General features: G+C 37.5%; 187 protein-coding genes, 4 tRNA genes and 2 pseudogenes (2 of these 193 only partly in view). 110 read left to right on the top strand and 83 right to left on the bottom strand.

Features of this window, described 5'->3' with window-relative positions; all coding sequences use genetic code 11:
• The 4 genes from EDF66_RS07190 to coaA all read left to right on the top strand — a co-directional run.
• Positions 1-717 carry the 3' portion of a nucleoside recognition domain-containing protein gene (locus EDF66_RS07190; protein ID WP_132771360.1) on the top strand. The gene continues 516 nt to the left of window position 1, outside the view, so only the last 717 of its 1,233 coding nucleotides appear in the window; its start codon lies beyond the left edge, outside the window; its stop codon occupies positions 715-717.
• Between the two features lie 19 nt (positions 718-736).
• The gene (locus EDF66_RS07185) at positions 737-1,114 is read left to right on the top strand and encodes a methylglyoxal synthase (RefSeq protein WP_021191664.1); all 378 of its coding nucleotides are present in this window, start codon (positions 737-739) and stop codon (positions 1,112-1,114) included.
• A gap of 63 nt (positions 1,115-1,177) precedes the next feature.
• Positions 1,178-1,582 (top strand): OsmC family protein, encoded by a 405-nt coding sequence (locus tag EDF66_RS07180; RefSeq protein ID WP_021191663.1) that lies wholly within the window; start codon positions 1,178-1,180, stop codon positions 1,580-1,582.
• Between the two features lie 62 nt (positions 1,583-1,644).
• On the top strand, positions 1,645-2,610 hold the full coding sequence (gene coaA / locus EDF66_RS07175; RefSeq protein ID WP_232789220.1) for a type I pantothenate kinase: 966 nt from the start codon (positions 1,645-1,647) through the stop codon (positions 2,608-2,610).
• Here coaA and EDF66_RS07170 read toward each other — a convergent pair.
• The gene (locus tag EDF66_RS07170) at positions 2,607-3,458 is read right to left on the bottom strand and encodes a mechanosensitive ion channel family protein (RefSeq protein WP_132841601.1); all 852 of its coding nucleotides are present in this window, start codon (positions 3,456-3,458) and stop codon (positions 2,607-2,609) included. The two genes, coaA and EDF66_RS07170, sit on opposite strands and share 4 nt — an antisense overlap.
• A 107-nt stretch (positions 3,459-3,565) precedes the next feature.
• Between EDF66_RS07170 and EDF66_RS07165 the strand changes: the two genes are divergently transcribed.
• The 5 genes from EDF66_RS07165 to EDF66_RS07145 all read left to right on the top strand — a co-directional run bounded on the left by EDF66_RS07165 (position 3,566) and on the right by EDF66_RS07145 (position 12,035).
• Positions 3,566-5,665, top strand: a complete 2,100-nt coding sequence (locus EDF66_RS07165) for a heavy metal translocating P-type ATPase (RefSeq protein WP_132841599.1) — start codon at positions 3,566-3,568, stop codon at positions 5,663-5,665.
• A 172-nt stretch (positions 5,666-5,837) separates the two neighbouring features.
• Positions 5,838-8,420: a DNA gyrase subunit A gene (gene gyrA / locus EDF66_RS07160; RefSeq protein ID WP_132841597.1), complete on the top strand. Its 2,583-nt coding sequence runs from the start codon at positions 5,838-5,840 to the stop codon at positions 8,418-8,420.
• Entirely contained in the window at positions 8,362-9,525 is a 1,164-nt protein-coding gene (locus tag EDF66_RS07155; RefSeq protein ID WP_243656005.1) for a tetratricopeptide repeat protein, read from the top strand. The genes gyrA and EDF66_RS07155 overlap by 59 nt, the downstream gene beginning before the upstream one ends.
• A gap of 2 nt (positions 9,526-9,527) precedes the next feature.
• Positions 9,528-10,697 carry a tetratricopeptide repeat protein gene (locus EDF66_RS07150; RefSeq protein WP_132771355.1) on the top strand — a complete coding sequence of 390 codons (1,170 nt, stop codon included), beginning with the start codon at positions 9,528-9,530 and terminating at the stop codon, positions 10,695-10,697.
• A 264-nt stretch (positions 10,698-10,961) separates the two neighbouring features.
• Positions 10,962-12,035 (top strand): fatty acid desaturase family protein, encoded by a 1,074-nt coding sequence (locus tag EDF66_RS07145; protein WP_132841595.1) that lies wholly within the window; start codon positions 10,962-10,964, stop codon positions 12,033-12,035.
• Positions 12,036-12,492: 457 nt separating this feature from the next.
• Here EDF66_RS07145 and EDF66_RS07140 read toward each other — a convergent pair whose 3' ends face one another.
• Both EDF66_RS07140 and EDF66_RS07135 read right to left on the bottom strand, forming a co-directional pair.
• Positions 12,493-15,075 (bottom strand): TonB-dependent receptor, encoded by a 2,583-nt coding sequence (locus tag EDF66_RS07140; protein ID WP_132841594.1) that lies wholly within the window; start codon positions 15,073-15,075, stop codon positions 12,493-12,495.
• A gap of 472 nt (positions 15,076-15,547) precedes the next feature.
• Entirely contained in the window at positions 15,548-17,014 is a 1,467-nt protein-coding gene (locus tag EDF66_RS07135) for an aminoacyl-histidine dipeptidase (RefSeq protein WP_207898513.1), read from the bottom strand.
• Positions 17,015-17,066: 52 nt separating this feature from the next.
• On the opposite strand from EDF66_RS07135, the gene EDF66_RS07130 reads away from it, so the two are divergent.
• From EDF66_RS07130 to EDF66_RS07120, 3 genes are all read left to right on the top strand, one after another.
• Entirely contained in the window at positions 17,067-17,654 is a 588-nt protein-coding gene (locus tag EDF66_RS07130; protein ID WP_132841591.1) for a sugar O-acetyltransferase, read from the top strand.
• A gap of 106 nt (positions 17,655-17,760) precedes the next feature.
• The gene (locus EDF66_RS07125) at positions 17,761-19,308 is read left to right on the top strand and encodes a DUF3943 domain-containing protein (RefSeq protein ID WP_132771350.1); all 1,548 of its coding nucleotides are present in this window, start codon (positions 17,761-17,763) and stop codon (positions 19,306-19,308) included.
• Positions 19,309-19,319: 11 nt separating this feature from the next.
• A complete protein-coding gene (locus EDF66_RS07120; RefSeq protein WP_132841589.1) occupies positions 19,320-20,147 on the top strand; it encodes a DUF4846 domain-containing protein in 828 nt (275 codons plus the stop codon).
• Between the two features lie 65 nt (positions 20,148-20,212).
• Here EDF66_RS07120 and EDF66_RS07115 read toward each other — a convergent pair whose 3' ends face one another.
• A complete protein-coding gene (locus tag EDF66_RS07115) occupies positions 20,213-20,665 on the bottom strand; it encodes a GNAT family N-acetyltransferase (protein ID WP_132841587.1) in 453 nt (150 codons plus the stop codon).
• A gap of 236 nt (positions 20,666-20,901) precedes the next feature.
• Between EDF66_RS07115 and EDF66_RS07110 the strand changes: the two genes are divergently transcribed.
• Genes EDF66_RS07110 through EDF66_RS07100 form a run of 3 tightly spaced genes read left to right on the top strand, consistent with a single transcriptional unit; the run spans position 20,902 to position 23,264 of the window.
• Positions 20,902-22,158 carry a putative DNA modification/repair radical SAM protein gene (locus EDF66_RS07110; protein WP_132771347.1) on the top strand — a complete coding sequence of 419 codons (1,257 nt, stop codon included), beginning with the start codon at positions 20,902-20,904 and terminating at the stop codon, positions 22,156-22,158.
• Between the two features lies 1 nt (position 22,159).
• The gene (locus EDF66_RS07105; protein ID WP_132841585.1) at positions 22,160-22,924 is read left to right on the top strand and encodes a TIGR03915 family putative DNA repair protein; all 765 of its coding nucleotides are present in this window, start codon (positions 22,160-22,162) and stop codon (positions 22,922-22,924) included.
• Between the two features lie 58 nt (positions 22,925-22,982).
• The gene (locus tag EDF66_RS07100; RefSeq protein ID WP_132771345.1) at positions 22,983-23,264 is read left to right on the top strand and encodes a GNAT family N-acetyltransferase; all 282 of its coding nucleotides are present in this window, start codon (positions 22,983-22,985) and stop codon (positions 23,262-23,264) included.
• Between the two features lie 235 nt (positions 23,265-23,499).
• Here EDF66_RS07100 and leuS read toward each other — a convergent pair whose 3' ends face one another.
• Complete coding sequence (gene leuS / locus EDF66_RS07095) at positions 23,500-26,283, bottom strand: leucine--tRNA ligase (protein ID WP_132841583.1); 2,784 nt, start codon at positions 26,281-26,283, stop codon at positions 23,500-23,502.
• Between the two features lie 217 nt (positions 26,284-26,500).
• On the opposite strand from leuS, the gene EDF66_RS07090 reads away from it, so the two are divergent.
• From EDF66_RS07090 to EDF66_RS07070, 5 genes are all read left to right on the top strand, one after another.
• Positions 26,501-27,379, top strand: coding sequence for a cell division protein FtsX (locus tag EDF66_RS07090; RefSeq protein ID WP_021191641.1), 879 nt, complete (start codon positions 26,501-26,503; stop codon positions 27,377-27,379).
• Positions 27,380-27,381: 2 nt separating this feature from the next.
• On the top strand, positions 27,382-27,612 hold the full coding sequence (locus EDF66_RS07085; protein ID WP_021191640.1) for a DUF3098 domain-containing protein: 231 nt from the start codon (positions 27,382-27,384) through the stop codon (positions 27,610-27,612).
• 15 nt (positions 27,613-27,627) lie between these two features.
• Positions 27,628-28,443 (top strand): undecaprenyl-diphosphate phosphatase, encoded by an 816-nt coding sequence (locus EDF66_RS07080; protein WP_132841581.1) that lies wholly within the window; start codon positions 27,628-27,630, stop codon positions 28,441-28,443.
• A gap of 163 nt (positions 28,444-28,606) precedes the next feature.
• The gene (gene truB / locus EDF66_RS07075; protein ID WP_132841580.1) at positions 28,607-29,344 is read left to right on the top strand and encodes a tRNA pseudouridine(55) synthase TruB; all 738 of its coding nucleotides are present in this window, start codon (positions 28,607-28,609) and stop codon (positions 29,342-29,344) included.
• Between the two features lie 44 nt (positions 29,345-29,388).
• Entirely contained in the window at positions 29,389-30,363 is a 975-nt protein-coding gene (locus tag EDF66_RS07070; protein WP_132771342.1) for a bifunctional riboflavin kinase/FAD synthetase, read from the top strand.
• Positions 30,364-30,511: 148 nt separating this feature from the next.
• Here the strand turns inward: EDF66_RS07070 and EDF66_RS07065 are convergent, their stop codons facing one another.
• Positions 30,512-32,515, bottom strand: coding sequence for a M13 family metallopeptidase (locus EDF66_RS07065; RefSeq protein WP_031287693.1), 2,004 nt, complete (start codon positions 32,513-32,515; stop codon positions 30,512-30,514).
• Between the two features lie 83 nt (positions 32,516-32,598).
• Between EDF66_RS07065 and EDF66_RS07060 the strand changes: the two genes are divergently transcribed.
• The 3 genes from EDF66_RS07060 to EDF66_RS07050 are packed head-to-tail and all read left to right on the top strand — an operon-like array spanning position 32,599 to position 34,785.
• The gene (locus tag EDF66_RS07060; RefSeq protein ID WP_132841578.1) at positions 32,599-33,237 is read left to right on the top strand and encodes a DUF45 domain-containing protein; all 639 of its coding nucleotides are present in this window, start codon (positions 32,599-32,601) and stop codon (positions 33,235-33,237) included.
• A complete protein-coding gene (locus EDF66_RS07055; protein ID WP_132841577.1) occupies positions 33,219-33,581 on the top strand; it encodes a hypothetical protein in 363 nt (120 codons plus the stop codon). The genes EDF66_RS07060 and EDF66_RS07055 overlap by 19 nt, the downstream gene beginning before the upstream one ends.
• Before the next feature lies 1 nt (position 33,582).
• Positions 33,583-34,785: an oxygenase MpaB family protein gene (locus EDF66_RS07050; protein ID WP_132841575.1), complete on the top strand. Its 1,203-nt coding sequence runs from the start codon at positions 33,583-33,585 to the stop codon at positions 34,783-34,785.
• A gap of 2 nt (positions 34,786-34,787) precedes the next feature.
• On the opposite strand, the gene EDF66_RS07045 is transcribed toward EDF66_RS07050, so the two are convergent.
• A complete protein-coding gene (locus EDF66_RS07045; RefSeq protein WP_132771338.1) occupies positions 34,788-35,837 on the bottom strand; it encodes an alpha/beta hydrolase in 1,050 nt (349 codons plus the stop codon).
• Positions 35,838-36,078: 241 nt separating this feature from the next.
• Here EDF66_RS07045 and EDF66_RS07040 point away from each other — a divergent pair, with 241 nt between their 5' ends.
• Together EDF66_RS07040 and EDF66_RS07035 are read left to right on the top strand one after the other, a co-directional pair.
• On the top strand, positions 36,079-37,128 hold the full coding sequence (locus EDF66_RS07040) for a L,D-transpeptidase (protein ID WP_132841574.1): 1,050 nt from the start codon (positions 36,079-36,081) through the stop codon (positions 37,126-37,128).
• A gap of 92 nt (positions 37,129-37,220) precedes the next feature.
• Positions 37,221-37,982: a murein L,D-transpeptidase catalytic domain family protein gene (locus tag EDF66_RS07035; protein WP_021189035.1), complete on the top strand. Its 762-nt coding sequence runs from the start codon at positions 37,221-37,223 to the stop codon at positions 37,980-37,982.
• Between the two features lie 47 nt (positions 37,983-38,029).
• On the opposite strand, the gene EDF66_RS07030 is transcribed toward EDF66_RS07035, so the two are convergent.
• The 3 genes from EDF66_RS07030 to yihA form a co-directional block, all read right to left on the bottom strand.
• Positions 38,030-39,490, bottom strand: coding sequence for an alanine/glycine:cation symporter family protein (locus EDF66_RS07030; RefSeq protein WP_132771336.1), 1,461 nt, complete (start codon positions 39,488-39,490; stop codon positions 38,030-38,032).
• Between the two features lie 168 nt (positions 39,491-39,658).
• Positions 39,659-40,510 (bottom strand): UbiA-like polyprenyltransferase, encoded by an 852-nt coding sequence (locus EDF66_RS07025; RefSeq protein WP_132771335.1) that lies wholly within the window; start codon positions 40,508-40,510, stop codon positions 39,659-39,661.
• 3 nt (positions 40,511-40,513) lie between these two features.
• On the bottom strand, positions 40,514-41,221 hold the full coding sequence (yihA, locus tag EDF66_RS07020; protein WP_132841572.1) for a ribosome biogenesis GTP-binding protein YihA/YsxC: 708 nt from the start codon (positions 41,219-41,221) through the stop codon (positions 40,514-40,516).
• 285 nt (positions 41,222-41,506) lie between these two features.
• Here yihA and EDF66_RS07015 point away from each other — a divergent pair, with 285 nt between their 5' ends.
• Positions 41,507-42,448 carry an ABC transporter ATP-binding protein gene (locus EDF66_RS07015; protein WP_132841570.1) on the top strand — a complete coding sequence of 314 codons (942 nt, stop codon included), beginning with the start codon at positions 41,507-41,509 and terminating at the stop codon, positions 42,446-42,448.
• A complete protein-coding gene (locus EDF66_RS07010; protein ID WP_132841569.1) occupies positions 42,441-43,754 on the top strand; it encodes an ABC transporter permease in 1,314 nt (437 codons plus the stop codon). The genes EDF66_RS07015 and EDF66_RS07010 overlap by 8 nt, the downstream gene beginning before the upstream one ends.
• A gap of 175 nt (positions 43,755-43,929) precedes the next feature.
• On the opposite strand, the gene EDF66_RS07005 is transcribed toward EDF66_RS07010, so the two are convergent.
• Together EDF66_RS07005 and EDF66_RS07000 are read right to left on the bottom strand one after the other, a co-directional pair.
• Positions 43,930-44,745: a PhzF family phenazine biosynthesis protein gene (locus tag EDF66_RS07005; protein ID WP_207898511.1), complete on the bottom strand. Its 816-nt coding sequence runs from the start codon at positions 44,743-44,745 to the stop codon at positions 43,930-43,932.
• A 120-nt stretch (positions 44,746-44,865) separates the two neighbouring features.
• Positions 44,866-45,270, bottom strand: coding sequence for a nuclear transport factor 2 family protein (locus EDF66_RS07000; protein ID WP_132841567.1), 405 nt, complete (start codon positions 45,268-45,270; stop codon positions 44,866-44,868).
• 123 nt (positions 45,271-45,393) lie between these two features.
• Between EDF66_RS07000 and EDF66_RS06995 the strand changes: the two genes are divergently transcribed.
• From EDF66_RS06995 to EDF66_RS06985, 3 genes are all read left to right on the top strand, one after another.
• Positions 45,394-45,717 carry a winged helix-turn-helix transcriptional regulator gene (locus EDF66_RS06995; RefSeq protein ID WP_207898509.1) on the top strand — a complete coding sequence of 108 codons (324 nt, stop codon included), beginning with the start codon at positions 45,394-45,396 and terminating at the stop codon, positions 45,715-45,717.
• A gap of 200 nt (positions 45,718-45,917) precedes the next feature.
• A complete protein-coding gene (locus EDF66_RS06990) occupies positions 45,918-46,283 on the top strand; it encodes a glyoxalase superfamily protein (RefSeq protein WP_132841565.1) in 366 nt (121 codons plus the stop codon).
• A gap of 311 nt (positions 46,284-46,594) precedes the next feature.
• Positions 46,595-47,035, top strand: coding sequence for a nuclear transport factor 2 family protein (locus EDF66_RS06985; protein ID WP_132771330.1), 441 nt, complete (start codon positions 46,595-46,597; stop codon positions 47,033-47,035).
• 77 nt (positions 47,036-47,112) lie between these two features.
• Here the strand turns inward: EDF66_RS06985 and mnmA are convergent, their stop codons facing one another.
• Complete coding sequence (mnmA, locus tag EDF66_RS06980; protein ID WP_132771329.1) at positions 47,113-48,204, bottom strand: tRNA 2-thiouridine(34) synthase MnmA; 1,092 nt, start codon at positions 48,202-48,204, stop codon at positions 47,113-47,115.
• A 187-nt stretch (positions 48,205-48,391) separates the two neighbouring features.
• On the opposite strand from mnmA, the gene EDF66_RS06975 reads away from it, so the two are divergent.
• The 4 genes from EDF66_RS06975 (at position 48,392) to EDF66_RS06960 (ending at position 48,807) form a co-directional block, all read left to right on the top strand.
• A tRNA-Phe gene (locus EDF66_RS06975) sits at positions 48,392-48,467 on the top strand.
• A 38-nt stretch (positions 48,468-48,505) separates the two neighbouring features.
• Positions 48,506-48,581 (top strand) — tRNA-Phe (locus tag EDF66_RS06970).
• 37 nt (positions 48,582-48,618) lie between these two features.
• Positions 48,619-48,694: transfer RNA gene (locus EDF66_RS06965), tRNA-Phe, on the top strand.
• A 37-nt stretch (positions 48,695-48,731) separates the two neighbouring features.
• A tRNA-Phe gene (locus EDF66_RS06960) sits at positions 48,732-48,807 on the top strand.
• Positions 48,808-48,842: 35 nt separating this feature from the next.
• Here the strand turns inward: EDF66_RS06960 and EDF66_RS26445 are convergent.
• Entirely contained in the window at positions 48,843-48,968 is a 126-nt protein-coding gene (locus EDF66_RS26445; protein WP_259194564.1) for a hypothetical protein, read from the bottom strand.
• Positions 48,969-49,027: 59 nt separating this feature from the next.
• Positions 49,028-49,903: a heparin lyase I family protein gene (locus EDF66_RS06955; RefSeq protein WP_132841564.1), complete on the bottom strand. Its 876-nt coding sequence runs from the start codon at positions 49,901-49,903 to the stop codon at positions 49,028-49,030.
• A gap of 473 nt (positions 49,904-50,376) precedes the next feature.
• On the opposite strand from EDF66_RS06955, the gene EDF66_RS06950 reads away from it, so the two are divergent.
• Positions 50,377-51,528, top strand: a complete 1,152-nt coding sequence (locus tag EDF66_RS06950) for a hypothetical protein (protein ID WP_132841562.1) — start codon at positions 50,377-50,379, stop codon at positions 51,526-51,528.
• Positions 51,529-51,730: 202 nt separating this feature from the next.
• Here the strand turns inward: EDF66_RS06950 and EDF66_RS06945 are convergent, their stop codons facing one another.
• Together EDF66_RS06945 and dinB are read right to left on the bottom strand one after the other, a co-directional pair.
• Complete coding sequence (locus EDF66_RS06945) at positions 51,731-54,784, bottom strand: DNA polymerase III subunit alpha (RefSeq protein ID WP_132841560.1); 3,054 nt, start codon at positions 54,782-54,784, stop codon at positions 51,731-51,733.
• A 7-nt stretch (positions 54,785-54,791) separates the two neighbouring features.
• Positions 54,792-55,940, bottom strand: coding sequence for a DNA polymerase IV (dinB, locus tag EDF66_RS06940; protein ID WP_132841558.1), 1,149 nt, complete (start codon positions 55,938-55,940; stop codon positions 54,792-54,794).
• Between the two features lie 76 nt (positions 55,941-56,016).
• On the opposite strand from dinB, the gene EDF66_RS26240 reads away from it, so the two are divergent.
• Positions 56,017-56,256: a helix-turn-helix domain-containing protein gene (locus EDF66_RS26240; protein ID WP_206368172.1), complete on the top strand. Its 240-nt coding sequence runs from the start codon at positions 56,017-56,019 to the stop codon at positions 56,254-56,256.
• Positions 56,257-56,323: 67 nt separating this feature from the next.
• Here the strand turns inward: EDF66_RS26240 and EDF66_RS06930 are convergent, their stop codons facing one another.
• On the bottom strand, positions 56,324-56,824 hold the full coding sequence (locus tag EDF66_RS06930; protein ID WP_132841555.1) for a DUF2938 domain-containing protein: 501 nt from the start codon (positions 56,822-56,824) through the stop codon (positions 56,324-56,326).
• A gap of 388 nt (positions 56,825-57,212) precedes the next feature.
• Here EDF66_RS06930 and EDF66_RS06925 point away from each other — a divergent pair, with 388 nt between their 5' ends.
• The 8 genes from EDF66_RS06925 to EDF66_RS06890 all read left to right on the top strand — a co-directional run bounded on the left by EDF66_RS06925 (position 57,213) and on the right by EDF66_RS06890 (position 62,361).
• Positions 57,213-57,635 carry a GNAT family N-acetyltransferase gene (locus tag EDF66_RS06925; RefSeq protein ID WP_132841553.1) on the top strand — a complete coding sequence of 141 codons (423 nt, stop codon included), beginning with the start codon at positions 57,213-57,215 and terminating at the stop codon, positions 57,633-57,635.
• Positions 57,636-57,713: 78 nt separating this feature from the next.
• Positions 57,714-58,286: a Crp/Fnr family transcriptional regulator gene (locus EDF66_RS06920; RefSeq protein WP_021192220.1), complete on the top strand. Its 573-nt coding sequence runs from the start codon at positions 57,714-57,716 to the stop codon at positions 58,284-58,286.
• Between the two features lie 72 nt (positions 58,287-58,358).
• Positions 58,359-59,441 carry a DUF418 domain-containing protein gene (locus EDF66_RS06915; protein WP_207898505.1) on the top strand — a complete coding sequence of 361 codons (1,083 nt, stop codon included), beginning with the start codon at positions 58,359-58,361 and terminating at the stop codon, positions 59,439-59,441.
• Between the two features lie 236 nt (positions 59,442-59,677).
• Positions 59,678-60,325, top strand: coding sequence for a type A chloramphenicol O-acetyltransferase (gene catA / locus EDF66_RS06910; RefSeq protein WP_021192221.1), 648 nt, complete (start codon positions 59,678-59,680; stop codon positions 60,323-60,325).
• A gap of 46 nt (positions 60,326-60,371) precedes the next feature.
• A complete protein-coding gene (locus EDF66_RS06905) occupies positions 60,372-60,839 on the top strand; it encodes a GNAT family N-acetyltransferase (protein WP_132771320.1) in 468 nt (155 codons plus the stop codon).
• A gap of 76 nt (positions 60,840-60,915) precedes the next feature.
• Positions 60,916-61,350, top strand: coding sequence for an N-acetyltransferase (locus EDF66_RS06900; RefSeq protein WP_132841552.1), 435 nt, complete (start codon positions 60,916-60,918; stop codon positions 61,348-61,350).
• Positions 61,351-61,391: 41 nt separating this feature from the next.
• Positions 61,392-61,784 (top strand): cytidine deaminase family protein, encoded by a 393-nt coding sequence (locus tag EDF66_RS06895; RefSeq protein WP_132841550.1) that lies wholly within the window; start codon positions 61,392-61,394, stop codon positions 61,782-61,784.
• Between the two features lie 7 nt (positions 61,785-61,791).
• Entirely contained in the window at positions 61,792-62,361 is a 570-nt protein-coding gene (locus tag EDF66_RS06890) for a GNAT family N-acetyltransferase (RefSeq protein ID WP_132841549.1), read from the top strand.
• A 324-nt stretch (positions 62,362-62,685) separates the two neighbouring features.
• Here the strand turns inward: EDF66_RS06890 and EDF66_RS06880 are convergent, their stop codons facing one another.
• The 3 genes from EDF66_RS06880 to EDF66_RS06870 form a co-directional block, all read right to left on the bottom strand.
• Positions 62,686-63,123 (bottom strand): carboxymuconolactone decarboxylase family protein, encoded by a 438-nt coding sequence (locus tag EDF66_RS06880; protein WP_132841547.1) that lies wholly within the window; start codon positions 63,121-63,123, stop codon positions 62,686-62,688.
• A 68-nt stretch (positions 63,124-63,191) separates the two neighbouring features.
• Positions 63,192-63,629, bottom strand: a complete 438-nt coding sequence (locus EDF66_RS06875) for a GNAT family N-acetyltransferase (RefSeq protein ID WP_132841546.1) — start codon at positions 63,627-63,629, stop codon at positions 63,192-63,194.
• A gap of 82 nt (positions 63,630-63,711) precedes the next feature.
• Positions 63,712-65,175: a PLP-dependent aminotransferase family protein gene (locus EDF66_RS06870; protein WP_132841544.1), complete on the bottom strand. Its 1,464-nt coding sequence runs from the start codon at positions 65,173-65,175 to the stop codon at positions 63,712-63,714.
• 75 nt (positions 65,176-65,250) lie between these two features.
• Here EDF66_RS06870 and EDF66_RS06865 point away from each other — a divergent pair, with 75 nt between their 5' ends.
• Complete coding sequence (locus EDF66_RS06865; protein ID WP_132841543.1) at positions 65,251-65,913, top strand: FMN-dependent NADH-azoreductase; 663 nt, start codon at positions 65,251-65,253, stop codon at positions 65,911-65,913.
• Between the two features lie 202 nt (positions 65,914-66,115).
• Here EDF66_RS06865 and EDF66_RS06860 read toward each other — a convergent pair whose 3' ends face one another.
• Entirely contained in the window at positions 66,116-67,828 is a 1,713-nt protein-coding gene (locus EDF66_RS06860) for an FAD/NAD(P)-binding protein (protein WP_132841541.1), read from the bottom strand.
• 705 nt (positions 67,829-68,533) lie between these two features.
• Between EDF66_RS06860 and EDF66_RS06855 the strand changes: the two genes are divergently transcribed.
• From EDF66_RS06855 to EDF66_RS06845, 3 genes are all read left to right on the top strand, one after another.
• Positions 68,534-68,968 carry a DoxX family membrane protein gene (locus EDF66_RS06855; RefSeq protein ID WP_132841539.1) on the top strand — a complete coding sequence of 145 codons (435 nt, stop codon included), beginning with the start codon at positions 68,534-68,536 and terminating at the stop codon, positions 68,966-68,968.
• Complete coding sequence (locus tag EDF66_RS06850; protein ID WP_132841538.1) at positions 68,949-69,962, top strand: zinc-binding alcohol dehydrogenase family protein; 1,014 nt, start codon at positions 68,949-68,951, stop codon at positions 69,960-69,962. The genes EDF66_RS06855 and EDF66_RS06850 overlap by 20 nt, the downstream gene beginning before the upstream one ends.
• A 67-nt stretch (positions 69,963-70,029) precedes the next feature.
• Positions 70,030-71,133: an alkene reductase gene (locus EDF66_RS06845; RefSeq protein WP_132841537.1), complete on the top strand. Its 1,104-nt coding sequence runs from the start codon at positions 70,030-70,032 to the stop codon at positions 71,131-71,133.
• A gap of 81 nt (positions 71,134-71,214) precedes the next feature.
• On the opposite strand, the gene EDF66_RS06840 is transcribed toward EDF66_RS06845, so the two are convergent.
• Together EDF66_RS06840 and EDF66_RS06835 are read right to left on the bottom strand one after the other, a co-directional pair.
• Positions 71,215-73,500 carry a TonB-dependent receptor gene (locus tag EDF66_RS06840; protein WP_243656004.1) on the bottom strand — a complete coding sequence of 762 codons (2,286 nt, stop codon included), beginning with the start codon at positions 73,498-73,500 and terminating at the stop codon, positions 71,215-71,217.
• 692 nt (positions 73,501-74,192) lie between these two features.
• Positions 74,193-74,561, bottom strand: coding sequence for an STAS/SEC14 domain-containing protein (locus tag EDF66_RS06835; RefSeq protein WP_132841535.1), 369 nt, complete (start codon positions 74,559-74,561; stop codon positions 74,193-74,195).
• Positions 74,562-74,776: 215 nt separating this feature from the next.
• On the opposite strand from EDF66_RS06835, the gene EDF66_RS06830 reads away from it, so the two are divergent.
• The gene (locus EDF66_RS06830) at positions 74,777-75,820 is read left to right on the top strand and encodes an energy transducer TonB (protein WP_165902396.1); all 1,044 of its coding nucleotides are present in this window, start codon (positions 74,777-74,779) and stop codon (positions 75,818-75,820) included.
• A gap of 344 nt (positions 75,821-76,164) precedes the next feature.
• On the opposite strand, the gene EDF66_RS06825 is transcribed toward EDF66_RS06830, so the two are convergent.
• Positions 76,165-77,436, bottom strand: coding sequence for a family 16 glycosylhydrolase (locus EDF66_RS06825; protein ID WP_132841532.1), 1,272 nt, complete (start codon positions 77,434-77,436; stop codon positions 76,165-76,167).
• Between the two features lie 240 nt (positions 77,437-77,676).
• On the opposite strand from EDF66_RS06825, the gene EDF66_RS06820 reads away from it, so the two are divergent.
• Positions 77,677-77,889 (top strand): hypothetical protein, encoded by a 213-nt coding sequence (locus tag EDF66_RS06820; RefSeq protein WP_132841531.1) that lies wholly within the window; start codon positions 77,677-77,679, stop codon positions 77,887-77,889.
• 16 nt (positions 77,890-77,905) lie between these two features.
• On the opposite strand, the gene EDF66_RS06815 is transcribed toward EDF66_RS06820, so the two are convergent.
• A complete protein-coding gene (locus tag EDF66_RS06815) occupies positions 77,906-79,669 on the bottom strand; it encodes a BACON domain-containing protein (RefSeq protein ID WP_132841529.1) in 1,764 nt (587 codons plus the stop codon).
• A gap of 32 nt (positions 79,670-79,701) precedes the next feature.
• The gene (locus EDF66_RS06810; protein WP_132841527.1) at positions 79,702-80,985 is read right to left on the bottom strand and encodes a YncE family protein; all 1,284 of its coding nucleotides are present in this window, start codon (positions 80,983-80,985) and stop codon (positions 79,702-79,704) included.
• Between the two features lie 110 nt (positions 80,986-81,095).
• On the opposite strand from EDF66_RS06810, the gene EDF66_RS06805 reads away from it, so the two are divergent.
• Positions 81,096-83,129, top strand: a complete 2,034-nt coding sequence (locus EDF66_RS06805) for a kelch repeat-containing protein (RefSeq protein ID WP_132841526.1) — start codon at positions 81,096-81,098, stop codon at positions 83,127-83,129.
• A gap of 222 nt (positions 83,130-83,351) precedes the next feature.
• Here the strand turns inward: EDF66_RS06805 and EDF66_RS06800 are convergent, their stop codons facing one another.
• Together EDF66_RS06800 and EDF66_RS06795 are read right to left on the bottom strand one after the other, a co-directional pair.
• Positions 83,352-84,686 carry an SWIM zinc finger family protein gene (locus tag EDF66_RS06800; protein WP_207898503.1) on the bottom strand — a complete coding sequence of 445 codons (1,335 nt, stop codon included), beginning with the start codon at positions 84,684-84,686 and terminating at the stop codon, positions 83,352-83,354.
• A gap of 3 nt (positions 84,687-84,689) precedes the next feature.
• Positions 84,690-87,803, bottom strand: a complete 3,114-nt coding sequence (locus EDF66_RS06795; RefSeq protein ID WP_132841524.1) for a DUF6493 family protein — start codon at positions 87,801-87,803, stop codon at positions 84,690-84,692.
• A gap of 389 nt (positions 87,804-88,192) precedes the next feature.
• On the opposite strand from EDF66_RS06795, the gene EDF66_RS06790 reads away from it, so the two are divergent.
• The 22 genes from EDF66_RS06790 to EDF66_RS06685 all read left to right on the top strand — a co-directional run bounded on the left by EDF66_RS06790 (position 88,193) and on the right by EDF66_RS06685 (position 117,501).
• The gene (locus tag EDF66_RS06790) at positions 88,193-88,780 is read left to right on the top strand and encodes an RNA polymerase sigma factor (RefSeq protein WP_165902395.1); all 588 of its coding nucleotides are present in this window, start codon (positions 88,193-88,195) and stop codon (positions 88,778-88,780) included.
• Between the two features lie 50 nt (positions 88,781-88,830).
• Positions 88,831-89,988, top strand: a complete 1,158-nt coding sequence (locus EDF66_RS06785; protein WP_132841521.1) for a FecR family protein — start codon at positions 88,831-88,833, stop codon at positions 89,986-89,988.
• Between the two features lie 153 nt (positions 89,989-90,141).
• A complete protein-coding gene (locus tag EDF66_RS06780; RefSeq protein ID WP_165902394.1) occupies positions 90,142-93,435 on the top strand; it encodes a TonB-dependent receptor in 3,294 nt (1,097 codons plus the stop codon).
• A gap of 13 nt (positions 93,436-93,448) precedes the next feature.
• Positions 93,449-94,927, top strand: coding sequence for a RagB/SusD family nutrient uptake outer membrane protein (locus EDF66_RS06775; protein ID WP_132841517.1), 1,479 nt, complete (start codon positions 93,449-93,451; stop codon positions 94,925-94,927).
• Entirely contained in the window at positions 94,914-96,323 is a 1,410-nt protein-coding gene (locus EDF66_RS06770; RefSeq protein ID WP_132841516.1) for an alpha-L-fucosidase, read from the top strand. The genes EDF66_RS06775 and EDF66_RS06770 overlap by 14 nt, the downstream gene beginning before the upstream one ends.
• The gene (locus EDF66_RS06765; protein ID WP_132841514.1) at positions 96,310-97,860 is read left to right on the top strand and encodes a sulfatase; all 1,551 of its coding nucleotides are present in this window, start codon (positions 96,310-96,312) and stop codon (positions 97,858-97,860) included. Before EDF66_RS06770 ends, EDF66_RS06765 begins: the two co-directional genes overlap by 14 nt.
• A 400-nt stretch (positions 97,861-98,260) precedes the next feature.
• Positions 98,261-99,250, top strand: a complete 990-nt coding sequence (locus tag EDF66_RS06760; protein WP_132841512.1) for a LacI family DNA-binding transcriptional regulator — start codon at positions 98,261-98,263, stop codon at positions 99,248-99,250.
• A gap of 177 nt (positions 99,251-99,427) precedes the next feature.
• Complete coding sequence (locus EDF66_RS06755; protein WP_132841511.1) at positions 99,428-100,276, top strand: ROK family protein; 849 nt, start codon at positions 99,428-99,430, stop codon at positions 100,274-100,276.
• On the top strand, positions 100,273-101,562 hold the full coding sequence (locus tag EDF66_RS06750; RefSeq protein WP_132841509.1) for a sugar porter family MFS transporter: 1,290 nt from the start codon (positions 100,273-100,275) through the stop codon (positions 101,560-101,562). Before EDF66_RS06755 ends, EDF66_RS06750 begins: the two co-directional genes overlap by 4 nt.
• Positions 101,563-101,814: 252 nt before the next feature.
• Entirely contained in the window at positions 101,815-104,925 is a 3,111-nt protein-coding gene (locus EDF66_RS06745; protein WP_132841507.1) for a SusC/RagA family TonB-linked outer membrane protein, read from the top strand.
• Positions 104,926-105,004: 79 nt separating this feature from the next.
• Positions 105,005-106,570 carry a RagB/SusD family nutrient uptake outer membrane protein gene (locus EDF66_RS06740; protein WP_207898502.1) on the top strand — a complete coding sequence of 522 codons (1,566 nt, stop codon included), beginning with the start codon at positions 105,005-105,007 and terminating at the stop codon, positions 106,568-106,570.
• Between the two features lie 17 nt (positions 106,571-106,587).
• Positions 106,588-107,733, top strand: coding sequence for a SusE domain-containing protein (locus tag EDF66_RS06735; protein WP_132841505.1), 1,146 nt, complete (start codon positions 106,588-106,590; stop codon positions 107,731-107,733).
• 6 nt (positions 107,734-107,739) lie between these two features.
• Positions 107,740-108,876 (top strand): glycoside hydrolase family 76 protein, encoded by a 1,137-nt coding sequence (locus EDF66_RS06730; RefSeq protein ID WP_132841504.1) that lies wholly within the window; start codon positions 107,740-107,742, stop codon positions 108,874-108,876.
• A gap of 5 nt (positions 108,877-108,881) precedes the next feature.
• Positions 108,882-110,084, top strand: coding sequence for a glycoside hydrolase family 76 protein (locus tag EDF66_RS06725; RefSeq protein ID WP_132841502.1), 1,203 nt, complete (start codon positions 108,882-108,884; stop codon positions 110,082-110,084).
• 316 nt (positions 110,085-110,400) lie between these two features.
• A complete protein-coding gene (locus tag EDF66_RS06720) occupies positions 110,401-111,549 on the top strand; it encodes a TlpA family protein disulfide reductase (protein ID WP_132841500.1) in 1,149 nt (382 codons plus the stop codon).
• A 28-nt stretch (positions 111,550-111,577) separates the two neighbouring features.
• Positions 111,578-111,964: a hypothetical protein gene (locus EDF66_RS06715; protein ID WP_132841498.1), complete on the top strand. Its 387-nt coding sequence runs from the start codon at positions 111,578-111,580 to the stop codon at positions 111,962-111,964.
• A gap of 23 nt (positions 111,965-111,987) precedes the next feature.
• Positions 111,988-112,419: a GNAT family N-acetyltransferase gene (locus EDF66_RS06710; RefSeq protein ID WP_132841497.1), complete on the top strand. Its 432-nt coding sequence runs from the start codon at positions 111,988-111,990 to the stop codon at positions 112,417-112,419.
• 119 nt (positions 112,420-112,538) lie between these two features.
• Positions 112,539-113,000: a hypothetical protein gene (locus EDF66_RS06705; RefSeq protein ID WP_132841495.1), complete on the top strand. Its 462-nt coding sequence runs from the start codon at positions 112,539-112,541 to the stop codon at positions 112,998-113,000.
• A 564-nt stretch (positions 113,001-113,564) separates the two neighbouring features.
• Positions 113,565-114,371 (top strand): AraC family transcriptional regulator, encoded by an 807-nt coding sequence (locus EDF66_RS06700; RefSeq protein WP_132841493.1) that lies wholly within the window; start codon positions 113,565-113,567, stop codon positions 114,369-114,371.
• A gap of 295 nt (positions 114,372-114,666) precedes the next feature.
• Positions 114,667-115,275, top strand: a complete 609-nt coding sequence (locus tag EDF66_RS06695; protein WP_132841492.1) for a hypothetical protein — start codon at positions 114,667-114,669, stop codon at positions 115,273-115,275.
• Positions 115,276-115,400: 125 nt separating this feature from the next.
• On the top strand, positions 115,401-116,072 hold the full coding sequence (locus tag EDF66_RS06690; RefSeq protein WP_243656003.1) for a formylglycine-generating enzyme family protein: 672 nt from the start codon (positions 115,401-115,403) through the stop codon (positions 116,070-116,072).
• A gap of 613 nt (positions 116,073-116,685) precedes the next feature.
• Complete coding sequence (locus tag EDF66_RS06685; protein WP_132841490.1) at positions 116,686-117,501, top strand: hypothetical protein; 816 nt, start codon at positions 116,686-116,688, stop codon at positions 117,499-117,501.
• Between the two features lie 261 nt (positions 117,502-117,762).
• Here EDF66_RS06685 and EDF66_RS26310 read toward each other — a convergent pair.
• Positions 117,763-118,110, bottom strand: a pseudogene (locus tag EDF66_RS26310) (transposase); the annotation flags it as partial.
• A 110-nt stretch (positions 118,111-118,220) separates the two neighbouring features.
• Between EDF66_RS26310 and EDF66_RS26305 the strand changes: the two are divergent.
• Positions 118,221-118,569: pseudogene (locus EDF66_RS26305) on the top strand (IS66 family transposase); the annotation flags it as partial.
• A gap of 24 nt (positions 118,570-118,593) precedes the next feature.
• Here the strand turns inward: EDF66_RS26305 and EDF66_RS06670 are convergent.
• From EDF66_RS06670 to EDF66_RS06640, 7 genes are all read right to left on the bottom strand, one after another.
• Positions 118,594-119,364 carry a formyltransferase family protein gene (locus EDF66_RS06670; RefSeq protein WP_132841486.1) on the bottom strand — a complete coding sequence of 257 codons (771 nt, stop codon included), beginning with the start codon at positions 119,362-119,364 and terminating at the stop codon, positions 118,594-118,596.
• The gene (locus EDF66_RS06665) at positions 119,361-120,557 is read right to left on the bottom strand and encodes a carbohydrate deacetylase (protein WP_165902393.1); all 1,197 of its coding nucleotides are present in this window, start codon (positions 120,555-120,557) and stop codon (positions 119,361-119,363) included. The genes EDF66_RS06670 and EDF66_RS06665 overlap by 4 nt, the downstream gene beginning before the upstream one ends.
• 92 nt (positions 120,558-120,649) lie before the next feature.
• Complete coding sequence (locus EDF66_RS06660) at positions 120,650-121,588, bottom strand: glycosyltransferase family 2 protein (protein WP_132841483.1); 939 nt, start codon at positions 121,586-121,588, stop codon at positions 120,650-120,652.
• 137 nt (positions 121,589-121,725) lie between these two features.
• Entirely contained in the window at positions 121,726-122,244 is a 519-nt protein-coding gene (locus EDF66_RS06655; protein WP_132841481.1) for a hypothetical protein, read from the bottom strand.
• A gap of 11 nt (positions 122,245-122,255) precedes the next feature.
• A complete protein-coding gene (locus EDF66_RS06650; protein ID WP_132841479.1) occupies positions 122,256-123,476 on the bottom strand; it encodes a 6-bladed beta-propeller in 1,221 nt (406 codons plus the stop codon).
• Positions 123,473-124,654, bottom strand: a complete 1,182-nt coding sequence (locus EDF66_RS06645) for a hypothetical protein (protein WP_132841478.1) — start codon at positions 124,652-124,654, stop codon at positions 123,473-123,475. Before EDF66_RS06645 ends, EDF66_RS06650 begins: the two co-directional genes overlap by 4 nt.
• 73 nt (positions 124,655-124,727) lie before the next feature.
• On the bottom strand, positions 124,728-125,384 hold the full coding sequence (locus EDF66_RS06640) for a hypothetical protein (protein ID WP_132841476.1): 657 nt from the start codon (positions 125,382-125,384) through the stop codon (positions 124,728-124,730).
• Positions 125,385-125,641: 257 nt separating this feature from the next.
• Between EDF66_RS06640 and EDF66_RS06635 the strand changes: the two genes are divergently transcribed.
• Together EDF66_RS06635 and EDF66_RS06630 are read left to right on the top strand one after the other, a co-directional pair.
• Positions 125,642-126,823, top strand: a complete 1,182-nt coding sequence (locus EDF66_RS06635) for a hypothetical protein (protein ID WP_132841474.1) — start codon at positions 125,642-125,644, stop codon at positions 126,821-126,823.
• A 2-nt stretch (positions 126,824-126,825) separates the two neighbouring features.
• Entirely contained in the window at positions 126,826-129,597 is a 2,772-nt protein-coding gene (locus tag EDF66_RS06630) for a hypothetical protein (RefSeq protein ID WP_132841473.1), read from the top strand.
• Between the two features lie 123 nt (positions 129,598-129,720).
• Here EDF66_RS06630 and EDF66_RS26070 read toward each other — a convergent pair whose 3' ends face one another.
• The 7 genes from EDF66_RS26070 to EDF66_RS06600 form a co-directional block, all read right to left on the bottom strand.
• Entirely contained in the window at positions 129,721-129,894 is a 174-nt protein-coding gene (locus tag EDF66_RS26070; RefSeq protein WP_165902392.1) for a hypothetical protein, read from the bottom strand.
• Positions 129,881-130,105, bottom strand: a complete 225-nt coding sequence (locus tag EDF66_RS06625) for a hypothetical protein (RefSeq protein WP_132841471.1) — start codon at positions 130,103-130,105, stop codon at positions 129,881-129,883. The genes EDF66_RS26070 and EDF66_RS06625 overlap by 14 nt, the downstream gene beginning before the upstream one ends.
• Positions 130,106-130,233: 128 nt before the next feature.
• Positions 130,234-130,680, bottom strand: a complete 447-nt coding sequence (locus EDF66_RS06620; protein ID WP_132841469.1) for a DUF5675 family protein — start codon at positions 130,678-130,680, stop codon at positions 130,234-130,236.
• A gap of 10 nt (positions 130,681-130,690) precedes the next feature.
• Positions 130,691-131,245, bottom strand: a complete 555-nt coding sequence (locus EDF66_RS06615) for a DUF6266 family protein (RefSeq protein WP_132841467.1) — start codon at positions 131,243-131,245, stop codon at positions 130,691-130,693.
• A 50-nt stretch (positions 131,246-131,295) separates the two neighbouring features.
• A complete protein-coding gene (locus EDF66_RS06610) occupies positions 131,296-131,940 on the bottom strand; it encodes a DUF6266 family protein (RefSeq protein WP_132841466.1) in 645 nt (214 codons plus the stop codon).
• A 667-nt stretch (positions 131,941-132,607) separates the two neighbouring features.
• Positions 132,608-132,946: a hypothetical protein gene (locus EDF66_RS06605; RefSeq protein ID WP_132841464.1), complete on the bottom strand. Its 339-nt coding sequence runs from the start codon at positions 132,944-132,946 to the stop codon at positions 132,608-132,610.
• 79 nt (positions 132,947-133,025) lie between these two features.
• Positions 133,026-134,015 (bottom strand): hypothetical protein, encoded by a 990-nt coding sequence (locus EDF66_RS06600; RefSeq protein WP_132841462.1) that lies wholly within the window; start codon positions 134,013-134,015, stop codon positions 133,026-133,028.
• A 522-nt stretch (positions 134,016-134,537) separates the two neighbouring features.
• Here EDF66_RS06600 and EDF66_RS06595 point away from each other — a divergent pair.
• From EDF66_RS06595 to EDF66_RS06580, 4 genes are all read left to right on the top strand, one after another.
• Positions 134,538-134,969: a hypothetical protein gene (locus EDF66_RS06595; RefSeq protein WP_207898494.1), complete on the top strand. Its 432-nt coding sequence runs from the start codon at positions 134,538-134,540 to the stop codon at positions 134,967-134,969.
• A gap of 3 nt (positions 134,970-134,972) precedes the next feature.
• On the top strand, positions 134,973-135,590 hold the full coding sequence (locus tag EDF66_RS06590; RefSeq protein WP_132841459.1) for a Crp/Fnr family transcriptional regulator: 618 nt from the start codon (positions 134,973-134,975) through the stop codon (positions 135,588-135,590).
• A 102-nt stretch (positions 135,591-135,692) separates the two neighbouring features.
• Positions 135,693-135,938, top strand: coding sequence for a hypothetical protein (locus EDF66_RS06585; protein ID WP_132841457.1), 246 nt, complete (start codon positions 135,693-135,695; stop codon positions 135,936-135,938).
• Between the two features lie 169 nt (positions 135,939-136,107).
• A complete protein-coding gene (locus EDF66_RS06580) occupies positions 136,108-136,329 on the top strand; it encodes a hypothetical protein (RefSeq protein WP_132841456.1) in 222 nt (73 codons plus the stop codon).
• A gap of 59 nt (positions 136,330-136,388) precedes the next feature.
• Here the strand turns inward: EDF66_RS06580 and EDF66_RS06575 are convergent, their stop codons facing one another.
• The 4 genes from EDF66_RS06575 to EDF66_RS06560 form a co-directional block, all read right to left on the bottom strand.
• Positions 136,389-137,624 carry a TlpA family protein disulfide reductase gene (locus tag EDF66_RS06575; protein WP_132841454.1) on the bottom strand — a complete coding sequence of 412 codons (1,236 nt, stop codon included), beginning with the start codon at positions 137,622-137,624 and terminating at the stop codon, positions 136,389-136,391.
• A 6-nt stretch (positions 137,625-137,630) separates the two neighbouring features.
• The gene (locus EDF66_RS06570; protein ID WP_132841452.1) at positions 137,631-138,986 is read right to left on the bottom strand and encodes a RagB/SusD family nutrient uptake outer membrane protein; all 1,356 of its coding nucleotides are present in this window, start codon (positions 138,984-138,986) and stop codon (positions 137,631-137,633) included.
• Positions 138,987-139,128: 142 nt separating this feature from the next.
• Complete coding sequence (locus EDF66_RS06565; RefSeq protein ID WP_132841450.1) at positions 139,129-142,470, bottom strand: SusC/RagA family TonB-linked outer membrane protein; 3,342 nt, start codon at positions 142,468-142,470, stop codon at positions 139,129-139,131.
• A gap of 112 nt (positions 142,471-142,582) precedes the next feature.
• Positions 142,583-143,275, bottom strand: coding sequence for a hypothetical protein (locus tag EDF66_RS06560; RefSeq protein WP_132841448.1), 693 nt, complete (start codon positions 143,273-143,275; stop codon positions 142,583-142,585).
• Positions 143,276-144,278: 1,003 nt separating this feature from the next.
• On the opposite strand from EDF66_RS06560, the gene EDF66_RS06555 reads away from it, so the two are divergent.
• The 6 genes from EDF66_RS06555 to EDF66_RS26065 all read left to right on the top strand — a co-directional run bounded on the left by EDF66_RS06555 (position 144,279) and on the right by EDF66_RS26065 (position 146,895).
• Positions 144,279-144,884 carry a helix-turn-helix domain-containing protein gene (locus EDF66_RS06555; protein WP_132841446.1) on the top strand — a complete coding sequence of 202 codons (606 nt, stop codon included), beginning with the start codon at positions 144,279-144,281 and terminating at the stop codon, positions 144,882-144,884.
• A gap of 10 nt (positions 144,885-144,894) precedes the next feature.
• Positions 144,895-145,152, top strand: a complete 258-nt coding sequence (locus EDF66_RS06550; RefSeq protein ID WP_207898492.1) for a hypothetical protein — start codon at positions 144,895-144,897, stop codon at positions 145,150-145,152.
• 2 nt (positions 145,153-145,154) lie between these two features.
• Positions 145,155-145,358 carry a hypothetical protein gene (locus tag EDF66_RS06545; protein WP_132841444.1) on the top strand — a complete coding sequence of 68 codons (204 nt, stop codon included), beginning with the start codon at positions 145,155-145,157 and terminating at the stop codon, positions 145,356-145,358.
• Positions 145,359-145,439: 81 nt separating this feature from the next.
• The gene (locus EDF66_RS06540) at positions 145,440-146,180 is read left to right on the top strand and encodes a KilA-N domain-containing protein (protein ID WP_310438550.1); all 741 of its coding nucleotides are present in this window, start codon (positions 145,440-145,442) and stop codon (positions 146,178-146,180) included.
• Positions 146,181-146,199: 19 nt separating this feature from the next.
• Positions 146,200-146,664, top strand: a complete 465-nt coding sequence (locus tag EDF66_RS06535; RefSeq protein WP_132841440.1) for a hypothetical protein — start codon at positions 146,200-146,202, stop codon at positions 146,662-146,664.
• 69 nt (positions 146,665-146,733) lie between these two features.
• Entirely contained in the window at positions 146,734-146,895 is a 162-nt protein-coding gene (locus EDF66_RS26065; RefSeq protein ID WP_165902391.1) for a hypothetical protein, read from the top strand.
• A gap of 329 nt (positions 146,896-147,224) precedes the next feature.
• On the opposite strand, the gene EDF66_RS06530 is transcribed toward EDF66_RS26065, so the two are convergent.
• From EDF66_RS06530 to EDF66_RS06515, 4 genes are all read right to left on the bottom strand, one after another.
• Positions 147,225-148,475: a glycoside hydrolase family 88 protein gene (locus EDF66_RS06530; protein ID WP_132841438.1), complete on the bottom strand. Its 1,251-nt coding sequence runs from the start codon at positions 148,473-148,475 to the stop codon at positions 147,225-147,227.
• Positions 148,476-148,634: 159 nt separating this feature from the next.
• Complete coding sequence (locus tag EDF66_RS06525; protein WP_165902390.1) at positions 148,635-150,323, bottom strand: RagB/SusD family nutrient uptake outer membrane protein; 1,689 nt, start codon at positions 150,321-150,323, stop codon at positions 148,635-148,637.
• A gap of 13 nt (positions 150,324-150,336) precedes the next feature.
• The gene (locus tag EDF66_RS06520; protein WP_132841435.1) at positions 150,337-153,456 is read right to left on the bottom strand and encodes a SusC/RagA family TonB-linked outer membrane protein; all 3,120 of its coding nucleotides are present in this window, start codon (positions 153,454-153,456) and stop codon (positions 150,337-150,339) included.
• Between the two features lie 1,117 nt (positions 153,457-154,573).
• Positions 154,574-154,798 carry a DUF1508 domain-containing protein gene (locus EDF66_RS06515; protein WP_243656002.1) on the bottom strand — a complete coding sequence of 75 codons (225 nt, stop codon included), beginning with the start codon at positions 154,796-154,798 and terminating at the stop codon, positions 154,574-154,576.
• A 514-nt stretch (positions 154,799-155,312) separates the two neighbouring features.
• On the opposite strand from EDF66_RS06515, the gene EDF66_RS06510 reads away from it, so the two are divergent.
• The 8 genes from EDF66_RS06510 (at position 155,313) to EDF66_RS06480 (ending at position 160,884) form a co-directional block, all read left to right on the top strand.
• Positions 155,313-156,287, top strand: coding sequence for a hypothetical protein (locus EDF66_RS06510; RefSeq protein WP_132841433.1), 975 nt, complete (start codon positions 155,313-155,315; stop codon positions 156,285-156,287).
• 24 nt (positions 156,288-156,311) lie between these two features.
• A complete protein-coding gene (locus EDF66_RS06505) occupies positions 156,312-156,851 on the top strand; it encodes a hypothetical protein (RefSeq protein WP_132841431.1) in 540 nt (179 codons plus the stop codon).
• Positions 156,852-157,098: 247 nt separating this feature from the next.
• Positions 157,099-157,752 carry a murein L,D-transpeptidase catalytic domain-containing protein gene (locus tag EDF66_RS06500; protein ID WP_132841430.1) on the top strand — a complete coding sequence of 218 codons (654 nt, stop codon included), beginning with the start codon at positions 157,099-157,101 and terminating at the stop codon, positions 157,750-157,752.
• Positions 157,753-158,140: 388 nt separating this feature from the next.
• Complete coding sequence (locus EDF66_RS26060; RefSeq protein ID WP_165902389.1) at positions 158,141-158,293, top strand: hypothetical protein; 153 nt, start codon at positions 158,141-158,143, stop codon at positions 158,291-158,293.
• Between the two features lie 30 nt (positions 158,294-158,323).
• Positions 158,324-158,824, top strand: coding sequence for a hypothetical protein (locus tag EDF66_RS06495; protein ID WP_132841428.1), 501 nt, complete (start codon positions 158,324-158,326; stop codon positions 158,822-158,824).
• A 465-nt stretch (positions 158,825-159,289) separates the two neighbouring features.
• Positions 159,290-159,622, top strand: a complete 333-nt coding sequence (locus EDF66_RS06490; RefSeq protein ID WP_132841426.1) for a hypothetical protein — start codon at positions 159,290-159,292, stop codon at positions 159,620-159,622.
• Positions 159,623-159,655: 33 nt separating this feature from the next.
• The gene (locus tag EDF66_RS06485; protein ID WP_132841424.1) at positions 159,656-160,156 is read left to right on the top strand and encodes a hypothetical protein; all 501 of its coding nucleotides are present in this window, start codon (positions 159,656-159,658) and stop codon (positions 160,154-160,156) included.
• A gap of 215 nt (positions 160,157-160,371) precedes the next feature.
• Positions 160,372-160,884: a hypothetical protein gene (locus tag EDF66_RS06480; protein WP_132841423.1), complete on the top strand. Its 513-nt coding sequence runs from the start codon at positions 160,372-160,374 to the stop codon at positions 160,882-160,884.
• A gap of 970 nt (positions 160,885-161,854) precedes the next feature.
• Here the strand turns inward: EDF66_RS06480 and EDF66_RS06475 are convergent.
• The 8 genes from EDF66_RS06475 to EDF66_RS06440 form a co-directional block, all read right to left on the bottom strand.
• The gene (locus EDF66_RS06475) at positions 161,855-162,307 is read right to left on the bottom strand and encodes a hypothetical protein (RefSeq protein WP_132841421.1); all 453 of its coding nucleotides are present in this window, start codon (positions 162,305-162,307) and stop codon (positions 161,855-161,857) included.
• Between the two features lie 153 nt (positions 162,308-162,460).
• Positions 162,461-162,787 carry a YegP family protein gene (locus tag EDF66_RS06470; protein WP_132841419.1) on the bottom strand — a complete coding sequence of 109 codons (327 nt, stop codon included), beginning with the start codon at positions 162,785-162,787 and terminating at the stop codon, positions 162,461-162,463.
• Between the two features lie 1,791 nt (positions 162,788-164,578).
• A complete protein-coding gene (locus tag EDF66_RS06465; protein WP_132841418.1) occupies positions 164,579-165,169 on the bottom strand; it encodes a hypothetical protein in 591 nt (196 codons plus the stop codon).
• 346 nt (positions 165,170-165,515) lie between these two features.
• Positions 165,516-166,241: a hypothetical protein gene (locus EDF66_RS06460; protein WP_132841417.1), complete on the bottom strand. Its 726-nt coding sequence runs from the start codon at positions 166,239-166,241 to the stop codon at positions 165,516-165,518.
• Between the two features lie 401 nt (positions 166,242-166,642).
• On the bottom strand, positions 166,643-169,576 hold the full coding sequence (locus tag EDF66_RS06455) for an FAD-binding and (Fe-S)-binding domain-containing protein (protein WP_132841415.1): 2,934 nt from the start codon (positions 169,574-169,576) through the stop codon (positions 166,643-166,645).
• A gap of 12 nt (positions 169,577-169,588) precedes the next feature.
• Positions 169,589-171,118: an aldehyde dehydrogenase family protein gene (locus tag EDF66_RS06450; protein ID WP_132841414.1), complete on the bottom strand. Its 1,530-nt coding sequence runs from the start codon at positions 171,116-171,118 to the stop codon at positions 169,589-169,591.
• Positions 171,115-172,038: a DUF1338 domain-containing protein gene (locus EDF66_RS06445; RefSeq protein WP_132841413.1), complete on the bottom strand. Its 924-nt coding sequence runs from the start codon at positions 172,036-172,038 to the stop codon at positions 171,115-171,117. The genes EDF66_RS06450 and EDF66_RS06445 overlap by 4 nt, the downstream gene beginning before the upstream one ends.
• Positions 172,039-172,043: 5 nt before the next feature.
• Positions 172,044-173,105 (bottom strand): saccharopine dehydrogenase C-terminal domain-containing protein, encoded by a 1,062-nt coding sequence (locus EDF66_RS06440; protein ID WP_132841411.1) that lies wholly within the window; start codon positions 173,103-173,105, stop codon positions 172,044-172,046.
• Between the two features lie 67 nt (positions 173,106-173,172).
• Between EDF66_RS06440 and EDF66_RS06435 the strand changes: the two genes are divergently transcribed.
• On the top strand, positions 173,173-174,069 hold the full coding sequence (locus EDF66_RS06435) for a LysR family transcriptional regulator (RefSeq protein WP_132841410.1): 897 nt from the start codon (positions 173,173-173,175) through the stop codon (positions 174,067-174,069).
• A 125-nt stretch (positions 174,070-174,194) separates the two neighbouring features.
• On the opposite strand, the gene EDF66_RS06430 is transcribed toward EDF66_RS06435, so the two are convergent.
• The 3 genes from EDF66_RS06430 to EDF66_RS26440 form a co-directional block, all read right to left on the bottom strand.
• Positions 174,195-175,007, bottom strand: a complete 813-nt coding sequence (locus EDF66_RS06430; protein ID WP_132841408.1) for an SDR family oxidoreductase — start codon at positions 175,005-175,007, stop codon at positions 174,195-174,197.
• Positions 175,008-175,140: 133 nt separating this feature from the next.
• The gene (locus EDF66_RS06425) at positions 175,141-175,590 is read right to left on the bottom strand and encodes a protein-disulfide reductase DsbD N-terminal domain-containing protein (protein ID WP_132841407.1); all 450 of its coding nucleotides are present in this window, start codon (positions 175,588-175,590) and stop codon (positions 175,141-175,143) included.
• A 232-nt stretch (positions 175,591-175,822) separates the two neighbouring features.
• Positions 175,823-175,951: a hypothetical protein gene (locus EDF66_RS26440; RefSeq protein ID WP_259194528.1), complete on the bottom strand. Its 129-nt coding sequence runs from the start codon at positions 175,949-175,951 to the stop codon at positions 175,823-175,825.
• A 565-nt stretch (positions 175,952-176,516) separates the two neighbouring features.
• On the opposite strand from EDF66_RS26440, the gene EDF66_RS06420 reads away from it, so the two are divergent.
• The 7 genes from EDF66_RS06420 (at position 176,517) to EDF66_RS06390 (ending at position 187,614) form a co-directional block, all read left to right on the top strand.
• The gene (locus tag EDF66_RS06420; RefSeq protein WP_132841406.1) at positions 176,517-180,002 is read left to right on the top strand and encodes a SusC/RagA family TonB-linked outer membrane protein; all 3,486 of its coding nucleotides are present in this window, start codon (positions 176,517-176,519) and stop codon (positions 180,000-180,002) included.
• 12 nt (positions 180,003-180,014) lie between these two features.
• Positions 180,015-181,394 (top strand): RagB/SusD family nutrient uptake outer membrane protein, encoded by a 1,380-nt coding sequence (locus tag EDF66_RS06415; protein ID WP_132841404.1) that lies wholly within the window; start codon positions 180,015-180,017, stop codon positions 181,392-181,394.
• Positions 181,395-181,411: 17 nt separating this feature from the next.
• On the top strand, positions 181,412-182,359 hold the full coding sequence (locus tag EDF66_RS06410; RefSeq protein ID WP_132841398.1) for a hypothetical protein: 948 nt from the start codon (positions 181,412-181,414) through the stop codon (positions 182,357-182,359).
• Between the two features lie 9 nt (positions 182,360-182,368).
• The gene (locus tag EDF66_RS06405; RefSeq protein WP_132841396.1) at positions 182,369-183,943 is read left to right on the top strand and encodes a PKD-like family lipoprotein; all 1,575 of its coding nucleotides are present in this window, start codon (positions 182,369-182,371) and stop codon (positions 183,941-183,943) included.
• A 19-nt stretch (positions 183,944-183,962) separates the two neighbouring features.
• Positions 183,963-185,099 carry a TlpA disulfide reductase family protein gene (locus EDF66_RS06400; RefSeq protein ID WP_132841395.1) on the top strand — a complete coding sequence of 379 codons (1,137 nt, stop codon included), beginning with the start codon at positions 183,963-183,965 and terminating at the stop codon, positions 185,097-185,099.
• A gap of 104 nt (positions 185,100-185,203) precedes the next feature.
• The gene (locus EDF66_RS06395; protein ID WP_132841394.1) at positions 185,204-186,304 is read left to right on the top strand and encodes a TlpA disulfide reductase family protein; all 1,101 of its coding nucleotides are present in this window, start codon (positions 185,204-185,206) and stop codon (positions 186,302-186,304) included.
• A gap of 149 nt (positions 186,305-186,453) precedes the next feature.
• On the top strand, positions 186,454-187,614 hold the full coding sequence (locus EDF66_RS06390; protein WP_165902388.1) for a peroxiredoxin family protein: 1,161 nt from the start codon (positions 186,454-186,456) through the stop codon (positions 187,612-187,614).
• A gap of 951 nt (positions 187,615-188,565) precedes the next feature.
• On the opposite strand, the gene EDF66_RS06385 is transcribed toward EDF66_RS06390, so the two are convergent.
• Both EDF66_RS06385 and EDF66_RS06380 read right to left on the bottom strand, forming a co-directional pair.
• A complete protein-coding gene (locus EDF66_RS06385) occupies positions 188,566-190,689 on the bottom strand; it encodes a carboxy terminal-processing peptidase (RefSeq protein ID WP_132841391.1) in 2,124 nt (707 codons plus the stop codon).
• A 762-nt stretch (positions 190,690-191,451) separates the two neighbouring features.
• Positions 191,452-191,817, bottom strand: coding sequence for a hypothetical protein (locus EDF66_RS06380; RefSeq protein ID WP_132841390.1), 366 nt, complete (start codon positions 191,815-191,817; stop codon positions 191,452-191,454).
• Positions 191,818-192,636: 819 nt separating this feature from the next.
• Here EDF66_RS06380 and EDF66_RS06375 point away from each other — a divergent pair.
• A complete protein-coding gene (locus EDF66_RS06375) occupies positions 192,637-194,496 on the top strand; it encodes a beta-galactosidase (protein WP_132841388.1) in 1,860 nt (619 codons plus the stop codon).
• Positions 194,497-194,837: 341 nt separating this feature from the next.
• Here EDF66_RS06375 and EDF66_RS06370 read toward each other — a convergent pair whose 3' ends face one another.
• The 11 genes from EDF66_RS06370 to EDF66_RS06325 all read right to left on the bottom strand — a co-directional run bounded on the left by EDF66_RS06370 (position 194,838) and on the right by EDF66_RS06325 (position 210,112).
• Positions 194,838-195,218: a response regulator transcription factor gene (locus EDF66_RS06370; RefSeq protein ID WP_132841387.1), complete on the bottom strand. Its 381-nt coding sequence runs from the start codon at positions 195,216-195,218 to the stop codon at positions 194,838-194,840.
• 413 nt (positions 195,219-195,631) lie between these two features.
• On the bottom strand, positions 195,632-196,081 hold the full coding sequence (locus tag EDF66_RS06365) for a protein-disulfide reductase DsbD N-terminal domain-containing protein (protein WP_132841385.1): 450 nt from the start codon (positions 196,079-196,081) through the stop codon (positions 195,632-195,634).
• A 165-nt stretch (positions 196,082-196,246) separates the two neighbouring features.
• Positions 196,247-197,479, bottom strand: a complete 1,233-nt coding sequence (locus EDF66_RS06360) for a thioredoxin family protein (protein ID WP_132841383.1) — start codon at positions 197,477-197,479, stop codon at positions 196,247-196,249.
• Positions 197,480-197,530: 51 nt separating this feature from the next.
• Positions 197,531-198,928 carry a BT_3987 domain-containing protein gene (locus EDF66_RS06355; protein WP_132841381.1) on the bottom strand — a complete coding sequence of 466 codons (1,398 nt, stop codon included), beginning with the start codon at positions 198,926-198,928 and terminating at the stop codon, positions 197,531-197,533.
• Positions 198,918-200,348, bottom strand: a complete 1,431-nt coding sequence (locus tag EDF66_RS06350) for a RagB/SusD family nutrient uptake outer membrane protein (RefSeq protein ID WP_132841379.1) — start codon at positions 200,346-200,348, stop codon at positions 198,918-198,920. The genes EDF66_RS06355 and EDF66_RS06350 overlap by 11 nt, the downstream gene beginning before the upstream one ends.
• A gap of 22 nt (positions 200,349-200,370) precedes the next feature.
• Complete coding sequence (locus EDF66_RS06345; RefSeq protein ID WP_165902387.1) at positions 200,371-204,414, bottom strand: SusC/RagA family TonB-linked outer membrane protein; 4,044 nt, start codon at positions 204,412-204,414, stop codon at positions 200,371-200,373.
• A gap of 113 nt (positions 204,415-204,527) precedes the next feature.
• Entirely contained in the window at positions 204,528-205,721 is a 1,194-nt protein-coding gene (locus EDF66_RS06340) for a FecR family protein (RefSeq protein WP_132841376.1), read from the bottom strand.
• Between the two features lie 148 nt (positions 205,722-205,869).
• On the bottom strand, positions 205,870-206,499 hold the full coding sequence (locus tag EDF66_RS06335; protein ID WP_132841375.1) for an RNA polymerase sigma factor: 630 nt from the start codon (positions 206,497-206,499) through the stop codon (positions 205,870-205,872).
• Between the two features lie 71 nt (positions 206,500-206,570).
• Positions 206,571-207,800 carry a thioredoxin family protein gene (locus tag EDF66_RS06330; RefSeq protein WP_165902386.1) on the bottom strand — a complete coding sequence of 410 codons (1,230 nt, stop codon included), beginning with the start codon at positions 207,798-207,800 and terminating at the stop codon, positions 206,571-206,573.
• A gap of 362 nt (positions 207,801-208,162) precedes the next feature.
• Positions 208,163-208,327, bottom strand: a complete 165-nt coding sequence (locus EDF66_RS26055; protein ID WP_165902385.1) for a hypothetical protein — start codon at positions 208,325-208,327, stop codon at positions 208,163-208,165.
• A gap of 75 nt (positions 208,328-208,402) precedes the next feature.
• Positions 208,403-210,112 carry an FISUMP domain-containing protein gene (locus EDF66_RS06325; protein WP_132841371.1) on the bottom strand — a complete coding sequence of 570 codons (1,710 nt, stop codon included), beginning with the start codon at positions 210,110-210,112 and terminating at the stop codon, positions 208,403-208,405.
• Between the two features lie 627 nt (positions 210,113-210,739).
• Between EDF66_RS06325 and EDF66_RS06320 the strand changes: the two genes are divergently transcribed.
• The 5 genes from EDF66_RS06320 (at position 210,740) to EDF66_RS06305 (ending at position 215,102) form a co-directional block, all read left to right on the top strand.
• On the top strand, positions 210,740-211,624 hold the full coding sequence (locus tag EDF66_RS06320; protein ID WP_165902384.1) for a serine protease: 885 nt from the start codon (positions 210,740-210,742) through the stop codon (positions 211,622-211,624).
• 201 nt (positions 211,625-211,825) lie between these two features.
• The gene (locus EDF66_RS26435) at positions 211,826-211,960 is read left to right on the top strand and encodes a hypothetical protein (protein WP_259194515.1); all 135 of its coding nucleotides are present in this window, start codon (positions 211,826-211,828) and stop codon (positions 211,958-211,960) included.
• Positions 211,961-212,094: 134 nt separating this feature from the next.
• The gene (locus EDF66_RS06315; RefSeq protein ID WP_132841368.1) at positions 212,095-212,607 is read left to right on the top strand and encodes a hypothetical protein; all 513 of its coding nucleotides are present in this window, start codon (positions 212,095-212,097) and stop codon (positions 212,605-212,607) included.
• Between the two features lie 711 nt (positions 212,608-213,318).
• Positions 213,319-213,948, top strand: a complete 630-nt coding sequence (locus tag EDF66_RS06310; protein ID WP_132841366.1) for an RNA polymerase sigma factor — start codon at positions 213,319-213,321, stop codon at positions 213,946-213,948.
• A gap of 11 nt (positions 213,949-213,959) precedes the next feature.
• Positions 213,960-215,102 (top strand): FecR family protein, encoded by a 1,143-nt coding sequence (locus EDF66_RS06305; protein WP_132841364.1) that lies wholly within the window; start codon positions 213,960-213,962, stop codon positions 215,100-215,102.
• A gap of 335 nt (positions 215,103-215,437) precedes the next feature.
• Here the strand turns inward: EDF66_RS06305 and EDF66_RS06300 are convergent, their stop codons facing one another.
• Positions 215,438-216,901 carry a sulfatase family protein gene (locus EDF66_RS06300; protein WP_132841362.1) on the bottom strand — a complete coding sequence of 488 codons (1,464 nt, stop codon included), beginning with the start codon at positions 216,899-216,901 and terminating at the stop codon, positions 215,438-215,440.
• 603 nt (positions 216,902-217,504) lie between these two features.
• Between EDF66_RS06300 and EDF66_RS06295 the strand changes: the two genes are divergently transcribed.
• Both EDF66_RS06295 and EDF66_RS06290 read left to right on the top strand, forming a co-directional pair.
• Entirely contained in the window at positions 217,505-220,807 is a 3,303-nt protein-coding gene (locus tag EDF66_RS06295) for a SusC/RagA family TonB-linked outer membrane protein (RefSeq protein ID WP_165902383.1), read from the top strand.
• A gap of 19 nt (positions 220,808-220,826) precedes the next feature.
• Positions 220,827-222,473, top strand: a complete 1,647-nt coding sequence (locus EDF66_RS06290) for a RagB/SusD family nutrient uptake outer membrane protein (RefSeq protein WP_132841359.1) — start codon at positions 220,827-220,829, stop codon at positions 222,471-222,473.
• A 22-nt stretch (positions 222,474-222,495) separates the two neighbouring features.
• Here EDF66_RS06290 and EDF66_RS06285 read toward each other — a convergent pair whose 3' ends face one another.
• The 6 genes from EDF66_RS06285 to EDF66_RS06260 form a co-directional block, all read right to left on the bottom strand.
• A complete protein-coding gene (locus tag EDF66_RS06285; RefSeq protein WP_132841357.1) occupies positions 222,496-223,662 on the bottom strand; it encodes a FecR family protein in 1,167 nt (388 codons plus the stop codon).
• Between the two features lie 30 nt (positions 223,663-223,692).
• On the bottom strand, positions 223,693-224,292 hold the full coding sequence (locus EDF66_RS06280; protein WP_132841356.1) for an RNA polymerase sigma factor: 600 nt from the start codon (positions 224,290-224,292) through the stop codon (positions 223,693-223,695).
• Between the two features lie 302 nt (positions 224,293-224,594).
• Positions 224,595-224,939, bottom strand: coding sequence for a YegP family protein (locus tag EDF66_RS06275; RefSeq protein ID WP_132841354.1), 345 nt, complete (start codon positions 224,937-224,939; stop codon positions 224,595-224,597).
• Positions 224,940-225,855: 916 nt separating this feature from the next.
• The gene (locus tag EDF66_RS06270) at positions 225,856-226,746 is read right to left on the bottom strand and encodes a DUF3078 domain-containing protein (RefSeq protein WP_132841352.1); all 891 of its coding nucleotides are present in this window, start codon (positions 226,744-226,746) and stop codon (positions 225,856-225,858) included.
• Positions 226,747-227,249: 503 nt separating this feature from the next.
• A complete protein-coding gene (locus tag EDF66_RS06265) occupies positions 227,250-229,070 on the bottom strand; it encodes a hypothetical protein (protein ID WP_132841350.1) in 1,821 nt (606 codons plus the stop codon).
• 688 nt (positions 229,071-229,758) lie between these two features.
• Positions 229,759-230,686: the 3' portion of a sulfatase family protein gene (locus EDF66_RS06260; protein WP_207898490.1), read on the bottom strand. 584 nt of this gene lie beyond the right edge of the window; the window shows 928 of its 1,512 coding nt (coding positions 585-1,512); the start codon falls outside the window, past its right edge; the stop codon is at positions 229,759-229,761.

Genomic DNA, 230,686 nt, shown 5'->3' with positions numbered 1-230,686 from the left:
ATTTTTATTCCAGCTTTGATAGGAACCTTTATTTCGTTTATATCAGGGATGATCGCTGTTGCATTCTTTCAAAAAATAAACCTCTTTAAACTACCCATCCTGATATTCCTAGGCAGTTTCATTGTCATGATGGCTGGCCTATATTTTGGTTTAAATGGCCTGCCTCCAGAAAAAATTGAAATTGTAACCGGACTAATCGGTGGTGTTTTAATTTTTTCCATCATCATCCTATTTATCGTTTACGGCGCGTTTAAAAAACTAAATGTTTACGATGCCTTTATAGATGGTGCAAAAGACGGATTTAAAACATCCATCATGATCATCCCCTTTTTAATCGCCATACTGGTGGCTATATCTGCTTTCCGAACAACAGGATGTATGGACTATATTGTGAATGCAATCGGTTCTTGTTTCGCTTATTTTGGCTTGGACACACGTTTCGTACCAGCTCTTCCAGTAGGATTAATGAAAACATTAAGTGGTGGTGGCGCTAGAGGACTTATGGTCGATGTCATGCAGGCATATGGAGCAGATTCGTTTCAAGGACGACTTGCCAGTGTTATCCAAGGTTCCTCCGAAACAACTTTTTACGTTCTAGCAGTATATTTTGGCTCTGTAGGCATTAAAAACACTAGACATGCGCTTATATGTGGCTTAATTGCCGATCTTGTGGGACTAATTGCAGCTATTATTTTAGCGTACATCTTTTTTGGTTAAACTTTAATCTTTCAATAACATGAAAAAAACAATTGCTTTAATTGCACACGATGGTAAAAAACCAGAAATGGTTGCCTTTGTAAAAGACCATATTGAGTTCTTAAAAAAAGCTCATCTAGTCGCGACAGGCACCACCGGTTCTTATGTAAAACAAACAGGACTCGAAGTCGAATTAAAGTTAAGCGGACCTATGGGCGGAGATGCACAGATTGCAGCATTAGCTGCAGAAGGTAAAGTAGATGGAATCATTTTTTTCAGAGATGCATTAGGTAAACATGCACATGAACCCGATATTCAGATGCTGATGCGGGTTTGTGATTTGTACAACGTACCATTAGCAACCAATCCCGCAACTGGAAGCCTCATTATCGAAGGTCTACTGGAAGATGAACTATAACCAGGAATTTAATATTCACTTCATAAATTCCTAATCCCCTTATTATTTTTTATATTTAGAGATATGAATGATAATGAAATCTTAGTAACAATAGGTAATACGCCATACACAACAACAATTAAGCATGGAAATAATACGCTAATTGCAGATGAACCTGAAGAATTAGGAGGGCAAGATGAAGGATTCAATCCGCCTGCCCTTTTACTATCTTCATTGGGTTCATGTAAAGCAATGACAGTAAAGATGTATGCTAACCGCAAAAAATGGGATTTACAGGAGGTAAATATTAAACTTTCATACGAAATTTTAAAAAGTGAACTGCAACAGACCACCTATATCAAATGTCATGTTTCTCTTAAAGGAAATCTAGATAAAGATCAAAAAGACAGACTTCTCCAAATTTCAGAAAAATGTCCTATTCACAAAATTCTTTCTAATCCGATTATTATTTCTTCCAACCTGATCTAAAAAAATCAATTAGAATTTTTGATTATATCCACGAGATGCTATATTTGTCGCCACAAAGAATCATGAACATGCAAAATGAACAGCACACTCCTATTGACTCTCCTTTTACTTCAATAAAAAGAGAAAATTGGAAAAAACTGAACGGTCACTTTAAGCACACATTTTCGCAACACGACTTGGATCAATTGCATGCACTTAATGAACCATTGAATGCAGAAGAAATCGAAGATGTCTATTTCCCTTTAAGTCATCTCTTGGGTATTCATATTGAACGGTTTCAAGATTTACACAGAAGCACAAATCATTTTTTCGAAAAAAATGAAAGTACGCTTCCCTTTATTATTGGTATTGCTGGCTCTGTAGCTGTAGGTAAAAGTACAACAGCACGTGTATTGCAACGCGTCCTGACTTTATTGCCCAGTAAACCAAAAGTAGATTTAGTAACGACTGATGGATTTCTGTACCCGAATCATATCCTGAATGAAAGAGGCATAATGAATCGTAAAGGTTTTCCGGAAAGTTACGATGCTAAAAAATTAATACAGTTCCTTTCCGCTATAAAATCAGGCATGGGATCACTTTCGGTACCCCTGTACAGCCATTTAGAATATGATGTCTTACCTGATGACCAGCAACAGCTGATCCATCATCCTGATATCTTAATCGTCGAAGGCATTAATGTACTGCAGGTCAATTCGCAAAGACCACGAAAAGGACATAGTGTATTCGTGTCAGATTTTTTTGACTATACCATATATGTTCATGCCAGCGAAAAAAACTTATTAGAGTGGTATACCAACAGGTTTGAATCTTTAAGACGTACAGCATTTCAAAATCCGGCCTCATTCTTTCACAAATATGCCGACATGAATACCGAAGAAAGTATCCAGATGGCTCATCAGATATGGAATGAGATCAACAAACCAAATCTGGTCCAGAATATTTTACCAACACGGTACCGCGCTGATCTAATTTTAGAAAAAGGCAGTCATCACTTTGTTAAAAATGTAAAGGTCCGTAAGATTTAATCTTCCCGCGTACGAAATAATAAGATCTCATTTAAAATTTCATTCTGAATTTGATAATGTAATTTATTGCTACTCGATATGGTATTGAGCTCAATCTTATATTTCACAAAGTCCTTACCGATTTCGGCAACTTTTATTTTAAATAAATCGTCCCAGATAATATTCTTATTTATTTTCAGGATAGGTCTTAAATGATTTTCAACAGATTGGACATGCAACGGTTTTTCTAAAGGAAGTTCAAATTTAACGATCAGTTTATTCGACTTTTGAGAAGATTTATTGACCATCGTTGACGTGAATATCAAATTATTTGGTATTAGCACAACATCATCATCTTCATCACGAACGACAATATTTGCCAAAGTAATATCAACAATTTTACCCTGATAATTACTAATTTTAATATGGTCTCCAATGGAAAATTGATCAGAAAACATAACCAGCAATCCACTGATCATATTGGTAATATACTCCCTAAATATAACCGCAATAGCCATCGCAACGATGGTCATGCTGGTTATAAACTCCTTAGGATCAATTCCCAGCGCAACCATCAACGTAATCACAATCATACCAGCATTCAATACTGTAGCAACCCGGGAAATACCCAGTACAAAATTTCCTCTCACATCATGGTTTGCATGTTTACGGTTATACAGCGAAACAATCAAGAACCGGCCGATTGAGATCAACAGATTGGCGGTCAAAAAAGTATTTAAAGCATAAGCAAAGTGAAGAATAATCTTGTTTTTCTCGTAAAAAGAGGCTAAACCGACAAAAGAATAGCTTAAAGCTATCCACAAAGCACAACGAAATACAAAAGATAGGGATAATTTATTTTTAACCATTGAAATCTAATTTTCTTTAGGAACTAAACTAATCATTTTTCATTCAATACAAAAAAATGATACTCCTAAAAATAAGTATATTTGCAAAAGACCAATGGTCGAAAAATATGAACGAAGAAACAACAACAGTAGAGCTTACAGTTACAGGAATGCATTGTACAAACTGTGCAATTGCTATTCATCAATATTTAGAAAAAAAAGAGGCAAAAGATATATTTGTCGACTTTGCATCTGATGAAGTTAAATTCTCAGGAATAACGGCAAAAGAACTTCCCGAAATAACAAAAGGGATTGAAAATTTAGGTTTTCAGGTCCTGACTGATGAAAGTCCAAAGGAATCATTTTATAAAAAAATAGAAACCAAATTTTGGTTCAGTCTATTTTTTACGCTTCCTCTCTTTGCACATATGTTTATACAACACCCTTTGTTGCATGACCCATACATCCAGCTCGGACTCTGTGCTCCCGTATTTCTGCTCGGTTTTTTTCATTTTGGTAAAAGTGCGTTTTACTCCCTTAAAAATGGCATGCCAAATATGGACGTGCTCATATTTATAGGTGCAACAGCTGCATTCACGTACAGCCTCATCGGCACCCTCAATCACCTAGGCCCAGATTATATGTTCTATGAAACTTGCGCAACAATCATCACGCTCGTTCTATTGGGAAATCTATTTGAAAAAAAATCCGTAAAAAAAACAACATCTGCAATCGGAGACCTTATTAAGATTCAAAATGTAACCACAACAAAAATCACAGCAGATCTAGAAGAGATCATCCATACAAGAGATGTTAAACAAGGCGATGTTTTACTGATCAAATCAGGAGATCTTATTCCAGTTGATGGAGATATTATTGATGGAGATGGCTTTGTCAATGAATCCATGATTACAGGAGAAAGCCTACCCGTTTTCAAAGATAGATATGCAACCGTCATCGGCGGAACAACACTAACAGAAGGCAATATAAAAATCACGGCCACCAAAGTTGGACGTAAAACCGTCCTTTCCCAAATTATCGCACTGATCAAGGAAGCACAATCAAAAAAACCACCTATTCAAAAACTCGGTGATAAAGTTGCATCATACTTCGTACCCTTTGTGGTCGTCATCGCCATTTTCACCTTTTTTATCACTTACTTTATAGCCGAAATATCACTACAGCAATCATTAATGAATGCCATTGCAGTACTTGTCGTCTCCTGCCCGTGCGCGATGGGTCTAGCGACCCCAACTGCTGTCATGGTAGGTTTAGGAAGAGCCGCTAAAATGGGAATTTTAATTAAGGGAGGTGATACAATTGAAGAAATGTCGGATCTTAAATATATGGTATTCGATAAAACTGGCACTTTAACTACCGGAGATTTCAATATCAAAGCCATCCAAACGTTTGGAATAGAACAAAAACAAGTAGAATCTATCATTGCACAATTAGAAGGCTATTCAAATCATCCTATAGCAAAGTCCATCAGACAGCACATGAAAGAAGTAAAAGCCTACCGCATAGTCTTTCAAGATGTCAAAGAGATTAAAAGCGAAGGACTTTACGCTACAGATACAAATAGTAATGTGTATAAATTAATCAATGCACGTTTAGGAAAAGTAGATTATTCAAACCGTTACGACTTAATTCTATCCATTAATGATGTCGTAGTTGCAGGCTTAGTGATTGAAGATCAGATAAAACCTTATGCAAAAGAACTCATTCAAGCCATTAAAGGCAAAAATATAACCCCAGTAATATTAAGTGGTGACCGAAAAAGTAAATGTGACCTAGTGGCTCAAAAACTTGGAATAGCAGAAGTTTATTCCGATCGTAATCCTGAAGAGAAATTAAATATTATCAACAAACTTAAAAAAGCAGGTATTACAGCAATGGTCGGCGACGGTATAAATGATGCTCCTGCCCTGACAACAGCCCATGTCGGTATCTCTCTAGGTGACGCAAGTCACATTGCGATACAATCTGCTAAAATAATTCTTTTGAGTTCCGATCTAAAATCGATTGAAAATCTATTACTTATCGGAAGGCACACACTGCAAACAATCAAAGAAAATCTTTTCTGGGCATTTGCCTATAATATCATCGCAATACCGCTCGCAGCAATGGGATTTTTAGGCCCCATGCTCGCTGCCTTCTCAATGGCTTTCTCCGATGTTATTGTCATCGGCAATTCACTTCGTCTTCGTTTTAAAAAACTGCGGTAACAAGCAATTGACCGCATTTAAATCTTTTTTAAATCAATAAAAAAATAGACTATTTTTTTCACTATCTTGAACCTCAAAACATTCGCTTTTGAGGTTATTTTTTTGTAACTTCGCATGCGTAGCAATCCGTGTAAACGGGATTGTTTAATAGTTTTATCGAAACCAAATTAATATGGCTGAAGAAACAGAAAATGATAATAATTTAGTACCTGCAAACGATCGAATTCTTTCGGTAAGTATCGAGGATCAAATGAAAACTGCCTACATTGATTATTCAATGACAGTTATTGTTTCTCGTGCATTACCAGATGCTAGAGATGGTATGAAGCCTGTACACCGTCGTGTTCTTTACGGTATGTTGGATTTAGGTGTTACAAGCAGTAAGCCTTACAAAAAATCTGCCCGTATTGTTGGTGACGTATTAGGAAAGTACCATCCACATGGTGATACTTCCGTATACGATGCAATGGTACGTCTAGCACAAGACTGGAACATGCGCTACCCTTTAGTGGATGGTCAAGGTAACTACGGTTCTGTCGATGGAGATCCTCCTGCGGCAATGCGTTATACGGAAGCAAGATTGAAAAAAATTGCGGAAGAAATTTTATCGGACATCAATAAAGATACAGTAGACTATCAATTGAACTTTGATGACTCTTTGGAAGAACCAACAGTATTACCAACACGTATTCCCAATCTATTGGTAAATGGTGCTTCAGGTATTGCAGTCGGTATGGCAACCAATATGGCGCCACACAACTTAACAGAAGTTATCAACGGTACAGTTGCATATATTGACAATCGTGATATCGATGTACCCGAATTGATGCAATATATCAAAGGCCCTGATTTTCCTACAGGAGGTTTGATATATGGTTACTCGGGCGTTCAGGATGCAGAGAACACTGGCCGTGGTCGTGTCGTGATGCGTGCTAAAACAGAAATCGAAGTATCAAAATCAGGTAAAGAGTCTATCATAGTTACAGAAATTCCTTATCAGATCAATAAAGCGAATATGATTGAACGTACCGCTGAATTGGTTAATGAAAAAAAATTAGAAGGAATTTCAGCAATTCGCGATGAGTCAGATCGTACGGGTTTACGTATTGTATACGATATTAAACGCGATGCTAACGCAAATGTCGTTCTAAACAACCTATTCAAGTACACAGCATTACAAACCTCATTTTCAGTAAACAATATTGCTCTTGTAAAAGGTAGACCAGTATTGATGAACCTGAAAGATATGATTCAGGTATTCGTGGATCACCGTCATGATGTTGTCACGCGTCGTACACGTTTCGAATTGGCTGAGGCTGAAAAAAGAGCACATATTTTAGAAGGATATTTAATCGCGCTTGATCATTTAGATGAAGTGATCAAGTTGATCCGTGCCTCTTCAACTCCTGAAGATGCCCGCGTAGGATTAATGGAAAGATTCGGTCTATCAGATCTTCAAGCACGCGCAATTTTGGATATGACGCTTCGTCGTCTAACCGGACTGGAGCACGATAAGATTAAAGAAGAATATGCTGAGCTAATGAAAACGATCGATTACTTAAAATCTGTATTAGCAGATGAAGGTCTTCGCATGCAGATCATTAAAGAAGAACTGATCGAAATCAGAGAGAAATATGGTGACGAGAGAAGATCTATAATCGTCCATTCAGCAGAAGACATGCGTATGGAAGATTTCATCGATGATGAAGAAATCGTGATCACAATCTCTCATAATAGCTATGTAAAACGTACTCCTCTAACTGAGTATAAACGTCAAGGACGCGGTGGACGTGGATCTATTGGTTCGACCACACGCGAAGAAGACTTTACAGAACATATTATTACTGCTTCGGCACATAATTATATGTTGCTATTTACAGAATCTGGTCGTTGTTTCTGGTTACGAGCATTTGAAGTTCCTGAAGGAAGTAGAACTTCTAAAGGTCGAGCGTTGCAGAATATCATCAATATTCCGAAAGACGAAAAAATTAAAGCATACATTTTAGTGAAGAACTTAAAAGACCAGGAATACCTGGAAAATAACTTCATCATTATGTGTACTAAAAAAGGTACAATTAAGAAAACGTCATTAGAAGCTTATTCACGTCCTCGTGCAAATGGTATCAATGCCATCAACATTAATGAGGGAGATCAGCTATTAGAAGCATGCTTAACAAGCGGAACAAGTGAAATTGTAATGGCATTACGTTCTGGACGTGCTATTCGTTTCAACGAGTCTACTGTTAGACCAATGGGTAGAACAGCAACCGGTGTTCGTGGTATTACTTTAGGTAGTGAAAGCGATGAGGTTATTGGTATGATTAGTGTAGATGATCCAGAGACTACGGTACTTGTTGTATCTGAAAAAGGATACGGTAAACGAACAGATATCGAAGATTACCGAGTTACAAACCGTGGTGGTAAAGGTGTAAAAACAATTAGCGTCACTGAGAAAACAGGTAAATTAGTTGCTGTAAAAGGTGTTAACGATACTGAAGATTTAATGATCATCAATAAGTCAGGTATTGTCATTCGTATTTCAGTAGAAGGATTAAGAGTAATGGGGCGTGCAACGCAAGGTGTCCGTTTAATTAATCTGAAAGGTGAAGATGAAATTGCATCAATTACTAAAGTAGATAGAGAGGAAGAAGTGGAAGAAACGGAAGAAGAAATTCTTTCAGGTGAAGAAGTAGAAGATGCGACAGAAACCACTGAAACCGATCAAGACGATAAATCTGAATCTAACGAAGAATAAAAAAAGAATGAGAGCATTATTGACATCATTAATACTGTCAGCTACAAGTTTAACTGTTGTTGCCCAATCCAATATCAAGGAGGGTAACAACAGTTTTGCGCTTTATACACAAACTGGAGATATTAAAAATTTGGAGAACGCACGCAAATTTAGTGATGCAGCTTTCAAAACCCGTAAAGATTCTTCTTCAGTTCGTAATAATGTTTTGAGAGGACTTGTTTACAGTTCTTTAGCAGTTGTAGATTCCACCCGGAAACAAAAGTATACCATAGACCCTATTGATGAAAGTTTAAATACCTTAAAACTCATTGATAAGAAAAAAGCATATCGCAATTTCCCTGTAGAAGTTGATTATATCAAGCAAAATTTAGCAACTGCATTAATCTATAAATCAAATGTTGAGTTAAAAAATAACAAGTTTGAAGAAGCGTACAAAGGATTTCTGAAAGTAGACTCCCTTGGTTTCAAAAATGCCGATTTAAAATTTAATTTAGCAACTTTAGCTGTAAGCAGTAAACGATATCCTGACGCGATTAAATATTACAAAGAGTTAATCAAACAGGATTCAAAAAAACCGCAATATTATCTAGAGCTCGCAGCTGTATATGAGAAAATCGGAACAAAACAAGATGAACTTAATACACTATCTGCAGGCCGATTAGAGTTTCCTCAGAACAAAGATATCCTCTTCAAGCTGATCGATATCTATGCTAAAAATGAATCTTATGACGCCATCTTAACGATAATTGATGAAGCGATCAAATTAGAGCCTGAAAATGTTGAATTAAATTACTTGGCGGGTTATGCATACGAAGACGCGAAAGATATTCGAAATGCAAAACAATATTATAATAAAGTTCTGCGTTTAGATGCTAATAACTACCCATCAAATTTAGCTTTAGGCCTTATTTATTTAAAGGATTTTCTTAAATCTAAATCTGACGAAGACAAACAATATGCGCAATCTTATCTTTTGAAAGCAAATGAAATTAAACCATATGATGTGAATGCACTTAAAGCACTGTCTACTTATTACAATGCAATAGAAGATTATGTGCAGTTAGATCGTGTGAATATATTATTAAATCAATTAACAGTTAATTAGAGATGAACATTAAATCATTATTATTATTGGCAGCTGTTGCATCAGCAAGTACATCTGTTTATGCACAAAAAAATAATGTTAATAAGGCAAAAACAAGTATAGCAAAATTCGAAGAGCTAAAAGGTGCAGGTACGCCACAATTGGCACTGCCAAATTTGAAAACTGCACAAGAAGCTATTGATTTAGCTGTTGTTCATGAGAAAACAAAAGATAATGCAGAGGCATGGACAATCTATTCATTGGTTTATGCAAACTTAGCTAATTTAGATAAGTCTGCTGATGAGGCTAAAAAAGCTGAAGATGCAATTGTTAAAGCTAAAGAATTGGATAAAGATGGCGCAAATAAAGATAATATTCGTGTCTCTGAACAAGTATTAGGTCAATTCAACTTCAATCTTGGTGCTGAAGAATATCAAGGTCAAAAATACAAGGAAGCATATGACTCTTTTGAAAAAGCATTGACATATTTGCCAGGTGATACAACATTAATCTATTATGGTGGTATTTCAGCTCTTCAAAGTAACGATTATGCCAAAGCAATTGCGAAATATAAAGAGCTTATTCCTTCAAAAGAATTTTCTTCACATAAACAAATTGTTGTAGACTTACCAAAGTTATATTTATCTGCTAAAGATACCGCTTCTGCATTGGATTATGCAGCAAAAGCAGTAGAAATGTATCCTGATGACAATGCAGCTGCGGTTCAAAATATTGAATTCAATTTGATTGCTGGTCGCGAAAAAGAAATTTTAGCGGGCATCACTGCGCAATTGGCAAAAGATCCAAATAACAAAAGCTTAAATTACTATTTAGGAATCGCTCATTCAGCAAATAAAAATGATGCTGCTGCAATTGAAGCATATAAAAAGGCTTTAGCAGTAGATCCTGATTATTTTGAAGCAAATACAAATATTGCAATCACAATGATGAATGGTGTACGTGAAAAATTAAATGTTTTAAACAACGATAGATCATTGAGCCAAGCAAAATACAACGAAGGAGTGGCTAAAATTAAGGAAGAAATTAAACCTGCTTTAGTTTATCTAACAAAAGCGGTACAATTACAACCTAAAAATATAGATGCTTTGACTAACTTGAAAAACTACTATGTTTTCATGCAAGATGAAGCTAAAACAACTGAAATTACAGCTCAAATTAACGCTTTAAATTAAGTTTACTTAATCTTTAATAAGAAGGGGATTGCATGTATTGCAATCCCCTTCTTGTTTTTCATAGAGATCCACAAAGAAAACATGTTTTGAATCGCCTCAGACCTTCTAAAAAGCTGGGGTTGGGCCATAATTAGTTTTTAAAAGCTTTAACTTAAATTAACATCATTAAAAAAAATATTTGTTATCTTTATAAAAATTATAATTTAAGCTCTGTATGTAAACCTAATTTTTACTATTATTTTTTAACAGAGTTAAACGATCTCAATGAAAACAACAATAAAATTTAATAATGTTAATACATTATTTTCTAAATCTTTAAAGGAAAGAATTAACGATTATTTCAAAACTAATAAAATCCAAAAAACAGGAGAAAAAAGAGTACTAACAAAAGCAATCATCCTGTTTGTAACCGCTATATCTTTCTACATCACATTAATTGTAATTCAACCACACTGGTTAATCAGTGTTCTTGTATTAATTTTACTTGGAATAAATTTTGCCGCAATCGGATTCAATGTGATGCACGATGCCGGACATGATACATTCTCTAATAGTAAGAGACTAAACAGTGCCCTATCCTACAGTCTTAACCTAATGGGTGGAAATATCTATTTCTGGAAATTGAAGCACAATATTGCACATCATACTTATACCAACATTGAAGGTGAAGATCATGATATTGATATCAAATTTATGCGTGTGCATAAAGACCAAGAATTAAAAAAGCATCACTCCTACCAGAAATATTATTTTATGGTTCTATATAGCATCTCCTACTTAGCTTGGATTTTCTATCAAGATTATGAGAAATATTTTCTTGAAGCCATGGGAAGCAAAAAGAAATCATTCGATTTCCCTTTACGTGAAAAAGTGATCTTTTGGGTAAGTAAAATTATTCACATCAGTATTTTCATCGTTATCCCAGTTTTAGTGGTAGGATGGTTACCAACATTAGTTGGGTTACTAATTTCAGGTATCGCTTGTGGTATCTGTTTGGCAACCGTATTCCAGCTTGCGCACGTCGTAACTGAAACAGAATTTGTTGCCATAGAAGAGACTGCAGACCCAACAAAAATGGAAAATGAGTGGATGATTCACCAATTGAGCTCTACAGCTAATTTTGCTACAAAAAATAAATTTCTAACTTGGATTCTAGGTGGTTTAAATTATCAGGTTGAACATCATTTATTCCCTAAGATAAGTCACATCCACTATCCCGCGATTAATAAATTGGTCAGAGAAACCTGTCTGGAGTTCAATGTTAAATATCTTGAATACAAAACATTCAATTCAGCATTCAAATCACATGTGAGTGTGATTCAGTCCATGTCAAGATAGATATAACATTAAAAAATATAGAAAGGCTAAGCAGTTGATGTTTAGCCTTTTTTTATACCTACCTAATGGCTTTCTTACAATCCCATTACTGCGCGCTTGTTCTCTTAAAAATTGCATCATTCCGAAAGGATTGCATTACGTTCCGACCTTAAAATTTCCACTAGGAGAATATATATCATAACTAGAAAAGTCTAAATCTCCTATCGCATTATCTCAATAATCATACACATACCTCTTTAAGTTTATCGATCATTACTGATATGTACCAAATAAAATAAGAGTAGGTTTACCACGTATTTTTTAGATTATATAGCATAAGCGGAATGATTTAGAGATCTAAATACTAAAAAAGTGAAGGGCAACAAGTAGTAGAGATAAAAGCGAGAAAATAAAAAGCCGTTGCAATAAATTGCAACGGCTTTGAAGAAGTATAATTATGTTTTGTTATTGTACTCGTTTAGAATGTGAATTTCACAGAAGCATTCCATGTACGTCCCCATCCCATTAATACGGAGTTTGAAGTATCAATACCCTTCCAATATTGCGAACCAGCTGTCGGATCAACATTCGAATTTGCTTCAGAGATATATAATGTATCAAAGATGTTATTGACATTCACACGGAAACTCATGGAGTTTTTAGGACTAACAACCAAACGATAAGATAAACCTGCATCAAACAATTCGTAATTTGGCAATTTCAATGTAGGAGTGTTTGCTGGTAATGAACCATACAGATCCTCGTAACGTCTGTAATCAGCATCGATTGAAAACCCTTTTACAATTCTGTATTTAGCCCCTAAACCAAAACTCGTTTGAGATGCTTCTCCAACTTTAACACCCGTTAAATCTCTTTTCTCTATTGTTAATTCTTCACGTTTTTCATTACGGACAATTGTTGTTGCGCTACCATCATATTTCCAATCACCAATAGAAGCGAAACCTTTTAATTCAAAACCACGGAATGGACGAGCTACGAAATCCAATTCAATTCCTTTGTGGTCTTGTTTTACGCCGTAATTAGAAAAGTATAGGTAATCGCCTTCTACCAAAATAGAAGGGTCATTCGTCGGATTGTATTTAGCAACATCTTTTGCAGTAGCATTTTTAGAACTTCCAGTCACACGGTGGGCCCAAGTTGTTTTGTATGCATTGACATTTACGTCAAAATACTCAGATGCAAATTTATAACCAGCTTCTAAACCTATAATTTCTTCATTTCTAGCTTCTGCATTTACATCATTTCTGTAATTCATGAAGATATTGTTCTGAAAAGGTTGGCGTGAATACAACCCTGCATTACCAAAGATTGTATGGTTACCTAATGTATAACTTGCACCGCCTTTTACATTGTAGCCCAAGTTATTTACATCTTTAGATTTACCTTCACCTACTTTATATAAGTAATAATCTTGTCTACTGTTTTGTTGACCTGAAAGGGAACCTTGGAAGAATGCTGAAAAACCATCTTTTGCATATTCCAACTGTCCAAATAAACCAGCATATCTGATCATTTGTTCATAATCCCATCCTAAGCGATCTTCTGCATTTTTTGGTTTATCTCCAAAAGACTTCCAAGGATTAGTGCTATAAGTATTAGAAGTAGTCATTGTACCATAGTTAACATTACCTTTATGGGAAATGGTTTCTTGACCTAACTTATCTGTAACTTGAATATAGTGTTCGCCTTTATAGTCACGTAAATCAAAACCAACATTAAAGTTCAAGTTATCACTCAATTTACGGTTATAATTAGAGACCACACCATACCATTGGTGGTTATTTACTTGAGACGCTAAAAAAGGTGTTGGGTTTACATCTCTTTCAGTACGGCTAGATTGACCACCACCACTAGCGACAGAAGCATACAATACAGTCGATAATGAAGATTTATCATCAATTGTCCAATCCCAGTTTAAGTTAGCAACCGGTTTGTGGTAGTAGTTTTTACGAACATTTCTTTCCACACCATTGACGATACCAACATTTGGATTAAACTTTCTTCCCTCTTTCAAGAAAGTACTTAATGATGCATTAAAAGCTTGGTTATGCCATTGTGGAGCACCTGTAACCATTAAATTTAAGTTATGCTTCTCGTTTACTTTATAACCAACAGATAAGAAATAGTTTTGACCGGCACCTTCAGTACCTTTAGTATAACCATTTCCTTGCCATCCAGTAACCATTGCAGATACTGCAAATCCACTTTTCATCAAACCGGTGTTATAAGCAATCGTAGATTTTACAAACATATCGTTACCGATAGTTGTTTTAACAAAACCACCTTGTTGCATATCTGTAGATTTAGTCACAAAGTTAATCGTACCCCCTACTGAAGAGATCGCTAATTTTGACGAACCTAAACCACGTTGAATTTGTACTAAAGAAGCAATATCTGACAAACCACTCCAGTTAGACCAAAAAACACGACCATTGTCCATACCATTGATCGGTTGGCCATTTAATAAGAAAGCTGTGTTAGATTGATCAAAGCCACGTGTTGTCATGGAAGATTCACCAAAACCTTTTGATTGACCAGATACGTATACACCAGGTGTATTGACCATGGAAGCAGTGATATCCATTGCACCCACTTTTTCTTCGATGATTTGTTTCGAGATTGTAGAAACAGCTATAGGAGTTTTACGATCTTCCGCGATATCAATTAAACCACGACCTACAACAACAACTTCTCCTAAATTTGTTTCAGATGATTCTGCAAAAACAGGATCTAATTGTAGTGCTTCACCGGCTTTCAAGAAGACATTATCGTAAACAACTGGTTTTTGACCGATGTAGGTAACTTCAATTTTGTAAGGTCCGCCCTCTTGAAGATTTGCGATGTTAAAACGTCCATTCGAATCTGCCGATCCGCTGAAGGTGGCTCCGCTTGACTGATGCGTAATTTTAATAGTTGCACCTGTCGTTGTTTGTCCAGTAGATTGTTTTACAATCCCTGTAACACTGCTTGTTGTTGTTTGTGCATGGATAGTTCCATAACTCCCGACAGCAAGAGCAAAAAAAAGTAGAGACTTTTTCATGTAAGATGTGTTTGATATAGTTTTGATGCTGCAAAAGTAAAACTCCCATATCTATTTAACTAATTTTAACATGAAATGAATATGTTAAAACATCTTTTTCGATACCTAAAATTTTGATAAAATAACATTAAACAAATAAATATATTTTAAAGTCATAAAAACACAAGGATATATTTTGAATATTTAATCACAAAAACCAGTCTAAATTACCACATTGGCAATTCTAGTCAGAATAAAACTTTGTCCTTTTTGAATAAATGAAAGGCAGGCCTTCTTAAACTATATTTTACAGCAGTAGCATGGGAATGCCAAACATGAAGATCAAGGTTATTTTAAATAAAAGAGGTTATGCCCCCTTAATTAAAATCGATCTAAAGTAAATATATACAAACTTTATTAAAATAACAATAGAGAAAACAAAAAAAAGGCTTAAAATTAAATTTAAGCCTTTTCTTATTTTTGATACAATATCCTATTTTTTAGGAATTTCTTTTAAAATTTGTTTCACAAATTCCCAATATTTCTGAACAGAAGAAATAGATACCCGCTCTGCCGGAGAGTGCGCACCCAAAATAGTTGGTCCAAAGGAAATCATATCCATGTCAGGATAATTTGTTCCCAAAATACCACATTCCAGTCCAGCATGGCACGCAACCACCTTTGGCTCCTCTTCATGCTGTTCAATATAAATACGTTTCAAAACCTCTAAAATTTCAGAATCAGCATTTGGTGTCCATCCAGGGTAAGATCCTGAAAATACAACATCAAATCCAGCTATTGAAAAACCAGCTTCCAAAGATTGGGCTAAATCTATTTTAGAACTTTCAACAGATGATCGTGTCAAGCATTTAATACTCATTTTTCCATCGCCAACACTCACTTTGGCAATATTATTAGAAGTTTCCACAAGATCTTCAAAGTCTGCGCTTACACGGTAAACACCATTATGTGCCGCATAGATTGCATTGATCAACAACTCCTGATCTTGAGCAGAAAGAACAGCAGCAGGAACAGTAGTCAATTTTTCAATTGATATTGTCAATCCACCATCTACTGTTTTAAACTCAGTTTTAATAGCTTCAATAAGAGGAGCTAAATCTGACGCAAAATTATCCTCATGTTCAGAAGAAACAATTACCGTTGCAGTAGACTCACGCGGAATTGCATTCCGAAGACTTCCACCATTTAGAGTTGCAAGCTGTAAACCAAACTCATCATAAGATTTATACAAAAGGCGGTTCATGATTTTATTCGCATTCCCCAAACCTTTATGAATCTCAATTCCTGAATGACCGCCATTAAGGCCCTTGACAACAATTTCAAAAGCAACAGCTCCAGAGGGACTAGCCTCCTCTTGATAAGACTGAGTAGCTGTTACATCAATTCCACCTGCACACCCGATATCAAGTTCATCATCCTCCTCCGTATCCAGGTTTAATAAAATATCTCCAGTCAATACACCACCTTGCAACCCCATTGCTCCAGTCATACCCGTTTCTTCATCAATCGTAAACAAGGCTTCGATTGCAGGATGCTCCAGTTCTTTGGAAGCTAAAATGGTCATAATTGTAGCAACGCCAATTCCGTTATCTGCACCTAAAGTCGTGCCTTTTGCCTTTACCCAATCACCATCCACAAACATATCGATCCCCTGCGTATCAAAATCAAAAATAGTATCGTTATTTTTTTGATGAACCATATCCAAGTGGGATTGCAGTACGACTGTTTTACGGTCTTCCATACCAGCAGTTGCCGCTTTTTTAATCAGGACATTCCCAACATGATCTTCAGTAACCTCAAGACCCAAGCTTTTACCAAAATCTATCATAAATGCGATAACACGTTCTTCTTTCTTCGAAGCACGTGGAACTGCATTCAATGCAGAAAAATTCGCCCATAGCTCTTGAGGAGCTAAGGTATCTAAATTATTATTTGCCATAATTTTTTCTATTTCAACAACAAAGTTAGTTTTTTTGAAGTAATTTCGGCCCATGGACAATAAGAATCTAACGAATCAATATTATCGTGAATCTGGAAAAGAGCTTTTCGAGAAACGACTCCATGCAAAAATGCAGTTAAAGAAATTTAATGATGCCGAACCAAAATCTTTCAAAGAAAGACAGATCATCATTAAAAATCTACTTAACACGAAATCCAACCGTTTTTTTATTGAACCCCCTTTTTATTGCGACTATGGTTTTAACATTTCTATAGACGACAATTTTTTCGCCAATTATAACTGCACTCTGCTAGATGCTGCTCCGATTACAATTGGTAAAAATGTCTTATTCGGCCCGAATGTTTCATTATTTACGTCCACTCATTCGATCCATCCTGAAGACCGCGCAAAAGGATGGCAATGTTCTAAACCGATCAACATAGCAGACAATGTCTGGTTAGGAGGCAATGTTATTGTTAATCCAGGCATAGAGATCGGTGAAAACAGTATTGTTGGTTCCGGCTCCGTGGTTACCAAAAACATACCGGCCAATGTCATCGCCGCAGGAAACCCATGTCAGATCATTCGGCCAATTACGGAAGCAGACAGACTGGATCTGACAAAAGCAGGCTCAGAATAATCAAACTTAAGTCAAGATTGATTGCGTAACAGTAATATTTTTCCGATTAAGTTTAAAACTATTTAAGTTTATTACTTGTTTAAGAAATTAAGCCTGAAGTATAGATATGATTACAACAACGAAGCGCGCTTCTCTTTCCTTTTTTATCTTGCCCCTCCTATTATTGGTTATCACTATTGCACGACCTCTTTATGCACAAGAATATATACAGGAATATCGAGATACCGTAAACAAATTTAAACCTTTAAATGAAAAATATAACACCGATACGGTCATCAGCAACACTCAGGTCACTCCTTATTCAAATAACTCTGTAAAGCAAAGTTATGTAAATAAGAGCTATCAGATTCCAAACTACCAGGATACCATCAATCACAACCCTCGGAAACACTTTGCAAGAGCGGCGACCGAATGGTTCATGTTTCAGGCATTACCAGCTTCTTTCAACTACTTCATCAGAAAAGATCCCTACTCGCACATCACATTAAACAACTGGTTCAAACATCTTAAACCAAGTGCATGGGCATGGGACGACAATGCATTTGCTACAAATCAAATTGCCCACCCTTATCACGGTCAACTGTATTTTAATGCATTCAGATCCAACAACTATAGCTTTCTTCAATCCTCCCTTGCCACTTTAGCAGGAAGCTTTATCTGGGAAACTGCAGGAGAGACACAGGCCCCTTCAATCAATGATTTAGTAAACACAACCTATGGCGGCATTATATTGGGGGAAATCACACACCGTATTTCACAAAATGTACTGTCCAGACCGACCAGTTCCTTAGCCGAGCGGCAAGGAAAAGAAGTATTAGCTTTTTTCATTAATCCAGTCAACGGGCTAAATCGTTTATTGGATGGCCGTTGGGGAAGAGTCGTAAAAGGAGCTGTTATTGATTCTTCTAAAGTCAAAGCCGAGGTCGATTTTGGTTTCCGCCGTTTTGATACAAAAGACCTAGACATTATCACAAAAGGAAAAACAGATTATTTTGTTCGGTTAAGCTTGATCTATACCAATGACAACATTGAAAACAAAAAACCGTTTGATGATTTCTATGTCAATCTGGAGGTTGGCGGAGACGACAGCTCATTTGTCAACACCGTAAACGTATATGCGTCACTCTACGGAAAACGCATTATCAAAAATCTTCCGGGTAGACATCTCGGCGTCCTCTCTGCAAATTATGACTTCTATCATAATGAAGCCTTCTTCTACGGAGCACAAAGTATGAATTACAACGTCATATCAAACTTTAGTTTAGGAGGCAAGAATCGCTTAACAACAACTATAGGTGGTGGTCCTGTCATACTGGCAGCAGTTCCTGATCCCTACCTCCTCTTTGGAGAAAGCCGTAATTACAATTACGGACCAGGTGTCGATGTCCGCGGTTCAGGAGAAATCAGTGTGCTGAACAGATTTAAATTCGGAGCACAATACCATGGTGGTTATTTTGTTACCTTAAGTGGCAATGAATCCCATTATTTTTTACATACAGCATCGATTAGTGGCAGTCTACGTCTATTGAAAAACTTCTCTTTAAACATGAATTCTGGTTATTTTAGATTAGAAGGTAATTTCAAAGACTATCCTGATATCAACAAAAGCTACCCATTTGCACGTTTCTCATTGGGATACAATGTTTTATTTTAACAAAAAAACACATGAAGATCTTATACCTCATTTCTGTCCCCTTTGTCCTCATGAGCTGTACAGCATCATCCAATCAAAATAAATCTCAGGATAAGCCCGAACAGTTGCATGTGGTTGATGGTTATAATCAGAAATTGATAGATCCCCAGGGTAAAACCATTAAAGACAGATTCAAACCCCCGGTTGGCTACGAAAGAGAAAACTACAAAAAAAATGAATTTGGTTATTTCTTACAGCAACTCCCTCTCAAACCTATTGAGTCACTTGTGACTTATTATAATGGAAGAACAAAAGATAGAAGAGACATCTACGCAAGTGTAATCGATCTGCCCATAGGAAAAAGAGACCTACATCAATGTGCAGATGCTGTCATGCGGTTGCGAGCTGACTATTTATACCAAAATAAGAAATACAAAGATATTCATTTCAATTTTCTGTCCGATGGTAAACCTCGTTATTATGAACAATTTGCCGCTGGAGATTACACCTATCCAAAATACTGGAAATACCTAGAGAATATTTTTGCTTATGCCAATACAAGCTCCCTTCACGATGAACTGACAACTGTCAAATCCATGGATGATGTCCAAATAGGTGATACCTTCGTCCAAAAAGGAAATCCGATTGGACATGCTATTATTATTGTCGATATAGCCGTAAACCCTAAAAATGGTCAGAAACTGGTTTTAATGGCTCAAAGTTATATGCCTGCACAGGAATTGCAGATTATCAATAATCCCGTTAACAAATCTTTAAGCCCTTGGTACGTCTTATCTGGTGATGTAATCAGAACACCTGAATGGAAATTCTACCCCCAAAACTTAAAAACTTGGAATTAGCACATCGTTACGTTCGCGGCAAATAGCGCTTTAGATGCGATACGACTTCACTCAACCGAATCACTTTATATACCAGTTTGATGTCTGCTCTGATTAAATAAACCGATTTCCATGCGAACATATTCAAGTTCTTTCTTGAAAAAGTGCTCTCCCTTAATATGCATTCCTAGTTTTTCATAGAAAGGAACAGCTGCTATCCGTGCATCACAAAAAAGCGAAACACCATTCCATAGCCGACAAAAGTCAACAACAGATTTGAATAGTGCAGTACCTATACCATTTCCCTGAAACTGAGGAAGAACCGCAAATTTTCGAAACTGATAGTGCCCCTCTTCTATCTTAAACACAGAGATTACCCCTATCAGCTCCCCTGCTATGGTCGCCGCAAAGTGCGTCCCGTCAAAATCCGCATCAATCATCACATCCTTTAACGAGCCTTCCGGATACAGTACTTGCTGACGTAATTTCCAGGTCCTCGTTGCAATAACCTGTTCAATATATAAGCTATCTATTTCCATACTATCCTTACTGAAGAATTTAATTCCAAAACTTCGTACATGCACATCCCCTTAAAAATTCAGATACAAGGTAGGAAATTTAAAAACCCTTTAAAAATATTGATCGCATCGTAAGCTACAAAATCCGAGTAACCTCCTTTATTTCTGATATCATAAATAAAATAATTTGCTATAAATTATCGCAACCGACATAGATAACTAATAATATTAGTATATTTACTAAAATTAACAGCATTATGTCAGATCGTATAGTTCAAAAACTTAATATTTTAGCCGATGCCGCCAAATACGACGTAAGTTGCAGTTCGAGCGGAAGTAATCGAGCTAATAAAAATAAAGGAATCGGAAATGCCAATCAAGGCGGCATCTGTCATTCTTATACCGAAGATGGACGTTGTGTTTCCTTGTTGAAGATCTTGTTAACCAATCATTGCATTTATGATTGTGCTTACTGCGTATCACGAAAGAGCAATGATATCGAACGGGCGGCATTCACCGTACAGGAAGTCGTCGATCTGACGATCAACTTTTATCGGAGGAACTACATAGAAGGACTATTTTTAAGCTCAGGTATATTTAAAAATGCCGATTATACGATGGAAAGATTAGTGTCCATCGCTAAAAAATTACGTTTGGAACATAAATTCAATGGCTATATCCACCTAAAAACCATTCCTGGAGCAAGCGATGAGCTCGTCCATGAAGCTGGATTGTATGCCGACCGTTTGAGTATCAATCTCGAGATACCTACAAAAGAAGGACTCAAACTTTTAGCGCCCGATAAAAGCCGGGAAGATATGATCATTCCTATGCGCTATCTAAAAAATGAAATTATCAGAACAAATGAGGAACGAAAGATCATCAAATCTACACCGACCTTTGCTCCAGCAGGACAAAGTACACAAATGATTATTGGCGCTTCCGGCGAATCAGATAAACATATCATCCAGACCGCACAGCATTTTTATAAAAATTATCATTTAAAACGTGTCTACTATTCAGGCTATGTACCCATCTCCTACGACAAACGCTTGCCCGAAATTGGCACTGCAGTTCCTATGGTACGCGAAAACAGACTGTATCAGTCCGATTGGCTCATGCGGTTCTACGGCTTCAGGGCAGACGAAATTGTCAATGACAACCATCCCTTACTAGATCTCGATATCGATCCAAAACTCAGCTGGGCATTACGCAATCAACATGCCTTCCCTGTCGATATTAATAAAGCAGATTATCATTTTATTTTGCGGGTACCCGGTATTGGTGTACAGTCTGCTAAAAAGATCATTCTGGCTCGACGCTTCGGTCCATTGCGCCTCGAAAACCTGCAAAAGCTAGGAGTAGCCACCAATCGGGCAAAGTATTTTATTACTTGTCTCGGTTTTCAACAACTCTATGCGGACAAGCCCGGATCCCATATCAAACAATATATTCTGGCACAATCCAGCAGTAAGTACATTAAAAACGACAGTCAACAATTAACCCTTTTCTAAGATGTTAAAAACACTGAACTACGATGGTACCTGGTCAGGACTAATGACATGTGTCTTTTGCTCCTTTGAGTACAAATGGCAGATCGGCGCTATACAGCAACATGCTTCATCTAGCCAAACGGGCCTCTTTACTGCTCCAGAATTGATTAGCACAGATAATGAAAAAGCCAGACGCGTACTCCTCGGTCTTGAAAAGAAAATAGGTCTTCAGGGGATCCAAGAACTTTATTATGTCCATCTTTCAGAAATCAAAGATCGAGAACTTCTGATACTGCGAAGTATTATTTACTATTTTAGATCAGAAACCAAAGCCAATCAAAACTATGGCCATGACGATATCTTACAGATAAAAAAAATTGTTCGCTCTGTTTCCAGAGAAAGACACCGGGTAAAAGCATTTGTCAGATTTCAAAAAATGAAAGATGGTTTATATTTTGCTAATCTAGAACCTGATTTTAATGTCCTACCACTAATTGTGAAGTTTTTCAAAGAACGCTATGCTGACCAAAAATGGCTTATCTATGATCTGAAGCGAAAATATGGTATCTACTATGATTTAATGGAAGTAACAGAAGTTAAATTCAGTGATACTTTAGCTAAAAATCAAATCGAAATTCACTTAGACGAAGAAGAATCACGCTACAGTGATCTCTGGAAAAACTACTTTGAATCAGTCAATATCAAGGAACGAAAAAACACAAAACTACATGTTCAGAGTCTACCAAAACGTTATTGGAAATATTTAAATGAAAAAAATTTGTTATAAAAATCTTATTTTTAAAAAACCAAAGGCAGAAATTAGCTGTTTATTAAATTAAAAAGAGATGACTATAAAAAACATTGAAAACGAAAAGAAAGGTCAAATAATCGCAGAAATCGATGGTAAAGAAGCTGGTTTGATGGAATATACCTGGGCTGGAGAAGACAAATTCATTATTGATCATACCGAAGTACACCCGGAATTTAACGGCAATGGTGTCGGCAAAAAGATGGTTCTCGAAGCAGTTGATTATGCCCGCAAAAAAAATGCGAAGATCATGCCCCTTTGCCCTTTTGCAAAATCTGTATTTGATAAAACTGAAGCATTTCAAGATGTATTGTTTTAAAACCTGCTTTCAGGTTTCAAAACCGTTCTGGTTATAAAGTTAGAAATATCGAACTGAAAATAATCAAATGCGAAAAGTGCCTATACCTTGATAACCGAATCTGGCAGTGTAAGAGCAAGAGCCAGAATAAAAATTCAGCGATCATAAACGATAAAGGAACAATAGTATAAAACATAAAAATGCGCTTTTGAATAAATCAAAAGCGCATTTTTTATATGATTATAGCGTTTTTAGATTAAACTACAATATTGATAATCTTCCCTTTAACAAAAATAAGCTTTTTCAATGCTTTACCGTCCATATAGCGCTGTACATCCTCATTGGACAGAACAACTTCTTCAACAGCTTTTGCGTCTAGATCCAATGCCAACAATAAGTTCATTTTCATCTTACCGTTTATCGATACCGGATATGCAAATTCCGATTCCACTAAATAATCAGCAATAAATGTCGGATAAGTCGCATACGAGATCGATCCAGCTTCTTTACCCAATAACGACCACAGCTCTTCCGAAATATGCGGTGCATAAGGCTGAAGTACAACAACCAGCTGTTCTAAAATAGCACGTTTATTACATTTAAGATCAGTAAGCTCATTCACACAGATCATAAAAGCTGAAACCGACGTATTGAATGAAAAACGTTCAATATCATCCTCCGCCTTTTTTATAATCTTATGCAAAGCTTTATATTCCGCTTTTGTAGGTTCCACATCCGATACATTAAAGTTACCTTCAGCATCATGGAACAAACGCCATACTTTCTTTAAGAATTTGTAAACACCTTCAATACCATTCGTATTCCAAGGTTTTGCCTGTTCCAACGGACCCAAAAACATTTCATACAAACGTAGTGTATCTGCACCATAAGCTTCGATAATATCATCAGGATTGACAACATTGAACTTTGATTTAGACATTTTCTCCACTTCCGTTCCGCAGACATATTTACCGTCTTCCAAAATAAATTCAGCAGCGGCATAATCTGGTCTCGACGCTTTAAATTTCTCCAGATTCAGCACATCGTTAACCACAATATTAACATCTACGTGTAATGGAATCGTGTTGTACTGATCTTTCAAACCATAAGAAACATACGTATCTGTTGCTTTTCCTTCATCGCCTAATAAGCGGTATACAAAATTAGAACGTCCCTGGATCATCCCTTGATTGATCAGTTTTTTGAAAGGCTCTTCCTCATTGTGGAAACCTAAATCTTTCAAAAATTTATTCCAGAAGCGTGAGTATAGCAAGTGACCTGTAGCATGCTCAGAACCACCGATATATAAATCAACAGCTTTCCAGTAATCTACCGCTTCTTTCGAAGCAAAAGCTTCTGTGTTCTGAGGATCCATATAACGGAACCAGTACCAAGAAGATCCGGCCCATCCTGGCATTGTACTCAATTCATACTCGTACTGATCTTCGTATTTCCAGTTTTCCGCACGTCCCAAAGGTGGTTCACCTGTTTCAGTAGGTAAGTATTTGTCCACCTCAGGCAATAACAAAGGAAGCTCTTCTTCCTTTATTAAGTAAGGCAATCCATTTTTGAAATAAACCGGAACCGGTTCACCCCAGTAACGCTGGCGACCAAAGATCGCATCACGCATCCGGTAGTTAATTTTAGCTTTTCCTAATTGTAATTCTTCCAACTTTGCAATTACAGCAGCCACACCTTCCTGGTAGTTCAAGCCGTTCATAAAATCAGAGTTGATATATTTACCATCCTTATTTCCATCCGCTTCCTCTTCAATCTGCTGCGAGTCAGAAATCTTGACGATCGGTAGATCAAAATGCTTTGCGAACAGATAATCACGTTGATCGCCCGAAGGAACAGCCATTACAGCACCTGTACCGTAACTCGCCAATACATAATCAGCAATCCAGATCGCAACATCCTCTCCCGTAATCGGGTGTTTGGCATATGAACCTGTAAACGCACCCGACACCGTTTTTGTATCAGACATTCGGTCCAGTTCCGATTTTTTACTTGTTTTATCAATATATGCAGTAACTGCAGCCTGCTGATCAGCAGTCGTTAATTTTGAAACCAATTCATGCTCCGGAGCCAATACCACAAATGAAACACCAAATATTGTATCGACACGGGTGGTGAATACTTCAATATACGTCTCCAGCTGTGGAACTGGAAATTTCACTAATGCACCCACAGATTTACCGATCCAATTACGTTGCATCTCCACCAAAGGCTCTGGCCAGTCCACAAGCTCCAGACCACGCAACATACGGTCAGCATAGGCAGTGATACGCATCGACCATTGCATCATTTTCTTCTGCTCCACCGGATGACCGCCACGCTCAGAAAAACCATTGATTACCTCGTCATTCGCCAGCACTGTCCCTAATGCCGCGCACCAGTTCACGGTACTTTCACGTAAGTACGCAATACGGTATTTCAACAACTCACGCTGTTGTTTTTCTTCGTCAAAGGTAAGCCATTCCGCCCCTGTAAATGTTAATACATCATCATCAGAAACAGCATTAATTCTCTCTGAACCAGTTTTTTCAAAACGACTAATTAAAGTATCGATTAACTCTGCTTTATCCGAATCATTGTTATACCAAGAATTGAACAGTTGCATGAAAATCCATTGCGACCACTTATAGTAAGAAGACTCGGAAGTACGTACCTCTCTGCTCCAATCAAAAGAAAAACCAATGTTATCCAATTGTTCACGGTAACGGTTTATATTTGCCTCAGTCGTAATCGCTGGATGTTGTCCCGTCTGAATGGCATACTGCTCCGCAGGTAAACCGAACGAATCATATCCCATAGGATGCAAAACATTAAAACCTTTTAAACGTTTATATCTTGAAAAAATATCCGAAGCGATATAACCAAGTGGATGACCGACGTGCAGTCCAGCTCCAGAAGGATAAGGAAACATGTCTAAAACATAATATTTCGGTTTTTCATGTGTATCCGCAGATTTGAATGTTTCATGATCGGCCCAAAATTTTTGCCACTTTTTTTCTAACGATTTGTGATTGTACTCCATTTTTGTATTGAGGAATTTTGTAAGACTTGCGAAATTACGATTTTAATAGCGAATTGTAAGAAAAGTTTTGTAGTTTAAACAATAAATGATAGTATTGAAAAGTTAATTACAAAGGATATAGCGAATTTTCATACTTCCGCAAGAAAGTTATTACAAGAATAATTCGAATAAATCCCCTCAAATCATTACTTTCGCAAATAAATTTTTATTGCTTATTATGTCAGAATACGAATCAAGCACGCAAAAAAGAAAGACAAAATCAGTTTACGTCTCTACTGTTATCAGTATAGCTCTAGTCCTTTTAGTAACTGGATTGCTAGGTTTATTACTTGTTCACGCAAAGAATCTATCGAAATACGTAAAAGAAAACATCGTACTCAATGTCATCGTTAACGATGGCACCAATGAAGGAGATGTACTTTCACTGCAAAAGGATCTAGAGAAAGATAAGTATGTCCTACGTACAGAATATATTAGCAAAGAACTAGCTGCAAAATCATTGAAAGAAGATTTAGGCGAAGACTTTGTACAGTACTTAGGCCACAACCCATTGCTTCCTTCTATTGACGTATACATGAAAGAAGATTACGCCAATTCGGATAGTATCAAAACCTTTATAGACAAAATATCACGCAACACCCGAATCAAAGAAGTGGTTTACCAAGAATCGCTTATCGATATGGTCAATAAAAATGTACGCATTATCAGTATTGTAGTATTGGCGTTTGCCGCGATCTTATTAGTGATAGCAGTAGCCCTCATCAACAATACCATCCGTCTGGCGATCTATTCACAGCGGTTCCTGATCAAAAGCATGCAATTAATAGGAGCAACCAAAAACTTCATCCGTAAACCATTCATCACCTACGGTATTATTCATGGACTATTGGGCTCGCTTATCGCCATCCTATTATTAATATTCACACTGAAGTTTGCACAGCAGCAGATTCCAGAACTGGTATTTTTAAGAAACTGGTACGAATTTGCCGCGATCTTTATCGTGGTCATCGCAATCGGAATTCTAATTTCTGGCTTAAGTACATACTTTGCCGTAACCAAATATTTAAAAGCAAAATCTAACGATTTATACAGTTAAAAATGGCTCAAATCAAAAAATCTGAAACGACAAACAAAGGTGCTTTTGTTTTCGGAAAATTGAATTATCAATTATTTATTGTTAGTATCATTATCGTTATCATCGGTTTCCTGCTTATGAGCGGTAATACAGATATCTATAGTTTTACTAAAATCACGTTAGCTCCCATCGTCATAGTACTTGGTTTTGCATTGGGTTTTGTAGCCATTCTTTACAAACCAAAATCTAAATAAAAGTAGAATTACACTATGTCCTTATTTGAAGCCATCCTTCTAGCGATTGTAGAAGGATTAACTGAGTATCTTCCGATTTCATCTACAGCCCATATGGGCTTTACTGCAGCCTTAATGGGTATGCAGGAAAGTGAATACCTCAAAATGTTCCAGGTGTCTATCCAATTTGGCGCCATCCTGTCCATCGTAGTTCTCTACTGGAAGAAATTTTTCGACATCAAAAATATCCAGCTGTATTACAAACTAGCTATTGCTGTTATTCCGGCACTGGTTTTAGGAAAACTACTGGACGATAAAATCGAAGCCGTATTAGGCAATCAAATCGCTATTTCAACCGTCTTGGTATTAGGTGGTGTTGTCCTGCTATTTGTTGACAAATGGTTCAAGAATCCAACCATCTTAGATGAAAAAGAGATTCCGATTAAGAAAGCATTAATTATAGGTTTTTGGCAATGTTTAGCCATGATGCCAGGTACTTCCCGTTCAGCAGCATCTATTATCGGTGGTTTGACGCAAGGATTAGACCGTAGAGCAGCAGCAGAATTTTCATTCTTCTTAGCAGTTCCGACTATGCTTGCTGTAACAGTTTACTCCGTATTTGTAAAAACATGGGGCGAAGGAACAGCACATGCGCAGAAAGGTTATGAGATGATATTTTCCAGTAATGAAAACATCATCGTCTTTATTGTCGGCAATGTTGTCGCATTTATAGTCGCTATGATCGCAGTTAAATCATTTATTACCGTCTTAACCAAATACGGATTTAAATTCTGGGGCTGGTACCGCATTATTATTGGTATTGCTTTATTAGTATTCTTTTGGAATAACTAATACTTTGACGCTACGCTTACTTTTACCCGCTATGGTGAAAAATAATATGAGTACCTTTGCAAAAAAATACAAAATCAGCTTGACTTTGTTTTATTAAAATCTTCTTTTAACGAGATTCAGCAAATAAAACAAAATCAATGATCTAGTGCAATTGAACTAATGAATGGAAAATAACGAGAAAGATCAAATAGAAAAGGTATTTTCATTTGCCGAAGGACAAATGTTACTGATAGATAAGCCACTGACCTGGACTAGCTTTGATGTGGTGGGGAAAATCCGTAACTCCATTAAACCATTAAAGATAAAAGTAGGCCATGCAGGTACATTAGACCCGCTAGCTACCGGTTTACTAATTGTATGTACAGGTAAATTCACAAAAAAAATAGACAGCTATCAAGCTGAAGATAAAGAATACACAGGAGCCATCACCTTAGGTGGTACTACCCCTTCTTACGACCTGGAAACAGAAGTTGATGAAACCTTTCCGATCGATCATATTTCGGAACAGATGATCCACGATGCAGCGAAAACCTTCGAAGGAGATATCGACCAATATCCACCAGCACATTCAGCAATCAAGATAAACGGAGAACGTATTTATGAAAAGGCTCGCCGTGGCGAAACAGTCGAGTTAAAAACACGTAAGGTCTCCATTAACAGCTTTATCATCGAAAAAATAGAAATGCCGGTCATTCATTTCAGAGTATCATGCAGCAAAGGAACATATATTCGTTCCCTGGCGTACGATTTCGGAAAAGCGCTTAGCAGTGGTGCACATTTAAGTTCACTAAGAAGAACGAAAAGTGGCGATTACCAAGTTGAAAATGCTTGGAACCTAGAAGAATTAATTCAAAAAATAAAGGCTCACAAAGAAATTAGTATCACAGAACCTCAATTGTAACGATTGATTTCTATTGATTAATTTCTCGAAAAATATTTCATTAAATGAAAATTTATAGAAGTTTAGATGATTTTAAAGCATTGGAAAATGCAGTTGTTACCATCGGTACATTTGATGGTGTCCATATCGGTCATCAAAAAATATTAACTCATCTAAAAGAATGCGCTAAAAAAATTAACGGTGAGACCGTATTGTTAACCTTCTACCCTCACCCTAGATTAATTATCAATCCGGATGATGACAGTTTACGTCTTATCAATGATATAGAAGAAAAAGTGAGCCGACTATCTGAATTGGATATCGACCATTTAATCATCACACCGTTTTCACGCGATTTCTCAAACCAGACACCTGAAGAATACATCAGCAATGTACTGGTCGGAAAACTCGGCACAAAGAAAATAGTGATCGGATACGATCATCATTTCGGGAAAGATAGAAGTGGAAGCTTAAAAGATCTGCAACAGTACGCTGATATTTTTGACTACTCGGTGGAACAAATCCCCGAACAGGACATCAACGACGTTGCAGTATCGTCAACACGTATACGCCTTGCACTGATTACCGGTGATATCAAGACCGCAAACCTTTACTTGGGCTATCCTTTTGAATTAACAGGAACAGTGATCCGCGGGGACCAAATCGGCCGTACAATCGGTTTTCCCACTGCCAACCTGCAGGTGCACGAACAGCACAAATTAATTCCTGCATACGGTATCTATGCTGTTGAAGTTCATATTTTCGATCATTTACAAAATATTACCACAGGCGAATACGTAGAAATACAGCCAATCAAAATTGCTAAAGGAATGGGCTACATTGGTACCCGACCAACAGTAGATGGAATGAACAGAAGCATTGAAATAAGCTTATTTGATTTCAATGATGATATATATGGGAAGACATTACGCGTAAAATTCCTGCATTTCATCCGTCATGACGAACGTTTTGACTCCTTACAGGAAATGAAAGATCAGATCCAGGAAGATGAAAAACAGATCCGAGCATTACTTTTTTAAAAAGTTACTTAAATAATAAGTGAGATGGCTAGAAGACTCAGAAGTTAAAAAAAATTCCAGCCCTCTTAACTAAAATAATAGAAAAGCCCTTACAGGAATCTGTAAGGGCTTTCTATTTTAATCTCGATCTTTCCTATACAAATAAGAACTACCAGATCACAATTCTATCCGTTTTAGGGACAAATAATTTATCACCTTCCTTCGTACCGAATGCCTCATGAAAACCATCCAAATTGATGATCGGCGCAAAAGCACGATATTGAGCTGGCGAATGCGGATCTGTTTTCACTTGGTTCACAACAAACTCATCCGTTGTTTTAGTTCTCCAGATCGTAGCCCACGATAAAAAGAAACGTTGTTCTTGTGTATATCCATCGATCAGACCTGGGTTACCTTTATCTTTCAGGTACATTTTCAAAGCATCGAAAGCAACAGAAGAACCACCTAAGTCACCTATATTTTCACCCAAAGTAAAACGGCCATTCACCTTCACACCCGGTACCGGCTCATAAGCTTCAAACTGTTTTACCAATGCATCAGCAGAAGCTTCAAACTTCGTCTTATCCTCTTCGGTCCACCAGTTGTTCAAATTACCGTTTCCATCATATTTAGCTCCTTGATCATCAAAACCATGAGACAGCTCATGACCGATAACCGCACCGATACCACCGAAGTTAACCGCTGCATCTGCCTTATAATCATAGAATGGCGGCTGTAAGATCGCTGCAGGGAATACAATTTCATTAAACAAAGGACTGTAATAAGCATTGACAGTTTGTGGTGTCATACCCCATTCCGATTTGTCGACAGGTTTACCTTGCTTATCCAAATTCTTTGCAAAAGCCCATTTACGCTCGCTCAGGATATTATCAAATAAAGAAGTACCCACATTTAACGTAGTGTAATCTTTCCATTTATCCGGGTAACCGATCTTCACATTGAATTTCGAAAGTTTCTCTAAAGCCTTTACTTTCGTATCGGCCGACATCCACTTCAGATCATTGATATGCTGCTGGAAAGATTTGATCAGGTAACCGACCAATTCCTCTGCCTGCTCTTTTGCTTGTGGCGGGAAATTCTCTTTCACGTAAAGTTTACCCAAAAGCTCGCCTGCCACACTGTTGACAAATTCAACTCCTCTTTTTTCCAACGCACGCTGTTCTTTTTGACCCTTCAATTTTTTACCCCAAAAATCAAAATTAAGTTGATCCAGGTCTGCTGTTAAATATGCCGCCGCATCATTCATCACGTTAAATTTCAAGACCTCCTTAATCGCTTCTAGGTTTTCAGGCTTCAACACCTTGTCTAGGTTCTGATAATAAGCCAGTTCTGAAACAATCACGGTATCCGCTTTAAAACCAGTATCTTTCAGATATTTGGCAATATCAATGTTTTTGACCATTTTCTTCAGATCAGCAACAGCAACCGGATTATAACGCTTTTCAGCATCACGGGATTGCTCCACTGTTTTCAGGTTTTTAGCCAGTTCTTTTTCAAAAGCAACAATCTTCGGACCCTTTAAGTCACGCGTACGCTGACCGACTTTACTATAAAGCGCCGAGATAAAATTAGAATAATCACCTAAAGTTTCCGTATTCTTAGCATCTACAACTTGGTAGTAAGAACGCCCCAGACCTAAACTTGCAGCACCTAAATAAACCGTATTGACGTTACTATTTTTTAAGTGTGCATAGACATAAGCACCGAAAAAAGGATTGCCACCGATTGGCGTCACCTCAACCAGATAATTGTACAGACCGTTAAAATCCTTGATCGCATCGATTTTATCCAGATAAGGTTTAATTGGAGTTACGCCCAATTGGTTACGTTTATCAAAATCAATATAAGAGCGATATAAATCACCGATCTTTTGACCGTCAGAACCTTTTGCAAAGGTGGTACTTAAAGATTCTTTCAAGATCTTCAACGTCGCAATGTCTGTGTTTTCACGAAGCTCGTCAAAAGATCCCCATCGCGCTTTATCCGAAGGTATAGACACTGTCTTCATCCATTGACCGTTTACAAAATTGTAAAAGTCATCCTGAGGACGAACACTCTTATCCATAAAGGCTGTATTGATTGCCGGCTGCTGCTGTGCAAAGAGCATTCCTCCGCACATCAGTAAAGCGGCAAGAACTGAATGTTTTTTCATATTACCGTTTATTTGTTTTAATTTGATGACAAACTTAATAAAAGTTAGTATTATGTTTACAAGGTCGAACATTTAATTTCAGTATGCAAATCGAAATAGCTGGAAAAAACTATCAAATCATTACAACTGATTCCAAAGAAATCCGCTTGGAGCAACATCCGGGCCTTGCGCGCATTTTTGCTCCCGTAGACTTTGAAATCAGCACCTTAGAACAGTTTATTAAAAATAACAAGAATAGCCAAACAGTTTCTGAAGAAGTCGAGTATCAAGAACATCCGGTTCGTCTCTTTCAGCAAAACTATTTACTCAAACTCATCAAGAATAGCACCTCGAACAAAATTCTGGTTAAAAACAGAACCATTACCTTGTACTGTACAGGGACAACTTATCAAAAACAGCTACATGACTGGCAGAAACAATTTATACTCCAGCAACTAGCAGACGAAATTGGCTATTGGGAAGAAAAATTAAATGTGCTGGTGGGTAAGATCAAACTTAGGGCATTACCAAAGAGTCTCTACAGCCTGCAGGCAGAACATAACATTACTTTTAGCACATCGGTCACGTGCTTATCGGTCTCGGAACTCCATTACCTGGCCTTTAAAGCCATTGCTTCACAGATTTCATTAGATCCGAAGATCAGAACAACATATTTTCCAGACGAACAGCAGCTCGAACATCAACTAGCTTATACACTAAAAACATGTCAACAATCACATTAAACATACCGGTTACAGATACAGCATTACAGCAAATCAAGCAAAATTTCACCTTATTGCTCGATCATATCACAGCCGAAGACCGCAAACAGTTGCAGGAAGCAGTATTCGACAGCCTATCCGACAAAGATGGCGCACCGCAGATCGGCGATCTTAGCGTCTCGAGTTTCACTTTCAACGATATCGAAAAGAAAGGTAAATTTCGAATCAGCTTCAACATCGACCGACAATTTTGCTGCAGTGATACGACCTCCTGCCAGTCCGATTACGTTGATTTCGATTTTTCCTATACATCTGGAAACATCGTTGCTACAGGCAATTTTATGAATTGGGATATAGACAATTAAGATGGAAATACCGAGCCGATTCAAAACAAATACATCCTCCTTTCATCATTATTGGACCGCAGGTGCCGGAGTAAAACTGTTAAAAAAACTGCCAAAGCAGCCCGACCTTCGGGAAGCAAACAAGTTGGTGCCCTACCTCTTCACCTGCGATGAACCGGCAGACGAATTGGTCAGAAAGCTCCATCAGCAAGTTGGTTTTGGCAAGGGACAGCAATTACTACGTGCGTATTTAGTTGCTCCGGAAAATGTCGATGAGCCCTATAGAGAAGCACTTGACACTTTTTTCTCCTCGATTGAGAGTTCAGCGTCCTGGTTAAACTGGGAACTGCTGGAAAGTGGCATCGCAGTAAGTCAGCGCGCAGGATTAAGCGGTCTGATCGTCTTGCGCGACTACTGCCTCATGGGTGGTTACGAATCTGCAGCAATCAATAAACCACTTATCTATACCGGTGCACTAAAAAAAGGAGCCGTGAAGCGCCTGGCAGATACAGTAGACTTTTGGGTAGACATCATGGAAAATGGAGCTTTAAAAAGCGGGCAGGTCGGTTATCAAAAAGTAATGGAAACCCGCATGATCCATGCTTTCTCACGGATCAATATTCTGGCGAAGACGGATTGGGACCAAAATGAATGGGGCCTACCACTCAATCAGTGGGACATGCTTGCCACCAACCTGGGATTTTCGCTGGTCTTTATCGTCGGGTTACAGCGCATGAAATTTCAGATCCTTCCAGAAGAAATAACAGCAGTACTTCACCTCTGGAAATATATCGGTTACTTATTAGGTATCCCCTTGCAACTACTCCCTGACACGGAACAACAGGCTATTGAAGCGCTTTACTACTGGACCATGACACAAAAAGAAGGCGATGCCGATTCCAGGTTATTGGCCCAGGCCCTACAGGAAGAGCCTATAGTCGCGTATTATCCGGAATCAGCGCTGGGACGTAAAATGATGCGCGAAATTCATCTTTATTATAACCATTTTCTCCTAGGAAGCTATTCCTGTAGGCTTTTAGGCCTCGACACCACCAGAATTGGTGCCATAGCCTATCTCAATGTTTTAAAAAACAAAATGCGTAATAACAAGTCCAGACTTACCCAACAACGTCAGCTTCTCATCAATAAAGGAAGAGCCGAGCAATTGGAAGTCAAGAGAATCTACTTAACCTACAATAACCGGGAGAACAACAAGCAACACTAACACTATTTCGCTAAAGCAATACCATTTGCTTTTAGCATCGTTTTAAATTTCGGACTGCGAATATAGCTATTGAATGCATGGCTTTCCATACCCGAGAAGTCTGTTTTATCAAAGCAGGTATACTGCTTCACCAGCTCATTGTACACATTATCTTTATAGCCCAGGTCGGTCGGATTAAATTTATCGGCAAAAAAACCGAAAAACTTCTTCAGCATCTTATCTGTATTATTGATTGTAATGTGCATTTTTTTCACCTGTGGACTTATCGTACAGAAGGAGTCATTGCCCGCCTCCTGCGATTTAAAATCAGCTAATCCGATTGCTGGAGCTAGCATAATACAGGTAATCCGGTTTTTATTCTCCAAGAGTTCTTTCGCGTTTTCCACATCAACATTATGAATTTCCTTGATGTCTTTTACAAACTTCTCATTGAAATGCGGTTCCGCCAATGCACTCAGTACCACAGAAGCACCTCGACTGTGTGAAATGATATAGACATCTTTATTTGAAATCGTATTCAGCACACGCCTTAAACCAAACTCACCGGCCATCTGACTAAAGGAAGTCGCGGTAAACCAGATTTTTGCCCCGGCAAAAGGATTGCTCGTCCATAGCCCGTCCCAATAAAAACGTACAATCTCATCATCCTTAGCATTGACCTTAATAAGCTTCTGGATATAACCGTAACTCTCATTTACTTCTTCATTGTTTGCATTAAAGCCGTGAACAAACACAAAAACGCGCTTCTTCGTTTTCACACGCTCTTTAAATTCCCTTAGTTTTTTCACTTCAAATCCCGTCAGCTCATCCGTGATACCTTTGTCTGCCGCGATTTTCATTAAAGAGTAAGCATCTCTTTTTCCATTACTAGGTGGGCTGCCGTACGTCTTACGCCAGTTATCAGGATAAAAATTTCCGTTTTGATCCACAAAAGAATTGGAAATATTGGGTTTATCAAATGAATTCGGCTTCTGTGAAAGAGGCACATTGTGCATAATCCCACAGGACGATATAAATACAAGTATTATTAAGTAACGTAAGTTTGAAATCATATACATTAAAAATAGCAGAAATTATTGATACAACCTCATCATTATAAAATTGTTTTACTGCCATTCAATATATAGTCGATAAATGAAAAATTTAACTCTTACTCTTCCGCGAGCACCTTGTATCTTTAATCCATCCATGTAAATCTCGGCACTATGTTTGGTAATGAAATCATTCAGAAAAGGGGCAACGATACAATAATGTACCTTTTCTCAACAGTAAAATATTAATGAGCCCTGTTTTATGAAGCATTTGTACATTAAAAACATTTTAATATATAGTTTTTTCGTTTCCTTTTTGTTTATTTCTTGCCAACAAGGACAATCAAAAAATGATCCGGAAGAAAAGAAAAAGGAGAAAACAAAAGATTCAATCGATGCGATTAGAAAGAAAGAAGAAGAAATTGCTAAGGCCAAACCAAAAACAGCGGCAGATATTGAAATCACCAAAGAACTCCAGTACACTAAGTATACATTAGAAGACACTTATCCCTATAAAGATACAGTAAGGCAATTTCAATGGGATAAAATAAAAGAAAAATTGGCTTTTGTTGAAAATTTCCAGAACGGCAACGCTATTTATGGTGTGCTGCAAAACTATCAGAATTCAAATGGTGAGGCACCTACTATTCCACATTTCAAAAGAGATTCCTATAAACGTGTTGCTGACTCCCTAGGAACAGAACGCTACCAAGCGAGTCCCTTATATCGTGAAGGCGAAACCAAATTACCTTCCATTTATGGTAGAGATGGCTGGCTGGTTAAACTGCAGAGTAGCGATACGTTACAACGTGTCAAAGTGGAAGGTGTTTCCTTCGAAGGAACTTGGGAAGTACCAAAAAGATACCTCAAAACAATAGGCGATTCTGTCAGATTTGACAAAGTAATCGTCGTGGATGTTACAAACCAAAATATTTGTACACTGGATAAAACAGAAAAAGGATGGGCAGTAAGAAGCATGAATCCAGCCACTACAGGCCGTCACAAGCCTCCTCATGCACAGGAAACTCCTACTGGAATCTTTGTTTTACAGGAGCATAAATCCAAGATGTTTTATTTCAAAGATGGCACAAAATCTATCGAAGGTTACGCCCCATTTGCAAGCCGTTTTACGGCCGGAGCGTACGTACACGGCGTTCCTGTCAATAATCCGAACGGTAAAGTGATCGAATACAGCTGGAGCTTAGGCACCATCCCGAGGTCACATATGTGTGTCAGAAATGCGTCATCACATGCACAATTTGTTTATAAACGGTCAAAAGACTTCCAGACTTTGGTAATAGTTATTGATTAACGATAATTAAGATACTGATTAACAATTTTTTACACTTTTTAACTATCTTTAGTTCTTAAATTTGCTATCGAAAAACAAATAAGGGATAAAGTATGGAGAAATTAGTGTTCATTTTATTTATGGGTTTGTATGCAGCGTTGTTCTCAGAATCTAAAAATGTAGTACCGACAGAAATTCATAAAAAAGAAATTACAGTTAAAAAGAAAATATCAAAAGTAGATGCACTCTACGAAAGCATGAATCTCAAAGATGTAGTCAATTATAAAGCATTTAAAGAAGCGATGGAAGGCTATAGATTACTTCCCGCCAAAAACAAAGATGTATTATCAATCATTGACTTCACTTTACCATCTACCGAAAAAAGGCTTGTCGTCCTAGACCTTAAAAACGAAAAAGTCCTTTTTCATTCGCTCGTTTCACACGGTAAAAATAGCGGTAGTAATTACGCTACTTCTTTTTCAAACACGCCGGAGTCATTCCAGAGCTCATTGGGCTTTTATGTAACGGAGAATACTTATCAAGGTTCAAATGGTTACTCTTTGGTTTTAAATGGACTGGAAGAAGGCTTTAATGATAGAGCCAAATCAAGAGCTGTAGTAGTTCATGGCGCAGATTATGCAAATCCACGCATCGTAAGTTCATTGGGACGCTTAGGACGAAGCTACGGCTGTCCTGCGCTGCCTAGAGAGTTAGCGAAGCCTATTATCAATACCATTAAAGATGGATCATTACTATTCATCTATGCCGACAACCAGGAGTATATAGCCAAATCAAAAGTGCTGAATCACCGGGATGATCTTACCGCCTACTATGAGAAAGATATGGCCGGAGATAAATTCGGAAAAATGAATTAAACATAAAAAAATCCCTCAACACTTGTTGAGGGATTTTTTTATTCCTTTTATTTCTCTTTATCCCAGAACTCCGCATTCTTAATCCCCAGTTCCTTGGCACTGAATGTTGGATTCATATCCCCTCTTTTACGCTTCACTTTATAATCCTGCCATACCTTGAGCGCTGTTTTACTCATCAGTAAGATCGCGATCAGATTGACATAAGCCATCAGCCCTACACCGATATCACCGATTGCCCAGGCAATCTCCGCTGTTTTCACAGAACCATAGTATACCGCCGCAAGAAATACAATACGCAATATCCAGGTGACCGCCGGACTTACCTTATTGGAAAAGATATACGATAAGTTGGTTTCCGCATAATAGTAATAAGCCATAACCGTCGTAAATGCAAAGAAAAACAATGCGATGGCCACAAAGCCATTTCCGATCAATGGAAAATGATGCGACACCGCCGCCTGTGTAAAGGCCGTGTAATTGACCCCTGGTATATGCTCCGATATAAAACCGACCAGTTGACCGGCGCCATCAAATTGCCCCACATTATACTGATTGGTAAATAAAATCATAAGTCCTGTTGCTGTACAAACGAATATTGTATCCACATACACCGAAAAAGCCTGTACCAAACCCTGCTGTGCAGGATGACTAACATCCGCTGCGGCCGCAGCATGCGGTGCGGTGCCCTGTCCGGCCTCATTACTATAGATGCCACGCTTAACACCCCAGGCAATCGCCATGCCCACAACGCCGCCAAAAGTGGCATTCAGGCTAAATGCAGAACTGAAGATAAGACCAAACACATCCAGAATCTGTGTATAATTTAAAGCGATGATCACTAAAGCCATTAAAATATACGCTCCCGCCATAAACGGCACCACTAGTTCAGCCACTCGGCCAATACGCTGTACACCGCCGAAAATAATAACAGCCAACAAAACCACCACTCCAATCCCCGTATAAGCGACAGGTATTTCAAATGCATTGTGCATCGAAGATGCAATAGCATTACTTTGCACGCCGGGAAGTAAAAAGCCTGTACTTGCAATGGTTATTAAGGCAAACAGAACCGCATACCACTTCACACCCAGACATTTTTCAATATAATAGGCAGGACCACCTTTAAACTCATCTCCGACCTGCTGTTTGAACACCTGTGCCAGCGTAGACTCCACGAAAGCAGATGCAGCACCTAGGAAAGCAATCGCCCACATCCAGAAAATTGCACCCGGACCTCCCATATAGATCGCCGTGGCCACTCCGATGATATTTCCTGTGCCCACGCGGCCCGAAATTGCCAATGCAAAGGCCTGAAAAGATGATATACCCTCGTCCGACTGCTTTTTCTGAAACAGCAATCGCAGCATATCTTTAATATAGGTCAACTGCAGAAATCCAGTCCGTACAGAAAAATACAAACCCGTCAACAGACACAGGTAAATAAAAACATCACTCCACACCAGCTCCGATGCGATTTTTACAAAATTTTCAAAATTATTATCTACCATAATCTAAGCTTTTACAAATAATTGGTGTACACATCCTAATAACAAGCCCTGAAAATATAAATTTTTATTCAGGATGGCACAAAAAATAGAGCAGAAAATACAAAAAGCCAGATTAATCAAGATTAATCTGGCTTTGACCATAAAAAATATAAATCTGGACGCTATCGGCTAATGCACGATAATATCCAGCAGATAGAAAACTGCAAAAATAACAGATGCGATACCATTGGTCGTCATAAAAGCGCGATCTACGCGGCTAAGATCGGTTGGACTCACAATCCGGTGCTGATAGATTAGCAAACTGCCATAAAAAACAACACCCAGATAATAGAACCATCCCACCTCCATATACAGAACCGGCAAGAGCACAAATATAAACGAACATACATGCAGGATTTCGGAAAAACGTAGCGCTCCTTTAGTACCCAACAATACTGGAATGGAATTCAGCTTATGCTCACGGTCAAACGCCTCATCCTGCAGAGCATAGATAATATCAAAACCGCTCACCCAGCACAATACGGCAAGGCCGTAAAGTACAGGAACAATATGAAACTGACCCGTTACCACAAGATATGCACCCACCGGAGCAAGCCCCAAACCTAGACCGAGCACCAGATGACATAAAGCCGTAATACGCTTAGTATAAGAATAAAAGAGCACGACAAATAAAGCAATAGGTGACAACATAAAGCATAAACTGTTGATAAAGTAAGTCGCAACGACAAAAAACACACAGTTTATGATTGTAAATAACAATGCCCCTCTAGCAGAAATCCGCCCCGCAGGTATATCGCGCATCGCTGTCCGCGGATTCAAAATATCGATATCACGGTCTAGGTAACGGTTAAAGGCCATAGCCGCATTACGTGCGGTCACCATACACACCAGCATTAATACGAGTAACTTCCAGTCAAAAGTATGATTGGTGGTATGTAAAGCCAGGAAAAAGCCAATAAAAGCAAAAGGCAATGCAAAAATACTGTGCGCAAACAGTACGAGGGACAGATACTTCTTCATGGACTACTCCTCTTCACCAGCGTGACGATAACGATCTGGATCCACATCACCATATTTATCTTCATCCCCTTCTTCATACCCAACTTCATTACTAGGAGCCGTTAAATCAGGCATAACAAAACGGGTATTAATATCCCCGATCGTTTCTAAAATGGCATCACAACCCGACTTCACTTCAGCAGAAGTTAGGAAACACTTTGGAATTTCCTCAAACCACTCCGCTAATGCTTTTCTAAATTTAGACATATTCACATCAGACTTCACGTTAGACTGCTTATCAGCTTTCGTGAATACTAACATAAAAGGTAAACCCCGCTCACCTAACCAGTAACAGAATTCAAGATCTATTTTTTGAGGCTCATGACGGCTATCGATCAAAACAAATATACACTGCAAATTATCGCGATGCGTCAAATAACGGCGAATAAATTTCTCCCACGCTTCACGGTTGGACTTCGATGTTTTTGCAAAACCATAACCCGGTAAATCCACGAGAAACCAATCGTCATTGATGATAAAATGGTTGATCAGCTGCGTCTTACCCGGTTTTTGAGAAGTTTTAGCTAAACCTTTCTTACCAACCATAGCATTGATCAGTGATGATTTACCCACATTGGAACGACCAATAAAAGCATACTCAGGGAGTTTGCCTTCTGGCAATTTATCAACTCGTGTATTACTACAGATGAATTCGGCTTTTTTAATTTGCATCTTGCAAAGGTAGCATAAAACTATCCTTTTGACAAATTGAACTCCGATCCGTTTCATTATTTAAAAAACAAAAATGGAGGCAAAAGTGTAACGTTTCACAGATCAGCTTTACTAATGATAAAAATATGCTGGTAAACATGGCCATCTAACGCACATCGGTACAAATAAATACCGAAATACAGCAGGAGAGCATTTTGCTATAACACATTAAAGCACCAGGAATACCATGCCAGATAACCGATTTAAAAAAATAGATTAAACACATATGACTAACCAAAATAATACATGCTTTTAGAAATCAAAAATGTTGTAAAAGACTATGCCAGTCATAGAGCGCTGGACCATGTCTCCCTCAGTATTCCCAAAGGAAAAATATTCGGACTTTTAGGACCCAATGGGGCCGGTAAAACTTCCCTGATCCGGATCATCAACCAGATCACAGGACCGGACTCGGGCGAAATACTATTCGACGGAGAGCCATTAGCACCCAAACATATCGAACGAATTGGCTACCTCCCAGAGGAAAGAGGCCTTTACAAGAAGATGAAAATAGGAGAACAAATGCTTTATTTAGCACAACTTAAAGGACTGAGTAAGAAAGAATCAAATGATCGAATAAATCATTGGTTTGAGAAGCTTGACATTTTGTCATGGTGGGATAAAAAGGTTGAGGACCTCAGTAAAGGTATGCAACAGAAAGTACAGTTTGTTGCGACCGTACTCCACGAACCTGATCTTATTATCTTGGATGAGCCCTTCTCCGGATTTGACCCTGTAAACGCCAGTTTAATCAAAGATGAAATCCTCGAATTGAACCAAAAAGGGGCTACAATCATCTTTTCGACGCATAGAATGGAGTCCGTCGAAGAACTTTGCGACCACATTGCACTTATTAACCGCTCCCAAAAGATCCTTGACGGCAATATTCACGACATCAAAAACAACTATAAAAATCAGACCTACAAAATCGAATTACAGGCCGTTAATGATGAAAAATCAATACATATAGAAAATCTATACCAATTAAAAAATATAGAACAATATGAAAACAAAATAATTATCACTATTAAGTTAAACCAAGACATTAGCATCAATCAAGTACTCACAAAGCTCTTACCTCTGGCCGAAATCCATCAAGTATTAGAAATAGTACCCTCTATCAATGATATTTTCATCGAGCAAGTGACCCTATCCAACAACGCTAAAAAAGAAACCGACCATGCATAAGATACTACTCATTATTCAGCGCGAATACTTCTCCCGTGTCAAAAAGAAATCATTCTTATTGATGACTTTTCTAGTCCCATTATTTTTCATTGCGCTTTACGGAGGGATATTTTATCTGACCAAGAAAAGTTTCAAAGACGCCCATGCACATGTATATATTCTGGATCAGCAGGGCAGTTTTGCACAGCAGCTGAAAAGCGACCCTAACATTACTTTTACTGTGAGCGACCGCTCATTGCAGGATCTTAAAAAGCAGATTAAAGACGATGAGCAAAACAGCTCCATCCTGGTCATTCCGAAAGAAATTTATCAGCAGACTACCATCGAGCTGATTTCAGCAGATAAAGCCAATATCACGATCCAGAATGCAATAGCAAGACAACTTGAAGGCATCATCCGCATCGGCGAATACAAGAAGCTAGGTATCGACCCAGAGCTGTTACAATCGGTGCAGCCTCATATCAGCGTCAATGCCAAAGAGCTAACAGAAGATGGCGAGGAGAAAAACAGCAACACAGGTATTGCTATGGGTATCGGTGTAGGTTTGGCCGTATTGGTTTACTTATCGCTGTTTCTTTATGGTGTACAGGTGATGCGTGGTGTAATTGAAGAAAAGAGCAATCGCATTATCGAAGTTATCATCTCATCGGTCAAACCTTTCCAGCTTATGATGGGCAAGATCATCGGTATCGGAATGGTCGGACTCACCCAGTTCCTACTCTGGATCATCTTGACCGGAGGCCTGGTTTTTGGAGCCACCAAACTGATCAATAAAGAAACCGTAGAACAGGCTGCAATGCAACAAGGAGGTCCCGGCATGAACACGGTCAGTCACGCACCAGCTTCAGGTCTTGGATTTGGCATTTTACAGCATCTGGAATCAGTCAATGTCACCGAAATTATCGTTTGCTTCTTTCTGTTCTTCCTATCCGGTTATTTACTTTACAGCGCCATCTTTGCTGCAGTAGGATCGGCAGTGGATAGTGAAACAGAAGCCAACCAATTTACCATGCCCATTACCATGCCTTTGCTATTGACCTATGTCTTGTCGTTTGGAGTCATTATTAACGATCCTAACGGCCCCATTGCAACATGGCTAAGCTTTATACCTTTCACCTCCCCTATTGCCATGCTGGTCCGCATTCCGTTCGGTGTACCCACCTGGCAGATTGCTGTATCGCTGGCATTGTTGGTAAGCACTTTTCTACTGGTCACTTGGTTAGCAGCCAAAATATACCGTGTAGGTATCCTCATCTACGGTAAAAAAGCAAACTGGAAAGAAATCATCAAATGGATGAAGTATTAAACCCTTTTAAACATAACAAAAACAGCTCTTTATTAATCATAAAGAGCTGTTTTTAGTTTTAATTACCGTAAAACAAACATTTTAATATTAGGAACGATTTTTCACAATGTGCAGTGAAACCCAAAAAAATATATCAGACGCATCTTGCTACACAGGTTACATCAATACTGTTTGTTCAAATATAAATCTCGCCTTTCATATAAAGCACCGCATTTCCTGCCAGCTCTACCCTGTCGCCCAGCAGACGGCAGTATACTTCACCCGTACGATCTGAAAGCTGAAATGCCCTCAATTCAGTTTTATTGAGTTGTCCTGCCCAATAAGGCGTCAGCGTCGTATGTGCCGAGCCACAGACAGGATCTTCATTAACACCAACTGCAGGTCCAAAAAAGCGGGAAACAAAATCATGGTTTTCTCCCTTCGCCGTAACGATAAATCCCCTTGCAGCCATACCAATCATCAAAGGTAGATTGGGTTTTAAAGCCTCGATATCATTTTGCTTCTCGAAAACCAGCATATAATCAGTCTTTCCGCGATAAGCTGCAATCGGTTTTTTATCCGTTACTGCCAGCAGTGCATCGCTCAATTCAGTTTCCGAAAACTGGTCTGCAGGAAAATTGAGCACAAATTTATCCTGCTGTACGCTTACGGGAAGTTTGCCACTTCTTGGCGAATAAAAATTAATCGTTTCCTTTACTTGCTTTTCACAATGGGCCAAAACGTAGGCCGTGGCAAGAGTTGCATGACCACAAAGATCTACTTCCGATGCAGGTGTAAACCAACGGATTTCATAACCATCACCTTTAGGCACATAAAAAGCGGTTTCCGATAGATTATTTTCTGCGGCAATCTTTAATAGAATATCGTCCGCCAGCCACTCCGTTAAGGGACATACGGACGCAGGATTTCCTTTGAATACCATATCCGTAAAAGCATCTACCTGATAAATTGTTAATTTCATATTCTTATTCCTTTTAAACAAAGTTATCATATAAGTCTTAATGGATACAGATACAGCAACACGATTTTTATAGGATACAGCACAAAGCACAGTTAACACAATTAAGCAAAGCAGAACCCTAAAATCTTACCCTCATTTCCCCTTCAAATCTTAATTCTTCGCTGCACTGTTCCAAAAATCATCTTCCACTTCAATTCTTTCTGAAAACAGCCAGACTTCTTTTATTTTGTCATCTTCGATCAGCAATAGATCGACACCTTTCATCGCAAGTGTACCCTCACCTTTTGCTGCTTTGAAATGAATTGAAGCTGCCACAAGATTTCCATTATCACTTGTATATTCAATATCATCAATAGCAAAGGTACCGTTGCTCCATTGCATAAAGTTCCCCAAATGAGCAAACACCGCTGCTTTTCCGGTATACGTTCCAGATTGAATACCTTTTCCCGGCTGATGCCATACAATATCATCTGCAAATAAACTTCCGACTGTATCAAAGTCTCCTGTTGCCACCGCATTAAAATACGACTGCACTATTTTTACGTTTTTTGACATCCTATTTAATTTTATAAGTGAGTAAATTATATGACAAATTTCTACATTTGCAGTATAATAGTCAAGTACCTACCTAAAAGTAGGGTACTTACGTTAAAGTAATAATTACTGATTTACAGCACAATGAATATAAATATAAATATTTCTGACGAAAACTGTCCCCTAAAGAAAACACTTGAAATCATCGGCGGAAAATGGACCATGCTCATTATTTTCCAGATTAACGAACGCACCATCCGCTACGGCGAACTGAAGCGCTGTATTGTCGGAATCAGTGAGAAAATGCTGATCAGCCAATTGAAGTTTTTATGCGATAAAGATATTGTCCATAAAAAGTCCTTTGCCGAAATCCCGCCAAAGGTCGAATATACCTTGACCGAAAAAGGAAAAGAATTGCTCCCCATTATTCAGACCATCATCCAGTACGGCCTCAAGCATGACCTATAAAATTTCGATGATGCAATAATAAAATAATTGGAAATCAACGATCGTGAACTAGCCGTTTTTATTTGGCAGTAAGTAGTTACAATAAAAATAAAGCAAAAACACAGCATAAATCCTAACATTTTACCTTAGTTGGTACAAGAGTAACATAATCGTAATCAATGAGTATAAACTTTATGATCAATAAAATGTTATCTTTAAATATGAGCATCGTTAAACCAATTTTACGCATATTTGATTACGATAAAACGAAGGAGTTCTACATAAACTGGCTTGGTTTTAAAATCAATTGGGAACACACTGATCATCCTGACGCGCCAAAATACATGGAAATCACATTAAGAGACATTTCTTTTCACCTCTCAGAACATCATGGTGATGCCAGCCCCGGTTCACATATCTTCATTGATGATTTTAAAGGTCTCCGTGCCTACCATAAAGAACTGAGCGAAAAGAGCTATAAATATAACCACCCTGGCTTAGAAGTGCCCGACTGGAATAAGATGGCCATTACGGTGACTGTTTACGATCCTTTTGGTAATAGGATCACCTTCGTTGAGGAAGAATAATATTTTGGGCAGGTAGCGGAGCTTACCATTTAATAATAGCCCTTCAAGATCTTTATGGTCACTTATTTTTCTCCTATCAAAATATGTTCATAAAATAGGCAAATTGCTTTGCGACAAATAAAACTCCCGTTTACCGGATTTTTTACCGATCTTTTCAAATTCACAAAAGATTCACCGAATCCTCCCCTCCATTTACCGAGTTTACCCGACTGTTCACCTGATTACCATTCCGACTTTTAGCGCCCTCATATACCTTTGATTCAATTAATTAAATAATTCACAAATCAAAAAAACTTAAAAAGCTAAAAATCATGAAAAATTCACTAAACTCAATCTTTATCGTATTTGCATTAATCGGAGCATTAGTCGCAATGACGAGCATGAGTTTTGCAAAAGGAAAGACTCCGAGAAACACAAATCCCATAACGGTAATTGACAGTTACGTACAGATCGCTGCGGATGGTAATACAGAAGGTATACAGCACTTGTTCTCCGATGACTTCAAATGGACCCAATCATCCAATGCAAAAACAAAAACATACAGCAAATCAGAAGTTGTCAATTTTTTAAAGTCAAGCAAAGGACTAAAGCAGAACTGTAAAACAACCTACACCATCATGGAGAAAAATGAGAACTGTGTTATGGCCAAAGTAGAAATGAAGTATGACAATTTCACAAAAGTAGAATGTATCACCCTATGTAACGTAAATCAAGAATGGAGAATCAATCAAATCATCGAATCTTACAAATAGCAACGAGCCCACGCAACGAAAAAAGGTCTTAAAAATGAATTTTAAGACCTTTCCTATTTTATTTAAATCTGTATAGACTATTTCATTAAGAAGCCACCACCGATCAAATCATTGCCTTCATAGAAAACAGCCGATTGACCAGGAGCAATACCTTTTACATTATGTACAAAGTCGATCTTTACCATGTCCCCCTGTTGTGAGATGGTAGATAAAGCACCAGCATCTTTATAACGCACCTTAGATATCGCTTCCATAGGCTGCTCCAAAGAAGCATATTTAACCAAATTTACATTCCGCACATAAGCGAATGATTTTTCAAGCTCATGTTCTTCACCCAGCACCACGGTATTACTCTCCGGAAGGATCTCGACTACAAACATCGGTTTACCCAATGCGATACCAAGACCTTTACGCTGTCCGATCGTAAAATAAGGATAACCGATATGCTGTCCTACCACAGTACCATCTGTTAGGATAAAGTTACCAGGACCGATCTGTTGATCCAAAGTAGGCACCTTATGTCTTAAGAATGCACGGTAGTCATTATCCGGTACAAAACAGATTTCATAGCTTTCCGCTTTATTAGCAAGCTCCACCTGTCCCATATCCAATGCCATCTGGCGAATTTCTTTTTTCGTGAACGATCCCAATGGAAATTGCGTACGTGCCAAGTTTTCCTGTGCAACACCCCAAAGTACATAAGACTGATCTTTGTTTTCATCCTTACCTTTCGAAATCACGTAACGGTTATTATCGTGAAGACGAATATTGGCATAGTGACCTGTAGCAATAAATTCGCAGTCCAATTTATTGGCGCGTTTCATTAAAGCCTCCCATTTGATATGGGTATTACACAATACACAAGGGTTTGGCGTACGGCCGGCAATATATTCATCAACAAAGTTGTCAATAACAAAATCGCCAAACTCATCTCTAATATCCAATATATAATGTGGGAAACCATAATTCACCGCCAAAGAACGTGCATCGTTGATACTATCCAAGCTACAGCATCCGGTCTCCTTAGACGAGCCACCAGAAGCAGCATAGTCCCAAGTCTTCATCGTGATCCCTATGACTTCATATCCTTGTTCATGAAGCATGACAGCCGCGACCGAACTGTCAACACCCCCACTCATAGCAACTAATACTCTTCCTCTTTTACTCATTTTATTTTATTGAAATGCAAAGATAGGCTATTTGAAATTTTTACGTGTTAATTTCTTGTAAATTTTATCTGTATCAAAATCAAGTCTTTCAAAAAAATACATGAAATAAATGGGTGAAAAATTTTAGAATTCGAATTATCGGGGTATATTTGCATCGCATTCAAAGTTAAACGGGGATGCAGGTTAAGGTGCCATAGCTCAGTCGGTAGAGCAAAGGACTGAAAATCCTTGTGTCGCTGGTTCGAATCCAGCTGGCACCACCAGATCTGAAAGTAACAGATTATAAAACAAAAACTTGGAAGGTGCCATAGCTCAGTCGGTAGAGCAAAGGACTGAAAATCCTTGTGTCGCTGGTTCGAATCCAGCTGGCACCACCAGATCTGAAAGTAACAGATTCAAAACAAAAACTTGGAAGGTGCCATAGCTCAGTCGGTAGAGCAAAGGACTGAAAATCCTTGTGTCGCTGGTTCGAATCCAGCTGGCACCACCAGATCTGAAAGTAACAGATTTAAAACAAAAACTTGGAAGGTGCCATAGCTCAGTCGGTAGAGCAAAGGACTGAAAATCCTTGTGTCGCTGGTTCGAATCCAGCTGGCACCACCAAAAAAGTCCATCTCAAACGAGATGGACTTTTTTATTTATACCCCTACTTCACTCATCACTACATTACTGGACACTCCATCACTCATAACTCCATCACTCATAACTCCATCACTCATAACTCCATCACTCATCACTACATTACTGGACACTCCATCACTCATAACTCCATCACTGGACACTCCATCACTACGTTACTAGTCACTCAGTCACTGGTCACTATTTAATTTCCATCTTGTAACGGAAGTTTGATAATCCTGATATTATCATGGTAAGCAATCCGCGTAAGCCCCGTCTGTGTTCCATAAACACCCCATTTAATATAACCGATATTACCAATATTTACATTGCCCGCAAAAGTACGGTAGTTTGTTTTCTCATCGACCAAGGTATAATCATTTTGCCCTGGAAGTTTCATATAAGTCCTTATATACCCTGTAGGTCCATCTGCCCATAATACATCTACCCTGAAATGCATCCATTGATTTACATAAGGACGCAGATCGGGAATAATATTTTTGATAGAAGATGAACCCTCATATCTTAAACGCATCGTATTTCTCGCCGTACGAAACTGGAGTGGAACACCCGATCCTGTTGTACTATTTCCTGATACCTTTAACTGGAAAACATTTGTTTCATAAGTAGGACCCGAAACCCAGGGCGTCCAATCTTTAAGCAAAACACTAAACTCGTAACGACGCTCATCACCCGGAAAAAAACGCGCATTCTTTATAGCCACAGCATCACTTTCACTTCTGTAAGCATCATCGGAGTAATATCCCTGATCGCCAAATACAATTTTATGAGCAATGGCATTGGTGGTACCATTTTCGGCAAGATTAACCATATACGCGGCATCAGATGCTGTGGCTTTAGTCGACGTTACTCCCGTAATACCCGAATTAAGCAAGCCATTTTCGTATGTGACATTTAAAATCGTATCATTTTCAATAATGGGCTGTGACTGTACCCCCACTGGCCTCAAATCAGTCAGATCTTGGTCATTTACACCTTTGCTGTTTTTACTACAGGAAGCCACGAACAATGTAGTGGCAATGAATAGATAATACATTCGAGAAATCGATTTCTTTTTCATATATGCTTAAAAGAGTAGTTTATTTGATTTTATCATCTTAAAATTTATGTTTTATCAGGAGATGTAGTATTACAGTACAACATCCAAAGCAAAAATAAAAATTCAACAAAGCGATCCGAAAATTGTTTGATATCATACCTTTTCAAGACCAAAATCCCCTAAAGATTAACATAATGACAATTTTCCCCTCAGACTTAAAGCTCAATTTTCTATTTAAAAATGTAAATATAGATAATTATTGAATATCAATAAAAGGATGGTATTTCTTTTTGAGAAGCTCTATTTGTTACATAAACAATACCGGGGCCAAATGATCTAATTCCCTCATAACAGAGCTCCAGGCATCATTTCAAGGATTGATGTAAAATATTTTTTCCCAACATTAAGAATTTAATACGATCTACTGGTTTTTCCAAAAGAAATATTGTAGCTTTAAGTGTAAGAAAATTAAGTTAAACCAAATTATAGCAGCTATGAACCGAGTATTACTTAAGCTGGAAAGAGCCATACTATATTATGGCATTCCACATTTAAATGAAGAAGAACATGTTAAAGCCGATCAAAACCTTCTTGCTATCATCTTCCAGTTAGAACAAGAATTTGTTTTCCGACATGGCAACAAAGAAATATTATTACTTACACGCAAATCATTCAGGCTGTCCTATAGCCAGTTATGCAATTTGTTGGATGAGCTCTACCGTTATAAACATAAACAGGCCGATGAAACAATTCTTAAATACTACCAATTCCTGGTCCATATTGAAACCAGCTATAGCAAGGATATGGACCCACAGGCATCGCTTACACAATTTCACCTTCATGTCTTAAAAACAGAAATCATGGAGCAGTTTCCTGCTCTAAAAGCTACTTTAATAGAAAAAGATGTTTCCGAATGCTTTCTAATTGAGATTCAGCACGTACTGGAAGATCAGTTCCGTGCGCCCGGTCGGAACCTCAGCTATGAGCAACAATTATTCTTCATCAAACTTCTAAGGGTACTCAGACACATTGCCCACGATATGTGGGACAGGGATTATAACCATTGCTTTATTAAATTTATGATCAGTATAAATTTCAATCACATCGGTTTTCTCAATCAATGTTTCGATTTGCTGGATAAAACATTAGAAGATATAGCCGACATAGATAAACAACGGAACTATCTAAATGATATCCTGTTCAAATTGAAACAGGTGGCACGCTATTCTACGGTACAATTTGACAGCAAAAGTAATAGTTTATCTAAAAAACTGATCCAATATGTCAAAAAAAAGATCAGCAGCACAGGCGAAATACCCGCATCCCGCAATTACGACAGCGATGAGAACAGGAGTCTCTTTAGTAATTTAACCGCGGGAGGACTTACCGTATACCACCACTACTTTCAAAAAGTGAAATTTTCAAAAGGGGAAACTAAAAAACTAGGTGTTCAAAACTTCTTAAATCCTATTTATACAGCCAATGGGATAAAGATAACCGAAGCACAGCACCTCATGTTTGACAAAACCAAACTTCATCATGAGATTCGTATTCTGAAAAATAAACTGATGGCTATTATCGATCAGCTCAATAAGGATCTGGATGATTCGGCAACATCCTCTAAAAACAAGCCTAACACAGCCTAGCAACCATTGATTGGCCTACCCCCAAAAAAAGGGTAGGCTAAAATAAACTGCACATCGCCCTATCTCCTTTCAAAAAAAGGACGCTAAATGAATCAAAACCACTTCGGCTCACACTCGTCTATTCGATCTAACCTTTTATATCCTCATATCGCATATCACTGACTGATTTACTCACAACTTTAATTGTCACAGCGCAACTTGGTTACTCCTTCACTGTTTTCATCCTGGGCAGCCCAATCTCATGTTCTTGTGGGTAAGGAGCTCTAAAAGTCATGCTGACATCTTCTCTCATACGTTCCTGCGCTTCATACTTCTTTTCCTCATCATGTGAGTAACGTGGATCAGGAATAAAAGGCATCTTTGCCATCTTCGTTATGGTTATGGTCGGAAAATGGAAGTCCACTTCTACCGTTCCTAAGAGTAAATAGCATCCGCCCCCTTGAAAAGGATATCGTTCCAGACAGTCCGGAAAATGAGCCGTATCAAAATAATCACCATTGTTGTCCACCCAGGTTCCGAAATACATGATTCCCCTTTTTGTAGGTACATGCTTCCGTGAGATCAGATAAGCAAGCATTTTGACCTCCTTTTTATGATGTTGGATCAGATCTTTAGCCATCACTGTTCCCCTATACTTTGTCTGCAGCAGATCGAAGGGTGTACATGAGACCGGAAAACTTAAGATTTCTATCTCGTCAAAAGCATCCTCAAAGATGTTGCGTTTCAATTCCGGAAATTTAAAATGCTTGACAGGCTCCTCAAATAAGGTTTCAGCGCGACGTCCAGGTTTAAAATCACCGAGCAGCACCCTTGATTTTAACAATAGCTCATTTTTGGGTACACCGCTGAACCGAAAAGCTCCAATAAAGATCAAAATCTGCAAGGTTTCAATACCGATCGGAATACGTTTAATAAAATCTTCCAAAGAGCGATACTCCCCATTTCTGATCCTTTCTTCAGGAATCAACCGGCCAAGTTTCGCTTCCACTTTCTCCAGATGCATAAATCCCAGATAAACCTCATCACCATAGATGGTAGTCTGCTGCTCACTCCTATTCACGCATGGATTCAGAATCTTGGCGCCAGACATGCGGGCCTCATGGATGTACACTTCCGTTCTGTAGAAACCGCCCATATTATTGATGACAGATACCATAAATTCAAGAGGATAATAGAGTTTGAGGTATAAGCTCTGGTAACTCTCTACGGCATAAGAAGCAGAATGCGCCTTACAGAATGAATATCCAGCAAAAGATTCAATCTGCCGGTAGATTTCTGTACTCAGTTCTTCCGGATGTCCCTGTTGCCTGCAAGATTCAAAAAAATCATCCTTTACTTTTTGAAGCGCCTTACGCGATCTGCCTTTTCCACTCATGGCCCTACGCAATATATCACCATCAGCAGCAGAAACCCCGCCATAATGGAGTGCAATTTTAATCACGTCTTCCTGATAAACCATAATACCATAGGTGTCACCGAGCTGTTCTTCAAATATCGGATGAAAATATTCAAACTGATCCGGATTATTATGCCTAAAAATATATTCCCGCATCATACCACTTTGCGCTACACCGGGACGTATAATCGATGATGCCGCCACCAGCACCTTATAATTATCACATTTCAATCTTCGCAGCAGACCGCGCATCGCAGGACTTTCAATATAAAAACATCCGATCGTTTTTCCCCGGCTTAAAAATTCATTACATAGGGCTTCATCCTTGGAAAGCGTCGTATCCCTAATATTTACTTTAATTCCCCGTTTTTCTTCCAATAGTTTCACCGTATCATTGATAGTCCCGAGTCCACGTTGCGACAGAATATCAAATTTATCAAAACCGATATCCTCCGCAACATGCATATCCCACTGCACGATCGGAAAACCTTTGGGAGGCATTTCAAGAACCGTAAAATTGGTAAGCGGTTCTTCAGAGATAATAATCCCACAGGCATGCATGCTGCGCTGATTGGGAAACTTTTCCAATAACTTTCCATACTCCTGCACTTTCTGGACAACCTGATCTTTAAAAACTTTTTCCGGATTTTTGGTCAGTTCATCGAGCTCCTCTTTCGGTAAACCAAATACCTTACCCATCTCACGAATAATGGAACGGTACTTAAATTCGACATTCGTACCACAAAAAGCAACATGGTTTTTTCCATAGCGGTCAAAAATATATTTCAATATCATATCCCGCTCCTGCCAGCTCCAGTCAATATCAAAATCGGGCGGACTTTTTCGGTTTAAATTTAGAAATCGCTCGAAGTAAAGATCCAGTTCCAAAGGACAGATATCCGTTATGCCCAAGCAATATGCAACTATGCTATTGGCTCCGCTTCCCCTGCCCACATGCATAAAACCCATGCTGTTGCTATAGCGGATGATATCCCAGGTAATGAGAAAATAACCGCTGAAATTTAATTCATCGATCACCTGCAGTTCCTTTTCAACACGCTGTTTCGCTATTGCATGATCCTTTCCATAACGTCTTTCCAGTCCTGCATAAGCCAGTGCTGTTAATTTATTGATATCGTGCTCCTTTGATCCCTTGTAGTGTCTTTTATTTCTCCGTGTGGTAAACGCAAATTCGAACTGGCATACCGAAAGTATATTTTTGGTATTCGCAATGATTTGCGGATAATGCTGATAAGCCTCCAATAGCGATTGTTCCGACCTCAAGTACTCCGATTTACTGCAAATTTCACTTTTCGGCAATTTCGACAGCAGCATATTGTTGTCAATCGCTCGCAGTATCCGGTGTAGATTAAATTCCTTTTTCGTTGTGAAAGTCACGGGTTGCAGGATCACCATCTTTGCAATCAGCGCCTGATACTCTTTACGGAACAAGCTATTCAGTTCTTCTTCCCGGATGCCGATATATTCATTTTCATGAAGTTGCGCAGGAATATTGCTTAAGGGATAGATCACAAAACAGTTCGGAAAATCAGGCTGTGCCGGCAGATCAATACCATCGCAATTATAAGAAGTCAAAACCCGGTTCACCTCTCCGATACCCTGAAACTCTTTTGCAATGGTAATATAAAGCAGCTCACTTCCTCTGCGAACTTCAATACCAGCAATCGGTTTGATGTTCTTTTCTTCACATTTCTTTTTGAATTCATAGATGCCCGAAATGGTATTGATATCCGTCAGCACAAGCTCCTTTAACCCCAAGACGGCGGCCTGCTCCACGAGCTCCTCTATGGAAAGCGTTCCATAACGAAGACTGTGAAAAGAGTGGCAGTTAAGAAACATAAGACTATTAAGTTGAAAAATTAAAACCTACTGCCCTGCCCACCGCATCACTGCCATAGCGCATTTTGATGGCGTCCATTGCCTGATACAGATTGATAAGCTGTGTATTATCTTCAAATAAATTCATTTGGTAACTTCCGTGCACCAGATCGGTAAACCGAAGTCCTACCAATCGAAGACGCATCCGTCTAGTATAAATTTTATCAAAAAGTTCTAAAGCGATCCTTGTCAGCGTATGATCTGCAGAGGTATAAGTGACACGGCATTGTTTCGTTTCAGTATCAAAATTAGAGTACCTGATCTTGACTACTACGGTGGAAGTCAACCATTTTTCACAGCGCAGCTGGTAAGCCAGCTGTTCGGCCATACCCGAGATGAGGCTTTTCACGACATGAATATCCGTGGTGTCGCTATTAAAAGTTCTTTCCTTGGAAATCGATTTTCTTTCCGAATAAGGCATAACAGGAGTTTCATCAATCCCATTTGCCTTTTTCCATAAATCGACCCCATTTTTCCCGATCATCTGCTGCAGCACCTCAACAGGAATTTCGGACAATGTACCTATTGTACGGATCCCAACTCGTGACAAGAGCTGGAAAGTGGCATTCCCCACCATCGGCATCTTTCTAATGGATAGTGGATTAAGAAAAGAATGAACACCCACTGAAGGTATTTCACGATGACCATGAGGTTTGGATTCGCCTGTGCCGATTTTACTGACCGTTTTATTAACAGATAAAGCATAACTGATAGGCAAACCTGTTTCCTTTTCAATTTTGGCTCCCAGTTCATTGGTCCACTTATAAGCCCCGAAAAATTTATCCATCCCGGTCAGGTCAAGATAAAACTCATCGATAGAAGCCTTCTCCATTACTGGAGCACTTTCTTCAATCACTTCTGTCACCGTATGGGACATCTTGGAATATAATTCCATATCCCCTTTTACTACTCTGGCCTGATGACAGAGCCGTAATGCCATCTTCATCGGCATCGCAGACCGTACACCAAAAGTTCTTGCTTCATAACTACAGGAAGAAACCACTCCCCGATCCCCTCCACCAATAATCAACGGAATATCGTTGAGTTGCGAATTTACCAGCCGCTCACAGGATACAAAAAAGGTATCCAAATCCATATGTACAATCGCTCTATTCATTTCACTAAATTATTTAGTAAAAATGCTAATATTTTTCACATTTGTTCTTACATTTGATGTGATTAATATTCACAAAATGTCAACACTATCGATTTTGTCTGATAATATCAGGTACCTCAGGATGCAGATACCCGGACTTACACAAGGAAAAATTGCTGCTGAACTAGCTGTTACAAGAGATTCTTATGCGAAATACGAAATCGGGAAAACGGCTCCACCACTAGATGTGCTCTTAGCGCTATCGCGCTACTTTCAGGTCAGCACCGATCAATTACTCACTGTTGACCTCAGGAAATATAAACTACAAGAAATATAGCGCTTAGCGACTCGGTTATTCACGCTCCGTACAGATAATAAAAACTTACGATTATAATAATATCTGGTTATAAAATGAGCTTATTCAAGAGTAATGCGGCTATATATAATCCAAAACCATATATAGCATGTGCCTGTAAGCTTCTTAATCGCGCCGTGACAGGTTTAGGAGTTTTAGATGCGGCGATGCCAAAACCAAACGCAGGCTGCATCATAAACCAAGGAGCTGCAGTAGTCGCAACTCCGACAATTATACAAACTAAAAATGTAGGTTGGTACAACCAGTCCAGCCCGCAGATCAATAAAAGTAAAAGCGCAAATGAAATACCGATGAGGTAATGTGCCATCCAGCCCAAAGCCCTTTCACCAGTGATTTTTTCAGCATGCACAATGTTTTTATGAGCGAAGACACCCTGTTTAAAATGACCTATCCAACGCCCTACAAGAGCATAATCCAAAGAGGGAATTTTAAAAGCAGTTTTGATAAATAAAGCGTACAAATCCATAAAAATCGTGGCACCAACGCCGATAAATATGGAATAACTGATGTATTGTGATAGGATGTTCATGCGCTTGTTATTTTATAAAATTAATTTCTCTTTACTGATTGGCTGTATCCACTTTTGAGGTTATGATTTTCCTGTGCCATCATTCTAACATTTTAATGATTCAAAGTTAGCATGCTTCAACCGATAATAACTGACACATATCCTTGGGAAAACTGCACAAATCAAAGGAATCGCAACAGGGAACAGCAATAAATATTAACTTTATCAGGTTTAGATTATCATACTATGAATAGGGTCCTGTATTAAATTATATCCCATTCAAGTATATTGCCTCTTATCAGGATATTACCCCTCAAGCTTTAAGCGGCATATATAAGTACATTTTTTAACCTGAGTTCAGCGTTTACTGTAAAAAAAAACAGAATTTTGTTCACTAATATATACGAGCATGATTAGAAAAATTAACATAACAGATTATCCCACTCTGATAAAAATATGGGAGAGTGCAGTATCAAATACACACGATTTTCTTAAAGAAGAAGATTTCAATTATTATAAAGAACATATCCCAAATTATTTTGAACATGTTAAACTATTTGGATATGAAGACAATGGGACTTTAATTGGATTTATGGGGATTTCTGGTGAAAATCTTGAAATGCTATTTATTCACCATAATGCTCGTGGCAAGGGGATCGGAAAAAAGCTGGTGACCCACGGTATAGATCTTTTCAAGATCTCCAAAGTGGATGTTAATGAACAAAATTTACAAGCCGTTGGATTTTATACGCATATCGGATTTCAGATACTGAACAGATCCGAAATTGATGGACAAGGTAAAGCATATCCGATTTTGCATATGGGATTATAATCTTGCTTTTAACCCAAACGCCTCATTATTTTAGCGTAGTTTAGCTTGCCATAAGAAAATGAAAAAGACCATGCGGATATGACCGAAGAAATACAACTCAAAAAAATAGATGAACTGATTCAAAATTTAGATTCTGAAACCTTATCCGCTTTAGAAAATATTCGAGAATTAAAAAGATATAAAAAAGGGGAATTTCTCTTACATCAAGATAAACTATGTCGGTATAGTTTCTGGATTGAACAGGGAATTCTACGAAAATTCTATTGGAATGATACGAAGGAAATTACAACCGAGCTTATTTTTGAACATGATATTGCGGTTTCATTTGATAGCTATGTACTTCAAAAACCCAGTAAAGAATTTATTCAAGCCGTCACAGATGTAACCGTTTACCAGACCGAAGCGCAATCATTTCAGATACTTAAAGCAAAGTTCCCAAAACTGGTTGAACTTGATCTGATGATGACAGAATATTATGCGATGTGGCTCGAAAAAAGGTTATTTGAATTTCGAACACGCAATGCAACTGAGAGATATTTACAGTTACTCCGGCAACAGCCTCACATTATTCTTGAAGTTCCACTTACCTATATTGCTTCTTATTTAGGCATATCCCTGGAAACGCTGAGCAGAATCAGATCCAAAATTTGATTATTTGACGTAAGTCAAATGGAATGTAGATTCAATCTTAGAAATTTGATTTTCATTTAAACATTCAATATTGTGGGTAACAAAAGTAGAATTATTGGGTTTGATTTAGCTAGAGCATATGCCATTTTTGGAATGTATATTGTCAACTTTAATATGGTGTTTGGGAGTTATAACGACACAAGTCCGGTCGGAAAATTTCTATCGCTTTTCAGTGGAAATTCAAGTACTATATTTGTCATGCTTGCAGGAATGGGAATAGCTTTGATGACCAATAGACCACATTATACGCACGAGGAGAAGAAAAAACTAAGACATATTGTTTTAAAAAGAGCATTGTTCCTATTCGTTTTAGGATTGTTGCTCAGCATATGGTGGCCAGCAGATATCCTGCATTTCTATGGATTATACCTATTCATTGCCACTTTTCTTTTATTTTTACCCACAAGATATTACCTGATCGCTAGTATTCTATCAATCTTAGTTTTCCATGTGTTAATGCTTATTATTCCATTCGAAAAAGGATGGAACTTTGATACGCTTGAATATACCGATCTATGGTCGATATCGGGATTTATACGAAACACATTTTACAATGGCTGGAACAGTGTTTTTCCTTGGATAGCCTATTTTACCACCGGAATGTATCTCGGCAGATTAAATTGGACATTATTGATCACAAAAAAAAAGGTATTTCTATTAGGAGCCGCACTTTTTATACCCATTACCATATTACAGATCTGCGCACAAAATATTTTTACCAATAAAGAATTGATAGATATCATTACTGCAGATTATCTTCCTCCCCTTTTACCATTTTTGTTGAGCACAATAGGTTTTGGACTGATGCTGATCGCAGGCTTCATGTATAGCAGTTCGTTTTTTTTAGAAAATAAATTTATCCAAAATTTAGCAACAACTGGACAAATGACCCTCACCCATTACATCGCGCACTTAACCATCGGAATGATTATTTTTTCACTCCTCTCCGGTAAACCCTATGGAGCAAAGATCAATCAAACAGCTTCTGTACACCCCTTGTGGATATTGACATTCTCTATAGTATATTTTATCTTCAGTTACTATTTCAGCAAAATATGGAAGACAAAATATAAGAATGGCCCCTTGGAAACGCTGATGAGAAAAATATCAAGTTGATACCTGAATGGCGATAATGATTTAGCCTGTATTACAACCACACGGCCAATCCTCTGCAACATGCATTTTCTAGTTTCAGACTTTCATAATGTGGTTAAATAATGTGGCGTTAAATACAATTTCTCGGCGTAGAATTTCACATTTCGTTCTTGTCTGGCATATTTTGTAACTTGTATCCAATAACTCAAAACAAACTAGGCATATAAAAATACACCTATTAAAAAAACAATACGATCATGACAGCATACAAAACAGTAAATATAGAAAAGTGGAACCGGAAGGAACACTTTGATGCTTATCGTGATGCGATAAAGTGCGGATTCAGTTTGACCGTTAAATTAGATATTTCAGCGGTTATTCCTTTTGTAAAAGAACAGGGATTTAAATTTTATCCTGTGATGATTTATCTGCTGTCAAAAGCCGTGAACCAACATCCTGAGTTTAAAATGGCAATGAAAGATGGTGACTTGATTATTTGGGATTCTGTAAACCCGGTTTATACCGTCCTTCATCAGGACACAGAAACTTTTTCTGCACTTTCTGTACCCTATACGGACAGCTTCCAGGATTTTATAGCCAGCTATAACGCGGTCCTTCAAAGAAATGAAAACAACAGGAGCTTCCTCCCTGAAAAAGCTCCCAAAAATCATTTTAATATTTCGGCACTTCCGTGGATTCATTTTGAGAGTTTTAACCTCAATATTGCTGATTTTACGGACTATTTTGCCCCCAGTTTTACTTTTGGAAAATACCAGACGGAAGGAAACAAAATCCTTATGCCATTGGCCATACAAGTGCACCATGCCGTTTGCGATGGCCTACATGTTGCCAAATTGATCAACACCTTACAGGAATTTTGCACGACCATTCAGACGCTCAAATAAAGCTAAAAAGATAATGAAATCGATTTTAATTTAGCTCGAAAAACATATGGATATTAGAAAAGCAACACCGGCAGATCTTCCACAGATAAAAATACTTTATTCCCTGCTATTTGAACAGCTGGCAAACTATGAACCGGATTACCTTCAGCCTGCCCTTCAGGATGAAGCTTTTCTTCAGCAAGTAGTTGCCGCAGCAGATAATTTTGTTGCATTCATTTACACTATAGATGGAGAGGCAAAAGGTTTTGCCATTGCAAAATTAGAGGAAAGCCCGCCCTATAATTGTTTTGTTCCGTTAAAATGCATGTATTTAATGGATATTGTGGTTGATCAGAATATGCGCGGAAAAGGAATTGGAAAAGCATTGATTGACCGCATCAAGCAATGGGCAAAAGAGCAGGAAGCAGATTATCTAGAACTAAGTGTACTGGCAAAAAATACCCTAGCAGAGGCATTGTATCTGCGTGAAGGTTTTGAAACCTTTAGTAAATCTATGCGAATGAAAATAAAATAGCAACTTATTGATTTCAATAAAACGCTATCGTTAAATTAAAATATATGGAACGACTTAAAACCCTTAAGAATTTAATATGATAAGAATTGCTGTACAAGATGACTACAGTCATTTAATTGATATCTGGCTGGAAGCTTCAATAAAAGCACATCATTTTATAGATTCATCCTTCTGGATCAATAGCGCTCAAAAGATGAAAGATATTTATTTACCATCCAGTAAAACATGGATTTTGGAAGATGAATCGAATAGTATTAAAGGTTTTGTATCAGTTGTAGACGATCATATTGCAGCCCTGTTTATAAGTCCTGCTCATCAAGGAGAAGGATACGGTTCTACACTTCTGCAGTTCATAAAGACAAAATGTGATCAGCTTTCGTTAAATGTGTACGCCTTGAATGAACAAGCAATCCATTTTTATCAGAAACACGGTTTTCGGATTATCGAAGAAATGTTGGACGAAAATACAGGCGCAACAGACTGCCGAATGGAATGGATAAAGGCCAAATAATCGGATGATCCAAATAATCTTAAAACAAATTAAAAGAGGATATGGGAACTTTAAAACAAATCGCACAAAAATATGCCCGTCCCAAGAGATTAAATGATTTCATTGCATATGGTGGTGTTGCTGCAGCTATTGAAACCGTTAGTGGAAATATTTACACCGGAATCAGTATAGATACCGCCTGTTCAATGGGATGCTGCGCCGAACACAGTGCTGTAGCAGAAATGCTGAAAAACGGAGAAAGCCAAATCAGATCTATCGTAGCCGTAGATGAAAATGGAAATGCCTTCCCCCCCTGTGGCAGATGCAGAGAATTGATCAGTCAGTTAGCTAAAGAAAATCTTCAGACTACAATAGAAGTGAAGAATGGGATATTTAAAACCCTGGGAGAATTATTGCCTTACGATTGGAAAGAAGGTTTAGAACGAGAGTGGTAAAAGGAAAATGAAAAAAATAAGAGAAATTAACTTTACAGAATTTAGTACCATATATCAGCAGCATCTTATAGCAGATTTTCCTGAAGAGGAAGTAAAACCGTTATATGTTATCGAAAATGCGTTCGCGGCTAATAAATATGCCGCTTATATATTGGAAGAAGATTCGCAGGTAAAAGCTTATGCGACTTTTATGTGGAAAGACAAAAATTTGCAGTTATTAGACTATTTTGCTGTCACCCGAGATAGCGGAAGAGGTCAGGGAATTGGTTCTTTTTTTCTTCAGGAATTGGCACATACTATAAAAGTAAAAGGCTTCATTATAGAATGTGAAGCTCAGGAAAAAGCCAGAGATAAGGAAGAGCAGGAAATAAGAGAAAAACGAATAGCTTTTTATTTAAGAAATGCCGCGCAGATGACTACAGTAACAGCCAATGTTGTAGGTGTCGACTTACGTCTCTTGTATATGCCTATAGAAGCAGGATTGGAAAGTATTAACATCGAAACTGATTTTCTGAGTATTTATCACAACCTGGAGCCTAAAGAGTTCTACCTCAAATCTGTAAAAATCGTATCCTAATAACAAAATATGTCTAAGCTTCCGATATCCAAGAAATTAAAAACCCGCAGGAATTCAAAGAGTTTTACTTCACAGACGATTCATATTTTAACCGCTTTTTTAAAAAACAAACCGGAATAACACCCCTGTAGTTTCGGAAAAACCATAAACATTAAGAATTATAAGAACCATTTATAGCAGCGTAATCCAGCACTTCAAAAGCGCTCTCCTATCATAGGCCAGTTTCTAAAAGATAACTTTTGTTTAAGCAAAATAAAAAATTTAAGGCTATACCTTTTAAAGGTATAGCCTTAAAACACAAAAAGTTGGTAGCGAAGCAAAAGATTAATCTAAAGGCTTATGCGTACTGATCGCCACCCTGTTCCATGCATTGATCGTAATAATCGCCATTATAATCAAACCAACATACTCTTCATTAAACAGCTGAGCAGCCTGCTCATAGGTCTCCTCAGACAATCCATTTTGACTGATCAGCGTGATTTCTTCGGTCATAGCCAAAATAACACGTTCTTCTCTCGAGAATAACTCGGTCTCTCTCCAAGCATTTAATAAAAATATGCGTTGTGCCGTTTCGCCTTGATTCAAAGCATCGCTGGTGTGCATATTGAGGCAAAAGGCACATCCATTTACCTGGGAAGCTCTAATTTTAATAAGTTCCAGATGGGTTTTATCTAATCCTGAATTTTGAACAGCAGTATCTAGTGCTATAATTCTTTTATAAACACCTGCGGTTACAGCGGATAAATCAATACGTTTTTTCATTTTTCAAATCTTTTAAATTATATCATTCCTTAACATCTCACAACAGAACACGTAGTTGTCCAAAAACATTACCTTAAATAAGCATGTAAGTGCACAGCAGAGAGCGCAAATCCATGGTTAAAATAGAGCTTTTGTGCTGTGTGATTATCAAAACCGGTATCCAGAACTACTGCATCCATATGTTGAGACGAAGCCAATTCCCTAACATGCGTTAATAAGTGGCTGGCAAATCCGCGGCCTCTATAACTTTCTAACGTACATAGATCATCAATATGAATGATATGTCCACTGTGTAGAGTTGTCATGATACGATAACCAATAAAAGCAATAATTTGCTCTTTTTTAAAAATTCCCTTTAACGTATATTTTTCATGGGCAACCATTTCCGTTATACGATCCGACCATTTGCTTTTGGATAAATGGGGTCTCAGTACCAGAGCAACTTCTAAGCACTGTTGCATTTCTAGCGCTGACTGAATAGTTTTAATCTCATACGTATCTTCCATGTTCTATTTTTTTGTAAAATTAAAACACATTTTGAAGAACTAAATAGACCAGATTTCTAATAAAGGACAGCCCAGATCCAAATTACCTGATACTTTTTTTCAAGATTGCACAAGCTTCCATTTGCTCTTTTTCATCTAATGAAGCAAAGCCCATTCGAAGTCCGTTTGTTGCAAATAATTCATTTTTATAAAACAGACCATTGTCAATAAAAAGCCCATTTTTTGAAGCATTATCGGATAATTTTACTAGATCGATTGCTTTATCAAAAACGGACCATACCGCTAATCCTCCCTCCGGAACTTTAAATTCAATTTCATTCGCAAAATGAACCTTGAGCAGTTCGCAGAACATATCCCTTCGAGCCTTATAGATCTTCAATGCTTTTCTATAAAATCTATTCATCTCCCCTTCCTTAAATAACGAAGCAAAAGCTTCCTCCAAAATCGTATCGCCTTGCCTATCGATAAGCTCTCTTAAGACCGTAGCGGCACGAATAAAACTGGATGGCCCAGTCATAAATCCAATACGTAGTGCAGGAGCAAAAGTTTTAGTGACCGATCCGATATAGATAACATTTTCATTATGGTCTATACTGGCTAAAGGCAAAAAAGGTTTATTGGCATAATGAAAATCAAAGTCATAATCATCTTCAATAATTGCAAATTTATGCGCCTTAGCAAGCATCAGAAATTTCAACCGGCGTTCCATACTCAACGTAACGGTCGTAGGGCAGTGATGATGGGGAATTAGATAGACTGCTTTTATCTTTTTTTTCTTCTGTATCTTTTCAAGGTAATCGACATCCATTCCATACTCATCCATTGGAACCCTTAACAGCTGGGCACCGGTTTGTTTAAAAATCTCATCAGCCGTGGCATAATTTGAAACCCCTACTGCAATCAGATCTCCCTGTTCAAGCAGTAGTTGAGCCGATAGATAAATACCCATCTGGCTTCCCTTGGTAATCAGCATATCATCTGCATTAACATTTAATCCACGGGTTGTAGAAAGATAGTCACATAACGACTCTCTTAAATTTTCGGACCCTTTTGCGTTACCATATTTTAAGAAATTACGGCCATAGAATTTTCGGGATATACTTCTGTACTCCCGCATTAATTCATCTATTGGAGGAAGCCTGACATCCGGAAAACCATCATCAATTGCTAATTGCGTTTTTTGATAATTCTTACTTAAAATGGTATGTGTAAACTTATTCGTCCATACAAATGCATCCTGCTTTTCCGTTTGGGTTTTTACTTCATGCCTATCCTTTTTCGTTAGAATAGGCAAACTAGATAAGACATACACGCCTTTTCGTTCCACAGATTCCGTCCAACCCTGACTAATTAATTCTTCATAGGCCAATTTAACTGTATTTCGATCAATGCCGATCAATAACGCCAGATTTCGGGTACTCGGTAATCTATCGGCCGGTTGCAGGGTACCATCTGTTATTAATGCTATAAAATGATTACACACCTGAATATAGAGCGATACAGAAGACGATCTGTCAATATGTATTAAAGATTTATAAGGTAACATCTGGGCTGTATATTATATATTTTTTGGTATACAAATGTAAGTCAATTTACATCTATTTTTGTCAAAAAAATAAATATGAGCTCACAGAATAAGGAATTAAAAAACCTGCTGGTGATTAATTCAAGTGCAAGAAATAGAAACGCTAAAAGTAGAAATCTATCCGAAACCTTGATCGGACATTGGCAAAAAATACAGTTAAATACTAAAATTCAACATCGCGAATTGGGAAACCAATCCATACCTCATATCACAGAAGAATGGATCAGCGCAGCATTTAAACCAATAGAAAACAGAACGCAGGATGAATTCAATGCTTTAAAAAAAAGCGATGAATACATTAAAGAATTAAAAGATGCCGATATCATTGTTGTTGCTACACCTATGTATAATTGGTCGATACCCAGTAGTCTAAAAGCTTATATTGATCAAATAGTTCGTATCAACGAAACCTGGAAATACAATCCCGATAATATCCAAAATCCATATATTGGACTCCTAACAAATAAAAAGGTCGTTTTATTACTGACAAGAGGATCTCAGGGATATGAAAAAGGTGGCTATAATGAGCACATCGATTTTCAGACCGATTATTTAAAAAGGGTTTTCAATGTCATGGGAATCGATGAAATTCATGTCATAACCCTTGATGGAGCTGCAAATAATCAAGAAGAATACAACAAGAACATAGCCATAGCACATCAAGAAACGATTCAGCTTATCGAATCCATTAGCTCTTAATATAGTTACATAAATGTTGATTTTCAGATAAATACACTATTAGAAGCGTAATTAAAAAGCTCCAAAATGCGAAGAATTGTCCAACAGAAAGAAGAGACTAAACGGACTGGATATGCTTATTTGATTCTTTAATAGAAAACTTTTATAAATGTCCCCGAGGAGACCGTTCATAGCATTACGCCACATATCAAAATTAAAAATCTTATCCCTTATTCTTGATGAACTTCACTATACGCTCACTTGCAGTGTCACAGAAGTCAAGACCTGAATAATCCGGATTCAGCCCACCAATAAATGGTACAGCCATAATAAATAGATTTTTAGTAGCACTTCCAAAAGCATCAAGTGCCTGAAAATGGTCATTAATACTCAGTCCCTTTACCTGCATATAAAAATTGTTAGTACTACTTTTCACATGATAACCCTTTTCGTTAAAATACTTTTCCCCTTCAGCCCTATTCTTAAAATTCAGGTATCCTGTACTGATCAGCCCCTCGTTTTTGATCCCTTCAAACGGCATGTCATTAAATTCCAATGGTTGTTGTCCTGTACCGTCAACATATAATTGATAATGCGTTTTCTTTTGTTTACCCTCAGTGTCCATGTAGCTATAAATGGCACCGAAATCATGATGAGGGTCTACCTGACTAGCTTTATCGACTTGAATATGGTCAATGACACCAGCTTCATATAATGCAATAATTTCTCTGTAGGATTCCTGAGGCAAAGAAGCAATGATCACACTGATGAGCGGCATCAAAACCCTCCGCAACCGAAGCATATCTTCTGCAGAGAAGTGTTTAGCAGGATAGTTCATAGCATAGCTAAAAGCAGCCAGTTTTTCCTTCCAGGATATAGACTGTCTTCTGTCAATGGATTTTTTTGCTTCGAGATATTCCGCTCTAAAAAGCGTAAAACTGTCAAGCTCATTTCGGATGCGCAACATTTCTTCCACAAACTCCTCAATCGTCATTTTTTTTATCTTTTCATAAAAAGCAGGATCACTTTTCTGCAACGGACATTTGAAATTTCGCTCAAAAACGTAGTCAAGATCTACAAAACCATCATTTTTCTCTTTGTATTCATAAATCTCATCCAGTGTCATGGACCAGGATACCGCATAAGGCTCCTCTTCCGAGTGAAAACGCAGTGCAGGTAGATAACCACCTGTGGAAAATAAATGGATCGAAAAATTGGGCGATTCTTCATGCAGTATATAACTCACCTGATCATTCTCAACGATATAACGGCCGTTCAGACGAGATAATGTCTTTACGGCATCGACAGCAGTTAGAGAAGCACCCTTAATAGCTACCGGAAAATTAGTCATTTGATCAAATTTAGTAGGTGGATAGGGCGAATCGTACCACCCTTTTATCTTTCCTTCAAAAGTTTCGGGCCAATAATGCCCGGTACAGATAACAACCATTTCAGCTTCATATTCATCATCAGTGGCCGTAAATACGGAGTAAAATTCATTTGCCCTATCATATACCAGATCAATCACTTCGGTCTCGGTAAAAACCTCCACCTTTATTTTACGCTTGATGGCCAAGGCGATGTATTGGTGAAATTGATTTTCAAGATAATCCCCTAAAAGAAGCCTTGGTAAAACCTGGTAGGGATTCGATTTACCATGCGCATAGTAATCCGGAAAATCAGTTCCAGCATAACGTGACAGATAAGTCGGGACGTCGTCAATTAATGCTGGAATTTCGTTGGCCGAAACATTGGCCAAGTGTTCCTTACGGGCCCCATATTTACCATAAGGCATTCCAACTCCCAAACGTTCATTTTTTTCGAAAATGGAGATATGTTCAACCGCAAGATTTTGGTTGACAATCTCCTTTAACATAAATAAAGCGGCTGGCCCCCCACCGATCAGCGCAATGGAACTTAATTTTTGATTGTCCATACAATTTAAGGCTATTGATTAATTTTACACGTCAACTTTCTACTGATTTTACTTTCCATCAAATATGCTATCGGCATACTGTGGAAGGTCGATTTTTACATTGTGTCCTACAGGTCACTTTCATTTTCCCATGAGCTTAAATAATATTCTCCGAATGATCGATCCTGATGATCCAAGTATTATGCTCTCCGACAATTTTTCCATGAGGAAACCTTAAAAAAAGGTAGTCTCGCTCTCCTCCTCATTCATGTTGAATAAAAGAGCATATGGTCCAAATTTCAGCTCGACTATTGTTTCGCTAAAATTTTAAAAATAGATCCTTTCCGGGAAATACCTCAATTCTTATAAACACCGCATCGCATATTCGCAAGGATAACAACGTATCGCTAGCAAAGTTCTGCTAACGGTAAAATCAAGTATTTGTGTGAAGCCAACAGGCATAAACCACCTATCCCAATAGTTTATACTTATTACAGCATCATTTTCTGCATTCCGATAACTTCGTTCCTAATTTTCACCCCAGCGATCAGATCTGGCACCTGCAATAGATTGTTGCACTTCGGTATCCAGACCCATTCGGTTCATAACAATGAATTTATACAAAAAAAACATTTAAATTTACTAAAACCCCTAGCCTTGCGACTCTAATTTTGTACTGTAATTTAAAACTATTGAAAAATTAAATCGATATAAATCAAAACAGATATGAAGACAAATAATTCTTTGGTCGCCTATGCTTTACTGCGAGTAGCAATGGGTGTCAATATGCTGGGACACGGCTTAGCGCGTATTCCAAAACTTGATGCTTTTAGTGATAACATGGTGACCAATTTTCAAAAAAGCTGGCTTCCTTCCCTTTCGATCAAAATATTCGGACTGGCTTTGCCTTTCGCAGAATTCCTCATTGGATTACTGCTCATCATTGGTTTATTTACATATCGCACAAGTGTTGCTGGTGCTATCCTTATTATTTTATTACTATTTGGAAGCAGCACTATTGAAAATTGGGAAGCAATGGGTATACAAATGATTTATGCCTTGTTTTTTTACCAATTGATTACCAAAATAAATAATAACAGTTATGCCGCAGACCACTTATTTAAAAACAAAATTAGACAAAATGAAAGCAATAGGATTTAAAAAATCATTACCGATCAACGAAGCAGAAAGCTTCATTGAATTTGAAAAAGAAATAATTCCACCAACAGGACATGATATTTTAGTAAAAATCGAGGCCATCTCCATCAACCCGGTCGATTATAAAATTAGACAGGGCGCCGCAAAAGACATCGTCTTGAACGAACCAAAAATCATTGGTTGGGATGCTGTAGGTACTGTGGAAGAAATTGGAGATAAAGCGACGCTTTTCAAAAAAGGAGATCATGTTTTCTACGCAGGAGACATTACAAAAGACGGTTCCAATCAGGAGTATCAACTGGTGGACGAGCGCATTGTTGGCTTTGCTCCCCAAAAGATAAGCGTTGCAGAAGCTGCTGCAATGCCTTTAACAGCACTTACGGCCTACGAAATTTTGTTTGACCGTTTACGGCTGGATCCTGACAAAGACAAAGGTAAGTCCATATTGATTATCGGCGGTGCAGGTGGCGTGGGTTCCGTGGCCATACAATTGGCTAAAAACATCTTAGGATTACAAGTTATTGCAACAGCATCGAGACCAGACACAATTGAATGGTGCAAAAAACTTGGAGCAGACTATGTTGTGAACCACAAAGATTTAGTGAACGAAGTAAGAAATACCGGTTTTGATTCGGTAGATATTATTGTAGATTTTGTAGATGTAAATCAATATTGGGATGCGATGGTGGCACTCATCAAACCACAGGGAAAAATAGGTTCAATCAGCGATCCTACAGAACCGGTAAACCTCCGTCAGCTAAAAGGCAAAAGTGTCAGCTTTCATTGGGAGCTCATGTTTACACGCTCCATGTTTCAAACAGAAGACAGGATAGAACAGCATCATATTCTCAACAAAATTGCCCAACTCTTGGATGCCCGGACTTTACAGTCAACCCTTAATACGACCATAGAAGGATTTACGGCAGATAACCTAAAAGAGGCGCACCGTCTATTGGAAAGTGGGAAAACAATCGGTAAAGTAGTACTAAAATTTTAGCCCGAAATACAGATTACCCCAGCTTTAGCACAATAGCATCAATAAAATATTTACAAAACGAAATAAAATGTTTACAAAACTTTTCGAATCCTATATCCTGAAAGAGATAGCATTAAATAACCGTTTCCTGATGGCTCCTATGACACGCTCAAGGGCATCACAACCCGGCGATATTCCCAATGCTTTAATGGCAACATACTATGCCCAAAGAGCATCTGCAGGACTTATCATCACAGAAGCTACCCAAGTTTCTTTACAAGGAAAGGGCTATGCAAAAACACCTGGAATTTATACCCAAGAACAAATTGAAGGTTGGAAATTAACAACAAAAGCCGTACATCATGCCGGTAGCAAAATCTTTTTACAACTGTGGCATGTTGGAAGAGTTTCATCTTCCAAAGTTAACGGATTACAGCCTATTGCACCATCGGCATTAATAGCAAAAGATACGAATGTTTATATATTTGATGGTGCACCCAATGGAGATGCTACTTTTGTACCTGTCGAAGAACCAAGAGAAATGACGCAAGAAGATATTGAGGTGGTCATTCAAGAATTTGCACAAGGAGCAAAAAATGCAATAGAAGCTGGTTTCGACGGAGTAGAAATTCACGGGGCTAATGGTTATTTGATTGACCAGTTTTTACGGAGCAACTCCAATCAAAGAATCGATGCGTATGGAGGTACTCAAGAAAACAGGATTCGATTATTAATTCAAATTACCAAAGCTGTAATTGTGGCTGTAGGGAAAGAAAGAACAGGCGTTCGTCTTTCTCCGTTCATTACTTTTAAGGATATGGACGATGCCGAAATACTTAATACGATTATGTTAGCCGCAGCGGAATTAAATAAATTAGATATTGCCTACATCCATCTCTGTGAAGCAGATTGGGCAGATGCACCCTTAATTCCAGAAATATTCAGATTAGAATTGAGAAAAAAATTCACAAATACCATCATCGCAACAGGAAATAAAACTCCTGAAGAAGGAGAAAAACTATTAGCAGACAATTTGGTTGACTTAATAGGTTTTGGAAGGAAATTTTTAACAAATCCGGATTATCCGCAACGTGTTAAATTGGAAGCTCTCTTAAATGATATATCAGACAATCATACTTTATTTGGAGGAGGCGATGCCCGAGGATATACAGATTATACTTTTATGAACTGATTCATACGAGCTGGATGGGAGGAGAAAAAAGATTATTGTGATTACAAAAGTGGAAGCATCCCTACTTCCACTTTTGTGGTTTTAGAAAGCTGTAATCAGGCCAAAAGTAACATTGCGCCCCGGATTATAGACACCCAATGAGAGGTCATGATGATCTAATCTGCCGGGTCTCAGACGGCTCAATGCATCGTAATATTTTTTATCAAGCAAATTATTTCCAGCAACATACGTTTGTATATTTAATCCCCTGATCTTAAATGTCGTTCCTAACGAGGCATTTAACAAAGTATATCCCGATACACTGGTTTCAAATTCACGGTCTACGCGTCGCTGCGCAAAAAAGTTATCAATGCCGACTTTTAAATAACTGGCCGACAGTCCTTTTATTTCCGGGCTATATTTCAGGCTATTTTTGAACTGTCCTGCTGGAATAAAAGGTAAAGGTCTATCCAGGGTCTTATTTTTAGCATACGTGTATGAGAAAATATTGTTAAAAGTAAGATAACGGAATAAGGTTATATTAAAATCTCCTTCAAATCCATTCAGCTGTGCATCAACCTGACCGTACCGGTAAATTGCCATCCCATCGGCTGTTTCATCACCAGGCCGTGATGAGATGTAGATATAATCTTTGATCAGGTTAGAATAAAGACTGATACTTCCATTAAATATACCCCGATCGTAGTCTAAACTGATATCCGCCTGATAACTTTTTTCGGGCTTCAGAGCCGTATTACCGATTTCATACCGGAACGTTCCTTCATGGACACCATTTGAACTAAGTTCTGCCGGGTTGGGAGATCGAAAAGCATTCCCTAAATTGGCTTTTAGATTAATATACGGACTCACCTGATGCGTTAGACCCGTGGCAAAGCTAACGTTCGAAAAATGATTTTTATACTTTTCAAACGTTTCGCCATCTTTGACATATCCATCACCATCATTGACACGATAATCATAGCGCACACCAGCATTAACAGTCGTGTTATCCCAGGTCTTTTTAAGATATCCAAAAGCCCCCGCACCAAAACTCTGGTAATCGGGAAGCAAAAACTCAGCCCCTTTATTGGAATTTTTAGCATGTTCGGCACTGATCCCAAAAGCTGGCTGCCATCCCTGAAATTCATTGACAGTATACTTCGCATCAAGGGTTAATGTATGCAGATCCAAAAAGAGATTGGGAACAGGATTATCATGTTCTCGACGCTGGTTGTTCTGATAACCAAGATCAAATTTTAATGATCCCTGATCTAAAATAAGCTGATTATTCCAGGAAAGCTTTGTATGTCGGATATCCTGCTTCGGAAACTCCAGGCTTCTATTTTTAAAATCTCGATCCGTAAAACGATTCCCTGCGGCATCGATATAATTACCCTGGCTATCAAAAGCAGGTTCATAAAATCCAATATTATTGCGAAAAAAAGATGCGTTTACATGGGAATAACCCCAAGATTTATTAAGCCCAAACATGGCGCTGAAATTCGTTTCATTAAAACCTGAGTTTGGAAAATAACCTGTAGGGGTCTTAAATGAATAAGCATTTTTATAAGTTCCTCTTCCTCTCCAGACAAATCCATTTTGATTACCTGTCAACATAGCAGAACTGGCACTTAATCCGCCGTTGGTCGAATAATTGGATAATACCTCGCCTTTAACTTCCCCACTTTGCGGAACAAGGGGCTCCAAAAAATTGATCACTCCTCCTAGTGCATCGGATCCATACATCAAAGATGCTGCACCCCGCAATACTTCGACACGATCTGCACCATATTGATCGATCTCGATCCCGTGCTCATCGCCCCACTGATTTCCCTGCTGCTTGACCCCATTGCTGATCGTCACAACCCGGTTGGATGATAGCCCCCGGATTACAGGTTTCGCGATAGATGATCCAGTCGTAATCGCCGCTACCCCCGGCACTAGCCTCGCCAAACCTTCTATTGCATTCGTCGCTGGCTCCAATAATTGCTGTTTGCCCACAACAGCGATTGAAGTGCTATTTTTTTTACTGCTTGAGCTGATCGCCGCACTCGTTACAATCACTTCATCTAGCGTTAAATTGCTTGGACTTAATGGAATTGAAAGTACATCATGACTACCCAAATCAATTTTCAAACTTCGCGTCTGGTAACCTACACCGCTAAATTCCACCAAATGTTGCCCCTTATATTTCGGGGGGATGATAAACCCACCGTTCTGATCCGAAACGAGCTCCAGCTTAAGGTCCGGTACTTTAATAGTAATCCCTGCGATCGGCGCCCCCTTTTTGTCATCCAAAATGCGCCCGGTATGCTTGCTGTCCGTCTGCCCGTAACTATTAAACGTAGCAATAACAGACAAAGCAAAAAATAAAAATTTCTTCATCATATATATTCATTACTTCATCATTATTAGCAATGACAAAGCATTTTAAAATCGTAAAAAACCAGAAAATGAAATGGTGCTACCGCACCATAGTAATATAATTGATGAAGATTGGGGGACCGCGAGGGAAGGTCGGAACTACAGACTGGGAAATTTCGTAAAGATCGATTGGAAATTTCCATAAAACACCCCACAGTGTAAAAAATGGATTTAGGTTATGATAAACAGGCCCTTCGGAAAACTCAAAAAGATAATCAGAACTAAAAGTCCGAATTTCATTCTCACTATGGTGATCATTCCCCTTCTTTGTAATCGGATAAGGATGCTTATGCTGTATAACTTCACCCGATTTTAGAACATGGATATGTAGAAAAAATATACTACAGACAATCCAATAGAGATACAAAAAAACGATAAGATTCGTTTTTAAACTTCTAGATTGGATTTGTTTATGTATCAGCACAAGGCAAATATACTAAAAAGCGTAATAGCAACAAAGTTGCTATTACGCTTTTTAGTATATTTCTTTTTATCTGTACAGCTTTTCACGCAACACTTGACTGCCATAAATTGCTTTGAATGGAATTTTGCAGAACCTCAATTGTTCCATTTCCAATTTTGAGTCTAATAAATAAGATTGGATAAATTGTGATTTCAAGAGCAAGCCCCGCCGGTAATGCCGTCAGCAATCACACTTACTTTTTAATACTCAACCAATCGATCGCATCTTGCAGCTCCCGGAGTTCATAGCCCTTAGCTTCGCCCGGACTGATGTAACTAAAGGCATCCGTAAATTTTTCTACCGCTTTCTGATCAGTTACGATAGCCATCTTCTTCCAATCTGTAAAGTGCTTCACTCCTGCTATCAGATCCTGCACCCAGGCACCTGCAGTAAAGTTCTGCACATCGGTATCCAATACCAAAAGATAGTAGATCTCTTTATATTGATTGGCCAGGGATTCCAGTCCGGGCAATAAAACATCTTTTAAATCATCTTTAGTGACCTCTCCATTTGCACGAACGCCAAACACATGGTCAGGCAGATTTTGAATAACTGTAAGCATATTATGAACGTTATGTATACAAAAGGTACAAACAAGGCCCTATTTAGTTCATATCCACTTCTTTGAAACGATACTTTATAAAATTAACACAGGTCATCACTGCAGTATTTTTTCGATTTATATGTTGCTTATGAGCTTTTTCATCCTTATTATAAAAACTATCATCACAATTTTCTTAACTGAGTAAAATGTTTATTTTTGTGCAAATTTTTTACATGAAAAAGCTATTTTACCTATTTTCCCTTATCATTCAATTCAGTTTTATCCAACAAATCTATGCGCAACAGTATTTTAGTGAAAATTATGGCCTGGTAACCCTCAGTACCCCGACCTTTTTCAGCCAAACAATATCACCGATTGTCAAAGATGGTCAACAGTATTATCACGTAATAGAAAGGTACAAGAAAGATAATATCCTAAAATTGGAAGGAACGATACGTCACCAAAACTTGCCCTACGCATTTATCGGTACAATAAAAACCTATTACCCTTCAGGGCAATTGGAGTCGGTAAAGCGGTACGATCATAAATCAAGAATAATCGACAAGGCCTACCAGTATTACCCTTCAGGGCAACTGGAATCTATAAAGCAGTATGATCATAAATCAAGAATGATTGACACCGCCTACCAATATTATCCTTCAGGAAGGACCCAAATGATTCGATATTTCCCACAAACAGAGACAGACTCGACAGTTAAGTATATTGCATACTTTGATTCATTAGGAAATAAAACACTGGATCAAGGAACAGGATTTATTGAATTTGGAACTCCAGATGAAAATTTTGAAAGCGGAAAGATGATCGAACACCTACAAGAAGGAGAATGGACAGGTAAAAGAAAACTTTTAGATAACAAGATCGGAACTTTTAAAGAACTTTACAGCAAAGGAAAATTTATTGAAGGCACTTTGACCAAAGAAAATGGCGAACTTTATCATTATGACAGTACCAATCGTGATGTTCAGCCTACTTATCCAGGTGGAGTAGAAAAATTCATGAAACTTGTTACCAAGAACTATTCCTATTCGAAAGAAGCACTGAAAAATAAAGTTGCGGGTATTGTCGAAATCTCTTTTGTGGTGGATAAAAATGGTGATCTGACAGATTTCAATATTATACAGGATTTAGGATACGGTACAGGCGAAGAGGCAATCAGAGTAATAAAAAAATCAAAAAGATGGACACCTGGGTTACAAGGAGGTGCACCCGTCCGAGTAGGTTTCTCCTTGCCGCTCAGACTCTCAGCAAGTAAATAGCCACGCTCTCAAAATCAATACGATATCATAAAAAGCGCCCTTAAAAAGGCGCTTTTATTTTATCAAACAAGGTTAATATAACAATCACAATACATGAGATTTAGGAGTGCAGGATAGAATAATATGCATTGTTGCTAAAACTCCATTCTTTCCCCATCATTATTAAATTTTTACTCTCTCAGTCATTTCGATTTTTTGTCTTTTCAATAAGAGGTTTTACTATAGGATAATCTTGATTGAAAAAGGCTCTAGGTAGTGGAACCTATATGCCCTTAATATCACTCCTTAAATCAGACAAAAACTTGTCAGGCTTAAGGAGTGATAAAGAAAAAATATAGAAGCTGTTATAATTTTTCTAATGTAAAATCATCACCGTAAACAGTTCCGGTACCAGCCTTATAAAAGTATAAAGTTGCCGTTGTTTGTGTTGCTCCCGTTGTAAAAGTAACGGAATTATTGCTGTATGCAGTGGTATTAAAGGCCGCATCGACAGCAGCGCCGCCATAACCTTTAACCCCAAGTAACACCTGTTGTCCAGCCGCGGCAACTTTACCATATCCAGAAAACCGATAGGTCGTATTAGGTTGCAGTCCCGTTAAATACTGTTCAACAGCATTTGCTCCCCCCGTCAATTGAATACATTTTAATCCGGTACGCATATTGGAACTAACAATCGCCGCATTGCCACCCCAAGAAGTCCAAGGCGAAAGTGTACCCGTTTCAAACCCACCATTGTAAAAGATAGGCAGATTATAAACACGTACATAATCCACTTGCATATTAAACGGTAAATCTGCGTTCGTAATAGCACCAGGCCAACCCGCTCCACCAGCTTGATTTAAAATTAAATAAAAAGGAACATCAAATGGCCATTGTTGCCAGGTAGCTCCAGTGGCCTTCGTATACGTATACTGAAGAGTATTATTAACAAAAAATTTGAGCGCATTCGGGCTCCACTCGAGACCATAAATATTATAGTCTGCGGCATTATAGCTCGTAGAATGTGTCGCACTGGTACCTCCCCCAGAACCTGTTACGGTAGCATTATGCACCGATTGATGCACGACCATCTCATTATTGACATGCTCCATAATATCGATTTCACCGCATCCCGGCCATCCAGCATAAGCCGTTGCAGGTTCTGGCATCATCCATATCGCTGGCCACGAACCCCTTCCCTGAGTAAATTTTGCCCTGACCTCTACTTTACCAAACGTCATACTGAATTTACTCTGTGATTTAACACCGCCGCTATGATAAGGAACCGGATCTGTTGGAATCACAGCATTGTCCATGCGCAGCACGAGATTATTACCATCTTGCGAAACATAGTCAGGTGTATGCGTCATATACTTGTTCCAGGCTACAGTACCGCGTTCGGCATAGCTCCATTTACTATCGTCAAAGCCACCTACCGTATTGAATTCATCTGACCAAATTAATTCATAATCGGATAAACTTTGTACGGAAGCGGTAATCGCAACCGCTTTTGTTTTTGACAGATTTAACAATTGATCAGTTGATTGGTTTACATGTTCTTTGCTGCAGGACACATGCATACTGCAAACAGCTAGCAAAGAACCAGCTACCATAAAATTTAGGGTTTTTCTGTTCATAATGATTATTTAAAAATTTAAAAAGTGCTCACTATAAATTGTAACTAGAAAATCCTCTTTGATCACATTCTTTTCGGTCTTATCTAATCTTACCCACGTTAGTTACAAGGTTATTGGTCTTGTTTATGTAATACATAATATTTCTAAGATACAATAAATTTTAGGATAACAACTAATTTTTCAATAAAAATTAGACAGTATGGCGATCTTGTTCTTTCCTTAAAAAGAGGATAGAATTCTATGGCTAAATTAAATGCTGTAAGTTATAGCACTTCTGAGATGATGATTGATATTAAAACGATTCAACAGATGGCTAATTTTAAAAGACTGACTGCATGTGAATTCCCGATTTCCAAAGTGTTGCTCACGTTCGAGTACACTACTTCATTCCGATCCGACAAGCAGCAAGTAAATAGATTCATAACCCGAAACAATACAAAAAAAGCGCTCTAAATGAGCGCTTTTTTTATTACTTCCAATCTTCAACTTTATATTTACCTTTGAATACCGCCGTATTGACACGATAAAGATCTCCTCTCCCCTCATCATTGACAATTAAATATTTACCATCCAAAGACAACCTAAATTCATAATAATAGCTCGGTATTCTACCGATCAGGTTTCCCTTGGCATCCATCTGTGAGATAAACATCTGTGAATCTTTGTAACTCCAACCGTACAATAATTCTTTCGATTTATCAATAATAGATGATGTAAAAGGTAAAGAAGATGCGATCGTCTGTTTCGTATTATAATCAATTAAATTATTGTTATCATCAAAAACCCAATTTTTATAATGCAATACCGTAAGCCTACCTGGAAAATTCGAAACCTTTTTTGAACTCGCGTTCCACTCGACGTATTCACTATTATAGGAGGTATTAAAAAAGAAATCAACACCGTTAGGCAATAAATCTGCACTCTGTGTATCATATTGATGTAATTCGGTTGGTATACCGATCTTATTATTATTCTTGGTATCAATTGTTCTATATCCATTACCTGAGATACCATTCCCCAAAGTAACCATAAATCCTAGCCCATTTTTGTTAAACACAAGCGATGTTGGTATCGTATATGGCAACTGGGGATGATCATTTATCGGATCAACAGGAATAGTTACCGCGTCAGATAGCGCACCGGTCTGCATGTTAATCTTCCGTAATTTATCATCATCTGAAAGCAAATAATAACTCTTATTATATCCATTAAACACTATTTGGTTCGCCACAGCAGCAACGTTTAATTTCTTTTCTACCAAAAAATCCTCAATGTCGATGATCCCGATTTTCTTTTGCTTATCATCACTAAAATACAGCTTACCTGGCTCCGTTTGAGTTAAATACTTATAATTCTCCCTGTTCTCATTAAAATCAATTTTTTTATCATAGAACTTCACATTAAAATCCAAGGTATCCAATCCACCTTTGTTTTTTACCATTATTTTAAATGCCATTGGCACAAGCAAATTAACACATCCGGTAGAGAAATTGATTTTTTTACCTTCCACTAGCTCATATCGAATTTCTGAAAGACAGCGGTCCCCCAGTTTACTAATCGAAGGAAATCCCTCAAACTGATCAATCATATCGAGCTCAATGGATAGCCTTTCATTGACATTAGCATATGCCGTTACAATCTGATTCTTTCTATACTGCAACACCGGAATGATCCTCCTGCTCTCACCATGCTTAAATACAATTTCTCCGTTACGATTTTGGATGCCATCATGCTGTAGAACAGTGACATCAATTTTAACCATAAATTTGGAAATCGCAGTCGTATCCACCTTTACCCATTCTGGCTTTTCTATAACAAAGCCAGAATTTCTTCTGACTTCAAAAGCAAATTTTTTTCTGTTTTTGCTAGCAAACAAGCTATCCTGTGGTACATCCAATATAAACCGGTCGTATTTTAAGATGATATTATCATTGATGGTATCACGTTTGGTGAAATCAATCTTATAGTCTTGCGTAATAAACCCTTTTTTACTTATTCTTGCCTGTACAGGTCCTTTTGGCAAACCTTTTACATAAGGATTATCTCGCGTCAAGGTATACGTTTTATTACCGTCAGTTACTGAAAAAGTTACAGAATCGAGAATATTCGTGGTAAATTCATCATAAAATGAAAGTTTAAGTAGGGTTTTAGCATGATGTTCAGGCTCTGTCACCGATTCCTTTTTACAGCTGAAAAACAAAGCAACTGCAATTAGTAAAATTATCCTTTTCATATATACACTATTCATGGTGCGATCAACAATGATTATTTGCCTATTTTTTCAATTACAACCTTATTCTTCTGATCATTAAAAGAATACTGATCACTATTCTTTTTCGTAGTACTGACAGCTATTAAACCTTGATTAGTATTAAATATGCGGTAAGGATAAGCCTTTGTTTTTATACTTTTCATGTAACTGTAATCACTCGTTTGGTATAATTCAATAGATTTAGCGGTGGTAGCAGCATAAACTTGAGCGCCATTATTTTCAAAACAAAAATCTGTAAATAAAAGATTTCCGCGAGGAAGACTCTTATCATAAGTTAAGTCAATATTATAAATTGCACCCTGACTTCCAGTAATATATTTTGTACCATTCGGAAAGAATGCAAACACAGAGGCATCAAGAGGATGATCGCCATGATACCTGTCCGAAAAATTAGTCTCTATTTTACCCTTCGCATCAAATCGGTAAAAACGCTGATCAGTAGGTCCTATATTTAATGTAATTTCTAATAAAGAAGTATTCGTACCCGGAATTTTTCTGAATCGGGTGCGGTCAAAATCACCAGTCTCTTCAATTAATCGTCTATCTGACCGCTGATATACCTTCAATGGGCGGTTTATCCATGCCGAAGTGGAAACATATAAAATATTTTTATTAGAAACTACACAAGTAGATTCTAAGCCAACTGTAATCTGCGTTATCTTTTCTAAAGTATAGGCATCATAAACAAAGATCCATCCATCATTACGCGGTACATACAGTTCTTTCTTCCCTTGGTATGATTCAATATCAGCAAAACCGATTGTACTATTTGTTTCGACCTGTTTAACTACCTTACTCGTTTTAAGATCATACAGACTTATTCTTCCCGTTTTTTCAAAGAAGTAAAGTAACTGATCGACCTCACTATGGATCACATCAAATGGGCTGATATTTAAAATCTCAATACCTGGTCTTTTATAGGAAATAACATTACTGGATATAATAGTACCATTCTTCATCTGACCTACAATCTGATAACTCACTTCTGGACTATAGGGTACCTCAATATCTTCAATCTGAGTAGTGCTATTATCCATAATCTTTTGTATCTCATGAAAGGAATCAGTATCATAATCTTTTCGCAAGATGGTGTAGTTATAGAATAAATTATTAGTCAGTTTTGACCATGATAACTTAATAGATTCGCCATCAGCTACCGGAGCATTCAATTCGATTTTATTTTCGATCTCTTTAGGCGGGTTAGGGTTATCATTACTTTTACTACAGGCAGTAATCAGCAGCACAGCTGTGATCATCAGGATTATAAAATGTTTCATATGTTAATAATAGCGCTGCAATATACAATATTTACCTAATTGCAGGAAAATATAATTTTGCTATCATTTAATTTATTATTTTCGCCTTCGAAAAGTATTAACTGCCATTTATGAACAAAATCTTTTTATTGCTTTGTTTTGTACTGCTCTCGATTTTACCTGGATGTAAAAAAGATAAGCAGGTTATTGATGAAACCCCACCAGTACCAAGTGTTAGAGCGATTGAAATCCTAGAACCAACCTATCCTACTGAAGGTGGAATAAATTTAGGACTAAAAGTGAATAGTGTTCCAGAAGAAGTGTATAATTTTGGTATCATGATTTTTAAAGATTCCACACTCCGGGAAATTATTACAAGTAAAAACATTGAATCTCCACTTCAGGTAAAATCTTATCATATCAATATAAAATCGGGACTAAAATTAGACTCCGTATATTATTACAGTTATTATTTGAACAATAAAGTCAACACGAATAAAGACGATATTCTAAAATTTACATTTGGAAAAGAATTAAAACTTAAAATAGATTCCATATCTTCTAATTCACGGTTTGTTGGCGACACCTTGCGGTTATATGGAGATTTTGAAGGTTTTCAACTGAAAGAGGCAGGGATTGGAAACGTAAAATTACAAGCATACAAATATTCAGACAAAGTTATTTATATGCTTTTGTCTGATAAAACACCTATCGGAGAACAAAGTATCTACTTGCATAGCACTTATCAAAAAACAATATTTAAGGATAAATTTAGTTTGCATACTGCATCTATTACCGATTTCCCAAAAGAAGTACAAATACTGGAAGAAGTAAGCATCAAGGGAAGCAACTTTTCAGCGTATCCAAAAGGAAACAAACTTTTCATCAACGATGAAGAGGTCAGCATCACATCTTCAACTCCAAACCTGCTGAAATTTACCATCCCGAATACTATCAAAAGCGCTACGCTCCATCTTAAATTGCAATCCAATAACCAGACCATTGTGACGAAAGATCTGGTTCCGATGCGGATTAAAAAACCGACGCTAGTAAAACTTCCGTCGGAGATCTCCATTAATGATTTGTTTTCCCTATCATTAAAAGATTTACCAAAAACAGCTCTTAAGCTTGTGTTCGATGGACATGAAGCTTCACTTTTCTCTCGGTCTGACGATGAACGCGATCATATCTCGGATTTATACTGGGAAATCGGTATTGCTAACTACCTCAACAAAACTGCACAATTGGAGCTGCAGTATTTGGATGAAAAGATTAAATTTTCTCCAATGGTGAAAATTAATGCCCCTTGGTTTGTTGCCAGTAATGAAATACCATTTGATGTCGCTGACCTGACCAATCCCGCTGTTGTGGTCAATAATACCGCATATATCCTGGCAGGAAGTAATACTTCCAAAAGCGGTCTTAGTTTTTGGAAATTCAATAAAATATCTAGTAATTTTAGCGAAATGCAAGTTCCATTCACCTGTGAGTACCCCGTTGTAACCGCGTCGAAAGATAAAATATATCTGTATACCGGGGGTAATACAGATAATTTTTATGAATTGGACCCTGTTAACAATACCTATAAGCATTTAGAAGATTACAGCGGAAAAACACGTCTTAATGGAACCATGAATGCCGTTAACGGTAAGATTTATATGGTTACGGGACACAATTATGCACCTGACTATCCTTATGGCCGAAGTGAAGGCGACGGGACAATGTATGCTTATGACGTAGCCAACAATAAATGGAACAGAAGTGTTGACTTTCCTGAAATCGAAGCCGCCAATGTATACGGACGCATGCGAACATCTTCTTTCGTAATTAAAAATAAATTATTTGTTGTTGGAGGATCCCTGCATACGGGTCAGACCCAAACCTATGCATTTGATACCAGTACCAATCAATGGACGACAACAGCAGATGTGCCTCCAATGACGAATCGAAGCTCGATCGGTATAGGTGATAACGGATATCTACTTTATCCTCCTTTTTATAGATATAAATCGGCGACCAATAAATGGGAAGAAATCCCACATATACTACCACGTGGTTATGACACTTCTCATTCTATTGCGTTTGTACTTGATGACCAGTTTTACTATCGTCTCAACAGTTTTAACAAACTCCTCAGAATATCTGTTAATGAGCTTACAAAATAATTATTGCCTGTTTTAAAGACTAATTTAATAAACATACGATACTAAATAAATTATTTCCATAAGAGATAAGCCTTCAATTTCAGATATGCAATACGTTGTCTGAGATTGATTTAAAATGCTAAAAAAAATGCTTTCCCTAATTGGAAAGCATTTTTTTGTTGACAAAACCTGTAAGGCTTTGCCCCCTATCATCACCAAAGCTTTATCCTTCTGAATATAAGACTAACCATTTAGCATTTTTACTGCTAAAATATGTTTACACAGTCCGCGTTTTCCTTGGTGATTGGTAAACCAGTCGCAGGTACATTGCTGTTTGTCTCCAGCAATAATCACGGTATGTTTTACACCCGAACCTTCAACTCGGGCTTCGATGTAGCTTGGCGTATTTTTGACAAATTGAACACCATCTGTTGTCACTAATTTCTGTGCATTCTTCAATCTAGGATTTAGAGCCAGGATACGCTCTGTCTTGAAGGGCAATCTGCGGTAATAGTGCTGATGATCGTGCAGATCATACCCGAGTAAACCTATTGAGGAAAGGGAACCTGTCAAGGTATCCATGGATGCAAAATCCACATCGTGTTCTATCGCTAATAAAGTCGGATCAAAAAGCGCATTGGACTTAAGCAGGCTGTTCACCGCATGGACCCATTCTTGAGGCACCGCCTTGACCATATTTTCCAATACATTTCCTTCTCCTGAAAAACCGCGGTAGTTATCGGGCGATAATGCCAACGAAAGCCTGATCTTACCAAAATCGGCAACAAAGGCACAACTCTCGCCTCCGTCTTCCTGATAGACGATCAACTTTTCGGCATAAGGCAAGATTCCTTCCAATAAACGCAAGCGCTGTACACCGCCTACCCGTACTGATCCCGCTGTTGCAATAGGTGAAAACACAAACCTGGGCCCTCTCTGGCTCAGGAATAACTCACCTTTCACATTCCCTTTTGGAATGCCCTGAAACAGTTGGATAATCTGTATTTTGGACAAACTGTATTTTTCTTGCATACCGGCAAGATAAAGCTGTACAGAGGTCAATCCTTTGATCCATCGGGGTGGTAAAGTGACTTTCTTTTCCACTACTTTGGTTTTATCGGTACTGATGGAAACCTCTTTACTTCCGACACCTAGCACCATTTTTTCCGTTTTTTTAACGGCATTTAAGGCATTGAGCATAGGCTCATTAAAGTCTACATTGGTCGTACCACTGCTGATAAACTCGCCATCAATGGCATCTTCAAGCAGGTCAACCCGTGCATAGACACCATTGCAGGAAGAGAATCCTTCAAAGCGGATCTGATCTGTACCGGCAGATACAATAGGATCCCGTAGGCTCGGGGGTACCGGTCCAAAACTGGACTGCACCACTTTGGCCAATGTTAATAAGCATTTTGAAGTTAATAGCGGATCGGTAATACTGCCCCAGAAAAAACACGGAACAGCACTTACTTCACTTAATTCGGACTGGTGGGCAAGCACCAATTGCTGCATACCTGATTGCTGTACAAGTGTTGAATTATTGCTGTAGCTGAACGCTAAATCTGTAATTGCCATGTCTTATTTGCTTAATTTTTTTAATATCGGTTGTAATGATTTAAAAACCATTAATTTCTCAAATACCTGCTTCATTTCAATGGAAATTTCCTGATTTTCCTTATGTACCAGATCATAATATAGTTCGATCAGTTTCTTGAAATTAGTCGGCATTTTTTCAGCTATAGTGTAATCTAGGAGCATCTGATTGATCACCTGTATCAAAGCATTATTATGTTTGGAAGAGATATCCCGACACTGCCCCAAAACCTCCTCTAATCTTCCTAATGGACCATAAGTATGACTCATCAGGATGCCCAGAAAATATCCCAGATCCTGAACCGGTAATCGATGCCTATCAATGGCCGTGAGGAGCACTTCTGTAGCCATGGCGCGTACTTCTTTTTCTTTGTTAAAACATGAAGTCGCTAAAAATAGCACCGACTGCCGATCAAAGTTAAAGAAATCATACATCATTTCCTGCAAATAACCGATCGGTGTCTTTCCACCATGATCACATTTAGCCGCTAACCCCAAGGTCAGAAACAAAGAAAGACTTTCGGTATTCTGAGGCATCACACTATGCATGTAAGAGATATCATCTTTATACAGATAATAACTATGCAAACTGTCCTTGCCCCGTTGATAAATATCCTTATGGTAGATAAAGGTGTGCGGTTCTTGTTTGAAGTTTGGAAAGTGGAAACTTAATTTTTCACCATCATACACCATTTCTGATTTTTTAGTCTGGTAATTATATCCCTGATAATAAGAAGGTGTAAACGTAAGCTCCGGTTGGAAAGGCGCTACGGCAAAGGGTATGTCTTTCAAATTTTCATCTTCAAATTCCGGAAAAACAGCCTCTGGATAATGCGTCCGGGCTACAGTTGCCCAAACACCCAGCCAGCTTACATGCGCATTATCGGATGAAGATAAAAGCTTTTTGACCCATGATTTTTTTTCAATTTTCAGTTCGTCATCAAATCCTAACGCATACTTCAGAACCGCCTTAACCTGACTGTCGTTCACCTGATCAATCAGCGTTAAAACACCCTCCAGATCTTCCCGAACGGTACGGCTCAGAGCGATCGACAAATCCAGTAAATCCAGGTCTACACCTTTAGTTTGATAATCCAATATACGCTGTACCAATGTATGAGGAGCAATCCAGAAAGGTGCATGTGTCGGTAAACTCAATAAAGGCAATTGAATTTCTTTTGCGATATGACGTTGCAACTGTGTTAACTGATCTCCGATTATACTCGCCCATTTGGAATAGTTTGAGTATCGATCCGTATTCTGATAGATCTTATTCGGCTGGAAGTACATATTTAAAAATACCCCCGAAAAGTGATGAAACCATTGCGATTCCCGGTAAACTTTCTGAAGCTGATTGATATAGGGCTCCAGTTGTTCCTTATAATCCGCCGGAAAATTCGCTCTTTGCAAGACCCAGGCATTCATCAATATTTCCATCTGAACGGCATCTGTACTACCGATGACCTCTCCTATCTTAAACAAAATATCATTCCAACTCGCAGGATAAGTAATAGGTTGCTGGAGTTTTTTTTCGTTCACTGGATCAAAAACATATTCCTCTCCGGTACTGATCAATAATTCACTTAAGATTTCCTGTTCAGTATAGCTGGATGCCGCCATTAAATTTTTTAAATCTGTAGGAATACTTCCCAGCATTTGCGCACTGTAAAGCGTAAGTTTTTCTGTAAGTGCTTCTATCGGATCTTTCTGATGTTTTAATATAAATTTCGCTGCTCGATCCTGTAATTGCAGATCCTGGACCATAAAGATATCGGCCGCCTGAAGAATAAATTGTTCTTTTACTTCGGGACGGTTTTTAAGCAATTTATCAAATTGTACCAGCAGCGTTTTAAGTGCCGATTTAATATCATTGCGCATAAAAAGACCCTCAGACCAGGTTAGAAATTCTTCCAGTCTAAAGTCAGCATGTGCAAAATAAGGTTTTAAAGTATCGACGACGAAATTGACCACCGCACTATTTTCAGCGTGTAGCAACGGAAAAAATAACTCCTGGTGCTCCAGCAGCATTTTCTCATCCACGCCTATGCGATCGATCAATTTTCTAAAATAACTCTTCAGGTTAATGTTCCAATTTTTGGTTTGAACCTCCAAAGCACTTGTTAAAATAAACGCTTTATCAATTTTATTATCGGCCAGCAATTGATCAAATATTTTATCCCAAGTCAGTTCATTGACCTGATTTTCATACCTATAATTAGAGTAAACCGTATGGATTGGTGTTTCATAATCAAAAACAAGTGGAATATCGCGCTGTATGGTCAATTCATCCGTTGTAAAGAAGCTCAGTAAAGCAGCTGATGGATTATGGAGTCTTGACATTGAATTTGCGTAAACCTCCGGCTCAAATTCCAGAAACCCCTTACTTTCCGCATACCTTAAAGTATCATAATCAACAGATTGCCACGTATTTTTACGCACGTATTGAAGCAAATATGGTGTCAGCCAATTGGGTTTGGCATACGTTAGAATCTGGTCAACTTCCGGGCTTCTCACTTGATTGATTAATTCGATAAATACATCCCAGCTAGCGGCATCCGAACCGCTAAAGGTCGCTAAAGCCAATAATTTGACCATTCGTTGCTGCCCCTTTGTCCCGCGTATACCCCAATCATACTGCGCTTTCGACTTAAACAAAGGATCTTTGGAGAGATCCACATAATCGACCCAATAGCGTTTGGCAGCACGAATCTCCTTTTTAATCACCTCTAGATTCCCACTTGCATATTCTTCCAGATAAGGAATAATATCAGATACACTGCCTTTACTGATGATCTCTTTAATACGCTTCACCGCTTCTTCTTTACGCTGTGCGGAGGCGTTAGGTTTCCGCACAGTTCCCTCTTTTGTAACTTGTAGCGCTACTTCTACTGTGCCGTCCTCCGAATATCCTTTCTTAGTTTTCTCATTAATAAGCTTCTCCGCATCCTTGAGACACGCTTCTTCACTATCAAATGTTTTATCTTTAGATTGCCCAGCAGTACCATTTCTACCATAAGTCACTGTATGTGTTGCACCGTTTGTTTGTATTTCCCAGAATTTATCAGATGTACCGTCAATGAATTTTAGATGCTTAAACATAATTGCCTTTACGAATTGTTAAACCTTTATTGTCAAAACTAAATATATAAAATTTTGACAGATTAAACATCAAATATAAATTTTAAAGAAAAGAAAACTTACGTTTGAAGCTATTTAAATCATCTTTCAGTAATACATCCCTCTATTCAATATTTTTTTTAAAAAGAATCATAGACTACGCTGTGTCAATTTTAAAAAATTCATCGGAGGCAATTGACCGGCACCTCAATGTACTCAATTAAGCACAACACCATAGAAGCATACAAAATAGAGGACTTATTAAAAGAATTCAATAATTGCTCGATAAGATATTAAGGTTAAATGAATTTGTTATGTTTTGCAAAAAAATAAAACTAAATTCGTTCGTTATCATCAATTATTACCGGACTATGAACGACAATACTGTCATATTGCAAAAATTATCAGAGGATAATGAAACTTCTCTACAAAAGCTCTATGATCAATATGCACAAATGGTTTACCAATTTGCCTTTCAGATTCTTAAAGATGAAGCACATGCCACAGAAATTCTGCAAGATACATTTCTACAGTTATGGCAAAGTAGATCAAAATTAGATCATAACAGCAATATAAAAACATTCATCTATGTCATCTGTAGGAATAAATGTTTCAATAGACTAAAAGAAATCAAGAGACATCAGCGCTTATTTGAGCCTTTATCAGCTCAATCTCTTTACGAAGATTTCATCCATGATGATCCTTTATCAGAAACTGAAGTCAAGGAAGTCCTGGAATTAATAATCTGTAAACTTCCTCCTAGACAACAGCAAATTTTTAGACTGAGCCGATTTGATGGACTCTCGCACAATGAAATCGCTCAACAATTAGAAATTTCCAGTAATACAGTAAAAAATCATCTAGTGGCTGCTCTCAAATTTGTTAAAACAGAATTTAAGAATAACCATTTACTATCCTCTTTGCATTTTCCATTATTATTTTATTTTTTTTTCAAGTAGACTAGTCCTTCACCCTGTTGAAAGTTGTTCTTACATTAAAGACCAACACGATGATAACCAATTCTGAGCTTGAATATTTAGTTAAAAATTACATTGAAAATAACCTTACGCCTACAGAAGAAGGTATTTTAATCAAATTATTGACAGATTCCCCAACTGAGGAAACGCTTGAGCAATTTGATTTTTTTTATAATAAGTTTCATAAAACAATCCAGCTAGAAGAAGAAAAAAAAGATGCTGTCTGGCAAGAAATACATTCCCATTTAGGTGTACAAAAAAACTTCCAGTGGAGAAAATTATTGCCATATGCGGCTATTTTGATTGGATTATTATTGATTACCGGTATCATATTTAAGTATAATGATCATACAAAAATCGCTGCTGATAGACACGGCCATCTTACAACAGAACAGATCTTACTTCGAAAAAATAAAGGTACAATCTTAATATTAGATAGCCTTACTGGTAAATTTAAACCAATCGACCATTCCGTGTTCGATCGTTATGGTATTGCCAAAGATTCAAGTGATATCCTCACATTTAAAAACACCAATCAGCGTATTGCGTACCAAAACACGCTTTTAACCATAAGTACACATCCTGGCCAGGTGCAAAAAATAATTTTACCCGATGGTACTAAAGTCTGGATCAATAGCAATTCTCAACTATGCTTTCCTATACATTTCGACTCTAAAATAAGACAGGTTAGCCTAACCGGAGAGGCTTATTTTGAAGTCGCACATGTTCCATCGCAACCGTTTCGAGTACAAGGATCACACTATAATACAGAAGTATTGGGTACTCATTTCAATGTACAAAGTTATCCCGCTGGTTTAGAAAAGATAACACTGTTAGAAGGCAGGGTAAAAGTATCTAATCATAAAGGATCGGTTTACCTGTCCCCTGGTCAACAAGCATTAGGAACAGCAGACCAGCCCACAAAAATTAATGTAGACACCCTGGATGTACTTGCCTGGAAAAAGGGATATCTCACCTTTGACAATGTCAATCTGCAACAGCTCACAGCACAAATAAAAGAATGGTACGATGTAAAATTCATTATTATCAGAACAAAAAATCAAGATCGATTTTCTGGAACATACAAAAGAACAAACAGTTTAAGCGATTTATTAAAAAATATTGAAGCTGTATCAGATCTAAAATTTGATATAAAAGAAGGAGGACTATATGTAGAAAACAAACCTTAAAGAAAAAAACGGAAGTGCTACAACACTCCCGTCCATAGTTAAAAAGACCAATAAGACAAAAAATATTAATCAATTAACCTAACTCAAATGTATAAAACTTCTTATTCATTTCGGCATTCTGCGCTCAAGAATGTCGTCAAAATTATGATATATATGAAACTGATCATTTTGTTACTTATTATAGCATCGGTTCAAGTCAGTGCCAATAGTTACGGACAAAATGTGACTTTAGATGCAAAAAAAGAAACTTTTAAATCCATTCTCTCCAAGCTGAGAAAGCAAAGCGGAAAGGATTTCTTCTATAATTCCAGTCAAGTCAATGAACATCAACTGTTAACTTTATACATCAATAATAAGCCTTGGACTCAGGCATTGGAGATGCTGTTGGCCAAACAAACATTAACCTATAGTATTCGAGGTAATAATATATTGATACAGCGAAAAGATGCTGACAAGGAAAATCAGACAAGAACGCTATCCCTACAAAAACAAACACTAAAGGGGATTGTAACAAACAGTGCAAAAACTCCCATGGCTGGCGTTACTGTCCAACTGATCGGTACCGCAATCCATACAGCAACCAACGATCGTGGAGAGTTTCAGTTTGATCAGGCACCTCTTTCAGGAGAACTCCGTATTAATTTCATCGGGTATCAAGAACAACGAATTTCTTATCAGGGATCATCCCCCCTACAAATTACAATGATTGAAGAGGTAAAAACCATTGATGAAGTTGTTGTAATAGGTTATGGTGTTCAAAAGAAATCGGATCTTACAGGAGCTATCTCCGCTGTACAAGCTAAAGATTTCACACAAGGTGCTAACACGAATGCCCTGCAGCTTCTGAACGGTAAAGCTCCTGGCGTCACCATTAGTCAAACGAATTCCGCTCCAGGAGCCGGCACAAAAATTCAAGTTCGTGGAGCAGGATCGATCAATAGCAGCAATGATGCACTCATTGTTGTAGATGGATTACCAGGTATTGACCCCAGTAGTTTAAGCCCCGATGATATCGAATCAATTGATATCCTAAAAGACGCCTCCTCTGCTGCAATATACGGAACTCGAGCAGCAAGCGGTGTTGTACTGATTACCACAAAAAAAGGTAAATCAGGTGTACCCATCACTAAATATGATAGTTACGTTGGAATTCAAAATGTTGCTAAAAAAGTAGATGTACTCAATGGAAAACAATATATGGAAGTATTGAATGCCTTACGAACCGAAGGAGGAAAAGCATCAATTTTTACGGATGAACAAATCAATAACATAGGTGAAGGAACCAATTGGCAAAATGAAATATTTCAAAAAAATGCACTTGTTCAAAACCATCAGCTTAGCTTTTCTGGAGGTGCCGAACGAAGTACATTTTACACGGCATTAAACTATTTTAATCAAGACGGATTGGTCAAAAATTCAGGTTATAATAAATTAAATTTTAGAACTAATCTTGAATTTAAACCCAAAGATTATGTCAAATTCAATATCAATGCCAATTACACAAGAGGCAATCAAGAAGCCATCTACACCTCCACAGGAGTCAATGAAGCTGCTGGCCCTTTAAATTCGGCTATTCAATTTGATCCAACACTGCCTATAGGAAAAGATCAGAACAACCGATACTATCTTAATAACTTCATCGCGTTAGATAATCCACTTGCTCTAATTAATGGCATTGAGAATAACAACTTAAGCAATACTTTCTATGGCTTAGTGAGTGCTGAAATTAAACCTTTTACAGGCTTTACAACAACACTCCGACTCGGTGGAAGTACAGCCAACAGCATGAGTTCCAGTTACACCGATAGATCGACCATCAATGGACTTGGCAGCGGAGGAATAGGTTCTAAAAATGCGGTTAGTGGTTACCAATGGCTTGGTGAATTCTTGATGAATTACCAAAAGAAAGTTGGTCTACACGAGTTTAACCTTCTTGCAGGAACAACTTTCGAAGAGTTTCAAAGTGAAGGAGTGGGTGCTAGTTCAATGCGATTTTTATCGGATGTCACCTCATACAACCTGCTACAAAGTGGGGATGGTGACAAAAGCGATAATGTCAATTCATCCAAAAGCAGAAATAGATTAAATGGTGTATTGGGACGATTGAATTATAGCTTCAATAATCGCTATTTAATCACCGCTTCATTACGCTCGGATGGAACATCACGTTTCTCTGAAGAAAACAAGTTTGCTCTATTTCCTTCCGGTGCATTTGCCTGGAAACTTAGTGATGAAGAATTTCTAAACAATTGGAAAGAGAAAGGCAATGATCTTAAACTTCGGGTGGGCTATGGAAAACTCGGTAATCAAGGAATTGCCAATTATGCCACCATCAATACGCTGACAGCAAATGGCAGTGCAGTATTTGGTGGCATCATATACCAAGGTGTCGTACCTGCAAGATTGCCCAATAAAAACTTAAAATGGGAATCGACAGAAGAGATCAATCTCGGACTTGATTTTGGATTCTTTAACGGAAGGATCACCGGTTCCATTGATGCCTATAAAAGAAACACAAAAGACCAGCTGTTCAGTAAACCGATCTCTTCTGTAGTAGGGTTTAGTAGCTATATGGTCAATTTTGGGAATGTCGAAAACCGTGGTATCGATTTTCAGTTAAACAGTAAGAATATCGTACGCGAGCAATGGCAATGGAACAGTCTCTTTAATTTTGCTTTACTAAAAAATGAAGTTAAAGAACTGCCGGATTTCATCCCACAGCTAATCACAGGTAATATTGCTGGCTTTATCTCTAATTACCAACTTGTCGAAAAAGGAATTCCGATGTTATCTTTCTATGGTTTCGAAACAGAAGGTATTTTTCAAAATGAAGAAGAGGTCAAGAGTGGTGCACAGCCTAATGCAAAGCCAGGTCACATCCGTTTTAAAGATCAAAACCAAGATGGTAAAATTGATTTAAATGATCGGACTGTTTTAGGCAAGCCTTACCCCACGGTCAATCTGAGTCTATCCAATAATTTCCGTTACAAAAATCTGTCTATGGATTTTCTGCTTCAATATGTTGGCGGTATCAGCATGCTCGATGCCAATATTACGGAGACCTTATACCCAACAAATGAATACCGCAATCGACTGGCAGAATATTATTTAAACCGATGGACACCCGATAACCCTACGAATGAATATCCAAGCGGAGTCAACCCGACTGCCTATGGTGGTGATTATATCATCAACTCGATGACCGTTAGAGATGCTTCTTTCTTAAGGTTAAAAAACCTCAACTTCAATTACGAAGTTTTCAACAAAGGAAAGGCCATCAACCGTCTGAATATCTTTTTGGCAATGGAAAATTTAGCCACCTGGACAAGCTACAAAGGTTATGACCCGGACGCTAGTGCTACAGATAAAAGTTCGGTCTCCAAGGTCAGCTACAACAGCTATCCCCTAGCCCGCACCATACGATTAGGAATCAATCTTACACTTTAAAAAAAGCTACACAATGTCAACATTTAAACTAAAATATATCATTTTCCTTTGCCTTCCTTTTGTAAGTGTAGGCTGCAAATCATTTCTGAATGAAGAAGTATACACCGAATATGATCCCAATAAATTTCTAACGGATGCATCCGGAATTGATGCCCTCTTAACTGGAGCTTATGCCCAATCCCGGATCATTGGTTATGATCACCGAAACTATACCTATATGATGAACGAATTCAACACTGATATCACCTTTGAAACAGGTGGCGGACTTGAAAAAGATGCCGTTCCTTTTATTCAGTTCAACTGGTCGGTCAACAATAGCTTTTTAAACTCATTTTGGGATAAAATGTATAAAGCGATCGCCAGTTCAAATTCTGTCATTGTTTTAACAGACCAATTAAATACACTCGATCAAGAGAAAAGAAACAAAATCCAAGCAGAAGCAAAGTTTATCAGATCGTCATCTTATTACTTTTTATACAATCTTTTTGGTCCCACACCTTTGATTGATATACCGCCAAATGCCACACCGCAAGAAATCGAAGAAATAGGGAAATCAACAAAAAGACCTAATGCAGAAACTTTTGTCAACTACATGGTTAGTGATCTCGAATTTGCTAAACAGCATTTACCGCTTGTAGAAAGCCCAATAGGTCGCGCAACAAAAGGTGCTGCGCTAGGCTATCTCATGAAAATATATCTAAAAGAAAAAAATTGGAATAAAGTAAGTGAAACAACGCAAGAAATCATCCAGCTCAAACAATATGAATTATATAATAACTACACGAGACTGTTTGCTATTGAAGGTGAAGGCAACAAGGAATATATCTTCAGAGCTCCTTGTATTGCACAATCCGGGTATCAAAATAACTACATGGCCCATACCTTTCCTCCCAATTATCCGATCCTGACAAATTGGGTAAACTTTGGTGCACAGTTCCGAACCTATAGTGCTTTTTACAAAACATTTGAAGCAACAGATAAACGACGTGAGTTGCTCATCAGAAATTATACAGATATTTCAGGCAAAAACATCGAGTTGCTTGAAGACAAAAACGGAAAGCACTTGGATGATGTCCGTAGCTTCAAATATTGGCCAGATCCGAATGGTGTTGGTGAAAATATGGGTAATGATATTGTTTACATTCGTTACGCCGATGTCTTACTAAGTCGGGCCGAAGCATTAAACGAACTAAATGGACCAAATCAGGAAAGCATAGATCTCATCAATCAAGTTCGAGGACGAGTTCAGGCAAGTTTAATACAACTGAGCCACTATCCATCCAAAGAAACTTTGAGAGACTTTTTACTGGCCGAAAGAGGTAGAGAATTTTTCTCAGAAGGTTTACGCCGTGAAGATCTGATCAGACATAACAAATTTATTCAATCGGCGCGCGACCGTGGTTTTGCAGCAAAAGATTACCAGATCCTATTTCCGATTCCATTGCAACAAATTGATGCTAACCCAAATCTAAGTCAAAATGAAGGTTACTAAACTGATCAGGAGCATATGTCAATTTGTGCTACTGTGTTATTTTAATAGCACGATAGCGCAGGTAGTGGCACAAGAAATTCCAATTCCTAACGCCCAGCAATTGGCTTGGCAACAGGCAGAGCTGGGTGTCGTATTTCATTATGACATCCATGTGTTTGACAATAAACCTTACAATCAAGCAGATAACAGAATTACTCCGATTTCCAATATTCATCTTTTTAAACCAGCACATCTTGATGTCGAACAATGGGTTATCAGTGCAAAAGAAGCAGGAGCTAAATTTGCCATCATAACAGCAACCCATGAAACGGGATTTGCCCTCTATCCATCCAAAGCCAACCCCTACAATACAAGTGCCCTAGGATGGAAAAACGGAAAAGAGGATCTCGTCGGAGATTTTATCAAAGCCTGTAGAAAACACGATATTAAACCGGGAGTATATCTCGGTATCCGATGGAATTCTTATCTCGGCATTCACGATTTTAAGGCCATCGGTACAGGAGCAGTTCAAGTAAAACGTCAACAAGATTACAACGAAATGGTTGAAAAGATGGTAACAGAAATCTGTACCTGGTACGGTCCTTTATTTGAAATCTGGTTTGACGGTGGCGCTAGCAGTCCAGATAAAGGAGCACCCAATGTGTTGCCTATTGTTAAAAAATATCAGCCGAACAGTTTATTCTATCACAATGACCAATTAGCCGAAGCACGATGGGGCGGTTCCGAGACAGGTGCCGTCAACTACCCCTGTTGGTCAACATTCCCCTTTCCATATACAGGGGCAGGGGAAAGTGCACCTGAAGCCATTTACAAAAATGGTTATGCCCTTCTCAAAACAGGAGATCCAGATGGTTCTTATTTTATGCCAGCAATGGCAGATGCCCCACTTCGTGGCACTGGCGGAAGACATGAATGGTTTTGGGAACCAGGTGATGAAAAAACAATCTATCCTCTATCTGATTTGATGGACATTTACCGGAAATCTGTGGGACGCAATGCCACATTGATCCTTGGTGTTACTCCTGATACCTCTGGATTAGTACCAGGCCCAGATCGCTTAAGACTACAGGAATTGGGGAATGAAATAAAAAGACAATATGGGATTCCAATAAAAAACACAAGCTTACAGAAATCATTAATCAAATTTGAAAAATTACAAGTGGTACAGCAGCTTATCTTAGCTGAAGATCTCAGTTACGGCCAACGTATCCGTTCATTCCATATCGATGCCAAGACGAAAACAGGCTGGAAGACTATTTTCACGGGCACATCAATCGGACAAAAATGTATCATTTCACTTGAGCACGGCTTGAATTGTACCGAGATCAAATTACATATCGATCATGCTATTGGCAGTCCAAAAATTATTAATTTCAATGCTTATGACACTTTTTAAAAATAAATCAGCATTCTTAGCCGTACTGTTAATTACGTGCATCCAAATGGGACAAGCCCAGCAACAGGAAAAACCCAATATTGTGGTCTTTTTTGTCGATGATCTGGGGTGGCAGGATACTTCAGAACCCTTTTATAAAGAGAAAACCCCGATTAATAAACTATTCCATACCCCTCACATTGAGGCTCTGGCACAGGATGCCGTCAAATTTACAGATGCCTATGCTACCCCAGTCTGTACACCATCGCGTGTGAGTTTTTTAACAGGCCTCAATGCCGCGCATCATAAGGTTACCAACTGGACGAATCCGAAGGCAAACACAGCAACCGACAATCCAGATGAGCTATTAACACCGCCAGATTGGAATATCAATGGTCTAAGCCCAATTCCCGATGTGCCAAAAACCATTTATGCAACTCCTTTTCCGAGTATATTAAAAGAACATGGCTATTATACTATCCATATCGGAAAAGCGCACTGGGGAGCCGCCGGCACACCTGGATCTAGCCCTCTAAATCTGGGTTTTATGGTCAATGTCGCTGGCCACGCAGCTGGACATCCGCAGAACTATTATGGTGAAAAAAATTATGGAAATATCGCTGGGAAAGCAAGCTACCAAGCTGTTCCAGACCTGATGGAATACCACGGTACTTCTACTTTCTTAACAGAAGCATTAACACAGGAGGCATTGAAAGCGATCAAGGAACCGATCAGACGTAAGGAACCATTTTTCTTACATTTTTCTAATTATGCAGTCCATGTCCCTATACAGCCCGATCCTCGCTTTGTTCAAAAATATTTGGAAATGGGTTTAGATTCGACAGAAGCAGCCTACTCTTCCTTGGTGGAAGGATATGATAAAAGTATAGGCGATATTGTGAAGTTCTTAAAAGATCAAGGTGTATATGACAATACAGTCATTGTTTTTATCAGTGACAATGGTGGACTGAGTTTACAACCCATGCGCACAGGACCAAGCCATACACAAAACCTTCCGTTAAAAGCTGGCAAAGGTTCGCTTTATGAAGGCGGCATACGTGTGCCCCTATTGATTAAAAATGTCGGACAGCACGAACGTAAGATCAACCATAATCCAGTGATCATTGAAGATTTATTTCCAACAATTTTAGATCTAGCAAAAATTGACAAATACCAAGTCATTCAACGAAAATTAGATGGCCAAAGTTTAGTTGAATTACTGACAGGGGCCGATGAAAATGATAATTGGAAAAATAGATCGCTCATCTGGAATATACCAAATAAGTGGACCGTACCCGATGGACCAGCTATTAATTTCTTTTCAGCTATCCGTCAAGGTGATTATAAACTACTTTACGACATGAAAAATGGTAAAGTAGAATTATACGACCTGAGCAAAGACATTGGTGAAAAAAATAATCTAGCAGAGAAAATGAAGAGCAAGACAAAAGCGCTGAGCACCTTGCTCTCTGAACAATTAAAAAGGTGGAACGCACAATTACCAACATATAAAAGTAATGGATCACAGGTTCCATATCCCGATCAGATAAAACTATAAGTTTATCCTTAAATACTTAGCGCAATCCCACTGGAGCTTTTACTACTACAGATCTGGTGGGATTACCTTATATTTATTTCGTCGGCTAATTAGATAGATTCTGTACAATTTTTCCAAAATCTAAAAAAACCTGATTCAATTGCATTTAATAACTCCACTTTACTATTAAGCAGAACCTATTCTTTCAAAAACAACATCATTTTTAAGTTTTTACTGTTAAGCTTCTAGTAATACTGTACCTTCAAATAGGCAACTCAATATTATATAGTCTAATTTCCAAACAGTAATTTTCAGGACTAATGAAAATGATAATAATTTTTAAATTTAGTTTACTCCCTGTTTCCATTTCTTAATAAATGATATAAAATATGTACTTTGGCTTCAATAAAATTTGGTACATATGTCCATCAGTGAAATTGCAAAACATTTAAACGTATCCAAATCGACCGTTTCATTGGTCATCAATGGAAAAGCAGAGAAAAGCAGGATCAGTAAAGTACTCACAAAACGTGTTTTAGATTATATTGAAGAAATTGGTTACAAGCCAAATGCATTAGCGAAAAGCTTAGCAACAGGCAAATCTCGGACCATTGGTCTCATCGTTGAAAACATCGGTGACTCATTCTTTGGTCCAATAGCCTTGTACATTGAAGAATATTTACGCAAGTACGAATATCAAGTACTTTACAGCAGTACTATGGGCAATAATAAACTTGCTGCTGAAATCATACAGACCATGATCGATAAGCAAGTTGATGGCTTAATTCTGGCGCCCACAGACCATATCGAGAAAGAAGTAAAACGCATCGTCGACAGCAATACACCTATTGTGCTGTTCGACCGAAAGATCTTGGGCATTGACGCCAATTATGTGGGCACCAATAATTATGAAGCCAGCAGCACGGCAATTCAACATCTTTTAGAACAGGGATACCGGAACATCGGAATGGTCACCATCAATTCGCAACAACCGCAAATGCAGGATAGACTACAGGCCTACCTCACCACGCTCGATCAGCATAGCCTGAAGCCACATGTGTGTTTAACCAGTTTCAGCGAAAAAAAAGAACATGGTTGGAAAGAGATACGCGAATGGTTAGACAAAAATGCGCATCTTGATGCGCTTTATTTTAGTACCAATTACCTCTGTGTGATGGGTATAAAAGCCCTTCAAAATCTTCAAAACGAACGTCAATTAGCCTTCATCACTTTCGATGACCACGAAATATTTGAACTCGTACAACCACCAGTTTCCTGTATCCGCCAGCCTCTGGAAAAAATCGCAAAAAGTATCGTACACATGCTCATGACCCAATTAACGGCCAAAGAAAAGTGTATTGCAGAAGATATTATCCCTTCAGAATTACAAATCCGAAAAAGTTCTTTGTAAAAAAATTGGAGAATTTATTTTAATTCTCTAGTTTTACAAAAATAGCAAAACCGGTTTTGCTAATTATTCTTAATCAACCATTATAAATCATGCTTACTCAAATAAACTTGGAGAACTCCTGTTGCCTTATGATCGGCAATCCCTACTTCCTTTTCATGGCTCAACAAATACTGCACTATGAAAGATAACATTACAATCTGTATCGATATCGGCGGTTCACACCTGACGGCAGCATCCCTTAAAAAAGAAGGAAAACAATATTTTCCCATCAAAGAGATGCAAGGTGATGTGGACAGTGCAGCAAGCCGTGATATTATTTTAGCGCAGTGGGACCAAATCATCCAATCGGTCTGGAACAGGGAACATGAAAAAATTGATGCCATGATCGTCTCTATTCCAGGACCTTTTGATTATGAAAATGGGATCTGCCTGATGGACGGCATGCATAAGTATCAGTCCCTATTGCAGATGGATATCAAATCTCATTTTATGAAACAATATGGTATCTATGGAGAAAATATCAAATTTATCAACGATGCAAAAGCATTTCTACTGGGCGAACTTTATCACCATAACCTGCAAGACAAACGGATTGCAGGTCTAAGTCTTGGGACAGGTTTAGGATCGGCTTTTTACACCGACAAACAGGTCAGCGACCTAAATTATGGGTCGGCACCATTCCGTACAGGTATAGCCGAAGATTTTATCTCCACCAGAGGTATACTTTCGCATCTCAAGCAAAATGGAACAGATGGAATAGCGCATATCAAAGCGCTGGTCGACAACGAAAAATTGATTCAGGAACGGACAGCAGCCTTTTCATTTCTTGCAGAAGCCTTAGTCGATTTTATCAAACTCCACATCCTTACGCTTAAACCAGAAGGGTTGATTTTAGGGGGAAGCATTGCCAAATCGCATCACCTTTTTCTCCCGGCCGTTCAAAAAGAAATCAACATGCCCATATATGTTGCCTCATTTAATAGCTGGAATTTATTTTTAGGATTAGCAACCTCACTTAGCTTATGAAAAATGTTTGGAAGTTTTCATTAATAGCTGCCCTAGGCGGCTTTTTATTCGGTTTTGAAACTGCAGTAATTTCAGGTGCCGAACAGATCATTCAAAAACTGTGGCAACTCGATGCTTTCTGGCATGGACTGACAGTTTCCATATCACTAATCGGAACCATCGTGGGCGCTATTGTCGCTGGCCGTTTTTCAGAACGTTACGGCCGAAAACCCGTCCTGAGCGCCATCGCACTTTTATATCTGCTCTCGGCCGTTGGCTGTGGTGCTTCCCCTTTTTGGAGCTTGTTTCTACTCTTTAGATTCCTAGGAGGCCTAGCCGTTGGTATCAGTTCGGTGGTCGGACCTGTTTATATTTCCGAAATATCACCGGCCAAAGACCGAGGTAAATTAACAGGGCTCTTTCAGATTATGATCGTAAGTGGGATACTTGTGGCTTATTGTACCAATTTTCTTTTTGCAGATACCGGGGATCATGCTTGGCGGTATATGCTTGCCATCATGGCTTTACCTGCCGGAATCTTTTACGTACTCCTGAAAAAAATTCCAGAAAGCCCACGTTGGCTCGCTTTACATCGCAATATCGATGAAGCAAATGCCGTATTCCATACACTGGGACAACCGGCTCTGACACAAACGCAGCAGACCGAAAATACCCGTAATTCACCTTCTCTATGGCAGAAGAAGTATTATAAACCGATTGCTTTTGCCGTACTTCTCGCATTTTTTAATCAGATGACCGGTATCAACGCGATCCTGTATTACGCTCCCCGCATCTTTGAAATCGCAGGTTTTGAAGCACAGCTCAGTTACCTCCAACCGATCTTTATTGGAGGCACCAATGTGGTATTCACCTTTCTAGGCATGAGTATCATTGACAAATTTGGTAGAAAAAAATTACTCTTGACAGGAGCAGTGGGCATGTTTATATTCCTAATGCTTACCGCTTTCGGTCTCAAATCAGGCCATTCCACCTATCTCTTGTTTTATATCATTGGCTTTATTGGAGCATTTGCACTATCGCAAGGCGCTGTAATCTGGGTATTTCTTGCAGAAATATTTCCTAATGAAATACGCGCCAAAGGTTCTTCACTCGGAAGCACGACACATTGGATATTTGCCGCTATCATTTCCTGGATATTTCCTGTTATCGTAGAAGGAGGAGAAAATGGCGGATTCTATATTTTTCTCTTTTATGGAATAATGGTAGTTCTATCCTTTATTTTCATCCTATTCCTTCCTGAAACAAAAGGCAAAACCCTAGAAGGTATTGATCAGAATACGAACTAACATACCCATAAACAGAAAAAGGGGCAACATACATGTTGCCCCTTTTTTATTATCAATTTTTTCGGTCTTTTTCGCCTGTACATGTAGATCGATATCCTTTTACTCTTTATCGAAATACGTTTTTCAAAAAAAATATTCAAAATAATAGGTTATTTCAATAATATATTTAAATTTGTTAAACCGGTTTAGTTATACAGCAAACACGGTTTAGCAATCTAGCTAAAATAACCAACATATAAACTTTTATTCACTATGATTAAAAAGTCAAAATTATTCCTGGTTTCAGGTATACTGCTATTTGGGCATGCCCCTTATATAGCAATATCGAAACCTACTTTCCTCAAATGGACGGCTGCCCAGCAAGCTGTGCAGGGGAAAGTCATCGATGAAAACGGCAAGCCTATTCAGGGAGCTACCGTACTTTTGCTTGGAACCACCACAACAGTGGTAACGAATCCAGAAGGAAGCTTTTCCGTGCCTGGAAAAATTGGAGACCGCATTCGTGTCACCTACATAGGCTACCAAAATGTTGAAATGCGCATCGAAAGCAATGTCATCAGCGTTCAGATGACTGCAGACAGTCAATCGCTCGACGAAGTGATTGTGGTCGGTTACGGCACTACAACCCGTAGATCTGTTGTAGGGGCAGTAGATCAGATCAATGCCAAAGCCATTGAAAACAGACCTGTTGCCAACGTTACCCAGGCGCTACAGGGTGCCTCTCCAAGTCTCAACATCCAGCAACGAAGCATGGATCCCAATGACAACACCATGAACATCAACATCAGGGGGATTTCCACCATGAACAGTAACGGCCCACTGGTTGTCATCGACGGTCTGATCTCTGAATCCGGAGCACTCAACAAACTCAATCCAGCAGATATAGAAAGCGTATCTGTACTAAAGGATGCCGGTTCAGCGGCCATTTACGGTTCCAGATCAGCAAACGGAGTATTGCTTGTGACAACAAAATCGGGAGTAAAGAACCGGGCACCACGCGTTACTCTATCTGCGATGGCCGGTATTCAAGATCCTAAAATCCTTTTTTCCCCTATTGCAGGCTACCAAAATGCCACCTTGAAAAATCTTGCCCTAACAAATATTGGTTCAGACCCGGAATTCACTCCCGATCAGATCATGGATCTCTACAACCATCGCGATGAGGAAGAATGGAATTATGACCGGATCATGCAGACTGCCCTGCAGCAAAATCATAATGTCTCCATTTCTGGTGGTGGTGAGCATTCGACCTATCTTTTCTCTGGAGGCTATCTCAATCAACGGAGCAATTTTGTCGGTAACAAAGACTATGGAATCGAACGCTTCAACCTACGTTCCAACCTCAGCAATGAATTTGGAATCTTCAAATTAAGTAGTATTTTGGCCTATTCCAGAAATAACGGACTGAACACGACAGCTGGCAATGCCATCATCAATTCCTCCCGTATCCCCTCCTACTATTATTATAGGATGCAGGCCGACAATGGTCGCTACCTGATCAATAATGCGCTGACCGATCAGAATCCCTTAGCCGAATTAAGAGAAGGTGGATACCAGAAGAAAGACAATGATTATTTCAATGCCAACATTGCGTTGGATGTGAAACTCATGGAAGGTTTGAAATTACGCGGGGTTTTCGGTGCAGAACTCACTTCAGATCACCGCTACATCCGACGGATTCAGGTCCCGCTGTATTCCAGTGCGGACGCAGAAAAACCTTTGGTATATGTCAATTCAACCCGTAATACCGAAGACTTTAATGAAAAAGTGTCCATGCTCAACTATCAATTGTTATTGGATTACAACCGCACCTTTGGCGATCATGAATTCAAAGGTCTTTTCGGGGCTACCAATGAGTCTTTTACCCGCCGGCAAAATGAAATCAAATTGCAGTTCACCGATCCGATCTTAGGTACACCAACCACAGGAACCATCATCGATCCTTCCAGTAGAACCACACCCGAAGGCACCGAAGAGACGAGCATTACATCACTCATCGGAAGACTAAACTATGCGTATGCCCAACGTTATTTTATGGAAGCCTCTTTCCGTTACGACGGCTCTTCCAAATTTGCCAAGCATAACCGCTGGGGCTTCTTCCCATCGCTATCGCTCGGCTGGCGCATCTCGGAAGAGGGTTTTATGGAATCCTATAAAGAACGTGTCGGTGATCTAAAACTCCGTTCTTCATACGGTATATTGGGAAATCAAGATATTCCTCCTTATCAGTACCTCACCCGCTATACACCGGTCAATAACAGTTACGGCTTCAACAACGAAGCTGTCAGTGGAGCTGGGTTTACTTATGCCAATGAAGACCTGCGCTGGGAAAAAACGCATAATTTCAATATCGGATTAGATGCCTCATTCTTTCATAACAGTCTGACCGCCAGCTTCGATTATTTCCATAAAAATACAAGTGATATCCTCATCACTCCAACGATTCCATCAACATTTGGAACGGGACCTGCCAAGACTAATATTGGAAAGATGAAAAATCAAGGATGGGAATTTGTACTGTCCTACAGAACGAAAACCGGTGAATTCCATCATAATTTCATGGCAAACATTGGAGACTCACACAATGAGGTGACTTATTTTGAAGGAAAAGAGCAGTTCTCCGAATCCGACCGCATCCGAAAAATAGTACGCGAAGGACTACCTTTTAATTCCTATTACGGTTATAAAGTTCAGAACTATTTCAAAAATATACAAGAAATTGAAACCGCAGCATTACCAGTTGGCGTTGCCGCTTCGGATTTGCAACCTGGTGACGTCCGCTATATTGACCGCAATAATGATGGTGTCATAGATTCCAAAGACCGATTTGTCTTGGGCAATGCCTTTCCTCGTTACACCTTTGGATTTACATACGACCTCACTTACAAAAACATCGATTTCAGCATGTTCTGGCAAGGTGTGGGCAGTAGGGATATGATGGTAAGGGGCGAATTGGTCGAGCCGTTCCACGAGAACTACTCCTATGCCATCTATCAGCACCAGCTCGATTATTGGACACCGACCAATACGGGAGCAGCATGGCCAAGGCTCACGGCCGCAGGCTCAGCATCGACTACGAACAATTACCAAACGGAATCAGATATCTTCTTATTCAACGGTAAGTATGCCAGACTGAAAAACCTGCAGATCGGCTATTCCTTGTCATCGAACTTCGCAAGCCGCCTGCATCTGCAAAAAGCACGGATATTTGTGAACGCCCAAAATCTGCTGACACTGAGTCTCAACTCCTGGATCGATCCGGAATCTTCAGAATTTGATGGCAACATGTCAGGGGCAGCAAACAGCGGACGAAACTACCCGACATTAAAATATTACGGTTTAGGAATAGATATTCAGTTTTAAAAATAAGAACATGAACAAAATTTTAAAAATGATGGGTATTACTGGTTTCGTGGTGGCTTTCACAAGCTCTTGCAACAGCATGGATCCCGTCCTAACAAAAGAATTTACAGATGCCACCTATTGGGAATCTGCAGCCAATGCTGAACTGATGGTTAACATGGCTTACAATCAAATGTATTCTGCTGATAAAATGTGGAATGACGAAGCACTCAGTGACAATATCTACGAGGGACGTTCGGCAACCGACCAACGGCTGATCCGAAATGGTTTGGCTAATCCAAACATGCCACGTTTCGCCTCGGAGTGGTCCGATGCCTACGGTGGATTAAAGACCTGCCATGTATTTTTGGCCAATTTGGATCGTGTCCCTGATGGCAACGAAGCCTGGAAAAAAAGAAAATCAGCAGAAATCCGTTTTATACGCGCTTTCATTTACTTTCGTCTTGTCAACTTTTTCGGAGACGTACCATTTTTCACCTCCGATATTACCTTGGCAGAATCAGAAACAATCAAGAGAACCCCTAAAGCAACTATACTTGCCTTTATCCATGACGAGCTCTCCGCCATCAGCATGATGCTTCCAAATCGCAATGAATTGGCTTTAAGTGACCGCGGACGAATCACTAGAGGTGCGGCAATGGCCTTTCAAGCACGAGCATATCTATATGAGAGCAATTGGCAGAAGACAGCTGATTACTGCGACAGTCTGATGCAAAATCAGGGTGTCTACGGCACTTATGCCCTATTCAATAGCTATGAAGGTCTTTTTCAGCCCGCCAATGAATACAATCAAGAAGTCATCTTAGATTATGCTTATGTTCCGGGTAAAAAACAATGGAATAAACTTTACGATGCAGCCCCCCTATCTGCCGGTGCTCGCCTCAATGCCTATGCGCCACTTCAAAGTTTAGTCAATAACTACTTAACCACAAAGGGTATTCCGATAACAGAAGATGCTGCCTATTCGGACAACAATCCCTATGTTAATCGCGATCCCCGTATGTCGGCAACGATTGTCTTCCATGGTGGCCAATGGACCGACTTTAATGGAACGATACGTACCATCTATACAAAACCCGGTACAGGAAGCAACGATACCGAAAAAGCAGATGTATATATAAATGCTAGTGCAAATTCCTCCCCAACAGGTTATTATGTCAAGAAATATTATGATCCATCCGTAACCCAGGATTACAACTCAGGCCTCAATATCATTATGTTCCGTTATGCCGATGTCCTGTTGATGTATGCCGAGGCGCAGCATCAATTGGGTAAGATGGATGCCAGCGTCTGGAACCGTACAATCCGCCCCATCCGCGATAGAGCCAAATTTACAGCAGCATCAGCACTCGATTTCCCTACAGGAATAAGCGCGGCAGCACTTACTACCCTGATTCGTAATGAACGTCGAAGCGAGCTCGCACTGGAAGGCTTACGCTATTACGATATCGTACGCTGGAAAGCTGGAAAAACTTACTTAGACGGTACCGTCACCGGAGCAAAATTCGCCAATGGCAACTCGGATTATATCCGCCTTGATAACCGCAGGTTTGATGACAACAGAGATTATCTCTGGTCGGTGCCACGTGCCCAAATGGATCTGAACAAAAATTTGTTACCCAATAATCCGGGTTACGCAAACTAATTTAATCGCATAAAATCATGAAAAAAACAGCAATATTAATCTGGCTTGCCGCCGTTATAGCCACCTTAGGATCTTGTAAAACCGACAACATCGCGTATACAGATGTACAGGTCACAGCAGTCGACAACTTATTTGAACCTTTCGACAATAAAGCCGTTAAACTGGTAAGCGCAGCCTCGGCATCACTCTTCTTTGAATGGGAAGCGGCACTGACCGAAGACGGCGGGGCTCCACAATATGAAATCGCCTTTGATGTCGTAGGTGGAGATTTTTCAAAACCGCTCTATAAACTGACCTCAAACAATAAAGGCTATGCGACCAATGCCTATATCACCCATAAAGTGCTCAATTCAGTTGCTTCCCTTGCAGGAATCAATCCGGGAGAAAGTGGTGATGTACAATGGACGATTGTCACTTCCCGTGGTATCAACCGTGTTATTTCACCCGTAGTACGTAAACTCAAAATCTCAAGCCTCGAAGGATTTGCCGATATTCCAAACGAGCTGTATGCTACAGGAGAAGCTTCCGAAGGTGGAGCTGACATCGCCGCTGCCCTTGCTTTTAAACAGACAGCCACAGGTGAATTTGAAATCTACACCAAATTGGAAGCTGGTAAAAAATATGTTTTTGTAGATCGCAAAGATAACGATGCACGCCGCTTCTATTCAGACAACCAGGTCAAACTAAAAGAAGCAACCGAAGATCTCAGTATGGAAGTTACCAAAACTGCGGTATACCGCATCCAGGTAGATTTCAATGTAGCGACCATCAATTTTACTGAAATCAAATCGATCGGTCTTTGGTTTTCGCCAGATAATAAAATTATGTTCAACCTTCCTTACCAAGGCAAAGGTATCTGGTCAGGTACCGGGGTCATTGCTTTCAAGCAAGAAGGCTGGGGAAAAGATGAACGCTACAAATTTCAGTTGGAAACCGTGGCCAACAATAAAAGTGTGATCGAGCAGTTTGGGGCAAAAAATCCAACCGACAGCCGTCCAACACCTGCCAGTGATCCAGCATACTATTATATTAAATTGCTTAAAGCAGTTACCCAATGGGATGATAAATGGAAATTTGCAAGTGAAGTGGACGGCAAGTCGACAACGGTCAGCATCATTTTACAAGGAGATAAAGAGTACACCCATCAAGTCACCGTCAACTAACGCATTATGATGAAATCAATGTATATAGGACTGCTCGTCCTCAGCTTGTTCAGCCTCAACAGCTGCAGCAAGATCAACGATGAATATCAGTTCAACGACGAGCTGGATATCTCGTGGGATCAGATGGCGCAACAAACTTCAGATGAACTGATCAGCCAATTTTGGAACAACGAAGGCTATTTTAACTATGGAAGTGATGGCTCAGATCTAGGTTTCCAGTACTGGCCCAATGCACATGCCATGGATGTGGTCATCGATGCCTATCTCCGTACCCAGGACCCCAAATATAAAGACTACTTCGCCAAGTGGTTTGAAGGTGTCAAAAAGAAAAATGGCAATACGTTTGAAAATGTTTTCTATGATGATATGGAGTGGAATGCACTGACCATGCTGCGCCTTTTTGAGATCACAAAAGAGCAAAAGTATATGGATGCAGTTTTGCACCTCTGGAATGATATCTTAAAAGCGTGGAATACCGAATATGCCGGCGGCGGATTAGCCTGGCGCAAGGATATGCTTTATTCAAAAAATGCCTGTTCCAACGGACCTGCAAGTATCCTTGCCGCCCGGTTGTATAAACTCACAAAAGATGAGCAGTACCTGGATTGGGCCATCCGCATCTACGATTGGCAAAAAGAAACCCTTTTTGACAGGGCTACAGGTGCGGTATACGACAATATCAATGGCGAAACCGACGTCATCAATATGACTGCCCTCACCTATAACCAAGGGACATTTGTAGGAACAGCTGTGGAACTTTTTGATATTACGAAAGATCCTCTTTATATGAACGATGCACAAAAAGCATCCAATTATACGATGACCAAATGTATCGATGCCAGTAATAATGTCCTCCGCAATGAAGGAGATGGAGATGGAGCCCTGTTTAAGGGGATCTTTGTACGTTACTTTATTGAATATTTGAAAAGAGATGGTATTAACGAAGCCTTTCGGTCAAAATTTGAAAACTTCATTCGTAACAACGGAAAAGTAGCCTGGCAGCAAGGGCAAGATACGGGGATCCTACTTTTCAGCCCATCATGGACACAAAAACCACTCGGACAGACACAATTAACGAGCCAGTCCAGCGCTGCTATGCTTTTTGAAGGACTGGCATCATTTGAAAAATCAACTAAAAAATAACGAATATGATCAAGCAAATCGTTGGAACAGCAATAGCCCTGTTAATTACAACAGGGCTCTATGCACAACAAGCCAGTGAAAATACCGCTTATCAACGAGCGGTTAAAAGCCTGCAGATAATTGAAAAACTTTATGGTGTAGCAGATGGCCAGCATCTTTTCCGCGAAGTTTATCCTTTTGACCAGACTTACAATGCGAGCTATCTTGGAGATGGAGATAACAGCAAGAAATCAAACCCCTACTCCTATCTTTGGCCATTTTCAGGAAGCTTATCCGCTTACACAGCACTTCTTGAAAAATCAAATGATCCAGAGATCAAAAAGCATATAGACCAAGAGGTGCTTCCGGGACTTGAAAATTACTATGATAAACGTCAACCTGCAGCCTACGCCTCCTATGTAAATAGTGCGCCGACATCAGACCGCTTTTATGACGACAATATCTGGCTGGGTATTGACTTTGCTGACCTCTATTTGCAAAGTAAAAATCCTGCATATTTAGCAAAGTCAAAGGAAATCTGGACTTTTGTAGAAAGTGGTATGGATGACAAGCTCGGTGGTGGTATCTATTGGTGCGAACAACGAAAAGAATCTAAAAACACCTGTTCCAATGCTCCAGCGGTCGTTTATTTACTTAAATTATATGAAGCAACACAAGAAAAAAAATATCTTACGCAAGCCGTTACACTTTACAAGTGGACGATGAAAAATCTCGAGGATCCGGCCGATCACTTATATTGGGACAACATCAACCTGAAAGGGGAAATTCAGAAAACGAAATATCCCTACAATACAGGACAGATGATCCAAGCAGGTGCCTTGCTGTATAAGCTGACCAAAGAAGAAAAATATCTGAAAGATGCGCAGCTCTCAGCAAAATCAGCATTGGCTTATTTCTTCTATCCCGCAGGAAATGGAAAGGATAAAACTGCAAACTATCCTGTACTTAAAAAAAGCGACAATTGGTTTATCGCCATTATGCTGAGAGGATTTATTGAGCTTTACCACCAAGATAAAAACAGCCAATACATCCAAGCTTTTCATTCCAATTTGGAACATGCATGGAAAGCCATGCGAGACAAAAACGGCTTATTCGGAACAGAGTGGACTGCAGATGCAAAACCTTCTGATCAGAAATGGCTATTAAATCAATTTGCCCTTGCTGAAATGTATGCCCGTTTATCACAAGTGCCAGACACCCTAAAGTAAATATAACGGATATTCATGCTCTGCATTACAGCAAAAAGCCCGGTCGAAAGATTGGGCTTTTTGTTTTAATGAGACTCTTGTGGTAAATTAAGATGATATTTCACATAAAAACACTCCCATACAATACACCCCACCGGCACTTAAGCGTAGAAGCTTTTTACTGCTGTTAAAAATTTCTATAACAACTGTAACAATAGATTCATAATTCGAGAGTTTAACTAAAAAAAGCTAACTTCATCATATTACTGATCTTCTGGGCTGTATGTAAATTAAGAATTGATTAAGTAAAAAGATACGAATTAATTGAAGCTTCCATATGACAAATAAATTTCTCTTATTATTATCAACTTATCTTTTTGTAATTGTATTAATTTTTATTGATTGTTCCTCGAGTTTTTCTCAGACGGTACAAATAACCGGTAATAGCGAAATATCTGAAGGGAAAGTCATTATTTCTTTTCTTACAAAAAATGGATCGCAACTAGATTCAACACATTTAAGAAACGGAGTCTTCGAAAAGATCATTCCTAAGAGCATTAATGAAAAATATAACATCAGATATGACAAAAATGAGTCATCTTACGATTTTTATAGTTCCGAACATGTAACCCATCTTTATTTGGCAACGAATATTCCTGATTCAAAGGTGAAAAATCCATCCAATGCACAATTAGATCATATCCGATATAATGAACTATTCCTTGATCTTAGAAAAGAGATTGCGCTTACAAATCAACAGCTATCTCATTTTCAGAAAACAAAAGTGTATACAGGTTCTATTATCCATTTTTTAGCAAACAAAATGGACTCACTCGAAAATTTGAGAATAACCGCTACATTAGCCTATTATAAAAAATACCCTTTTTCATTAGCAGCATTAGAGAGCCTAGAGATTTTAATAAAGAGAAAATATGGAAGGGAACGTTACAAAGAGTTTAAACCATTATTTAATTCAAATAATAAAATTTTAAACAGCAACACTAATTATAAATCTATAAAACAATTTATCACCATTTTAGATGACTATCACATTCAAAATAGTGTCAAAAATTACACTGCACCTGATATTAACAGCGATATCATTCATGTTTACCAACTGGCTAAGGATAAGATCCTGTTAATTGATTTTTGGGCGAGCTGGTGTATTCCTTGTCGAGAAGAACATCCACAACTATTAGCATTAAGAGAAAAATATAAAGATAAATTTGAAGTATTATCCATATCCATTGATGAGGATCTTGTCAAGTGGAAGAAGGCTATTTCTGAAGACAAAATAGGCGTTTGGAAACACCTTTCTTATAAGTCAGGTAATCTACAAAATATCAGACGTGAACTCCTCGTCTTTTCTGTTCCGCTAAGATTACTGATAAATGAAAAGGGAGAAATTCTGAATAGATGGGAAGGATCCGACGAATTATTTATAAAAGAAATAGAACAAAAAATGCAGAAATTAATTGAGATTTAGCAAAAACAGATTATAGAACATGATATATATGAAAAAACTAACATTACTTGTCTTCTTATTGTCCATCACTACGATCATCTTTGGACAAGAGGTTGTAGAAACAAAAACTGCTACTGAAAATCCTGCTCAACATCAACAATATACTTATGCATATATTGTAATTAAAGGAAAATTTCTATCAAAAAAACTTAAGGTCAATGTTGATCTTGGTGAAACTGAAGAACAGCTTAAAGCTGGTAAAGAATATTCAGAGTTTCTAACGAATAAAACGTCATATGCCGCCATTCTTAATCATATGGTTGATAATGATTTTGAATTGGTTGAAACATTAGATTACACCACTGTAACTTCTGGTGATGGCGGTACATCTGGAATTGTATTTGTCATGAAAAAGAAGTCCGAAAAGAGAAAATAACCGTGATCTAAACTTTAAAAAATATGAATGACAAAAGTGTAGGGACAAAAGTTAAGGATATCAGTCATCACATGCTATTGAACAATGTCTTATTGAAATATATAGACATTACTGATACGATCAATATCCATAAACTACGCACAGACCCCGAGGTCAATAAATTTATGAAACGAGATCTAAACCAATCCCTCGAAGAGATTCAATTATTTATCAAAAAGCGGATGGATACAACTCATTATTTTACGATCAACATGAGAGATACTCAACAATTTGCAGGTACAATTACAATATGGAGGATCAATATTGAAAAAAAATCCGCAGAGCTGGGCTATGCACTGCTACTTGAATTTCAGGGCAAAGGTTTGATGAGTAGCACAATACAGCTGGTCCTAAACTATGCTATTTCTACTTTAAGCTCAACCATATCGAGGCAAAGACAGTTCGAAATAATATAAAGTCCCGTCAACTCCTAGAAAAGAATGGATTTATCCTATTGCATGATGTGATTGATGAAAATAACTCGGACAATGTGATTTATACATATAGCATGAAGCAAAACTGATTATAACTAAATATGAAATACCAATTTACATTACCGAACTTTCCGGAGTCAATCTTTGAAATGAAATATTCAACTTGGTTTGGTGAACAATCGTTATACAAAGACGATGTACCCATGGAGCGATCAACGGAAAAAGGAAAACCTTTTTTAATTCCGACTAAATCAGGAGAAATTTTAAAGGCTTATCCCAAAAAAGACTTTCCGAGTATTGTCCAAGCGCTAGAAATCGATCAGAACCAGCACAACATAGTAGAAAAACTGAAGTTGTACGATTTTGCTATTGCACTACTACCCTTCTGTTTGGTTTTTATTTTTAACGGTAAAAGGATCTTCATCGCAATTGCACTCGTAGCATTTCTAAACAATTTGGATATCCTAAGAACTAATAGCACGCAAAAGAATAAATATCTAAAAGTGATCGTTCAAACAGCGGTGATCACTGCACTTTATTTTGTAGCGATACAGTTGTTCTAAGTTTGATAGAGAGGCTACCTTAAGAGGAATGCTATAATACTTCTGCATTCGACAACTCATCAAAATAAGAGATGAAGAAGAATTCGCTCTTTTCCAATAGTCAATTTCTAAAAGAATATCATTCTAATAAACACGATCGGATCGCGCATAGTCTTTAGCAATGATTTAATTACGATGATGAGGACCTTCTATACACCGATATATGCGAGATAACCACCTACTAACATAAATACCACAAAGATAAAGAAAGCACGGATGATCACCGCTCTCGTATTGATTTCCTTTTTCATATTTCAAATATTTATTAAGTTTACTGCGCAACTACTAATGCACCGATTCCTGCTAAAAACACTGCTTTTCAATGATGTCTACAATCATTTTCCGTCAAACATTATATCGACAATCTGTACCTAAAGTTAATATATAAATAATTTAAACCCAAAAAAATCAGACCTATTTATAAAATAACACTTTGATTATTTAAGATAATTGTTGAATTTGGATCAAAACAAAAAACATTCATGTAGATAAAACAAATGGATTAAATGCATAACTATACTTAAAATGGGAAAGAAAAATATAGCTTTTTTTGAACAAGAGCACTTTAATAAAATAAAGGAATATAGATTTACTCCAGACCCATTTCTTCAAGAATATGTCAAAGAGTTTATGATAGTGGAAACTCCTGATTTAGTAAATTTAGAAACGCTTCCCAGCACATCAGTATCATTGAACTATATTTTGAATGGTGCAGTCACATTGAAGCAAAAAAATCAGGAGGTGATCAGTTTACCCAAAGCTTTCGCTTTTGGGATCGCCCGCACTTCACTCCATTTTGAATTCTCAAAGTGCACCACTTTATTTGTCATTATCTTTCATCCCGGGATGGCATCCGCATTGATTAATACCCCCATAAATGAGTTTTTTGAGACATTTATACCATTTGATAATTTTTTTAACCGGCATCAAATTTCCTGCTTAAATAAAATTTTCTCTAAAAAAAATGAATACGAACTGATGGTCGAAAATATAGAAAGGTTTCTGCTTGTGGAATTATTGTGTGCCCATACGGATGGCATTATTAAAGAAGCGATCCGTGAAATTATTGACTCCCAAGGTTCTATTCCGATCAAAAAACTATTAGGTCAACTGCAGATTAGTAGAGACTCATTTGAAAAAAAATTCAGAAAACAAGTTGGCACTTCACCAAAACAGTTTTCAAACATTGTGAGATTTAGAAATTTATTCGAAAATGATCACAAGAAAACGACTTTAACTGCAATCGGGTTAAATGCAGGATACTATGACCAGTCTCACTTTATAAAAGATTTTAAAGCAATCACGGGCAAAAAACCATCATCCTTTTTATAATTTTTAATCCGTACTTTACTTCATCAAGATTAATAAATCTTGATTGGTATCCACTCCACTTTCCGTACTGTTCCATTAAAATGGATATGCCCCCTCTCCCTTACGAACTCGACATGGTGTTCCCTACGCTTATTCTAACCTGTCAGCTATAAAAAATGATATTTTACAATTTTACACTACTGCAATTTTCGTTCTTTGTTTTGTCGGCCTCCATGTTGTGCACACAGCCTAAGCTGGAAAATAGATCAATTATTAAGGATAACTAAAAATAAACAAAAACGAAATTCAATTTAAGATGAAAAAAACAACTCAGTTAATCGTCGGATTTTATGCAGGAATAGTAACGGTTGCTTTTCTAATGCTTTTTTACTCGTTCAATAAATTACATCAAAAGTTTGATGAGATTACAGTCAAACGGATCAATATCGTTGATGATAAAGGTGTAAATAGGATGATTATTTCCAACCAAGAAAGGATGGAGCCTCCGATTTTATTCGGAAAAAAATACAAACGCGCATTAAATCCTGCAGGTATCATATTTTATAATGAAAAAGGAGATGAATGCGGCGGATTAGCGATTTCAAAAAATCCGGAAACCAATACTTACGCTTTAGCTTTTGACTATGACAATGCGGATGCAATTGGAATTTTAACACAGCAAAGTAATAAAAACAATCACTATAAATCAGGTATTGTCATCAATGATAAGGATCTTTCTGGTAAAATTGGTGGAAATACGAATAGAATTAATTTAATGACTGACAATGGAAATTCAGGTTTAGTCATTAATGGTCCAGATGAAAAACCACGTATCATCATATCGGTTGACAGTCTGGGCAATCCTCTGTTTAAAATCCTGAATAACGAAGGTAAATTAATTAAAGAAATCAATTCTTCTGAGTAAGTTGTCCTGCTTATACTAAAAATACTATTTTTGATACATACAGCGGGAAACAGATTAATTTTGTAAGTTCGATGTCTGAAGCGATAAGAAAATAAATGGGCGAATTGAATTGAAGCAGCATGGCAATGAAATCAATTTTTTTGGAACAGATGGTGGAGATACCAAGTGGACAGATTGCGTTACGCGATGACAGAACAAAAGAGAAGTGGACGGTAAACATTCAACCATTTCTGCTTCTCAAATTTCCTGTAACGCAGGAACTGTATGTTGAAGTCACCCATACTAACCCAAGTACTTATATCGGAAATTCCCTTCCTGTTGAAACCGTAACATTCAAAGACGCTGTGATTTTTTGCAACAAGCTCTCTTCTCTAAACAAATTAGAACCATATTATAAAATTAACGCTGAAAATGAAGAAATAACCTCTGATGAAACAGCAGCCGGATTTCGTTTACCAACAGAAGCAGAATGGGAGTATGCCTGTAAAGCAGGAACAACAGGAGTTAGATATGGCGAATTAGAATCTATTGCATGGTATAAGGACAATTCAGAGCATAAAACTCAAAATGTAGGTCAAAAGGCACCAAATCCTTGGGGGCTTTACGATATGTTGGGCAATGTATGGGAATGGTGCTCTGATCTATACGATACCAAGGTATATGGGTCCTACCGTATTTTCCGAGGTGGCGGTTTTTGTGATACAGAAAGGAGCGTAATGGCAACGACACGTAGAAGAAGTCATCCGTCAAAATTTAAAATTGACGACCTCGGATTTAGAATTGCGAAAAACAAATAAACTAAAACCATTATTACATAAAAAGCATTAAAAAATTTTTTTTCATGAACCTTTTTATGAGACAGTTGTTTTATTATTGAAAACTATAGCAAACCTGCTTTTAATAAAGCAGAAAATAAATCGACGTAGTACAGTAGAAAATCCAAATGCACCCAAAACTTTTGGATGACGAAACAAAAAAGAGGAAACGATAAGAAACATAAAAAAATTACTGTACATCAAAACGTCAAGATAAAGGGTCTAATGAAAATTAGGCCCTTTTGACTTTAAAGATCGATCCAATTCGAATAAAATCCATTAAGTAGACAAAAATGGATTATTTTAGTGCAGTATATTTTTTGAGAAGCTAAAAGAATTGTACTTAATAACTAGCATTTATATACTGAAAACTATATCTTTAAAAACTATATACATTATTACATAATAAAGCGCCATTTATTAAACCAACTTTTTTAATACCTCAATGAAAAAATACCTTTTCCTGATATTTTTAACTATATTCCTATTCATCGCTTATAAATTTATAGCACAGAACATGAGCCCAAAGAGGTTCGAATATCAAATACCTTTAATTCAATCCAGCACTTCTTCAAAAATATTAATACCTGTGACCATGAAAGATTCAACCTATCTCTTTCTTTGGGATACTGGTTCTGAAGCTTCTATGATATTAAAAAATCAGGTTAAACTTAGAAATATACCGATAGAGATGTTAGCAAAAAAGGGAACAGATACAGTAACCCACGTGAGAGTAATTCTATTTGTTGATACAGAAGTAGCCACTATGGATTATGCAAAAATTGGTGGTTTTCAGATTCCCCCACAAGAAATACGAGTTAATCAATATTCTAAATTAAAAGATCGGCATAAGCCCGAGATAGTAGGGCTTATCGGACAGGATATCATTTCCACTTTACACTGGAAGTTTGATTTTCAAAAGAAAATTATCAAAATATCTAACCTTGAATTTCCTGAGGAAAAATCAGAAGAAAAATCATTTGTTTTACCAATTATCAATGTTATAAAAAATTCTAAAATCCCATTCTTTAAATTAAAATTTGGCAAGGAAATGGAAGATAATTTTTTATTTGATACCGGTATGGCGGACGGCATTATTATAAATTCTATTGATACTTTTAGTGTAAATCCTGCTTTAGTGATTAATAAGAACAAAAATAACTTTGAATTTATATCCAAAAGAACCATTGATCTCGAAGATCAAAGTAAAAATAAAATTCATAAGAAGTTTAAAACACTAGACACTTTGGTTATAAACAATCACCTATTCAAAGATTTTGTTATCAGCGAAGAACATCTGATGGATTTTAATTTTTGTACTTTCCGTTTTGTAGAAATGTTCTCAAAAATGTACTATAACCCAGAAGAGAAGAGGGTAACATTTGTACCAAAACAAGATGGTAATAAATAATAATATCGTATCTATTTAAAATAAAAAGGGGATAGTGAAAAACTCCCCCCTTTAGATTAGATATTGCTCTAATAGATAACCTATTTACTTATTACGGAGAAAAAACAGTTAGTCACTTTTGCGCCGTCGCACCCTGCCAAGCAATTTACTGGTCACAAAGCTCACCACAGTACCAACATGGATTGCAATGCATTTACGGAATTATCCACTATAGTTGAGCAACGGATTCTCTTCCCATCAAACAGTGCGTCGGAGAAAAAGTCCATAACGCACTCGAGTCTCCGCAATATCTCGTATTCTTAAACGTAGGGAAGTATCTGCACGCTTACAACTTTTGTAATACCAAATACTTTTTTTTAATACGTCCTGCAACATCTGCTTATCCAAGCTCAGATCTGCAACAAGTTAAGAAACTTGTGCATCCTCCTCCTCTAACTGACATAACTTTCGTAGTTCAGAAACCCCCAAACCACCCTTTTTCTTCTTCCAATTGTAGAATGTTGCCTCGCTGATACCCAGCTTGCGACATACTTCCTTCACTCGGGTCCCGGTCTCGGACTGCTTGATATCAAAGGCAATCTGTGCCTCGGTAAACTTCGATCTTTTCATCGTTTTTCCTCTTATTTAAAATTAGTAATTCTGATCCGAATTCTATACTTTTAAAATGCCAAGTTTTTAGGAAGAAATCAAGAACAGGGAAGTTAACCATAACAGCTACACTTCCAAAAAGCAAGATCGGAAAAGCCATGCCTTATACCTATGCAAGATGGGATGCTTTATCTGCTTATCTTTACCATGGAAATCTGCTCATCGACAATAATCTTTTCGAAAATGCAATCAGACCAATTGCAATCGAACGTAAAAACTAACCGCTTTGCAGGAAGCCATGAAATGGCACAGCGTGCAGCAATGATCTATTCATTCTTTGTTATCTGCAAAAACATGAGATCAATCCTTTCAATTGGCTAAAGCATAGCTTGCAGAACATAGCATGCATAAACCACAAAAACTTAAAAAAATCTATTCCCCCAGAAACATAAACTAATCATCGAAAAATCAAATATGTAGTTCCTTAGCTGGATACGTAAACTCTTAAATAAACCTCTTACCATTATTGCGAAATTCCCTCCACTGTTTTTTAGTTGGAAATTTATAGTAAGAAATATCAGGAGTATCAATATTCTCAACTGTATTTGATGACAATGCTTTCATTGCACGAATACAGACAATTGTACTCAGCTCGAAACATTTTTGATAAAGTGTATCTACGGTATCAGATGGAAGAACTTCTATTTTTTCCTGAGAAATCACCTTCCCTTCATCTATCCCTCTTGTCATTAAATGGACAGATACACCAACAAATTTCTCATTATTACGCAAAGCCTGAAAAACTGGCCATAATCCACCATACGATGGTAGCAATGAACTGTGTCTATTAATACAGTATTTTGCGATATTTAATACTTCATCCTTAAAGTATAGAGAGTTAGAACTAAGGATAACATCAGGCAAATAATTCTTTATTTTATCTAAATACTGTCTCTCATTAATGTTATCTTTAACATAAAAAAATGGTATGTTATAAAATTTTAATACAGTTTTTACACTATAAAATTTATTTTTATTATGCACACATATTTTATTAAATAACCAATATTTAATCTTTTTAAAACCTAATTTGAGAATTTCTGAAGGAAATAGATACCCCATATTACGAATTAAATAACGTTCAATATTGTTTTTTCTTGGTACCTTTACTACTAATGCGCAACCAACAAAGACAAATTCTGAATTTTGAAGTAAGCTATTAATAAAATTTGGTTGGTAAAAATTCGTTTCGTCAATCACTAAAAAAACTTTCATAACCTATTTACTATGTGAAATGTATTTAGTAAGCACTTGTATTCCTTTGAAAATAGCATCTCCTTTTCTTTTATTCTTTGAAAATTTGAGTAATAATCGATAAAAATATTATTTTTTGTCCACTCAATATTATTTCTATCATTTACAAATCCTGGATGAAATAATATTTCTACAATCATATTTTGTTTTTTTCTTGATAGTGAATCTACTGCATTAGTTAGTGAAGAAACACTCATAGAGCCTGTAGACAAAATACCAATCAAATAATCATTATGTTTAAAACCCTCCTTTTTTATTTTTCTAATTTGAATTTCTGAAAGAATATTTAAAACTAAATGCTTAATTAGATTCGAAGAAAAATAATCTCTAAGTCCCGCTCCAAAGTAAAATTTTTCCCTTGGCAAGCGAATTGATTTAATGTTATATTGTTTTTTTAATTGAATGATAATATTCAGAATAAATGGGATCATATGAATATGTGTATGTCCATCTATATGTATTTCTTTATTCTTGGTAAGTTCTTGGTACTTCTTTAATTGACTTTCTATTTCTATTTTTACTTCATTTCGAAGTATTTTTTTGTTCTTGTTACTTGAAAAATAATAGCGCAAAGTATAAGTAAAAAAAGATGATTTGAATTCACCATTCTCATTTAGTAAACTACTTACGGCCAATTTATTAGAAATTGGTTTCCCTTCAACTAAATTGATATGAAATGCATACGTTAATGCTGTAGAATGTTTACTGAGTTCATCCTGAAGAAAAGTATTTGTATTGCAAATCATACTAACTCTGGATATCGATCCATTACTAACACAATCTAAAATATTTTGCGATATTTCTGTTGCCACCCCAAAATCGTCAGCGTGGGGAATTATTGTTATTCGATCAGCACCATTCGTTGTAATTTTAGAAGTGATTTTGAATACAAAAAGTTTTAATACAAAAAAATTCAAAATAGAGCTTAGTATAGTTGTTATGAAATGATTAGAAAAATCAGTAAATGCGTAGTGACTTACTATTAAAAAAAATAAAAAGTGAAAAGCAAAATAAAACAATGTTGCTACAATAAACCTAATAAACTTTTCCTTAGCATAGATATTAGAAAATGGGAAACAATAGATACAATTAATAAAGAAGGAAAAGGGAATAGTAAGTAAATGTGAAATTACGGATAATAAAAGTCTGTCCATATAGTTACTTAAGAAGTAATGTAACAATTCATAAATACATAAATTATATATAAATGTAATAGCATTGAATAAATAGTATTTAAGTAACAGTCTCATTCTATAATTTCGTCAATATGATAATGTGGACGGCCTTTAGTTTCCTTGTAAATTTTAGCAATGTATTCTCCCAATATACCAAGGGAAAGTATTTGAATTCCACCTAAAAAGTATAATGGCAATGTGATAGAGGCCCAGCCGGGCACGGATTCTCCAGTTAAAAACACAAACAACACATTGACACTCAGTATTATACAAACTAAGAATATTATCAATCCAATTATTGTAATTATACGAATTGGGGCAGTACTAAATGAAGTTATTCCGTGAATTGCCAGGGACAACATTTTTGTAAGATTATATTTACTTTTCCCCTTCTTTCTACGCCCTTGTGTATATTCAACTGTTATTAACTTTAAATTAATAACAGTAAATATCCCCCTTAAGAATAGGTTATATTCTTGATATTTATTAAGTTCACAAAGGGCACGATTTGACAACATCCTAAAATCAGCATGATCTTTGACTAAATTTACGCCAAAAACACCCATTAATTTATAAAAAAACTGCGCTGTAATTTTTTTGAAAAATGTATCAGTATCCCTATTTTTTCTAACCCCGCAAACAATGTGGTATCCCTTTTGAAATTTTAATATCATTTTCTCAATAACAGAAAGATCATCTTGCAAATCGGCATCTATACTTATGCAACAATCTGCCTTATTAAAAACATATTGCAATCCTGCTAATAAAGCATATTGATGACCTTTATTTGCAGATAATTTCAGAATTTTCATATTATCAGTTTTACACTGTTTCAAAATAGAAAATGTATCGTCATTACTTCCATCGTCAACAAATAGCAAAAAACTTTCAGGAGAAATTAAACTAGATTTGATATGAGTAGTAAGTAAATTAGTAAGTATATTGATCGTATCTAAGATTGCCTCTGCTTCATTAAAACAAGGAATTACTAGGGCTATTTTTGTATTCATATGATTAGACTTATTATGAAAATTTCGGTAGAATGAGGAATAATTAACATTTCCAATACATAAATTGTAAAAGCACTTGTCCTATCAAAAAAAACATTTTATAAACACACACACCAGGTTTATAATTTATTATTTAATTAATTCGTTCCTGTACCTGTACCGGTACCACCTGAACCTGGACCACCTGAACCTGGACCACTTTCATCCACAATAGGGCCATTATATGTCGCAGCATTAAATACTTCATCACTTGGACATTCGCCACCAGCAATAGCAATTGTCTTACAAATTAGTAAATTATTATTCTCTTTAGGGGCCTTACAAGTTTGCACAGTTGCTTTCATAGTAGCTTCTTTGTATTCATACTTCACATCAAATACACCCCCCGTTTTTTTTGTAACCACTCCAATTACCCGCCAACGACAAGTTGCACATACTTGGTCAGGATAGGTCTTATCAATTATTGCATTAGAATTTTCTACTATCTGCGTAGTGCATTTTACTCCAGACGAATTTGTTTCGGTCTCGTCACGCGTAGCACCCGAGGTTCCCGTGGTACTCGCATTACTATCTAAAATATTATATGGATTTATAAAAAAATGAATAAAAACAGAAATACCTAGTAATACAACAAAATATTTTTTAAAAATTTTCATAAAAAGAATTATTAAGGGTGTGTGTGTTTAAAATTGAAAGCAACCAATACTGGATTTGACATCAAGTTACTATTAACATAAAAATTATTTAGGATAGGATCTTCAGCAAGATATTTATCCTTAAATGGCATTTGATTCAATAATGAAAAAAAATCTGAACTACTATAATAAGAATAGAAATACATTTGATCAGCCCCTATAACCTCTTGATTTATTGGAGGTATAGCATAAAAGAGATCAGAAGTATAGGTAATCTTTTCAATAATTTGTGGCTTCTGGTTTGTATTACTAATCACATGCAAATTTTTCCTTAAATTGCCTATTGTGAAGAGCGTAGAATTTAGCGTGGAATAGATTGATGAAATATCATAAAATAAGTCCGGATCACTTTTTAAAATTTTATTTCTTTTTCCTAAGTATTTCATATCCAAAAGAAAATCTTCAGGAATTTCTTTATATCCGATGCTCTTTAAATCTATCTTAGTGGAGGCAATATTATAATCTTTATTCAGTGAATAATATGATAGACTTCCTGGAATGGCAAAAGTGAGAGTGTGATCAAAACTTTTATAGATAGATTTCTTTTTATCATAAATATCAGTCTTGTATATAGCATTAGTTACATATTCAAACAATTTATGTGTTGTTTTCCCTTTTTTTATGTCAACTATTTCAATTAATGTATCCGTACTATCCTTTACTTGCGTTTTTAATGAATTTTTATAATTCTTCACAAATAATATATTATCTCCAAAACCATAGAAATAATTATAATCAAAGGTTGGAGTATAATTCCCAACAATTTTTCCATCTAAGTTAAAAAATAGAATCTCAGAAAAATTAGAAGGTTTAACCAAAAATATTTTCTTTACTTCGTTAAAAGATATTTCTGAAAAAATCATTTTAGATGTATTGATTTTGTTATCAAAATCACGAATATATTTTCCGTCCTTATTGAATACTAAAATTCGATTTGAAGATTTATCCAAAATAATGAAATTGTCATCTGTGATGATAATATCATCTATATTCGCCACCAAGCAATGGCGAGCTGTTTCCAGCGGAATTAATTTAACTTCGTTAAATAAATCTTTTGCTTTTAAATTTACATCTGGTGCACTTAAAGTGAGATAAGAATCATTTTTTGAAATGACTTTCATCGAATTTTTATTCTGACAAGATTGCGCTAAAATGCATACTAGCACAAGGTGCATTAATAATAGATTTTTCATTTTATATTTAGGTTTATCCAATTTTCTACTAAAATATTTGAATAACAGGAAAAGAAGATTAAAAATGCGATTGAAATTAAATATCTATATTTCTGTAAACGAATATTATCAGCTATAACCAATTTGGTCAGGAAAGGCAATAAAAATAACAGAGGCTGGTACATGTAACGATCAGCGCAGATTGTTTTTCTATACATTGGCACAATATGAAGGGATAGGGAAATTAATATGATTGAAACCAATACCAGATAAAAATATTTATTTTTATAAAATTTCGAAATTATTAAGAATGAGAGTGAAATAATAAATACAACAATAAAAAAAATACTTTGCCAAGGTAAATTTTGGCCTGGAATAATAGGAAAAGGATAATGATAGTGCAGATTGGATGGTAATATAGCATTATAGAGGTACCAAAATATTGAATAAAAAGATAAAGAAATTCTTTCCACATACGAAAACTCAACAAGATCCATAACCGTTTTATTAATATTAAGCGTAATTACGGCAAATATTACGCTAAAGGCAAAATATATTATATATTCAATCACATTTACCTTTTGTTTAAAAAACATTAAGTCCAATACTAAATATACCACAGGAAACAAAATTGATTGTTCTTTAATAAAACAAGCCATTACTAAACATAGAGAAACAAAAAAAGTCCTTCTCCATGATTTTTTTATTTTTAAAAAGAATAAAAGCGACAATAATAAGCATGTAGTACTTAAAACGACTTTAGATGCAGAAATCCAAATTACTGATTCAACATTTAGTGGATGTATTAACCATAATAAGCTAACTATTAAAACAAGAAAATTGTCCTGTTTCAACTCAGGAATTAAAATTGGAATGATTAAATACAATAATAAAAAATTAAAAAAATGAAAAGCAATTGAGAAAAAATGAAAATAGAATGGATTAAAACCATCAATTTCGTAGATAAGAGCATAATATATTGTGTTGATAGGGGAATACTGAATATCATTTATTTGCATAAAAACCTTTTTGAAATACCAGTAGCTTAAATCAAATTGAGTAACTAAAATATTATCAAGTAACATCCAGTCATCATCAGGTTTGCTGAACCATACCGATGTAAAATGGCTATAAACACCTACTAAAAGTAGTAATGGCACAAGAAAATACAATAATTTGTTATTAAATAATTTAGTCATAAGCTTTCGTTTATAATCTTACTCTAACTCAGAAAGTATGTGGAACAATATATTGGAAAATTTATCATACTTCTCAGCTACCAGTTTTAGTTTGATCAAATTTTCTCAATAAAAATGTCAAATAATTTTTTGTAAAATCAGGTTTGTTTTCGTCTGGTATATAGATATTATCAGTTTCTCCTAAAGCATTTAGTGAAAAGAAAAATGGCATTCCTTTACCTTCAACTGGAATATTCAGAAAATTTCCTTTAACATAGTTTTCACTTTCAGGTGAAATAATATAAGCAGGAACAAGTGTATTAATATCATTAAATTTAATATCAAAATTCCTAAAACTATCACCGTCATAAATTATTGCAAATTTCGCAGCCTGAACATCTTTTGGAAATGAGTTAATAACATTAAAGATACGTTGAATACATACACTACAATCTAAAGAAGAAAATCTGAAAATTATTCTATTATCAAAGTATAATAATAATTGATTAAGAGTCAAATTTTCATTTTTAAGATTTATTAATTCTGCATTTTTATCCACTGCGACTCCTTCGTTTTGGGTTATTAATGACCCAAAATTGGCACTTAAGAGGTCTTGAGAAGCACTATTTGATTTATTATTTAGCTTATAAGTATTACTGGAACCTTTATAGTAATTATATAAAATTACACTATTTGATATAATTAAGATAATTATAATATAAATCAAACGATTATTCAGATTGATATTCATACTCTATAGTCTATTAATTTTAATTAACAAATACGTAGTTAATTTTCTGGTTAGTTTTATTACACATCATAAGAGGCTGTGTAATATTCCCTGAAGTAAAACATAATAATCCACAGATCAAAATATAAAATTAAATCAATCGATTGCGTAAAATAATTTTAATATTTTGTAAAAAAATCTCATTTTGTTTGTATTTTAGAGTACTAATTATAATTTCCAAATTCATTAATTTAAAACCACTTAACCTATTTATTAAAATGAATATCTTTTATATTATTAAGCCTATCATCTTACTTTATATATTTTTTCATTCATTTACCGTAAAGGGACAAAAATTACTCTACTCATCTGAAGTACCGGTTGAAGAAGTAAGAATTTCTCCAAAACATGCTTCCGGAGGATTAGTACGGGATAAAATTTCTAACTTACATTACATTCCAATTTCATCGGTTAAAAAAGAAGATATAATAAATTTCATTAACAAAATGTGCATTACAGATAGTACACTTGCAGTTCTTTCCAATGCCAATAATAAATTCCAATTAATCAATACTTCAGGAAAGATTACTAAAACTTTTCTGGCCAGTGATTTTAAAATACCCCATTCTGAGCCTATCCAAAACATGATCAGTGAAGATGGAGGATTTACTTTGAGTTTAATCCATTATGTTGTTAAAATCAATAACCAGGGACAATATAATGTTATTGAACTTCCGAAAGAAACACAACAATCGGATAATTCTATAAAGATCAATAAAACAATCTGGTCGTATTTCAGTCCAGACAACGTGATTGAGAGGAAATCGCTAACCGCAATACAGATGAATGACACACCCGTCATAGCCTACAAAGACTTTAATCCACTTTCGTATTCCAATAATCTGGACAGGAATCTATCACAAGTCGATAGTAAAACAAAAAAATGCTTTGCTTTTTTCACAAATAACTACGAACTGTTTGAACTAGACGAACATGGTTTACAAAAAGTATATAAATTTATTTTTCCCAAAGATATATCAGTAGACACTGCTAAATTATACAGCTTAAAGGACAAAGATGAAGCAGATAGGTTTATGGAAGAGAGTAAAGATAAGCTATTGGGTTTTAATCAAGTACTACCATACAAAGATTATCTACTGCTGCAATTAAAATCTTATGCGGGAGATCATACATGGATTGCTATCAATAAGACCAACAAAGAAGTTCTGAACATCAAAAATATACTTCCTGACTCTACTAACGATTACCTACCTATCATGGGATGGAATGATATCTTGCTAACCGATGGAGAATACCTATACAGTGTCTTATATCCAAATGAGGTTAGTGCTGCAAGAAATAAATCGGAGGAAGAGAAACATCAAATGAAGAGAGAAAATGCTAACCTCATAAAATCCAACAATCCTATTTTAGTAAAGTTTAAACTGAAAGTGTTTTAGGTATGTTAAAATTGATTGTCACCCTTTTGCTTACTTTTTGTGTGGTAGAACTTTTTTCACAGTCCATCAAAGGAGTGATAATAGATTCTGCTCATACAACATTTTTGCAGGCTACTTCAATTTCAGTTTTTGAAAAAGGTGAAATCAAGGTGAGTAAAGTGGGGCTCTCGGATCGATATGGTAAATTTATTCTTACCAACTTACCTATTCATAAAGATCTTTCGATAGAATTGACTCATCAGGGATATAAAAAAGTAATTAAGACATTACGTTTGTCTCCTAACTCTGAAATAGATTTCGGGCATATTAATCTCCCAATGAAAGACAACAAGTTAGACACCATAGATATTTTGCCTCCAGTACGGATGAATGGCGATACACTTGAATTCAATGCTGATGCATTTAAATTAGACAGTAATGCAGTTATTCAAGACTTACTTTATAAGCTGCCAGGCCTTATGCTGTGGGGAGATGATAAAATCACTTACAATGGGAAAGAGCTGCAAAATGTCTGGGTAAATGGAAAGCCATTTTTCGGCAGTGACAAATCCATCGCGCTACAAAATATTGCTAAAGATGCTGTTAAAAAAATACAAGTATATGACAGCAGAGAAAAAAATCAACAGCTTGAAAATCCAGATGATAAAAATTATGCTATGAATGTAGTACTTAAAGAAGGTCGTGAGAAGATGATATTTGGAAATTTAACGGGGGGATATGGTACAGACAAAAGACATGATAGCTATCTCACGACAAATTATGCAGATAAAATGAGGCAAGCGACTCTTGCCTTTTCCAAAAATAATAACAATAAGAATATCTTTAACTTGACGCAATTATTAAAAAATACCACATTTAAGGGAGTAGGCTTGCAAAATGATTTTAGTTCCGACTTTTTGAGTCCAGGGATTACGCAACAAACTGTCGCAGGAGCTAGATATCAACATGATTTTATGCAGACTAATCAGACCAATAGAAGTAATATCTTAATTTCCGATTTATTTTATAACCATAGTACGGTTGATATCAGTGATTCTTCTTTAACCAAATTATTTACAGAACCAATAAAAGAAAACAACACACGCTCTTCTCTTAATGTATATACAAATGAGACGCAACAACTAGATGGTAATTTTAATCATCAATTTTCTGATGTATTCAACAAAAGACCCATTACCATCAACAGTAATCTAGATTTTTTTCAAAAAGAAAATTCTTCAGACGGTAACTCAGCAACCGAATACAATTATGAATATAACAAAACTAAAAATCTCGAATATCGGAAGTCAAACAGTAATACGAATTACATTAACTTTCAGACTGCAATAAATCTGCTCAACAAAGTATCCACCGATAAAAGTATCAAACATTTTAAAAATATTTTAAATCGAGTTAATTTAAATCTATATTATCAAATTAACAGAAGAACTGGTCATGATAATGATGAAATAGGCAGCAATTTTACGAACTACATAGATTCCTCATTTAATAGATATCTTCTTCGCAGCTACTCCAAAAATAATGAAGAAAACAATAATATATTAAAATTAGATCTAAGTTTCAAAAATTTTAGTTTCAGACAAAGCTTAAACTTCCAGCATTCAGAGCAGAACAATGTGGTAATGGACAACAATAAGGTACTTGTTGATTCCTTGACGCACCAATCTAAATTTAGACGATTTATATACGTACCCACATTGACATATCGCCATTCCCTTTACGCTAATAACCTTATGGGAAGGAAAAATAGTCAAATGAACTTGAACATAAATTTCGGAGCTCGTTGGCAAAATGAAAAAAACAATTCTTCGTTAGCTTTCAGAAACTTAAGCCAATTTTTTTTCACGATTCTGCCTGAAATAGGTTTGGAACAAATTTTTTCACGTGTCAATTTTTATCAGCAAAAAGCTAGTATTTCTTATAAATATGAGGAAGAATATCCCGAGCTTGATAGATTACGACCTTTTTATGATGATATAAACCCCAGCTACCGTTACTATGGAGCAAAAAGTTTAAAGAAAGTAAACAAACATATCCTATCAGCTTTATTTAGTTTTTCTCAATATAAACAACATGGTTATATCATTTCCTTATCACCATCATTGAGATTTATCCAAAATGGATTCGCGGATAGTATTCTGAACAAACCCAATCAGATTCAATATTATTCCATTCAGAATACTAAACCAACATATTTACTCAATTTAGGTTACAATTTGGAAAAAGCATTTTTACTACGCAAAGACCAAAATATCAGCTTAAATCTTAAAGGTAATGTAAACAGCGGAAATAATTTTCAGTACACGGATGGAACAAATCGGGAAATCAGTACGTTTTCAAGTAATTTAAACCTTAATTGTTATTACACCAGTCTGAATAACATTATCTTTGGTTTTATTAATACATGGAATTACAGCAAGCAAAATAACAAAGAAGATGATCTTGTATATTATGCATCCCACTTCGTTAGTACTGGTTTAAGTACTACCCTGGCCCTATCCAAAAATTGGAGCATCAATAGTAATGCCAGCAGTCGATATACTTCATCAACTTTTTCAAGCGACCGTATGGTGATCTGGAATGCAAACACATCGTTTAGAATGTTAAAAGGAAGTAATTTGGAACTTAAAGTGTCGGCATATGATCTATTGAAACAGAATAAAGGAATATATTTTCGCAACAGCAATTCCGAATTTACTACGGGATACTTAAATAACTTAAGACAATATTTTATGTTTTCCCTATCTTATTATCCAAGAAAATTTGGTTTATAAAGACCGGCTTAGTATAAAAAGAAGAATAATACTATTCACAATCTAAAGGGGATAGTAAAAAACTACCCCCTTAGATTGTGAACCTTTAAAGTTAATCTCGGCTCATTTAATAAGGAGAAAAAACTAGTCGCTTTTACGTCGCCGTACTCTCCCTAAGAGCCTACTGGTCACAAAACTCACCATAGTACCCACCACAGCCACCAAGGCTGTGTGGAGTAAATCTCCTAAGGAAAAGCTAGCCCAGATCGAACACAAAGCTCCCCCGATAGTTCCGATTCGGATATCATTCCACTTCATCCTGTACCTCCTTTTCTTGATTAGGAAGGATTTGCTCTGATGGCGGTAACCCCTCCTCTCCTTTTTCGTCTTTATCATCCAGCACCGTTTCCACAACACCAAGACCCAGTGCGATGTATTTAATAATATTCAGTGCCTTGCCCGGCAGTTTTATCGGCGCCATAAGCACCATCTGTAGCGCACGGCTTATTTTTTGAACTATATTTTTCATTTGTTTAATTGTTAGAAGGTTAGAAAGAAGGTTATGAGGTGAGATTGTTAGTGGGTTAGTGGCTTCTTAAACAAGGTATCCTCCTTCGTCACTCTGTTACTTCGTTACTCTGTCACTAGTCACTTCTCTTACTCCGTCACTTCAATAAACACCTCCCCTTTCATCAGCAATTCCACCAGCATTCCATACAGTTTCTTGTACGCCGTTACCGACTGCACCAACCGATAGTCTCCATGCTCAAAGAAATATCCAGTACCTACAAGCAGACAGCCCGCAGTTTCTTTGTGCGTATTGCCGATATGGATATAGACATAGCTAAAACCAGGAATATTCTTGATCTCGATCATACCCCGATGCAGTTTCGGAAAACGGTCGTAATAGTTACCATTCATCCCGCCATCCTTATTAAACCCTAAGGGATAAATCCCCAAGGGAATAGAAGTGCTTCCCGGTATCTTCTTTGCACGAGGTATATCTTCCAGGCCATAGCAGATAAACTGATTATTCAGGTAGATTTCAGACAGGGTACTGTTCTTCCCCAGCTGTTTACGCAGCACTTTTAATATAGATTTCATAACCATGAGCTTAATTATACCATCCTAGATACTGACTATTACTGCAATTCTGTTTACTACGATCGTGTACGATCAGGTAAAGATGTACCCCAAGCTGCTCCATCCCCGCAGGTAGTTCCAGCTGTAACTTTCCAGCTTTGCGCCACACCTGCTCCTCATTGACAGCAGCAAGTTCCTGTTCTACCGCATAAGCACAAAGCAATACCCGGTCATCGTCTTCAGTACAAGCTACTCGAGATACTTGTGGATCCCACGACAAGGATATGGACTTACCGAAACGCGAAATATCCGTTACCCGAAGCCCACTTATTACACCTGCACTCAATCTTGCTTGAGATGCATTGACGTTGATATCTGGGAATAAGCCTTCCATAGCACTATGTAAGGTATAGGACATGGCCCTACCTATTGCAGTGCCTTTATTTTTGCCCCGTGCAAAACCAATCTGGATAATTGCATTTACAGGATTCAAAAATTGACGTGCTTTTTGAAATTTCAACCGAACAGTTTGACGACCATTTTCAATTTTAGCTTTTTTTGGAGATTGCATTGCTAATACTTTCATATCAAATCCATTATGTAGCCGGCACATAGCGCCGGCTACAGGTTAAACCATTACGTTAAATCCAGTTCACCGAGATAATTCGTCCTACTGATACGCTTTCCTTTTCTATCGGCAAAGAACATCCAGGCATGTGCCTTTTCACTCATGAAATGTTCAGGATATTCGATATCCACTGCCCCACTTCCTCTAGTCGGTGGAACAGGAGCCGTTAAGAACTCATCGATAGCAGGCACATACAGCAAAATATGTACAGCATCATCCAACTCGCCTTTCTGTATTTCTATCGCCTCCGGCGACCAGGTAACCGAGAGGATACCGATCGAAGCACTGGCCCCTATTGTACCCCCAGGTTGCAGATTACCCTTTGAAATCAGTATCTTACTGTAGTCAAGCGTAAAATTGGGGTATGTACCCACCACAGCGGTCTTGATATTGGTCTGCAGCGCCACATTAGTCGGCGTCATGATATCGGCATTGATCTGACCGAAACCCAGCTCGACAAAAGGCGCTATCGGCATGATGAATTTGGCTATCGTATAAAAACGCGCCTGCTGTATCAGCTGTTCTTCCGATGCAGGTTTTGTCCGTTTCTTAGACAATCCCTTAATATAATTGATACTTTTCCAGCTCGAACCTATAATAGCTCCCGCTTTACCGCTAAATCCTCCTAGCGCTCCTTGCAAAATTTTTCCCATTGTTTACTTATTTAAAAATTAAACCATCATAAAGCATTGATGCATACCGGTATAGCTCACTTTACGAAAGCAAACATACGACAGGAAACACCTCAAAATCAAGGGGTAAAAGACCTTTGTCCAATTGCTGACCGGTCCAAATTGGGGATAAGAACCACAAGAAAAGTAAATTGTCCAGTTGCTGTCCTATGCGTTTTTTAAATAGTTAGAAGGTTAGATGATTGGTTAGAAAGTTATGAGGTTAAAATGTTATGGTGGACGTCTATTATCACTCTACCACCGATCACTTCGTCACTAATTAATTGTCACTTACTTATTACTCCTTCACTAGGTCACTAGGTTCCAATTGTCACTCCTTTACCAAATACTAGTCACTAAAAGTTCGAGATTTATTCGGGTCGGATTCGGGAAAGTTTCAGCTTTCCTACACAGATCTTATACACATCCTATACCCCGCCTCTACTAAAATACTAGAGGAACTGTAGAGGCACAGTAGACAAACAGTATAGACGAGGTAGAGCATTGCCGAATCCATTCCGAACAGTGTGCGAATACAGTGGCAAGCTAATCCCAGCAAAAAATTATAAAACTTGAAGCAAAATTGAAAATACGAAAGAAGAATTAAGGTCCCTATTCCGGGCGGAATAAGGATCGGTCAGCAGTCTGATCAATCAGGGAGATTGTGGTATATTTTTTTCAGTTTGACCATATCCTCATAGCGATACAGTTTCCCTTTACTGGTTCGGCTATGGTAGCTGATCATGTTTTTCTTCTCGCAGCGGTAGAGTGTTTTAGGCGCGATGGCTGCGTACTCGCATACCTCTTTGCTATTGACCAATACCACGGGTGGATCGGGAATTTTAAGGCAGATCAGATCTTTGATTTCCGTTTTGCAATCCAGAATCTCTTTTTTCAAAGACTCTAAAAAAACAAACCAGCAATGATGCTGGCAGCCCTGTGATTCCGATGGTTGTCCGAGACAACGACACGATTGGTTTTCCTCCATATGATTCATGTTAGCGTCAATTCCCTTCTAAACTGCTGTATAGTCAGCAACTGACAGGTTTAAAGAAAAAGCGCTACTTTTAATGGAAAATACATTTTTTGTACATTTTGAAAAGCCACCGAAAGTGTTTTCGAAATGAACGCTGACTACGGACCGAAGTTTTAATCAAATCATCAGAACGGCCTTTCAGTGTAGCAAACGAATCATCAAAATCTGCCAGCAGCACTACATCACTGGTTAAAAAACTCTGCAGCATAAATTCCTTCTGGCTCAATTTAAATGGACGCTCCCCATTTCCATAAACCACAAAACCATCCCTCAGAATGGATCCATACTCATAAAAATTCACCTTCTCCCGATCACCTTTTTGAGCTGACTTTACACATTTCTGGAGATACCGGGCCAGTAAATTCGCTTCTTCCATCAATACCCTGAGCGAAGCCACATGCTCAAATTTGCCGTAATCGTTGCATTCTTTAATCAGTAACAGCAATTCCTCGAAAGCTTTCCTGTCCCATATTTCAACACTTTTAATGGAAGCATAAGCGGTTGCTATCGTTTCAAAACTTAGATCTAGGCAGAGCAGTTTCAGACGTTCCCTAAATTTTTCAAAAGTTAATGTTTTATCAAATTTATGATGATAGTACATATAGAACTTAAAATAAGTCAAATGTTCAAACTTCATAATATGAAACATCGGTACATCCGAACAGATGATTTTGATCCAAGGATTGTCCATTTTCAGCATCTCTTCCATCAGGTCTCGGTAAAGACGCAAAAAATTAGGAATTTCATGAAAAAAATTTTCCTTCGTAAGTCTTACATATTCATAAGTTGAATTGTCAATGGAGACCTCACCATTTAGCTTCGCTATATCTAGCCAGCTGAAATTAAAAGCTGCCATCAGTTTCTCTATTTCATCCACCCGGAGCACCGTATATCCCTTTGCACGATTGATAACCGACCTTTGTCCAACGCCAAATACTTGTGTCAATTTTTCCGCACGGACAATTGGATTCGGTTCAATTTCCGCAATCAGTTCAAATATGCTCTCATGGATTTCTTTCATAATCTACGTCTATATGGCAATATATTTAATATTACAAATAAAATAAACACTAAATCTATCGAAATATCGTTTTAAATAAAAATTCATTTCTCCATATTGAGTAAAAAAAAGGGTACACTACATAAAATATACTCAATAATTTCAATTTTAAACAATTTATTAATCAATGAGATATTTTTACTCATATAATGAATTCTACAACCCCACAATGGAATAAAATATACCTTTCTATTCAGAGCAATAGGTACTAATTTTATGAAAGATCGACTTACATGCTACTAGCCATGGCCTATTATGAAAAATATACTACACCAACATGCTGCATAGGTTGATCTCCAAATCCTAATAAATATGAAAAATGATGTTGAAATTAAAGCGCAGCTACTCCCCTATTTCTTTCACCGATTAAAGGAATTAGGTATCAGATGCTGTCCGCATAAAAATGAATTAACAGGAAGTATTCGGGTTCACTATTTAGCACCCGGTCAAAGACTCGAACACCCCCATCCTAGCTTTTTCTTTTTGGTACACGGACTGTTAAAAGAATACCACCGGACCAAACGGAGCATAGAGCCCTCATCATTGATCCAACTCTTGGCTCCCGACACCTGCTGGATTTATGATCAGGTCTGTTTTCGGTTTTATACAAAAGCGCTGGCACCAACTTGGCTGCTCGAAATACCGCTTGATAAACTCCAGCTGATCTGCACAGACATAGCAGCATTCAATCAGTGGCGGGCAAATATCGATTTGTTGTACAACTCAAAACACTATCTATCCGATTTTCTGAGACAGCTTTCCGACCGTAATGAAAGACTACATTACTTTTTAGAAGAATACGCACCCTACATCGACTATTTGAGTGACAATGAGATCAGTGTATTTACGAATCTTTACGGTGAGCAATTACGACGTTTACGCAATACCGCTGTATTTTATAAAACTTTAGACTAAACTATGGGAACCTATTACACAGAAAAAGAAGTACTACAAGACTTCTACTCTTATTGGGAAAAGATTTATCCACCTTTGGAAGACTTCCATCGGAACTGGTTAGCGAAAAATGCACAGATCTTACGCGTTAAAAAAGGACAGGTACTATATGAATCGGACGATCAACAAGAAAATCTTTACATCGTACTGCGTGGTCTTCTGGTTAAAGAACGGTACACCTCATGTAGCGATAATAAGCAGATCCTTACGGTTGCTTTGCCCAATATGGGCTTTTTCACGACCATGCATTATTACAGTAAAAGCCCAGCACTGGGGGATATTGTTGCTGTCCGGCCGGGAATCGTACTGCAGATCCCTTACAAAAAAATAAAACCTTACCGCAACAACGATAAAGGCATCGATACCCTGTTACAGCTTTTAATGCATAAAAAGAAATACCAACTGGAACACTTACGGGCTATGGATGGTATTACACTGACCACAGACCGCTTATTCTATTTAGCAGATAATCTTCCTGACCTTTACCGAAACCTCAGTCGACAGGAGCTTGCTAGATTAATTCTTGCATCCGAGAGCTCGATATATCGGGCTAACAGAATACTTGCGAGAAGAAAAAATTAGATTGTCCAAATTTCTGTCACCTTATGACCTACTTTCGCCAAAATCCCTGCTATATCTTTGAAATATACGAAAGAAGAAAAAAGGAGTAATAACAGAATCATCATGCAACAACAGAAGACAAATAAAGCACAATCTGGAAAGCAGCCAAAAAGAAGGCGCTTTGCTAGCTCCATGATGAGCTACGAGTCTACAGCTATGAGCTGCAGGACTGCTAGACAGATTGCGATAAATCGCAGGTCTTTAATGGGAAGCTGCTGTTGCGCAGGTCCGGTGCGCGATGCACATGGACGTAGATTTACGACATTCCCCTACTGGGTACGGGGTAAAATTGATCTTTCAGTTGTGTAATCACTGAAAGATCGGAAGACCTACTGTTGCAATACCTGATTACAAGGGTACGATACCGATAGTCGGATAAGCAGTAGGCCAATCGTGTACAAGTTCTCGCGAAACTTAAGAAGGGATTGTAACCATTATAAATCTAATGTTAATATAGTAATAAAGATCGGAGGCCCAAATGGCGTATTTTTCATTAAATAGCGGCGGTGATCCCGTAGATCCTCAAGACTATACATTGCAAGCAAGTCAACCTTCTTGTAGTGGCTCAAATCAAATCTGTGCTATTCAAGCAACAAATGATGGTAATAACCATCCTGAGTTAACTGAATCAGTAAAAGATCAAATGATTAAAGCCCTTAATAGTAGGACTTCAAATGCAACTGTAAGCTTGAAGAGCTAAGGATTACCCGTAAATAATCTTTAGTAACAAGGGGCACTTTTAACGGTGCCCCTTTCTGTTTATTTTACTTCCTCAAAGACCAGTACGTCAATTTCTCGTTGCTCCTCTACAATCTGTAATCCATAATTAGCCAGACCTTCATTAAGCTCTTGAAGATTTTTATACGATGGCAGCATAAAACTTTCCTTTACATCAACCAAATCAATTACAATCGGGTATTTATTCTGCATATCTATTCCAAATGCAAGAAAATCTGTACTCGATATTTTATTACCCTTCACCATTTTATCAGACCTATGAAAAGTTCCCTTAATGGCCCATACCTTTCTCATTTTTTTACCCCAGTAAACTTTTATGTTCAAAAACCTGTCCAGATCACACAATGTTAGTTTGGCTTGCTCTATAGGACTTCGTGGATGTTTGTCTAATCTTTCATAACAGATTCCGTTTTGAGAAAGCCAAACTTGAGAGGTTACAAATGAATTAAAATTATCAAATTTTGAAGAATCAGCAACCAATAGTTCAATTCGTTCAGGTCTTAAGATAAATTTTGGTTTAAATATCTCACTATATGCTGTTGTATATGCAGCTATAATCGATTGATTTATGATGCTAGTTTTATAAAAGCCACTCGTACTATCCAAGCTGTAGCTATAGCTTTGAGTAGGCCTTCCATCTTGAAATCCTGTCAACTTAACTTCACCTAACAAGCTCTTCGCCTCAACATCTTTAATGAGAGTCGCATCATTAAAATCCCATTTCAGTGGGAGAGATATTATCCCTTCCTTTGATAATTTCAATATATTGTCACGATTAATAAACTCTGAAAAAGTAACAGCCTGAACATGTCCTCTTAATAACCATGCTACATGAGGAACCCCCGTATGAGGAAAGAACTGACGTAGTAAGGTATCTCCATAAATAACAGGCAATTGAATTTTATTTTCTCTAATAAAAGCATTTGACTGCCAAAATTTTTCAATTGTTGCTTTATCCTGCCATGTAACCATAACAATTTGCAGGTTCTCCTTTAATTCATCCTGTAACTTCTGAAGCTTAGGAAGGGAAGCAATACAAGCGGTACAAAAAGTATCAAAAAAATCCAGTAGCACAACTTTATCATTGCTATAAAGCTGTATGTCTTTTGCTGATTTAAATAATACCTGACTATTGTCCAGTTGGGGAATCTTATCCCCAACATTAAGCCTCTGACTAAAATTCGTTTGATGCTTGTTTTGAGCATGTGCATTCCATGTGATGCACATACATAAAAAGTAAATTATATTTTTGATCATTATTCCTTATCTTATATTTTGTGTTATTCCAGATTGTTCAATTACGATTTGAGGGATTTTGATAGCATATTTAAGCGAATTCGGTTCAAGTGAATATGTTTTCCCATCTAGTACACGTACTAATTGTTTTGCAAATCGAGGTTCTTTATTAAGCCTTTTAAGGTCAGCCCATCTCCTCCCCCTAAAAATCAATTCCAATCGTCTTTGTTCAAGAATTAGCGTTAATAGTTTCGTAGGATCATTTTCCAAACTTGGGGTATAAAAAGTATTACTTATCCTATTCTTCAGTAATTTATTATAATCAGCAAGAGCTTGAGCAGCACGATTAGTGCGGACTGCAGCTTCAGCCCTTATCAATAGCAACTCTGGAACCGTCAGTCCAACGAAAATACCTGAAGTTGATCCATCATAAGATCCTTTAAAAGAATAATAATTTGGAGTGCCGGAGCCAATCCTAAAGAAAGCTGTTTTACGTAAATCATGAGCACCATATGCTTGATACAAATTAGTATCTACCCTACAAAATGCAATACCTAACGGTCCTGCGGAAGGCGTACTGGCAGAAAAAATGACTTCACTATTGAAACGTTTAAATGGTATGCTCAAACCTACATTGATGGTATTAAAATCGATAATTGAATTATTCATGTTCAATGCAGAATCGGCATAAGCATATGCACGCTCATAATCTGACATATCAAGATATACCCGAGCTAACCCTCCGTATGCCGAGATCTTCGCTGGTCTGCCCAACAGTATTTCCTGCTCTGGCAGTAACCTAACCGCTATCTGATAATCTGCTATTATCTGGTCATAGGTTTCCTTAAGCGTGGCCCTTACGGACTTAAAATCTATATCTGGAGATAACCGAAGAGGTAACCCTAACGCATTTACATTTGAAGGAACATATACCGGAGCAAACACAACTGCCAGCTGATGTAGCGCAAATGCTCTATAAAAACAGGCTCCTCCTTTTGTCTTGTCATACAAGGATAGCTGTTTATTCCTTTCAATATCCTTTAGAACTTCCAAAACTTGGTTGACCTGATAAATGGCCCGATATGATGCTTGCCATTGTTTACTATTTGCAATATCGGGATCACTCCAATTATAGGTTAATTTCTCGTCCATATCCGAAAGCCCACTCCAATTAGCGGTGCTTATAAAATAGTCATCAGAGGCAATTTCACCAAAAGTCGGATAAACCGAATTCAATGTACTATAATCATTTAACAGTAGATCCGCATGTTCCAAAGTCTTTGGAACAGCCATTTTTTGATTAGGTTTGCTATCTAAAAAGTCGTCGCAAGAAATTGTTATTATCGAGATAGCATATACGAATATTCTAATATAATTTTTCATCTGTATAAATTTGTTTATTCATTATTCAATTTTCCCTTTAAGCATTCATGCTGCCTTCGGCGGTTTAAATTGTGATGAAGCTATCAGATTTATTCATTCCCAATGTGATTGAATAAATCATGATAGTTTCATAAGATTTCCGTTATAAACTAAAATTTAAACCAACTGAAAGAGCAAAAGGATCCCTAACAGTCTTACCATATTCGGGATCAATTCCAAATTTATTTGCACGCCATATGGTACAGATATTTTGAGCATATCCATAAATCCTTACACTTTTCACCCCCCTTAGTAAATATGACGGAATCTGCCATGAGAGCTGCAAATCCCGTAATTTAATTTGGTCAGCCGAAGTAATAAGAGCAGATGAATACTTATAGAACTGACTGGCATAACTGTTATTCGGGTAGGTAAATGCAGGCACATCAGTAACAAGTTCATCACCTGGTTTCTGCCAACGCCTGGCATAATCAGCATGGCCTTTGCCCGATTCAATAAAGAAATTATTATCAAAAGATTCACGGCTAAATACGTGCCCCAACTGATAGGCGATATTAAAGGAAAACTCAAGGTTACCTAGTTGAAAAGTATTTCTTAATGAACCAAAATATAAAGGCAGCAAAGATCCATGGTTTTCCAGATCAGCTACCAGCGAACTGTTCACCATAGCGGCATAGTCTTTCGAGACCTCTCCATTAAGATAACCACGAGGAGAACCGTCCAGTGGATCCAGACCAGCCCATTTATAAGATAATTGACTAAAAAGATCTAGTCCCTCAATTGGAGTCATCAGTAATCCGCCGGGGCCACTAATATAATTTTTAGCTCTATAATTGCTGAGATAGGATTTTTCTACTTTTGTCCTACTATACGCAAAAACAAGATTAGACATCCACTTAAAATTATTATAGTTTATATTTTTGCTGTTTATCGAAATATCTACTCCTCGTCCTTTCAAGTCAGCACTGTTGATGTTCATTCCAGTAAAACCTGTTGTTGGGTCTATTTGTGTATTTGTAACAAGGTCAGTTGGTCTTTTGATATAATATTCTATAGATCCGCTTAATCTATTACTTGACAAAGCAAAGTCTAATCCCACATTTAACATCCCTACCTTCTCCCATCTCAAGGAAGGATTTGGTGGAGATTCTATTGATGCATAATTTTGATTAGTCGTATAGTTTGGTGAAGATTGCACATATATAATCGGATAAGCCGCAGTCGTATTGTTCACATTACCATTGTAGCCATAGGTCGCTCTTAATTTCAGCAATGAGAATCCAATATCTTTCAACAGCTCCTCTTTAGACAATAACCACGAACCGCCTAATGACCAAAACGGTTGACCTTTACTATTACTTTTTACACCAAAAAGATTCGAAGCATCCTTTCTAAAACTACTTGTAAGGGTATATTTTTGTCTAAACGAATAAGCTCCATTCACATAATACGAAACAAACCTATTGGTAAAACCCGTAATTTGATTGTAATCCGTCAGGAACGCTCCGCCAGCAATACCGTTTAAGGCCGGTACAGTGGCTCCGTATTTGACAGACTGAAATGAAAGAGTTTCTGGATCATACCCGAAAAAAACAGAAGAAATAGAATTCATGTTCATCGATCTGATCTCAGCCCCACCGATAGCATTTATTTCATGATCACTGCCAATAGATTGATGAAAATCAGCTTGAAACCTACCTTGATGAGTATTGAAATTACCATGCAATGTGTTGAGATAATCGCCAACAGGAAGTCCCCAAGTAACACCATTTTTATCCCAAGAGGTATAAAAGTTTATCTGTTCACGCTGTTGAACAGTACCTATACCCCGCCAAATTTCGTTAGGTTGATACACATTCTGATAGGAATAAAGGCCGCTTAATTTTAGTGATTTTGCTAATTGATAATTGGCAGAGATATTAGCCATGGATTCCCTAATCGAATTAATCTGATACGATTGATCCATTTCATCCAGTGGTCTATATTTCCAGTCTAATAACCTGCCCCCTGCTACAGTATCTCTAAAAATAGGATTATAAGGTACATCATCGACAATTTTCGAATCCCCATAATCATCAGCCAATTGCAGGTATGGATAATTTTGAACCATCATATTATATCCCATGGGCACATAGCTTTCTTTACTTTTTGATTGCGTGTAAGAAATACCTAGATCCAAGGTCAAATTTTTGATAGGACGATATTGTGTATTACTCTTAAGTGAAACCCTATTAAAACTTGAGGTGACCAGTGACTGTCTATTATTATCGTACCCGAGGGATATCGATGAATTTAATTTTTCTCCACCTCCTCTCATCTGCAAACTATATTGCTGATTTACCGCTGGTCTGTACATGTACTTTAAATAATCAAATCTGCTATCGACTCCCCTTAATCTATCCAACTCAGCGTTGAGCTCCGTCTCGGATATTGAACCTTCCTTTTTTCTCTTTAAAAGTTGTATTACAGGCGACAATGTGTAGCTATAGTTTTCCATACGACTATCCCAAAAACCCTTTTCAAAGAGATATTGCTCCGCATTGATATAATCAGAACTGTTCATCTGTTTTAGAGAATAAAAATCAGGCTTTTGTGAAACAGTTAAATTAGAATTAAAATCCAACTGAAAGGGCTGATTAAATTTCCCTCTTTTAGTCGTAATTACAATGACACCATTGCCCGATTGCGCACCCCAAATTGAGGAAGCAGCAGCATCTTTTAATACAGTGATATTTTCAATATCGTTGGGATTTATGTTATTGAACATGCCTAATCCAAATTCCGTATACTTACTTGGATAAGGTATCCCATCTACCACAATTAATGGCCATTTTTCCGCACTCATTGTACTCTGTCCCCGCACATTAATATTTAATAATGCTTCCCTACTAGATTGTGTATTTTTAATAGATGATATACTCGGCACTACATCCTCTAGTCTACTCACAAAATCTGTCGACACTTTCCGGTTGAAAAGCTTATTGTCTACAAACTCGAAACTTCCCGTTGCCCGTTCTTTCGGTATCTTCTGGTATCCAGTCGACACCACTTCCACTTCGTCAAGTTTATTATCCTCAGGTATCAATTTAACAATTAACGATACTCCTGAGGTATAATTGATTTCTTGGCTTTTGTAACCTACATAAGAGAATTTCACCAGACCTTTAAGACCCTCGACCGAAAGGCTGAAAGTTCCATCTTTCTTAGTAGAGGTTCTAGCCTTTTCGGCTTCGACTCGGACGGATACACCGTCTAATGGTTTATTGTCTACAGCAGATACGACAGTACCTCGCAATGCATGATTCATAGGCCCATCAGCCCCGCTGTCCTTGCGGGGCGTCTGAGCACTACTCAACATATGAAAGGTCATGAATAAGCACACTAAGAGCACCTTACTGATCAGCAGTATGTCTGCTCCTCGTGGCTTGCATAGCTTCAGGAGATATCCCCAGAGCTTGTTTATATATATTATATATGTGTTCATTGTTGTTAATTTTTGGATAAAGTTTCCCCTATCACCGTTTCTTGCCGAGGGTTGACCAGGTCGTCAATGTATCCCTCGGAAGAATCGGCGTCCACAGGTAGTGAAACTTTATTTAATTCTTTTCTAATATGAGTTCTTGATTCTTTTCTACTGTAGCCTTAGCTTTCATAACCATTGTGAGCTGTTCTTCCCATAGCAATTCGACAGACTCACCACGGATGGTCAGTACTTTTTTGCTGTCTTTGACAATGGTGAGTTTTTCGACCCGTACATCAATCCCAAAGTGCTCATTCAGATCATTCAATATCCTTTGGCAGTATTCTTCCCGTTCTGTCCGTGCGGGTACCGTCAGTTCATAGCAGTAAGTGGATATAGGATCACCTTTATACTTGGGTAAAAACTGTTCACTATGCTCTCCTAAGATCAGTATCTGATCGGTCGGAAAGTTTGCCGGCAGTCCCAGTGCAAAAAGATAGATCTCATAAATGGCCATATTGATCAGTGATATCCGAAGTACATCGGTACTGTCATTTCGAACCACTGAGCTAAAAGAATCCGAAGGCTCTAATAAGCGTATCATCAACGAATAATAGCGCTGTGGCGGCCTTTCCCGCATCAGATATTTCATCGCCGACTGCTTGGAGCTCTGGGTAGATGATGACTCAGGCGTCTTAAAAAATCGTTCTTGTAAGAGTGTTATCATAGTTGGTTTTTTGATAACGTCGACCAGTTTTTCACTCAAATACGAAAACATTTCTTCCTCTCTGGATAGCGCATAGCTGTCCCCTTTGCAAGTTTTTTGCATTTTTTAGTGTTTAAATTAGCTCCCTTAAAACCTACCCGATTAGACATAGCATGGGCATTAAGGAAACCAGGTTAAAAAAATAAAGAATGAAAATGCAATTATATAGTCTTCGTCAATTGGTTAATAATGGTCTTCATTATTGCATAATTTGGATTAAAGAACAAAACCGACTTTTATAATATTAATGTATTACGATAAAATATTAACGAACATTATTTGCTTAACTAAGGGAAAGATTGTACTTTTAAAGTGGAAAAAGAAAAGTAGGCCTCCGATCCTCTTTTTGTTGGAGCATATAATTGTGCACTAATAAAATAAAAGTCGGTAACATAAAACCATTCAGGAATGGTAAGAAGCTGATAATAACCTGTCAAGAGCTCGCATTTTTTAGTATCAGGTATGGGCATCACACCATGCTTTCTACTATTTGCGCACCTTTTGATTTGATACTAGTTTCCCCTAACCTATTTGGCAATATGTTTTTTTATTAGCGAGCTACTGTGGAGCTCGAATAACGTTCTTTAAAAGTTTTAAATAAGCAAACCGATGACTATAATCCTGGATTATGTCGTTAATGGTTCTGTGGGTGGTTACTTTTTGTTCAATCATAATTGTTTTTGGTTATGTGAACGATGTGCACTCTGGAAGCTTGGAGGTTGATCTATTGAAATAACAATAGGTCGGATCCACATGCTCCTTGATCTGGAAAACCGCTACAGTAAACCCACACCAAACCTACACGAGATTCGGATTTTGTCATCAAGAAGACTTATAGCAGATCCGCCCTACTGGTTTATATCTGTAAAGATAGTATTTCCAGTAGAAAATGGCGAACCTACGGTCTTCTCGCGGACAAAAGTAGCGGTTTTTCGCACGAGAGACATCGTTGTAATTAGGAACTACCCTAATCACTATTGTCGCATTAATATTCTATAACAAAGGTAAATACAATAATAGACTTAAGCAAATATTCTTACGTCTATTTTTATAATATTTTTTTAGTATGGCTAGCATTGAGTTTAGAAAAGCATTAAAAACTTTACGATTAAATTTCAAATTATCACAATCATTAATCTCTACTGTTGCTGGTATTGATCAAACAGAATATAGCGCTTTTGAGACTGGTAAGAAAAAACTAGATCTTGATAGTGCAAATAATCTTTCTACAAAAATATGGGGAGTAAAATACACTGATTTCGTATCATTCTCCAATAAGGAAATAAATATTAGCAAACTGCCGGCAGCTACTCGTAAAATTATCAAAGAGTCTGAAAATGTCTCATTAAATGATAGTTCTAATCTATTAGCAAATGCACTAGACAAACTTATAATGGAAGGTTTTCTGAATAAACCAACAACTTCAAAACTAATTCACCATGCAATGGGTGAAGATGTAAAGAATAAAAACACTTCTGAAATAACGAGTCTTTTAGGAAAGCCACCACGTAATAAGATAATTGAATCAATTGGGGGATATAAAAATCAAAAAATTTATATCCATCATGAATACCTAGACAAATATTCATTATTAACCAAAGAGGAATTAATTATCCTCATTTCAAAACAAGACGAAAAGGTGTTTAAGCCAGATAATAACGAAGAACAGTAAGTTTAAAAACATGAAAAAACTAACAATACTTGTATTCCTTCTGTCAATGACTACAATTGTATTTGGACAGGAAGCCGCAAACACCACTGTTAAAGCAATCACACAATCAGGAGTTGGACTAGGTTCAATTATAGCTGTAGTAACCTCTTGGGACAGAAATAGATCTCTAGGATATGCCATCCTTCACGGAATTTTCAGCTGGTTTTACGTTATTTTCTTCGCCATCACGGATAAGGATAACAGATTAAGAAAAATGGATAATAAATAGATATGGATGATCTTATTAAATCAATGGGAAAAAGTCTCTTAGCATTTGACAAAGTAAATTTTGAAAGAGACTTAACAAGACGAGAAAAGAAGGAAAAGGAACATCTAAAGTATGAAATCTATTGGGCTAAGTTCAAGAAATTTAAAGCAGATTTTTCAAAGACAGCACAAAAAGTAGCACTTATGACCAATTATGAACACGGGTAGATTATGAGTAAGAGTAGAACAATACAAGTTAAAGAATCAAAAATATCAGTTATCATTCAAAATGAAACAGATTAGATCAACTTGACAGATATGACATCCTCTTTCCGAGAAGGTAGTGGACTGATAGGGAAATGGATTAGTAATAAGAACACATTAGAATATCTCGGTATATGGGAAAAGATAAATAACTCGAATTTTAATTACCCCGAATTCGGGGTAATTGGACAAGAAGCCGGAACAAATAGATTCATCATGTCTGTAGGGCAATGGGTCGAAAGAACACAGGCTACAGGAATGCTTGTAAAGGCCGGAAGATATGGTGGAACATTTGCACATAAAGATATCGCATTTCATTTTGCTATGTGGTTAAGTCCAGAATTTCAAATATACTTAGTCACTGAATTTCAACGTCTCAAAGACGAAGAAAACAATCGATTAAAATTAGATTGGAACTTGCAAAGAACATTGGCAAAAGTAAATTACCACATCCATACTGACGCTATTAAAGAAAATCTAATACCCAAAGAAATAACAAAACAACAGGCTGGCCTTGTATACGCCACTGAAGCGGATTTACTTAACACCGCTCTTTTTGGTACGACAGCTAAGGAATGGCGTGAAAGTAATCCGAATTTAAAAGGAAATATGCGTGATGATGCAACAATAGAGCAACTGGTTGTACTGAGCAATCTCGAAAGCATCAATGCTTTACTCATCCAACAGGGATTGTCACAGAGTGATCGACTTATTGAATTGAATAAGGTGGCAATCACGCAGATGAAATCATTAATGGAAAGTGGGGCGGTTAAAAAATTGAGATAAAAATTAGCAATAAATAGATATGAATGATCTTATTATATCACTAGAAAAAAAACTTTTAGAGTTTGATAAAGAAAGCATTGAAAGAGACTTAACAAAAAGAGAAAAGAGGGTAAAAGAACTTCTAAAATACGACATTTATTGGGCTAAATTCAAGAAGTTTAAATCAGATTTCGAGAGGTTAATCTTCACTGATGTTCAAGAACTAGCCAATAGTTTAAAAACCCCTCTTCTGGAAAAAAATATCTTACTTAAAATCGAAACGCATAAAACAAGAACTACCAGATATTTTGGCCCAGATCTTCCGATTTATATGATTTTATCGATTAGTGATAAATCAATTACCCGACCTAGTCGTTGGGAAAGAGCTCATTTTCTTTTAATAAAGGGTAATCATGAAAAAGATACAATTGAGTTGTATGATTGCAATCAAGATTTAGAATACGTATCTGATTTTATTAAAAAAAATGTATGGGTAGTCCAATAAAGCAGTTTAAAATAGATGAGTTTAAGTTTGCCCTATTGAAACCACATATGGAAAAGTGGCTAAAAAAGAATGCAGACAGAATTCTTAACAGTACGTACTATAAAAAATAACGAAGCTTATTGGTTGACTGGTAAGCGAATCGTTGAGGAAGAATTCCGGATTGCACTCAAAGCATTGGCTCCAATAACAGCTGTTGCTGAAATAGGATTTTATGATGATCGGTCTGATTAAAAAATACAGGAAGCCGTAAGGATGGTATAAAACATATAAAAGCCATTCTGTTAAGAATGGCTTTTATATGTTATTTTATGATCTATTGGATTTATTTCAGTTTTTCAATAATGATTTGTTTAATTATTGGCCATATGGAGTATCCAGACAATTTAATTATAAAATGGTGGCTATATGGAGACTAATTTGCTTCGTCATAAGAAATATAGTCTATACCTTTCATAAACATTTCACAATTATGTATTTGATCTGTCAGTGCATTTTGTAAAAAGGTCTTCAACATAGTCGTATCTCCTACACTTCTGATCACGGCTTGATGATAGTCATTTTTAGCTATTTGGCTCTTCGTCCAATAATCTCTTATAACGTATCAGTGCTTCAACATAATAATAATCTGCGTATGTCAATGGAACATCCACTTCAGTTTTATGCGGAATAGACCCTACACTATGTTTTAAAATATAGCCTCCAGCTTCCTTAAAATCTGCCTTATAAGGCTTAGAAGATAATGACCGCAACATCTGCTCTGCTTTACTTAAATAAAATTGACTTTCTTCAGATCCTGTGTATTGTGCCAATTCCAATAAAGCCGATGCCATAATCGCGGCTGTTGACACATCGCGAAAATCTTTCTGCGCATAATATTTGCTGGAAGAATTCAATTTATTTTGATCCATATCCCAATAAGGTATTAAATCTTGAGGAAGGTTGGGATGGTTCAGATAAAATTGAGCGATATTTCTTGCCTGCTGTAAATATTTTTTATCGCGGGTTTCCCTGAACATCATGGTATAACCGTATAGACCCCACGCTTGACCTCTTGACCAGGCAGATTCATCAAAAGCACCTTGAGCAGTTTTTTTAGCGATGATACTTCCATCTTGATTATTATAATCAACCACATGATAGGAACTAAAATCTTTCCTATAATGATTGGACATCGTAGCATCCGCATGTTTAATGGCAATGTCAGCATAACTTTTATTACCTGTAATTTTAGATACTTCAAACAAAAATTCCAAATTCATCATATTGTCAATGATTACGGGGTATGTCCATGGCTTTCCATCCCACGAGCGAATTGTCTTCGTAGTATCACTGTATCGTGTGGCCAAAGAAGCCGCTCCTGTACTCAGAATGTTTTCATAGGCTACCGAATCGTTAGTCAAACGCAATGCATTTCCAAAACTACAATACAGCATGAAACCCAAATCATGTGTCCCTTTATTATTCTTTTCTTTTTCTAAATATTTTAATTTCCGCTTAGCTTCATCTAGCAGTTTCACGTCTTTTGAATACTCGTAAAGGTATAATACCGTACCTGGATAAAAACCTGAGCACCACCAGCTGGACCCCCAATTCACATATTGACCATTTTTGAAGCTCGTGGGGATATCAGCCTCTTTCAAAGAAGAACCTAAATAACTGATTTGCGCTCTGGCATCTTCCAAATTTTCCCTGATAAAAGTTTGATCAAGGCTTAACTTATTTTTCACAAAACCTTTTTTACTTTGGCATGCCCCTGCTACAAGAGCAATACATACGATCCAATTCAATACTAAACACTTATGCATATTCATCTATATTTCTTTTACAATTTTTAATAATATATTAAACCATCTACTATATACCAAACATTACTAAGCCACCCTGTTAAAGTACAAACAAATTACCAAAGTAATAACTACTCGAACAGTAATTTGTTCGAGTAGTTAAAGTATTATTTCATAAAGACAATGTTATTTCCATTCTGGATTCTGAACCAAATTAGGATTTATGGATAGCTCCGCAACCGGAATCGGCCATAGGTAATCCCGAGCTGGATCAAACTTTCTCGACTCAGCAGTTTGAGCGATCACATATCCTTCAGGTGTAAGCTTAACGACAGGTTGCTGTGCATATTCATTCTTAAAAAATTGAATTCCCAAAGTAGGAAGAGGCAGTACTTTTTCTGCTACTTTCCAACGAATAATATCCCAGTAACGATGTGCCCCTTCAAGAGCAAATTCGACTCTTCGCTCTCGACGGATTTCATCTAATATATGCATGCCATGTACTCCAGCAAAATCATTTGTTAATTTAGGCATACCTGCTCGCTCACGAACTAAATTTAAAGAACGATTAAGGTCTCCGTCAGAAATAACGCCATCTAATTCCAACGTAGCCTCTGCATAAGATAATAAAACTTCAGCATAACGAATTATTTTATGTTCAACAAAACTAGTTTGGTTGACCCAGTCCACATCATTAAAATATTTAAAAGTTTTATACCCCGTCTGTGAAAAAGAAAACATCGGTTGATAGGTACTCCCGTTGATATAACTATCGCCAGTTTTAAATACGGTCATTGCTAAACGGGGATCTCTATTTTCAAATTCTGTTAACGTACTGACACTTGGCTTGTAAAATGGTGATCTATTTTCCCCTTCTCTGGGTAGGCCATCCGAATACAGATAAGAATCGACTAAGTATCGCGTAGCAGTGATTGTACCTTGCTCAATATTTCTACTATAATTATGCGTAGAAATTTTATCGGTCATATCTTTACCATAGAGACGAGATAAAATATTTTCTTTATTGCTATATCCATTTCCTTCCTTTTGAAAAAGATAGTAATAGCTTTTTTCTGGATCTGCAGAATAGGTAAAAAGCTTAAAGTAACCCGTTGAGATTATATCATTTGCAACAGATTTTGCAATGGCCAAATGTTTTTTGGGATCTCCTATTTGATGATATTTTGTAAAAGTTCCTTCAAAAAGTGCCAATCTCACTTTAAGCGCTTGAGCTACACTTTTATTAATGCGTCCATATTCAGTTGCTTTAGCCGCACCTGCTTCAGGAAGATTCTGAATCGCATAATCCAAATCGTCATAAATGAGCGTAACAACTTCATCTCTTGAACCCCTTGGAGCCTGTAAGAGTTCATCTCCAAGATCCATTGTCCGTGTTATAATTGGCATACCTCCAAAACGTTTCAACAGTTCTCCATAGGCATAAGCTCTAAAAAATCGGGCTTCTGCATTATACTTCGCGATAACATGAGCTTCTAAACCCATTTTTTGGCTCTTTTCTAATATTGTATTTACAGCACGGATCAATTGATAATTATTAGTATAATCACCACTACTGTTAGGCACCAGCCGCGATCCGTCACTAATCGAATTATTATCTGTCGAGCGGGAATCATCGGACCAGTTTGCGGAATTGTTTTCTGATATTCCAGGTAAAAAAGTATACAGATAGTTTACACCCATCATTAAATGTTGCTCTGTCTTCCAGAAAGATGCATCCGTAACACGTGTTTCATCATACTTATTATCGAGGTCTTTCATACAAGAGGAAAACAAAATATTTGTTGACAAAACAAATAATCCCAATCGAGTCACTCCTTTTAAAAGAGCTCCTGAATTTTTTATTACTATTTTCATGATTTTCTGTAATTTACAATGTAACATTTAATCCCAAAGTGAAAGAACGAAAGAATGGATACCCAAAAGCCTGACCACTAGGTGTCTCAGGGTCATAATAAGGATTCCAAGCTTTTTTAAATTCAAACAGATCCTCGCCAGAAAAGAATACTCTTAAACGTTCAATTTTAATTTTTGCAGTCAGATCTTTGGGTAAAACATAGCCCAATTGTATGTTTTTCATTCTGGCATATGCACCATTTACCACCCATTTATCAGAGATTCGTGCGTTGCTGCCCCCTCCCATTACTAATCTTGGAAACCTCGCATTGGGGTTATCTGGTGTCCAATAATCTTTATGAATTTCCCAAGCTTGGCGCCAGCTTTCGATATACGGTAATGTTAAAACAGAAGGCAATAGAAACTCGCGTTTACCCACGCCTTGAATAAACGCACTAAAATCAAAACCTTTATAATTAAAACCTATATTTAACCCAAAAGAATAACGTGGATTTTGCGTTCCCAGATAAACCAAATCTCCAGAATCTTCTAACGTACCCTTACCGGTACTAATAATCTGATCCCCGTTGATATCAACATAACGAATATCACCAGGAGCAAGCATTGCATTCTGATGATTGACCAGATTATCTTTAATTTCCTGGTCATTTTGGAAATATCCGTCGGTACGATATCCAAAAATAGTATTCTTAGCATAACCTTCTAACAGTGAAACCACACCAGAACCAACATTAGTTCTATTCAAAAATTTAGTGACTTTATTATTATTGTCAGAAAAATTACCCCCTACGAAATAATTAAAATCTTCCCCTATTTTATCCCTCCAATTTAAACTCAGTTCCCATCCCCACGATTTAAAATCACCGATATTAGAACTTGGGCTGCCTATTCCGAAAACCCCTGGCTGCGTTATTGTACCATAGGTGCCCTTTGTATCACGCCAGAAATAAGAAAAAGAACCTTCTAATTTTCTATTCAATATCGTAAAATCCAAGCCGAGATCCGTATTTGTCACTTTCTCCCATGTTCTTAAAGGAGTAGCTGCAGTACCGATCCAATAGTAGGTATTACGTACATTATTAAACGGATAAGTATCCCCTTTAGATAATGAATTGATGTAGTCGTAATTAGATCCACGCGGATTGTCACTATTCGGATCATTAGCTTGTTTACCCCATGCTGCGCGTAGTTTCAGTTCATTAAAAATAGTTGAAGCACCGCCAAACCAGGACTCATTATTGATACGCCAGCCTGCCGAAACTCCAGGTAAAGTAATCCATCGATTGTCAGGTGATAGTCGAGAACTTCCTTCCCTGTTTAACGTTCCCTGAATGATGTATTTTTGATCAAAAACGTATTGAGCTGTTCCAAAAAATGAGATCAACGTATTCGTTTGAATATTATCTCCAACTGCCGTATTGTTTTTATCTCCAAATTGACTCAAAGCTAAAACATCATCAGTAGGTAGGTTGGATGCAGAAGCACTGACATAGTCATAATGGTAATCATCATACCGATAACCACCTCTTGCCAAGAGCTCATGCTTTTCACTAAAGGTTCGGTTATATTCACCGACAGCCTGCCAATTGTTCGTTATCGTTTGTCCACGTCCTTTGCTGATTGAATTTAAATTAATTCCTCCGGCCCAACCAACTTGTCCGCTCAGATTATACATTGGAACAGGTATACGCGTATTATTTGAATTTTCGATCAAGATTCTTGGACTGTACAAAACGCGTAGTTTCAAACCTTCTGTGAAAAGATCAGCAGCACCAAGTTCAAAACTCGCTCCGATCTCTTGCACCACATTGTTGTTTCGTCCGCCATCTTTCAATAACCCAACAGTTTCACCAGCGGCACTTCCAGCAGCATAACGACTATCTCCACTTTCAGGCAGATATATGGGAGATGTACTGCGAGAAGAAACAATATTGTAAATTAATCCATAATCATTACTTGCACCCAAGACACTTGAATTCTGTTCCGATCTACTGTATAATAATTTGGAATCCAAACTAAAGGTCTTCGAAAGTTCTCGATGATAATTAAATCGACCATTGAGCCTTTTGTAGTCATCAGGTCCCATCTTAAAGATTCCTTTATCGGCAACAGATCCTAACGAAAATAAATAATTATCTTTTTCCGTACTACCAGATATGGAGATATTTTGATTCAGCCGGGTAGTTTGATCTTTTAATAATAGCTTAGGATAATTAAAATTACCAAAATATTGATAAACTGTTGGCGTCGTCGGATTTATCCTATAATATTGATTCGGATCTTTCATTAAATTAATCAGCTCCTCATTCCAATCCGGAGATTGACCAGCATTGATTCGAGCCATATTTTGCATCTCGGCTTCTTCCCAGCTACTAATTCGCTCTGGAAATAATCCCATTTTTTTAACCGTCCACATCCCTTGATAGTTCACCTTGAGTTTGCCCTTACCAGATTTGGTCGTCACCAACACTACACCAGCCGCACCTCTCGAACCATATATTGCTGTGGCTGATGCATCCTTTAAAATAGAAATATTCGCAATATCATCCGGGTTCGTATACGTTAAAGAACCGGGTACACCATCAATAAGGACCAATGGATTGGAAGAACCAGTAGATAGATCACCTCTTATCTTTACCGAGAAACCTTCACCTCCAGGTTGTCCTCCAGACCTGGTAACAACAAGGCCGGGAGCAGCTCCCTGCATCGCTGACATGACATTGGCGATCGGGCGAGATTCAAATACCTTTTCATCAATCGTTGATACTGAACTCGTTAAATTTGCCTTTTTCTGTGTTCCATACCCCACTACTACAACCTCATCAATAGCAGCACTTGCTTCCGTTAAAGCTATGGTAAATCGTGTTTTACCACTCACATTAATTTCTTGGCTTTGATACCCCACATAAGAAATTATTATGGTTGCATGAGATGGTACAGAAATTGAAAAATCCCCTGTTTTGTTAGTCGAGGTCACTGCTGCCCCTCCTTTCTCTTTGATAGTCACGCCCAACAATGCACTCCCTTCTCGATCTGTAATGCGTCCAGAGACCGAAATCTTTTGCTGCGCACTAATAGTACCGACCGTAAATAGCATCATAGCCGATAGTCCGACCGTGTAAATCTTTGCCATACTTTTGGATTTAATTTATAATTAGTTTTATTGGTTTATATTCCAAAGTTGAGGCATAAACCCCATTATGAAGGGTGAATATCTTAAATATTAAGGGGTAAAATCTTAAATCAAGCCAGTAAACCGACCATAATGAATGCCAAACAATATTTACGACGCATTATTTTAACTTTAGTATTTACGACGCATTATTTTAACTTTAGTATTCTTGATTACCTTTGGTTATGTACAAGATTTTCTGTTTGAAGAATTAAGTCAAGAAAATATACTGAACATACAATCTGTACTGTCCATCGCACAAGATCAAAAAAGTAGACTTTGGTTTGACATAAAAAATGATCTTTTAATAGTGACACAGATATATCTATAATATTAATCAACATAGAACGGTTCAAAAAAAACATCACCCGTCTACAGAGAAAATTAGCGTCTTTGATATATGTGGACTATACGCCGCATTTCAAGTAATCCTAATTTGTCTTTGTATATAATGGAATATGCGGGAAAGGTGATGGCATGCACATTTTCAAAATAACGGTAGTCATATTCGCGCTTTTTGCGTTCTTCCCGTAACTTACGGAATGCTTTCTTGACGATTTCAAGATCGGTATGGTGTGATTATGTCTCAGCACATAGTCAATAATGTTGACAGGACGTTTCTTGTTAAACACGGTGATTAGCAAAATACTGGAATTTATTTGACCATGATATAAAAAATTTAAAATTTTAATTTTAAAAAAAAGACCGCGAGAGGAGGGAAATCTCAACGGCCTTTTACCAAATTTTTCTATTCATATAAAACGGTTGAAAAGAAGAATTGTCCCTTAAAACTTCGAAATTAATTAGCCGGCGACATTAAAAATGCTTTAATTACTACTTAAAGATTGTTTTCATATCTTTGGTTTTATTTTAGATGTTATCTTAAATGTAGTTTTTAGCTTCTTACAAATCCCCAAGAGCATTCTCATTGCTCCGAGCAATTATCTCAAAAAAGTTTTATATCGCAAATTGACATCTGTCATAATATTCTAAAAAAGAAACGTAATACCTAGCGTTAGTGCTAAAAGTCCTAGCGTCCTCCACTGTTTATCGAATGTATATTACATTTATTCTTCTACTACAGAGGCTTTGGTGCTTGCTCTTTAACCGATGCAATACCATAATCTCTACTATCTGTAGATTGGTACATTTCACTACTTCCAACCACCGTACCATTACTTGCTCTCATGTTGAAATAATATTTTCCGTTACTGGAAGTTTTCAGTTCATAACGGCCATCCAAAACTCCATTTTTCTTTACAGAATTAATGCCACTGCTACATCCTCCTTTTCTGGTGTACATTTCCCTGGTAATAATGGGACCATTAGCAGTTTTTAAAATAAAATAAAATAAAATTGACCGTTAGTAGCCGTTTTAATTACAAATTTTCCCGTAATTTAACAAACCTTTCTTCTGGATTTGACGGCAAAGTAGTTAGAATGAGTAATTAAAGACGGATCCGACGTTTTATGGCCCAGGGAAATCTGCCGATGGAGATGGTTACCAAACTCATCTTTAATCTCTTGCCAGAAAAAGCTGGTTCTGCTGATGGACAGGACTAACTAGAAGTTTGAAGAAAAGAATATCAATATCTTGGTGCTCGGCATTATTTATAGGAATGTAGCTTTTCCTCCAATGTTCAGGATGTTGGATAAAAGGGTTTAATTAATTACGGGACATTCTATAATCTCAGCCGTCCTATTTATCGAGTAAGAAAAAACAAGATCGTTTCCTAAGAATTATTTACCAAATTATTGATATAATGAAAATAAATTTATTTAGGTCGGGGTCAATTCTCCTTATTATTTCGATCTCCATGCTGATATTACATTCATGCCAAAAGGATCTGGAGAAAGAAGTACTGTTTCCAAAAATAAGTTCAAAAGCAGCACTAGAAGACGATCCATTCCTTGTCGATAGATATCGAGAAGCAATAGATCGTATCTCTGGTCCAGTAATTTTTGCTCCTATGCACCAAGATAAGCTTGAAGAAATATTAGATAAAAATTGTGGTGGTGCTATCTGTATAGCTGATTATATATATCCTATTTTGCCAGATGATCTTTTATATAATTTGCAGCCAGTCCCAAACACAAGCACATTGCTTGCAATGAGATCCAAAGAGGCCTCATACTGCTGTGGTGTAAGAGAGACGACAGATTGGATAATCGAGCAGCCAATCATTTTCGAAGCAGATAAACAGTTCTATATAGATGCAGCGAATTGGTATCGTACCAAAGAGGTCCCCAGATTGATAAGACCGGTGACTATTACCGTTTCAGGTACGCCTGACGGTTTTCAGTATATCAATAGCTATCCATGGAAGTATACAAAAGGCACAGTAAAATTTGAAGTTCCTCTGTATAAAGTGACAGTAGATGGCACGGTGGCGGCGGGCAGTCCGGTCAACTATTATTTTAAAGCGCTCCGTTTTGGGGTACACAAAGATTCAGAGACTGGTCCAGAGACCGTGGTGGGCAAGGCAAATTATGATTCGAGGGTCGTTATGGAATGGATGCCGGATAATCCACATTATCCAGATGGTGCGTTTTGGGTCTATGATAATTACCTGATCCATATCGGTCCTAGCGATCTTTCAACATGTGACGATGGTAATCTGGGCTGTATTGCAGTTCTTGATACCTATGGTTTAGATTATACCAAATTTAAGAAGAGCATACTAGAACTCTCTGGTTCAAAAGATTATAATGAAATTATTAGAGCGGGAAAACTTAAAATTATTTATGAAAAGTCTTTACATCCACCGCTGAAAAGAATAGACCCAAAATAGAATTTATAATTAGAATTATCGGATATGAAAAGATTAATTATGTTTATAGCAATGCTGATTGCAACGCTAAAGATCGCCAGCGCACAGGAAAATCCCAAGCATACACTTTATGAAAAAGTGTATGCGGAAATCATTGATAACGGACGGGTAGATCCAGATTTGGAGTCTGATCGAAGTAAAACGGATTTTCTCAGGTTAGGTAAAATGTGGCTAAAGGAACTCAGAACATATTGTAAAACAGATATCTTTGATAAAGCTTCTTCATGGAAATGTGCCAAACCTAATAAAACACTGCTCGGATTCTATTTTGACAGTGAGGAGCATCTTAAAGAGGCGATAAGGGCATTACAGAGCTTACCTATGGGATGTAGGGATGGTGGAACCGTCGTTATCCCAAGAAATGGAAAAATATCTAACCCCAGTGTCCTTATCCAATATAATCAGCATGAATTACTGATATTAAGTACTCTCGACGGAGGGTCTCCCAATACCAAAGATGCTATTGTACAAAAATTTCAGAATGTACAGGGTACAGGGGTGAATGATCCGAACAAGAAATATTAAACTTTTATAAAGAAAATAAAAGAACACATCCAGTTGCAATGCTCCTCAAAAGTTAAACACTTTCTAGGGACATTGTATATTTACAGACCTATTACAATTTGGTCAGAGACTTGGAAAAGGAAAATATTGTTAATTAATCTAATTCCTTGAATGAATAGCAAAAAAATATTACATGTAATGACCTGTACATAAACAAAATATACAAAAACTGTGCAATCAAAATTAATTCGTTCAAAAGGACCACTTTATGTTACAAATCACTAATTTACCCTTAATTAGAAAACGTATTTACAAAGTCCTGGTTATTATTCTGGCAGTTTTGCTAGTTTCGTTCAAAACTCATGTAAATACTTCATCAGGCCAATTGCCTTTTCAAAAAATCGACACAGGGGACACACTACGATTAAACAGGGAGATCGATAAGGTAAAACAATTTATTAAAACAAGTGGACAATATAATGCATCTATAGCTTTTCTTTTAGATATGAAAATACCTTCTGGGAAAAATCGTTTTTTTATTGTTGACCTGCAGCGGCACAAAATAGTGGACCAGGGTCTGGTAGCTCATGGCTCAGGCTCCGAAACAGGAAGAAGTGGTATACTGAAATTTAGTAACCAACCCAGATCGTTTGCTACTTCTTTAGGTATCTATGTTATTGGAAACGCTTATTTAGGTAATTTTGGAAAAGCTTATAACCTTCACGGACTTGAAGATTCAAACAGCAATGCCTTCAAAAGAAGAATAGTTTTACATACGTATGGTGGTATGCCCTACAACGAACAGATTAGTCCAATATGTTTGAGCCTTGGATGCCCAATGGTAAACATAGAATTTTATCAGAGGTTACAGTTAATTATCGATAGTACTAAAACACCAATTATTTTATATATCTATTATTAATAGTTCTGATTCTTCATAATACATTTTAATGCATCTGCTAGAACTTGTCACACCATTACTCCATCACTTTGTTACTTAAACATTCTCTTTACACTCAATCACTAACCATATTCGTTACAGTACTAGTAATCTCTGTGTCAATCTCTACAACTTCGTCACTAGACACTTTATCACGCAGAAAAATCAAATTAAAGGGACAATTATACCTGCGAATATAAATTACAGGACCTCAATCCAGACAAGAAAAATCGGTGATAATGAGCTTACAAGCTATGACTGGAGAGACAAGTTAAAAACTATTGATAATTATGCGCTGTATTTAGGCTGGACTGATTCAGAGACAAGGATGATACTAATGCTGCTATTGTGACAAAGGTTGATAACGGATATGCAACAGAAGTATTTGCAAAATGGGAGTAACATATGGCATCATAACGCATCACCCAGAGACATTCCTGAACAATATGGAGTAACTCCTCCATCTGTAAAATTTCCAGACGGCACAGTACGTTATAACAGAGTATACTACCGTCCTAAATAAGTTTTGATTAAAAATTTAAAATTATCTAACATGAAAAAATACGAAAAAATAGCAATTATTTTCATTGCTTTTATCGCTATCTGTACTCCATTAATATTAGTCGCTCAAACGGATAAAGATATACGCTCGGATTTATCAAGACTCCGTAACTACAGTATAAAATATGATACACACGTACAAAGTATGCCAACGAAGTATCCAGAGGAAATGAAAATTGCCGAAAAGAAATATAGAGATCAAATTAATAAAATAAAGAACGGATCAAATAAGGCATTATATTTAAAATTTTTAGATAAAGCTACTGGTATTGACTCATTAAAATATAAGGATGTACCTGGTATGAATTATATTGCAATGAACACTGTAGAAATGCAGGTTATTAGAAGTTTACCCACTCAACTTGAATATTATAAGGTCGTCAAATATTCCCTTTTCATATTAAATAAGGATGAATTAATCCGCCCAGAAAATGTTCCCTTCTTACGCTATAAAGAAAAACTTAGAAAAAGACCTACCTCACCTTTTAAATAACCTGTAAGTTAAGAATATATAGTGTCAATTATGACGCATACAGAGAATTGAATGATCCTGAATATGCTGAAATAAAAAAAATAAGGAAGAACTTATATTACCCAAAGATATTCCCTTTTTAAAAGGTAAATTGTAATATAATTTAAGCGGTGGATATTTGATTATTTATTTTTCAAATTACTCAATTTTGTAGCAACAACCACAGACCTGATCCAAGATCAGAGCTGTGGCTATTGAATCATAAAACCACCTAAAAATTACCTTTCATCATAGATTCGGTTCAAATGTTCATTTTAGCGATTATGAATTATTTAAAAATTTTAGTTTTTTATAAATTTAGATTATGATCCCAATTATCTCTTCTTTTATATTCGTAAGCTTGCTATTTGCAACATTTACTAAGGCGCAGGTAAAATTCGTATCGGACTCTTTTATAAAGGTCGTAGAAGTTACTCTTAATCCTCCATGGGGAATACTAAAATCATATTTTTCTCTGATCTTTCTAATTATCGGGAATTTCCCAACAATGAGGCAGTCCAAGTAGGTGATAAAATTAGTTATTATAAATGGACTTATTATGATCAGAATAGCCAATCCGCGATTACATATTCCGCTATTGTTACAAAAGTCGATGCTAATGGGTATGCAACTGAAGTTCGCAGTAAAATGGGTGAATCGTATGGTATTATTTATCATCATCCCAGAGACATTCCTGAACAATATGGAGTGACTCCTGCATCTTCAAAATTTCCAGACGGTACAGTACGTTATAACAGAGTATACTACCGTCCCAAATAAATTACTATTTTTAAAAATTATTAATAACTGAACATGAAAAAATATAAATGCAGTATTTCAAACTTTTTTGTATTCCTTATTTTAAATATTATGGGTACAACAACACTACTCGCTCAAAGTGAAAGAGATATTCAAATCGATATTTTGCGTCTTGCCGAATATAGTAGTCAGTACGATATTTTTCATCAAAGTATGCCAACTAAATATCCTGATAAAATGAAAATCGCAGAAAAGAAGTACAAGGATCAAATAGCTAAAATAAAGAATGGACCAAATAAAATAAAGTATATACAATTTTTAGAAAGAGCGACAGGAATTGATTCGTTGAAGTATAAAAATGAAAAAGGATATAAATATACGAGCTATGGACCATGGTTGCAGGTTAGACTAAGTCAGATGCCTACAATGTTAGAGTACTTTAAAGTTGTCAAATATTCTCTATTTACTCTTAATCAAGAAGAATTAATACAGCCTAAAGATGTCCCTTTTTTAAAATATAAAGCCGATCAGATTAAGGAATATAAATTTAAATGATTTTTCTGCCGATTCTGAGGAACAGCCAGTTTTTTGAATAAATACAGTTGCACTTACTAAAGGATTAATTATATTATTCAAAGTTGATTAAAAAAGCAGAAATTTTGTTTCTGCTTTTTTAGATAAGTAGTGTAAGTTGCACCGTGCCATAGAGCCACCAAAGGCCTGGCCTAAATACATGATGAATCTATTTGTTCAGAAATAAAAAATTTAATATGAGAGTAATTACAACACTAGCATTTTTGGTATTATTCCCAGTGGTTTTTTCTCAAAATAGAAGTAAAGACAAGTTCGAATTGGAAATAAGCAGATTAATAACTGCTAAACGTCAATACGAAAAATTCGAAGAGTATACATTGAAAAAGCCTGATCGCTATAAGCAATTAAAGGATTCTAGTTATCATTCCTATATTGGCTATATAAAAAAGCTTAAGAGTAATTCAAAAGAATTTAAAAATTATATCAATAATGCAATAAAAAATACAGAGCTTGATAAAGAACTACTAATGTACAGCTATGTAAATAAAGATCTGCCCTTTGATCCATATCATTATACGATTTCGAAATTAGATCTATATCGTGTAATTAACTATTACATATTTGAAAAGGATAAAAATGTTCTGCCTAAAAAGTTGGAAAATATTGAAATTTCATTAAAAAAGAATAGTCATAAATCTATCAAATTACAGAATGAGCAAGAAATTTTTCAAGACGTTTTAAAAAACTAACACTGCATAGACTTATTTACTTGAGCAGATGGGCAATTGATCATTTAATGATAAGTGTTGTTTTAGCAATAATAGCAAAAGGGATACGGACTCAGACACTAATTTTATTCAAAAATGGAACATTACAGTTTAGGTGCGACAAGAGTCATACACTTCAATCCTAAGTAGCATTTTCCTCGGATTAATGGTCTTCAGCATACCGCTAGTTGCGCAAACTTCTTTGAGAGGTATTTTGCATGAATTTCAAAAATTAAGAACTTATAGTATCATATATGACACATACAGAGAGTTGAATGATCCTGAATATGCTGAGAGAAAGAAAGCACATAAGAAAAAATATATGGATTGGACTTGCAAACCACAGTAGCGTTTTTATTACAACTAATAATGTAGTCAATATCGGACAAAGTATGCTTTCAATCCGGGATATGGAGAAAATTTATATGAAAGATTTCCCTGGAGAACCTTATATTATATCATGACAGGATACTCTTATAACCAAAAAGTAAGCTCAATAGTACCGTTTGGAAAAAACGAACAATATATAAGGATGTATCTGTCAGATATAATTACAATTGGCAAAGAGATAGCTTATAAGTTTGGGACATACGCGTCATGGAATATAGTGGACGGATGGAATTATCCCAGCGGTATAGATCGTCTTGTATATATATCAGGCAAAGGTATAGTGGGTGGTTCTTTTGATTTCTATTTTGAATCTTATAGACAGCCTGAAAGACTTTACACCTTTAATTTAAAGACAAGATCATATGACTACACAAAAAAATTAAGCTGTATATCTAATACAGTGGATAGATAGCATCCTAAATGAAAAAATTGCAATAGCTGAGGAGCTAAAGTAAGCGATCCCAACAGAGACTTATGCTAAAAATATGATCTCATCTATATATACTTCAACTTACAAAACCAGACGGCCAATCCGATCTTATAAATAGTTCAAATACCTTTTTTATGCTTTTGATTTGTTGTATTTCAAAAATAAATACATGACAACAAACCCCAAGATTTCTGCAATAAAAATGTAAAGTGGAAAATTTAAGTTTTCGAAGGATATTGAAATCAAAGATCCGGATTCTTCCTGAGACAATAATGCTGTTTTCAATATGGAATAGCGCGTTAGGAAGAATACACCTATAGTGAGATAGAACAACAGAAGGGAGATAAACTTGGAAGCACCTTTTTCAGTGGAGGTTGTTCTCCATACGGTATTGATTCCAATGGGTAAAATACTGCAAATAAAAGAAAATGCTAATTTGTGTAAAAACTGCGTGTTCAAGTGACTATATGTTAGATCGTAGTTTTTAAAAACCTTAAGCATATAAGTTTCTATAGAAGAAAAAGATAAGAATCCGATTGCAAAACACAAAATCGAAAGAAAAATCAGATAAATAATATTTTTCATATTTAAAGTTATTTTATTACACACCGCTTTGCATACTGCCCAATTCCCAACTGATATCAGCAGATTTTTTTTATAGCATTCAAAATTACCCATGGCTTTTCAGATTAATAGAGCCTGCTATTTGGCAAGCTTTATTAATTCGTGATATTCCATTTATTCTTCCACTATAGAGGCATTTGGTGCTTGCTCTTTAACCGATGCAATACCATAATCTCTGCTTTCTGTAGATCTGTACATTTCACTACTTCCAACCACCGTACCATTGCTTGCTCTCAGGTTGAAATAATATTTTCCGTTACTGGAAGTTTTCAGTTCATAACGGCCATCCAAAACTCCATTTTTCTTTACAGAATTAATGCCACTGCTACATCCTCCTTTTCTGGTGTACATTTCGCTGGTAATAATGGTCTGACCATTAGCAGCTTTTAAAATAAAATAAAATTGACCGTTAGTAGCCGTTTTAATTATAAATTTTCCCATAATCTAATTTAATTTATATTCTATTTATTAATCTTCTCCTCTAGCCGTATTCGTTATCGCAACAACTTACTCATTTACAGCCAATTCGACCACAGTTGCACCTGCTTGTTTATTTGATTCTTGAACAACCCGCTAGTCAACAAAAGTGAATGCTTGTATTTCTATTTTCATATTTTTTTAAAACTTAACATACAGTACAAAAAATCGGCTCTAAGGCTACTTGAACATTCAGCAGAATAAAATGTTAAACTAACCGAATCTGAGAAGTTTAGCCATGAATTTCATAGTTACTCGTTTAGTAAGACTTTTCAAAAAAAGAAATGTCCCTTACTTTTGTATATTTTTTACTGTTGTATATTTTATCGTATGGCTATACTCCCACCTTTCGAGCGGATCATCAACAAGCTAGAGTGCATGCTATTTTAGATTAGGATCGGTATTTAATGGCCATAAAAATTTTCTAACCAATTTCTCTGCTTGATGTTCTCTATTACGATACGCTATACCTACATGCCAAGATATAGTATGGCATAATAGGGTTTGTTATCGTCCAAAATAAAAATTGTATATTTAAATTAAAAAAGATGAAAAGAAAAAGTTTTTACAAGATATTATCGCCGGCAATATTAATGATATTCAGTTCAGCAGCTGTATATTCCCAATCTGAAAGGGATATTAAAATTGACCTATCGGATCTTAGGCTTTATAGTATAGAATATGATACCTATGCTCAAAGTAAACCTACAAAGTATCCGGAGAAGCTCAAGAAAGCCTAAAAAAAATACCGCGACAAGATATAGAAAATAAAAGGATCAAATAAAGATGCCTATCTGGAATTTCTAGACAAAGCTACCGGAGTAGATTCTTTAAAATATAAAAAGATCCGGAAAATGTACTATATGTCACGATTTCCACCTGAGATACTTAATATAGATTATCTGCCAAACCATTTTGAATACTATTAAGTAGTTAAGTATTCCCTTTTTACTCTAAATAAAAATGAACTGGTTTTGCCAAAGGATGTCCCTTTCTTACGAAAAAAGGAAAACCAGAGGAAAAATCCCGAATCGTTCGCTTTGCCCACCCTACTCTCAGGGCCAGTCTGTGATCCTTTGTGTACCCAAAGCGGAGTGCTTTAAAATAATAGTTGACCGGACTACCCCGCGGTACCGTGCCGGATAGCGTTTACTTTATACAGCGCATCTTCAAATTTCATCGTATTTCTTAGATACTTCCACGTATAGCTATTAATATACAATAAAACTGTAAATAGAAAGGGGACTTAATAATAAATGTGATTACAATAGACTCTGCTTGAGGTGGTTTATGTAACGCTGCTATTTCGCATTCAGCTTTTAGTTATATTAAGGTAGGAAAAAACATGTAGATCTCAAGTTAAAGATTTACAGTGCCTATAACAGGATAATTTGCTACTTCACTCAGATTATCCCTATCTATTTTAATTAAGGTCAGACATCTTTACGATTCTCCGTACGGCATGAATCTAGCACAAAATCAAATATTACTACGCAGTACATAATATAATAGATCATTTTAGTCATTTGGTTATTTTTTAATGTGGTTAAACAGAGTCTTTTGTAGTAAAGTTTGATAAAGTAGACTTCAGCGATATTTGAAATAATCAATATCATTGCTAACAGGCATACAGAGTAATAAGAATTGTATTTAAATTTTTATTAGTTCTCACTTTCAATTGCTCTTTTTAATTTAACTTTGAAATACTATAAAAGGTTTTACTGGTATTTACAGTTATTAGGTTTTGTTGCTTTTTTATTTGCCAAACTTTGAATTGTCCAAGCAGCGAATGACCTCCTGTCCCTTGTCATTGTCAATATATGTAACACTAATGGTTAAAAACTTTTCATCAAATAATCTATCATAGGTGATCCAATGGAGTACTTGTCCGTTGGGATAGTGCAATACCATTTTATATTTATGGAATTCTAAATTATTTATTTTCTCAATTCCATTAGTAGTATCAATTTTCACACCTGGAATTTGATGCTTACAGGTCTCATACAAGACCTTATTTATCCCGGCACATAATTTTCCAAAATCTCCATCTTTCACTCGATCATAAATTTGACAACTTGCTTGCACAAAATTGTACTCATCGTTTTTAAACGAAAATATTATTTTAGGATTACTCGTAACTTTTTCACCGTAAGTATTCTCTATCCCACTTTTGCCCAAATCATTTAATTTTTCTACTTCTGTAGGACTTAAACTTTTATAATTTTCTGGAATCTTTATCGACCACTTAAATTCATTACTATAAATCGATTGAGATGACGAATTTTGACAACTAAGGGTTTGAGACAGAAAAATAAAGCTAATAAGTAAATAATAAAATTGGCGCATATCTTTTTGATAAAATAATAATATAATGTAATCACGCGAAATAGAGCATGATTACCTCATTCCCCTATTATAAAGTTCATTATCGTCAGCCGCTGCCCTAGTTCCATGAAATTTCCACCTTATAAAGATCATATTGTGATTCTTCTTTTACTAGCTACGTATTCTGATACCATTGGTTCAAAGCATCATAAACAAATTTATAAAACCAATACTCAGGTTTCTCAACTATATTTTTTTAGTATTTAACGTCCTTGTCTCCTAATCGATATTGGCCAACAATTGGTCCTCCTCGTCTGTCAGTTGCTCAATCCCAACATAAGCAAATAAATATGGAAATAATGAAGTACTATTGTATTCGAGGGTCTATCCAAAATAGATCACGGAGTTGCAGTAGATCCTCTGTGTGCATCAAATTATAAACCAGCTCATCTTTATTTTTTAAAGGAATTGTTATTTGTTGATCTTCTCCGCAAGAAGGAATGGTTAAAATAGCATCCTTATCATAAATGGAAATATCTGATTGCACCACAGTAATATCATGTGTGCTTAACCATTCTTTAGCCTGCGTTTCATCTAAACATATTAAGGAATGGGCAAGTTCTTCAATATCCTGAATTTCATCGAATAGATGTTTGGAATAATTTAAGTTGATATAAGCAAAATAAAGGAGGTGATTACCAGAACGCAAGGCATAATTGCGTATTAGCACCCGCTTTGGATCGAATGCAAAATCGTAATATTCTCGATTGGAGATACAAGTATACTGCTTACCATAGAAATTGATTTTATCCTGCAATTCCTGTAAATGATTTATTTCAATAAATACCTCGCCCTGAAGCTGCTCTTCATCTATGTTTTTAAGTGCATCATCGATAACTAATATACTAGGTTCTTCCTTTGGAGCAGAGCTTGCTTTGCAGTCCAAGTTTAAAAGATAATCATTGACATCAAATACAGTTAACGGATACCATGTCGGACTTTCGTGATCAACTGTATTTTTAGATGTCAAAATGTTATAACCGTTACGCTTTAAATCTAAAAGCACTGATGTGTTCAAGGGTAAAAACTTCATAAAATCGTGCTCATTTGATTAAAATAAACTTTGCTGTATAGACCATTCCCGTTCTAAGGGTGGCATATCTGACCATTTGATAACGTTCGTGCCGATACTTAACATCTGCCTAATGGGATATCACTCAATTACCTTCTCGTTGACATTTATAAGTTATTGCAACTTAATGGAGCTTACTCTTTTATTTTTTTAATCGATGCAAGATTACGTACAAAAAAGAATTAATGTGTCGTATTGATGACGCTTATAAAATAGGAATGTCCCTAATTACTAAATATTTTTTTTAAAATTTTATGGCCATTTTTAATATTAGTGTTTCGTTTTGCTTGGCAAGGTGCCGAATAATATACAGGAATCTATTCCAATAAAGTCACTTTCACAATAAATTAGCTTAAAATAAATTAAATTCTCAATGCGCTGTACAGGATCTCCACCGGGTGTAAAGCAATTTTCGCAGTTCCATCTTTTATCTGGTGGCGACAACTAGTTCCTGTTGCTGAAATAAGGATATCGCTGGGCTGTTTTCTGATCTCCGGAAATAAAACCAGCTCCCCTATCTCCATGGAAATTTTGTAGTGTTCTTTTTCATAACCAAAAGATCCTGCCATTCCACAGCATCCCGAAGGAATGATCTCAACGGTATAATTCTCCGGAAATGAAAGTATCTCTTCAGAGCATTTTAAAGCTGACCAGGCTTTTTGCTGACAGTGGCCGTGAAGTTTAATGTGCTTTTTATCCTTCTTAAATTTCGATTTTTCGATACGGCCTTTTTGCATTTCGGCCGCCAAAAATTCATCAATCATAAAAACATGCCGGGATAATTTTTTGGCATCCTGTAAGAGATGATCATCAACTAGATCTGGATATTCATCTCTAAAAGTTAGTATTGCTGAAGGTTCGATTCCGATCAATGGTGTTTGATCGGAGATCAACTGAACCAGACTGATCACATTTTGATGTGCAATTCTTTTGGCCTTCCTGAGCAATCCCTTGGAAATACATGCTCTTCCACTTTCTTGATGCTCTGGAATAATTACATAATACCCCAGGGATTCAAGTAAAAGAATCGCTTTCATTCCAATAGGTACATCCTGATAATTCGTAAACTCATCACAAAAAAAGTAAACCGTTTTTTGCTCTATTTGATTTATTGAAGTAGATTTAACACTTTTCCCACGGTTAAAAAACCATTTTCTTAACGTATAAGCATGCATTTCCGGCATTGATCTTTCTACGGCAAATCCAACCATTTTTTTGAATAGTAGGCTTGTTCTTTTTGATTGCATCATAAAATTATATACGGCAGGCAGTATCGATCCTATTTTAGCTAGTGTGCTGAAACGAGCGATAAGCCATGACCGTAAAGGAATGCCATTAGCATCCTGATATTGCTGCAAAAATTCAGCTTTTACTTTTGCCATATCGACACTTGAAGGACATTCGGATTTGCACCCTTTACAGCTTATACACAGATCCAGAATGTCTTTAATTTCGGGATGGTCAAACCGGTTCTCTTTATCTGAATGTGTCAGAAAATTCCTTAAAATATTAGCGCGTGCCCGGGTAGTATCTTTTTCATTACGGGTTGCCATATAGGATGGACACATTGTTCCACCGGATAACTGTGATTTGCGGCAATCTCCTGAGCCATTACATTGTTCTACATGCTGCAATATATCTTGACCAGGATATCGAAAAATGGTTTTAAATGCAGGTGTTTTCTGACCTGCCTGATAACGCAGCATAGCATCCATCGGTGGGCAGTCAATGATTTTTCCCGGATTAAAAATATGGTTTGGATCCCAGGTTTCTTTGACTTCTTTCAATAATTTATAATTTTTACTACCGACCATCTGTTCTAAAAACTCCCCTCTTAACCTACCGTCCCCATGCTCGCCACTTAAAGATCCTTGATATCTTTTAACAAGCGCTGCAATTTCTGCTGCAATAAGACGGAATTTAGCATGTCCTTCCGCAGTTTTTAGATTCAATATAGGTCTCAGATGAAGCTCGCCCGAACCAGCATGTGCATAATGTACGGAATGAAGATCGTGTTTTTTTAAAATCTGATTAAAATCATGGATATACGCCGGTAGATCGGTAACATCCACAGCGGTATCCTCAATAACCGGTACCGCTTTTTCATCTCCCGGAAGATTACTGAGCAGGCCAAGACCTGCTTTTCTTAAAGACCATACTTTTTTGGTGTCTTCTCCAAAAAGCAAAGGAAAATGATAACCTAGACCAAGGAAACGCATCTCTGCTTCTACCATAGCTGCTCTCGCGATCACTTCCTCTTTCTGATCTGAAACATACTCGATCACCAACAAGGCAGTAGGATTTCCTGAAATAAAAAAGCGGTTCAGCTGCTGATCCATATTATTCAGCGTACACGCTAAGATATAATGATCAATGAGCTCAACAGCATGTGGCTTATATTTTAACGCAACAAGATTGGCCTGTAATGCCTCTTCTAACGAGTGAAAATGAACACAAAGCAAACCGGAATGAATAGGCGGTAATAGCTCCAAGTTTAACGTAATCTCGGTAATCAATACCAGCGTACCTTCGGAACCACAGATCAGCTTACAGAAATTGAATTTTTCTTTATCTGCAATAAAAGGCTCGCTTTCCAATAGCAAGTCAATAGCATAACCGGTATTTCTCCTTTGAATGGACTTTTTTGGAAAGTTCTTTATGATTTCCTGCTGATTTTCATAATTTCCCAATAGTCTTCTTATGGACAGGTATAGCTTTGATTCCAGGGTTTCACCGTTGCATTTTTCAATAAATGTATCGAAATCAATTGCATTAAATTGAGCTTCTGAACCGTCACTCAACAGCCCTTTTATGGCTAAGGTATGTTCTCTCGTACTTTTGTAAACAATAGAATTGGATCCACAGGAATTATTCCCGACCATTCCACCTAGGGTAGCCCGATTGGCTGTTGAGGTTTCAGGTCCAAAAAATAACCCATAAGGTTTTAAGAATAAATTAAGTTCATCTCTTACTACTCCAGGCTGCACTTTGACCCAACGTTCTTCCACATTAACTTCAATGATTTGATTCAGATATTTGGACACATCGACGACAATTCCATCACCAACGACCTGGCCTGCTAATGAGGTGCCAGCAGCTCTTGGAATCAACGAGGTGCCGGCAGCAGCAGCAAACGCAACTAGTTTTTTCAAATCATCTAATGATCTGGGGAGAACGACAGCAAGGGGCATTTCGGAATAGGCTGATGCATCTGTGGCATACAAAATGCGCATCGCCTGATCTGTATAGCAATCTCCTTCCAGTTGAGCGGCCAGTCGAGTAAGCTTCTCTTTCAAAATATCAAAAAATTAAAAATCAAATTTAATCCCTTGTGCTAACGGTAATGTATCGGAATAGTTGATCGTATTTGTCTGTCTGCGCATATATCCTTTCCATGCATCGGAACCACTTTCTCTACCCCCACCGGTCTCTTTCTCTCCACCAAATGCACCACCAATTTCTGCCCCTGATGTACCGATATTGACATTAGCAATGCCGCAGTCAGATCCATTTACCGACAAGAATTGTTCCGCTTCGCGCATATTCAACGTCATAATCGATGATGATAGGCCTTGAGGAACATTATTTTGTAATTCAATAGCCTCTTTCAATGTTTTATATTTAATCAAATACAGAATAGGTGCAAAAGTCTCCTCTTGTACGATCTGGTAATCATTTTTAACTTCAGCAATACAAGGTTTAACGTAACAGCCGGAGACGAATTCGACGCCTTCTAATACACCTCCTTCTACAACAAATAAAGCTCCCTCTTCTTTTCCTTTTAAGATAGCATCATGATAATCTTGTACAGCCTGTTTATCAATGAGCGGTCCCACATGGTTATGTTGATCTAAAGGATTACCAATGCGAAGCTGGGCATATGCCTTAACTAATTTGGCCTTAAATACTTCATATATATCTTCATGAATAATTAATCTTCGGGTAGAAGTACAGCGCTGTCCGGCAGTTCCTACTGCTCCAAAGACAGCTCCGATGATAGACATCTCCAGATCGGCATCTTTGGAAATAATTAGGGCATTGTTACCGCCAAGTTCTAAAATGCTACGTCCAAATCTGGAGGCTACTGCAGTCGAAACTATTCGTCCAATTTTTGTCGACCCTGTAAAAGAAACCAATGGTATACGCTTATCGTTATTGATCATATCTCCTACCGCGTTGCCGATCAGTAGATTGCTGATACCTTCGGGCATTCCATTATTGGCAAGCACGGCTGCAACAATTTTTTGACAAGCTACTGCACATAACGGCGTTTTAGAAGATGGTTTCCAGATGCTTACATTTCCACAAACCCAGGCTAGTGCGGTATTCCATGCCCAAACAGCTACAGGAAAGTTAAACGCTGAAATAGTCCCGACAATACCTAAAGGATGCCACTGTTCATACATTCTATGATTGGGCCGTTCAGAATGCATGGTCAGTCCATACATTTGACGAGAAATGCCAACGGCAAAATCGCATATATCGATCATCTCCTGCACTTCGCCTAAACCTTCCTGTAGGCTTTTACCCATTTCATAAGAAACCAAGGCTCCTAGATTGTCTTTATTTTCCCGCAGAGCATTTCCAAATTGACGTACAATATCACCTCGTTTTGGACCTGGAACGTTTCTCCAGAATAAAAAGGCTTCTTGTGCTTTTTCTACTACTGCTTCGTAATTTGCAGAATCGGTACTTTGTATTTCGGCAATCAACATGCCATCAACCGGTGAAAATGATTTGATTTTCTTGCCACCCGCATTTAACCAGGATGTACCCGTTGAAGTACCCAGATTAAGATCGTCTATTCCTAATTTTATTAAAATATCTTTTATGTTCATTGCTGTGAGTTTTGATTGGGATTAGTTTGTTTAAGATAGGTACTTTCAAAGATTTTATCGGCATTATCGGCCTCAAAACCTTCTCTACGATGTTTAGCTTTGATCTCATTGGTCCTTAGGTTTTTAAACTCTGGATAGACCAACCGTTCAGAAAACTCGACATAACTTCCTGCTATCGGCATCGTGCCACTTCCCGGAAATTCAACCACATGAATTTGCGCCATAGTACTGCTTTGCCGTAATAAACCGTCAGGACTTGTTTTGATTTTCCCTCCTTCAACATTTAACTTGAGTCCCAATGATTCGACAAACCGATTAAAATCTTCAAGCGTATTATAGCCGTTTTTCAGGTCGTGAACACTAATCGTATAGTGGTTTAAATAGTAACGGTTATATATGACCCAGGCAGCATATTCACTTTCTTCCAATAAATAGAGATAATCTTCTTTGGTTGGAAGATCCCATAAAGACTGATGAAAAAATTCGCCGATCGCATTTCCATCATCCAGATCAATGGAGTCAACCGGATCAGCATCAACCTGATTGGTATACTTCCTGATAACACGCTGTGCCTGATCTGAAAGCTGATCAACGAGCAGCTCACTGATAAAGACTCTTGGGTACTCCGGGCTAGGTGGCGCATACCAGTAAGCATTTAATTTTTTACGGTCAAAATGGTAGCAATCTCTTTTTTGATAGCCATGATGCAAAAAAATCTTTTCAAAGGAGGCAATTCCTAAATGAGGAACGCCCATCGTTCGAAATGCAATGTGATCATTTATGATCTCTTGTTGAGAAGCTATGATCTCCTTTTCAACCAATGCTTCTGTGATCATTTTGACAGCTGGTACTGCTTTGCGGTACCGGTCAAAAAGCATGTTCAAAAAAATAGTTAAAGGTTTTTCTTGATGGGTATTCATATCTTCTATTTAAAAAAACTTCCTGTTTTAGTCGCAAGCAAAGCCTCAAATGAAATTTCTTCTTGTTTGATAAATCCCTTTGATGGAAGTGTGCCGGCAGCCACCATCTCCACGACTGCAACTAAACTTGCCGCAGTTGTCCAGGAAATCGCTCTCCAATGCTGGCCGTCAATAACCATTGGGGAACAGGATTTGAAGTATTCATTTCTTTTCATCTGCCCATCTTTCCAGCCTTCTGCGACAGCATAGATCAAAACTTCATCTTCCTGAACTTCAGGTTTAGCATTTTTAAGCATATCCTCAAGTTGCTGTTTGTTGTCTTTCATATGCAATTCGTGAATTAAAAAATTCATTAAATCACAATGTCCGGGATAGCGGATTGTTTTGTAATCTAACTTATCTATTTTACCTTCATAGGTCTCACACATTGTTCCTAATCCACCTGATGTATAAAAAGCTTCATAACTAGCTCCATTGATATTAATCGCTTCTTTTCCCTGTAGCGAAATCACATTTTTACGCTGCCCATTATGAATAGCTTCGGCATCGTTTATATATTCATTCACAACCCCGGCAGCAGACCAGGTAAATGAATAACCCATTTCTCCATTGGGATACTTGGGTAATGCTCCTACACGCATTTCGATGGAACGTAATTTTTCAAAATCGCTACCTAAATGCGCTCCTATAATACCAATAATGCCTGGAGCTAGACCACATTGCGGAGCCATGACAGCAGTCGCTGTCTCGCCCAGCCCAATAATGTAATTGGTTGTATCTACGTCTTCAGTAAGATCGAAATAATGCTTCCCTAGCTTATGGGAAATGGTTGCAATTGCTTTATTTAAAAAGAAGGGCAAGGCGGATACTACGGCATCATGTTCAGCAATGATCTTTTCCATAAACTGTTGGTCTGCGACATCTCCAGTTACTACTTTAAAAGGAAGATCAAATGAATAATGAGGAGCCTGTTTATCCATACCTGTAACCTCAAATTGATTACTTAATAATGAGCCAACCAGTGTCCCTACTTTTCCAAGTCCGAGTGTCAATATTTTTTTTATCATTTTTATATTTGGTTTATGCCAAATATCTCTACATTTACCATTAATAACAATTCATATTAATTAAGTAATGATAAGTATTGCTAATCAAATTGAACTGAGGCATCTCACCTATTTTAAGGTACTTGCGGAGCAGCTTCACTACCGAAAAGCCTCAGAAAGCTTGTTTATATCACAATCTGCATTGAGCCAGCAGATCAAGCAGCTTGAGGGAATTTTAAAAGTTCAGTTATTTGACAGAACAAACAGAAAAGTATATCTGACTGATGCCGGCAGCTTATTTAAGAAAGATGTGCAGCAGATTCTAAATAAGATTGAAACTGCTGTTACCAACTTAAAATTATTAAAAATGGGGAACACCGGACAGATCAGAATCGGTTTTGTCGCATCCGCAATGGAGTCTATTCTTCCAGATGTGTTAAAACTATTTCATACGGACTGTCCAAATATTAAATTTCAGATTGATGAGCTGAGTAATGCGGATCAGCTTCTGAGTCTTCAAAACGAAATGCTCGACATCGGCTTTATGCGGAGCAATCATATACCGGAAGGTTTCAGTAATAAATGCGTATATATCGAGACATTTTCTTTAGTTCTGCCCATTGATCATCCTATAACTGATAAAAAATTTGATACTATCGCGGAATTGGCTGATGAATCTTTTATTTTATTCCCAAACGAAAAAAGCCAGTTCTACTACCAACAGATTGTAAATCTCTGTGCAGACCACGGTTTTTTACCTAAGGTAGCACATCGTTCCATCCATGCTCCTACCATTTTTAGACTTGTTGAAAATGGAATGGGAATCTCGATCATTCCGACTTCGTTGGCGCATACTGAAAATCCGAATATCAAATTTATAGAACTCACTGGTGTACCTCAAAAAACGGCATTATTTGCTGTATGGAAAAAAGATAATGTCAATCCGGCATTGCCTTATTTATTAGAAATGCTACCAACGGCATAACTTTGTTCCTAGTCTTGAAGGTACAGAATAAGCCGAAAAATGAATTAAAACCTGGAGGTATAATCAGATTTTCAAATTAAGAATGTGTTGAACATTAAAAGAAATACGAAACCACTTATTTGATTTTAGACAAAATAATCACGCATTAGTCGTACAAAAACCTCTTCACTATTTTTCTTTTTGCAGTCGATGTAAAATTGTGCATCGGCACCTACGACGTAGCGCAATTGTATTTTTCCGTCTGTGGACGCCTTATAAATCACTTTTGCTACATCTGCTGCTGCTGCTTTTAGTAAAAATTGTGTCGTCTTTGAATAACGTTCAAAAAATGAAACCATGATAGGGTCGTATTCCGGTATTTTGTTCTTGATCATTTCCTGTGCATTACGGAAATTTGTAGCAACACCACCTGGTTCTATAATTTTAACAAGAATATTAAATGGAGCCAATTCATGGGACAATGTTTCAGAAAAACCCTCAATGGCAAATTTTGTGCTGTTGTACAAACTACCAAAAGGTAATGCAACTAGACCTCGAAATGAGGAGATATTGATGATGGTACCGCTACCATTTGCCCGTAGATAAGGTAAAACAGTTCGGGTGACATCCATTAGACCAAAAACATTTACAGCATATTGTTTTTGGATTTGTTCTCTACTGGCAGATTCAAAAACACCCATTAGACCGTAACCTGCATTGTTAATCAATACGTCAATATTTCCAAATTTAGCAACACCCGCTTTTACTGCTTTTTCGATGGAGTTAATATCCAGAACATCTAAAGCTGTTACAAATACACGGTCTAATTGCGTTAATTCATATTCTTGTTCGGGAAATGGCATTGTTGCAATCACATTCCATCCTTTTTTTTGAAATAGTTTTGCAGTTTCCTTACCAAATCCAGAGGAAGAACCTGTAATTAAAACCGTTTTTCTCATTTTACTAAATTTTGTTTTTATTAAACACAGAAGCAACTGTACAATAGAAGGATTGCTTCTTGTTTCAGTTGGTCTAATAATTCATACCTAAAATTTTTCACTAAAATAAAAAAGGTGAATCATCACCTTTTTATTATTTAATGATTACTGAAAAATTGTATTGATCCGGAGGTAGACATTGGGTAGCATCGCACGCTTGCCACTCTACAGTGCCTTTAACAGTAGCCGTACCATTTTTCAAACTCACTTTTTGTTGAAAAATTACCTCATCAGTAAAATATCCTACATCCATTTTGAACACTTCTTCATGTTTTACTTTAGGCTTTGGTTCAACAGTTTTACCTGCCAAGGTATATTTTGGCCCTTGAGCAAAACTGAAAAATGTGGGAGTCGGCCCCCCATCTTTTACATGTTGCGAATAAATATGCCACCCTTGTTCAATCGTGGCTTTTATAAATACAACAGCTTCTTTGCTACTCAGTTTTTTGCTTGCCACAGTCCATTTTACGGGAGTGTGAATTTGAGCAACTCCATTTGATAGCATAAAGATCATTGCCGCTATAAACATTGTTATTTTTATCATGCTCGTATTTATATAATTACTATAATTTCTGGTTAAAAGCTCTAAACTTACCTATAAAAGACGTTTGAATAAATCAAATGTCCCTTATAAAGTAAAAAAAACTTCAGCGCACTACGCGCTCACCGGTTCCTTAATAATGAATCCCTTTAGATGATTCAATACCTAAAAATAGAAGTCTTAATACTAATTTTTATTAAATTCAATTACCAATCAATACTTCTTGAACTGTCTTCTACTGCTCTGTTTCTCCAGCACTACCACCTTTACGCTGTGGACTATTCAGTGATGCACTATCTGCAGCAATGCTACATTCAATTTCAATAAACTCCGCTTCTAGCCGAGCTTGTAAATCCTTTTTCATCAATCTTTTAAATCTGTCACATTATAAAATCTTCACCGCCTGCCCTTAATTTATTAGTCTCAGGAATGAGTAACGTTACTCATTCTGCGATACAACGTAAACAAGTAGCCAGTAAAATCAGTACTGCATTATGGTCCTTTGAATCTAACGTAACTGATCTAGCGGTCATTCTTTATTAGCGAAATGTATAGTTAACCTGATCACAGTGCTACAATCTCTTTAAAAATCACTATCTGTTTTTGAGCAAATATGCCCGCTCAAAAAAATAAAACTTTTAAGGGACATTTTTGTCACTGGCTCGTTTTAGTATATATTTCAATCCGTTGAGAGTTAAAAACACAATACCGGTGGACTTTATATGTGATTTGTTTAAGTAATACAAAGATTTACATTCTATCATTTACTGTTCAACCACCGATATAACGGGTTAAATGAACAAAAAATTAAAGTATATCGCCAAAAAAACATGAAAATTTACTAATACGTACGCTTTGTGAGCTATATTCGTATAAGCGTGGAACCCAGAGTTCAATTACTAACCAAAAATTAGAACCAAAATTTCAGTATGATAAACCACATTTACCCCTACAAAAAAAAGAAAAGCAATCCGCGAAAGCGATATGTTCTGTGTCTTCTATTGCTAGCTTACTCACCTATCTTTGGACAGTCCATTTCGTTAAATGTAAAACAGATGCCTTTCTCACAAGTCTTAAAGCAGGTCGGAGAACAAGCCGGGATGGACAGAATTGGAAATAAAAAATTAATTGACAAGGCCAAGCCTGTTACATTAAACGTCAAAGCCAAACCCCTCGCAGAAGTACTCAAGGATCTTTCCAAAGGGCAACCCTTGGAATTAATACTACAGAACGGAGCCATCATTATTAAAGAACGTCCCCTCAATAACTCCGACCGAAGTAGTAGTCCTGAACGAACTAGTAGCATGCAGCAGAAAGGTTGTGTTACAGGTATTGTGGTAGATACGCTCGGTTCGCCAATTCCGGGTGCAACCATCATTATTGCCAACACAAATCTAAAAGCGTCAACCGATAAGCTGGGACAATTTTCATTTGACGAGATCGATTCAAAAGCGAGTATCAGCCTGAGCAGCATGGGTTTTCATTCGACAGAAATACCTGTACGTGATCTTTTTGCCATTGAAATAGGGAAGCAGAAAATTTTTCGAAAGTCCCGAGTTATCCGTTCCAGCGACTGCAATTTTACCTTTATCCTAGCTGTTGCGGCCAATATGTTGGGTACGGCGGAGGTAAATATGGGGCTATTCAGCAGAAAGCAAGAGAGCTTTACTGGCGTGACTCGTACACTTAGTGGCGATGAAATTCGTACGGTAAACCGAAAAAGTTTACTGGACGCTCTAAGTACGCTGGATCCGTCCTTTAAGATCGTCCGGGACAACTCATTGGGATCGGACCCTAATCAAGCTCCTAAAATTGAATTCCGGGGCACCCGGAGCATGACGCCTCCAAAAACAGAAGGTTACAGTAATCAATTACGTTTACAATATGAACAAGATCCTAATCAACCACTTTTTATGTTGGATGGTTTTGAGGCTACCCTACAGGATATTGTCAACCTCGACATCAATCGTGTAGCAAGCATTACCCTTTTGAAGGATGCTGCTTCAACGGCTCTATACGGCCCGCGATCGGCAAATGGTGTCGTCGTTGTCGAAACAGTAAAACCAATTCCCGGCCAGCTGCGCATTTCCTATAATATCACAGGCAATCTTGCGATCCCCGATCTGACGGGATACAACATGATGGACGCCAAGGAGCTACTGGCTTTTCAGGATGCTCTGGGAGATCAGGGGCCTTTTACAACCAATGTGCGTGCTACAGACTTTGCCCTAAAAAAAGCTATACGCAATTTTAGAGAATATCAAGTCCTAAGGGGAGTGAATACAGACTGGCTTAGCATCCCCGTGCGCAATGCATTCGCACTCAACCACAGTTTGAATATAAACGGTGGTGATAAGGTCTTCAGTTATGATATAGGTTTAGCAAAAGGAGATAACAAAGGGGTAATCAAGGGTACTGACGCGAGCAACCTCTCGGGGCAAATTGTGCTTTCATACCGAAAAAACAAGTTTAATATCAACAATAGCTTTCGGGTTGCCGGCACCAACGCCAATGGTGGTAATTACGGTACTTTTGCTGACTACGTGAGGTTACCGCCTTACTACAATAAATTAGACGATAGTGGTAACCTCAATATGAATCCCTTTTTGGAATACACCCAGAATGATTTTGAGATAAACAATGAATATTTAGGTGTCTATTCATACCCTAATCCTTTATATAATTCCTCCCTTCCTTTTAGGAATGAAACAAAAGGTTTAGATTTAACCAACAACCTGCAGCTTAACTATGATGTAATGCCTTGGCTTCGCGTTTCTCTAGGTGGACAGTACGCAAAAAAAACAAACAGTGCCGACTATTTTAAATCCCCTTTGCACACAAGCTATCTGACGGATAATATTGTAGAATTGGAGCGCGGCCAGTACAATTTCCAAAGTCAGGAAAATAATAGTTATACAGCGAATGGCATGCTTACCTTCAACCATGTATTTGCAGAAAAACATATTTTCAACGCCAATCTGCGCGCGGATATCAGCTCATCTAACAGTATCTCTAAGCAGATTTCGGCTGTTGGCTTTGCTAAAAATGCGCAACCGCTCCTCTACTTGGCCAATAGCTATTTGCCCAACAGCCGCCCAGGGGGATTAGAATCACCAGGTCGCAGTTTGGGCTTCACGGCAAGTCTAAACTATTCATATGACCAACGTTATAACATGGATCTTTCCTACAACCGCTCCGGTTCGAATAGTTTTGGCATCGACAATCCTTTCATTTCTTTCTATTCTGCCGGCTTGGGCTGGAATTTGGGAAATGAAGCTTTCCTCAAGGATTCACCGATCGTGAACTCATTGCGTTTGTCGGCTAATTTCGGGCTTACGGGCAATCAATATTCAGGCGGTTTTGGTTCGCGCAGTACTTACAGCCTAGATAATGTGTCGACACGATTTGGACAGGCCTATCATTTGATCAATGTCGCTAATCCCAAACTGGAATGGGCTAAGACCTATAAAACAAGTTATAGCCTCAACGGTACTTTTTTTAATAGCAAATTAGCCGTATCGTTGAGTGGTTTTCATGATCTGACAGATCCGATGATTATTGCTTTGCCTTTGGCTCCGTCAATTGGAATATCGACATACCCAACCAATGTAGGTCGCCTTACAACCACTGGTCTGGACGCACTCATAAGCATGAAGATGATCCAGAATACCAACTGGACTTGGAACCTGGGATTCAATAGCCCTGTGTTCCTTCATTCCAAGTATAGCGGCCTTAACGAACTTTTGGATGGCTTTAATGAAGCTGCCCGTACGGGAGACTACTTACAGCGCTATAGTGACGGGAGTGGGCCCTATGATATGTGGGCCGTCCCTTCCCACGGTATAGACCCCTCGAATGGACTGGAAGTGTACCTGGATCAGACCGGAAAGTATACCTACAAATTTGATCTCGCCAACGAGCGTCTGGTCGGGTCATCCAGACCAGTTACTCAAGGAAGTATCAACACGCAGGTTCGCTATAAATTATTTACATTTTCGGTATACTGCCGCTATGTTGTAGGGGAATCTAAAATGAATAACGCTCTCTTCAATAAGATAGAGAATATTACGAGCACGATCAACGATAACCAGGATCGAAGGGCACTTTATGAACGTTGGTCTGTACCAGGTGACGATGCGGCCTACTTGGGTTTTACGAACCTGCCATTGGGCCTATCGGACCGCTTTTTATTGAAAGAAAATGCTTTCTATTTTGAGTCTATATCCCTAAATTACGATTTCAATGCCTTACTGCAACATGCCAAATTAGATAAAAAACTGGGGATCAAACGGCTGGACTTCGGACTTAATCTCAACGATCTCTTTAAGTTTCAGCTATCCAATGTCCGTTTGGAACGGGGACTGGATTACCCCTTTGCACGAAATATATCCTTTAACTTACGCGCCTCATTTTAATAAGTATACCCAATGAAAAAAAAATATAAAAAAATATATGGCATACTCCTGCTTACACTGATGGTAAGTAGTTCTTGTACCAAATATCTAGATGTACAACGCCAGGATTCCCTTTTTGAGGAAGAATTATTTACCAATGCCACAGGTGCTCAGGAAGCGCTAAATGGCATCTATAGGGATTTATCATCATCTGATTTATATGGAAAGAATCTATCCCTATACTTTGTCGATTTAGCAGCACAATATTATCGCACTCAAAACTTTGAAATAGGCCAAATTATTACCCACAGTTACAATACGACGAACCTCAGAGATATTGCATCTAAAATCTGGACAAAAGGCTTCAAAACAATCTTAAATGTCAATAATTTTTGTCAGAAAATGGAAAAAGATTTGCCTGCGAACATGAGCGACCAGCAACGACAAAACCTATTGGCAGAGGCTTATGCGATCAGGGCCATGCTACATTTTGACCTGCTCCGCCTCTTTGGTCCCATTCCAGGCAATGCACAAAGTGCGCCAACCATCCCCTATATCGCTACTGTACAATTTGAACCTGGCGTTTTCCTTAGTTTTCAGGATATCACAACGGCCATTACCACCGATCTGATCCGGGCGCGCGAAACGCTCGCAGGTGCCTCCGGTGCACCTGCAATTGTTGATAAAGACACACGCTGGCGGTTGAACTACTATGCCGTTACGACGTTGTTGGCGAGAGTTTATCTATATAAGGGCATGAAAGATGAGGCCTGGAAAATTGTCCAGGAGAGCCTCCCGGCGGTCGAGCAGTACTTTCCTTCGGTGAAAGGATTAACTTCGGGCGATCGTATGTTCAGTCAGGAAGTACTTTTCGGTTCGGAAAACCGTGAATTGTACGACCGTTACCGCGAGCTATTCATTGCTACTTTGCGGGATGATGCTATTGTTGCTCCCTTACCGAGAAGGTTACAGCAGATCTATCCAGAAGCGAACGATCTGCGTCTGCAGGCCTGGTTTGCCACGGGGAGTGTCGGAAACAAAAACTACCAGACACTCGTCAAATTTACAGATGAGGACGTTAGTCAAGAGTTGAGGTATTTTCAACCCCTGATCCGCAAATCGGAACTTTATTTGATTGGCGCGGAGACTGCGCCTGATCAAACAACACGATATGAATTGATCAACAGTCTCAGGATAAGCCGCAACTTACAGCCTATTTTGCTAGACGAATCGCTGCCTAATGCCATTATAGCAGAATATGCACGCGAGTTTATCGGTGAAGGGCAACTATTCTTTGCCTATAAAAGACTCGGTATGGGCGCTATCCCAGACAACGGTGGTTCATCCACGACCATTATGGATGCGACGAAGTATAATCTACCCATTCCACAAGAAGAGATCAAATTCCGTTAATTTAAAAAATGAAAAACATGAAATTAAAGATCTGTTTCCATCGCAAATATCTCCTTCTGCTAGCTGGATTATTCGCCTTTTCCGGATGCAAAAAGATAGAACCCATTCACTATAATGGTGAAACCTCACTTTTCTTTTTAAACGCATATACGGCCCCCGTAAATTATATTCCTCGAAATTATCAGGATCTATTTACAGACACATTGACCATGAACTGTCATTTGTCCGAAGTGTTCCAGAAAGATACCATTGCCCTGTCTGCTCCCGGATATTATAATAGTTTTCATTTGGGGTCAGAGTCATATTTCCCAGGTAATCTGTGGGTATACTTAAAGGGACCTCTTGCAACCACAATCCGACCATTTGAGTTGACAATAGAGGGTTCGGGCAGTTCATTTTGCATTTTGCCCGACATGCCGCTATACTTGGCTGCCGACAGCACACGGACAGCGATCGATCTGAAGATCTTGCGACCACCAATAGCAGATACAACGACATATGAGGTTCGTGTCAAGCTTGGCAATAATTCAAATTTTACCCCCGAAATGGACTCAATGAGTGAATTCGTGTACCGCTTCGGAAATTTGCCCACGAAACCCGAACGATGGAGGGATGAATTTCTGGGCAGCTTTTCCTACAACAAAATAGGCGCCATAGCCTTGGCGCTGACTGCGGCAGATGAATCTGAACGGACGCTGCTCCGTAAACAATTGAAGGATCTATCGTCTACTTGGTTCACGGATGAAGTAATAGATCGGGATGTCCTTCCTGCTCAGGTGACCGCAGGCAACATCTATTTGATGATCAATAATGGATATCGCCCGTCGGGAGGCAATGCTAAATTTGACACCATGTTAACTTCATTGGCCACAATAACAAAAGATTACCTCAATGAACGTAGTGCTTTAGGTAGCCCATTGCTGGAAAAAGACGGTAAGCCTATTGTTTTCACGAATTCCAATTAATTGAACCCTATGAAAAATTTAAGAAATTTTCTATTGCTTAGTTTACTGCTCCTGGGCATGGCATGCCATAAGGACAAGGGAAACTACGATTATACAGAAATACCCGCTATAGATATTGAAAGCAATCCAGAACGCATCAATTTGAAGGTGGGAGCAAAAGATACGCTCTGGACCAAAGGAGCACAAGGTGACCATAATCTACAGGATACAGCTCGCTACGCCTACACCTGGTGGATATTAGACAATTTTATAAAAACACGCTTGCCACAAATACGAACAGCTTTTATCACGGCAGGTGATATCGAAAAAACCGGACTTCGCGGGGAAATAAATTTTTTAGTGGAAGTCACTGATAAAATATCAGGTTTCAAAAGCAATGGCCTAGCGCTCGTTTTATATTTACATCCTCTGACAGAAGGCTGGATGCTCCTTTGTGAGAAAGAAGGCCACAGTGATCTTAACTTTCTCAGTTATGATTATGATGGTTACGAGCTGTACCGCGGGATTGCAGATACTCTGGGTATCACAGCTTTGCTTTCGGGCAAGCCCGTATCCAGTGCAAATGCCCAGCTAAATGGATTATATGGCTCTTGGTACGATTATTCCATCGCCATTTCAACCGAAAACAAGTATCTGGTCTTAAACTGGCTGAACTTCTCTTACCGAAAAGAACCATCAGAAACAATCACTACGGCACTGAAGCCTTCGTCCACAACCCCATTGTACCTGAGTGGTGTGGATGGCCTCATCCAGACGCCAACAGATTTCTATGCGATGTATGTGGATCAAATCCCGCCCTTTGGAAAGTTTGACCATGCTGTACCGTTCAACGATTACAACTTAATAGATCCAGATAAGGGTGTTTTACCAGATCCGCCTGATAAGTTTCAGGCCTCGCCGGTGATTATTCCCTATTATGATAGATCAGGTGGAGCCTTTAAAAATATGGTCTACGATCTGGATCGGTCGCGTTTTGTGATTCCACCTTATTATTTCGCAGGAAATTTCATTTCGCGGTACGCTGATGTTTCCTTCAATCCGGCCTTTGATCTCACCGGCTTCGAGCCACGTTGTGGGGCAGCAATGGACTACGCGGGGGTGATGCAATTCAACATGGTCATGAAAAATGAAGCGGACGAATATCTTTTTTTGTCTTTCCTACAAAATGGTCTCTTGCAAAAGAAAGAGATTATAAACGAGCCTAGGCTTGGTATGGCCGAACATATGGTGATGGATATGCGATCGGGCTATGTTATTTTTAACAACCAGAACCAGCTATTTGCATACGACTACACCACCAAGAAAACGCGTCAGCTTCTTGATTTTGGGACAGAGAAAATTTCGCTCCTCAAATTTGAACATTCGCTCGATATGGCACAAGATGTATACACCGTAGGACGAAAAGCCGCTTATCAAGCGCTTGTAAAGCAGCTGGTGGTCTGTACTTACGATCAGGGTAGACCTGACAACAGCGGTACTTTTCATCTTTATGATATCCCGATCGGACACCAGCCTCTAATCGAAAAGACTCAGATAGCTGGGCTCCCAAGGATTCAGAGTGCCACATTTATCAAATTGAATTAACAAATTAACTGAACACAGCATGATAAAGACAACAATTGCTATAAGTACGATAATGTTCTTGAATATTTGCCTGAGCTGGGCGCAACAGCAACCATTTCAAATTGAAGGAAAGATCGCCAATTTAACGAAACCAGCAAAGATTTATATCCGCTACCAGTCGAATGGTACCGCCATTCTGGATTCAGCGACGTTGAACAAGGGTAAATTCCACTTCACGGGACAGGCAAAGCAAGCAAGTAAAGTCGCCCTTACTCTCGATCACGGCTCCGTAAATAGCGAGGATTCCAAGGATGAAGTGAAATTCTTTCTCAAAGGGCAGAAAGTAACGCTTAGCGCTAAGGACTCACTTTGCCATGCCCAGATAAAAGGTGCGGATAAATTTTCTGCACAAATAGCTTATAAGGGAGAATTTAATAAGTTGTACGATGTTTACCGTATCAGCATTGCCAAATTAGAGAAAGAGATGCCAAAGCAGGATCATAAAAACAAGATCTTTCTTCAAAAAACACAATTGCTAACCAGCGCATTTGAAAGAAGTAGGGATAGTATGCGCACCGCTTTTATACATACGCATCCAGATGAAATTTTTAATTTAGATTTTTTCACGATTGATGTCCTACCTGAACCAGCGTTCGACAGCATCGCGTCCTTATTTGAGATTTTAAACGATGAGGTAAAAGCCACTCCAAAAGGCAAGAAATTTGCGAAAAAACTGTTGCTGCTCAAAGGACGTCAGCTAGGACAACCTGCTCCCGCCTTTACATCCAAAGACCTGAATGGTCAAGATATTTCCTTATCGGATTTTAAAGGCAAATTTGTGTTGCTGGAGTTCTGGTCAAGTACATGTGGAAGCTGCCTGGCAAGTACTCCAGATCTGCTTAAAGCATACAATAAATTCAAGGACAAAAATTTCACTATTTTGGGCTTTTCGATGGATGAAAAGAAACGAGAGGCTGCATGGCGAAAAGCAATCGAAACACATCACATGTCATGGCCACAGGCCTGCACACTAACCGAGAAGTATGATCCAATTGGAAATCTGTATGGTGTAGAAATGTTGCCTACAAGCTATCTGATCGACCCGAACGGGATTATCATCGCCAAAAATATTCACAGTTATGAATTGGCAAAAAAACTGGAAGAGTATATCAAATAATCAGATTTATCAATAGAACAGCAACAGCTAATGAAACCGCATGTGACCAACGCAGCTTTTTGACCGCGCTAATTACATGCGGTTCCTAAAAATAAAATTTTACGATGAAAATAATAGTAATAACATGCAGCTTTTTCTTAATGTATATGACGGCTGTCGCGCAAAAGGGAACCTTTCGTATAAGCGGTGAGATCGGGAAATTGAACGCTCCTGCAACCGCTTATCTGGATTATTATTCGGCAGGTGAAAAACGATTAGATTCAATGAAGATCCGAGATGGAAAGTTCGAATTCACAGGAACATTCGAAGGCATTCACGGGGCTTATCTCATGTTGGATCATCGCGGTAAAGGTGATCCTCACGATGTTCTACACGTTTTACTCCAAGCTGAACCTGTGCGGTTAGTCAGCAAAGATTCGATCATGAATGCCCATAGTGAAGGTTCCCAGTTTTATGCCAGCTGGGAACGATTAAACAAGCAGTTGGCGCAAGTGAATGCCGGCATAAGACGCGAAGAAAGAGCACTTAAAACATCATCAAGCAATAGTGACAATATGGAGAAATATGAGGCGCTGCGAAAAAAAAGGGACAAACAACAAAAAATGGTATACCTTGCATTTGTAAAGGATAATCCAGCGAATAGGATAAGCCTATATGCATTAGATGCCAGTGTGAACAAATCTAAAGATCCGGAAAAATATACAGAGCTATTTGCGACGCTTTCAGATGAAGTCAGGAACAGCGAGGCCGGTAAAGCAATCACCAAAGTCATGCATGCTATCAAAAGCCGAGGATTAAATAAAGTCGCTCCTGATTTTACTTTAAATGATGCCGATGGAAAGTCCATTTCGCTTTCGAAGTTTCGCGGTCAATATGTATTAGTCGATTTTTGGGCGAGCTGGTGTGTACCCTGCCGGAATGAGAATCCGCATATCGTTCAAGCTTACGAAAAATACAAAAACAAAAACTTTACAGTGTTAGGTATATCAGTGGATAAAACAACGATGAGAGAGGCATGGCTACAAGCCGTAAAAAAGGATAAACTCACCTGGACACAGGTGTCGGATGCGGATAACGAAGTAGGCAAACTATATGGTATCCAAAGCATTCCACAAAATATACTCGTTAATCCTAAAGGCATTATCGTTGCAACAAATTTACGCGGAGAAGCATTAAGTCAGAAACTAGCCGAGATCTTAAAATAAAATTGGAGACATTCTAAATTACTAACCATCTTTTAAAGTAGTTGCAAATACAATTAATAAATATAATTTTTCGGGACAAATCCATCTGTCACTCGTCTTACTATGGTTAATTAATGGAAATTCTCAAAACAAACTTTAGTACTAAAAACATGAAAAAACGAACATTTATCGCCGCTTTTCTTTTTCCCATAGCATTACTTGCTCAAGAAAATTTTACGTTGAAAGGTAAAATTGAAAAATTGAAAGTGCCTGCAAAAGCTGGCTTGACCTATATAGAAGGAGACATTCCCACAACCATATTTACCGATGTAAAAGACGGCGAGTTTTCTTTCGATTTTACTATGCCACCCGGTAGAACGAGTAATGCTAAATTGTGGGTTTTTCCTACTGATTCTACTAAGGCTAAAATCAGAAAAAGTGAAACTTTTGAATTTTTTATGGAACCGCAGAATATGGTACTCAACTCACCATCTGATCTTATTGAAGATGCTATCGTTAAAGATTCTAAGATAAACGATGATAATGCAGAATATCAAAAATTGTTAAAAATTGTCAATAAGAAACAACGCACTTTAAAGAATGAATATAAAAACAAGACAGACGAGGAAAAAAAAGATCATGCATACCTAAATACATATTACAGTAGAGAACAAGAGATACAAAAGGAAAAAAAGGCCTTGGATAGGCAATTTTATGATAATCACCCTGATTCATATGTAAGCTTATATCTTTTCAGTGACATCATAAATTATAAAAATGAACCTGTTGCTGCAAGAGAATTATTCGCAAAACTTTCTGAAAAAAATAAAAGTACGTTATTAGGTAAATGGTTTCAAAACCAACTTTTTGAATCGGGGGAAAGTACCGAAATACAAAAAACTGCTCCAGATAAAATGGCTATCGATTTTACCTTAAATGATGTGAATGGGAAACCGGTTAAATTATCAGATTTCCGTGGTCAATATGTACTGCTTGATTTTTGGGCTTCCTGGTGTGTTCCTTGCCGTGCGGAAAGCCCACATTTGGTAAATGCATATAATAGCTATAAGGATAAGGGTTTTCATATACTCGGTGTGTCTTTGGATGCTCCAAGTAAAAAACAAGAATGGTTGGAAGCGATTAAAAAAGATGGCCTTTCATGGACACAAGTCTTAGATCTTGGAGCGTCGGATAAAGCCGCGGCACGTCTTTATAAAGTTAGTAGCATTCCCACCAATTACTTGATCGATCCAAACGGAAAAATTGTAGGGCAAAATCTTCGAGGGGGGCAATTAGTCGCAAAGCTTGCTGAAGTTCTAGACAAAAAATAACATTTTATGGGAATAATTTGGGTTTAAAGGAAAATATAACTGACCGTTAGAAGCCATTTTAATAACAAATTTTCCCATAATCTAATTTATATTTTTTTATTATTCCAACTTCTGTTGTGATCATCATCACAAAGCCCAATCGCTATCCGTAAAACATATTCTTAATCCTATTGAAGATTCTCTATGCATTTCCATTTCAGGTTATCCTACTTGATTTAAAGCATGCACCCCAGCCATATGACACTGAATACTATATTCTTTACGCAGCTATGAGATCACTGATTTAGAAAAAATCATATGTCAATATTGAAGACGCTTATAAAAAAATGTCCCTAATTACTAAATATTTTTTAAAAATTTTATGGTCATTTTTAATATGAGTGTTTCGTTTTGCTTGCCAAGGTGCCGAATAATATAGAGGAATCTATTACAATAGATCAACCCTTACAATAAATTATATTCTCAATGCGTTGTACAGGATCTCCACCGGGTGTATAGCAATTTTCGAAGTTCCATCCTTTATGTGGTGGCGACAACTAGTTCCTGTTGCTGAAATAGTGTTGCAGTTTCCTATACCAAATCCCGGGGAAGAACCTGTAAATAAAACTGTTTTTCTCATTTTACTAATTTTTGTTTTTATTACACAGTGAAGCCACTGTACAATTGAAGAATTGGTATTTGTTTCAGTTGGTCTAATAATTTATACCTAAAATTTTTCACTAAAATAAAAAAGGTGAATCACCTTTTTTATTTTAGTGAAAAATTGTATTGATTCGGAGGTAGACCTTGGGTAGCATCGCACGCTTGCCGATCCACGGTACCTTTAACAGTAGCCGTTCCATTTTTCAAACTCACTTTTGTTGAAAAATTACCTCATCAGTAAAATATCCTACATCCATTTTGAACACATCTGCATGTTTTACTTTAGGCTTTGGTTCAACAATAACTTTACTAACTCGCTTGTTTATATCTTATCAGGTCTGTCATAATATTTAAACTCTCATCGAGTATAAAATCAAACGTTGTTTTAGGCTGCACATCACCTTTTTTTAAGACAGATAATCCGCGCATCTTTAAAATGCTATTCATCTGATTTCTGTTCTTCTCTTCCGTTTTATCACGTTCTTTCTGCAATTTTACACGATTAAGACTGATCTGCTGGGGCTTGTATAGTTTCTTAAATTCTTCAATACTCTGAAGCAAGTAAGTATATTCTTCAGATCTTCCGATCCGGGTTTGATGCTTTTTATTTAAGGTTTGATTGAGTTTAGTTAGATTGGCAGATCTGACGAAGGTACAGGGCTTAATCTGATCCCAAGGCAATGCAGAAGGCATTGAGCTTTCACCAAATTTCTCCTGTGGATACTGGGTTGGAAAAATAATGTCAGGTATTATTCCTTTGTGTTGTGTACTCTCTCCAGTTACACGATAAAATTTAGCTGTAGTCATACTGATCTGACCGTATTTTAGTACGCCATTAGAAGGGGTCTGTTTTTTTTCAGTACTGTCTCCATTCAATTTTGATTGTTGTTCTGCACTTAGTAAACGCGACATATCGATTACCGATTGAACAGTACCCTTACCATAAGATGGTGAACCCATGATCACTCCTCTTCCATAATCTTGAATAACGCCTGCAAATATTTCTGATGCTGATGCCGAAAAACCATTAATCAGTACGCCGACGGGACCATCCCATGCTACACCTGCTGTGTTATCATTAGAAACTTCAACTTGATCTTTCTCGTTACGAATCTGTACAACAGGTCCTTTATCAATAAATAGTCCAGAAAGTTCAATCACTTCTCTTAAAGATCCCCCTCCGTTATTGCGCAGATCCATTACAACAGCATCTACTTTTTCTTCTCGTAAGGTATCTAAAATAAGACGTACATCACGTGTCGTACTTTTATATTCCGGATTGCCACTACTGAACGCCTGAGCATCAAAATAAAATTTTGGTAATGTAATTAAACCAATTTTAAAATCGCGGCCAGATTTGTCTTTCACATGCTTTATTTCTTTCTTTGCCGATTCTTCAGCTACGATAATTTTATCACGTTTTAACACAATAAATTTAGCGCGTGCTGTCATTTCTTCTCCGGCAGGAACAACCTTTAACTTCACTGAGGTTCCTCTCGGTCCTTTGATTTTCGTTATAGCTGCATTGATATGCCAGCCCACAATGTCTTCCATTTCACCTTCTCCCTGTGCTACACCGATAATGCGATCGTTAATTTGAAGCATTTTATCTCTAAAGGCAGGACCTCCAACAAGAATATCTTTTACAGTAAGCATTTCATTTTCCATTTGTAAACTGGCACCAATTCCTTCAAACGTATTCGCCATATTATCATTAAATGCCTGAGCAAGGTTCGGCGTAAAATAGGACGTATGAGGATCTACAGCATCTGTAAAGGCTTTCATACTCATCTGAAAAACGTCGTTTTCATCTAGACTTACAGTACGTGAAATAATACTTTTATATCTTTCATGCAATAAATCAAGATGCTTTCTTTTGTCATCAGCACCGTTCCCATCTGTCAACAGTAGATTTAACAAATCGTATTTCACACGTTTACGGCATTGCTCTTTCATAGCAGCATCGTCCTTAAAATAAGCTAATTCTTTCCGATCGGCAGTATAACTTTCATCAATTGTATAATCATGTTTAACGTCAATCTGTTTCAAAGCATATTGCATGGCCTCTATAAATCGCCTTCTATATTTATTAAACATATAAAATGGTGCAGAAAGATTACCATTTTCGAAATTTTGTGCCATGTGATATTGGTAACGCTTAAAATCTTCAACATCCGATTGAAGTAGGTAATTATGTCCTTCATCCATATCTTTAACTAGATTATCGAAAACAATTGCTGATAATGAGTCTGACATACTGACCTTCTTGTAACTATTATTTTCGAAGATTCCAGCAATTTTTGAAGCAATTACTTCTTGTTTTCCTGTAGGCTTAAGTATTGGCAATTCTTCTTCCGGGTTAAAAGTTTGTTTGAATCCACTTGTCATCACAACTAGCATTAGCAAGCCTATCAAAAAAATGTTCCGTATCATATAGGATTATTTTAGTTTAATTGTTGTAAATTATTTACGTCTTTTTGGAAAAATCGGTGAAGCGTCTCCCTATGCAGTTTTTATTTTATATTAAAATTGGCTACCTACACCTCTTTTTTTACCCATTATTAGGAAGACATCTGGGACATAGAAATGTCCCTTAATTTTTAAAAAAAAACCACTAGAACCTGATTTTCTGTGACTTCTTCACTTAACTATAAGTAATATCAACCACAACAATAGACGGCTAGACTAACAAAATGTCCCGCTTTTCACCAAAGTATTCGCACAATAAAGTATAAACACTCCATTTACGTGGACGATTTTACTTGGTGTAAACTACTGACAGTGATACTATGCGCAAAGGAACGAATCCTAAATCGCAGATTTGAAAGTCTTACAATTTGATTTGCATCAGACTGTTGGGGGTTAAATAATATGGGGTCTTCATCAGCATACCCCCCACTCCTTACCAGTAAACGTATTCATGGTAAAATGAACAAAGCCATACATTTCTAATTCATGCCATTGGATCTGCCGTTCCGATGGTACAGGTCCATCAGGTATAGGTAATTTTACTTGTTGCGCAAACGCTTTATTGCATATGACAAAGAATAGACATAAGCAAAAGCCTCGCATTAAAATTTTCACTTTTTAAAAATATAATTATTTATTTTCCAGCTCAATACAGATAAATTATGATACATATGAGTTTTCTTTAACTTTACAATTGAATTCAAGTTTATATGAGATTCTTTTGAATTATGTAGCTAAATAATCTTCGTAATTCTCTTGAATGTCTCCTGCGCAGACATATTTAAGATCAGATGCATCGTATGCCAAAGTTGCATACAGGATCGCTGTATTAATCAAAGCAAATGTTTCTATCACACCAAAAGGTTCTTCAAGATTTAATAACCTAAGCTTATAAATGTCCGCATTATCCTCATTTCTATCATCATAAGCTTCAAAGTACATGACAGAAAAATTTTGATATTTTTCCTTTTGAATTCTTAGCCACTTAATGACTACATACCCATCGCATTGCGTAATGCCTATCCACTGCTCGATAGCTTTACCTTGTTGTAGATTTTTTATAATCTGTTTTTCGCTTAAATATTTTTTCATCAAATGATTTTTTATAAAAAACTAAAATTTAATAATGCTCTTTTAAAAAAATTCTTTATAATAACATATATGTTCAATATGGTTTAAAGATGACTTCTTTAAAAGAAGATAGCTTCTATTTTCCGCATTTTGAAAGAATCTCCCCTCATCCGACATTTCAATTAAAATTATCCATTTTAATTGTATCACACTACTTTCTCTTAAAGACGTTTAAAAGTCCTTTTTGTCCCGATAAAACAAATTAAATTTTCTCAAGGAAAAACGATTTGAAAAAATAACAACCCTAGCTAGGCATAGTAGAACTAAAGGTAAGTGCTTGCTGTATATACCTAAAATAACATAAAAAGGACCAAATCTCTGATGATTTCTGGTCCTTTTCTAGGGAATCTAATGCCGTATCTAAATTTTAATTTGTTTCAATTATACTAGGTCTTTTTTAGATCGTCTCCTATTTATTAAATATTTGTTCCAAGGTCTTTTCAAGATTCTCAAAAAGTTGGAATAATTGTAAGATTATTTTAAAATGAGATAATCAATAAATTGGCTAATCTTTCGGTTACCCAGTGTTCTTTAAAAAAGAACGCGCGCCAGAATCTTCGCAATAATTAGTTACAACTTTCAGAAAAAATTTATGAAATATTGCTTATATGATAAAGCACACATGTACTTTTAAGTAGAAGCTGACACTTTTACAAGTAAACTATACCGTAAAAACTAACTGTTATTTATTTTCATGTTTCGCGGGACAATCGAGGATTATAATCGTCTATTATTTTCTAAACATTCAAAGAATAGAATAAAAAATACAAATTTTTTAATATGAAGAAACTTTTCATTTTCTTATTTTTTTTACTTTTTTTAACCCAGGAAACGCTATTTGCGCAAGCCAAACATAGCTTTGAAATTAAGAACGGATCTTTTATTTATGATGGTAAACCTGTTCAAATCCACTCGGGAGAAATGCACTATTCACGTATACCAAAACCTTACTGGCGGCACCGATTGAAAATGATCAAAGCAATGGGACTAAATACGGTAGCTACTTATGTATTTTGGAATTATCACGAAACTGCTCCCGGTGTATGGGATTTTAAATCAGGAAATCGAGATCTTGCCGAGTACATCAAAATTGCTGGTGAGGAAGGTCTTATGGTTATTCTTCGTCCTGGTCCATATGTGTGTGGCGAGTGGGAGTTTGGTGGTTATCCATGGTGGTTGCAAAAAACCGAAGGATTAACCATCAGGGGTAATAACAAACTTTTTTTGGATGCATGCAAAATTTATATAGATAAAGTACTGGAGCAGGTAAAACATTTACAAATTACAAACGGAGGTCCTATCATCATGGTGCAGGCCGAAAATGAATACGGCTCTTATGCTATGCAACAAAAAGATATTCCGCTCTCGGAGCATAGAGCTTATACTTCGGCTATAAAACATTTGCTTATAAATGCAGGTGTAAATGTCCCATTGTACACTTCCGATGGAAGCGGATTATTTGAAGCAGGCAAAATAGACGGGGCTCTCCCCGCTGCCAATGGAGAAAGCAATGTCGCAAATTTAAAAAAAGCGGTAAATGAACACCATAATGGAATAGGTCCATATATGGCTGCAGAATTTTACCCTGGCTGGATTGATCATTGGTCTGAAAAGTTTGAAAAAATTGCTACAGAGGGCTTTGTAAAACAGCTTGATAAATACCTGAAAGATACGGTTTCATTTAATTTTTACATGGCTCATGGTGGAACGAATTTTGGATTTACCAGTGGTGCCAATTATAACAATGATCATCCCATCCAACCAGATATTACTAGCTATGATTATGATTCTCCTATTAACGAACCTGGTTGGATTACACCCAAATATACCGCAATCCGTAATAAATTGAAAGAATATGTGAAATATGCAGTCCCAGAACCACCTCATGCCTTGCCGGTAATAGAAATACCATCCATAAAATTAACAAAGGCGGTAAACCTTTTTGATATAACAGAAAAAATGACTTCAATATCAAATGATGAACCGCTTTCTTTTGAAGATCTTAATCAGGGATATGGATATGTGCTATATAGTCGAAATTTTAAGCAGCCTGTTTCCGGTAAACTTGAAATTAAAGGACTTCGGGACTATGCCATAGTTTACATTGACGACAAGAAAATCGGCGAATTGAATCGGTATAATAAAACTTTTTCGATAAATATTGATATTCCGTTTAATGCTGTATTGAAAATAGTGGTCGAAAATATGGGCAGAATAAATTATGGTCCTGAAATTCTAAATAACAAGAAAGGAATTATTAGCAATCTTACCATTAATGATCTTGAAATCACAGGCGACTGGGAAATGTATAATTTGCCTATGGATAAGAGTCCTGTATTGACTGATTTTACCAATAATAAAAAAGAAGGAGTACCATTAATTTATCAGGGATCATTTACCTTAGAGAAGACTGGTGATACATTTTTAGACATGACCAATTGGGGTAAAGGAATTGTATTTGTCAATGGCATCAACCTTGGTCGTTATTGGAACGTAGGTCCACAGCAGACACTTTACCTGCCAGGTTGCTGGCTTAAAAAAGGAAATAACGAAATTGTCATCTTTGAACAACAAAACGATCAGATTCAAACAGAACTGCGAAGTGTCAAAACTCCGATATTAGAGGCTTTGAAAAATTAAGCATATGACTATTTGCATGTTATTGATGCTACAAACTTATGATACAAAACAAGACTTTGAATAATTTAAACTGCCCCATTAGCAAATGATTTCACCCGATATAATCGAGCTACACATTTTCTTTGATGATTAAATTGACTAAATGCCTTTTGATTTTTTAATTGCTTTAGAGATTGCAAACTATAGGAACGTAGAAATTTAATACTATAATGTATAATGTAGCATCGACCGATCTGATCAGCACTATTTTAAGTTTTTTTAATTTTTCAGAAACTTAAAATTGTGCTGATCATCGTATATTTTCGCTTACACAAAGATGCACTGTATGAACAGATTTACCATTATTTTCTGGCTAAAGCTTCATCAATATATTCAAAAAGTCCAGCGATCGGTGAGCCTTTTATCCAATAGCAACTTGCGCCACTCTGTAGCATATTATTGATGATAAGAGGTTCCGAATGACTGCTTTGTCCAATAACACATATATTCGGGTATCTTTGTTTAACTTTTAGACATAAATCTATTCCATTAGTATCTGGCAACGATACATCTAAAAGAATGAGATCAACATGATTATGCTCTAAAAAATACAATAGATCCTCGCCGTTACCGAAAGAACCTACAATACACATATTTTCTTCTTCTTTAAAAAATCGCTTAAACATATCAACTATTAGTTTACTATCATCTACGATTGCGATTTTTATAACATTATTCAGCATTTTTAATTATAATATTTATTTAATAAATCTAATTTATAACTCCTATATTGATGATAAAAAATCGTAGGAACGTAAATGTTCGCAGCAACGTTACTAAATAATTGATACTTGTCTATAAACAAATACTCAGTAAATACATTAAGCGATCTTTTAGACAGCAGGCTTTTTTGTTAATTTGTAAATGATATTTAATAGTAAGCTATTTACCGCTTACTAAAATAATGATCAAATGTTTGCCAAGTCATTACTATATAATAAACGATCGCGATAGAAAATTGTCCCGATGTTATTTAAATGATAGCAAAAACGAAGTAAAAAAACGCATTGGCCAAATTGACCAAATGCGTTCCAATCTATCACACAACTATTTAAAGAGAATATACCCTGTTATAAAATTACAGAAAAAGTTAGTACTACTTAATAGTTACAGCAAATGTATATTCTTCTGGTGGCAAACACTGAGATGCATCACAGGCCTGCCACTCCACATTACCTTTAACTGTAGCGCTTCCTTTATTTAAGGATATCTTTTGTTGGAAAATCACCTCATCGGTAAAATATCCGACATCCATTTTAAACACTTCTTCGTGTTTAACTTTTGGTTTTGGTTCGGCAGTTTTGCCGACCACTGTATAATCCCCAGCTTTCGAAAAATTGAATGAAGTAGGAATAGGACCACCGTCTTTTATATCCTGTGAATAGATATGCCAGCCTTTTTGTATCGTCGCTTTTATAAATACCATGGCTTCTTTGTTATTCAACTTTTTGCTAGCCACAGTCCATTTCACTGGTGCGTGAATTTGGGCAACTCCAATTGCTATCATAAATATCATTGCCGTAATAAACATTGTTATTTTTTTCATGCTTTCATGTATTTAATTCTTATAATTTCTCCTTAAAAGGTTTGAACTTACTATAATAAACGTTTGAATAGATCAAATGTCCCCTATAAAATTAAAAAAACGAGAGCACACTAATGGTTAGTGCCATGAATAACTCACAATCAACCTACGCCAATGGTCTCAGCTCTATTTTAGATTTTTTTCTCCTTTTTTCATTTGCTCCAGTACAGCCAGATGAAAGGCTTTTGATTTTTCACCAGAATCGATCTCTATTAATTTTTGTTGCGCAGCTATGGCCTCCTCTTTATTTCCTACTTTATATAGTAACCGTGGATAAATCATCCTATAAATAATTTTCTCTTCCGGACCTTCAACTACACATCTTTTAGACCAAGCCAATGCCGAAGCTAACTCAGTAGGATTATCACTACATTCACACATCGATGCCGCAAAACCGTTGATTATATCCAGTTCAAGTTCTGAACCATTTTCTTTCATATAACTTAGCACAGCCGGTTTAAATTTATCCCAGATTCTATTTTTCTGATAAAATTGAACTGCCCAAAAATCTGTTGTCTTTTTGAGATTTATAGTGGGATAGCGGGTAGTCACAACCGCAATTAAAGAATCAGGATTTTTACTGCCTGATGCGACGAGCGGAGTTAATTCATCCCTAAGGATAGCATTCCTCAGAAAAATTTCGGATTTACCTTCCCCCCATACAGCGTCAGTCTTGGATTGATTCGCCAAAATTAATTGGAAACCTCTACTCTTCACGTTTCCGGAATACTCAGCAATAAGATCAAGGGTTTCTTTTGTATATGGATTTTCGATCTTATCGAGGTAGGCTGAAACCATTTTTTCGGTCTTATCGCTTTCATAAGCCTGAACAGACATCGGTATCAGCTCTCTTAACATCTCTGGAGATGCCGTCCCTGCCTCATACTTTTTCAACAGCTTGTAATATTGTGTTTCTGGATTTAGTGCTTTTTCAACCATAGGAATAAATGCATCCGCATTTATTCCGCCAACAATGCGATGAACCAACTGTCCATCAGGTGCAATAATCAAAAAGGTAGGGTACGCCTTAACGTTAAATTCTTTGGCTATCTTTTCAGCGTCAGCATACCATTGCTTAACTTCTTCACTGTCATCTTTCTTTTTGTCAAACTGGACTTTAACATTAACAAAATGCTTATTGAAAAAATTACCAACTTTTTCTTGCGGAAATACATCCCTAGCCATATACTTACATGGCCCACACCAGGTTGTAAAGCAATCAACAAAGAGATATTTATTTTCCTTCTTGGCCTTATTTTTGACCTCTTCCCAGCTTAAACCGTGTTCAAAACGTGTTCCCTGCTCTTGTGCTCCTACCATTAAGGGAAAGAGCATCACTAAAAAAATTAAGTATTTCATACTTTTATAAATAATTAAAAATTAAAAAATCCGTTTAACGATTGTTTTTTATTATTCCGATGCATAAAGCTCTGATATTCCAAAACCTCCACCTGAAACTCTGAATTGAAAATATCGCGCTTCTACGGGTTGTTCAAATGCAATGGATCGTGTCTCAAAGTTCGTCGCTGAGGCACGTTGAGATGCTGGCAAGCTATTATATACGGTTGCCAGGTTCCAGTCAATCCCATTGGGGCTAGAATAGATTTCCATTTGAAGGTATTCGAAGCCGCTTTTGATGACCGTTAAGAAAGAACCTACCTTATGCGTATGGCCCATATCCAGGGTGAGCGTTTTCGTAGGCGTTGCATCCACGTTAGACACCCACATTGTTTCCCGATTACCATCTATTACATTTGTTACAGCATAAGTAGCACTTTTGTCCCTTGTTTTGCCCGTCACCGTCCAGTTTTTACGATCAATCTCGCGTGCTGGATCTACCTGTTGGCGGGGCTTAGTAAAAAACACTGCATTTTTGGAAGGATCTCCCATTTTCTCTTTGGCAATCTTGTAATAAATCATGTAATCTTTATACGGATCAAATAGAGATAAATTGGTTAACTTAAACCGAATATCGTCTTTTGAACGACTTGTATCCGCTTGGATAAAGATGACAGGACGTTTGTTAGCATAAAAGACATTATAGGATCCTGTAGGAAAGGGCTGGTAGTCTGTACCATGCTCTTTGTTGTAAGCGTCAATGTCTTCCTCGCTACTTTCATTAACATCTACTTGTAGTGGTTTAGAAATTTCAGGAGACATTAATGCCTTGACAAAAAAATTGGTATTCAAATCTTGATCAAACAGCGCTACGTGCATTTCTATGTTCTCAGTGCCGTATAACCATACCGCCTTATTGGATACAGAAACGCGATACTGGATATACATGAGTTTACTTTTAAGTAACGTGTGATCGGATCTGCATTCCATGACCACAGGGACAATATAGTTATGTATTCCCTCTTCGGGTATCACTGCAATACTATCCATTTCAATGGTAATGGAATCTGTAGATTGCATTTCTCCAGCTTTAATAATAAATTTGCCATTTCCAGAGATTTTAAACATCCCTTCGGGAATATCGGGCATCATTGCATGATAAAGCACATTATATGCCTTCAGCAATTCAGCATCTCCTATTTTCGCAGTGATTTCCAGATCAGTAGCATGCGGTTCTTTCAGTAGTGGAAAAAAAGCACCTTTTAACTTGGATTCTAACACGATATCAAGCGCTCCAAGTAAGGTATCTGTTCCATTGAGTGGTATAACCGTGTATGCACTGAGCTCTCTTTTAATCTCATCATAGGGGTCCGTACTCGTTACCTCATCCTTTTTACATGACAAGCACAAGGAACATGCAGCGATTGCGAACAGTAAACTAAAGCGCATCAGTTTCAAATTATCTCTCATTTTGAATAATTAATGGATTATTAGCAATATTCTTTGGTGCGAAAGGAATCAAATACCTTGGGGATCCGGCTTCGAGGGTTGTGATAAGACTATCTTTCAACGATTTTCTTTCCAGATCTCTTTTGTATTTGGGTTCATTATTCAATCTTTTCAGATCGAAAAGACGCATCCCTCCACGCATATAAAGTTCCCGCTGCCTTTCCTTCAGTACCAAGGTCAAGGCATCGGTGCTGCTCCCCTCAAGTTTGCTATAATCGACATCGGCAAATCTATATTGTCGCAACTGATCCAAGAGCTGAATAGCAGCTGTTCCCTCACCTTTTCTGGCCAGGCATTCCGCCTTGATCAACATCATTTCGGGTACTCCTATGCTATAATTGAATTGCATGCTTTGTCTTTCATCATTACTATAATATAAATACGAAGGTGGGATCGTGTCTCTTCGTGGTTTAAAATTATAGACAAACCTGAGGTCTTTTGTGCCATATAGCTCCTCTACATCTCGACTGATGTAAAATGTTTCCAAAAATTTATTATAAAAAGGGAGGTCAATACACACTCTTGCGAGCAGAATTTCAGGATTTGATTGCTGATCTCGCAGTGTAAAAGGTTTATTACTAATGCCTCCCTGCGGATTGTCGCTCGTGACAAAATCAAACCTTCGATAATCCAATAGGGTATTCTTAATTTTTAAAACAAGCTCTGCAGATGCGAGTGCTTTGTCGTAATCGTCCATATTCAGGTAAGTTCTGGCCAAGAGTGCCTGTGCCGCAGCTTTGCCCGGATGGATCACGTCAACACCAAAATCCGGAAGTGAACCGGTGCTTACGGCATCGTTCAAATCCACCAGGACTTGATCATAGACTTCTTGCACTGTGTTTCTATGCGGTAATTCTGATGCATCCGGATGCAATACCAGTGGCACTGCAAGTTCCTTAGCCGCATTGGTGTTTTGATAGTCAGCCCCATAGAGGTTGACCAGCTGATAATAACAATAAGCCCTGTTGATCTTGGCTTGTGCTGCGACGATTTCTTTACGTTCGGCACTACCGCTATCCGCCTGCATGATGTTGTCCAAAATGATATTCATCTGCAAAATTCTTTTATACGTCTCATTGTACATATAATCATCTTCTGTCGCTGCCCACACAGCATCATCCCACAGATAGGCTTTCACAAAATACGAGCCCTCACTACCGTTGCTAAGCACCAAATCTGAAAGCTGGATATCATCGCTCACGAAATCGGCAAGGAGAAAGTTCGGTTCCGCGATTGTACTGCCATTCAGCATTTCCTCAAAATCGGTAACCGTACGGGGATTGATCGTATTATTATCTACGCGGACATTCAGAAATTTTTTGCATCCTACTAAAAGAAATAGTGCAAAAAATATAAATAGGTATTTAAGTATGTGTTTCATAATATACTTTTTTTATTAACATTTAAAAATCGACCTGGACGCTTAAACTATATTCGCGTGGTAATGCAGGTCCGACAAGTCCATAATTGCTTACAATTTGCGGATCTAGATTACCGTTTTTGAAAGCCCAAACACCTAGATTCCGAACCTGTCCAGATATGCTGATATTTTTAATGTATTTACCACCAAAAAGATTTGATGGTAAATCGTAACCCAATTGAATTTCGGAAAAACGGATGTGATCTGCGGATACAATGCCATTATCTGAATTCCGTATCATCAGCTCGCGGATAGGGTTATCTTTGGCAATAGCTGCAATATCAGTTAATACCTCATCACCAGGTTTGCGCCAGCGGTCGCGGATAGCAATACTTTGGTCGATATCCGAGTTCATTAATGGCTTGTATGTCCGCATGACATGCCCCATATTAAATACAAGTCGAGCACTGGCAAAAAAATTCTTGTAGTTCCATTGCTGGATCAACCCTCCGGTCCACGGCGCGGCGATCCGACCTAAATACACGAGATTTAATTCGTCTGCACTTTCAACACGGCCTAATTCTTCACTGGAAATTTTTACCATATCTTTATTATATACTTGCGGATCTCCCTTTGTATCTAACCCCGCCCATTTGAGGCTCCACAAGTTGTCGGTACTGTATCCATTACGGCTAGCATTAAAAAAGCTTTCTGCAAGCGAAAATTGGGTTTTAGGTACATCAATAGCTTTATTAACATTGTAAGCTCCGTTCAAATTAATATTCCAATTGAAATTATCATTTTTAATAATCGTCGTTGTCAAGGTTATTTCAAGCCCTTTATTTTGTATTTCGCTATACACGATCTGCCCGGTCAAACCTGTTGCTGGATCCGTCGGAAGATCACCGTTGGAGAGCCCAGCCACTCTTTTATTATAGTACCGTAGATTAAGCGTATGTCTATCCTCAAGGATCCCCAATTGGACACCGACTTCTTTATTCCGTATTTCTGGTGGCAATAGACCATTGTTTTGCAGCGTCAGAGGTATAGCAAAACCTCCATCAGAAAGTGAATTGGCTTCCAGCACCACACTTAGACCTTGAAAAGGGTTGATATCCTGCTGAATAAGAGATAGATTAAGAGAACTGATCAAGTCTGAATCAAACCAAGGCTCCTCAGCTATTTTGTAATCAATCCGGCCATTCCATTGGAAATTCCCCGTTGTACTGTGGTGACTTAAAGAAAGGTTCAGCAACAAATTATTGTTTAAAAAACCGGCCTCCATACCGACCTTAAACTCTTTGTTCGCCTGTCCATTTAGTTGGGTCTTATTATTAAAATTTGCTATCGTAATGGCTGCATTGTTCCATATTGGTTGCACCGAACGGCTAGCAAGCACCTGATCTGCCCGCAATTTAGGAATTTGTGTGTGTGCAGCTCCGAAATATAGCTTTAAGTCACTCAGCCAATTTTGAGCTTTAAAAAAAGCCTCATTGCTCATGGTCCAGGTGGCCAAAAGAGCGCTGACACCAGTTTCAGTATAGGGCGGGTTTTCGCCGTAACTCGGCGCAAAGAGGCGGGAAAAGTTGGCGTTTAGCGTATACCTGTTCAAATAGCTATAGTCTAACTTCCCATTCAGAGTGAGATTCCGATTATAGCCAATGGAGGGTAAAGCCGATACCAATAATTTGTTGGTATAGATCACACCGCCAAGGTAATTCAGTGCAGATGGAGATGACTGTGCAAGCTGTCCCAAAATCGGAAGCCCCGTGCCCCGAATTGGATCATAGCCATATATAGTAGAAGCCGGGTAATTGTTAGTTCTGCCGCTTGTCACTCCAGCGTCTACGCTTCCGCGTAGAATATGAGCAGTTCCAAACACCTTGTTATACAATAATCCTGAACGTGTGTTGAAGCTGCTGTTGCTACCGCGGGACTGGGTTAGTAAATCACCGGGAGGTACATACATTTGAATTCCATCAATATTTGTACGATTTGCCGGATCATAGACGGGGCTAGTATAGTTGTTCAACAGCTGTCTCACAGCGCTGGATGCAGCCCCCTGCCAATTTTCTCCGCGATTGGTACCTCGAACATAGGAGATTGAATTCAACCACTTCAAATGTGGGGAGATTTGCCATCCAATATTCAAATTTGTATTGATATTTTGTGATTTACTTGTATTCTTGCTATTTCTCAAATCTTCGAGCAAATTGACACCGTTGTCCAAAAAACCTGACTGCATCAGTATTGCATTACGGTCCGGATCGAAGCTCGTATAGTCATAAAGATACTCACCCGCCGGCCCCAAAAGAAGTTGATAAGGCTCCATATTCTGACCTGAATTCCCATCTACGATCCGACTTCGGGAATTTTGGAACGTAGTGATCAGATCAACCTTTAACTTGTCTTCAAAAAAAGACAAACTGTTTTTGAGATTTATTCCGTATCGCTCATTGAATGCTCCGGGCGTCAGAGACTGTTCACGTCCATACGTGGTATTGAGACTGAACAAATTATTTTTTATCCCTCCAGATATAGCTAAAGCATGGTTTTGATTGAACGAATTTCGCTGTAATAAACGGAGCTGGTCAGTATTGGATATATTCCCCAGAGAATCCCATTTGTAATTAAATTGATCCGCTGTCAATGCATTGGACTTGAGTTTGAACAAGAGACGTTCTGCCAGATTAAGCTGCAAGGGCATAAAGCTTGCACCAGAAGTACTATTATTTACATAAGTAGCTAGCCCTTTATCGTACACTTCTCTATAATAGTCCAATAAATCTGCGGATGAAGCCTGTCGAAGTTTTTCCCTGCTCAAATCTGGCGGTTTTGAAAAGTAAAAATTTGAATTATAGCTGATTTGAATCTTTCCGGCTTGGGCAATATTTGTCTTGATTAAGATCACACCTGCACTTGCTTTTGGACCCCATTTAAGACATTCCACAGGATCGCGGATTATTTCCAGTGATTCGACATTGTTCAACGGCATATTGGGATCGACCTCATCCTGTACAAATCCATCAATAACGAGGAGCATCCCATTGGTCTGGCCTGCAAAACTACCCGCACCACGCTGTTCCAGTACTACTCCTAAGTTGCTCGTCGAGGTTTTAGTTTTCAAATTAAGATTTTCCTTCGTATTAACAACTTGCAGTTTTATAACACCATTCTTCCAGGCACGCTCATAGTCTGCTAACGTAGGGTATAACGTAATTTGAGTGGGATTAGAACGCCGAAATCCTTCGTAACTTTCAGCTATGCTAATCGTCCCAGAGGAGGTAGACAACATGGAGCTAGAGGTAGTTGACCTTCCGCTTCGCACAGAAATACCAGCAACCCCACCCTCGAGCACCTGTGCAAGGCTTTGATGTTTCCTGTGCTTCAAATCTACTTTTGTACCAACAACACGCCTTCTATTTATGTTTACCTCATTAAGCGTATTGCTGTCATAAGTCAATCTGACGGTCGGGTTAGATATGATTTCTACAATGGTCAGCTCTTTAGTCGCATACCCCACATAACTAAATTGAATAAGAGCTTGATCATTGTTGTATTGTATTGTAAAATTTCCACTTTTATCGGTAAATACAGTGGTTTTTATATTTTTAAACTTGACGGTCGCACCCACTAAGGGCTTTCTATTTTGGTCTAAAAGTCGGCCCGAAACCAACTGTTGTGTAGAACTTGGTTTGATCGACTCTTTATTCTTATCGGCTTTCACTTTCTTTTCTTTGATCAAAATCATCTTGTTGCTAATACTGTAGGACAATGGCTGGTCGGCGAAAATTTTATGAAGTACAGCGTCTAAGGCCATGTTTTCAACACGCAAGTCAACAGGTTTTGCTTTTTTCAGTTGGCTGCTCGTCAGCAGAAAATCAAAATTGGTCTGTTTTTTAATATCCTTTAGAATTGTCTTCAACGATGCATTTGATTTACTGATACTTACTTGCTGCGCAAAGCTAAAAGAAATACTCTGCATGACCAGAAGCACCATTATTCTGATGGTTGATTTGACCAGGAATCGCCTCATAATCGCTAAATAATCGGATGGGTCAGACCCATGCCTTTTGTTTTTAAACATTTTCATAGATTTAAATTCAAACTGGTTAATATACTTAGGGAAGTATATAACCAAAGAATGGGTTTATAAAATTTAGCCTTAGCCGAATTGTATCCTATTGTTGGGTTATTAACTCATGAAATATAAACCTTTCGCCCTTCGACTTTAAAATCTACACCGCCCAAAGAACTCAGGAACTGTAACACTGTTGAAAGATTATGTGATCTAGAGATAGTACCTATTATTTTTTCCGCCGGTTTTCCATTCAAATAAATCACTTCAACGTCATACCAGCGACTGATTGTTTTCATCACATCTTCGATGGTCTGTTCTTCGAATCTAAATTCATTGTTTTTCCATGCGATTATAGTTTCCACATCGGTATACTGCACTTTTATGCCTTCCGAATCCTTTACTATGGCCAACTGATTGGGTTTGAGAATGACACTGTTAGTCAATTCACCTCGCTTTACTTCGACTTTCCCTTCCAATAAAGTCGTCCGTACAGTCTCCTCATCATTATAACTACTGATATTAAAATGTGTGCCCAGTACGGTTACTTCCTGTAGTTTAGACTCAACCACAAAACGACTTTTACTCTTTTTTACCACCTCAAAATAAGCTTCCCCATCAAGTTTTACCTTTCGCAGTGTATGATTCACACCCATAGCGGGAGCATAAGTCAAGCTTGAGGCCGCATTCAGCCAAACCTTGGTGCCATCCGGAAGTGTTAATTGGCAAGTTTCACCCCGCTGGGTCGAAAGGGTATTTGTTGTGTTGGCATCTTGCGCTTTTCCAGTACTTTTGTAAATAATCTGCCCATCTTCGGCCTTAATAATCTCCACCCCTGATTCTCGTGCCAGCTCGCCTTTTGAGGCATCATTCAGGAGGATCTTTTGCCCATTCCCCAAGGTTAGCGTCGCGGCCTTTTTCCCTGGACTCATATCCTGCTTTACTGCTGTTGCGGATGGATTATTGCGCCCAGCCATATGACTATAAAAATAACCGACTCCCATAGCAAAAAAAAGAATACTGGCCGCCCTAACTATCCTTCGCCATCTCCACACATTATTCCCCTGCTCCCCCCCTATAACTGAGACACGTTTTAGGCTCCTCAAAATTCTGCTTTTAAGCATATGAACCTCTTTCTGGGACATCTCAACTTCGGATGTATCATGCTCCAATAACTGGGCTTCTTGCCTGAGCATGGAAGACCATTCTTCAGCATACTCCCCCTTGCGCAAGATATCGAATACTTCGTCCAGCTCGTCTTGACTACAACAGTCATAATAATATTTTGTAAATAACGCTACTACCCGTCTGTTCATAATTTAGCTGTTAACATAAACTATTACAATTGCTGTTGATGCAATAACTATGCATAGTGAAAATATTTAGAAAAAGAACTAGCGCTTGCTAGATAAAGGATGATAAGCGACAACTAAATCTATTAGAAGTGAATAAATAAGTTAAAAGTCATAACATTAGACTTGTTATAATCAATGCAAGAGTCTGTTGTCCAGCCATAAAATCTTTGATATTTTTAAGGGCTTTCCCCATTTGGTTGTTCACAGTGCTTTCTGATATGCCTAGTTCATTGGCTGTTTGTTTATGACTGAGACCTTCTATTTTACACCGCAAAAACACTTCACGGCATCGCGGTGGCAAGTCTGCAATCGCTTGCTTAAGCAAATTGTTGCTTTCATTATATGCCACTAATAGTTCTGTCGAATGCTCTGATGTAATCGCATATTTTTGAATTTCGTCCAAAATCCTTCTTTCATGCTGCGCACGTTTCAAAAAATTCAATAAAACCCGTTGTGCCACTGTATACAAGAAGGGCCTGAACGTTTTTTCGGGATCTATTGTCATACGATTTTCCCAAATCCTGATAAATGTATCATGTAAAATATCATCAGTTAGTTCGGGTGATTTCGCAGTCTTTAAGATAAAATATTTAAGCGCTCTAATGTTAGAAAAATACAATTTACTCAATGCACTAACATCATCTTGCTGTAGTCGCAGCACAAGTTCTCTATCGGGGAGATTATAGGTAAATTTCTCCATTTCTATATCTGATTGCACTTGGTATTCATCAATACTCATCGATTCTCATATCTATCCACCCGCAATTGGTCTCACGATTTAAGACTCAGCAAGCTTTGAAAGAGTATTTTTTAAATAGATTGTCCCGCTTTTAATCTATTCAAAGAGACTATATAAGCCTCCTTTTCAGCGTCTTTTGAGTTTTCAATGGCCTTTTGCATCCAATCCATAGCTTTTGTTTTTTCACCTGATTTGTAAAGCAAAGAGGCATAGGTGCTCATATACTGGGCTGACGCATGCTCCCTCGACAAAAGTAGCTTGGTCCATCCCAATGCTGCTTTTATACAGTCGACATCTATACAATGTTCATTAATGGATTGTACATAGATATAAAGGTGCGAATCGTGAATTTTTTGGTCTTCATCCTTTATGGTCAAAAATTCCTGAACAGCATCTTTCAATGCAGGAAAATTTTTTGTTTTATTGTAATACTGACAAGCAATCAGCCTGATGGATTGTGATTCATGCGCAAATGGGTATTCCTGTTCGAATTTTTTTCGAAATTTATCAAAATCGATACCTTCTTTCACTTCTAGACCGGGCTTAATAACTGAGTAGAAAAGAACATTGTTTAATTCCTTGCGCGCTTGTTCATTTTCTTTAAATAGTCTTTCCGCAATTTTTGGTTCGTTTTTCAAAACTTTCAATGCTGGCGATTCGGCCGAGTCGATCTGATGAATGAGATAAGAAAAATATTTGGATGTAAGCAACTTGTCAAAACCGATATCATTTATGATCTGCTTAGCTAACTGCTTATTCCTCGCATCATAAGATGCCTTCATGGTCCGAAGTGAAAGATCAAGATCAACATTTCCTTCTTGGTACTTTTCGACCAAAGTAATATATTGTGTTTCCGGATTCATTGATTCTTCAATACTTTTAATAAATTCATCGGCATCAGAACCTCCTACCCACCTATGCACAAGCTTTCCATTTGGACCAAAAACTAGGAATGTTGGAAATGCAGCTATCTTATGCTCCGCCGCAATTTTTTTAGCATCATCATACCAAGACTTCACTTCTTCGCTATCATTTTTGGTTTGATCCATTTGCAGTTTAACACTGATGAAGTTGCTATTCAATACATTTCCAACCTTCTCTTGGGGAAAAACCTTCGCAGTCATGGTCTTGCACGGTCCACACCAGGTTGTAAAACAATCCACAAAAATATATTTATTTTCAGCCTGCGCTTTGGCTTTGATCTGATCCCATGTCAATTTATGCTCAAAATGCACTCCTTTTTCCTGTGACATCACAAATAGAGAGGGAAGGAAAAATAAAACGAAAAATAGGGTTTTCATATTTAGTTTGTTTAATTTATAATTATTTTCTACCATTAAGTACAGAAGACCTAATAAGATTAGTACAATTAAAAAACGCACAATAACTATACAGTGCGTATTTTTTTTAAAGCGTTTCCGTAATTTTCAATTTGGGTCGCCCAACTTATCGCAGATATAATATTGCCTGAGATCTGTTAACCTCTGGATCTGAACCAATGGACATAATGACGGTTGACAAAATAAATTGTCCCTAAATTTTTAGAATTTCATTTCCTTCCGCTTACATCAAAACAAATGGGCTCATATATAAACAACCCTGGGCTACACGAAGAAACCCAGGGTTGTTTTGAATTCAATTCAGCAATTTGGAAGACAAACTCTTACCAATCAATGCTTCTTGAACTGTCTTCTACTTGCCATGATTCTCCAATACTGCCACTTTCACTTTGTGTACTAGTCTGTGCAGCAGAACCTGCAGCAATGCTATATTCAATTTCGATAACCTCCGCTTCTATGCGAGGTTGTATATAATTTTTCTTTTTCATTAATCTTTTAAATAAATCATTTTATTAAATTTGTACCGTCTGTTTTTAGTCTATCACCGGAATGGTATCATGAACTTATTCTGCGATACAACGCAAACAAGTGGCCTGTAAAGCTAATGCGGCATTAGGACCATTTGAACCTACTGTAACCGATGTAGAGGTCATTCTTAAGTAGCGAAATGTATTGTTTACCCGATCACTCACCCATGCACTTCCGTAAGAACCTCTATCTGTAATCCCGGATGCCCTGTATGAACTTCCTGAGGTCGTATAAGTAAAATAGCCCTGGAAAGGGAATATAAGTTTTACATTAGCATTTCGTTTACTTGTAAAAACTTTCAATCCGTTGAAATTAGTACTGCTATTCGTAAAACTACCTGAATTCGTTTGGATCGTCCAGTTGATCAGATTCTGATATTCGGCAGCCGTAGGCACACGAAATCCTGCAGGACAAGGATCACTTGTGGTATTTTTCACGGGTGCAGCTTGAGTTCCGGAATTCCAAGGATTACCAGCAGCAGGAGTGGCACTCCAACTGGTGTTTACAGTATTTGCAGCTCTTGCAGCAACAGCTGGTTTTTTCCCCCATTGATAATAGTACCCATGTTGGTCAGAAATATAAGGCGTTACATCAGGATCACGTGTCGTACCTGCCCCTAAGTTAGACCGCATCCAAATATCGCCGTTGATCCGCGCAGCTAACTGCCCATTGTGAGTCAGGTAGATATCTTTCGGATTAATTGTTAGGCTCAGGTTGTATTTTACACCTGGCATGATCTCTAAATCACTGATGGCATCGGCAGGAATAGATTGATTCAATGGACCTATAGTCAAATTTGATATTACAAAACTACCCGTAGTCGTTTCAGTATTTAAGGACACAGGTGTCGCCGTAACGATTTTGGTACCAAAACCAGAAAATGTAAGATTCACATTTTGAGCTGTTCCAGAACGAGTTAAACTTCCGTCTGCCAAGTTAATATTGGCCGTAGCATAATGTGAATTGAAATTTGAGGTAAGTGCCGTGATGTTATAGCCTGTTGCTGTAGCATCCATGCTAACATTTATCTGGCTAAACTTATGAGCGAAAACAATGCTCAAATAATTTGTAGCTCCGCTGGTCAGCACTTTTGTTGTATTAAAATACATCAAGTCTGTATTACCATTAATCCCTGTGATCGAGGAGGTCGCTAATGTTTTGCTGGTCGGATCGGCAAATGTAATGGCAGGTAAACTTGACGCGCTATTCAGCGAATATACTACGAAGGTATACGTTTTGCCAGATTCAAGTGTTAGTTCAGCTGTACTTGATTCTTGCCCTCTGACGTAATCACGTTCTGTCAGATATTTTTCATCAGCGTCGTAAACTGCTACTTTATATTTTACGCCACTGTTGACATCATTCGTTTCAGAAGCAGCCTTGGTGGAACCTATTAACGATCGCTGTGTGTTGGGTAAACTATCTGACTGAACAACTGAAAGTTCAGCTGAAAGCGTAAATTCATCATTCAGAGCCACTAATTTCCGCTGAACAGTGCTTACAGTATTTACTCCTTTTTTAGGTGTAGATGCTTTAATCTGTATGTCTTTAGCCGCTTCAAATTTATCGCTAGCAACACTCACATTCATCGTGGTTTTGCCCATACCCAATCCACCTTCTGCTTCATTTTTACTACATGAGGAAATTAGTAATAATAAGGTTAAAATAGATAATGTGGAAAATAAATTTGACATCCTGCTCCTACACAACTCTATCAGTTGTCGATTTTTTAATGTTTCTTTCATTTTTTTGTTAAAGTTAAATAAGAATAAATTATATAATTGTTGTTATTGTTTGAGCAATCACACAAATTGGTGGTCACAATTTTTGTTTTTAAAAAAGTGAATTCAAAAAAATGCATAATTATGCCACCACAGCGTTCATAAACGACGTTATAAATGAAGTCATATCTCATTAAAGATTACAGCTGAATTTATTTGATTCCTGAAATATCGTCTTGCTTGATTGGGCAGGCCAATTAAAAAAAGATCTGTGTGGTAAATACATATTTTTTCATAGTGATGCTGGGAAGACGTGTCGTCGATCAAAATGTCCCTAACTTTTTATAAAATAATTTTTAGAATTAGTTTTTTTTTTCTGCTGCTTAAAAAATCCAAATCATATCTACCTTATTTCTAGCTAGATGCCAATATCATCTCGAAGTAAATTTTTTTTGAATAAAAATCTTTTTATGGATCTATCGCGGTATGGAATTTTCAATAAAAAAAATTTTTAGGGGACATTTTTTTATCGGGATCGTTATTGTTATGTAAACTGTGACTTTTGACTAAAGGGGAAGAAGTATTTCTCATTAAAGTTGATAAGCTTAGATTATGAAAAACAAAAGATTATTTAATATAAAAACAATCGATATGATATGTAAATTTTATTTGATGCTCGGACTTTTTATTTGTTTTGCGGGCACAGCAAAATCGCAGGACGAGAAAATGGAACTGAACCACTACAAGGATAAGCTATTGACACAAAAATCCTTAAGTGATGATCTCGATAGTGTTGCATCCCATCATCCAGAATGGGGGCGCACAGCTTTCCAGGCAAAACAGGTAACGGGAAAAGCAAAATCAAAGATTGATATCAAAATACCTGATGCCCACAAACGAAAATTGTCTGGAGAGGATATGTACGCCAAAGCCAAAGATGGCGTGTTGATGGTAGGCAGGTACTATAATTGCGGTCACTGTAATAATATGCATGCGGATGTAATGGCTACAGCGGCAGTTTTGACCAGTGATGGTATCTGTGTCACGAATTATCATGTGATAGAAAATTTTCTTCCATCGGATAATGCAAGATCAAAACTGGACAGCATCTATTTTTTAGGTGGATACGATGGCAGTGCATATCCAATTACAGAGATTTTGAGTTATGATAAAGTGGGTGATGTTGCTATTGTAAAAGTAGATCCACGCGGAAGGAAGCTGACTGCTATTCCGCTGGGTAAGGCACAGTATCCTGGTGCACACGTTCGTGCGATTACTCATCCTAAAGGATATGTTTATTATTACAGTGAAGGTGTAGTCTCGAACAATACCATCAACGCGAAAGAACCGTCTACGCGCCGTATGCAAATTACTGCTGATTATGCACAGGGATCCAGTGGCGGACCAATATTTGATGAGGCGGGTAATCTTGTCGGATTGGTATCGACCACACACTCGCTATTAGCTGACACCTCTCATCAGATGACGGTAAAAAACACGATACCAGTGGAAATCATACGTGATTTGTTCAAGTAACTCAATGATTTAACTTTTATGTAGGCTTATTGACTCCGCGATTCAATAATTTGGAAACTTAATGATATAACTATGTGGGCATAACGTTAAAAAAGTTCAAATTATATTTCTTAAGTTTTGTAAACTATGTTCCTAATATGTTAGCGAGAGAAGCAGCATTTGACTACTAACCATACATGATGTCAATAATGAATTGACATCATGTATAGTATACTTAGTTTTCTACAAAATATGCTCATTAATCCGAATGGAATTATCGTAGCTGCAAATTTTTGCGGTGAGGATGTAAATGAAAAACTTGAGGAGATCTTACATTGGCCGACCTCTCTTCAATAAAATTTAGGTGATACACAAACGAAATTTATGAAAGACAGATCCGTTATCATGAACAGATAAAATCCTTTAAAATTTGAGGGACATATTGTTACTACAGCCGTCTTATCTAAAAGGATGCTAAAAAAGGTAAGACAATGAACGAAGCATATATCCACGAGCTATTAACCAAGTATATTGCACGCAAATGTAATAAAGAAGAATACTTTTTGATTGATCTTTGGTATACACGATTGGGTAATGGCATGTACGACTTAAATAATGAACATATTGATTTAAGGCTAAGCAAACTAGATGGGCGCATCCATATGATAGCACGGGGTATTTATAATAAACAAAGTCCATTTGTTATGCTGTGGCATAGCATTACTCTTATCGCGGCACTAGCTCTTTTCATTGGGGGAAGTATATTTTATCTTTGGCATATTAAACAAGACGTTTCTCTAGATCATGCAGCTCCTGCGGGAACAAATACGAGGATAATATTAGAAGGTAAAACCGAAATCACGCTAGATGAATTGTCACCATCAGATATTGTCAATAAACAAAATTACTGCATCATCTGCCATAAAAATGATGGTATGGAGTACTTTCCCGTTAAAAATTCAAAAACTCACAATTCTCAAAACTCTATTAACTGGTATTGGTGATCTCGTAAATATTATTCTTTCGGATGGCACCAAAGTGTGGCTCCATGTAGATGCCCCCATCACCTTCCCCATTGCATTCAGTGATTCTTCTTGAGATGTACATTTAAAAGCTAAGGTCTATTTTGAAGTCAAATTTAATCCTTTACTAAAAACAAAAAGTCTTCTTTGTCAACACACAAGACTATACACGACAAGTATTAAGAATAGATCTGTCGTCATTACCGACAAAAGGGGGGCCAAGCTACGCTCTAGAAAGACAGGTAGCTTTAGAAGCTAGTGGATATTTATTTGGTGAGCCAACAGTCCTTTTCTCCGCTACTACCCTTTTTTCCCAGTGAACAGTACCGAACAGTAACTGGTGGAGTTAACATGCATGCTCAAAGATGGAATTGGGGTGATAGACTGGAATTAGTTATACAGCTAAAAATCTCATCATCTAAAAACAAGATGCAGCGTTTAGTTCATTTACTTTTTGAAAAATAGATGGTTTTGTTCTTAAGTTTTTTACTTATATTTTTAATACTTTTGAATTGCTCGGCCAGCGGTTTCATGGAAATAGGAATACAATTTATATCGGATTATCTTTAATTGTATCATTTGCGTAATTTTGGTTTTGGGTAGCGGTTATAGCTTCATCTAAAATCTTTTTTTTTTGTATATTCTACAAATTTTACATTATATTTACGCGATGATCGATACAACGAAGCCTCTATGCAAAGGGACAATTGCTCACTGAAAACTGATAGCGAATTGTTGGCAGAAATGGCCAATGGAAATGCTTATGCTTTCACGACATTATACGATAAATATAAGCGTTCACTTTACCTGTTAGCTTTTCGCCGTCTTGGTGATAAGGAACTGGTGGAGGATATTCTGCAAGAACTTTTTTATAAAATTTGGAACGGGAGAGCTAATCTAAGTGGTATTGCTAATTTTTCTGGTTACATCCATCAGGCTCTTAAAAATCAGATTATCGATCATTTTCTACATCAGCAACATGTACGGAAATATGAACAATTTTTCCAAAAGCAGACACAGTATACAGAAGGAACAGATCAAAGGGTACAACATGCCACTTTTCTTGAACGTATATTTGAATTAATAAGTGATCGTGTACCTCTGGGGAAAGAAATTTTTCGAATGAGAATGCTAGAAGATAGAAAACCGGATGAGGTTGCACTGGAGCTAGGATTATCTGAAAAAACTGTAAGGAACAGACTTTCGCTAATATTAAAAGGGCTTAGGGAACAATTGCCATTGTGGACTATATGGTTACTTTTCACAGCGGAGAGTGAACGTATTATAGCAACCTTATTAACTTTTTTTAACGGACGATCATAAAAGGATCAACAATGAAAAGCATTCAAACACTATTACAAAAATATAGAGAAGGAAATTGTGACGAACATGAGTCGGAACTTGTTGAGCTGTGGTATAATTCATTAGAAGAAGGGAAAGAATTTATTTCTGACAAAATACTAGAGGAAAGACTTTCCGGTTTGGACAGTCGTATTAAGACAATTTTAGAAGTTAAACCTGCACGCCGTAAATTAAATGTTTGGAGGCTGAGCATTGCAGCTACGCTATTACTAGGTGTTGGAATAGGAGCCTATGTCCTATGGCAATCTTCACAATCTTCAATTATCGACTCCTTGCCCCTTGAGAATAAAAATACCAGAATTCTGTTAGAAGATAATCGCGAGATTAAAATGGACGACTTATTACCCAACGATACGTTAAAGAGCCGTTTTTATCAGATCGTAAAACATACTGACGGTGGAATCGAGTACTTAACTACAAACGAAGCATCACCTTTAGTTTACAATACCATTAAAACAGGGCCTGGTGGCGTAGTAAATATTATTTTGTCTGACGGCAGCAAAGTGTGGTTAAATGCGAATTCATCGGTCTCTTATCCTGTTGCATTTGGTGATTCTTTTAGAGATGTATTATTAGTGGGAGAAGGTTATTTTGAGATAGCACCACAAAAGCAAAAAAACAAATCAATACCTTTTTTTGTAAAAACACCGACCTACTCGATAGCAGTGCTAGGTACAAAATTTAGTGCTGGAGGTAGCGTTGGGCATTTTAGAGCTACACTTTTGGAAGGAAAGATCGCTTTACAGAAAAGCGTAGTTCCATTGGGACAACAGGTAACCGAGAATTTTCAAACTTTACTTAAACCTAATCAGCAGTACAGAGAAGAAAGTGGCGGACAGGTGATTACTTTAGCAGATCCTGAATTGGAACTAGATTGGAAGGATGGTTATTTCAATTTAACAGGAAAGTCATTTGTTGAGCTGAGCAGTGAACTTTCTAATTGGTATGGTGTTAATTTCAAACTTTTGAATGGTACTGAAGAACCTGCACTCTATGGTGAAATAAATAGACAAAGGCCTTTATCGGAGGTCCTCAAGTTTATAACAGAAGTAAGTGATCTGGAATTTAAGGAAAAGGATAATATCATCGTCGTCCAAAGAAAACAAAAAAAATAATTACAACTCTATATTCCCCCAGATAATAAAACCTCCAGAGAGCAAACAACAAAAGGTCTCAGGGATGTTCGATCATCTAACGGAGCAAAGTTGGAGCGTTTCATTTTAAAATTTTATTTCGAATTTCCTACACACACCAATATCTATTTATCTTTTAGGTATAGTTTACAATATATTATCAAAATTTGATAATTTCAGTATTTACAGGCCCATACTAATTGCGTCAATTAGTTTTTCGTTTTTACCATGTTGTATAGATTGCTCATAATTTCCCAAATTACACTTGATTAACTGTGATAAAAGTGATATTCTTTCATTTAAGCTGTAAAAAAACTTTAAAAATCAAAAATCCTAGATTCCAGCTCTTTGATTATCTGAGGAATCATTGCAGCATTCTCTTTACTTAAATTTTTCATCTCAGTTGGATCACTTTTGATATCGTATAATTCATAAGTCCAATCACCATTTTCCTCTCGGTTTGGTATCAATTTCCAATTTTCAATACGCATAGCGTATTGACCCGAATAAGTATGATGTATCAATTCTTTTCTGTGCCGCGAAGAATGTTCATTGCGCAGCACGTTAGCAAAACTTTCGCTATCCTTCCCTGATTGCAAAGGTTCTCCAATAATTTCAGATACTGTAGCCATCAGATCTAAATTAGATATAAGTGCCTTAGAAATCGCTCCAGCTTTTATTACGTCTGGCCAATAAACAATAAACGGCACTCTATGACCGCCTTCATGCAGTGATCCTTTGTAACCTTTTAGTTCACCACAGCTTTTATGTCCATAATCATTCCCGTCATCACTAACTTTGGTCGCTCCGTTATCGGAGGTTACAATAATTATCGTATTTTTTTCAATTCCAAGTTCTTTTAATTTATCTCTAATCTGACCTATACTCCAATCCAATTCAAACACCATGTCGCCTCGATCTCCAGCTTGGCTTTTTCCTTTAGCGATGGAAGAAGGAGTGCATGGTCGATGGGGAGCTACGGGTGTGTAATAAATGAAGAAGTTTTTCTTTGCCAAAGCTGATTTTTCTATAAAACTAATAGTTTCTTGTGTTAATGTGGGGCCGATGGCAGTATCGGTCCAGTTTTGCACCATCCACCCTTCATGAACCTCCAATCCAGAAGTTCCTGGTACAGTAGGCTTATTAGCCCCACGCCATTGATTAGGGTTACCAAGGGCATACCTGTTTTTGATATATGCATATGGTTCCATATTTTGCCCGCCCAATATGCCAAAAAAATAATCGAAACCTAAATCATTAGGTCCCCCATAAGTGGGGGTCGTAAAACTGACATTCTTTGTACCTTTCAGACCTTCCTCATGATAGTCCTTGGGCACCACAAAAGAATAACCGGTTTGTTTTAAAAAATTTACTCCCAAATGCCATTTTCCTATTGCAGCAGTTTGATATCCTGCTTTTTTGCAGATATCGGCAATAGTGACTTCATCACTATTAATTAACGGAGTATCGTAACCTGACCAAAGAACTTCCTTTTTCAATGTTGATTTCCATGCATATTTACCATTGATTACGCTATACCTAGAAGGTGTACAAACAGAGGATGCTGAATGAGCATCTAAAAATAACATTCCACCTTGGGCCAATTTATTTATATTAGGAGTAGGAATTTTTGATTTTTCGTTATAACACTGTGGGTCGCCATAGCCCATATCATCCGCCATAATGAAAATAATATTGGGTTTATCAGGTTTAAACTGAGCAAAAGATTCATTATAAAATAAAAATAACAGGAATGCTTTTAGTAAAATAATTTTTCTCATACTTAAAATATAGCTATTTATTTAAATAAAATGCAATCAAAAACAATAATTCCTCCGCAAAAAACACGTTATCAAGATGACAGAAATATTTGAGGGATAATTATATTGAATATTAATTTTGAAATATAAAACGATCGAGAAAGAAAAATGTCCCTTATAATTATAGATGTGTATCTATCCATAAATTAATCAACAAGCATTATGCATTTTTTCTCCTAAAGTACAGGAAGCCCTAACACGCTGTCCTTTTTGCACCTAACCATTCGGGAATTTCATCCTATTGACTACACATAGACCATGTCCAAAGAGGGCGGCTAATTCGATTCGCCTAGATAGTCCATATAAAATAAATAGGTGCTTCTAATATAAATTAGTGATTGGGGCGATATGTCCAGGTTATTAATAAGCCATGCGTTTTGTACAGAAGCCTAATTGTTCTATTTAATTTAATTTCGGAATTAATTAGAGATGCTGTCATAGTTTTTTTTTCTAACGGGTATATACTATAAATTACGCTAACTTAATTTTGACCTCATGAACTCAAGTAAAATTAGTTTTTTGCAAAGGCTTTCTACAAATATCATATTATTATTTTGCTGTTCTATGCTATCGATAGAAACAGCTAAGGGGCAAAATTTGACCTTACGATTTAATGATGCGAGTCTTGAGAGCGTGCTGTCAGCCATTAAGAAACAGGGGGGGTATAATTTTGTGATCAATGGTACCCTATTGAAGGAAAGCCCTAAGATAACGGTCTCTGTCTCGTCGGTTTTGGTAGATTCGGCATTAAGCGCTATTTTGCAACATAGTTCACTGAAATATAGAATCAAAGGCAAAACTATTATTCTCACTAAAAGAGAAGAAGTGAATACCAGCATAAATGTCTCGCAAGAAAACATTTCGCTAAGTGGCACCGTTGTAGATTCATCTGGAGCTACGCTTTCCGGGGCAACGATACAAGTGCTGAAAACTTCCAAATGGCAGGGTAGCAAGCAAACGAAAACAGGAGCTGACGGTAGGTTTACGCTTGATCAGATTCCAGCGGATAGCAGACTGTTGATTTCCTTTTTAGGTTATACAACCCGTCGTATTGAGGCCACAGCGCAACTTGATCGTATTATCTTAAACCGTGAACTATCAGCGCTCGATGAAGTTTTGGTCGTTGGATATACGACAAGTACGCGTCAGGATAATGTCGCTTCTGTTGTCCAAGTAGATGCCAAGGACATTGCCCGGCAGAACGTAAGTGATCTTGGTGATGCCATTGTAGGAAGGCTTCCTGGACTGACAGTAACCAGATATGGAGGATCACCAGGAGAAAGTCCTGTGTTTGACATTCGCGGACAGAACACACTTTCCACAAGCGACAATAGTCCATTGCTCGTCATCGATGGAGTTCCAACGAATAATAAAATATGGTCTGCTCTAAGTCCACAAGACATTGAGAGTGTGTCTGTCATAAAAGATGCTTCGGCCGCGGTCTATGGTGCTAGAGCTGCCAATGGGGTGATTCTGATCACCACCAAACACGGTAAAAAAACACGACCTGTATTGCAATATAACGGCAGTGTGAATCTCGAATACCCTACCCGTCTACTGCGTCCGCTTGATTCCTGGCAATGGGCAACGCTATTTAATGAAGCACAGATAAACGATGTCAGGCTTCCTGACGGAAATATTCCGCAGGAATTTAATCCCGTTTATTCCCCACAAGATATTCAAAAATTCAGGGATGGCTCCGATCCTGATCACTTTCCCAATACCAACTGGTGGGAGCAAACTATTCGAACCCCGGCAGTCAACCAGCTACACTCGCTTTCAATTCAAGGCGGAGGAGAGCAGTCAAACTATTTTGTTTCCGCTTCCTATAACAATCAAGGGGGCTTATTGCGCAATGTAAGTAACAAGCGATATACCCTACGGTCCAATCTTGATTTTAAGGTAAACAGCAATCTTAACTTCGGTGTAGACCTATCAGGGGCGATCAATGACACGAAAAACCCTCCAGGATCTACAGTAACAGATTTGGTAGAGACCCCTCCAATTTACGCAAATCAGTATGCCAGTGACCCGTCCAAATACGGCGGATATTTTGTTGGCTCAAATCTTTTTAGAAATCCCTATTTCGCTACGATAAATGGCGATTATAATAAGTCCAGTGAGAGTTATGTGACTGCGATCTTGCGTGGTGAGCAAAAATTTTCCTTTATAAAAGGATTATCATTAAAAGGTACATTAAGCTACTTCCGCAATAATAGTGCGGAAAAAAACTGGCGAAAAAATCCGGTTATCCATACGGATGACGGCACATACATCCGTATGGGATCATTTGACGGTGCATCTTTGGAGCAGAGTACTGAGATGACAGACAATTTAACCTTTGATGCACAATTCATCTACGATCGAACGCTAGATAAGCACCATATTAAGGGACTACTTCTCTACAATCAAACAAAAGAGCGTTACGCTGTTTTAGGTGCAGATCGATATGACTTTTATTCGACAGCCATTGATCAGATTAACTTTGGCGATGCCAATAACCAATTTACATCAGGAAGAGAGACGAGTAATTCTAGAAAAAGTGTCGTCGGTCAGTTTGGCTACAGATACGATAGCCGCTATTTGTTCGATTTCACATTTCGTTATGATGGCTCTTCGAGCTTTCTTCAGCGGTGGGGCTTTTTCCCTGCCCTATCAGCTGGATGGAATATTGCAAGAGAAAGCTTTATGAAAGAGCAGTTGGCCTCTGGCCGTATCACTATGCTCAAGCTACGTGCTAGTGCAGGTATCGTAGGGAATGACCGGATCAATCAGCCCTATGGATATCTTGACAGGTATTCACTATTTTCCAACGCACTTGTGATTGATGATCAAGTTGAGGGCGAAGTTCTTCTGCGCGGGATCGGGAATACCTCTATCACTTGGGAAAAAGAGTATTCATATAATACCGGTTTAGACTTTGAGTTTTGGAAAGGACTCCTTGGCGGTACTTTGGAGATTTTCTACAAGAAGAGGAGCGACATTCTTAATACGCCATCAGGTGCCTTTCCTTTTACATTTGGCGCGGCGCCACCCTATGAGAACAATTCGATCGTTTCTAATAAAGGAATGGAGCTGAGTTTAAGTCATCGGCATACTATTGGTGGCTTGAGTTACACAATACGTCCGAATATTGCTTTTTCGAGTAGTAAAATTATATCTATCCCCGAAAAGCAACCCAATGAGCTTCTGGTGCAAAGTGGACGAACACAAGATTATTATGGTTTTGGTCTAATCGCCTTAGGTTTATTCCAAAACGCAGAAGATATTGCACAAAGTCCAAAACAACTGTTCGGGAATCTTCAGCCCGGAGACATCAAGTATGCGGATATTAGCGGGCCTGATGGTAAGCCTGACAATGTTGTGGATCAATGGGATCGTACTCGCATCGGCAAGCCGAGCCTTCCCCGTCTACAATATGGATTAGGTGCTGATTTCAATTTTCAATCATTTGATTTCTCGCTGTTCTTTCAAGGAGTAAGCCGGACAAATCTCTATTATTCATCCTCACCGGGGGTAGCCTTTACTCCATTTGCGAATACGGCTTACGAGCACCATTTAGATAGATGGACACCAGATAATACTGATGGAACATATCCAAGGCTATCCTTCGGTAGTGCTAATAATACGCAGCAATCTACCTATTGGCTACATGATGCATCGTACCTTAGGCTAAAAAGTGCTATGCTTGGTTATCAGTTCAACAACAAGATTTTACAAAAGGCAGGATTCAACAGCATTCGTTGTTATGTAGCAGGCTACAATCTTTTGACCTTCGATAAAGTTGATATTGTAGATCCGGAGATAGGTGGTGGTACATACCCATTACCGAAGACATTTACATTTGGAATGGAAGTCAAATTTTAACTTTTAAAAACTAAGACAGATGAAAAAAATAATATTCATTCTCTTTGTGGCGCTATCATCTTTCGGCACATTGTCCTGCAGTAAAAATTTTTTTTCACACCAGCCGGACTTTTATAGTGAAGAAAATGTCTTTAACAATGTAGATCTGGCCGAAAAGGCCGTAAATTCGTTGCTCGCCCGCAGGATGATCGAGACTGACCTTGTCAAAATTTCTCTTATGAACATAGGCGGAGATGATGTAACGACCAAGGTTGTAACATCATTTGCACAATTTGCTAACGGGGATATGAACCCGACGAGTTCCCTGCCAATTAATCTATGGCAGAATTCATATCGACAAATACGGATGGCAAATAAACTCTTAAGTTCTCTCGAAAACAAGACCGAGTGGGGTACATCCAGGGATCAGCTTCTCGGAGAAACGTACTTTATGAGAGCTTACTATTATATGGAACTCTTAAATTTTTTTGGTGGAAAAAATTTAGGTGTTCCGTTGATTTTGGAAGCCATGGATCCGGATGACAATATCTTCATAGACAGAAGTTCCTATACAACATGCGTGAATGCAGTCTATGCAGATCTTGATCAAGCGATTAAATTACTATCTACACCAGCCCAATCTACTGTTAATCGTCCGAATCGGGGCATAGCAATGGGTTACAAGGCAAGGATGGCGCTCTATGCTGCGAGCATAGAAAACAACCCCACCAATGATCAAAAGCTATGGCAATTTGCGGCACAAACTGCTAAAAATTTAATTGATAGCAATTATTACAGCTTGCATACAGATTATGAAGACATTTTCCTGACGAACAATCCTGAGATTATGTTTTTTTATAAATCTGATAATCAAATCGTCGCACATTATACCGATGCATTTATCCAATCACCGGCAAACCGAGGGCAAACAGGGATAGTTCCTACTCAGGAGCTGGTGGATAGCTATGAAGTGATTGAAAAGGATGGCAAAGCCGTTGCATTTGACTGGAATAATGTGTTACATGCCAGCCAGCCCTATCATAACAGAGATCCACGATTTGCGGCTTCCATACTTTACCATGGATCAACTTGGGTAAATGGTAATGGTGGTAAGCGACTGATAGACGTTTCAGCCACTGGTATAGATATAACGGCTAACCTTCAATATTCAACACCAACAGGCTATTACATCAAAAAATCAGCCGATCCCGATTATTTCAGACGCACAAATAGTGGTGGTACGTTGAGCTCATTGACAAATTTTATAGAAATGCGATATGGAGAGGTTATCTTAAACTATGCGGAGTGCCTCCTAGCACTAGGTCAAGCACAGGAAGCGGTACATTATGTGAATCTTATTCGAAGTAGAGAGAGTGTTAATATGCCGGCACTTAAAGCAGATGAGCTAAGTTGGGAGCGGTATGTCAATGAGCGTAAGGTTGAGTTAGCATTTGAGCGGCATCGTTATTTTGACGTTCGGCGCTGGGGGCAGTCTGCTAAAGTTTTCAACACGAGTTATCATGGTGTAAACGTGTTGCTTGATGATGTCGGAAAGCCAAGTTATATACTCAAGCAGGTGAATCAACGCTCCTATCCAGCAAAAATGGATAAGCTCCCAATCCCACAATCCGATGTTGATATTATACGGTCTGCCGTTCCTAGTTTTCAACAAAATCCAGGTTGGTAGGTGGCAATAACAATGACGGTTTTTAATCCTTGCTTACAGAAAGCTTTTTCCCGTCGAGCTTGAACTTAACTTTGTTAGTTTCTTCCAATAGAGAAAGTACAGTCATGAGCTTTTCACTGCGACTGATTTCCGCATAGAAAATTGCTTCGGGAACATCATCCACCTGCACTTCCAGATCGTACCAACGCCCTAGTTCAGGGAGCATTTCCTTTAAGGTAGTGTAGTGGAAAATAAATTCGCCTGTTTTCCAGCCTAAGATACCATTGATATCTGCTTTCTGTGTTTTCAAACCAGCTCCGACGACGATGGTTTGTTGTCCGGACGATATGATTTTACCATTCAGCGAAAGAAGGGGCTTAACATACAAGCTTCCGGTAATCAAGGTAGTAATTTGAGCATCTCCCTCACTATATGCTTTTATATTGAATGTTGTACCGAGTACTTTTACGAGTTGTTTATCTGTCTCCACAATAAGGGGATGTTTGGTATCCTTCACGACTTCAAAGAAAGCTTCACCTTTAAGTTTTACCCGTCGTACGCTATCGGTAAAGCTAGAAGGATAAGTGATAGATGAAGCGGCATTTAGCCACACACGACTTCCATCAGGCAACGTTATTTTGTATTGCCCACCAGCTGGCGTGGACAACACCAACTGCGAGACGATGCCCGAGTTCAATTGGACGACCTCCTGCCTGCCGTCCTCGTAGCTGATGTCGGCACCATTGACAATAATGCCTTTTTCTTGCTCATTTAATACGATTGTTTGTCCATTACCTAAAGCCAATGTCGCTTTATTATGTTTTATTGAACTGTTAGTAATATTCATTGAGGGTTGCGGAATGCTATGCTTTTCGCGGTTAACGTAGAGTATAAGTAAGACTGATGCTACCAGAACACTGGCCAAAGCGACGTGCAGTCTATATGGTTTTTTAATATGTGGCTGCTCCACTTTTGATTCATTTACAGTGGAAGAGATCACTTTATCAGTATTTGAGATCACACGTGTTGTCGCTTGATCGGTCTGGACGTCTTCAGTTTCTTCATCAAGATAAGCATCAACGAGTTCATCTAATGTTTTACCAGATTTATCCGTTGCAAAGAAATCCAAAATTTCTTTCAATTGATGAAGGTTATATTCATTGCGAATGTATATATTGAATAATTTATACGCATCTTTCTTATCTTTCATGACCTTAATCTTATTATATTTATATACCCTCTAAAAGAAAAAAGTATTACAGTCACAGACCATCATCAATGCGCAAACAGTCGGATTAAGAATCCGAGCCAAATGCTGCATAGCGCGATAAACATGTTGATTAATGGCTGCGGGGGAAATTTTCAGGTTTTCACTAATTTCCTTATAACTTTTCTGTTCGATTTTATGCATTAAAAAAACCTCCCGTTGTCTTTCAGGTAGTTGCTTCAGGGCCTCTTGAAGAAGGACGATATTTTCGTTTCGTGTGATAAGTTCTTCTATATGTGTGTAGTCAATTGGCGTACTTATCAATAATTGTTGCTGCAAGCGTTTATCCTGGTTGGCTTTGCGGATAATATCGCTAACTTCATTTCTTACCAGGCGATGCAAGAATGCGGGGAATGAGAATTCGGCATTAATATAATCTCTTTTCTCCCATATTTTTAAAAAAATATCCTGAAGTACATCTTGCGCCAATTCTTCGGATTTTAGGAGTCTAAGCAGTTTGTATGCAATGATTTTTTTATATCGGTTATATAGTAACATATAAGCCAAATGGCTTCCCTCCCGCAATTGTTGCAGCAACACTTTTTCTTCCAATTTTTTGATTTCTTGCGCCATATAAAACCATGATATTTTCCATATGCCCGATGGCAGAATAGTTTGTTACGGACCTTGAGTTGGCCATATGAGTGCAGTTACATCTCTCCACCTGGTCTATCACAGAATTTAATATATTAGTTGTGATATGGTCAATTCCTAACTTTTCACTGGCATCGTTCAATATTTGGGATAGATCTTTTTTTTGATTAAATACTTGAATTTCATCTGTGCACAGGCCAAATAAGTCATTGTAAATTTGTTCCAAATAACTATTTTTAAACCCTAATCTGTTGCGTGCATTAGATGAGCTGAAATAATCGTTAACTATGTTTTTTTATGTAATCTTCAACAATAGGAGCATATGGAGCATAGGTTATTACTGTTGTAATACCACTATTTCTACCTACTGTAGTTTTGTACATTTCACTTTTTCCTATCACCTGACCATTGCTGGCTTTAAGATTGAAATAGGGTTTTCCCGTACTAGAAATTTTGCTTTCAAAACGGTTATCTTTTTGTGAATTCTTCTTTACAGAATAAATGCCATTCATACAAGCTCCTTTTCTTGTGTACATTTCACTCGAAAGAATAATCTGACCATTATTCGCTTTCAAATTAAAATAAAACTGACCGTTAGAAGCCATTTTAATAACAAATTTTCCCATAATCCACTTTATATTTTATTTATGCTCTTGCTGAAACTTCATTACAAAGCCCGCTCGCTATCCGTGAACATATTCTTAATCAGATGAATAAAAACCATACATTTCCATTTCAGATCATCGTATTTGATTTAAAGCATGTATCTCAAGCATTACAGATTTGAAAAATCATGTGTCAATATTTAAGACGATTAAAAAAAAGGAATGTCCCTCTTTACTTTATTTTTTTAATATATCTTTTCTGTTCATCTTCTAATTACAAATTTTAATGCCTCAATATTGAATTATAATTAATTCAATATGACGGGACATTTTGATGTTAGGATCGTCCTATATTTGAAAGTGTAATTATGAAAGAAATGGATCTGGAAACTTCCATGCTGAAAATTATTTCTTTGTTACTTATTGGATAATACTGTTCAAGTTTTTAATCCGTCTAGCTTGAACAGATTTTGGCAAATTTTTATAAAAACCTTTCGTATCATTTCATAGTAGAAAGGTTCAGAGACCCCGCTAAAGCGGGGTCAATGAGCTTTCTTTCCTCAGAAAGTTGAATTTATTTCGATCGCTGTATAAAGTAAAAAGAAAGATGAATACCTATGCAAATGATGATAAGCAAACTACCTGTAGGTTTAGTCATACCAATCGTTTTTAGGTTTATAGAAAATGGAATGAGAATAACCTAATTCGCTGGCGCATGATAAAAATCTTCATATTAAGTTACAGAGCTAAGAGGTTTAACTCAAAAATCGGCGTTGTTTAAGATCTAGAAAAAAGATATTGGCGCTCTAGCATTAGCGTATAGATTAGAAATGCTGCTAAATGTATAGCATGTGTATGGTTTTAATAATAAAGTTAATAAGCTTATGAAGAGAAAGCCCTGTCTGAATAATGGTATTTTCAGGTAAGGGCTCCTCTATTAAAATTTATAGGTGACACCCGCACCAAGTATTTGCTTCATCTGTAAATCTGATTTCTTTCCAACTATAACGCCATTTTCTATCTTAGGTAGTTTGGTGTTATCATCATAGACTAATTGTACGCCTGCATTTACTGTAATCCACTGATTAACTTTCATCGCTAGATTAGCGGTGTAATCTACATCGATGTTTTTGGGTTTATCTAAATAGTTCGAATAGAGTTTTAATATATTTTCAAAAGTAATATTTTCCATGAGCTGCATTTTGTAATAAGCGTCAAAAGCTGCTCCAAATTCAAAACGAGAATTTTTGCCTGAATCTAAACCATAAGAGGTTGCTAAACTATCATTATTTACAAAAACAATACGTATTGCAGCCGGAGATAAATTGAATTTTAAATTATCAGATTTTTTGTAAGCCATCCCTGGACCGAAACTTAAATATGCTGGTGAAAGCCATTCGGATATAAGTTTTTTATCTGGAGAGGTATAATCATATCCTCTTGCAAATTGTGTGTTAAAATTAAGGAAAAATGTATATAACCAATGTTCTGTTGCCTGATGCCCAATTAAGCTATTTAGAGATAGTCGATCATCATTTTTTCGCCAATCTGTTTCCTTCTGAAAAGTCTGACCGTACGTTGCAATTAGTTTGTTGTCCCAGGACCATCGGTCTTTTTTATAATTGAAATCATAATTTAATACAATGTTGCCAGCGAAAGAATTGACTCCACCTGCAGCCCAATTTGAGAAAGAACTCTGATTAATCAGAAATGTATTTTCCCCATGTATTTTCCAATTTTTTGTACTATCGGATACTAAATCCTGTGCTTGGATTTTATTAATAAATACTGTCGCAAGTACTAATAAAAGAAGTTTTATTTTATTCATATAACAATGATTTTATAAATTTAGATGTGCTAAAACTCATATTTTTTTAATAATGCTGTGAGCTTTATTAAAAAAATATGATAGCTACCTTAGGGTGTTAAAAATATTAATAATTCCACACCATTAAACTCTCTCTAAATAATTTAATAGTTAAATTTTCATAATAAAGCCAGTAAAATGGCCATTAACAAATCGAATAATATGACGGTCATGAACGATGAATGTCCCGAAAAAAGCACGAAATATTAAAAAAAATAAATTCAAGTTTTCAATCTCAATAGTAACGGGAGAATTTATTATTTATAGTATCCTTATGAAAGAGTATTTTTTGAGGATTGATTTAAAAAAGCCACGAGAATTTATATTCTCGTGGCTCGCCGTATATGTCACCTATCCATAAACGATTTATGAATAGCATCTGTTATTAAGATAAACGGCTAGGCTAACAAAATGTCCTGCTTTTTAGGAAATTAAAAATAAGCAATACTTTTTCAATGCCGATCTTACTTGGTATATATCCTAACACCGCGCCATGAACCGTTTCTTTTTGAAGCTCCAAATACATCGGCTCTGGTAAATTTAAAGCCATTTTTTATCGATTTCTTAAGATTATCAAGTGTTTTAGGATCGAATTTTATGTTCGTAAAATCTGTTGATACCTTAATTTCAAAGTCCTGAATAGCAAACGCAAACTCTTTCTCGATTTTATCCTGATTATATTCTTTAGCTGCATAAGGCATCAAAACACATTTAACTTTGCCATCTGCTCCTGCTGTTTCTACCTTTTTATAGATCAAGCCTAAAGTTGCTTTGTCCAGATCTACCAGTGCGACTTCTTCAATAGTCCCATCTTTAACATTGATAGTCTTCACTTTGCCACCCCCAGGGGTTTCTAGTTTTTTCTTAAGTGCATCCCACCCTAGTTTCAAAAGAGGCTTAATTGTCTTTTCATTAATCTTGAATTCTCCCGCAATATTATCGGGACCAATCGGAAAGATATTAGGAATATCATAGGGAACTAGAATCTGAAAGATATCACCGGCTTTATATACAGGAATATAATCGGGCTTATTCCAGGTAGGATCTGTAAAACTACGCCAAGCATCTGAAGTTAAGCTCATAGGAGGAATAAGATCTAATGTCTCAAATTCTACTGCGGTCCAGCCTGCAACGATTTCTTCGGCATTGACCTTACCCCAGATTCCGAGTTGAAAAAATCCACCCGCTTTTTGCTGTTTTACTTTTATTCCGACACTTCTTGCAAAGCCATAATTTCGGTTATATAGTAAAACACTGGTTCTATAATCACTATCGTCAAAATAATTATATTCTGTACTGTTTTCAAATATTGTTTTCAATATTTTTCCTTCAGGATTATTCATCTGGCGTGCCAACAGGTTCTCAAACATAGCAGGATCAAGCTCGTTACTCGATGTGACCGGTGTTCCTGCGTTACGAGGCGGACGTGGTGTACCGTCTCCACCGCGACTTGGTCGAGGACCATTGGTAACAGTAGTGCCACCACCTTCACGGGGAGGTCGTGTAGTACCATCCGTGCCATCACCACTACGGCTTGGACGTGTAGTGCCATCCGTGCCATCACCGGAACGGCTCGGTCGTGTAGGGCCGTCATCAGGGCGGCTTTCACGAGTGGGACGACCTGTATCGGCTTCATCTTCCATGAAACCTTCTAATCTATTTGGTCTTGTAGGTAAATTAAGTGATTTATCATCGACAAAGGTGGGAATAAAGCCGATATTATCCTTTAAAAAAACTACCTCATCACCAAGGCCTAAATCTGCGCTGGTATCCATAAAAGCAGTAAGATCGAGACGTTTATAAGAGTCATCATCTGTTGTAATGGGATAGGCAGAGGCAATTGACGCGTACATTTTATTGAGGTTTTCGGTATTGTTTTTACCGGCAAAGAATGTTCCATAAGGTGTCACCTTATACAGCACATCACTGACAACAATTTCGCCGTTGCCATTCAGTACATCTTCCATGTAATTATCATCGATCACGGAAACAAGCATCTGCGCGTTGGGATCAGTGCTTGCCAGTGCTCCCAAAGAACTAAAACCTTCAGGTCCCCCAGAAGAAGAGGCTTTTAACTTTTTAACTCCACTCGCATCTTGACTCCTGGCATGATCGAAATAATTCTTTAATTCTGCCGTAGAAAAATTTAAAACTTGAGAAGATCGTAGAGAACTAAGTTCGTTCTGATTATCTTTCAATGTTTCTACAAGTTCCTTTTTACAGGATGCTAATACAACAATGCCTGCCATAAGGCACAACATGGTTCGGGTACTTCTCTTCATCATTTTTGTGGTTGATTTATATATTTATTGATTAAAATTCATCGATTTGCAAAGGGCTAAGATTATTAAGACGGGCGAGCTGGAAAATTGTCCCTCAGCTTTTTACAGTATCTGAATTAAGGATTGTGCCGAACTAATTTATTCAGTACATTCAGGAATAAATATGCCCACTTCTTTTAACTTCATCTTGTTTTCTTAATTATTCACGGGACATTTTAGTGAGATAGCCGTCTTGCTTTATAATTACTGTAAAAGATTAATGTGTTTGCATAAAGTAGAATGGCAAAATTAAAGCACAACAACATGGAAAAATGAGCAATTGACTACTGTTTAAACTTCCAAGTTAGAGTTTACGTGTTTTGAGTGTGTGTTCCTAAGCATTTTACTTAAATGAAGTTCGGACGTTCCCGCTAAAGCGGGAACTGCTGAATTCTAATTCGTTTCTACATAATCCTATTTCAAAGCTGTTCCTATCATCGCAAATTGGACACGCGACCTACTGAAAAATCAAAAGTCACCCGCACTTCAGAGGCAAATGGTTGAAAAGAATAATTATTAAAAAAAAGAAAAGCCCGAAGGAACCAATATTATGAGATATAATTAATTGTCCATAGTTATTTTTTTTGCAAAAAAATAAACAAAAGACTAGTCATATATTAAGTTAATATTAAAACTCAAATCATAATTTCTTTTACTTAGTCATTTGAACAGGGACATCATTCGCTTGTAAACTTCCTGCAGTCGTTCTTCCCTCCTCAATATATTTACCCATCAAAGCGGTCAATTCTTTAACCAATAAAGGATATAAAGCAGCAACATTATGTTTTTCTGAAATGTCTTTATCTAAATCATACAATTGTATTTGAGGTAAATTTTGTTGTGTTAAATCTTTTGTTGTCGGATAACTCCATCCACCGGAACCTGCTCCAAAAACCATTTTCCACCTACCTTTTCTGATTGAAAAAACACCCTCGCCCGAGTGATGAATAATATCCTTTCTTTTATATTCACCTTGGGACACTTCTCTCATCAAAGGGTACATACTGTAACTATCTTCGCCTTCATTATCCTTCAATGGTGTACCCACTATCTCTGCACATGTTGCCATAAAATCTGTGAGACTTATGGTTTGATTTCCTGTGCTGCCTCCTGTTATAACTGTTGGCCACTTCATAATAAAAGGAACACGATGTCCGCCCTCAAATATATCGGATTTGGTTCCTCTATATTGATAACTTGGTTGATGTCCATAATTTTCCAATTCTTTTAAACCTGCCGCTGGAGCAAAACCATTATCACTGGTAAATATAATAAGCGTGTTTTTCTCAATCCCTTGCTTCTTCAATTCGGCCATAACGCGTCCTACGATCGAATCTGTCATCATTACAAAATCTGCATACTCATTTATTCCACTTTTACCTAAAAATTGATCATTAGGAAGAATGGGAGTATGCGGCGAAGTTAACGGTAAGTAAAGAAAAAAAGGACGCGATGAACTTGCATTTTTTTGGATATAGCCCACAGCCTCATCTGTCAATGCTGTCAGCACAGCAGCATGCTTAAAATCATTAGCTATCGGTCCAGTCCTCCAAAACCCCTTTCCTCTAGCAGCATCGACA

The organism is Sphingobacterium sp. JUb20 (assembly GCF_004342035.1).
Taxonomy (GTDB): Bacteria; Bacteroidota; Bacteroidia; order Sphingobacteriales; family Sphingobacteriaceae; genus Sphingobacterium; species Sphingobacterium anhuiense.
The sequence above is the reverse complement of the archived record's forward strand: the minus strand, read 5'-3'. Positions and strand labels throughout refer to the sequence as shown.

Coding starts and splice junctions, on each gene's coding strand:
- EDF66_RS06460 (WP_132841417.1), bottom strand. CDS start 166,241: ATGAAGTTTTTACCCTTGAACACATCAGTGCTTTTAGATTTAAAGCGT.
- EDF66_RS06315 (WP_132841368.1), top strand. CDS start 212,095: ATGAACGAAGCATATATCCACGAGCTATTAACCAAGTATATTGCACGC.
- EDF66_RS06605 (WP_132841464.1), bottom strand. CDS start 132,946: ATGGAGGAAAACCAATCGTGTCGTTGTCTCGGACAACCATCGGAATCA.
- EDF66_RS06370 (WP_132841387.1), bottom strand. CDS start 195,218: ATGCTGAATAATGTTATAAAAATCGCAATCGTAGATGATAGTAAACTA.
- EDF66_RS06350 (WP_132841379.1), bottom strand. CDS start 200,348: ATGAAACACATACTTAAATACCTATTTATATTTTTTGCACTATTTCTT.
- EDF66_RS07030 (WP_132771336.1), bottom strand. CDS start 39,490: ATGGTAGATAATAATTTTGAAAATTTTGTAAAAATCGCATCGGAGCTG.
- EDF66_RS06305 (WP_132841364.1), top strand. CDS start 213,960: ATGAAAAGCATTCAAACACTATTACAAAAATATAGAGAAGGAAATTGT.
- EDF66_RS06700 (WP_132841493.1), top strand. CDS start 113,565: ATGGGAAAGAAAAATATAGCTTTTTTTGAACAAGAGCACTTTAATAAA.
- EDF66_RS06895 (WP_132841550.1), top strand. CDS start 61,392: ATGGGAACTTTAAAACAAATCGCACAAAAATATGCCCGTCCCAAGAGA.
- EDF66_RS06380 (WP_132841390.1), bottom strand. CDS start 191,817: ATGAAAAAATATTTAAGCGAAAAACAGATTATAAAAAATCTACAACAA.
- EDF66_RS06760 (WP_132841512.1), top strand. CDS start 98,261: ATGTCCATCAGTGAAATTGCAAAACATTTAAACGTATCCAAATCGACC.
- EDF66_RS06285 (WP_132841357.1), bottom strand. CDS start 223,662: ATGAAAGATAAGAAAGATGCGTATAAATTATTCAATATATACATTCGC.
- EDF66_RS06525 (WP_165902390.1), bottom strand. CDS start 150,323: ATGAAAATAGTAATAAAAAATTCAGGAGCTCTTTTAAAAGGAGTGACT.
- EDF66_RS06485 (WP_132841424.1), top strand. CDS start 159,656: ATGAAAAAATATAAATGCAGTATTTCAAACTTTTTTGTATTCCTTATT.
- EDF66_RS06740 (WP_207898502.1), top strand. CDS start 105,005: ATGGATCCCGTCCTAACAAAAGAATTTACAGATGCCACCTATTGGGAA.
- EDF66_RS06530 (WP_132841438.1), bottom strand. CDS start 148,475: ATGAATATGCATAAGTGTTTAGTATTGAATTGGATCGTATGTATTGCT.
- EDF66_RS06520 (WP_132841435.1), bottom strand. CDS start 153,456: ATGGCAAAGATTTACACGGTCGGACTATCGGCTATGATGCTATTTACG.
- EDF66_RS06845 (WP_132841537.1), top strand. CDS start 70,030: ATGTTTACAAAACTTTTCGAATCCTATATCCTGAAAGAGATAGCATTA.
- EDF66_RS06930 (WP_132841555.1), bottom strand. CDS start 56,824: ATGAACATCCTATCACAATACATCAGTTATTCCATATTTATCGGCGTT.
- EDF66_RS06785 (WP_132841521.1), top strand. CDS start 88,831: ATGATAACCAATTCTGAGCTTGAATATTTAGTTAAAAATTACATTGAA.
- EDF66_RS06950 (WP_132841562.1), top strand. CDS start 50,377: ATGAACCGAGTATTACTTAAGCTGGAAAGAGCCATACTATATTATGGC.
- EDF66_RS06465 (WP_132841418.1), bottom strand. CDS start 165,169: ATGCGCCAATTTTATTATTTACTTATTAGCTTTATTTTTCTGTCTCAA.
- EDF66_RS06280 (WP_132841356.1), bottom strand. CDS start 224,292: ATGGCGCAAGAAATCAAAAAATTGGAAGAAAAAGTGTTGCTGCAACAA.
- EDF66_RS07170 (WP_132841601.1), bottom strand. CDS start 3,458: ATGGTTAAAAATAAATTATCCCTATCTTTTGTATTTCGTTGTGCTTTG.
- EDF66_RS06400 (WP_132841395.1), top strand. CDS start 183,963: ATGATAAAGACAACAATTGCTATAAGTACGATAATGTTCTTGAATATT.
- EDF66_RS06610 (WP_132841466.1), bottom strand. CDS start 131,940: ATGGGAAAAATTTTGCAAGGAGCGCTAGGAGGATTTAGCGGTAAAGCG.
- EDF66_RS07005 (WP_207898511.1), bottom strand. CDS start 44,745: ATGATAACTTTGTTTAAAAGGAATAAGAATATGAAATTAACAATTTAT.
- EDF66_RS26060 (WP_165902389.1), top strand. CDS start 158,141: ATGCAACAGAAGTATTTGCAAAATGGGAGTAACATATGGCATCATAAC.
- EDF66_RS06395 (WP_132841394.1), top strand. CDS start 185,204: ATGAAAATAATAGTAATAACATGCAGCTTTTTCTTAATGTATATGACG.
- EDF66_RS06545 (WP_132841444.1), top strand. CDS start 145,155: ATGGATGATCTTATTAAATCAATGGGAAAAAGTCTCTTAGCATTTGAC.
- EDF66_RS07135 (WP_207898513.1), bottom strand. CDS start 17,014: ATGGCAAATAATAATTTAGATACCTTAGCTCCTCAAGAGCTATGGGCG.
- EDF66_RS06390 (WP_165902388.1), top strand. CDS start 186,454: ATGAAAAAACGAACATTTATCGCCGCTTTTCTTTTTCCCATAGCATTA.
- EDF66_RS26070 (WP_165902392.1), bottom strand. CDS start 129,894: ATGAAGTGGAATGATATCCGAATCGGAACTATCGGGGGAGCTTTGTGT.
- EDF66_RS07115 (WP_132841587.1), bottom strand. CDS start 20,665: ATGGAAATAGATAGCTTATATATTGAACAGGTTATTGCAACGAGGACC.
- EDF66_RS07105 (WP_132841585.1), top strand. CDS start 22,160: ATGTTAAAAACACTGAACTACGATGGTACCTGGTCAGGACTAATGACA.
- EDF66_RS06630 (WP_132841473.1), top strand. CDS start 126,826: ATGTTAAAATTGATTGTCACCCTTTTGCTTACTTTTTGTGTGGTAGAA.
- EDF66_RS06290 (WP_132841359.1), top strand. CDS start 220,827: ATGAAAAAAATAATATTCATTCTCTTTGTGGCGCTATCATCTTTCGGC.
- EDF66_RS06765 (WP_132841514.1), top strand. CDS start 96,310: ATGACACTTTTTAAAAATAAATCAGCATTCTTAGCCGTACTGTTAATT.
- EDF66_RS06580 (WP_132841456.1), top strand. CDS start 136,108: ATGGCGTATTTTTCATTAAATAGCGGCGGTGATCCCGTAGATCCTCAA.
- EDF66_RS06875 (WP_132841546.1), bottom strand. CDS start 63,629: ATGGAAGATACGTATGAGATTAAAACTATTCAGTCAGCGCTAGAAATG.
- EDF66_RS06730 (WP_132841504.1), top strand. CDS start 107,740: ATGATGAAATCAATGTATATAGGACTGCTCGTCCTCAGCTTGTTCAGC.
- EDF66_RS07100 (WP_132771345.1), top strand. CDS start 22,983: ATGACTATAAAAAACATTGAAAACGAAAAGAAAGGTCAAATAATCGCA.
- EDF66_RS06320 (WP_165902384.1), top strand. CDS start 210,740: ATGATATGTAAATTTTATTTGATGCTCGGACTTTTTATTTGTTTTGCG.
- EDF66_RS06405 (WP_132841396.1), top strand. CDS start 182,369: ATGAAAAATTTAAGAAATTTTCTATTGCTTAGTTTACTGCTCCTGGGC.
- EDF66_RS06330 (WP_165902386.1), bottom strand. CDS start 207,800: ATGAAAACCCTATTTTTCGTTTTATTTTTCCTTCCCTCTCTATTTGTG.
- EDF66_RS06560 (WP_132841448.1), bottom strand. CDS start 143,275: ATGCAAAAAACTTGCAAAGGGGACAGCTATGCGCTATCCAGAGAGGAA.
- EDF66_RS07045 (WP_132771338.1), bottom strand. CDS start 35,837: ATGATTTCAAACTTACGTTACTTAATAATACTTGTATTTATATCGTCC.
- EDF66_RS07180 (WP_021191663.1), top strand. CDS start 1,178: ATGAATGATAATGAAATCTTAGTAACAATAGGTAATACGCCATACACA.
- EDF66_RS07110 (WP_132771347.1), top strand. CDS start 20,902: ATGTCAGATCGTATAGTTCAAAAACTTAATATTTTAGCCGATGCCGCC.
- EDF66_RS06820 (WP_132841531.1), top strand. CDS start 77,677: ATGGCTAAATTAAATGCTGTAAGTTATAGCACTTCTGAGATGATGATT.
- EDF66_RS07125 (WP_132771350.1), top strand. CDS start 17,761: ATGATTACAACAACGAAGCGCGCTTCTCTTTCCTTTTTTATCTTGCCC.
- EDF66_RS06445 (WP_132841413.1), bottom strand. CDS start 172,038: ATGAATACCCATCAAGAAAAACCTTTAACTATTTTTTTGAACATGCTT.
- leuS (WP_132841583.1), bottom strand. CDS start 26,283: ATGGAGTACAATCACAAATCGTTAGAAAAAAAGTGGCAAAAATTTTGG.
- EDF66_RS06430 (WP_132841408.1), bottom strand. CDS start 175,007: ATGAGAAAAACGGTTTTAATTACAGGTTCTTCCTCTGGATTTGGTAAG.
- EDF66_RS06515 (WP_243656002.1), bottom strand. CDS start 154,798: ATGTACACCAGAAAAGGAGGATGTAGCAGTGGCATTAATTCTGTAAAG.
- EDF66_RS07120 (WP_132841589.1), top strand. CDS start 19,320: ATGAAGATCTTATACCTCATTTCTGTCCCCTTTGTCCTCATGAGCTGT.
- EDF66_RS06535 (WP_132841440.1), top strand. CDS start 146,200: ATGAATGATCTTATTATATCACTAGAAAAAAAACTTTTAGAGTTTGAT.
- EDF66_RS06920 (WP_021192220.1), top strand. CDS start 57,714: ATGACCGAAGAAATACAACTCAAAAAAATAGATGAACTGATTCAAAAT.
- EDF66_RS06440 (WP_132841411.1), bottom strand. CDS start 173,105: ATGATAAAAAAAATATTGACACTCGGACTTGGAAAAGTAGGGACACTG.
- EDF66_RS07070 (WP_132771342.1), top strand. CDS start 29,389: ATGAAAATTTATAGAAGTTTAGATGATTTTAAAGCATTGGAAAATGCA.
- EDF66_RS06505 (WP_132841431.1), top strand. CDS start 156,312: ATGAAAAGATTAATTATGTTTATAGCAATGCTGATTGCAACGCTAAAG.
- EDF66_RS06275 (WP_132841354.1), bottom strand. CDS start 224,939: ATGGGAAAATTTGTTATTAAAATGGCTTCTAACGGTCAGTTTTATTTT.
- EDF66_RS26435 (WP_259194515.1), top strand. CDS start 211,826: ATGTATAGTATACTTAGTTTTCTACAAAATATGCTCATTAATCCGAAT.
- EDF66_RS06990 (WP_132841565.1), top strand. CDS start 45,918: ATGAGCATCGTTAAACCAATTTTACGCATATTTGATTACGATAAAACG.
- EDF66_RS07155 (WP_243656005.1), top strand. CDS start 8,362: ATGCGACAGAAACCACTGAAACCGATCAAGACGATAAATCTGAATCTA.
- EDF66_RS06870 (WP_132841544.1), bottom strand. CDS start 65,175: ATGTTACCTTATAAATCTTTAATACATATTGACAGATCGTCTTCTGTA.
- EDF66_RS06880 (WP_132841547.1), bottom strand. CDS start 63,123: ATGAAAAAACGTATTGATTTATCCGCTGTAACCGCAGGTGTTTATAAA.
- EDF66_RS26065 (WP_165902391.1), top strand. CDS start 146,734: ATGCAGACAGAATTCTTAACAGTACGTACTATAAAAAATAACGAAGCT.
- EDF66_RS06510 (WP_132841433.1), top strand. CDS start 155,313: ATGCTGATATTACATTCATGCCAAAAGGATCTGGAGAAAGAAGTACTG.
- EDF66_RS06310 (WP_132841366.1), top strand. CDS start 213,319: ATGCAAAGGGACAATTGCTCACTGAAAACTGATAGCGAATTGTTGGCA.
- EDF66_RS06825 (WP_132841532.1), bottom strand. CDS start 77,436: ATGAACAGAAAAACCCTAAATTTTATGGTAGCTGGTTCTTTGCTAGCT.
- EDF66_RS07080 (WP_132841581.1), top strand. CDS start 27,628: ATGTCCTTATTTGAAGCCATCCTTCTAGCGATTGTAGAAGGATTAACT.
- EDF66_RS07130 (WP_132841591.1), top strand. CDS start 17,067: ATGGACAATAAGAATCTAACGAATCAATATTATCGTGAATCTGGAAAA.
- EDF66_RS06345 (WP_165902387.1), bottom strand. CDS start 204,414: ATGTTTAAAAACAAAAGGCATGGGTCTGACCCATCCGATTATTTAGCG.
- EDF66_RS06365 (WP_132841385.1), bottom strand. CDS start 196,081: ATGAAAAAAATAACAATGTTTATTACGGCAATGATATTTATGATAGCA.
- EDF66_RS06645 (WP_132841478.1), bottom strand. CDS start 124,654: ATGACTAAATTATTTAATAACAAATTATTGTATTTTCTTGTGCCATTA.
- EDF66_RS06385 (WP_132841391.1), bottom strand. CDS start 190,689: ATGATACGGAACATTTTTTTGATAGGCTTGCTAATGCTAGTTGTGATG.
- EDF66_RS07025 (WP_132771335.1), bottom strand. CDS start 40,510: ATGAAGAAGTATCTGTCCCTCGTACTGTTTGCGCACAGTATTTTTGCA.
- EDF66_RS06295 (WP_165902383.1), top strand. CDS start 217,505: ATGCTATCGATAGAAACAGCTAAGGGGCAAAATTTGACCTTACGATTT.
- EDF66_RS06755 (WP_132841511.1), top strand. CDS start 99,428: ATGAAAGATAACATTACAATCTGTATCGATATCGGCGGTTCACACCTG.
- EDF66_RS06420 (WP_132841406.1), top strand. CDS start 176,517: ATGATAAACCACATTTACCCCTACAAAAAAAAGAAAAGCAATCCGCGA.
- EDF66_RS06900 (WP_132841552.1), top strand. CDS start 60,916: ATGATAAGAATTGCTGTACAAGATGACTACAGTCATTTAATTGATATC.
- EDF66_RS26240 (WP_206368172.1), top strand. CDS start 56,017: ATGTCAACACTATCGATTTTGTCTGATAATATCAGGTACCTCAGGATG.
- EDF66_RS07015 (WP_132841570.1), top strand. CDS start 41,507: ATGCTTTTAGAAATCAAAAATGTTGTAAAAGACTATGCCAGTCATAGA.
- EDF66_RS06590 (WP_132841459.1), top strand. CDS start 134,973: ATGGGAACCTATTACACAGAAAAAGAAGTACTACAAGACTTCTACTCT.
- EDF66_RS06415 (WP_132841404.1), top strand. CDS start 180,015: ATGAAAAAAAAATATAAAAAAATATATGGCATACTCCTGCTTACACTG.
- EDF66_RS07165 (WP_132841599.1), top strand. CDS start 3,566: ATGAACGAAGAAACAACAACAGTAGAGCTTACAGTTACAGGAATGCAT.
- EDF66_RS06770 (WP_132841516.1), top strand. CDS start 94,914: ATGAAGGTTACTAAACTGATCAGGAGCATATGTCAATTTGTGCTACTG.
- EDF66_RS07150 (WP_132771355.1), top strand. CDS start 9,528: ATGAACATTAAATCATTATTATTATTGGCAGCTGTTGCATCAGCAAGT.
- EDF66_RS06265 (WP_132841350.1), bottom strand. CDS start 229,070: ATGATGAAGAGAAGTACCCGAACCATGTTGTGCCTTATGGCAGGCATT.
- EDF66_RS07010 (WP_132841569.1), top strand. CDS start 42,441: ATGCATAAGATACTACTCATTATTCAGCGCGAATACTTCTCCCGTGTC.
- EDF66_RS06720 (WP_132841500.1), top strand. CDS start 110,401: ATGACAAATAAATTTCTCTTATTATTATCAACTTATCTTTTTGTAATT.
- EDF66_RS06615 (WP_132841467.1), bottom strand. CDS start 131,245: ATGAAAGTATTAGCAATGCAATCTCCAAAAAAAGCTAAAATTGAAAAT.
- EDF66_RS06860 (WP_132841541.1), bottom strand. CDS start 67,828: ATGGACAATCAAAAATTAAGTTCCATTGCGCTGATCGGTGGGGGGCCA.
- EDF66_RS06955 (WP_132841564.1), bottom strand. CDS start 49,903: ATGAAAAAGAAATCGATTTCTCGAATGTATTATCTATTCATTGCCACT.
- EDF66_RS07055 (WP_132841577.1), top strand. CDS start 33,219: ATGTCAACAATCACATTAAACATACCGGTTACAGATACAGCATTACAG.
- EDF66_RS06270 (WP_132841352.1), bottom strand. CDS start 226,746: ATGAATAAAATAAAACTTCTTTTATTAGTACTTGCGACAGTATTTATT.
- EDF66_RS06470 (WP_132841419.1), bottom strand. CDS start 162,787: ATGGGAAAATTTATAATTAAAACGGCTACTAACGGTCAATTTTATTTT.
- EDF66_RS07185 (WP_021191664.1), top strand. CDS start 737: ATGAAAAAAACAATTGCTTTAATTGCACACGATGGTAAAAAACCAGAA.
- EDF66_RS06660 (WP_132841483.1), bottom strand. CDS start 121,588: ATGAATACAAAAATAGCCCTAGTAATTCCTTGTTTTAATGAAGCAGAG.
- EDF66_RS07040 (WP_132841574.1), top strand. CDS start 36,079: ATGAAGCATTTGTACATTAAAAACATTTTAATATATAGTTTTTTCGTT.
- EDF66_RS06435 (WP_132841410.1), top strand. CDS start 173,173: ATGATAAGTATTGCTAATCAAATTGAACTGAGGCATCTCACCTATTTT.
- EDF66_RS06575 (WP_132841454.1), bottom strand. CDS start 137,624: ATGATCAAAAATATAATTTACTTTTTATGTATGTGCATCACATGGAAT.
- EDF66_RS06775 (WP_132841517.1), top strand. CDS start 93,449: ATGTCAACATTTAAACTAAAATATATCATTTTCCTTTGCCTTCCTTTT.
- EDF66_RS06685 (WP_132841490.1), top strand. CDS start 116,686: ATGAAAGATTCAACCTATCTCTTTCTTTGGGATACTGGTTCTGAAGCT.
- EDF66_RS06495 (WP_132841428.1), top strand. CDS start 158,324: ATGAAAAAATACGAAAAAATAGCAATTATTTTCATTGCTTTTATCGCT.
- EDF66_RS06855 (WP_132841539.1), top strand. CDS start 68,534: ATGAAGACAAATAATTCTTTGGTCGCCTATGCTTTACTGCGAGTAGCA.
- EDF66_RS07090 (WP_021191641.1), top strand. CDS start 26,501: ATGTCAGAATACGAATCAAGCACGCAAAAAAGAAAGACAAAATCAGTT.
- EDF66_RS06705 (WP_132841495.1), top strand. CDS start 112,539: ATGAAATACCAATTTACATTACCGAACTTTCCGGAGTCAATCTTTGAA.
- EDF66_RS07050 (WP_132841575.1), top strand. CDS start 33,583: ATGGAAATACCGAGCCGATTCAAAACAAATACATCCTCCTTTCATCAT.
- EDF66_RS06340 (WP_132841376.1), bottom strand. CDS start 205,721: ATGAACAGACGGGTAGTAGCGTTATTTACAAAATATTATTATGACTGT.
- EDF66_RS06840 (WP_243656004.1), bottom strand. CDS start 73,500: ATGATGAAGAAATTTTTATTTTTTGCTTTGTCTGTTATTGCTACGTTT.
- EDF66_RS06565 (WP_132841450.1), bottom strand. CDS start 142,470: ATGAACACATATATAATATATATAAACAAGCTCTGGGGATATCTCCTG.
- EDF66_RS06800 (WP_207898503.1), bottom strand. CDS start 84,686: ATGGCAATTACAGATTTAGCGTTCAGCTACAGCAATAATTCAACACTT.
- EDF66_RS06620 (WP_132841469.1), bottom strand. CDS start 130,680: ATGAAATCTATATTAAAAGTGCTGCGTAAACAGCTGGGGAAGAACAGT.
- EDF66_RS06850 (WP_132841538.1), top strand. CDS start 68,949: ATGAAAGCAATAGGATTTAAAAAATCATTACCGATCAACGAAGCAGAA.
- EDF66_RS06550 (WP_207898492.1), top strand. CDS start 144,895: ATGAAAAAACTAACAATACTTGTATTCCTTCTGTCAATGACTACAATT.
- EDF66_RS06555 (WP_132841446.1), top strand. CDS start 144,279: ATGGCTAGCATTGAGTTTAGAAAAGCATTAAAAACTTTACGATTAAAT.
- EDF66_RS06905 (WP_132771320.1), top strand. CDS start 60,372: ATGGATATTAGAAAAGCAACACCGGCAGATCTTCCACAGATAAAAATA.
- EDF66_RS06815 (WP_132841529.1), bottom strand. CDS start 79,669: ATGAAAAGGATAATTTTACTAATTGCAGTTGCTTTGTTTTTCAGCTGT.
- EDF66_RS06795 (WP_132841524.1), bottom strand. CDS start 87,803: ATGTTTAAGCATCTAAAATTCATTGACGGTACATCTGATAAATTCTGG.
- yihA (WP_132841572.1), bottom strand. CDS start 41,221: ATGCAAATTAAAAAAGCCGAATTCATCTGTAGTAATACACGAGTTGAT.
- EDF66_RS26445 (WP_259194564.1), bottom strand. CDS start 48,968: ATGAGTGATGGAGTGTCCAGTAATGTAGTGATGAGTGATGGAGTTATG.
- EDF66_RS06450 (WP_132841414.1), bottom strand. CDS start 171,118: ATGAACATAAAAGATATTTTAATAAAATTAGGAATAGACGATCTTAAT.
- EDF66_RS06655 (WP_132841481.1), bottom strand. CDS start 122,244: ATGAAAATTTTTAAAAAATATTTTGTTGTATTACTAGGTATTTCTGTT.
- EDF66_RS06985 (WP_132771330.1), top strand. CDS start 46,595: ATGAAAAATTCACTAAACTCAATCTTTATCGTATTTGCATTAATCGGA.
- EDF66_RS07140 (WP_132841594.1), bottom strand. CDS start 15,075: ATGAAAAAGTCTCTACTTTTTTTTGCTCTTGCTGTCGGGAGTTATGGA.
- catA (WP_021192221.1), top strand. CDS start 59,678: ATGACAGCATACAAAACAGTAAATATAGAAAAGTGGAACCGGAAGGAA.
- truB (WP_132841580.1), top strand. CDS start 28,607: ATGGAAAATAACGAGAAAGATCAAATAGAAAAGGTATTTTCATTTGCC.
- EDF66_RS06640 (WP_132841476.1), bottom strand. CDS start 125,384: ATGAATATCAATCTGAATAATCGTTTGATTTATATTATAATTATCTTA.
- EDF66_RS06355 (WP_132841381.1), bottom strand. CDS start 198,928: ATGAGAGATAATTTGAAACTGATGCGCTTTAGTTTACTGTTCGCAATC.
- EDF66_RS06410 (WP_132841398.1), top strand. CDS start 181,412: ATGAAATTAAAGATCTGTTTCCATCGCAAATATCTCCTTCTGCTAGCT.
- EDF66_RS06865 (WP_132841543.1), top strand. CDS start 65,251: ATGAGCTCACAGAATAAGGAATTAAAAAACCTGCTGGTGATTAATTCA.
- EDF66_RS06500 (WP_132841430.1), top strand. CDS start 157,099: ATGTTACAAATCACTAATTTACCCTTAATTAGAAAACGTATTTACAAA.
- EDF66_RS06750 (WP_132841509.1), top strand. CDS start 100,273: ATGAAAAATGTTTGGAAGTTTTCATTAATAGCTGCCCTAGGCGGCTTT.
- EDF66_RS06745 (WP_132841507.1), top strand. CDS start 101,815: ATGATTAAAAAGTCAAAATTATTCCTGGTTTCAGGTATACTGCTATTT.
- EDF66_RS06300 (WP_132841362.1), bottom strand. CDS start 216,901: ATGAGAAAAATTATTTTACTAAAAGCATTCCTGTTATTTTTATTTTAT.
- EDF66_RS06725 (WP_132841502.1), top strand. CDS start 108,882: ATGATCAAGCAAATCGTTGGAACAGCAATAGCCCTGTTAATTACAACA.
- EDF66_RS06425 (WP_132841407.1), bottom strand. CDS start 175,590: ATGATAAAAATAACAATGTTTATAGCGGCAATGATCTTTATGCTATCA.
- EDF66_RS26055 (WP_165902385.1), bottom strand. CDS start 208,327: ATGAAAAAGAAAAATTATATACAACCTCGCATAGAAGCGGAGGTTATC.
- EDF66_RS06690 (WP_243656003.1), top strand. CDS start 115,401: ATGAAATCAATTTTTTTGGAACAGATGGTGGAGATACCAAGTGGACAG.
- EDF66_RS06625 (WP_132841471.1), bottom strand. CDS start 130,105: ATGAAAAATATAGTTCAAAAAATAAGCCGTGCGCTACAGATGGTGCTT.
- EDF66_RS06715 (WP_132841498.1), top strand. CDS start 111,578: ATGAAAAAACTAACATTACTTGTCTTCTTATTGTCCATCACTACGATC.
- dinB (WP_132841558.1), bottom strand. CDS start 55,940: ATGAATAGAGCGATTGTACATATGGATTTGGATACCTTTTTTGTATCC.
- EDF66_RS06735 (WP_132841505.1), top strand. CDS start 106,588: ATGAAAAAAACAGCAATATTAATCTGGCTTGCCGCCGTTATAGCCACC.
- EDF66_RS07065 (WP_031287693.1), bottom strand. CDS start 32,515: ATGAAAAAACATTCAGTTCTTGCCGCTTTACTGATGTGCGGAGGAATG.
- EDF66_RS06790 (WP_165902395.1), top strand. CDS start 88,193: ATGAACGACAATACTGTCATATTGCAAAAATTATCAGAGGATAATGAA.
- EDF66_RS06650 (WP_132841479.1), bottom strand. CDS start 123,476: ATGAAAAATCTATTATTAATGCACCTTGTGCTAGTATGCATTTTAGCG.
- EDF66_RS06360 (WP_132841383.1), bottom strand. CDS start 197,479: ATGAAATACTTAATTTTTTTAGTGATGCTCTTTCCCTTAATGGTAGGA.
- EDF66_RS06585 (WP_132841457.1), top strand. CDS start 135,693: ATGCAACAACAGAAGACAAATAAAGCACAATCTGGAAAGCAGCCAAAA.
- EDF66_RS06490 (WP_132841426.1), top strand. CDS start 159,290: ATGGGGAATACTAAAATCATATTTTTCTCTGATCTTTCTAATTATCGG.
- coaA (WP_232789220.1), top strand. CDS start 1,645: ATGAACATGCAAAATGAACAGCACACTCCTATTGACTCTCCTTTTACT.
- EDF66_RS06635 (WP_132841474.1), top strand. CDS start 125,642: ATGAATATCTTTTATATTATTAAGCCTATCATCTTACTTTATATATTT.
- EDF66_RS06710 (WP_132841497.1), top strand. CDS start 111,988: ATGAATGACAAAAGTGTAGGGACAAAAGTTAAGGATATCAGTCATCAC.
- mnmA (WP_132771329.1), bottom strand. CDS start 48,204: ATGAGTAAAAGAGGAAGAGTATTAGTTGCTATGAGTGGGGGTGTTGAC.
- EDF66_RS07145 (WP_132841595.1), top strand. CDS start 10,962: ATGAAAACAACAATAAAATTTAATAATGTTAATACATTATTTTCTAAA.
- EDF66_RS06335 (WP_132841375.1), bottom strand. CDS start 206,499: ATGAGTATTGATGAATACCAAGTGCAATCAGATATAGAAATGGAGAAA.
- EDF66_RS06665 (WP_165902393.1), bottom strand. CDS start 120,557: ATGGACAGACTTTTATTATCCGTAATTTCACATTTACTTACTATTCCC.
- EDF66_RS06375 (WP_132841388.1), top strand. CDS start 192,637: ATGAAGAAACTTTTCATTTTCTTATTTTTTTTACTTTTTTTAACCCAG.
- EDF66_RS07085 (WP_021191640.1), top strand. CDS start 27,382: ATGGCTCAAATCAAAAAATCTGAAACGACAAACAAAGGTGCTTTTGTT.
- EDF66_RS06945 (WP_132841560.1), bottom strand. CDS start 54,784: ATGTTTCTTAACTGCCACTCTTTTCACAGTCTTCGTTATGGAACGCTT.
- EDF66_RS07060 (WP_132841578.1), top strand. CDS start 32,599: ATGCAAATCGAAATAGCTGGAAAAAACTATCAAATCATTACAACTGAT.
- EDF66_RS06475 (WP_132841421.1), bottom strand. CDS start 162,307: ATGAAAAATATTATTTATCTGATTTTTCTTTCGATTTTGTGTTTTGCA.
- EDF66_RS07035 (WP_021189035.1), top strand. CDS start 37,221: ATGGAGAAATTAGTGTTCATTTTATTTATGGGTTTGTATGCAGCGTTG.
- gyrA (WP_132841597.1), top strand. CDS start 5,838: ATGGCTGAAGAAACAGAAAATGATAATAATTTAGTACCTGCAAACGAT.
- EDF66_RS06805 (WP_132841526.1), top strand. CDS start 81,096: ATGAACAAAATCTTTTTATTGCTTTGTTTTGTACTGCTCTCGATTTTA.
- EDF66_RS06570 (WP_132841452.1), bottom strand. CDS start 138,986: ATGAAAAATTATATTAGAATATTCGTATATGCTATCTCGATAATAACA.
- EDF66_RS06810 (WP_132841527.1), bottom strand. CDS start 80,985: ATGAAACATTTTATAATCCTGATGATCACAGCTGTGCTGCTGATTACT.
- EDF66_RS06995 (WP_207898509.1), top strand. CDS start 45,394: ATGAATATAAATATAAATATTTCTGACGAAAACTGTCCCCTAAAGAAA.
- EDF66_RS06890 (WP_132841549.1), top strand. CDS start 61,792: ATGAAAAAAATAAGAGAAATTAACTTTACAGAATTTAGTACCATATAT.
- EDF66_RS06830 (WP_165902396.1), top strand. CDS start 74,777: ATGAAAAAGCTATTTTACCTATTTTCCCTTATCATTCAATTCAGTTTT.
- EDF66_RS26440 (WP_259194528.1), bottom strand. CDS start 175,951: ATGAAAAAGGATTTACAAGCTCGGCTAGAAGCGGAGTTTATTGAAATT.
- EDF66_RS06480 (WP_132841423.1), top strand. CDS start 160,372: ATGAGAGTAATTACAACACTAGCATTTTTGGTATTATTCCCAGTGGTT.
- EDF66_RS06925 (WP_132841553.1), top strand. CDS start 57,213: ATGATTAGAAAAATTAACATAACAGATTATCCCACTCTGATAAAAATA.
- EDF66_RS06670 (WP_132841486.1), bottom strand. CDS start 119,364: ATGAAAGTTTTTTTAGTGATTGACGAAACGAATTTTTACCAACCAAAT.
- EDF66_RS06780 (WP_165902394.1), top strand. CDS start 90,142: ATGAAACTGATCATTTTGTTACTTATTATAGCATCGGTTCAAGTCAGT.
- EDF66_RS06600 (WP_132841462.1), bottom strand. CDS start 134,015: ATGAAAGAAATCCATGAGAGCATATTTGAACTGATTGCGGAAATTGAA.
- EDF66_RS06835 (WP_132841535.1), bottom strand. CDS start 74,561: ATGCTTACAGTTATTCAAAATCTGCCTGACCATGTGTTTGGCGTTCGT.
- EDF66_RS07000 (WP_132841567.1), bottom strand. CDS start 45,270: ATGTCAAAAAACGTAAAAATAGTGCAGTCGTATTTTAATGCGGTGGCA.
- EDF66_RS06695 (WP_132841492.1), top strand. CDS start 114,667: ATGAAAAAAACAACTCAGTTAATCGTCGGATTTTATGCAGGAATAGTA.
- EDF66_RS06325 (WP_132841371.1), bottom strand. CDS start 210,112: ATGAAAGAAACATTAAAAAATCGACAACTGATAGAGTTGTGTAGGAGC.